General features: G+C 66.9%; 197 protein-coding genes, 1 tRNA gene and 2 pseudogenes (2 of these 200 running past the window's edge). 109 read left to right on the top strand and 91 right to left on the bottom strand.

Features of this window, described 5'->3' with window-relative positions:
• Window positions 1-1574, bottom strand: the 5' portion of a protein-coding gene (locus OHB26_RS12815) for a dynamin family protein (protein WP_330184387.1). Its footprint begins 259 nt before the window's first position; only the first 1574 of its 1833 coding nucleotides appear in the window; it begins with the start codon at window positions 1572-1574; its stop codon lies off the left edge, out of view.
• 138 nt (window positions 1575-1712) lie between these two features.
• On the bottom strand, window positions 1713-3656 hold the full coding sequence (locus tag OHB26_RS12810; RefSeq protein WP_330184386.1) for an IniB N-terminal domain-containing protein: 1944 nt from the start codon (window positions 3654-3656) through the stop codon (window positions 1713-1715).
• A gap of 321 nt (window positions 3657-3977) precedes the next feature.
• Here OHB26_RS12810 and OHB26_RS12805 point away from each other — a divergent pair, with 321 nt between their 5' ends.
• The 6 genes from OHB26_RS12805 (at window position 3978) to OHB26_RS12780 (ending at window position 13908) form a co-directional block, all read left to right on the top strand.
• Entirely contained in the window at window positions 3978-5693 is a 1716-nt protein-coding gene (locus tag OHB26_RS12805) for an Hsp70 family protein (protein ID WP_330184385.1), read from the top strand.
• Window positions 5694-5707: 14 nt separating this feature from the next.
• On the top strand, window positions 5708-8656 hold the full coding sequence (locus OHB26_RS12800; RefSeq protein ID WP_330184384.1) for a LuxR C-terminal-related transcriptional regulator: 2949 nt from the start codon (window positions 5708-5710) through the stop codon (window positions 8654-8656).
• Window positions 8657-8701: 45 nt separating this feature from the next.
• Window positions 8702-9832: a hypothetical protein gene (locus OHB26_RS12795; protein ID WP_330184383.1), complete on the top strand. Its 1131-nt coding sequence runs from the start codon at window positions 8702-8704 to the stop codon at window positions 9830-9832.
• A gap of 105 nt (window positions 9833-9937) precedes the next feature.
• Complete coding sequence (locus tag OHB26_RS12790) at window positions 9938-11296, top strand: S1 family peptidase (protein ID WP_330184382.1); 1359 nt, start codon at window positions 9938-9940, stop codon at window positions 11294-11296.
• Window positions 11297-11491: 195 nt separating this feature from the next.
• Window positions 11492-12817, top strand: a complete 1326-nt coding sequence (locus OHB26_RS12785; protein ID WP_330185620.1) for a S1 family peptidase — start codon at window positions 11492-11494, stop codon at window positions 12815-12817.
• Window positions 12818-13071: 254 nt separating this feature from the next.
• On the top strand, window positions 13072-13908 hold the full coding sequence (locus OHB26_RS12780; RefSeq protein ID WP_330184381.1) for an NRDE family protein: 837 nt from the start codon (window positions 13072-13074) through the stop codon (window positions 13906-13908).
• A 66-nt stretch (window positions 13909-13974) separates the two neighbouring features.
• Here OHB26_RS12780 and OHB26_RS12775 read toward each other — a convergent pair whose 3' ends face one another.
• On the bottom strand, window positions 13975-14610 hold the full coding sequence (locus OHB26_RS12775; RefSeq protein WP_330184380.1) for a hypothetical protein: 636 nt from the start codon (window positions 14608-14610) through the stop codon (window positions 13975-13977).
• Between the two features lie 437 nt (window positions 14611-15047).
• Here OHB26_RS12775 and OHB26_RS12770 point away from each other — a divergent pair, with 437 nt between their 5' ends.
• The 3 genes from OHB26_RS12770 to OHB26_RS12760 all read left to right on the top strand — a co-directional run bounded on the left by OHB26_RS12770 (window position 15048) and on the right by OHB26_RS12760 (window position 20150).
• Window positions 15048-18182 carry a (Fe-S)-binding protein gene (locus tag OHB26_RS12770; RefSeq protein WP_330184379.1) on the top strand — a complete coding sequence of 1045 codons (3135 nt, stop codon included), beginning with the start codon at window positions 15048-15050 and terminating at the stop codon, window positions 18180-18182.
• 135 nt (window positions 18183-18317) lie between these two features.
• A complete protein-coding gene (locus tag OHB26_RS12765) occupies window positions 18318-19082 on the top strand; it encodes a copper homeostasis protein CutC (RefSeq protein WP_330184378.1) in 765 nt (254 codons plus the stop codon).
• Window positions 19083-19325: 243 nt separating this feature from the next.
• The gene (locus OHB26_RS12760) at window positions 19326-20150 is read left to right on the top strand and encodes a lytic polysaccharide monooxygenase (RefSeq protein WP_330184377.1); all 825 of its coding nucleotides are present in this window, start codon (window positions 19326-19328) and stop codon (window positions 20148-20150) included.
• A gap of 422 nt (window positions 20151-20572) precedes the next feature.
• On the opposite strand, the pseudogene OHB26_RS12755 reads toward OHB26_RS12760, so the two are convergent.
• The 3 genes and pseudogenes from OHB26_RS12755 to OHB26_RS12745 all read right to left on the bottom strand — a co-directional run.
• Window positions 20573-21847, bottom strand: a pseudogene (locus tag OHB26_RS12755) (YibE/F family protein); the annotation flags it as partial.
• Window positions 21848-22160: 313 nt separating this feature from the next.
• Window positions 22161-23420 carry a pyridoxal phosphate-dependent aminotransferase gene (locus OHB26_RS12750; RefSeq protein WP_330185619.1) on the bottom strand — a complete coding sequence of 420 codons (1260 nt, stop codon included), beginning with the start codon at window positions 23418-23420 and terminating at the stop codon, window positions 22161-22163.
• 28 nt (window positions 23421-23448) lie between these two features.
• Window positions 23449-24840 carry a helix-turn-helix transcriptional regulator gene (locus OHB26_RS12745; RefSeq protein WP_330184376.1) on the bottom strand — a complete coding sequence of 464 codons (1392 nt, stop codon included), beginning with the start codon at window positions 24838-24840 and terminating at the stop codon, window positions 23449-23451.
• A gap of 199 nt (window positions 24841-25039) precedes the next feature.
• Between OHB26_RS12745 and OHB26_RS12740 the strand changes: the two genes are divergently transcribed.
• Window positions 25040-25489 carry a hypothetical protein gene (locus tag OHB26_RS12740; RefSeq protein WP_330184375.1) on the top strand — a complete coding sequence of 150 codons (450 nt, stop codon included), beginning with the start codon at window positions 25040-25042 and terminating at the stop codon, window positions 25487-25489.
• 128 nt (window positions 25490-25617) lie between these two features.
• Here the strand turns inward: OHB26_RS12740 and OHB26_RS12735 are convergent, their stop codons facing one another.
• The 3 genes from OHB26_RS12735 to ctaD form a co-directional block, all read right to left on the bottom strand.
• Window positions 25618-26970 carry an Hsp70 family protein gene (locus OHB26_RS12735; RefSeq protein WP_330184374.1) on the bottom strand — a complete coding sequence of 451 codons (1353 nt, stop codon included), beginning with the start codon at window positions 26968-26970 and terminating at the stop codon, window positions 25618-25620.
• Window positions 26971-27104: 134 nt separating this feature from the next.
• On the bottom strand, window positions 27105-27683 hold the full coding sequence (gene dcd / locus OHB26_RS12730; protein WP_067574750.1) for a dCTP deaminase: 579 nt from the start codon (window positions 27681-27683) through the stop codon (window positions 27105-27107).
• Between the two features lie 9 nt (window positions 27684-27692).
• Complete coding sequence (gene ctaD, locus OHB26_RS12725; RefSeq protein WP_330184373.1) at window positions 27693-29453, bottom strand: aa3-type cytochrome oxidase subunit I; 1761 nt, start codon at window positions 29451-29453, stop codon at window positions 27693-27695.
• Window positions 29454-29767: 314 nt separating this feature from the next.
• Here ctaD and OHB26_RS12720 point away from each other — a divergent pair.
• A tRNA-Gly gene (locus OHB26_RS12720) sits at window positions 29768-29838 on the top strand.
• Window positions 29839-29900: 62 nt separating this feature from the next.
• On the opposite strand, the gene OHB26_RS12715 is transcribed toward OHB26_RS12720, so the two are convergent.
• The 4 genes from OHB26_RS12715 to OHB26_RS12700 form a co-directional block, all read right to left on the bottom strand.
• Entirely contained in the window at window positions 29901-30332 is a 432-nt protein-coding gene (locus OHB26_RS12715) for a hypothetical protein (protein WP_330184372.1), read from the bottom strand.
• A 107-nt stretch (window positions 30333-30439) separates the two neighbouring features.
• Entirely contained in the window at window positions 30440-30766 is a 327-nt protein-coding gene (locus OHB26_RS12710; RefSeq protein WP_067574747.1) for a hypothetical protein, read from the bottom strand.
• Between the two features lie 49 nt (window positions 30767-30815).
• Window positions 30816-31112 (bottom strand): hypothetical protein, encoded by a 297-nt coding sequence (locus OHB26_RS12705; RefSeq protein ID WP_330184371.1) that lies wholly within the window; start codon window positions 31110-31112, stop codon window positions 30816-30818.
• Complete coding sequence (locus OHB26_RS12700) at window positions 31099-31323, bottom strand: hypothetical protein (RefSeq protein WP_330184370.1); 225 nt, start codon at window positions 31321-31323, stop codon at window positions 31099-31101. Before OHB26_RS12700 ends, OHB26_RS12705 begins: the two co-directional genes overlap by 14 nt.
• Before the next feature lie 123 nt (window positions 31324-31446).
• Here OHB26_RS12700 and OHB26_RS12695 point away from each other — a divergent pair, with 123 nt between their 5' ends.
• The 4 genes from OHB26_RS12695 (at window position 31447) to OHB26_RS12680 (ending at window position 35409) form a co-directional block, all read left to right on the top strand.
• Window positions 31447-32226, top strand: a complete 780-nt coding sequence (locus OHB26_RS12695; protein WP_330184369.1) for an alpha/beta fold hydrolase — start codon at window positions 31447-31449, stop codon at window positions 32224-32226.
• A gap of 26 nt (window positions 32227-32252) precedes the next feature.
• Window positions 32253-33011 (top strand): crotonase/enoyl-CoA hydratase family protein, encoded by a 759-nt coding sequence (locus OHB26_RS12690; protein ID WP_330184368.1) that lies wholly within the window; start codon window positions 32253-32255, stop codon window positions 33009-33011.
• A gap of 367 nt (window positions 33012-33378) precedes the next feature.
• Window positions 33379-34521 (top strand): DUF4185 domain-containing protein, encoded by a 1143-nt coding sequence (locus OHB26_RS12685; RefSeq protein WP_442942928.1) that lies wholly within the window; start codon window positions 33379-33381, stop codon window positions 34519-34521.
• Between the two features lie 165 nt (window positions 34522-34686).
• Window positions 34687-35409 carry a class I SAM-dependent methyltransferase gene (locus OHB26_RS12680; protein WP_330184366.1) on the top strand — a complete coding sequence of 241 codons (723 nt, stop codon included), beginning with the start codon at window positions 34687-34689 and terminating at the stop codon, window positions 35407-35409.
• A gap of 119 nt (window positions 35410-35528) precedes the next feature.
• Here the strand turns inward: OHB26_RS12680 and OHB26_RS12675 are convergent, their stop codons facing one another.
• A complete protein-coding gene (locus tag OHB26_RS12675; RefSeq protein ID WP_330184365.1) occupies window positions 35529-36134 on the bottom strand; it encodes an alpha/beta hydrolase family protein in 606 nt (201 codons plus the stop codon).
• Between the two features lie 442 nt (window positions 36135-36576).
• Between OHB26_RS12675 and OHB26_RS12670 the strand changes: the two genes are divergently transcribed.
• Window positions 36577-38403, top strand: a complete 1827-nt coding sequence (locus tag OHB26_RS12670) for an acyl-CoA dehydrogenase (RefSeq protein WP_330184364.1) — start codon at window positions 36577-36579, stop codon at window positions 38401-38403.
• A 264-nt stretch (window positions 38404-38667) separates the two neighbouring features.
• On the opposite strand, the gene OHB26_RS12665 is transcribed toward OHB26_RS12670, so the two are convergent.
• Window positions 38668-40416 (bottom strand): VanW family protein, encoded by a 1749-nt coding sequence (locus OHB26_RS12665; RefSeq protein WP_330184363.1) that lies wholly within the window; start codon window positions 40414-40416, stop codon window positions 38668-38670.
• A 344-nt stretch (window positions 40417-40760) separates the two neighbouring features.
• Here OHB26_RS12665 and gnd point away from each other — a divergent pair, with 344 nt between their 5' ends.
• From gnd to OHB26_RS12645, 4 genes are all read left to right on the top strand, one after another.
• Complete coding sequence (gnd, locus tag OHB26_RS12660) at window positions 40761-41786, top strand: phosphogluconate dehydrogenase (NAD(+)-dependent, decarboxylating) (RefSeq protein ID WP_330184362.1); 1026 nt, start codon at window positions 40761-40763, stop codon at window positions 41784-41786.
• 59 nt (window positions 41787-41845) lie between these two features.
• Window positions 41846-43006 (top strand): glycoside hydrolase family 3 N-terminal domain-containing protein, encoded by a 1161-nt coding sequence (locus OHB26_RS12655; RefSeq protein WP_330184361.1) that lies wholly within the window; start codon window positions 41846-41848, stop codon window positions 43004-43006.
• A gap of 87 nt (window positions 43007-43093) precedes the next feature.
• Window positions 43094-43702: a TetR/AcrR family transcriptional regulator gene (locus OHB26_RS12650; protein ID WP_330184360.1), complete on the top strand. Its 609-nt coding sequence runs from the start codon at window positions 43094-43096 to the stop codon at window positions 43700-43702.
• Window positions 43703-43821: 119 nt separating this feature from the next.
• Window positions 43822-45108 (top strand): DUF5685 family protein, encoded by a 1287-nt coding sequence (locus OHB26_RS12645; protein WP_330184359.1) that lies wholly within the window; start codon window positions 43822-43824, stop codon window positions 45106-45108.
• Between the two features lie 288 nt (window positions 45109-45396).
• On the opposite strand, the gene OHB26_RS12640 is transcribed toward OHB26_RS12645, so the two are convergent.
• Together OHB26_RS12640 and OHB26_RS12635 are read right to left on the bottom strand one after the other, a co-directional pair.
• Complete coding sequence (locus OHB26_RS12640; protein WP_330185618.1) at window positions 45397-46263, bottom strand: MaoC family dehydratase; 867 nt, start codon at window positions 46261-46263, stop codon at window positions 45397-45399.
• Window positions 46263-47621, bottom strand: a complete 1359-nt coding sequence (locus tag OHB26_RS12635) for a 3-oxoacyl-ACP reductase (RefSeq protein ID WP_330184358.1) — start codon at window positions 47619-47621, stop codon at window positions 46263-46265. Before OHB26_RS12635 ends, OHB26_RS12640 begins: the two co-directional genes overlap by 1 nt.
• Before the next feature lie 170 nt (window positions 47622-47791).
• Here OHB26_RS12635 and OHB26_RS12630 point away from each other — a divergent pair, with 170 nt between their 5' ends.
• Complete coding sequence (locus OHB26_RS12630) at window positions 47792-49114, top strand: acetyl-CoA C-acetyltransferase (protein ID WP_330184357.1); 1323 nt, start codon at window positions 47792-47794, stop codon at window positions 49112-49114.
• A gap of 114 nt (window positions 49115-49228) precedes the next feature.
• On the opposite strand, the gene OHB26_RS12625 is transcribed toward OHB26_RS12630, so the two are convergent.
• Together OHB26_RS12625 and OHB26_RS12620 are read right to left on the bottom strand one after the other, a co-directional pair.
• Window positions 49229-50440: an ADP-ribosylglycohydrolase family protein gene (locus OHB26_RS12625; protein WP_330184356.1), complete on the bottom strand. Its 1212-nt coding sequence runs from the start codon at window positions 50438-50440 to the stop codon at window positions 49229-49231.
• A 3-nt stretch (window positions 50441-50443) separates the two neighbouring features.
• On the bottom strand, window positions 50444-50884 hold the full coding sequence (locus OHB26_RS12620; protein WP_330184355.1) for a hypothetical protein: 441 nt from the start codon (window positions 50882-50884) through the stop codon (window positions 50444-50446).
• A 259-nt stretch (window positions 50885-51143) separates the two neighbouring features.
• On the opposite strand from OHB26_RS12620, the gene OHB26_RS12615 reads away from it, so the two are divergent.
• A complete protein-coding gene (locus tag OHB26_RS12615) occupies window positions 51144-51629 on the top strand; it encodes a universal stress protein (RefSeq protein WP_330184354.1) in 486 nt (161 codons plus the stop codon).
• Window positions 51630-51783: 154 nt separating this feature from the next.
• Window positions 51784-52875: an isochorismate synthase gene (locus OHB26_RS12610; RefSeq protein ID WP_330184353.1), complete on the top strand. Its 1092-nt coding sequence runs from the start codon at window positions 51784-51786 to the stop codon at window positions 52873-52875.
• Between the two features lie 36 nt (window positions 52876-52911).
• Here OHB26_RS12610 and OHB26_RS12605 read toward each other — a convergent pair whose 3' ends face one another.
• On the bottom strand, window positions 52912-54228 hold the full coding sequence (locus OHB26_RS12605) for an IS4 family transposase (RefSeq protein WP_330182832.1): 1317 nt from the start codon (window positions 54226-54228) through the stop codon (window positions 52912-52914).
• Window positions 54229-54724: 496 nt separating this feature from the next.
• Between OHB26_RS12605 and OHB26_RS12600 the strand changes: the two genes are divergently transcribed.
• Window positions 54725-54895, top strand: coding sequence for a DUF2613 domain-containing protein (locus OHB26_RS12600; protein WP_330184352.1), 171 nt, complete (start codon window positions 54725-54727; stop codon window positions 54893-54895).
• A 37-nt stretch (window positions 54896-54932) separates the two neighbouring features.
• The gene (locus OHB26_RS12595; RefSeq protein WP_330185617.1) at window positions 54933-59333 is read left to right on the top strand and encodes an alpha-(1->3)-arabinofuranosyltransferase; all 4401 of its coding nucleotides are present in this window, start codon (window positions 54933-54935) and stop codon (window positions 59331-59333) included.
• Window position 59334: 1 nt separating this feature from the next.
• Here OHB26_RS12595 and OHB26_RS12590 read toward each other — a convergent pair whose 3' ends face one another.
• Window positions 59335-60519 carry an acyltransferase family protein gene (locus tag OHB26_RS12590; RefSeq protein WP_442942927.1) on the bottom strand — a complete coding sequence of 395 codons (1185 nt, stop codon included), beginning with the start codon at window positions 60517-60519 and terminating at the stop codon, window positions 59335-59337.
• A 189-nt stretch (window positions 60520-60708) separates the two neighbouring features.
• Between OHB26_RS12590 and OHB26_RS12585 the strand changes: the two genes are divergently transcribed.
• The 3 genes from OHB26_RS12585 to OHB26_RS12575 all read left to right on the top strand — a co-directional run bounded on the left by OHB26_RS12585 (window position 60709) and on the right by OHB26_RS12575 (window position 65687).
• Window positions 60709-61887, top strand: a complete 1179-nt coding sequence (locus tag OHB26_RS12585) for a DUF3068 domain-containing protein (RefSeq protein ID WP_330184351.1) — start codon at window positions 60709-60711, stop codon at window positions 61885-61887.
• 176 nt (window positions 61888-62063) lie between these two features.
• Window positions 62064-63323: a polysaccharide biosynthesis protein gene (locus OHB26_RS12580; RefSeq protein ID WP_330185615.1), complete on the top strand. Its 1260-nt coding sequence runs from the start codon at window positions 62064-62066 to the stop codon at window positions 63321-63323.
• Between the two features lie 9 nt (window positions 63324-63332).
• Complete coding sequence (locus OHB26_RS12575; protein WP_330184350.1) at window positions 63333-65687, top strand: hypothetical protein; 2355 nt, start codon at window positions 63333-63335, stop codon at window positions 65685-65687.
• Here the strand turns inward: OHB26_RS12575 and OHB26_RS12570 are convergent.
• Window positions 65626-66846, bottom strand: coding sequence for a glycosyltransferase family 4 protein (locus tag OHB26_RS12570; protein WP_330184349.1), 1221 nt, complete (start codon window positions 66844-66846; stop codon window positions 65626-65628). The two genes, OHB26_RS12575 and OHB26_RS12570, sit on opposite strands and share 62 nt — an antisense overlap.
• A 266-nt stretch (window positions 66847-67112) precedes the next feature.
• Here OHB26_RS12570 and OHB26_RS12565 point away from each other — a divergent pair, with 266 nt between their 5' ends.
• The gene (locus OHB26_RS12565) at window positions 67113-67970 is read left to right on the top strand and encodes a class I SAM-dependent methyltransferase (RefSeq protein WP_330184348.1); all 858 of its coding nucleotides are present in this window, start codon (window positions 67113-67115) and stop codon (window positions 67968-67970) included.
• On the opposite strand, the gene OHB26_RS12560 is transcribed toward OHB26_RS12565, so the two are convergent.
• Entirely contained in the window at window positions 67932-68231 is a 300-nt protein-coding gene (locus OHB26_RS12560) for a hypothetical protein (RefSeq protein WP_330184347.1), read from the bottom strand. The two genes, OHB26_RS12565 and OHB26_RS12560, sit on opposite strands and share 39 nt — an antisense overlap.
• A 158-nt stretch (window positions 68232-68389) precedes the next feature.
• On the bottom strand, window positions 68390-68593 hold the full coding sequence (locus OHB26_RS12555; RefSeq protein ID WP_330184346.1) for a hypothetical protein: 204 nt from the start codon (window positions 68591-68593) through the stop codon (window positions 68390-68392).
• Window positions 68594-68903: 310 nt separating this feature from the next.
• Here OHB26_RS12555 and OHB26_RS12550 point away from each other — a divergent pair, with 310 nt between their 5' ends.
• The gene (locus OHB26_RS12550; protein ID WP_330184345.1) at window positions 68904-70343 is read left to right on the top strand and encodes an aldehyde dehydrogenase; all 1440 of its coding nucleotides are present in this window, start codon (window positions 68904-68906) and stop codon (window positions 70341-70343) included.
• A gap of 171 nt (window positions 70344-70514) precedes the next feature.
• Here the strand turns inward: OHB26_RS12550 and OHB26_RS12545 are convergent, their stop codons facing one another.
• The 3 genes from OHB26_RS12545 to OHB26_RS12535 form a co-directional block, all read right to left on the bottom strand.
• Window positions 70515-72341, bottom strand: a complete 1827-nt coding sequence (locus OHB26_RS12545) for a phosphoenolpyruvate carboxykinase (GTP) (protein WP_330184344.1) — start codon at window positions 72339-72341, stop codon at window positions 70515-70517.
• Between the two features lie 222 nt (window positions 72342-72563).
• Window positions 72564-74444: a hypothetical protein gene (locus OHB26_RS12540; RefSeq protein ID WP_330184343.1), complete on the bottom strand. Its 1881-nt coding sequence runs from the start codon at window positions 74442-74444 to the stop codon at window positions 72564-72566.
• Window positions 74445-74450: 6 nt separating this feature from the next.
• Window positions 74451-75164: a hypothetical protein gene (locus OHB26_RS12535; protein ID WP_330184342.1), complete on the bottom strand. Its 714-nt coding sequence runs from the start codon at window positions 75162-75164 to the stop codon at window positions 74451-74453.
• A 392-nt stretch (window positions 75165-75556) separates the two neighbouring features.
• Here OHB26_RS12535 and OHB26_RS12530 point away from each other — a divergent pair, with 392 nt between their 5' ends.
• From OHB26_RS12530 to OHB26_RS12515, 4 genes are read left to right on the top strand one after another with little or no spacing between them, the layout of a single operon-like run.
• Window positions 75557-76888 (top strand): lipase family protein, encoded by a 1332-nt coding sequence (locus OHB26_RS12530; protein ID WP_442943010.1) that lies wholly within the window; start codon window positions 75557-75559, stop codon window positions 76886-76888.
• A gap of 59 nt (window positions 76889-76947) precedes the next feature.
• Window positions 76948-77775: a tRNA (guanosine(46)-N7)-methyltransferase TrmB gene (trmB, locus tag OHB26_RS12525; protein ID WP_330184340.1), complete on the top strand. Its 828-nt coding sequence runs from the start codon at window positions 76948-76950 to the stop codon at window positions 77773-77775.
• Window positions 77772-78518 carry an NYN domain-containing protein gene (locus OHB26_RS12520; RefSeq protein WP_330184339.1) on the top strand — a complete coding sequence of 249 codons (747 nt, stop codon included), beginning with the start codon at window positions 77772-77774 and terminating at the stop codon, window positions 78516-78518. The genes trmB and OHB26_RS12520 overlap by 4 nt, the downstream gene beginning before the upstream one ends.
• The gene (locus OHB26_RS12515) at window positions 78518-81724 is read left to right on the top strand and encodes an MMPL family transporter (protein ID WP_330184338.1); all 3207 of its coding nucleotides are present in this window, start codon (window positions 78518-78520) and stop codon (window positions 81722-81724) included. The genes OHB26_RS12520 and OHB26_RS12515 overlap by 1 nt, the downstream gene beginning before the upstream one ends.
• 72 nt (window positions 81725-81796) lie before the next feature.
• Here OHB26_RS12515 and OHB26_RS12510 read toward each other — a convergent pair whose 3' ends face one another.
• The 6 genes from OHB26_RS12510 to OHB26_RS12485 all read right to left on the bottom strand — a co-directional run bounded on the left by OHB26_RS12510 (window position 81797) and on the right by OHB26_RS12485 (window position 88911).
• Window positions 81797-83998: a DUF2339 domain-containing protein gene (locus tag OHB26_RS12510; RefSeq protein ID WP_330184337.1), complete on the bottom strand. Its 2202-nt coding sequence runs from the start codon at window positions 83996-83998 to the stop codon at window positions 81797-81799.
• Between the two features lie 115 nt (window positions 83999-84113).
• On the bottom strand, window positions 84114-84935 hold the full coding sequence (locus OHB26_RS12505) for an alpha/beta fold hydrolase (protein WP_330184336.1): 822 nt from the start codon (window positions 84933-84935) through the stop codon (window positions 84114-84116).
• A gap of 89 nt (window positions 84936-85024) precedes the next feature.
• A complete protein-coding gene (locus OHB26_RS12500) occupies window positions 85025-85690 on the bottom strand; it encodes a DUF1707 SHOCT-like domain-containing protein (RefSeq protein WP_330185614.1) in 666 nt (221 codons plus the stop codon).
• Between the two features lie 103 nt (window positions 85691-85793).
• Window positions 85794-86432: a response regulator gene (locus OHB26_RS12495; protein ID WP_442943009.1), complete on the bottom strand. Its 639-nt coding sequence runs from the start codon at window positions 86430-86432 to the stop codon at window positions 85794-85796.
• Window positions 86433-86510: 78 nt separating this feature from the next.
• Entirely contained in the window at window positions 86511-87689 is a 1179-nt protein-coding gene (gene macS / locus OHB26_RS12490; protein ID WP_330184334.1) for a MacS family sensor histidine kinase, read from the bottom strand.
• Entirely contained in the window at window positions 87673-88911 is a 1239-nt protein-coding gene (locus OHB26_RS12485; RefSeq protein ID WP_442943008.1) for an AI-2E family transporter, read from the bottom strand. Before OHB26_RS12485 ends, macS begins: the two co-directional genes overlap by 17 nt.
• Window positions 88912-89224: 313 nt before the next feature.
• Between OHB26_RS12485 and OHB26_RS12480 the strand changes: the two genes are divergently transcribed.
• Genes OHB26_RS12480 through OHB26_RS12470 form a run of 3 tightly spaced genes read left to right on the top strand, consistent with a single transcriptional unit; the run spans window position 89225 to window position 92318 of the window.
• Complete coding sequence (locus OHB26_RS12480) at window positions 89225-90742, top strand: adenylate/guanylate cyclase domain-containing protein (RefSeq protein WP_330185612.1); 1518 nt, start codon at window positions 89225-89227, stop codon at window positions 90740-90742.
• A 4-nt stretch (window positions 90743-90746) separates the two neighbouring features.
• Window positions 90747-91883, top strand: coding sequence for a lysylphosphatidylglycerol synthase transmembrane domain-containing protein (locus OHB26_RS12475; protein ID WP_330184333.1), 1137 nt, complete (start codon window positions 90747-90749; stop codon window positions 91881-91883).
• Between the two features lie 54 nt (window positions 91884-91937).
• Window positions 91938-92318 carry a DUF3054 domain-containing protein gene (locus OHB26_RS12470; RefSeq protein WP_330184332.1) on the top strand — a complete coding sequence of 127 codons (381 nt, stop codon included), beginning with the start codon at window positions 91938-91940 and terminating at the stop codon, window positions 92316-92318.
• Between the two features lies 1 nt (window position 92319).
• Here the strand turns inward: OHB26_RS12470 and OHB26_RS12465 are convergent, their stop codons facing one another.
• On the bottom strand, window positions 92320-93996 hold the full coding sequence (locus tag OHB26_RS12465) for an NTF2-like N-terminal transpeptidase domain-containing protein (RefSeq protein WP_330184331.1): 1677 nt from the start codon (window positions 93994-93996) through the stop codon (window positions 92320-92322).
• A gap of 328 nt (window positions 93997-94324) precedes the next feature.
• On the opposite strand from OHB26_RS12465, the gene OHB26_RS12460 reads away from it, so the two are divergent.
• Together OHB26_RS12460 and aroQ are read left to right on the top strand one after the other, a co-directional pair.
• Complete coding sequence (locus OHB26_RS12460; protein ID WP_330184330.1) at window positions 94325-94921, top strand: hypothetical protein; 597 nt, start codon at window positions 94325-94327, stop codon at window positions 94919-94921.
• A gap of 147 nt (window positions 94922-95068) precedes the next feature.
• Window positions 95069-95509, top strand: a complete 441-nt coding sequence (gene aroQ, locus OHB26_RS12455) for a type II 3-dehydroquinate dehydratase (RefSeq protein WP_330184329.1) — start codon at window positions 95069-95071, stop codon at window positions 95507-95509.
• Between the two features lie 6 nt (window positions 95510-95515).
• On the opposite strand, the gene OHB26_RS12450 is transcribed toward aroQ, so the two are convergent.
• Both OHB26_RS12450 and OHB26_RS12445 read right to left on the bottom strand, forming a co-directional pair.
• Window positions 95516-95806, bottom strand: coding sequence for a hypothetical protein (locus OHB26_RS12450; protein ID WP_330184328.1), 291 nt, complete (start codon window positions 95804-95806; stop codon window positions 95516-95518).
• 78 nt (window positions 95807-95884) lie between these two features.
• Entirely contained in the window at window positions 95885-96757 is an 873-nt protein-coding gene (locus tag OHB26_RS12445; protein ID WP_330184327.1) for an NAD(P)-dependent oxidoreductase, read from the bottom strand.
• 138 nt (window positions 96758-96895) lie between these two features.
• Here OHB26_RS12445 and OHB26_RS12440 point away from each other — a divergent pair, with 138 nt between their 5' ends.
• Complete coding sequence (locus OHB26_RS12440; protein WP_330184326.1) at window positions 96896-97252, top strand: winged helix-turn-helix transcriptional regulator; 357 nt, start codon at window positions 96896-96898, stop codon at window positions 97250-97252.
• Between the two features lie 46 nt (window positions 97253-97298).
• Here the strand turns inward: OHB26_RS12440 and OHB26_RS12435 are convergent, their stop codons facing one another.
• Entirely contained in the window at window positions 97299-98414 is a 1116-nt protein-coding gene (locus OHB26_RS12435; protein ID WP_330184325.1) for a glycerate kinase, read from the bottom strand.
• A 110-nt stretch (window positions 98415-98524) separates the two neighbouring features.
• On the opposite strand from OHB26_RS12435, the gene OHB26_RS12430 reads away from it, so the two are divergent.
• Window positions 98525-98854 carry a GNAT family N-acetyltransferase gene (locus OHB26_RS12430; RefSeq protein WP_330184324.1) on the top strand — a complete coding sequence of 110 codons (330 nt, stop codon included), beginning with the start codon at window positions 98525-98527 and terminating at the stop codon, window positions 98852-98854.
• A 4-nt stretch (window positions 98855-98858) separates the two neighbouring features.
• Here the strand turns inward: OHB26_RS12430 and OHB26_RS12425 are convergent, their stop codons facing one another.
• Window positions 98859-99620, bottom strand: coding sequence for a lysophospholipid acyltransferase family protein (locus OHB26_RS12425; protein WP_330184323.1), 762 nt, complete (start codon window positions 99618-99620; stop codon window positions 98859-98861).
• A gap of 136 nt (window positions 99621-99756) precedes the next feature.
• Here OHB26_RS12425 and OHB26_RS12420 point away from each other — a divergent pair, with 136 nt between their 5' ends.
• Genes OHB26_RS12420 through OHB26_RS12410 form a run of 3 tightly spaced genes read left to right on the top strand, consistent with a single transcriptional unit; the run spans window position 99757 to window position 101636 of the window.
• Window positions 99757-100371 (top strand): YqgE/AlgH family protein, encoded by a 615-nt coding sequence (locus OHB26_RS12420; protein WP_330184322.1) that lies wholly within the window; start codon window positions 99757-99759, stop codon window positions 100369-100371.
• Between the two features lie 48 nt (window positions 100372-100419).
• A complete protein-coding gene (locus tag OHB26_RS12415) occupies window positions 100420-100926 on the top strand; it encodes a sigma-70 family RNA polymerase sigma factor (RefSeq protein ID WP_067571976.1) in 507 nt (168 codons plus the stop codon).
• Window positions 100923-101636 (top strand): anti-sigma factor family protein, encoded by a 714-nt coding sequence (locus tag OHB26_RS12410; protein WP_330184321.1) that lies wholly within the window; start codon window positions 100923-100925, stop codon window positions 101634-101636. Before OHB26_RS12415 ends, OHB26_RS12410 begins: the two co-directional genes overlap by 4 nt.
• Window positions 101637-101717: 81 nt before the next feature.
• Here OHB26_RS12410 and OHB26_RS12405 read toward each other — a convergent pair whose 3' ends face one another.
• The 3 genes from OHB26_RS12405 to OHB26_RS12395 form a co-directional block, all read right to left on the bottom strand.
• Entirely contained in the window at window positions 101718-102545 is an 828-nt protein-coding gene (locus tag OHB26_RS12405) for an ABC transporter permease (protein ID WP_442942925.1), read from the bottom strand.
• Window positions 102542-103501 carry an ATP-binding cassette domain-containing protein gene (locus OHB26_RS12400; protein ID WP_330184320.1) on the bottom strand — a complete coding sequence of 320 codons (960 nt, stop codon included), beginning with the start codon at window positions 103499-103501 and terminating at the stop codon, window positions 102542-102544. The genes OHB26_RS12405 and OHB26_RS12400 overlap by 4 nt, the downstream gene beginning before the upstream one ends.
• Window positions 103502-103622: 121 nt before the next feature.
• Window positions 103623-104138, bottom strand: coding sequence for an EXLDI protein (locus OHB26_RS12395; protein ID WP_330184319.1), 516 nt, complete (start codon window positions 104136-104138; stop codon window positions 103623-103625).
• A gap of 226 nt (window positions 104139-104364) precedes the next feature.
• Here OHB26_RS12395 and OHB26_RS12390 point away from each other — a divergent pair, with 226 nt between their 5' ends.
• From OHB26_RS12390 to OHB26_RS12375, 4 genes are read left to right on the top strand one after another with little or no spacing between them, the layout of a single operon-like run.
• Window positions 104365-106077, top strand: a complete 1713-nt coding sequence (locus tag OHB26_RS12390; RefSeq protein WP_330184318.1) for a thiamine pyrophosphate-binding protein — start codon at window positions 104365-104367, stop codon at window positions 106075-106077.
• Window positions 106078-106079: 2 nt separating this feature from the next.
• Window positions 106080-106739 carry an SRPBCC family protein gene (locus tag OHB26_RS12385; protein WP_330184317.1) on the top strand — a complete coding sequence of 220 codons (660 nt, stop codon included), beginning with the start codon at window positions 106080-106082 and terminating at the stop codon, window positions 106737-106739.
• 11 nt (window positions 106740-106750) lie between these two features.
• A complete protein-coding gene (locus tag OHB26_RS12380) occupies window positions 106751-107794 on the top strand; it encodes a 3-oxoacyl-ACP synthase III family protein (protein ID WP_330184316.1) in 1044 nt (347 codons plus the stop codon).
• Window positions 107791-108891, top strand: coding sequence for an aminotransferase class I/II-fold pyridoxal phosphate-dependent enzyme (locus OHB26_RS12375; RefSeq protein ID WP_330184315.1), 1101 nt, complete (start codon window positions 107791-107793; stop codon window positions 108889-108891). Before OHB26_RS12380 ends, OHB26_RS12375 begins: the two co-directional genes overlap by 4 nt.
• Here OHB26_RS12375 and OHB26_RS12370 read toward each other — a convergent pair.
• On the bottom strand, window positions 108845-109813 hold the full coding sequence (locus OHB26_RS12370; protein WP_330184314.1) for a bile acid:sodium symporter family protein: 969 nt from the start codon (window positions 109811-109813) through the stop codon (window positions 108845-108847). The genes OHB26_RS12375 and OHB26_RS12370 overlap by 47 nt on opposite strands.
• A 103-nt stretch (window positions 109814-109916) precedes the next feature.
• Between OHB26_RS12370 and OHB26_RS12365 the strand changes: the two genes are divergently transcribed.
• From OHB26_RS12365 to OHB26_RS12340, 6 genes are all read left to right on the top strand, one after another.
• The gene (locus OHB26_RS12365; protein ID WP_330184313.1) at window positions 109917-110870 is read left to right on the top strand and encodes a TIGR04222 domain-containing membrane protein; all 954 of its coding nucleotides are present in this window, start codon (window positions 109917-109919) and stop codon (window positions 110868-110870) included.
• The gene (locus OHB26_RS12360; RefSeq protein ID WP_442942924.1) at window positions 110867-111880 is read left to right on the top strand and encodes a DUF692 domain-containing protein; all 1014 of its coding nucleotides are present in this window, start codon (window positions 110867-110869) and stop codon (window positions 111878-111880) included. The genes OHB26_RS12365 and OHB26_RS12360 overlap by 4 nt, the downstream gene beginning before the upstream one ends.
• Window positions 111877-112266, top strand: a complete 390-nt coding sequence (locus OHB26_RS12355) for a hypothetical protein (protein WP_330184312.1) — start codon at window positions 111877-111879, stop codon at window positions 112264-112266. The genes OHB26_RS12360 and OHB26_RS12355 overlap by 4 nt, the downstream gene beginning before the upstream one ends.
• A 124-nt stretch (window positions 112267-112390) precedes the next feature.
• The gene (locus OHB26_RS12350) at window positions 112391-112687 is read left to right on the top strand and encodes a hypothetical protein (protein WP_330184311.1); all 297 of its coding nucleotides are present in this window, start codon (window positions 112391-112393) and stop codon (window positions 112685-112687) included.
• Window positions 112638-113162 (top strand): cupin domain-containing protein, encoded by a 525-nt coding sequence (locus OHB26_RS12345; RefSeq protein ID WP_330184310.1) that lies wholly within the window; start codon window positions 112638-112640, stop codon window positions 113160-113162. The genes OHB26_RS12350 and OHB26_RS12345 overlap by 50 nt, the downstream gene beginning before the upstream one ends.
• A gap of 14 nt (window positions 113163-113176) precedes the next feature.
• A complete protein-coding gene (locus tag OHB26_RS12340) occupies window positions 113177-113605 on the top strand; it encodes a GNAT family N-acetyltransferase (protein WP_330184309.1) in 429 nt (142 codons plus the stop codon).
• Between the two features lie 19 nt (window positions 113606-113624).
• Here the strand turns inward: OHB26_RS12340 and OHB26_RS12335 are convergent, their stop codons facing one another.
• Entirely contained in the window at window positions 113625-114020 is a 396-nt protein-coding gene (locus OHB26_RS12335) for an SdpI family protein (RefSeq protein WP_330184308.1), read from the bottom strand.
• Between the two features lie 242 nt (window positions 114021-114262).
• On the opposite strand from OHB26_RS12335, the gene leuS reads away from it, so the two are divergent.
• A complete protein-coding gene (leuS, locus tag OHB26_RS12330) occupies window positions 114263-117139 on the top strand; it encodes a leucine--tRNA ligase (RefSeq protein ID WP_330184307.1) in 2877 nt (958 codons plus the stop codon).
• On the opposite strand, the gene OHB26_RS12325 is transcribed toward leuS, so the two are convergent.
• Both OHB26_RS12325 and OHB26_RS12320 read right to left on the bottom strand, forming a co-directional pair.
• Complete coding sequence (locus OHB26_RS12325; RefSeq protein WP_330184306.1) at window positions 117099-117419, bottom strand: hypothetical protein; 321 nt, start codon at window positions 117417-117419, stop codon at window positions 117099-117101. The two genes, leuS and OHB26_RS12325, sit on opposite strands and share 41 nt — an antisense overlap.
• A 153-nt stretch (window positions 117420-117572) precedes the next feature.
• Window positions 117573-118277: an SDR family oxidoreductase gene (locus OHB26_RS12320; protein ID WP_330184305.1), complete on the bottom strand. Its 705-nt coding sequence runs from the start codon at window positions 118275-118277 to the stop codon at window positions 117573-117575.
• A 236-nt stretch (window positions 118278-118513) separates the two neighbouring features.
• Here OHB26_RS12320 and ggh point away from each other — a divergent pair, with 236 nt between their 5' ends.
• Window positions 118514-119854 (top strand): glucosylglycerate hydrolase, encoded by a 1341-nt coding sequence (gene ggh, locus OHB26_RS12315; RefSeq protein WP_330184304.1) that lies wholly within the window; start codon window positions 118514-118516, stop codon window positions 119852-119854.
• Window positions 119855-120022: 168 nt separating this feature from the next.
• A complete protein-coding gene (locus OHB26_RS12310) occupies window positions 120023-120757 on the top strand; it encodes a glycoside hydrolase family 25 protein (protein ID WP_442942922.1) in 735 nt (244 codons plus the stop codon).
• Between the two features lie 39 nt (window positions 120758-120796).
• On the opposite strand, the gene OHB26_RS12305 is transcribed toward OHB26_RS12310, so the two are convergent.
• The 3 genes from OHB26_RS12305 to OHB26_RS12295 form a co-directional block, all read right to left on the bottom strand.
• Window positions 120797-121522: an amino acid ABC transporter ATP-binding protein gene (locus tag OHB26_RS12305; protein WP_330184303.1), complete on the bottom strand. Its 726-nt coding sequence runs from the start codon at window positions 121520-121522 to the stop codon at window positions 120797-120799.
• Window positions 121519-123291 (bottom strand): ABC transporter substrate-binding protein/permease, encoded by a 1773-nt coding sequence (locus OHB26_RS12300; RefSeq protein WP_330184302.1) that lies wholly within the window; start codon window positions 123289-123291, stop codon window positions 121519-121521. The genes OHB26_RS12305 and OHB26_RS12300 overlap by 4 nt, the downstream gene beginning before the upstream one ends.
• A 449-nt stretch (window positions 123292-123740) precedes the next feature.
• Window positions 123741-124535 (bottom strand): LLM class F420-dependent oxidoreductase, encoded by a 795-nt coding sequence (locus OHB26_RS12295; RefSeq protein ID WP_330184301.1) that lies wholly within the window; start codon window positions 124533-124535, stop codon window positions 123741-123743.
• A gap of 211 nt (window positions 124536-124746) precedes the next feature.
• Between OHB26_RS12295 and OHB26_RS12290 the strand changes: the two genes are divergently transcribed.
• A complete protein-coding gene (locus tag OHB26_RS12290; RefSeq protein WP_330184300.1) occupies window positions 124747-125817 on the top strand; it encodes an ABC transporter ATP-binding protein in 1071 nt (356 codons plus the stop codon).
• Between the two features lie 88 nt (window positions 125818-125905).
• On the opposite strand, the gene OHB26_RS12285 is transcribed toward OHB26_RS12290, so the two are convergent.
• Window positions 125906-126394, bottom strand: a complete 489-nt coding sequence (locus OHB26_RS12285) for a winged helix-turn-helix transcriptional regulator (protein ID WP_330184299.1) — start codon at window positions 126392-126394, stop codon at window positions 125906-125908.
• 96 nt (window positions 126395-126490) lie between these two features.
• Here OHB26_RS12285 and OHB26_RS12280 point away from each other — a divergent pair, with 96 nt between their 5' ends.
• Window positions 126491-127663, top strand: coding sequence for a thiolase family protein (locus OHB26_RS12280; protein ID WP_330184298.1), 1173 nt, complete (start codon window positions 126491-126493; stop codon window positions 127661-127663).
• Between the two features lie 30 nt (window positions 127664-127693).
• On the opposite strand, the gene OHB26_RS12275 is transcribed toward OHB26_RS12280, so the two are convergent.
• The 4 genes from OHB26_RS12275 to OHB26_RS12260 are packed head-to-tail and all read right to left on the bottom strand — an operon-like array spanning window position 127694 to window position 131728.
• Window positions 127694-128767 (bottom strand): polyprenyl synthetase family protein, encoded by a 1074-nt coding sequence (locus OHB26_RS12275; protein ID WP_330184297.1) that lies wholly within the window; start codon window positions 128765-128767, stop codon window positions 127694-127696.
• On the bottom strand, window positions 128764-129735 hold the full coding sequence (locus OHB26_RS12270; RefSeq protein ID WP_330184296.1) for a terpene synthase family protein: 972 nt from the start codon (window positions 129733-129735) through the stop codon (window positions 128764-128766). Before OHB26_RS12270 ends, OHB26_RS12275 begins: the two co-directional genes overlap by 4 nt.
• The gene (locus tag OHB26_RS12265) at window positions 129732-131108 is read right to left on the bottom strand and encodes a cytochrome P450 (protein WP_330184295.1); all 1377 of its coding nucleotides are present in this window, start codon (window positions 131106-131108) and stop codon (window positions 129732-129734) included. Before OHB26_RS12265 ends, OHB26_RS12270 begins: the two co-directional genes overlap by 4 nt.
• Before the next feature lie 41 nt (window positions 131109-131149).
• On the bottom strand, window positions 131150-131728 hold the full coding sequence (locus tag OHB26_RS12260) for a TetR/AcrR family transcriptional regulator (protein WP_330184294.1): 579 nt from the start codon (window positions 131726-131728) through the stop codon (window positions 131150-131152).
• A 411-nt stretch (window positions 131729-132139) separates the two neighbouring features.
• Here OHB26_RS12260 and OHB26_RS12255 point away from each other — a divergent pair, with 411 nt between their 5' ends.
• Entirely contained in the window at window positions 132140-132943 is an 804-nt protein-coding gene (locus OHB26_RS12255; protein WP_330184293.1) for an AfsR/SARP family transcriptional regulator, read from the top strand.
• A gap of 1 nt (window position 132944) precedes the next feature.
• Here OHB26_RS12255 and OHB26_RS12250 read toward each other — a convergent pair whose 3' ends face one another.
• The 10 genes from OHB26_RS12250 to OHB26_RS12205 form a co-directional block, all read right to left on the bottom strand.
• A complete protein-coding gene (locus OHB26_RS12250) occupies window positions 132945-134105 on the bottom strand; it encodes an FAD-dependent monooxygenase (protein WP_330184292.1) in 1161 nt (386 codons plus the stop codon).
• 10 nt (window positions 134106-134115) lie between these two features.
• Window positions 134116-135765: a long-chain-fatty-acid--CoA ligase gene (locus OHB26_RS12245; protein ID WP_330184291.1), complete on the bottom strand. Its 1650-nt coding sequence runs from the start codon at window positions 135763-135765 to the stop codon at window positions 134116-134118.
• A 10-nt stretch (window positions 135766-135775) separates the two neighbouring features.
• A complete protein-coding gene (locus tag OHB26_RS12240; protein WP_330184290.1) occupies window positions 135776-136987 on the bottom strand; it encodes an acyl-CoA dehydrogenase family protein in 1212 nt (403 codons plus the stop codon).
• Window positions 136984-137229 carry a phosphopantetheine-binding protein gene (locus OHB26_RS12235; protein ID WP_330184289.1) on the bottom strand — a complete coding sequence of 82 codons (246 nt, stop codon included), beginning with the start codon at window positions 137227-137229 and terminating at the stop codon, window positions 136984-136986. Before OHB26_RS12235 ends, OHB26_RS12240 begins: the two co-directional genes overlap by 4 nt.
• The gene (locus OHB26_RS12230) at window positions 137226-144314 is read right to left on the bottom strand and encodes an amino acid adenylation domain-containing protein (protein ID WP_330184288.1); all 7089 of its coding nucleotides are present in this window, start codon (window positions 144312-144314) and stop codon (window positions 137226-137228) included. The genes OHB26_RS12235 and OHB26_RS12230 overlap by 4 nt, the downstream gene beginning before the upstream one ends.
• The gene (locus OHB26_RS12225) at window positions 144307-145557 is read right to left on the bottom strand and encodes a phthiocerol/phthiodiolone dimycocerosyl transferase family protein (protein WP_330184287.1); all 1251 of its coding nucleotides are present in this window, start codon (window positions 145555-145557) and stop codon (window positions 144307-144309) included. The genes OHB26_RS12230 and OHB26_RS12225 overlap by 8 nt, the downstream gene beginning before the upstream one ends.
• A 113-nt stretch (window positions 145558-145670) precedes the next feature.
• Window positions 145671-147098 carry a cytochrome P450 gene (locus OHB26_RS12220; RefSeq protein ID WP_330184286.1) on the bottom strand — a complete coding sequence of 476 codons (1428 nt, stop codon included), beginning with the start codon at window positions 147096-147098 and terminating at the stop codon, window positions 145671-145673.
• A gap of 2 nt (window positions 147099-147100) precedes the next feature.
• Window positions 147101-147997 carry an SDR family NAD(P)-dependent oxidoreductase gene (locus tag OHB26_RS12215; RefSeq protein WP_330184285.1) on the bottom strand — a complete coding sequence of 299 codons (897 nt, stop codon included), beginning with the start codon at window positions 147995-147997 and terminating at the stop codon, window positions 147101-147103.
• Between the two features lie 135 nt (window positions 147998-148132).
• Complete coding sequence (locus OHB26_RS12210; protein WP_330184284.1) at window positions 148133-148468, bottom strand: hypothetical protein; 336 nt, start codon at window positions 148466-148468, stop codon at window positions 148133-148135.
• A gap of 198 nt (window positions 148469-148666) precedes the next feature.
• Window positions 148667-149320, bottom strand: a complete 654-nt coding sequence (locus tag OHB26_RS12205; RefSeq protein WP_330184283.1) for a hypothetical protein — start codon at window positions 149318-149320, stop codon at window positions 148667-148669.
• A gap of 941 nt (window positions 149321-150261) precedes the next feature.
• On the opposite strand from OHB26_RS12205, the gene OHB26_RS12200 reads away from it, so the two are divergent.
• Complete coding sequence (locus tag OHB26_RS12200; RefSeq protein ID WP_330184282.1) at window positions 150262-151263, top strand: o-succinylbenzoate synthase; 1002 nt, start codon at window positions 150262-150264, stop codon at window positions 151261-151263.
• Here OHB26_RS12200 and OHB26_RS12195 read toward each other — a convergent pair.
• The 3 genes from OHB26_RS12195 to OHB26_RS12185 all read right to left on the bottom strand — a co-directional run bounded on the left by OHB26_RS12195 (window position 151249) and on the right by OHB26_RS12185 (window position 153622).
• Window positions 151249-152091, bottom strand: a complete 843-nt coding sequence (locus tag OHB26_RS12195; RefSeq protein ID WP_330184281.1) for a DUF6745 domain-containing protein — start codon at window positions 152089-152091, stop codon at window positions 151249-151251. The two genes, OHB26_RS12200 and OHB26_RS12195, sit on opposite strands and share 15 nt — an antisense overlap.
• Before the next feature lie 153 nt (window positions 152092-152244).
• Window positions 152245-152760, bottom strand: coding sequence for a TIGR04338 family metallohydrolase (locus OHB26_RS12190; protein ID WP_330184280.1), 516 nt, complete (start codon window positions 152758-152760; stop codon window positions 152245-152247).
• Window positions 152761-152794: 34 nt separating this feature from the next.
• The gene (locus OHB26_RS12185) at window positions 152795-153622 is read right to left on the bottom strand and encodes a DUF2786 domain-containing protein (RefSeq protein ID WP_330184279.1); all 828 of its coding nucleotides are present in this window, start codon (window positions 153620-153622) and stop codon (window positions 152795-152797) included.
• A gap of 311 nt (window positions 153623-153933) precedes the next feature.
• Between OHB26_RS12185 and OHB26_RS12180 the strand changes: the two genes are divergently transcribed.
• From OHB26_RS12180 to OHB26_RS12155, 6 genes are all read left to right on the top strand, one after another.
• Window positions 153934-155235, top strand: a complete 1302-nt coding sequence (locus OHB26_RS12180) for an ABC transporter substrate-binding protein (RefSeq protein WP_330184278.1) — start codon at window positions 153934-153936, stop codon at window positions 155233-155235.
• 124 nt (window positions 155236-155359) lie between these two features.
• On the top strand, window positions 155360-156316 hold the full coding sequence (locus tag OHB26_RS12175) for a carbohydrate ABC transporter permease (RefSeq protein WP_330185608.1): 957 nt from the start codon (window positions 155360-155362) through the stop codon (window positions 156314-156316).
• Window positions 156316-157215, top strand: coding sequence for a carbohydrate ABC transporter permease (locus OHB26_RS12170; protein ID WP_442942921.1), 900 nt, complete (start codon window positions 156316-156318; stop codon window positions 157213-157215). Before OHB26_RS12175 ends, OHB26_RS12170 begins: the two co-directional genes overlap by 1 nt.
• A gap of 86 nt (window positions 157216-157301) precedes the next feature.
• Complete coding sequence (locus OHB26_RS12165; RefSeq protein WP_330184277.1) at window positions 157302-159500, top strand: transglycosylase domain-containing protein; 2199 nt, start codon at window positions 157302-157304, stop codon at window positions 159498-159500.
• Window positions 159501-159676: 176 nt separating this feature from the next.
• The gene (locus OHB26_RS12160) at window positions 159677-160132 is read left to right on the top strand and encodes a GyrI-like domain-containing protein (RefSeq protein WP_330184276.1); all 456 of its coding nucleotides are present in this window, start codon (window positions 159677-159679) and stop codon (window positions 160130-160132) included.
• Between the two features lie 4 nt (window positions 160133-160136).
• Window positions 160137-160562, top strand: a complete 426-nt coding sequence (locus OHB26_RS12155) for a GyrI-like domain-containing protein (protein ID WP_330184275.1) — start codon at window positions 160137-160139, stop codon at window positions 160560-160562.
• Between the two features lie 129 nt (window positions 160563-160691).
• Here the strand turns inward: OHB26_RS12155 and OHB26_RS12150 are convergent, their stop codons facing one another.
• Together OHB26_RS12150 and OHB26_RS12145 are read right to left on the bottom strand one after the other, a co-directional pair.
• Window positions 160692-161777, bottom strand: coding sequence for an inositol-3-phosphate synthase (locus tag OHB26_RS12150; RefSeq protein ID WP_330184274.1), 1086 nt, complete (start codon window positions 161775-161777; stop codon window positions 160692-160694).
• Entirely contained in the window at window positions 161770-162327 is a 558-nt protein-coding gene (locus OHB26_RS12145) for a PadR family transcriptional regulator (protein ID WP_067574917.1), read from the bottom strand. Before OHB26_RS12145 ends, OHB26_RS12150 begins: the two co-directional genes overlap by 8 nt.
• A 163-nt stretch (window positions 162328-162490) precedes the next feature.
• Here OHB26_RS12145 and OHB26_RS12140 point away from each other — a divergent pair, with 163 nt between their 5' ends.
• From OHB26_RS12140 to OHB26_RS12130, 3 genes are all read left to right on the top strand, one after another.
• A complete protein-coding gene (locus tag OHB26_RS12140; RefSeq protein ID WP_330184273.1) occupies window positions 162491-162904 on the top strand; it encodes a DUF5318 domain-containing protein in 414 nt (137 codons plus the stop codon).
• Between the two features lie 307 nt (window positions 162905-163211).
• A complete protein-coding gene (locus OHB26_RS12135; RefSeq protein ID WP_442943007.1) occupies window positions 163212-165830 on the top strand; it encodes a transglycosylase domain-containing protein in 2619 nt (872 codons plus the stop codon).
• Between the two features lie 93 nt (window positions 165831-165923).
• On the top strand, window positions 165924-167501 hold the full coding sequence (locus OHB26_RS12130; RefSeq protein WP_330185605.1) for a glycosyltransferase family 87 protein: 1578 nt from the start codon (window positions 165924-165926) through the stop codon (window positions 167499-167501).
• Here OHB26_RS12130 and OHB26_RS12125 read toward each other — a convergent pair.
• A complete protein-coding gene (locus OHB26_RS12125; protein ID WP_330184272.1) occupies window positions 167498-168721 on the bottom strand; it encodes a TerD family protein in 1224 nt (407 codons plus the stop codon). The genes OHB26_RS12130 and OHB26_RS12125 overlap by 4 nt on opposite strands.
• A gap of 111 nt (window positions 168722-168832) precedes the next feature.
• Here OHB26_RS12125 and OHB26_RS12120 point away from each other — a divergent pair, with 111 nt between their 5' ends.
• The 8 genes from OHB26_RS12120 (at window position 168833) to OHB26_RS12085 (ending at window position 174945) form a co-directional block, all read left to right on the top strand.
• Window positions 168833-169456 carry an AIM24 family protein gene (locus tag OHB26_RS12120; protein ID WP_330184271.1) on the top strand — a complete coding sequence of 208 codons (624 nt, stop codon included), beginning with the start codon at window positions 168833-168835 and terminating at the stop codon, window positions 169454-169456.
• Between the two features lie 9 nt (window positions 169457-169465).
• Window positions 169466-170170, top strand: a complete 705-nt coding sequence (locus tag OHB26_RS12115) for an AIM24 family protein (RefSeq protein WP_330184270.1) — start codon at window positions 169466-169468, stop codon at window positions 170168-170170.
• 7 nt (window positions 170171-170177) lie between these two features.
• Window positions 170178-170939, top strand: a complete 762-nt coding sequence (locus tag OHB26_RS12110) for an AIM24 family protein (RefSeq protein ID WP_330184269.1) — start codon at window positions 170178-170180, stop codon at window positions 170937-170939.
• An 80-nt stretch (window positions 170940-171019) separates the two neighbouring features.
• Window positions 171020-171754 carry a hypothetical protein gene (locus OHB26_RS12105; protein WP_330184268.1) on the top strand — a complete coding sequence of 245 codons (735 nt, stop codon included), beginning with the start codon at window positions 171020-171022 and terminating at the stop codon, window positions 171752-171754.
• Window positions 171755-171793: 39 nt separating this feature from the next.
• Complete coding sequence (dhaK, locus tag OHB26_RS12100; RefSeq protein ID WP_330184267.1) at window positions 171794-172795, top strand: dihydroxyacetone kinase subunit DhaK; 1002 nt, start codon at window positions 171794-171796, stop codon at window positions 172793-172795.
• Window positions 172795-173409, top strand: a complete 615-nt coding sequence (dhaL, locus tag OHB26_RS12095) for a dihydroxyacetone kinase subunit DhaL (protein WP_330184266.1) — start codon at window positions 172795-172797, stop codon at window positions 173407-173409. Before dhaK ends, dhaL begins: the two co-directional genes overlap by 1 nt.
• Window positions 173406-174116 carry a dihydroxyacetone kinase phosphoryl donor subunit DhaM gene (gene dhaM, locus OHB26_RS12090; RefSeq protein WP_330184265.1) on the top strand — a complete coding sequence of 237 codons (711 nt, stop codon included), beginning with the start codon at window positions 173406-173408 and terminating at the stop codon, window positions 174114-174116. The genes dhaL and dhaM overlap by 4 nt, the downstream gene beginning before the upstream one ends.
• A gap of 76 nt (window positions 174117-174192) precedes the next feature.
• The gene (locus OHB26_RS12085) at window positions 174193-174945 is read left to right on the top strand and encodes an isocitrate lyase/PEP mutase family protein (protein WP_330184264.1); all 753 of its coding nucleotides are present in this window, start codon (window positions 174193-174195) and stop codon (window positions 174943-174945) included.
• A gap of 10 nt (window positions 174946-174955) precedes the next feature.
• Here OHB26_RS12085 and OHB26_RS12080 read toward each other — a convergent pair whose 3' ends face one another.
• Complete coding sequence (locus OHB26_RS12080) at window positions 174956-175987, bottom strand: 3-oxoacyl-ACP synthase III family protein (protein ID WP_330184263.1); 1032 nt, start codon at window positions 175985-175987, stop codon at window positions 174956-174958.
• Entirely contained in the window at window positions 175984-177828 is a 1845-nt protein-coding gene (locus OHB26_RS12075; protein WP_330184262.1) for a ThiF family adenylyltransferase, read from the bottom strand. Before OHB26_RS12075 ends, OHB26_RS12080 begins: the two co-directional genes overlap by 4 nt.
• 489 nt (window positions 177829-178317) lie before the next feature.
• Here OHB26_RS12075 and OHB26_RS12070 point away from each other — a divergent pair, with 489 nt between their 5' ends.
• The 4 genes and pseudogenes from OHB26_RS12070 (at window position 178318) to OHB26_RS12055 (ending at window position 179552) form a co-directional block, all read left to right on the top strand.
• Window positions 178318-178599 (top strand): WXG100 family type VII secretion target, encoded by a 282-nt coding sequence (locus OHB26_RS12070; RefSeq protein ID WP_330184261.1) that lies wholly within the window; start codon window positions 178318-178320, stop codon window positions 178597-178599.
• Window positions 178600-178606: 7 nt separating this feature from the next.
• Window positions 178607-178792 (top strand): annotated as a pseudogene (locus OHB26_RS12065) (hypothetical protein); the annotation flags it as partial.
• Window positions 178793-178810: 18 nt separating this feature from the next.
• Window positions 178811-179167 (top strand): hypothetical protein, encoded by a 357-nt coding sequence (locus tag OHB26_RS12060; protein WP_330184260.1) that lies wholly within the window; start codon window positions 178811-178813, stop codon window positions 179165-179167.
• Window positions 179168-179201: 34 nt separating this feature from the next.
• Complete coding sequence (locus tag OHB26_RS12055) at window positions 179202-179552, top strand: YbaB/EbfC family nucleoid-associated protein (RefSeq protein WP_330184259.1); 351 nt, start codon at window positions 179202-179204, stop codon at window positions 179550-179552.
• A 104-nt stretch (window positions 179553-179656) separates the two neighbouring features.
• Here OHB26_RS12055 and OHB26_RS12050 read toward each other — a convergent pair whose 3' ends face one another.
• The gene (locus OHB26_RS12050) at window positions 179657-180823 is read right to left on the bottom strand and encodes a helix-turn-helix domain-containing protein (RefSeq protein WP_330184258.1); all 1167 of its coding nucleotides are present in this window, start codon (window positions 180821-180823) and stop codon (window positions 179657-179659) included.
• A 133-nt stretch (window positions 180824-180956) separates the two neighbouring features.
• Here OHB26_RS12050 and OHB26_RS12045 point away from each other — a divergent pair, with 133 nt between their 5' ends.
• Entirely contained in the window at window positions 180957-181124 is a 168-nt protein-coding gene (locus OHB26_RS12045; protein ID WP_330184257.1) for a hypothetical protein, read from the top strand.
• Between the two features lie 2 nt (window positions 181125-181126).
• A complete protein-coding gene (locus OHB26_RS12040; protein WP_330184256.1) occupies window positions 181127-181471 on the top strand; it encodes a hypothetical protein in 345 nt (114 codons plus the stop codon).
• On the opposite strand, the gene OHB26_RS12035 is transcribed toward OHB26_RS12040, so the two are convergent.
• The 4 genes from OHB26_RS12035 to OHB26_RS12020 all read right to left on the bottom strand — a co-directional run bounded on the left by OHB26_RS12035 (window position 181472) and on the right by OHB26_RS12020 (window position 187206).
• Window positions 181472-182248 (bottom strand): HAD family hydrolase, encoded by a 777-nt coding sequence (locus tag OHB26_RS12035; RefSeq protein ID WP_330185604.1) that lies wholly within the window; start codon window positions 182246-182248, stop codon window positions 181472-181474.
• A 41-nt stretch (window positions 182249-182289) separates the two neighbouring features.
• Window positions 182290-184812: a phosphoribosyltransferase domain-containing protein gene (locus OHB26_RS12030; protein ID WP_330184255.1), complete on the bottom strand. Its 2523-nt coding sequence runs from the start codon at window positions 184810-184812 to the stop codon at window positions 182290-182292.
• A complete protein-coding gene (locus OHB26_RS12025; RefSeq protein WP_330185603.1) occupies window positions 184809-185966 on the bottom strand; it encodes an HpcH/HpaI aldolase/citrate lyase family protein in 1158 nt (385 codons plus the stop codon). The genes OHB26_RS12030 and OHB26_RS12025 overlap by 4 nt, the downstream gene beginning before the upstream one ends.
• Before the next feature lie 94 nt (window positions 185967-186060).
• On the bottom strand, window positions 186061-187206 hold the full coding sequence (locus OHB26_RS12020; RefSeq protein WP_330184254.1) for a hypothetical protein: 1146 nt from the start codon (window positions 187204-187206) through the stop codon (window positions 186061-186063).
• Between the two features lie 262 nt (window positions 187207-187468).
• Between OHB26_RS12020 and OHB26_RS12015 the strand changes: the two genes are divergently transcribed.
• The gene (locus OHB26_RS12015; protein WP_330184253.1) at window positions 187469-188044 is read left to right on the top strand and encodes a TerD family protein; all 576 of its coding nucleotides are present in this window, start codon (window positions 187469-187471) and stop codon (window positions 188042-188044) included.
• A gap of 105 nt (window positions 188045-188149) precedes the next feature.
• Window positions 188150-189259, top strand: coding sequence for a DUF475 domain-containing protein (locus tag OHB26_RS12010; protein ID WP_330184252.1), 1110 nt, complete (start codon window positions 188150-188152; stop codon window positions 189257-189259).
• A gap of 70 nt (window positions 189260-189329) precedes the next feature.
• On the opposite strand, the gene OHB26_RS12005 is transcribed toward OHB26_RS12010, so the two are convergent.
• Both OHB26_RS12005 and OHB26_RS12000 read right to left on the bottom strand, forming a co-directional pair.
• Window positions 189330-190292, bottom strand: coding sequence for a DUF389 domain-containing protein (locus OHB26_RS12005; RefSeq protein ID WP_330184251.1), 963 nt, complete (start codon window positions 190290-190292; stop codon window positions 189330-189332).
• Between the two features lie 55 nt (window positions 190293-190347).
• The gene (locus OHB26_RS12000; RefSeq protein ID WP_330184250.1) at window positions 190348-191277 is read right to left on the bottom strand and encodes a DMT family transporter; all 930 of its coding nucleotides are present in this window, start codon (window positions 191275-191277) and stop codon (window positions 190348-190350) included.
• 80 nt (window positions 191278-191357) lie between these two features.
• Between OHB26_RS12000 and OHB26_RS11995 the strand changes: the two genes are divergently transcribed.
• The gene (locus OHB26_RS11995; RefSeq protein WP_330184249.1) at window positions 191358-191909 is read left to right on the top strand and encodes a CGNR zinc finger domain-containing protein; all 552 of its coding nucleotides are present in this window, start codon (window positions 191358-191360) and stop codon (window positions 191907-191909) included.
• On the opposite strand, the gene OHB26_RS11990 is transcribed toward OHB26_RS11995, so the two are convergent.
• The gene (locus tag OHB26_RS11990) at window positions 191906-193225 is read right to left on the bottom strand and encodes a glycosyltransferase family 87 protein (protein ID WP_330185602.1); all 1320 of its coding nucleotides are present in this window, start codon (window positions 193223-193225) and stop codon (window positions 191906-191908) included. The genes OHB26_RS11995 and OHB26_RS11990 overlap by 4 nt on opposite strands.
• A 254-nt stretch (window positions 193226-193479) precedes the next feature.
• Between OHB26_RS11990 and rpsF the strand changes: the two genes are divergently transcribed.
• From rpsF to OHB26_RS11960, 6 genes are all read left to right on the top strand, one after another.
• Window positions 193480-193770: a 30S ribosomal protein S6 gene (rpsF, locus tag OHB26_RS11985; protein ID WP_330185601.1), complete on the top strand. Its 291-nt coding sequence runs from the start codon at window positions 193480-193482 to the stop codon at window positions 193768-193770.
• A 106-nt stretch (window positions 193771-193876) separates the two neighbouring features.
• The gene (locus OHB26_RS11980; RefSeq protein ID WP_153803336.1) at window positions 193877-194452 is read left to right on the top strand and encodes a single-stranded DNA-binding protein; all 576 of its coding nucleotides are present in this window, start codon (window positions 193877-193879) and stop codon (window positions 194450-194452) included.
• An 80-nt stretch (window positions 194453-194532) separates the two neighbouring features.
• The gene (rpsR, locus tag OHB26_RS11975; RefSeq protein ID WP_067567655.1) at window positions 194533-194784 is read left to right on the top strand and encodes a 30S ribosomal protein S18; all 252 of its coding nucleotides are present in this window, start codon (window positions 194533-194535) and stop codon (window positions 194782-194784) included.
• A gap of 17 nt (window positions 194785-194801) precedes the next feature.
• Window positions 194802-195257, top strand: coding sequence for a 50S ribosomal protein L9 (gene rplI / locus OHB26_RS11970; RefSeq protein WP_067567657.1), 456 nt, complete (start codon window positions 194802-194804; stop codon window positions 195255-195257).
• Between the two features lie 465 nt (window positions 195258-195722).
• Window positions 195723-197117, top strand: coding sequence for a replicative DNA helicase (dnaB, locus tag OHB26_RS11965; RefSeq protein WP_330184248.1), 1395 nt, complete (start codon window positions 195723-195725; stop codon window positions 197115-197117).
• 84 nt (window positions 197118-197201) lie between these two features.
• Window positions 197202-197732, top strand: a complete 531-nt coding sequence (locus tag OHB26_RS11960) for a hypothetical protein (protein WP_330184247.1) — start codon at window positions 197202-197204, stop codon at window positions 197730-197732.
• Window positions 197733-197816: 84 nt separating this feature from the next.
• Here OHB26_RS11960 and OHB26_RS11955 read toward each other — a convergent pair whose 3' ends face one another.
• Window positions 197817-199535 (bottom strand): cutinase family protein, encoded by a 1719-nt coding sequence (locus OHB26_RS11955; protein WP_442942919.1) that lies wholly within the window; start codon window positions 199533-199535, stop codon window positions 197817-197819.
• A gap of 91 nt (window positions 199536-199626) precedes the next feature.
• Window positions 199627-201396 (bottom strand): penicillin-binding transpeptidase domain-containing protein, encoded by a 1770-nt coding sequence (locus OHB26_RS11950; protein ID WP_442942918.1) that lies wholly within the window; start codon window positions 201394-201396, stop codon window positions 199627-199629.
• Between the two features lie 62 nt (window positions 201397-201458).
• Between OHB26_RS11950 and OHB26_RS11945 the strand changes: the two genes are divergently transcribed.
• Window positions 201459-203357, top strand: a complete 1899-nt coding sequence (locus OHB26_RS11945; RefSeq protein WP_330184245.1) for a DUF6301 family protein — start codon at window positions 201459-201461, stop codon at window positions 203355-203357.
• 25 nt (window positions 203358-203382) lie between these two features.
• Window positions 203383-204021, top strand: a complete 639-nt coding sequence (locus OHB26_RS11940) for a class I SAM-dependent DNA methyltransferase (protein ID WP_330184244.1) — start codon at window positions 203383-203385, stop codon at window positions 204019-204021.
• Here the strand turns inward: OHB26_RS11940 and OHB26_RS11935 are convergent.
• On the bottom strand, window positions 204011-204217 hold the full coding sequence (locus tag OHB26_RS11935; protein WP_330184243.1) for a winged helix-turn-helix transcriptional regulator: 207 nt from the start codon (window positions 204215-204217) through the stop codon (window positions 204011-204013). The two genes, OHB26_RS11940 and OHB26_RS11935, sit on opposite strands and share 11 nt — an antisense overlap.
• Between OHB26_RS11935 and OHB26_RS11930 the strand changes: the two genes are divergently transcribed.
• The 3 genes from OHB26_RS11930 (at window position 204216) to OHB26_RS11920 (ending at window position 207766) form a co-directional block, all read left to right on the top strand.
• Window positions 204216-204431: a zinc-binding dehydrogenase gene (locus OHB26_RS11930; RefSeq protein WP_330185599.1), complete on the top strand. Its 216-nt coding sequence runs from the start codon at window positions 204216-204218 to the stop codon at window positions 204429-204431. The two genes, OHB26_RS11935 and OHB26_RS11930, sit on opposite strands and share 2 nt — an antisense overlap.
• Window positions 204432-204524: 93 nt before the next feature.
• Window positions 204525-206060 (top strand): FAD-binding protein, encoded by a 1536-nt coding sequence (locus tag OHB26_RS11925; RefSeq protein ID WP_330184242.1) that lies wholly within the window; start codon window positions 204525-204527, stop codon window positions 206058-206060.
• A gap of 131 nt (window positions 206061-206191) precedes the next feature.
• Window positions 206192-207766, top strand: coding sequence for a phytoene desaturase family protein (locus OHB26_RS11920; RefSeq protein ID WP_330184241.1), 1575 nt, complete (start codon window positions 206192-206194; stop codon window positions 207764-207766).
• Here OHB26_RS11920 and OHB26_RS11915 read toward each other — a convergent pair.
• Window positions 207747-208664, bottom strand: coding sequence for a LysR family transcriptional regulator (locus OHB26_RS11915; protein ID WP_330184240.1), 918 nt, complete (start codon window positions 208662-208664; stop codon window positions 207747-207749). The two genes, OHB26_RS11920 and OHB26_RS11915, sit on opposite strands and share 20 nt — an antisense overlap.
• A 73-nt stretch (window positions 208665-208737) precedes the next feature.
• Window positions 208738-209658, bottom strand: a complete 921-nt coding sequence (locus OHB26_RS11910; RefSeq protein WP_330184239.1) for a LysR family transcriptional regulator — start codon at window positions 209656-209658, stop codon at window positions 208738-208740.
• 201 nt (window positions 209659-209859) lie between these two features.
• Here OHB26_RS11910 and OHB26_RS11905 point away from each other — a divergent pair, with 201 nt between their 5' ends.
• Window positions 209860-211320, top strand: coding sequence for a threonine/serine ThrE exporter family protein (locus tag OHB26_RS11905; protein WP_330184238.1), 1461 nt, complete (start codon window positions 209860-209862; stop codon window positions 211318-211320).
• On the opposite strand, the gene OHB26_RS11900 is transcribed toward OHB26_RS11905, so the two are convergent.
• Complete coding sequence (locus OHB26_RS11900) at window positions 211297-211605, bottom strand: hypothetical protein (RefSeq protein WP_330185598.1); 309 nt, start codon at window positions 211603-211605, stop codon at window positions 211297-211299. The genes OHB26_RS11905 and OHB26_RS11900 overlap by 24 nt on opposite strands.
• Complete coding sequence (locus OHB26_RS11895) at window positions 211563-211916, bottom strand: GDSL-type esterase/lipase family protein (RefSeq protein ID WP_330184237.1); 354 nt, start codon at window positions 211914-211916, stop codon at window positions 211563-211565. The genes OHB26_RS11900 and OHB26_RS11895 overlap by 43 nt, the downstream gene beginning before the upstream one ends.
• Window positions 211917-212145: 229 nt before the next feature.
• Between OHB26_RS11895 and OHB26_RS11890 the strand changes: the two genes are divergently transcribed.
• The gene (locus OHB26_RS11890) at window positions 212146-214515 is read left to right on the top strand and encodes a lysylphosphatidylglycerol synthase transmembrane domain-containing protein (RefSeq protein ID WP_330184236.1); all 2370 of its coding nucleotides are present in this window, start codon (window positions 212146-212148) and stop codon (window positions 214513-214515) included.
• A gap of 37 nt (window positions 214516-214552) precedes the next feature.
• Here OHB26_RS11890 and fadD5 read toward each other — a convergent pair whose 3' ends face one another.
• A complete protein-coding gene (gene fadD5, locus OHB26_RS11885; protein WP_330184235.1) occupies window positions 214553-216112 on the bottom strand; it encodes a fatty-acid--CoA ligase FadD5 in 1560 nt (519 codons plus the stop codon).
• 283 nt (window positions 216113-216395) lie between these two features.
• On the opposite strand from fadD5, the gene OHB26_RS11880 reads away from it, so the two are divergent.
• The 4 genes from OHB26_RS11880 (at window position 216396) to OHB26_RS11865 (ending at window position 221818) form a co-directional block, all read left to right on the top strand.
• Window positions 216396-217367, top strand: a complete 972-nt coding sequence (locus OHB26_RS11880; protein ID WP_330184234.1) for an NAD(P)H-dependent flavin oxidoreductase — start codon at window positions 216396-216398, stop codon at window positions 217365-217367.
• Between the two features lie 236 nt (window positions 217368-217603).
• Window positions 217604-217777: a type II toxin-antitoxin system VapB family antitoxin gene (locus tag OHB26_RS11875; RefSeq protein ID WP_330184233.1), complete on the top strand. Its 174-nt coding sequence runs from the start codon at window positions 217604-217606 to the stop codon at window positions 217775-217777.
• 228 nt (window positions 217778-218005) lie between these two features.
• Window positions 218006-220666, top strand: coding sequence for an acyltransferase domain-containing protein (locus OHB26_RS11870; RefSeq protein ID WP_330184232.1), 2661 nt, complete (start codon window positions 218006-218008; stop codon window positions 220664-220666).
• Between the two features lie 30 nt (window positions 220667-220696).
• Window positions 220697-221818: a cation:proton antiporter gene (locus OHB26_RS11865; RefSeq protein WP_330184231.1), complete on the top strand. Its 1122-nt coding sequence runs from the start codon at window positions 220697-220699 to the stop codon at window positions 221816-221818.
• Here the strand turns inward: OHB26_RS11865 and OHB26_RS11860 are convergent.
• The 3 genes from OHB26_RS11860 to OHB26_RS11850 all read right to left on the bottom strand — a co-directional run bounded on the left by OHB26_RS11860 (window position 221815) and on the right by OHB26_RS11850 (window position 223413).
• A complete protein-coding gene (locus tag OHB26_RS11860; protein WP_330184230.1) occupies window positions 221815-222207 on the bottom strand; it encodes an RNA-binding S4 domain-containing protein in 393 nt (130 codons plus the stop codon). The two genes, OHB26_RS11865 and OHB26_RS11860, sit on opposite strands and share 4 nt — an antisense overlap.
• 21 nt (window positions 222208-222228) lie before the next feature.
• Window positions 222229-222816: a C40 family peptidase gene (locus OHB26_RS11855; protein WP_330185597.1), complete on the bottom strand. Its 588-nt coding sequence runs from the start codon at window positions 222814-222816 to the stop codon at window positions 222229-222231.
• 345 nt (window positions 222817-223161) lie between these two features.
• Window positions 223162-223413: a hypothetical protein gene (locus OHB26_RS11850; protein WP_330184229.1), complete on the bottom strand. Its 252-nt coding sequence runs from the start codon at window positions 223411-223413 to the stop codon at window positions 223162-223164.
• Window positions 223414-223623: 210 nt separating this feature from the next.
• On the opposite strand from OHB26_RS11850, the gene OHB26_RS11845 reads away from it, so the two are divergent.
• From OHB26_RS11845 to OHB26_RS11825, 5 genes are all read left to right on the top strand, one after another.
• Entirely contained in the window at window positions 223624-224808 is a 1185-nt protein-coding gene (locus tag OHB26_RS11845) for an AAA family ATPase (protein ID WP_330184228.1), read from the top strand.
• A 182-nt stretch (window positions 224809-224990) separates the two neighbouring features.
• On the top strand, window positions 224991-226946 hold the full coding sequence (locus OHB26_RS11840) for an acyl-CoA dehydrogenase family protein (protein ID WP_330184227.1): 1956 nt from the start codon (window positions 224991-224993) through the stop codon (window positions 226944-226946).
• A 271-nt stretch (window positions 226947-227217) separates the two neighbouring features.
• Window positions 227218-228210, top strand: coding sequence for an alpha/beta fold hydrolase (locus OHB26_RS11835; RefSeq protein WP_330184226.1), 993 nt, complete (start codon window positions 227218-227220; stop codon window positions 228208-228210).
• Window positions 228211-228346: 136 nt separating this feature from the next.
• Window positions 228347-228634 carry a hypothetical protein gene (locus OHB26_RS11830; protein WP_330184225.1) on the top strand — a complete coding sequence of 96 codons (288 nt, stop codon included), beginning with the start codon at window positions 228347-228349 and terminating at the stop codon, window positions 228632-228634.
• Window positions 228635-228706: 72 nt separating this feature from the next.
• On the top strand, window positions 228707-230137 hold the full coding sequence (locus tag OHB26_RS11825) for a wax ester/triacylglycerol synthase family O-acyltransferase (RefSeq protein ID WP_330184224.1): 1431 nt from the start codon (window positions 228707-228709) through the stop codon (window positions 230135-230137).
• On the opposite strand, the gene OHB26_RS11820 is transcribed toward OHB26_RS11825, so the two are convergent.
• Window positions 230126-230686, bottom strand: the 3' portion of a protein-coding gene (locus OHB26_RS11820) for an alpha/beta hydrolase (protein ID WP_330184223.1). The gene runs 453 nt beyond the window's last position; only the last 561 of its 1014 coding nucleotides appear in the window; the start codon falls outside the window, past its right edge; it ends in the stop codon at window positions 230126-230128. The genes OHB26_RS11825 and OHB26_RS11820 overlap by 12 nt on opposite strands.

The raw sequence follows: 230686 nt of genomic DNA, 5'->3' as shown, positions 1-230686 counted from the left end.
GTGTGGAACGCGACGTCGTCGAGATAGCGGCGAACCGCCATCTTGGCGTCGGCACGGCGTTTGGCCAGGCGAGCCTGCTTATCGTCACGGAACGCCTTACCGCCCAGGATGACTCCGGCGCCGAGCGAGATCGGGTTGATGAGCGAGAGTCCCGCGAGGGTACCGACCAGTCCCGCCATGACCACGCCGCCATAAGAACCGCGCACGCCCACCAAGAGTTTGTGGCCGAGACCCAGGTCCGGTTCGAGATCCGACAGCGTGCAGGATCCGGCGCGAGAACCACTGCCGTCCAGGCTTTCCCGCACATCCGGTAGGTCGACCGCACCCAATTCGGTGAAGTGTGTCGCCACCTTCTCGGCGAGTCTCACCGCGCGGGTGCGGGTCCACAGCAGGTTGTCACCGACGGCGGTTCCGACGGTTCCGGTGAGCCACTCCTCCATACGCTCCCAATGCCGGCCCGGATCATGCTCGTCTATCCACTCCTCGGCGGTGCGCGCGATATCCCGCAGGCGATTGCGCAGGTCGTGATCGACATCGCCGACCAGGTCGGTGATGCCGTCGCTCAAGGTCTGCTGCCATACCGAGGTGCGGCGATGCAGTTGTTCGGCGGCTGTTCTGGCGGACTGCAATTCGCGTACGGCGGCGGCCGCGCGCTCCGGATCCTTCAGTGCCACCAGTTCACTGCCCAGGGCGAGGGCCAAATGCTCCGCGGCCGAACCGATATCGACGGCGACCGCGCGCTGCGCCGCGATCTGATCCCGCACCACCACGTGTTCGCGCAGGAACTGGAATACCGCGCCGAAGCCGGACTCCTGCCCGAGCTGGGCATCCTGTAGCCGCAGCGCGTGTGTGCGCAGCACCGAGGAGACCGCCAGCATCGGCACCTCGATTCCGGCGCGCCGCAGGTGTTCGGAGTTCGCCTCGAACACCTGCCGCCAATGCGGATACAGGTCGATCTTGCCGATCAGCACCGCCACCGCCGGGCACAATTCCCGCACCTGGCGCAGGAACTCCACCTCGGGATCGGTCAATTCGGTGGAGGCGTCACTCAGTACCAGGACCGCATCGGCGGTCGGCACGACGCCGAGAACTCCTGCCACCGCACTGTTCCCGTGCGCCCCGAGCGCGGGCGTATCGACAACCACGATCCCGTCCGCCAACAGCTGATTGGGCACCCCGAGCTCCACCCGCAGCACGGCCCGGCCCCGCGCGTACGCCGATCGCGCCACACCGGGCCCGATCTCGTTCCAGGGCACCGTGACTCGCGCCTCCTCACCATCCCCGGCCAGCACCAGCATCGCCTGTGCCTGCGTGGCATGAGCGAGGGTGGTCGTCACCGCGGTGGTGGCATCATCCCCGACGGCGCAGATATCAGCATTGACCAGTGCGTTGACGAACTGGCTCTTGCCCTGATTCCCCAACCCGCACACCACGATCCGCCGTCGCGGATCCCGCACCCGCCCCGCGACGCCCGCCAACCGCTCGGCCAGATCCCCCCGCTCGGCGTCCCGGGCAACCGCGATGGTCTCGGTCAGCATCGCCAACAGCGGTTGCACCGCCACGATCTCAGCCATCGCGGGGCTCACCTTCCTTTGTCCACCGCACCGTGAAAGGTGCGTCCTACCATCGATATTCATCCCGAGCGAGCATCGCTCCGCACCACCGCGGATCCGGGCCGACTCGACATCGCGCGAGCCGACCCGGACCGACGGCTACGAGTGCAGCATGTCGCCGACGATGTCCCCACCCGGATGCGTTCCGAGCTCCATCCCGCCGTGCGCCCCGGCATCGCCGAACAGCCCGGAATCCACACCCCCGCTGTGCACTCCCTCACCGAAGGCCTGCGAAACATCCAGTCCGGCCCAGGGATTCGCCGCCGCACCGATATCGGTCCCCACCTGCGCACCGCCGCCGACCGAGGAATCGATCCCGCTACCCACCCCGGTGTCGAGCCCGGCACCGACCTGCGACGCACCGTGAACGACGGTGTCCAATCCGGAGGAGAGCCCCGCCCCCACCTGCGAACCCCCGTGCACCGCGGCATCCAGCCCGGAGGAGAGCCCCGTCTCGACCCCGCCGACACCGTGTGCGGCCGTATCGACACCGCCGGAAAGTCCGGTCTCCAAACCATTCCCAACCTGTGCACCGAGATTCCCGACGGTGCCGACCCCGGAGGAGAATCCGGCTCCGAGATCCCCGGCCCCATGCACCCCGGCCCCGACGCTCGAATCGATCCCACTGCTCAACCCGGCCCCCACCTGCCCGCTACCGGCGGTGACCCCATTCAGCGCCCCCGAAAGCCCGGTCTCCAACCCATTCCCCAGCTGCGCACCCAAACCTGCTGCGGCATCGGCGCTTCCGGACAACCCAGTCGAAAGCCCCGCTCCGAGATCGCCCGCCGCATGCGTTCCCGCATGCACCGCGCCATCCAGCCCCACACCCAAACCTGCACCCGCCTGGGTACCCGCCCCGACAGCGGTATCGAGTCCACCGGAAAGCCCCGCACCGACACTATTTCCGAGCTCGGCTCCCAGGTTGGCCGCGCCGTTCAGACCGGTCTCCAGGCCCGCACCCAGCCCCGCGCCGACCTGGCCGCCCGCGCCGACAGCCGTGTCGACACCGCCGGAAAGTCCTGCGCCGAGCCCACTTGCGAGCTGCGCGCCGAGGTTCGCCGCGCCGTTCAGGCCGGTCTCCAATCCCGCGCCCGCACCCACCGCGGTGTGCACAGCACCCGAAAGATCTGTGCCGAGATTCGCCGCGCCGTTGAGCGCGCCGTTCAGCCCGGTCTGCAAACCCGCGCCCGCACCCAGGGCACCGTTCACCGCGCCGGAGAGACCCGTCTCCAGGCCCGCGCCCGCGCCGAGTGCGCCGTTCACCGCACCGGAGAGGTCGGTACCGAGGGTCGCGCCCGCGCCGAGGGCGGTGTTCACCGTGGTGCCGAGATCGGTCTCGAGGTTGGCGGCGGAATCGAGGGCACCGGTGAGGGCGGTGCTGAGGGTCGCACCGGATTGGGCCGCGCCGTTCACGGCCGCGTCTATCCCCGCCTGCAGGCCCGCGCCCACGGTCAGGCCGCCGGTGAGGGCCGAGGTGAGATCGGCGGCGGCCTGGGTGCCGAGGACTCCGGAGAGGTTGGCCTGCAGGCCGGTTGCCGCGTCGGCGGCGGTGGAGACCGCTCCGCCGATGCCCGCGGACAGATCCGCCCCGAGGTCGGCGGCCGCCCCGACCACGCCACCGATTCCGCTGGTGAGGCCCAATTCCAGTCCGGATCCGGCATCACCGGTGAAGCAGACCTCGGTCGCGGTCGCGGTGCCGAGGTGCACCGAACCATTCACGCCCGCAGCACCATTCACACCGGTCCCGAGATTCACATCGGTCCCACCATTCAGGGTGGTCGAACCATTCAGTCCCCCAGCCCCGTTCACTCCGGCGGCCGCGCCCGCACCGCCGCCCGCCGCGATGATCGCGCCGAGTTGCGAACCTCCGGTTACCAGCGCGGATTCGGCGACCATGGGCGCGACGGCGGCGATGTCCTCGGGGGTCACGTTCTCCAATCCGGCATTGATCAGGGCCTGGCCCGGATTGGCGCAGTAGCCGACGGCTGCTTCGTGATCCCGCAGCAGATTGAGGATGAACTCGAGAATTGCGTTGGGGCTCATGGCGAATCGTCTCCTGGGTGCGGCGGAGCCCGGATGGCCCGCCCTGCTCGACTGTCCTTTCACGTTAGGAACGCGACGCGTTACGCCGAAACGGGGACAATCCCCCGGGTTTCGCGTGTCGCCCCGTTAGGGGCCGGGTATCCATTAGGGGAATTTCCCCGAACCTGGGCTGGAATCGGTAACGACGATCCCCCAGCAACCGACAGCACCCATGGGCCACGCGCCCTGCACCACCATTTTCGTACATTTCGGACCGAACAGCTTTCGAGCAGCACGCGCTCACACCCGCGCCGCGTGTTTCGAATCGACAGGGGATCTCGAATGAGTCAGGGGATGGCGCTCGGCATTACCGTCGGGTCGTCGAATACGGTCGCCGTGACGTCTTCGGGGGGACAGCGCAGAGTGCACGTCCGGCCGAGCCTGCTCGGCGCGGAGCGAGAGGTTCCGGAGAGTGTGCTGGCCCGGGTCGGGGATCCGGTGGACATCCGGATGCGAGACGGATCCGCTGTGCGCGCAGCGGATCTCGTGGCCGCGGCGGTCGGCCGAGCCGTGGACGACTCCGGCCCCGCCGCGGCCATGGTCGCCTGCTATCCGGCCTGGTGGAGCCAGCACACGGTGGAGGTGCAGCGCACCGCGCTGAGCACCGCCGGCCTCGATGGCGTGGCCCTGGTGCCCGAGTCGGCGGCCGCCCTGCGCTGGCTGCGGGAGGTTCACGAATCCACCCACGACGGATCGATGATCGTGTACGACCTCGGTGCGACCGGATTGACCGTTTCCCTGGCCCGCACCGGCGCGCTCTCCGGGCCGCTGGGTGAACCGGTGCGCTCGACCACGGTGGCGGGCGCGGAATTCGATCTGTTGATAACCCGCTACGTGCTCGCATTCGCCACGGGCGAAAAGGATTTCGATCCATTCGATCCGGTGGTGGAGCAGGAATTGTCCACCCTGCGCGGTTTGTGCAGAATCGCCAAGGAAACTCTCTCCAAGAATACGGCGACCATGGTTCCGGTTCGGCTGCCCGGAATCGGCGGTATCGATGTCCGGTTGGTGCGCGACGAGGTCGAGGAACTGTTCCGCGGTCCGCTGCTCGCCTCCGCCGATCTGGTCCGCGAGGCCGTACGCCGCGCCGGACTCACCATCGAAGAGGTGGACGGCATTCTGCTCACCGGCGGTGGCGCGTCGATTCCCCTGGTGACAGAGCTGCTTTCGACCGAATTCGGTATTCCGGTGGCCGCCGCCACCGATCCCGCACACCTGAGCGCACACGGTGCGGCGCTGCTCGCCGCCGACCTGCTCGCCGATACGACCGCGACCGAACCTCATCCGGCCGTGGTCGAGCCGCAACAGCATCGCGAAGTCGGAAACGCCACCGTGCGAAGTGATTCCGACCGCGTTCGCCCGCCCGCCGATATCGGCGTGGTGGGCGAGGACGCGAAGAGCGTTGCGGCCGAACGGGTTCCACTACTACCCCCGCTTCCGGAGGCCGAGCAGCGCGCGGGTTTCGCGCATTGGCGACGAGTGGCGGTGATCGGTGCGGTGGCGATCGCGGTGGCGGCGCTGGCGACCGGAACACTCGCCATGGGCGTGGGCGCGCAATCCGCGCCATCGGATTCGCCCGCACCGCAGGCGCCTTCGACCTCGGTCGCGGCGCTGGACAACTCCGAGGCCGGACCGGCCACGAGTGGGCAGGCCGTGCCCGCACTGCATCCGGGCGCCACCCAGGCGCGGGCGAGCGCCCCGGCACCGGGGACGCCGGGCGCGGCGGTACCGGGCGCGGCGGCTCCGGGAAGCGCGGCTCCGGTCGCGACGACCGATGCCGGCGTACCCGCCGCGGCCGCACCGCCCGCACCGCCCGCCGCCCAGGATTCCCCGGCACCGCAGACCGTTCCCAGCGCTCCGGCACCGGCGCCCACCCTGCCGCAGCCGGTGATCGCCGCGCCGACCGTCCCGCAGCTCCCGGATCTGGGCAAGACCGTGGATCAGCTGGGCAATGGAATTCCGACGGTGCCCAAGATCGTTCCGAACAACGGCGGCTGAGAGTTGGTTACTCCGTGATAGGCAATCCACCGGTCGCGCTCGACACGCTGCCGTGCGCGCGCGAGATCTTCCGGGAACTGGACTCCGATGATCCGGCTCCCCTGCTGTATCTGCTCCGCGGCCGCTCCGGCACCGGAAAATCCACGCTACTGACCGCGATCCGCAATCGCCTGCGCGCACACGGTGTCACGCTCACCGAGAATCCGGCCGAGGTGCTCGCACAGCGCGGCGGGCCGCATCCACGCGGCCGGGGCGCGCTGGCACTGGTACTGGACGATGCCCAGGCCATGACCGATGCCGATTTCGAGACACTCTGTGCCGCAGTCGAATCCGGAACACATTCGGTGGTGGTCGCGACGCTGCCTCGACCGCACGACGCGCGGCTGCGCGCACTCGCCGAAGCCGTGGCCAGGCGCGGGCGGGTGGTGGACCTCCGCGCCCTGGGTGTCACCGAGATCGCGCCCTTCGCAAGAGAATTGGGCATGATGGTGCCGCGTGGGCTGGCGCAGCACATTCACCGCCAGACCGCCGGAATCCACGGCGGTGTGGTGGCGGCGCTGACGGCCGCCTGCGCGACCCGCCTCGACTCCGGAATACCCGCCGTCGACGCCGCGGTCACCGCCTGGGCCCGCGCCCGGCTCGACGACGCCGACCCCGAAATGCTGGACACCTTCGTGGTCGCCGCCATCGGCGCGGGCCTGGACACCAGCGAACTCGCCGAGGTCCTGGACATAAACCACACGGCCGCACAGGATCTGGTGGATCGCGCCCGCGCCAGCGCCCTCATCACCGACGCGGACCTGCTGCTGGCCCCCGCCATCGCCCCGCTACGCACCCTGGTCGGTGACCGCCGCCTGCTGTCGGTTCAGCGCCGCCTGCTGCACGCCCGCCTGGACGCCGGCCTGCTGCGCGACCACACCGCCCTGCTGCTGGCCGAATCCGGCGTCCGCGACCCCCGCCTCGCCGAATTCCTCTGCACCACAGCCGAGAAGGCGGGCGACGAGGCCGCCCGCCACTACGCGGCGGCGGCCGCCGCCGGCGCCGACCGCGACACCATCGCCCTGCGCTGGGCCGACGCCGCCGCCCGCACCGGCGACTGCGATACCGCCCTGCGCCTGGCCGAACCGTTACTGGCCCGCCCCACCCCCCGCGTCGATCCGAGGTCCATCGGCCGCACCTCCCCCGCCGACGCGGGATCCGCCGCCTACTCCTGCCCCACCGATCTGGCCGCGGCGGTGCGCATCTGCGCGGGTGTCTGGACCCGCCGCGGCCTGGCCGCCCGCGCCGCCCAGCTCTACACCTGGCTCGGCCCCGACCGCGTAGGCGCCGACTGGGCCGTGGCCGCCACCGTCCAGTACCTCGCCGGTGACGCCCACACCGGCCATACCCTCTCGGCCTCCGCCGCCCACTGGCCCCCCACCGAGGCCACCGCTCGCGCCGCCCTGATCGCCGGCGCGCTGGCCGACTCGGTCGAGTCCCCCAAGCCTCCAATCCTTTTCGCCCGGGCCGATCAGTACACCGACCGCTCGGGGCCGATCGCGCTCGCGCATGACGACACTTCCGGCGCAGCCGCCTTCGCGTTGCCCGCGCAACGCCCCAACGGCTCGGTGACAGCGGAGTTCGCCGCGCGCCGCGGGGTGGCCGCCGAGCCCGCGCCGGACGGTACGCGGCGCACCGACGACGCCCCGGCATCTGGGTATCAGCGCGGCTTCGTTCCACATGGCTCACCGCCCGTCGCCTCCGGTATGGCTATGGATACAGCGGGTTTCACGGCCGTGAGCGCCGGTGCCACCGCCCGGCGGTCCCCCGCGCCCAGGCCCGAACCCACGCGCGCAGCGGCGATGGCCGCCGCGTCCGCGTTGATTCACGCCGCCCATTCGGGCGTAGGCCCGGGCGAGAACGGCGGGGATCGGTTCCTGCCCTGTTCGGCCGTGTCGATCGCGGTGCTGCTGTGTCTGAGCATGGGTGAACCACGCAGGGCCGCGGATGCTTTGCGCGGGACCGGACAGGATCCACAGCACCTGGCGCTGGCGGCGTGGGTCGCCATGCTGGGTGGTGACGAGCAATCGGCGGCAGCGGTGATCGAGGGCCTCGATCTCGCGAAACTGGATGCGCGAGACCGGCTGCTGGCGCACGGCATCATTGTCGGATTGGCCAGGCGCAGCGGGGATCACACGGCGCTGACCTTGGCTTGGCGGGCCGCCTACCCACTCTTCGACGAGGTGGGGGCGGATCTATTGGCGCTCTTGCCGATCGGTGAATTGTGGCTTGCCGGAATCCGATTGCGGGATGAGGGGCGCATCGAGGCCCTGGTGGCCGCGGCCGGTGAGCTGCTGCGCGGACTGGGCGATCCGCCCGCGTGGGCGAATGCGTTCCACTGGTACGCGATTCAGGCCGCCATTGCCCGCGAGTGCCCGAATGAGCTGCTGCCGCACGCACATCGGCTCAAGGCCGCCGCGGCGGCCGGTGATCCGCAGGCCGCCGCGCTCGCGGACGCGGGCCGCACCTGGGTGCTGGTGCTGCGGGGTCAGGTGCAGCACGATCAGGTGCAGGCGGCGGTCGCCAGACTGGCCGGCCTGGGCCTGCGCTGGGATGCCGCGCGACTGGCGAGTGAGGCCGCGCTGGCCGCCGATGATTCGGCCGTCGCGACCGCCCTGCTGAAGCTGGCGCGTACGGTCCGCGCGCAGTCCCATCCGCCCGAGCCGATGCGCGCACCCGCTCCGGCCGCCCCGGCGCCGCGCTCGGAACCGCGCACCGATACGGTCCTGAGTGAACGGGAGCGGGAGGTCGCCGAGCTTGTACTACTGGGCTTGACCTACCGGGAAATCGGGGCTCGCCTCTATATCTCCGCGAAAACGGTGGAGCACCATGTCGCCCGGATACGGCGTCGGATCGGTGCGAGCTCACGTTCGGAGTTATTGTCAATGCTCCGCGCCATGGGTCACGGTTCCCTCCTCGTATGATCCGGGCGCGGAGAGTTCCCGGACACACCGAGTGAGGTAACGACGATGGCCACTGGGGTGGGGCTGCGCATAGCCGACGACGAATCGGTCGTGGCTGTCGTGACCGGCGACGACGCCACACTCCCGGTGCACTACATCGTCCGCGAGTCGATCCTGCACATGTCCGATGACGGTGACGCGGTGCTCGGCGGCGACGCACCGGGCGAGGACGCGCATTCGATCAGCGGTTTCGTGGCCGCCGTCGGCGATCCGGCGGGTATGCCGGTGGACGAGGGCGAGGCGTACCGCGCCGAGGACCTGATGGCGACCGCCGCCTTCTGCCTGATCAATCTGGCCGCCGATCATCTGAACGGCCCGGCCGAGTTCTATGCCACGCATCCGACCGGCTGGCCGGAGGCGAATGTGCGGGCGCTGCGCGAGGCCCTGGACTATCTGGGCCTGAAGTCGGTGGTGCTGGTCAGTGAGCGTGATCTGCCGCAGTCCGACGGTGATACCGGAAAGTCGTTCGCGTACAACGCCGCTCGGGCCGCGCTGGCCGCGGTGCTGGCCACGCCCGCGGGCCTGACCCCGCCCGATCCGGACGCGGGCACCGCCAATGCCGCCGACGTCACCGATATCCTCCCGGCGCTGGCGACCGCCGAACCGCCGTTGCAGGCGTACTCGGCCGCCATTCCCACCGCCACCACGGTCGATCGCACCGTCGGTCCGGTTACCGCCGAGCAACCGATAGTGCGGCTGCCACGACAGCGGGCCAATCGCGGCACCTACCTGATCGCCGCGGCCACCGCCCTGATCGGTTTGCTACTCGGTGCCCTAGGGGTGGCGGCGGTGTTGCGTCAGGACGACTCCACCCCGGGCCCGCCGCGCGGCGAGGTCGCGAATCAACCGGTCGCCACCGCGGGCGCGGCGCCACCATTGCCACCCCCGCCGCCGGACTCCTCCTCCGAAGCGCCGCCGCCGTCCGCCGATTCGGTCGACTCCCAGACCACCACCGTGGCCCCGCCGACCACCACCCCGCCGCCGACCACCGAGGCACCGCCGACCACCACGGCCCGGCCCACCCCACCGCCGACCACGGTCACCACACCGCCGTACTACCGGTACCCACCGGTACCCACCTGGAGCCTGCCGACACCGCCGGTCTTCCAGGATCCGTGGCCGCTGTATCCGAACTGATTTCATAGCGCCCATATGTGATTGATGCCCTAAAGTGGTGCGCTGACCGATGTTCCGTCATGTAACTCGGAGCGTCGGTCTGCTGGTGCACTACGAAGGGACTCCATGCGCAAGTTCATGGCGCGCCGCGCCACGGTCCGAGCAGCAACCATCGCCTTTGCCTCGACCGTCCTGGTCGGCCCCTTGTTCGCAGCGATTCCCGCCGGTGCGGAACCAGCCGATCAGCTTGCCGCGGACAAGCTTCCGGCCGAGCTCGTCCAGGCCATCCAGCGCGATCTCAAGATGACGCCCGTCGAGTACCTGGACCGCGCCGCCAAGGCACAGCAATTGCGGGACTACGCAAAGGAATTCCGCTCGGAGCGCCCCGAGGACTTCGCCGGCGCCTGGATGGGCACCGATGGCAAGCCGGTACTCGCGGTCACCTCCCTCGATGCCGCCAAGATCGCCGCGGCCGACGGCTACCAGACCCGGCTGGCCCCGATCAACGCCGACGGCCTGGAGGGCTCGGTCGATCAGCTGAACAGCTGGATCAGCAGTCTGCCGCGCGAAATCTCCGGCGCCATCAATTCGGTCGCCATCGATTTCCTCAATAGCCAACTGGTACTGAGCGTCGCGAACACGCCCGCCGGGCATCTGCTGAATCTGCCCACCCTGATCGCGAATATCAAGGTGGTGCTCTCCCCCGACAGCGGTGGTCCGGTGGAGCGTCGCCCGATGGGTGGCGACACCTATATCAGCGCGCCGACCTCGCTGACCGATTCGTCGCTGCAGAGCGTCGATGTCTGCTCGTTCGGATTCAACAGTGTCGATACCGCGGGCAACGCACTCAACATCAGCGCCGGGCACTGCAATCCGAATATCGGCAAGGCCAATGAGCAGGCCGATGTGTACCTGCCCAATATTCGCAATCTGACCGCGAGCCCGCCGCTGGGCAGCTTCGTGCGCTCGCAGCTGGGTGGCGGCAACGCACTGGACTACTCGGTCATCAAGTTGAACGAGGCCGCGGTGCACGCCGGAATGGATCAGCCGTCGGTGCGCGGCGCCAACGGCACCACGCTCACCATCACCGGTGTGGCCGATCCGATCACCGGTGCGCCGATCTGCAAGTCGGGCCAATCCTCCACATTCACTTGTGGTTTCGTGGTGGCCGATCGTGTGGAGACGCAGCTGTTCACCTCCGAGGGCCAGTCCAAGACGGTGCGCGGCTTCGCCTCCAGCGCCTGCACCCTGGGTGGTGACAGTGGCGGCGCGATCGTCTCCGGCACGCTCGCCCTCGGAATCACCAGCGGTTCGAATGCGGCCGACGCGCCGAATTGCAGTGAGGCCAACACCCAACTCGCCCAGTACGGCGGAACCGCGACGCTGGGCATTCCGGTGCGCGCCATCCTCGCCGATATCAGCGCGAATTCCGGTGGTGGACTCGGCAACGGAATTCAGGTGCGCACACGTCCGAACACGAACTGACCGTGAACTCCAAATAAATATTCACCCGACCAACTTCGGCCGCGAACCCGTCAAAGGTTCGCGGCCGTCTCGTTTCTGGACCGAGCGGGGGGAGGGAAGAAGCGAGACTTCGAGGCCGCGAGCCCCGCCGAAGCGAAGCGGAGGCAGACAATAGCGCCTGGAGCCCATATAGTCGGCGTCATGCTCCTGCCACGTATGCGCTATTCCTCGCTGCCCGTGGGCCGCCGCAGGCCGCGGTCCCTTGTCCGTTCAGCGGCGATCGCGGCCAGCGCGCTGCTGATCGCCGGACCGGTGGCGGTAAGCGCACACGCGGAGCCCGCGACGCCCGATCTGCCCGCGGAGCTGATCGCCGCCATCACCCGCGATCTCAAGATCTCCCCCCAGGACTATCTGAACCGCGCCGCCCTCGCCCAGCAGGTGGCCGCCTTCTCCGCCACCGCGCAGCGCCAGTTCCCGCAGGTCTTCGCGGGCTCCTGGCTCGACGAGGCCGGTAAGGCCGTGGTCGCGCTGGCCGACGGACCGGGTATCGACGCCGCCCGCAAGGCCGCCACCGACGCCGGATTCACCGTCAAGGATGTCGCCAAGAGCGAATCCACCCTGCGCGGTGAGAAGAACGCCTTCCAGAAGTGGCTCGAGGGTCAGCCCGACACTGTGGCCAAGGCCGTGCGCGGCGTGGCCATCGACACCATGAACAACAGCATCGCGGTGCGGGTCGAGCAGGCCGGACTGGCGCTGCCCAACTTCGTCGATCCGGCCCGGGTCATCGTGATGGCGGTGCCGCCGACCGGCAGCGAGGACGCGAATGTGCCGCAGGCGAGCGCCATCGCCGGTAACGGCGCCGGCCCGCTGGCCGCCGGTGACGCGTACGCGTCGGTGGCCGGCCGCATGTCGCTGCGCTGCTCGCTCGGCTTCAACGGCCTGGATCGCAACGACAATGTCGTGAATATCACCGCGGGACACTGCAATCCGAATATTCCGGCCACGGGCGGGGCGAACTCCCCCGGCGTGTTCGAACTGCTCGGCGGTGACCACACCGGCGCGCAGATCGGCAGCTTCCAGAAGTCGATCCTGGGCGCCCAGGACTACTCCATCGTCTCGGTCGCCGACGGCGCGCGGGATCGCCTCTCCAACAACCTGGTTCGCGTGCCCAACGCCGCGCCGGTCGCCATCACCGGTGTCGCGGTGCCGGTCGTCGGCGCGCCGGTCTGCAAGTCGGGTTCGCGCACCGGCTTCAGCTGCGGTGTGGTGAACGCGGTCGATCAGACCGTGCAGGTCGGCGATCACCAGCTCACCCAGAGCTTCTCCGCCAATATCTGCGCCCTGCCCGGCGACAGTGGCGGCCCGATCGTGACCGGCACCCTGGCCCTGGGCATCTCCAGCGCCTCCTCGGTCGCCGACTACCCGATCTGCGAGATCCCCAACCTGATCGGCCTGATCACCGGTAACGCCCCCCAGCTGTTCGCCCAGCCGATCAGCACGGTGCTCTCCGACAACCCGGGTCTGCGCGTCCGCACCAACTGAGCGACACCCGAACCGAGCAAGAGCCTGTGAAAGGGCCGGTAGCGATTGCGCTACCGGCCCTTTCACATTCGCCCCCAAATCAGCGGTACGCCGGGATCGACATGAGCCCCAAGTTCGCGGCCCGTCCCGGTTCTGGACTGAGTGGAAGCGGGGGAGCGCAGCGGAGGAGCCGGAGCGAGGGAAGAACCGGGACTTCGGGGGCCGCGAACAGCCGTAGCGCAGCGGAGGCAAATCAAACACCGCATGCTGGAGATATGTGTTTGGTGTTGCTCGGGTGGCGGGCGCATCCGGAGTATCGGTTGATCGTCGCCGCGAACCGGGACGAGTTCTTCACGCGCCCAACCGAATCGCTGCGCTGGTGGGAAGAGATGCCCGGACTGCTGGCCGGACGCGATATGGGGGCTGCCGGTCCGGTGCCGGGCACCTGGCTCGGATTGGACCGCGACGCGCACCGATTCGCCGCGGTCACCAATGTGCGCGGGCCGAACGAGAAGCGCGCCGACGCGCGCTCACGCGGGGCGCTGCTACTGGATTTCCTGCGCGGCGAGCAGGATTCGGAGAAGTTCGTGCGCTCGGTCGCCGCCGCCGCGGACGACTACAACGGCTTCAACCTGGCCGTCTCGGATCTGGAATCGCTGTGGTGGCACGGTAATCGCGGCGAACAGGGCCCGCGCGAACTCAGCGCGGGCTTCCACGGACTCTCCAATGGCGCACTCGCGACATCCCTGTGGCCCGATGGCGAGCTGTACACCGGAACCGATACTCCGGTGTGGCCGAAGGTGCGCGAGGGCCTGCTGGGGCTACACAGGGCGGTGCAATCGAATCCCGCGGATGTCTCCGGCTATCTCGCGGTACTCGCGGACCGGCAACGTGCCGCCGATGCCGAACTACCCGACACCGGTGTCGGCAGATTCCATGAGCGCACCGCCTCGTCCCGCTTCGTCAATCATCCGCTGCACGGAACCCGGTGCAGCACAGTGCTGCTGGTGCGTGAGGACGGCCGCTTCGAGATGACCGAACGCACCTTCGGCCGCTTCGCGCGTCGCAAGGGCACCGTCTCGTTCCACGGCCGGCTGGACCTGCCCGCCTGACCAGACCCGAAAAACACGACCGGCCCGCCCCGACGAAGCGGGCGGGCCGGTACGAGCGGTGCTAGATCAGTTGGCCCACTTGGTGGTGCCATCCGCCGCCTGCAACGTCTGAATGAGCTCCAGACCGGCCGCGACCAGCGTCGGACCACCCACGGCGATGGTGCCGAGGATGCCGCCGATACCCGCGCCCGCGAGCAGACCGGGCACACAACCCGCGATCGCGGTGACCAGGCAGCCGATACCCGCGCCGAGCGCGGTGCCGACGAAGGTGCCGATACCGGTGGCCAGCGCGAACTGGGTGGAGAAGTTGCTCATCGCGCTTTGGTTCTCCCGCGCCGAGGCGATGGGCTTGACGGCCAGCTGCGCCGCGCCGGGCTGGAAGTCGGCGGGCTTCTCGGGAACGATCTCGAGAACCTTGCCGTCATCCTTGACCGTCGGCTTCACCTGCACATCGGTGCCCGCGACATCGAACTGCAGCGGGAAGGAGATTGCGGTGGCGCCCTTGACGTCCTTGACGTTGACGATCGTCACCTTGGGGTCTTCCGGAGTCGCCCCGTCCTGCTCGCTGAGCTCGAAGGTGCCGTTCTTGAGCGTCGAAACGACGGTCTTGACGTCCTTGTTGTCGACCTTCTGGTCAACGAGCTTGCTGGAGTAGGAGATCCCCGCGGGCTCCGTGGTGGCATCGGCGTGGGCAGAAGTCATCCCAATGGTCATTGCGCCGATGACCAAGGCAGCCGCCGCAGTGGTGCTGCGAAACTTCATTCGGTTTTTTCCAATCCGTCATCAGGTAAATCCGCTGTCCGCATCTTCGCCACGCGAGGCCCTGGCTTCCCTCGGGCCCTGCCTACGCGCTGGTGGCGACACTCCCCGAGCATGTGAAGATGCGCACAGACTTCGGACGACGTGATCTTAATCGAACGGTGGCCGATAAGCGACATTCGCGATGCCCTGAAAGACAGGGTCTTTCGAAGTAAGCCTGCCCTTTGTTAAACGCGTGATTTGCCGGGATTTACGGTGTGGGAACACGCTGGACAGTTAAGTTACCGACGGGTAACTTACTGTTCGTTAGGATACGAGCCAACCAAGGCGGACCAGGCCGTCCTCGGAGAGCTTGTTGAACCGGTCAGAAAGGTCGCGACATGAATGCCCTGACAGTGACACTGGGCACGATTGGGGCGGTGTTCACAGTCTTCTGTTGGGCATCGTTCATCGGTGGCGTACGAAACATCACGCGCACCATCATGGTCGGTCAGTCCGCACCCGATCGGTGGCGGCCGTTCATTCCCCGCTTCAAGACCATGCTCGTGGAGTTCCTCGCGCATACGCGCATGAACAAATTCCGCACGGTCGGCTGGGCGCACTGGCTGGTCATGATCGGCTTCCTCGCCGGGTTCATCCTGTGGTTCGAGGCCTACGGTCAGACTTTCGACCCCGAATTCCACTGGCCCATCATCGGGTCCTGGGGCATCTACCACCTGGTGGACGAAATCCTGGGCATCGGAACGATTGTCGGCATTCTGGTGCTGATCGCCATCCGCCAGCTGAACCACCCCCGTGTGCCGGAACGCCTTTCGCGCTTCAGCGGCTCGAAGTTCGCCCCCGCCTACGTGATCGAGGCCATCGTGCTGGTCGAGGGCCTGGGCATGGTCTTCGTCAAGGCGGGCAAGATCGCCACCTACGGCGAATCGCACACCTGGAGCGACTTCTTCACCGAGCAGGTCGCCAAGCTGCTGCCCGAATCGATCGCCATGGTGTCGATCTTCGCGTTCATCAAGCTCTGCTCCGGCGCGCTCTTCCTGCTGCTGGTCGGCCGCAATGTCACCTGGGGTGTGGCCTGGCACCGGTTCGCGGCCTTCCCGAACATCTACTTCAAGCGTGAGAACGACGGCACCGTCGCCCTCGGCGCCCTCAAGCCGATGATGTCGAACGGCAAGCCGATCGATATGGAGACCGCCGACCCGGACAACGACACCTTCGGTGTCGGAAAGTTCGAGGACTTCTCCTGGAAGGACATCCTCGACGTCACCACCTGCACCGAATGCGGTCGCTGCCAATCCCAGTGCCCCGCATGGAATACCGGTAAGCCGCTCTCGCCCAAGTTGCTGATCATGTCGCTGCGCGACCACGGTTACGCCAAGGCCCCGTACCTGCTGGCCGGTGGCCGTAAAGATATGGGCGGCGACGAGATCGGCCTCGTCGATGCCGAGGGCAAGCCGAATGAGCGTGCGCTGGCGAACATTTCGGAGGCCGCGCGGGCCGAGGCGGAGCGTCCGCTGGTGGGTGGCGAGGATGTCGGTGGCATTATCGATCCCGAGGTGTTGTGGTCGTGCACCACGTGTGGTGCGTGTGTGGAGCAGTGCCCGGTCGATATCGAGCATGTGGATCACATCATCGATATGCGCCGCTATCAGGTGTTGATCGAGTCGGAGTTCCCGTCCGAGTTGGCGGGGTTGTTCAAGAATTTGGAGAACAAGGGCAATCCGTGGGGGCAGAACGCCAAGGATCGCCTGAACTGGATCTCCGAGGTGGACTTCGAGATTCCGGTGTTCGGTCGGGACGCGGATTCCTTCGACGGGTACGAGTACCTGTTCTGGGTGGGTTGTGCGGGCGCGTATGAGGATCGGGCGAAGAAGACCACCAAGGCCGTGGCCGAGTTGCTGGCGACCGCGGGGGTGAAGTTCATGGTGCTGGGTCAGGAGGAGACCTGCACCGGTGACTCGGCGCGGCGTGCGGGTAACGAGTTCCTGTTCCAGCAGTTGGCGATGCAGAACATCGAACTGTTGAATTCGGTGTTCGAGGGTGTCGAGCAGGCCAAGAAGAAGATCGTGGTGACCTGTGCGCATTGCTTCAACGCGTTGAACAATGAGTATCCGCAGGTCGGTGGCTCCTATGAGGTGGTGCACCACACTCAGTTGTTGAACCGCCTGGTGCGTGGCAAGAACCTGATCCCGGTCTCGCCGGTGGCGAAGAATGTCACCTATCACGATCCGTGTTATCTGGGTCGGCACAACAAGATCTACGACGCTCCGCGTGAGTTGATGGCGGCGTCGGGGTCGAATCTGGTCGAGATGCCGCGTCATGGTGAGCGGTCGATGTGTTGTGGTGCCGGTGGCGCGCGGATGTGGATGGAGGAGCAGCTCGGCAAGCGCATCAACGTCGACCGTGTCGATGAGGCCCTCGATACCCTCGCGGGGGGTAATGAGCCGTCGTTGATCGCGACGGGGTGCCCGTTCTGCCGGGTGATGCTGACCGATGGTGTGACCGCGCGTAAGGATGGTGGCGAGGTCGGTCAGGGCACCGAGGTCGTCGATGTGGCGCAGTTGATGTTGGACTCGATCACTCGGGTCGAGTCGAGTGTGTTGAGCGAGAACCTGAAGGTTGTTCAGGTCCCGAAGGTCGAAGAGCCCGAACCGGTTTCCGAGCCCGCGCCGGTCGAGGCCGAGGCTCCTGTGGTCGAGACCGCCGCCGCGGCCGAGCCCAAGGCCGCACCCGCGGGTAAGGGCCTGGGTATGAAGGGGCCGGCCAAGGCACCCGGCGGCAAGGGTCTGGGTATGAAGGGCGCCGCCAAGGCTCCCGGCGCCAAGGCCGCCGCGCCTGCCGAGGCAGCGGCTCCGGCCGAGACCACCGAGGCGTCGTCGGCTCCGGCCGCCCCCGCCAAGGGCCTGGCTATGAAGGGTCCGGCCAAGGCTCCCGGTGGCAAGGGTCTCGCCATGAAGGGCGGCCTGAAGGCTCCCGGCGCGAAGGCCGCTCCGGCCGCTGAAACGCCCGCTCCCGCCGAGGCTTCCGCTCCGGAGGCCACCGCCGAGGCGTCGTCGGCTCCGGCCAAGCCCGTCAAGGGTCTGGCCATGAAGGGTCCGGCGAAGGCTCCCGGTAAGGGTCTGGCCATGAAGGGTGCCGCCAAGGCTCCCGGCGCCAAGGCCGCCACCCCGGCCGAACCCGCCGAAGCCAGCGCGGCTCCGGCGACCGAGGCTCCGGCGGAAGCGACGGCGGCTCCGGCCGATTCGGCTCCGGCGACGCCGGTCGAGGCCACCGAGGCCAAGCCGTCCATCGCACCCAAGGGTCTGGCCATGAAGTCCGGCCTCAAGCGCCCCGGCCCGAAGGCTCCCGGTGCTCCGGCCCCGGCTGCCGCCGAACCGGTCGCCACCGAGTCCAACGGCACCGCCGCCGAGAGCAATGGCAGCGCCGAAGGAAACGGTGCGGCCAAGCCGCCGGCGGCCAAGCCCGGTGGGCTCGGCTTCAAGTCCGGTATGAAGGCCCCAGGCAAGAAGAACTGACGCCGGAACAGCATCGGCGAGGGCGCGCTACCCACCCGGGTAGCGCGCCCTCGCTGTCTCATCCGAGGGTCACCATGATCGATTCTGCTAATGCTGGGCAAACACGATTGCCGATCTTCGCCCATACTCTGAGGTATGACGGATGCGGGAGCGGTTCGGGTCGAGATCGGGGTGGAGTCGCTCGCGGGGGTGCGGATCGCGGATGCGGCGGGCGCCACGCGGGTCGAATTGTGTACCGGACTGTCGGTGGGTGGACTGACGCCGAGTACGGCACTGGTGCGGGCCGCGGTCGAGACCGCCGACGATGTCCAGATCCATGTGCTGATCCGGCCGCGCCCGGGGGATTTCCGCTACTCCGCCGATGAGGTGGCGCTCATGCGCGCCGATATCGAGCAGGCGCGCGCGGCCGGGGCGCACGGCGTGGTGATCGGGGTCCTCGATGAGCAGGGCAATATCGCCGTCGCGGCCAATCGGGAACTGCTCGCCGCCGCCGAGGGGATGGAGGTCACCTGCCATCGGGCCTTCGATGTGTGCGCTGACCCCTACGGCGGATTCGATCAACTGTTGGAGTTGGGGTTCACCCGGCTGCTCACCTCGGGCCGACAGGTATCGGTACTGGACGGGGCAGCGCTCATCACGCGCCTGGTCACCCTGGCGGACGGGCGAATTCAGGTGATGCCCTGCGGTGGTCTGCGCGCCGACAACGCGCGCCGGGTGATCGAACTGACGGGTGCGCGGGATCTGCATGCGGCCGTGCGCATTCCGGTGCCCGCACTGTCCGCGGCGGACGCCACGGGGGTCGATTTCGCCGAGATCGGGGCGCCGCGCGGGTTCGATCATTTCGTCACCGATGCCGACGGGGTGGGTGCGCTCTGTGAGGCGGCGCGGCTTTCGGTATGAGGAAATATCCGATCTGGATGACGCGGTAATCCGCTGTGGGGGAAATGTTTGCTGTAGTACACGTCAAGTTTGCTGTGTCACAATAATTTCGAATTTCTCGAGCTAGGGCGCTTGACCAAAACGTTGCTGCCACATATCTTTCAGAGCACGATCTTGCTTCAAAGTGATTCGGATCACGTCACGGATCCATCACGGGACAGCACACCGGTCACCGCTGCCCCCTTGTCTCGCAAGGAGTTTCAAGTGTTTAGCAGCAGAAGACCGTACATCGCCATGGCCTCGATCGGCCTGACGCCATTTCTGATCGCGATCCTGCCCGGCGGGGTCGCGAACGCACACGGTTATGTCTCATCGCCGCTCAGCAGACAGGCGCAATGCGTCGAAAAGATTGTGTCCTGCGGGGAAATTCAGTACGAGCCGCAGAGTGTGGAAGGGCCCAAGGGCCTACGCAATTGCAGTGCGAATATCGCCAGATTCGCCGATCTCGACGATGACAGCAAAGGCTGGCGGGTCCAATCCGTGGACAGCACAGCGACTTTCAGCTGGACCTTCACCGCCCTGCACCGAACCCTCAACTGGGAGTACTACATCGGCAACACCCGCGTCGGGGTGGTCGACGGCAACAACCAGCCCCCACCCGACGGCGGCGTCACCCACACCATCGACCTGAGCGGCTTCAGCGGCAGACAGAAACTCATCGCCGTCTGGAATATCGGCGATACCGCCAATGCCTTCTACTCCTGCCTGGATCTGCAGATCGGCGGCGGATCACCCGGCACCACAACACCTCCCACCACGAAACCGCCGGTCACCACCACGGCCCCACCGACCACAACCAAGCCCCCGGTCACCACGACCGCGCCGCCCACATCGGCACCGCACACCACCCACCAGCACCCGACCACCACTGATCAGCCATCCGGCACCGAGTGGCGGGTGGGCGCGCACTACGCCGTCGGCGATGTGGTCACCTATCAAGGCGGTCGCTACCGCTGCCTGCAGGCGCATACCGTCTACGACCCGAACTGGATGCCTACCGCGACACCCGCGCTCTGGCAACGCATCTGACGGGTTTCCGAGCCCCTGATCCGGTCGCCGCACCGCGCCGCGGTGCCTGATCAGGGAAAAGGAGGGTGGCGCGTTCCGCCGAGCGCGCCACCCTCACCTGCGAACAGTGCCCGTCAGGGCTTGGAGTGCCGACCACCGCCGCCGCGGGGCGGCTGTTGCGGCTTCGCGGGCGGACGCCGAAGCGACGGGTCGGTGTCTTCGTAGACCGGATTCTGTTGCTCAGCAGCGGCTCTCAGCGACCAGGGTGGTGGTGACTCCTGCACCGCGCGCTGCGGTCCGGTACCCGGCCAGGACTGCGTCGGCGCCTCCTGCCACGCGTCCGACCTGGGCGGCGGGGTCTGATGCGGAACACGCGGAGTCGGAGCCGATTGCGCGGCATCGCTTTTCGCGGTGGGGCGGGCACCGACGGGACGCGCGGCCCGCTTGGCCGGACGGGGGCGATTCGCGGCGACCGCGCGGGCGGGCTGCTTACTTCCGAAGGGGCGGGCCAGGATTACCGCGATGGCGGTGGTGAGCGGGACCGAAAGGGCGAGGGCGATACCGCCGACTGCCGACCGCGCTATCTCGATACCGACCGCGTCACCGGTGAGCACATCGCGGATGGAGCGCCCCGCCACACTGAACAGCAGCAGCAGCGGCAGCGCGCCACCGGCGTAGGCGAGCACCAGGGTGTAGACGGTACTGGCGATATGGTCGCGCCCGACCCGCATGGCGGCGGCGAAAATGCCGCGGCGCGAAGCCTTTTCGTCCAGTGCGGCGAGTTCGAACGCCGCCGACGCCTGGGTGATGGTCACGTCATTGAGCACACCGAGCGAGCCGATGATGAAGCCCGCCAACAGCAATCCGGTGATGCTCACATGCTGCAGATAGGTCGCCACATTGGTGTTCTGCTCCTCGGACAACCCGGTCAGATGGGTCATCTTCAGTGCGACCCAAGACAATACGGCCGCCAGCACCATCGAGGTGAGCGTCCCCAGCAGCGCCGAACTGGTCCGCAGATTCACCCCGTGCGCCAAATACAGCACCGAGTAGAGAATGAGCGATCCCGCCACCAGCGCCACCGGAATGGCCGGTTTCCCATCCAGCAGCGCGGGCAGCATGAAGATCACCAGCACACCGAAGGCGAAGCCGAGCCCGATCAGCGCGCGCAATCCACGCCAGCGCGCCACCACGATAATGACCAGCGCGAAGATGCCGACGATAATGCCGAGCGGCAGTCCGCGCGCATAGTCGTCGAACGAGTACACGGTGGCCCCGTTGGTATCGCTCTGCCGCACGATGCGCAGACTGTCGCCGACCCGCAGGTCGGGCTGCCCCGGACCGGGCGCGATCTCGAAGAGCGTCTTCTTACCCTGGTCCGCCCCCGAATCGATGGTGACGATGCTGCGCTGGCAGTTGTACGCGTTACTGCGCGGCGCCTGCGGCTTGTCCTCGAACGGCTTACCCAGCGAGGGACTCCCGCACGGCCCGATGTCCTGACTGATCACCGTCCCCGCCTCGGTCACCAGCGCCCCACCACCGCCGTTCTGCATGGGCAGCGGAATATCCACATGCTGACTGCTCGGCCAAAGCCATACGGTCCCACCGAGTACCAGCACGCCGATGAACGTGAGCAGCCCGATGACAACCCACTTGGCGGTGGCCCCGATGGCAATGGGCCCGGAGTGGTCATGATGGTGATGATGGTGATCGCTCACCGGGCAACCCTAAACGAAAACGGTTCCCGCAGCGCGGACGGTATCGCCTCGAACTGGGCATAAAGAAAGGCTCGACGCGGAGGTCGAGCCTTGCAATTCCTGGAGGGGGCGGCGGAGAGCAGGGGGATGTCTCCGCCGCCCGGGACGGCGGCCCAGGGGGGGTAGGCCGACCAATCCAGGGCCAGACGTCCCAGGGGGGGTAGGAGGTCTGGCCGGGCACCTGAGTGCCGAGTCCCACTGTACACAAAAGACGGTTCTTTGCGCTAGCTAAGTCTCTAAAAACCCAACTTTTTCGTACTAGCGGTTTGTTTTGCTACTGACGGTAACCCGCGAGGAAATTGCCGAATCGCTCGATCGCCACGGACAGGTCGCGCGCCCACGGCAGCGTCACGATGCGCAGGTGGTCATGGTGCGGCCAGTTGAACCCGGTCCCCTGCACCATCAGGATCTTCTCCTGCAACAGCAGATCCAGCACCAACTTCGAATCATCGTGGATCTCATGCACTTCCGGATCCAGCCGCGGGAACGCGTACAGCGCGCCCTCCGGCTTCACACACGAGACGCCCGGAATCGTATTGAGCTTCTCCCACGCCACATCACGCTGCTCGAGTAGTCGCCCACCCGGCAGAATCAGATCCTCGATGCTCTGATGCCCGCCGAGCGCCACCTGAATGGCATGCTGCGCGGGCACATTCGGGCACAGCCGCGACGAGGCCAGCAGTGAGATGCCCTCCAGGAACCCCTCTGCATGATCGGTCGGCCCGGTGATCACCAGCCAGCCGGAGCGGTAACCCGCCACCCGATACGCCTTGGAGAGCCCGTTGAAGGTCAGGCACAGCAGGTCCGGGGCGAGCGAGGCCAGCGAAATATGCTTGGCGTCGTCGTACAGGATCTTGTCGTAGATCTCATCCGCGAGCAGCAGCAGTTGATGCTTGCGCGCCAGGTCGACAATCTGCTGCAGCACCTCCGCCGAGTACACCGCACCCGTCGGATTGTTCGGGTTGATCACGACAATCGCCTTGGTCTTGTCGGTGATCTTGGATTCCATATCGGCGATATCCGGCTGCCAGCCATTGGATTCATCGCAGAGGTAGTGCACCGGCGTACCACCGGCGAGGCTGGTCATGGCCGTCCACAGCGGATAGTCCGGCGCGGGCAGCAGCACCTCGTCGCCATTGTTCAACAACGCCTGCATGGTGATGGTGATCAGCTCGGAGACGCCATTGCCCAGGTAGACATCGTCCACATCGAACTTCGGGAAGCCCGGCACCACCTCGTAGCGGGTCACGATGGCCCGGCGCGCGGAGAGAATGCCCTTGGACTCGGAGTAACCCTGCGCGTACGGCAGGGCGGCGATGATGTCACGCATGATCACATCGGGCGCGTCGAAGCCGAACGGCGCGGGATTGCCGATATTGAGCTTGAGGATGCGGTGGCCCTCGGATTCCAGTCGCGCCGCGTGTGCGTGTACCGGCCCCCGGATCTCGTAGACCACGTTCTGGAGTTTGGTCGACTGCTCCAGGACGCGCGGGGACTTATGCGGTAGGTGACTGGAAGGACTCACCCGTCCAATGGTGCCATCCGTCCGCAACCAGCTTTTTTCAACGCGGCGAATCGGGCGGCAGCATGCCCTTGGCGGCGGTGGTACCGCAGAACTCCTCGATTCGCTCGTCCAGGTGCCGGGCCTCGATGGCCTCCCGGAACTCCGGGCAGGTGAGACGCTGACGCAGGCCGGTGAGGCGCTCCTCCAATTGCGCGATGCGCTTGTCCTCATCGAGCTGCAGGACCGGTTGCAGCGCCTCGGCGGCGCCGTCCAAACTGCCGTTGATCAGGTGCGCGGCGGCACTGTCCACCCTGGCCAGGGATTCCGCACCGTACGAGCGCTGTTCGGTGGGCCCGTTCGAATACAGGTCGATGGCGCGGCGGGTCGCCTCCAGCGCGGGCTCGGCCTGACCCAGATGGATATAGGTCGCGCCCGCGTAGTACTGCGCCTTGGGCTGGTTGAAACCGAAGACGCCGCCGACCTCGTCGTGCAGCGTGTCACTGGAGTTGCCGTCCCGCGCATCGTCCGCGGCGCGAATACACCGCTCGGTATCGGCGGGCGAACCGAGCCGGGACCAGATGCGCGCCTCGATATTGTGCAACCGCACCTGCGAGGTGGCGGACTCCGCGTACTGCTGTCCGCTCTGTGCCAGCAGTACCGCACGCCGCGGCCGCTCCGACCAGTACTCGATGAGCGCCTGCATCCCGCGGGTCCAGGCCCGTAAACCGTTGTGCTCACACAACTCCGCGTAAGCCCAAGCGGCTCTTGCCTGTTCACCGGCGGCGTCGACATAGCCGAGATCGGTGCTGGCATTGGCCAGCAGACCGGAGAGCGTGCCCGCGAGCAGATACAGATGCCCGGTATCGGCCGGACGCTGATGCCCCTCGAGCAGGCGGTAGACCCGGCGGCGCACCCGCAGCATCTCCACCATCATGGGCACGGGGGGTACGTGCACATAGTCATTGGCGATACGCGTGACATCGGCATCGAGCTGTTCCAGCGTGGTGGCACCCACATTGGAACCCTCCGCCCGGCCCGCATGCTCACTTGCTTCATGGGCAGCCGCCATGATCAGATCCCTCTCCGAAATAGCCGCTAACGCATCGCCCCTCATCGCACCCGTATCGACGAGTGCCAGCAGTTCCGCGTCGCTGGAATAACTGGCCTGCGCCGGAACGCCCTGGCGCACATCGAAACCGGGTACGGGGCGGTCGATCAAGGGCTGGTCGATCAAAGCCGCGAACCGTGCCCGCACAACATCGTCGGACCTGGCAAGGGAGGTATCGAGAGCGGCCTGATTGACGGGGCGGGGATGGACCCGATCGCCACCGGCCTCCCACTTCGAAACCAGGCGTTCGTGCACACCCAAATGTGCCGCGAACTCCCGGATACTCATCCGTTTGGCATCGCGGAGGGCACGGGCCTCTTTACCTGACCACTGCCGGACCACGATGTCATCCTTCCGAACGAACTCCGATGTCCAGGGTACGAGTGCATCGTGACAGCTGCCACAGCCGAGATGTAGCTGGTATCAGTCGCTTACGTGCCGGTAGCAGTGGCAGTGATTGGGCAGCGCAAGGAGGGCGTACCGGCATTCCCGCATCGTCCGCCCGGCCCCACCCTGGAATCGGGAGGCAAGGAGTCGGGTGGTGAACACGGACAAGCTGAGAACGGTGCAGGACTGGGTGTCCTTCTACCGGCACGAATTCGGGCTTCCGGTGACCGAACGCGGCGGCTTCGTCATGCTTCCCGTGACGGGCGAGGTCGGGGTGCTGCACCTGCCCGTCCCGCGCGCCGAAAAGGTCCGCAGCACACTGCATCAGCAGCGGCGCAGCGGTCCCATGCTGGCCAGACAGATTCGCTGGAGTTTTCTCACCGAGCCCGACGCCCATCCCGACGCGCAGATCATGGAGGTGCTCAACCGCCTCGATATCGGTATACCCGCGGTCGGCAGCGCGGTCATGCTGCCCACCGGACTCGGTCGCTGGACCCGCGAAGGCTGTCACTGGGTGGTGCCGCCCGCCCGCGATCGTCCACTCCCACCCCTGTCGATGCTCATTACGACAGCTCTGGCGGTGGGAACCGAAGGCGAGGACTGAACGCAGCCGGTTCTCGCACCGGCGCGGCAGGCGCCGGACCCGCCGAGTCCGCCCCATTTCCTGGCAGTCGACGGGGCGGACTCGGCGGGTGAACTCATGCCGAGTGGCAGCGCAGTGGCCGTGCTACGTCAGCCCGCGGGCGCGGCGGGAGCCGGGAACAGCGGCGGCAAGGTGGGCACGATCACCGGCGGCAGGCCCGGAATGATGGTGATGGTGTTCGGTCCCGGCGGGGGCGGGGCCTCGGTGGTGGTGGTCGTCTCGCGGCGCGGCGGTGGCGCGGCCAGGGACTCATTGGTGGCATCGGTGGTGGTGGGCGCGACCGTGGTGGTCTCGGTGGACGGACGCGTGGTGGTGGCCACCGCGGAGCTGGTCGCCGCGTCCGAGCTCTGCGAATCATGCTCCAGCACTTGCGGACCCCAGCCCAGCGAGACGCCGATGGCGGCGACCACGACCAGCGCGCCCACCGCCACCCCGGCAATGCTGATCTCCCGGCGACGACTGAACTTCTCCACCGCGCCGGCGCTGGATAGCAGCGGCGGGTCCGAGTCGTGCTGTGCCGGAATCGAATTCTCGAAGGCCGAGGTGAAGGGTGCGGCCGCGGGGCGCTGCCGCATCGGACGCGCCAGCATCGTGGCACCGCGGGTGGCGACCGTGCCCGGATTCGCGGGCACCAGCACCGGTACCCCCAGCCAGCGCCGCAAAACCCGTGCCACCAGCGGAATCTGGGCGCAGCCGCCGATCAGCGCGACCGCCTGCACCGGCTGCTCGGACCGCAGGATCACATCGCGCGCCATGCGCGCCGAAGACTCCACGGCCAGCATGATCAGCGCTTCGAAGTTCTCCTGGGACAGCAGCACCAGACCCTCGGTGGAGGGCAGCGCCACCGCACTGCTCTCGGAGAGTTGCTCTTTCGCGGTGCGGCACAGCGCGTCCAGTGCGGCCAGTCCGGCCGCGTCCGGCGGATGTGCGATCCGGCCGGAGGCTATCTGCTGCTCCCGAATCAGCGAATCCAGGTAATCGCCACTGATATCGCTGGTGCGCTCGGTGTAACTCACCTGGCGCGTAGCGGTATCGACCACGGTCACCGAGAGTCCGGACGCACCCAGATCGTAGAGCGCGACCGTACCGAATCCCTGCAGCTCACCGGAGAATTCGAGGAACTCCAGGGCCGCGATCACATCCGGCACGAGTTCGTAGTTGGTGAACTGGCGACGGGCCAGCTCGGCCCGAATCGCCCGCGCGTGCTGTTCATCGCGATAGGCGATGGCGGTGGCGGTGATCTGCGGATCAGCCGCCAGCACCGCACCGATGGCATCGGCGGCCAACTCCTCGACCCGGCGCTCACCGACCGGAACGGCCTGCACATCGAAGGATTCGGCCGCATGCGATTGCACCGTGCCGCGCTCGGCGGAGTTCCCGGCATGCGGGCGTGCCACGCGAACCGCGCCCGCCCCCACGGAAACTCCCAGTACCGAACTCATTCGCTGCCCATTCATTGCCACACTGACCGCGCTTCCACACCGAACGACGTGCGAGCGGAGCATATTACGGTGAGGTCACCGTACCTGTCGCCGCCACCTTACGACGCGCGGAGCGTTCCGTACACCCGCAGAGCTCAGTTGCCTTCGGGCGTTTGGAAGTTGAGGTACGCCCGCGACGGTGTGGGGCCGCGCTGACCCTGATACTTCGAGCCCGCCGCGGCACTGCCGTACGGGTTCTCGGCCGGGCTGCTCAACCGGAACAGGCACAGCTGTCCGATCTTCATACCGGGCCACAGGGTGATGGGCAGGTTCGCCACATTCGAGAGCTCCAGGGTGATGTGCCCGCTGAATCCCGGATCGATGAAGCCCGCGGTCGAGTGCGTGAGCAGGCCGAGGCGGCCCAGGCTCGACTTACCCTCGAGGCGGCCCGCGAGATCGTCCGGCAGGGTGCACACCTCGAGGGTGGAGCCCAGCACGAACTCGCCCGGGTGCAGCACGAACGGCTCGTTCACGCCGGGTTCGACCAGCGTGGTCAGCTCGTCCTGCCGTTGCGCGGGATCGATATGGGTGTAGCGGGTGTTGTTGAACACCCGGAACATACTGTCCAGCCGCACATCGATACTCGACGGCTGCACCAGCTTGTCGTCGAACGGGTCCAGCCCGAGACGCCCTTCGGCGATCTCCTTACGGATGTCGCGATCGGAAAGCAGCACGCCAAGAGACTAGTTGCCGCCGTCGGTCACCTCGTCCTTCGGGGTCTTGGTGAGTTCCACGACCTGGCGGGCGGGCAGCGGCCAACTCGAATGCGCCTCGGCCCGCATGCGGTCGACCATATGCGGATAGTGCAGTTCGAAGGCCGGGCGTTCGCTGCGCACGCGCGGTAGTTCGTAGAAGTTGTGCCGCGGCGGCGGGCAAGTCGTGGCCCACTCCAGGGAGTTGCCGTAACCCCACGGATCGTCGACCGTGACCACTTCGCCGAAGCGGTAGCTCTTGAAGACATTCCAGACGAACGTGATCATCGACAGCCCGAGTACGAAGGAGCCGACGGTCGAGATGGTGTTCAGCGTGGTGAAGCCGTCGCTGGGCAGATAGTCCGCGTACCGCCGCGGCATACCTTCGTTCCCCAGCCAGTGCTGCACCAGGAAGGTGAGGTGGAAGCCGAAGAACGTGGTCCAGAAATGGAGTTTGCCCAGCCGTTCGTCCATGAGCCGGCCGGTCATCTTCGGAAACCAGAAGTAGATGCCCGCGAAGGTCGCGAACACGATGGTGCCGAAGAGCACATAGTGGAAGTGCGCGACCACGAAGTAGGTATCGGAGACGTGGAAGTCGAGCGGCGGACTCGCGAGGATGACGCCCGACAGACCGCCGAACAGGAATGTCACCAGGAAGCCCAGCGCCCACAGCATGGGCGTTTCGAAGGTCAACTGCCCGCGCCACATGGTGCCGATCCAGTTGAAGAACTTCACGCCCGTCGGCACCGCGATCAGGAAGGTCATGAGCGAAAAGAACGGTAGTAGTACCGATCCCGTCGCGTACATGTGGTGCGCCCAGACCGCCACAGACAGCGCCCCGATGGAGAGTGTCGCGTAAACCAGTGTGCTGTAACCGAATAGCGGTTTGCGGCTGAACACCGGGAAGATCTCGGTGACGATGCCGAAGAACGGCAGCGCCACGATGTATACCTCCGGGTGACCGAAGAACCAGAACAGGTGCTGCCACAGAATCGCCCCGCCATTGGCGGGATCGTAGATGTGCGCACCCAGATGCCGATCCACCGCCAGTGCCATCAGCGCCGCGGTCAGAATTGGAAAGGCAAGCAGCACAAGCACACTCGTCACCAGGATATTCCAGGTGAAGATGGGCATGCGGAACATGGTCATACCCGGGCAGCGCAGACAGATGATCGTGGTGATCATATTGACGCCACCCAGAATGGTGCCGACACCCGAGACCGCCAGGCCCATGATCCACAGATCCGCGCCGACGCCCGGCGCGTGCACGATATCCGAGAGCGGTGTGTACGCGGTCCAGCCGAAGTCGGCCGCACCGCCCGGGGTGACGAATCCGGCCGTCGCGATGGTCGCGCCGAACAGGTACAGCCAGTAGCTGAAGGCGTTCAAACGCGGGAACGCCACATCGGGCGCGCCGATCTGCAGCGGCAGCACCGCGTTCGCGAAGCCGAACAGGATCGGGGTCGCATAGAACAGCAGCATGATGGTGCCGTGCATGGTGAACAGCTGGTTGAACTGCTCCGGCGACAGGAATTGCAGGCCGGGCCGGGCCAGCTCCGCCCGCATCAGCAGGGCCAGCAGACCGCCGACGAGGAAGAAGGTCATGGCCGTGAACAGGTACATGATCCCGAGCACCTTGGGATCGGTGGTCGTGATCGCCTTCCAGAGGAAGGACCCCTTGGGTTCTCGCCGACGAGTGGAAGGCCGCACGGCCTCGAGTTGCGGGATATCCCGCGATGGCACCGCGGTCATACGTCACCCCCGAGCAGGGCAGCACCAGCCGCACGCGCACCCGCAAACGTCCAGCGCATCCCAAAGTTACTGTGGTGGACGGGCTTTCGACCCTGGGAGACAGTCTACGACCGCTGCCGTACAAAACCCGGCGGTTCGCGGAATTGCGCTCCGATCTCCGGCGCGCCGCCCGGGACACGGCGAAACACTCACAGGAATCACCTCGGAGCAGCGGCGCACAGACCCCCGAACACGCGCGGAGCTGGGCGAATGGGGAAAGGGTTGCGTCCCGCCGGACCCGGTCTGATAGAGTCGCGAACGCGTCAAGAGGCACTGCCGATGTAGTTCAATGGTAGAACTCCTGCTTCCCAAGCAGGTAGCGCGGGTTCGATTCCCGTCATCGGCTCAGAATGGAAAACCCGCTCCTGCGAGCGGGTTTTTTTCATGCCCGGTTCGAACCGCTGTTCATCACCGAACGCATTCGGTGACTATGCGTTTGGTGGCGGTTCCGGCCTTGCGGAGGTCGTCGCCGGTGAGACCGATGCCGACCGGATTGTTGTAGCCGTGGTCGATGAGCTTCTGGATACCGCTCTGGGACAGCCCCTCGTCGACGTAGATTCCGGCCACGCAGTCGGCGGTCTTCGAGTCGAGTCCGGCCTTGTCCTGCAAGGACTTCGAGATCTGCGGAGCGGTGAGCGTACCGCTCGTCGGCGCACCGCTGGTGGTGGCGACGCCCGAGGAGGTGGTGGTCGTGGTGACCGCGGGTGCGGTGGTGGTGACGGCGACCGCCGGGGTGGTCGCCGAGACCGGATTGACGGGCGCACCGGACTTGTCCTCGCTGCTACAGGCGGCGAGCAGGGGCAACGCCAGCAGCGCCACGGCGATAGCGGTTTTCCTCATGGCATTCCTCGATCTCTCGGGCGACGGGGGGTTCGTTCGCCGTCACCCGAGAGTGCGCGCCGACGCTTACGATCGGCTAGGGAAACGCCAAAAGCGCCGGTGTGAAACTACTTCAGGCACTCACTGACGATCTTATTGGTGGCCGAGCGCGCCTTGTCGGCATCCGCACCGCTCAAACCCATCGACTCCGGATCGGTGGCGGTGGCGTTCTTGGTGTCGTTCTTGATCATGAGGCGCAGCCCATCCTGCGAAATCCCCTCGTCCACAAAGAGTTTCGCCGCACAGTTGGCGAGCTTCTCATCCTTGAGGCCACCGTCCTGCAGCGACTTGGAGATCTCGGCCTGCGAGACGGCGGGCTTGTCGTCACCGCCGCCACCACAACCGGCCAACAGCGGCAGCGCAACGAGCGCGGCGGCGATCAGGGAAATCCGCACGGGTTCCTCACTTCTGGAGAATGTATGGGTTGGACCGGGAGGAACGATCTCACAGATCCATGGCGGCGCGCAGCGCTGTGTCGATTCGCTCGGCGGTCTCGGTGTCGACCTCGTCGATGCGCTCGGCCAGCCAATCCCGGTAGATACGACCGAGATTGCCCGCGTGCACCCAACCGTGCCCGGGAATCGGCACCGCGAGAATGTCGCGCGGATCCTCGTCCATCACCTCGGCGGCGATCAACCAGGGTCGCGGCGACTCATTGATACCGTCGCTGCTGATCAGCAGGATATTGCGAATGCGGGCGGAGCCGTGCGGGTGATAAACCCAGACTTCACCCCTGCGCACGCAACTCCTGCTCCGCGGCGGCCAGCTCCGCCTCGTCGTCCAGCGCCAGCCGCACCGGGTCGAAGCCGGGTCCGCAGCCGGTGCGCACCGCCTCGCGCCGCGCGGCCCGCGATATCCAGGCCGAGGGCGACATACCCGCGCGGGCCGCGGCCTGCTCGGCATACGCCCAGGACGCCTCATCGAGTGAGAGAGTCACCTTACGGGTTGCCATACCTTTTATCGTACCGTCGACGGCACCGACGGGAAGGCTGGTCGAGGGCCGAAAAGCTCAATTGGCCGTCGGCCAACAACTGTTAGGGTCGGTGCACAGCCAGCACTCGGCCGGGAGCCTCCTATGACGAAGTTGAACCATCACCGCGCGGGCAGCGGCGCACCGCTCGTACTCGTCCACGGTGTCGGCAGCCGCTGGCAGGTCTGGGAACCGGTCATCGCCACCCTCGCCGAATCCTTCGAGGTGATCGCGGTGGACCTGCCCGGTTTCGGCGACAGCGAACCGCTGCCGAACACCACCGTGTCCACCCTCGCCGACGCCCTGGTCGACTTCCTCACCGCCGAAGGTATCGAAAACCCGCACCTGGCAGGCAATTCCATGGGCGGCGGCATCATCCTGGACCTCGCCACGCGCGGCTTGGCCCGCTCGGTCACCGCCTACTCCCCCATCGGATTCTGGGATACGCCCGGCCGGATCTGGTGCCAGCAGGCGCTGGGCCGCGCCAAACAACTCACCCGGGTGCTGCATCCGGCGGTCCCGGCGCTGCTCGGCAATGCCGTGGGCCGCACCACCTGCCTGAGCCTGGTGCTCGGCAAGCCCTGGGCGCTGGACCCGCGCATTGCCGTCGACACCGTCGAGGGCCTGCTCGGCGCGGGCGGCTTCGATGCCGCACTGGCCTCGTTCACCGATTTCCGGCTGCCCGACCGCACTCGGTTGGAGACCATCCCGATCACCATCGCCTGGGGCAACCGTGACATTCTGCTCACGTACGCCACCCAGGCCCGGCGCGCCCGCGAGGTCCTGCCGGGCGCGCGGCATGTCACGCTGCACGGCAGCGGGCATACGCCGTTCTACGACGACCCGACCGGCTGCGCCCGGCTCCTGCTGGACCAGCTGGACTGATACCGAGCAGCCGAAGAGGAAAGACCGTGAGCAACAACGTCTCCCTGCGTTTCGCAGGCGACCGCGCCTACGTCGCCCTGGACCGCCCCGACAAGCACAACGGCCTCACCATCGAGATGCTCCGCGAACTGGTGCGCGTCGCACGGAAGATCGAGCAGCGCAAGGAAATTCGCGCGGTCATCCTCTCCGGTAACGGTCCCAGCTTCTGCTCGGGCCTCGATGTCGCCAAGGCCATGGGCAATCCCCTCGCGGTGGCGCGGTCCTTCATCCCACTGCCGTGGACCGGCACCAATGCCTTCCAGGAAGCGTGCTGGGCATGGCGGCGACTACCGCAACCGGTCATCGCGGTCGTACACGGACGCTGCTACGGCGGCGGCCTGCAGATCGCCCTCGCCGCCGACTTCCGTCTCGTCACACCGGATTCCGAATTCTCGGTAATGGAGGCCAAGCACGGCCTCATCCCGGATATGACCGGCGCCGCCACCCTGTCCCGGCTGATCGGCATCGATAAAGCGCTGCTGCTCACCATGACCGCCGACCCGGTGGACGCCACCTACGCCGAGCGCATCGGCCTGGTCACCGAGGTGAGCGCCGACCCGCTCGCCGCGGCCGAGAAGCTCGCCGACCGCATCGCCACCCGCTCCCCGCATGCGGTCGCGAGCGCCAAGCGCCTCTTCGACCGCACCTGGCACTCCTCGGTTCGGCGCGCCCTCGCCATCGAGCGCGCCACCCAACTGCCACTGATCGTCCGGCAGGCCCTCGGCAAGGGTTCCGAGCCCGAGTAGCGGGCGCACACCATCGACCTTGCCGGAGAGTTGCTGGAGCCGACCGCACTCTCCATCGGGGACCGGGCGCGGAGCTCCGCGCCCGGTATCGCCGAGTCATGGCGTCGGCATCTGTTGTGCCACAACGGGCTCGGCCCGGGCACATACGGCGTTTCGCACGACCGCCGATAAGTTGCCACGACTCGCCATACGGACGCGTCTACCCAGCTCAGTGGCCAGTCAGTGCTAGGAATAAGGAACGTAAGCCAATTCACGGCAAACAATTTCACCTGCTATCCCGCAAGCCCCAGTTCCGCTGTTAGCATTTTCACACTTTGCCAGCGAGTCGAACACCTTGTGCGGCTGGTCACATACCGTGCGGTCGCGCATGATTTTCGGCGAGAACCGGAGGACCCACGCATTGAACAAGTCCGCCCCCCTGCTGCTGTCCGCCATAGCAGGTGCCACGGCCTTGCTCCTTACCGTGACCGGCCCCGCAGCAGCCAATCCCAATGCCATCAATCCGATTCCGGTGCTCAACGGCACCAATGGGCTGCCCCAGCTTCCCGGCCGCACCAAAGCGGTCTTTCAGGTCACCGGTATGCAGAGCCCCAACAACACCCAGGCCTACAACGTGCTCGGCACCGACCTCGGCATCATGTGGGACAACGGCAATGGCGAAATGCTCACCACCTTCGGTGACACCGCCGGACTCGGTTTCCCCAATCTGCTGGTCGGCAGCACCTGGGCCTGGCGCTCCAACATCCTGGTCCGCTCACACACCCAGAACCCCGTCAACGGCATCTACTTCGACAGCGTCGTGCGCGATATCTTCGGCCAGGCGCGCGACCTCATCCCCAGCCCGAAGATCCCGTTCCTGGAGATCAGCCGCATCCCCACCGCCGCCATCTCGGTCGGCGGCACCCAGTTCATGAGCCTCATGTCGGTCAAGAGCTGGGACGACGTCGGTCAGTGGACCACCAACTTCTCCGGGCTCGCCGCCTCCGGCGACAATGGCGAGAACTGGGTCGAACTGCCCGCCACCCGCCGCGCCGACGAGAACGGCAATGGCAATTTCCAGATGAACGCCTTCGTCAAGAACGGCGGCTTCGTCTACGAGTACGGCACCGCGTCGGGCCGGGACAATCCCGCCTTCGTCGCCCGCGTCCCCGAGGCCGCGATCGGCGATCTCGGCGCCTACGAATACTGGTGCGGCGACCAGTGGAAGCGCGGCGATGTGGACGGCGCCACCCCGGTCATCGGCGGCGGTATCGCCGAAATGTCGGTGCAGTGGAACGACTATCTCGGGCAATACATCATGCTCACCACGGACCCGTGGAATTCGGTGGTCATGTACCGCTCGCCGAATCCGGAGGGGCCGTGGAGCGGGCCCGAGGTGCTGATCGATACGCGTGAACTGCCCACCGCGTACGCGCCGTCGATCTTCCCGTATCAGACCGGTCGTGACCTGTACTTCCTCACGACTGTGCACAGCCAGTACAACGTGATCCTCATGCACACGACGCTCTAGTACTCCGTCATTCCGGCATGCTTTTGGCCGGGATCCACACTCCGCAGCGGCTGTGCGGCTCGGTGTGAATCCCGGCCAAAAACGCGCCGGGATGACGGCGCAGTGGCGCCGCGGGGGCGTTTTCCTGGTACAACGCCGCCGAGCGCGGCTTCTAGACTCGGTGGCATGGACGCCGACGGCTGGGACAAGCACTACTCGAATACCGAGTTGGTGTGGGGCGCACCGCCGAATGACACCGTGGTCGAGCAGGTGTTCGGGCTGGAACGGCGACTGCCGCTCGCCGGGGGCGACGAACCGCGACCGGAACTGCCGCGGGCACTCGACCTCGGCTGCGGCGAGGGGCGCAACGCGCTCTGGCTGGCCACGCACGGCTGGCAGGTCGATGCCGTGGATTACTCACAGGTGGGGATAGACAAGGGGCGCACGGTGGCCTCGCGGCTGTCCCGTTCGGTGCGCGGGCGCATCCACTGGCACTGGGCCGATGTGAACGCCCTCGAAGCCGCCGGACTCACCGGGCCGTACGAATTGGTGCTGCTGGCCTTCGTGCACCTGCCCGCGGACCGGCGTCGCGTCCTGCTGCTGCGGGCGGCCGAGATGCTCTCGCCCGGCGGCACCCTGCTGGTACTGGGCAATGACAGCCTCAACCTGACCGAGGGCTATGGCGGCGAACAGAATCCGGAGTTGTTGTTCACCCCGAACGATGTGGTCGCCGACCTCGGACCGGCCGGCGACGACCTGCGTATTCGGGTGGCCGACCGCATTGCGCGCCCCACCGAGGAGCGGGACGCCATCGATGCGCTGGTGGTAGCCACCAAACCCGTTCCGCTGGAGGAAGGTCCGGAGCTTGCGGGTCTTGAAGGCGCTGAACCCTCGGAAGGCCCGACATAGCGGGGTGTGGATCCCGGCCAAAGCATGCCGGGATGACGGGACTGTGACGGGATGACGAGGACCGGGACGCGTGGCGGGGATGACAATTGCGGGGACCAATGCCGGGCAGACTTCGAAGGTCAGTCCGTTGACCAGCGTGGCAGCCAGGCCGTCACGGTGGCGGCGATTTCCTCGAAGCCCGATCGGTATGAATGCGCCTGGCCGGGAATCACTTTCACCTCGGTGGCATCGGCGGAGTCCGGAATCCCGAACGGGTCGCGGGCGCCATTGACCACCACGACCGGGATATCGCCGACCGCGAGCAGTTCGTCGCGGCGGGACTTCTCCGGCTTGCCGGGTGGGTGCAGTGGGAATGACAGTGCGACAACACCTCTCGCCTTGGCCGTGCGCGCGGTGCGGCAGGCGACGCGGGCGCCATTGCTGCGGCCACCCTGGATCAGCGGTACAGTGCGGAACTTCTTGCGCAGGGCCGCAATGATTTCCAGCCAGGCGCTGTCCTGCGGCTCGGCCTTGCCGGGGGCGCGACGGCCCGCCACCCGGTAGGGCTGGGTCACCAGCACCACCGCCCCGCCCAGCTCCAGGGCCGAATCGCGTACGGCCAGCAAATCTTTCGCGTCGACGCCGCCACCCGAGCCATGCGTCAGCACCAGCAGGAAGGCGGGGGGCTTGCGCTTCGGCCGCGCGATATCCACCTCGGCGGGCCCGGCACTCGTCTCGATGCGCACACCACACGCTAACCACCGGATCGCCGCGGACTCGCGCGGCACACCGATCCGGATCGAGGTGCAGGGAAGCTTCCTGATGATCGCGCGCGACGGCCGGAACCGAGATCACCACCGTCCCAGACCATGCCTGCCGAGCTTTCGATTTTCCGCGCTTATCGCACTCTCCAGCACGCTGTCGAGCTCACCGTCCGGGACAGCGAAACCGTGAGGGAGCTGCGGTTACGGGATCGCCCCCGGCACCGGGGGTATCCGCCCACTGAGCGGCGCGGGTGCCGTTCATCACATTGGCCGCGATCGTCTTGGCGAGCCCCTTACCGGTGGGTAACATGGCGCTTAAGTTACCCGTCAGTAGCGCAGTTTTACAGTGTCTACTCGGTGGACCAACGGGCGGGAACGGCAACCAACCGAACCGCACCCATCTCAATGGAGAGTGAGTACGACCATGGGTCACTACAAGAGCAACGTCCGCGACCTCGAGTTCAACCTCTTCGAGGTGCTCGGCCTCGGTTCGCTCCTGGACGGCGGCGCCTACGGCGACCTCGACACCGAGACCGCCAAGGAGATGCTGAACGAGGTCCGGCGCCTGGCCGAGGGCCCGCTCGCCGACTCCTTCGAGGACGGCGACCGCAACCCGCCGACCTTCGATCCCGCGACCCACACGGTCACTCTCCCTGAATCCTTCAAGAAGTCCTACCGCGCCCTCGAGGACGGCGGCTGGGCCAAGGTCGGCGTCCGCGAGGAGCTGGGTGGCCTCGGCGCCCCCTCCGCCCTCACCTGGGCGCTCGGCGAAATGATCCTCGGCGCCAACCCCCCAGCCCAGATGTACGCCGCCGGTGCGGGATTCGCGCAGGTCTTCTACAACAACGGCACCGATGAGCAGAAGAAGTGGGCTCAGATCATCGCCGACCGCAACTGGGGCGCCACCATGGTGCTCACCGAGCCGGATGCCGGTTCGGATGTCGGCGCGGGCCGCACCAAGGCCGTCAAGCAGGAAGACGGCACCTGGCACATCGAGGGCGTCAAGCGCTTCATCACCTCGGGCGACTCCGACGACCTGTTCGAGAACATCATGCACCTGGTGCTGGCTCGCCCCGAGGGCGCCGGACCGGGCACCAAGGGCCTGTCGCTGTTCTACGTACCGAAGTTCCACTTCGACTTCGAGACCGAGACCCTCGGCGAGCGCAACGGCGTCTTCGTGACCAATGTCGAGCACAAGATGGGCATCAAGGTTTCGGCCACCTGTGAGGTCACCTTCGGCGGCCACGGCGTGCCCGCCAAGGGCTGGCTGGTCGGCGAGGTGCACAACGGCATCGCGCAGATGTTCGACGTCATCGAGAACGCTCGAATGATGGTGGGCACCAAGGCCATCGCCACCCTGTCGACCGGTTACCTGAACGCGCTGGACTACGCCAAGATCCGCGTCCAGGGCGCCGACCTGACCCAGATGACCGATAAGGCCGCGCCCCGCGTGACCATCACCCACCACCCGGACGTGCGCCGCTCGCTCGCCATGCAGAAGGCGTACGCCGAGGGCCTGCGCGCCATCTACCTCTACACCGCCGCGCACCAGAACGCCGATGTGGCGCAGCTGGTTTCGGGCGCCGACGAGGATGTCGCCTTCCGCGTGAACGATCTGCTGCTGCCGATCGTCAAGGGTGTCGGCTCGGAGCGCGCCTACCAGTACCTGACCGATTCGCTGCAGACCTTCGGCGGCTCCGGCTTCCTGCAGGACTACCCGATCGAGCAGTACATCCGCGACGCCAAGATCGACTCGCTGTACGAGGGCACCACCGCCATCCAGGCGCAGGACTTCTTCTTCCGCAAGATCGCCCGCGACCGCGGCGTGGCCCTGGCCCACGTGGCCGGGCAGGTGCAGAAGTTCATCGAGCGTGAGGGCGGCAACGGTCGCCTCAAGGCCGAGCGCAAGCTGCTCGCCACCGCCCTCGAGGATGTGCAGGGTATGGCCGCCACCCTGACCGGGCACCTGATGGCCGCCCAGCAGGACCCCAAGGAGCTGTACAAGGTCGGCCTGGGCTCGGTCCGCTTCCTGATGGCCGTCGGCGATCTGCTCATCGGCTGGCAGCTGCTGCAGCACGCCGAGGTCGCCATCAAGGCCCTGGACAACGGCTCCACCGAGGCGTTCTACACCGGCAAGATCGCCACCGCGCAGTTCTTCGCACGCAACGTGCTGCCGGAGCTGACCGCCACCCGCGCCATCCTGTCGAACCTGGACAACGACATCATGGAGCTGGACGAGGCCGCGTTCTGAGCTGAGCCCGCGGCTCGATAGCGAAACAAGGTGCGCCCCTGGGAGAAATCCCAGGGGCGCACTGCTGTGTCAGGAGCATCCCTCGTCATCCCGGCATGTTTTGGCCGGGATCCACATTGCCGCGGTGTATCCCGGCCAAGAAGCGCGCCGGGATGACGAGGGAATGTAGCGCGGCAGTGGAGAGTTATCCACAACCATCCCAAGGGTTATCCACCGAATGTGGATAACCCTGTCCGCGTGTGGATCTCACCGTTCACGCCGGATTCACTCGCACTTCACGACCGGGACCGGGTCGTATTTCACCGTGCGGGTATGCCGGTAGATCTCCTTGCCGGTCTTGGCATCTCGGATGATTCGGGTGTCCGAGGTGGTGAAACCCGGTGCGCCGTCGGAGGCGATGCAGTTCTTACCCTTGGGCAGGGTGACGGTATTGGGTTCCGTCGGCTTGGTGCGCTCACCGGCGATGGATTCGACCTCGACGGTCTTGGTACTCCACAGGCGCACCGTCACCTCGGAATCGCCTGCGACGGTTTCGATATAGACGCCGTACGGGGTGTTGTTGCGGAACTTCAGATCGATCGCGCCGTCGAAGACGGTGGCCTCGCGGGCCGCCGGATAGCGGGAGATGTAGTAGCTGTGCTCGGTATGGTCCACATCCTCCATACCGGCGAAGTAGGCGGCGTTGTAGAGCGTGGTGGCGAACTGGCTGATACCGCCGCCGACCGCGGTGCCGGGGCGGCCGTGGTCGATGATGCCGGACTCCACATAGCCCTGTTCGACACCGCGGGTACCGGTGAAGTCGTTGAGCGAGAAGGTATCTCCGGGACGGATCACCGCACCGTCCACCTTGCGCGCCACCGTCCGGATATTCACCCCGGAGGGACCGCTGAAACCGCCGGTGGTGAAGGAGCCGATGGACTGCACGACGCCGAACCGCTCGGCGTCGGCGGTGGTCAGCTTGGGCTGTACCTGTTCGTAGACAACGGCTTTGGATTTATCCTCGGCCGAAACCAGCAGTGCGGGAAGACCTTCCAAGGTCTTGTCCCAGTTGACGGTGTCGCCCACCACGGCGGGCACCACCGTCGCGCGCCCGCTCGCGAGCGCGAAGGTGGCGTCCTTGGGCTCCACCACGGTGGCCTTCAGCTGCGGTTCCAGCGCCGCGATCAGCGCCCCGCGGTTGTACGAGAGCTCCAGTCCGCCTTGACCATTCGGCTGGAAGGAGAGCGCGCCGGCGAGCTGCCCGGGATCCAGGACGGCATTACCGCCCTTACCGGTGAAGGTGACCGGCACCCGCACCGCGGGCTGTGCGATCTCGCGCAGGGCTTTGTCCACCGCCTCGGCGCGCACCCGGGCCTGGGTCTCGACGGCGGGCAGCTCCAGCACCGAACCGTCGGCCCAGTGTTCGGTGAGGGCGGTGCGGGCGGCGGGCACATCGAGTACCCGGCCGGGCACCGGTCGCACCGGCACCGGTCTACCCTGCTCGAAGACGACCCCGCCCTCGACGGGCTGGCGGTCGTGCGTGCGCAGGGCGTCGAGCTGTTCGGTCATGGCGGCGTCGTCGACGAAGACGGCGGGCTCCACGTCGCGGGTACCGAAGAGTGACCACACCCGGGTGAACGGATTCAACGGCTGATCGCCGATACGGTTCCAGGTGCCGTCCCAATCCACCGAAAGCCCGGCATCGCTCGGCACCAGATCGGTGCGGACATCGCCGATACCGACCGTGAGTGGTTGGGCTACCCGCTGATTCAGCTCGAGCTCCAGCCGGGTCTGCGCCTGGGCGTGGGACAGCCCGCCGATATCGATGCCCGCTACCTGCACACCACGTGGGGCTTGTCCGGAGGACAGCGACCAGTCGATCGCGAGAGCCAGGCCGCCGGCGGCCATCAGCACACCCGCCGCGATCCCGGCCCGCCGGGCCGTGGTCGAGTTCAGGAACTGCCGTCCGGGGGCCGGTGGTTCGGCCGGGGTCTGCTGCGCACGCGCATGTCGCCCGGGACTTCCGCTGGTCACGAACCATCCTCCCAAATGGTTGAATGCCGACCCGCACCCGCGAGTCCATCGCCCACCATAGTGGGCGGCTCCGGCAGCAGAGGTTCTCCGAGCTCGCAGCAACTCGTACGCAACCTGCGGGCCGGACAGAAAGAGAGCTCCGTGCGGTTGCCGGGTCGGGGGTCTGGCAACAGCACGGAGCCACCCCGTCTATCGACACCCGTTCGGTGGCGTTACACGCCACGCCCGGGAGACCGGAAAAATCTTCGGGCGCGTACAACTGGGACAATTGAGGCGATCGCGCGGGAACAGTCACGCAGCACCCCGGGGCCGCCCGTGGGTTCGGGACGACTCGAGGAGATGCCATGCAGCTCGGAATGATCGGATTGGGCCGGATGGGCGCCAATATCGTGCGCCGCATCGTCAGGGACGGGCATACCGCCGTCGGCTTCGAACTGCACAGCCCGCATATCGACGAACTCGACGCCGAACTCGGCGACAGCTTCGCCGGCACCACCGATCTGCCCAAGTTCATCGGCATGCTCGATACCCCGCGCGTGGTGTGGGTGATGATTCCGGCGGGCGCGACCGGCGCGATCATCGATCAACTCGCGGACCTGCTCGAACCCGGCGATATCATCATCGACGGCGGCAACAGCCGGTACCACGAGGACATCCAGCGATCGAAAGCCTTGCAGCCCAAAGGCATCCACTACCTCGACATCGGAACATCCGGTGGCGTATTCGGTTTGGAGCGCGGCTTCTGCCTGATGATCGGCGGTGAGGACGCGCAGGTCAGCCATATCGAGCCGCTGCTGAAATCCATCGCACCCGGTGTCGATGCCGCCCCGCGCACACCAGGCCGCACCGGCACCCCCTCCACCGCCGAACAGGGCTATCTGCACTGCGGCCCGGCCGGTGCCGGGCACTTCGTGAAGATGGTGCACAACGGCATCGAATACGGCGCCATGGCAGCGTATTCCGAGGGGATGAACATCCTGCACAAGGCCAATGTCGGCAACGCTCAGGACACCGAGCACTCGGCCGAGGTCACCCCACTCGAGAACCCCGAGTTCTACCGCTACGACATCGATATCCCCGAGGTCACCGAGGTATGGCGGCGCGGTTCGGTGGTCGCCTCCTGGCTGCTGGACCTCACCGCGGCCGCCCTCTACGCCGATCCGAATCTGGACTCCTTCGGCGGCAATGTCTCGGACTCCGGTGAGGGCCGCTGGACCCTGGACGCCGCCATCGACGAGGGTGTGCCCGCACCCGTACTCGCCGCATCGTTGTTCCAGCGCTTCGCCTCTCGCGGCGAATCGCTCTACGCGGACAAGGTGCTCTCGGCCATGCGCCAGGCCTTCGGCGGCCACCATGAGCTACCGAAGTAGCGGCGCGGCGGCGGGTGTGTAAGTGGGCTGGGCGAGCGGGGACCGCTACCGTCGGACCCATGCGCCTAGTTCCGGGGATCGTGCTGGCAATGTCCGCCGTTGTGCTGACCGCGTGTTCGGGTAGCGGCGGCACCAACGAATCGGCACCGAGCAGCACCGAGACCACTCCGAGCAGTACCGTTCCGCCGACAACGACTCCGGGGCAACAGGATTGCGCGGCCGGATATCTGTCGCAGTTCACCCTGCGGCAGAAGCTGGCGCAGTTGCTCACCGTCGGCGTGACCGGGGAGGCCGATGCCGAGAATGTGGTGAAGACCGAGCAGATCGGCGGCATCTTCGTCGGCAGCTGGACCGATAAGGCGATGCTCGCCCAGCATCAGATCGACAAGGTGCAGTCCGCCTCGCGCACCCCGCTCATGGTCACCATCGACGAAGAGGGCGGCCGGGTTTCGCGAGCGAAGGACCTGATCGGGGTCGCGCCCTCGGCGCGCGCGACCGTCGGCCAGATGAGCGCGGACGAGTTCTACACCTTCAGCCTGGATCGTTCGAAGAAGTTGAAGGCGTTGGGCGTCACCGTGGATTTCGCGCCGGATGTGGATGTGAGCAGCCAGCCCGATGATTCGGTGATCGGCGACCGCTCCTTCTCCGATGATCCGGAGGTGGTGACGCAGTACGCCGATGCCTATATCCGCGCCGCGCACGATGCCGGTCTCGGCACCGTCATGAAGCATTTTCCGGGCCACGGTTCGGGTTCGGGCGATTCGCACACCGGTGCGGTGAAGACCCCGCCGCTGGATCAGTTGCAGACCTCGGATCTGGTGCCGTATCGCAAGCTGATCGACTCCGGTTCGGCGGTTATGGTCGGACATCTGGATGTGCCCGGGCTGACCGAGCCGGGCAAACCCGCCAGCATCAGCAAGGAGGCCATGGCCCTGTTGCGCAATGGCACGGGCTATGACGCGGCGCCGTTCGACGGTGTGATCTTCACCGATGATCTGGGGGGTATGGCCGCCATCACCGCGCGTATGAGCATCGAGGACGCGGTGGAAGCCGCCCTGGTCGCGGGGGCCGACAATGCCCTGTGGATCACCACCGACGCGGTGCCGCAGGTGCTGGATCGCCTGGTGCAGGCGGTGCGAGCCGGCCGCCTACCGGGAAGCCAGGTGGATGCCTCGGTACTTCGGATGGCAAAGTACAAGGGCACCGCTCCACACTGCTGACGCCTGATGGCGAATCACCGGCAATTCGCACTCGCGGAACTTACCTTGGAGTAAGATAGGGGCTTCGATATGTCCTAGGAGATGTGGATGGCAGGCGGAACGAAACGACTTCCCCGCGCGGTGCGCGAGCAGCAGATGCTCGACGCCGCGGTGGAGGTCTTCTCGCGCAAGGGTTATCACGACACCTCCATGGATGCCATCGCCGCCGAGGCGAAGATCTCCAAACCCATGCTCTACCTGTACTACGGCTCCAAGGACGAACTGTTCCGCGCCTGCATCCACCGCGAGAGCATGCGCTTCATCGAAGCCGTCGCGGTGGCGGGCAATCCCAAGCTCACCCCGCACGAACAGCTGCGGGCGGGCCTGGAAGCGTTCCTGTCCTACGTGGACCAGAACCGGCTGTCCTGGCAGGTGCTGTATCGGCAGGCACTCGGCCAGCAACCCTTCGCCTCGGAGATCTCCAACAGCCGGGACCGGGTCATCGAGCTCACCGCGAAACTGCTCGAATCCAGCGCCAAATACGCCGAACCCGGCACCAATTTCGAGGTGGTGTCGGTGGCGGTGATCGGCGCGGGCGAGGCCATCGCCGATCGGGTCGCCAGCGGCACCGTCGATATGGCCGAGGCGGTGGACCTGCTCGACAACCTCGCCTGGCGTGGTTTGTCCGGTAAGAAGAAGGAAGCCGAACCCGCCTGACGGGACGAATTTCCCGCAGCGCTTGCCAGTCCCGTTAACGCCTGCCACAGTCGCTCGGATTGTGTTGTTGGACGGCCGGTGCGCTCCGGCCGGGGAAACGGGGACTCGCATTGTTCGGAATGCTCAAGCCGTGTGCGCATAACGCCGCCAAGTACGGCATGGAGGCGACCTCCTGGCAAACCCAGCTGTGCGGGCTCTGCCTCGGTCTGCGGGACGGGCACGGGCAGCTCGCGCGGGCCGCCACCAATACCGATGCCATCGTGCTCGGCGTACTCACCGAGGCGCAGCAGACGCTCACCCTCGAGCGCACCGACGCCGGACCCTGCCCGCTGCGCGGTATGCGCAAGGCGAGTGTCGCTCCCGCGGACTCCCCCGGCGTACAGCTGGCCGCCACCGCCGCACTGCTGTTGGGCGCGGCCAAGATTCGCGATCACATCGACGACGGCGACACCCGCCGCCTGAGCAAGCGGCCCATGGCGCACGTCGCCGACCGCTGGCACAAGCGGGCGCGCGTGGCCGCCGAGCCCATCGGCCTGGATATCGAACCCCTCATCACCGCGATCGAATCGCAAGTGGCGCTGGAGGAATCCGGTGCGACACTGGCCGAGCTGACCGCTCCGACCCAGCTGTGCGCCGCGGAATTGTTCGCGCACACCGCGATCCTGGCCGGACGCCCCGAAAACACCGATGCGCTACGGGAAGCGGGCTGGCATTTCGGCCGCATCGCCCATCTCGCGGACGCCATCGAAGACATCGACGAAGATCGCGAGGCGGGCCGCTTCAATCCCCTGACCGCCACCGGTACCAGCACCGCCGACGCGCACGCCCTACTGCGCGAATCGAATTCGCTGCTCAAAGCCGCACTGGTGCGGGTGGGCCTGGATCGCACGGCATCCGTCCGCTGGATGCTGCTGGACCCGCTGCACGGCGTCGTCCGCAAACTCGGCCGCGCCGCCGGAACCGTGCACGCCTGCGCCACGCACGCCTGCGGCGCCACTCGGCACAGCGCCGAAACCGTCATCCCCGCAGCAGAACTCCGTCAGCCCGGCATGTTCTCGGCCGGGATCCATACGACGGCTGTGGATCCCGGCCGAAAGCACGCCGGGATGACGGGGGATTACTCCGCAGCGATAAGTGGCTTGCCGCACGCGGTGTTCGGCACCGAGCCGCCGCGGACCCCCGTCCGCCGTCCCGGGTTCTGGGAGGGCATCGGAATCGGGCTTACGCAGTACTGCACCGGATACGCGTGCTGCTCCGAACACACCCGGCCGTGCACGGGTGAACGCAGGGAGTCCTGGCTGAAGCGGGATTGCTGCGACTGTGGCGACTGCTGCGACTGCGGCGACTGCTGTAGCGGCTGCGACTGCTGCGATTGCGACTGCTGCGGCTGCGATTGCAGCTGCTGAGCGCCGAAAACGTAAAAGCCGCACACCGATTCCCCTACCGGATGTCGAAACCCCTGCGTGGCGACATACGGTGGTGAAGCGGTGCGCGGCTCTCGCCCCGCCCCGATGGGGCCGATCGCTATCGGCGGCCCGACCCTACCTGTGGTAGGCGGCCGCCGCGATGGTTCGAGAACCATCGCCGCTGCGCGACCCCAAGTCTGCTGTGAAACTGTCTCCAACTTGCCATACCGGGTGCGCCGGAATGGCTTCGGTGTGCCACCGCCACCGGGGGGACGATGGCGGTCCGAATCAGCGGAGGGTGGCGGTGAGGTGCGGGTAGCCCTTCTTGGGGTTCTTCAGGGCGAGATCCCAACCGCCCGCGACCTTGTCGGCGTAGACGTTGACCGTCGACGGCAACAGGATCGGCTTCCCGAATTTGACCGCGTACGTGGTCTTCTCGGGAATGCGGCCCTCGAGGTTGGCGAGAATGTTCGCGGCCGACCACATTCCGTGCGCGATCGGCTTCGGGAACCCGAAAGCCTTGGCGCCCAATGCGGAGGTGTGGATCGGATTGTGATCACCGGAGGCCGCGGCGTACCGGTTGATCATCTTCTGATCCACCCGCAGCGTGCGCAGCGGCGGCGGCGGAACCTCGTCCGGCTTCGGCTCGGGCTTGGGTCCACCCGAGAGCGAGGTGCGCTGCTGATGCAGGAAGGTGGTGACCTGCCGCCACACCAGTTCCCGGCCCACGCTCACCTCGGTGATGGCGTCCACGAGCAGGCCCTTGGGGTGCTCGCGCAGGTTCTCGATATGAGTCTCGAAATCGAGGGGTTCGGCGACCGAGATCTCCCGGGTCCGCTCGATCACGTTCTCCGCGTGCACCGCGCCGACCGCCACGAACGGGAAGTCGCGGGCGACGACCAGCTGCATGGCGAGCGGGAAGCTGAGCACGAACGGGTAGGTCAGCGGCAGCGCGTCACCGAAGCGCTGTCCGGTGGCGTGGCAGTAGGCGGCCAGGTGATCCGGGTCGACCTTGAAGCCCTCCAGCCGCACGACGCGGTCCGGCAGCTTCGACGGACGGTTCGAGAGGCCGGGCACCGGCACCGCACCGAGCGCGGCCTTGACGAACAGGCTGGAGTTCTTCGGCACCTCGCCGAGCGTGATGGTCTGGCTCATCATGCTCCGATCAGGCTCTGGCCACAGACGCGAACGATATTGCCGGACACCGCGTTCGACGCCGGCGAGGCGAAGTAGGCGATGGTCTCGGCGACGTCGACGGTCTGACCGCCCTGCAGCAGCGAGCTCATCAGGCGACCGGCCTCACGGGTGGTCAGCGGGATGGCGGCGGTCATGGCGGTCTCGATGAAGCCCGGCGCGACGGCATTGATGGTGATGCCCTTTTCGGCCAGCTTCGGCGCCTCGGCGTTCACCATGCCGATGACACCGGCCTTGGAGGCGCCGTAGTTGGTCTGGCCGCGGTTGCCCGCGATACCGGCGATGGAGGAGACGTCGATGACGCGGCCACCGGACTTGAGCGCACCCGCGGCGACCAGGCCCTCGGTAATGCGGTGCGGCGCGGCGAGATTCACGTTGATGACCGAGTTCCAGCGGCCCTCGTCCATATTCGCGAGCAGCTTGTCGCGGGTGATACCGGCGTTGTGCACGACGATGTCGATACCGCCGAAGCGCTTGGTGGCGAACTCGGCCAGCTTCTCGGCGGCGTCGGGAGCGGTGACGTCCAGCGCGAGGGCGGTCGCGCCGACCTTGTTGGCGGTCTCGGAGAGCGCCTCGCCGGCGGCCGGGATATCGGCGACGATCACGGTGGCACCGTCGCGAGCGAACACCTCCGCGATGGTCGCGCCGATGCCGCGCGCGGCGCCGGTGACCACGGCGACCTTGCCCGCGAGGGGCTTGTCCCAGCTGGCCGGGGCGGTGGAGTCGTCCTTGCCGACGCGGAACACCTGGCCGTCGACGAAGGCCGACTTGCCCGAAAGGATGAAGCGCAGCGTGGATTCCAGGCCGGTGGCGGTGGCGGCGGCCTCGGGGTGCAGGTACACCAGGTTGCCGGTGGCGCCGCGCAGCAGCTCCTTGGCGACCGAGCGGCTGAAGCCCTCGAGCGCGCGCTGGGCGATCTGCTCGTCGACGCTCGCGGTCAGCTCGGGGGTGGTGCCGATGACCAGCACGCGACCGGACGCGGCGAGGCTGCGCATGGCGGGCTGGAAGAAGTCGAACAGCTGCTGCAGCTCTTCGATGGTGCGAATGCCCGTGGCGTCGAAGACCAGCGCGCCGAGCTTGGTGCCCGGGGTGACCGAATCGGCGAAGGTGTAGTCCGACAGCAGGTTTCGGGCAGCGTCGGCGACCCGGCCCTTACCGCCGATCAGTACCGGACCCGGGAGGGCCGGCTGGCCGGCGACATAGCGGCGCAGGTTCTCCGGCTGCGGCAGACCCAGTTTGCTCGCCAGGAACGCGCCGGGAGCAGAGTGGATGAAAGATCCGTACAGGTTGGGAGCGCCCTTGCTCTTGCTGGCTGCCACTGTTCCTACCTTCTCTTGTCTAGGCCCCGGGGGCGATGTCGCGCACAAACGCGGGGTACGGTGTCGACAAATGAACTTACTCCAGAGTAAGTTTAATGTAAACCGACCAGCGCCGGTCCCCCGGATCGTGCGAGTACGGAAATCCACCCGACGAGACACTGGAGACTCGAGTGACCACCAAAGCCCGTTCGGCGAAGCCCGCGGCCAAGACCGCAAAGCAGGCCAAGCCTGTCGCAATCCTCGGCGGCAACCGGATTCCGTTCGCCCGCTCCGACGGCAAGTACGCGCACGCCTCCAACCAGGACATGTTCACCGCCGCGCTGAACGGTCTGGTCAGCCGCTTCGGGCTGCAGGGCGAGCGCCTGGGCATGGTCGTCGGCGGCGCGGTCCTCAAGCGCGTCGGCGAGCACGGCATGATCCGCGAGAGCGTGCTCGGCTCCACCCTGTCCCCCTACACCCCGGCGCATGATCTGCAGCTCGCCTGCGGCACCGGCCTGCAGGCCATTCAGACCGTGGCCGACGGCATCGCGCTGGGCCGCTTCGAAGCAGGTATCGGCGGCGGCACCGACACCACCTCGGACGCGCCGATCGGCGTCAGCGAGAGCATGCGCGAGTGGATGCTCGACGCCAACCGCGCCAAGAACAACAAGGACTACGCCAAGCTGGTCGGCCGCCTGCGCCCGTCCATGGTCGGCATCGAGATCCCGCGCAATGCCGAACCGCGCACCGGACTCTCGATGGGTGAGCACGCCGCCATCACCGCCAAGGAATTCGGCATCGCCCGCGAGGCGCAGGACGAGCTGGCCTACCTGTCGCACCGGAATATGGCCGCCGCGTACGACCGCGGCTTCTTCGACGATCTGGTGACCCCGTTCCTCGGGCTGACCCGCGATGACAACCTGCGTCCGGGCTCGACCATCGAGAAGCTGTCGACGCTCAAGCCGGTCTTCGGCGTCAAGGCGGGCGACGCCACCATGACCGCGGGCAACTCGACCCCGCTCACCGACGGCGCCTCCACCGTGCTGCTGTCGAGCGATGAGTGGGCCGCCGCGCACAACCTGTCGCCGCTGGCCTACCTGGTCGACTCCGAGGTCGCCGCCGTCGACTACATCCACGGACCGGATGGGCTGCTCATGGCCCCGACCTACGCGGTGCCGCGCATGCTGGCCCGAAATGGCCTGACACTGCAGGACTTCGACTTCTACGAGATCCACGAGGCCTTCGCCTCGGTGGTGCTCGCCACCCTGCAGGGCTGGGAATCGGACCAGTACTGCAAGGAGCGCCTGGGCCTGGACGGCGCGCTGGGCTCCATCGACCGCGGCAAGCTGAATGTGAACGGCTCCTCGCTGGCGGCGGGCCACCCGTTCGCCGCGACCGGCGGCCGCATCATCGCCTCCACCGCGAAGATGCTGGCGGAGAACGGCGGCGGGCGCGCGCTCGTCTCCATCTGCGCCGCGGGCGGCCAGGGCGTCGTCGCGATCGTCGAGCGCTAAACACCGGTAGTTCGAAGCGGTGCCCGGCTCATCCGAGCCGGGCACCGCCTTTCGTCTGATCGGGCGCGCCCCACCCCGGCATCCCGGCTTGCTTTCGGCCGGAATCCACCTTCGTCAAGGGAGCAGATGGTGGGTTCTGATGGCCAGGTCGGAGATTCGGGTCGACGGGTAACCGGTCACCGCGCTGTGCAGGGTGTTCTCCAGGGGGTCCGTCCAGTGGGCGGGGATATGCGCGGCTCCGGTGAGGATGCCCGCGATGGATCCGGCGGTGGCGGCATTGGTGTTCACATCCCAGCCGGAGCGCACGACCAGCTGTACCGTCTCGGTGAAATCGCCTTCGCCCCACAGTAAGCCGGCGGCGACCAAGCAGGCATTGCCGACGGCGTGCAGGCGGTTGTACCGCGCATGCCGGGTGTGGATACCGGTGACGGCATGCTGCCAGGCCAGATTGTGCGCGTGATCGTCGACCACCTCCGAGAGCGCCACCGCCAGCCGGGAATTCGCGGGGATCACGGTGTGCGCGCGGGCCAGCGCCTCCGGTGGACGTTCGGCGGTGAAGGCCGCCGCCACCAATGCGGCGGCCCATCTCGCCGCCCATAAACCATTGCCGGTGTGTGAGATAGCGGCGTCCCGGGCCGCCAGTTCGGCGGCGCGGGCCGGGTTACCCGGATTGGTGTAGCCGTAGATATCCGCGCGGACCAGCGCACCGCGCCACTCCCGGTAGGGATTTCGGTAACTGGCGGTATCCGGTGGCAGGAATCCGTCGATGAGATTGCGATAGGCGACCCGCTCGGCGGTGGAGGTGCGCAGGAAGGGCAGGCGCTCCAACCAGAGGGCGGCGACATCATCGGCGATGAAATGGGTACCGTACTGCTCCAGCAGATGCAGACCCAGAATGGTGTAGTCCAGGTTTTCGTCACGGGGACAACCGATTACACCGGTATCGTGCGGTCCGGCGAGTGCACAGCCCGCACATCGGCCCAGCCAGCCGCCGTGAATCCGGTCGTACAGTTCAGCACGGGAATAGTCGGCGGGGGTCGGATATGCGGGCGAATCACGGGCTACGCCAATGATATTCGGATCCCCGCCGGTATCGATCCATTCGAAGTACGGCCACTCCGGTACGCGGGCGGCCGATTCGACGCGATCCAATAGTCGCCAGCAGGCCGCGTCCATGGGCCGGTCCGCCAGCGATAATTCGTTCACGTCCTCGGCGAAATCCGCCACCGCATAACCGGATTCACCTCGTTGACACCATTCGTAGTAGAGCAGGGCCCGAGGATCGGCTTCGTGATGGCCGAAGACGGCCGCTTCGATCGAGGACACGGCTCACAGCACCGCGATGGTGGCGTCGAGCACTTCGGACAGCAGGGGTAGCGATTCGTCGCGATGCGGTGCGCGCGCCCACCACCTGCCCTCATGGGTGTGCCGCCCGAATCCGGTGGGCAGGATGACATTACTTCGATGCGGGCCGATGTCCACGCTGTTGCGCTCCAAGCGTTCGAGGCATTCGTCGGAGGGATACCCGTCGAACATCGCCAGGAATGTACGCCGCGGCGGGCGTTCGCGCACCAGCACGGGGCCGGGCACACCGCGTACCGTCAGTTCGCCGAGTATCAACGCGCCCAACGGTTCCGGGGTATTCAAGGCGGCAATGGTGTCGACCAGGGGTAGCACCACGAAGCCGGGGGTGGTGACATGCACATGCGGCAGGCCGAACAGGGAGCGGTACACACTCGCCCATTCCTGCGGGGTAGTCAGCTCGTCCAACCGCACAATCCACCCCTCGTCCGGGCTCTGCTGCAATGACGACGATGTCGGGAGCCGGCATATGAATCGATGCCGACACGTCGGTGGAAACCGACACATGTCAGTGAAAACCGGAGCCGCGTATCCCACCACTGATTTGGGTGAATCGTTCGCAAACTGTGGACAACCCGCGACGGACAGGCGTCGGCAAGTCCGCTTACACCACACTTCCCGGGGTAATCTCACGGTAGAGACATGCGTTCCCATCAGGAGGTTCGTCATGCCGTGCGATTTGATGCTCATCGCGTACGACGGGTCCGAGAATGCGCGCCGCGCCGTCGAATACGCCGGACGGTTCCTGGCCGCGAACAGAGCCGTGGTCCTCACCGCCTGGGAACCCATGGCGCGCCAGGCCGCTCGACTCTCCGGACTCTCGGGAGTCATGCAGCCGGAGTGGACGCCCGACGACGAGATCGAGGACATCGCGTACGTCGACGCGAAAACCATCAACTCCGAGGGCGTACGACTGGCCAAGCTCGCCGGGCTCAATGCCGAGGCGCGCACCGTCGAATGCACCACCACCATCTGGAACGCCATTGTCGAGGTGGCCGACGAGCTGGATGTGGACATCATTGTGGCGGGCACCCGCGGCGCCACCGGAATTCGCGCGCTGATGCACTCCAGCGTCGCGGACGCGGTACTCAAACACTGCCATCGCCCGGTGCTGATGGTGCCGCCCGGACGTGAGCCCGCCCCGAAGCACTGACCGCCAGCACCCCGCCGAGCTGCGCTGATGCGATGGAAATCGCAGCGCCACACCGGCTCCGGAGCGCCCTCGGCGCGGATGTGATCGGTGCGACAGAGATATCGGTCGCTCTACCGATTTCGACACCCGGATCGCGGACTATGGTCGGGAGACCATGGACGGATTTCTGCTCGCGACACCCAATGGCGTGGTGCGCACCACCGGCACCCGTATCGCCTTCGATGCGGCCGCCGCCGCATTGTCGGCGCTGCGCGCCGGGGACACCGACCTGATCGTCGGGGCACTGCCGTTCGATCCGCGCCGACCGGCCGCCCTCTGCGCACCCGAACGGGCCCTGCGCACCGCCGGACCGTGGCGACCCGCCGCCCTGCCCGAACTGCCGCGAGTGCGAGTCGTCTCCGAAATGCCCAGTGCCGCAGAGCATGTGGCGCGGGTGACGAAACTGGTCGAACAACTCTCCGATCCCGAGCAGCCGCTGCGCAAAGTGGTGGCGGCGCGCTCACTCCTCGCCGAAGCCGAAACGCCCTTGGAACCGGAGGTGGTGGCCGCGCACCTGGTCACCCGGCATCCGCGCGCCAATGTGTACGCCGTCGACCTCACCCCCGCCGGGCGGCCCGGGGAGACCCTGCTGGGCGCGACACCCGAAGTCCTGGTCGCCCGGCACGGGCGCAAGGTCACCCTGCGCCCGCTCGCCGGAACCCTCCCCCGGCTCGCGGATCCGGACGCCGATGCGGCGCAGGCGCGGGAACTGCTGTCCAGCAGTAAGAATCGCGAAGAACACGCCTATGTCGTGGAGTGGATTCGCGAGCAGCTCACACCCGTCTGCAGTGAGCTCACTATTCCGGACGGCCCCGAACTGCTGCACACCCCCGAGGTCTGGCATCTGGCCACACCCATCACCGCCGAACTGCGTGACCCCGCCATGACCGCCCTCGATCTGGCCGTACTACTGCACCCGACACCCGCCATCTGCGGCACCCCGACCACCCTGGCACTGGACGCCATCTGCGATCTGGAAGGCGACCGCGGTTTCTACAGCGGCGCGGTCGGCTGGTGCGATGCCCACGGTGACGGCGAATGGGTGGTCGCCATCCGATGCGCCGAACTCTCCGCCGACGGCCGCTCACTGCGCGCCTTCGGCGGCGGCGGCATCGTCGCGGCCTCCGATCCACAGACCGAACTGGTCGAAACCACCGCCAAACTGCGCACTTTCCTCGGCAGCCTGCAATGCACCGTGCCCGAATAACCCCAATGCCGCGCAGTTAGGCCGACCTGTCTGCGGTCAACTCGGGTGTTTTCGCAGGTTGATGGTGATGGTGACGGTGGGATAATTGGTGCGGTCGATGGCGCCTTTGGCGCGGTGTTTGGAGATCGCTCGCTTGACGACGCGGGGGCTTTGGCGTGGTCGGCGTGCGGGCAGGAGGTCGGCCAAGACCGTGCGGCCGATCCGTCCGACCAGGTCGACGGCGGTGTCGGCGATGACCGCGGCGGCAGCCACGACCTGGTCGCGGGCGGTATTGAGTGCAATGGAGAAGCTGGCTTGCAGGGGTATGGCCTGCGGGTGTGTGGCGTCGGCGATGGCGATGCGCAGCGCTTGGTAAGTGCTCAGCAGGGCATAGACCTCCTGGTCGATCCCGGCGGGTGTGCGGGCGCGCAGTACCCGGCCGCCGAGCATGGTCGATTTCAGTTCCGCGTAGGTGGTTTCGATCTCCCAGCGCTGGTGATAGAGCCGCACCAGCTCCATCGCCGGGTAGCGGTGATGGTCGGTCAAGGTGGTGAGCAACCGGTAGCGTTCGCGGCGGGGTGGTCCGCCTTTCGGGGTGAGCGCGATGTCGGCGTCGATTACCCGCAGAACTACCGGACCCTTCACCGCGAGCCACGACCCGTCGGGCAGCCGCTCGATCAACGGCATCACACGGTTGGTCTTGTCACGGATCAGCAGGTCGGCTTTGGTTTGCGCGATCTGTCCGATCAGCGCGGCGCTGGCGAAGTTGCGGTCCGCCAGCAACAACATCCCCTCGTGCAGGCATCGGAAAAGCTTTGGGGCATAGGCGATCTCGGAGACACCCGAGGTGCCGAACACGACGTCGATGACGGTGCGGGTGCCACACGCCACCACCGCGAGCAGTCGCAGCATCGGATACCCCGAGTCGCCGTTGCCGCCGCCCTGACGGGCGAAGGTACCCGCGTTGGCGGCGGAGTCGGACACGAACATGGTGGTGCCGTCGACCGCACAGACCAACAGGCCGCGCCATCGGGCCGCGCCGGCAGCGGGACCGGCGAGCAGCCCGAACAACTCCCGCAACGGTGCGGCACCGACTCGGCGGCGGGCCTGGGCCAAGGCCGAGGAACCGGGGCGGGCCACGAGGATTTCGTCCAGGCCCGCGACCATCCGGGCCCATACCTGGGTGTAGCCGAGCTCGGTGAACAACGCCCCGGCCAACAGCAGATACACCACCACCCGCGAGGGTAGATCCCGCACCCGCCTCTGTCTCGCTCGCCCCGATTCCACTGCGGCGTCGACCATTTCGAATGGCACGATCTGGGTCAACTCCCCCAGATGACCCGGCGCGAACACCCCCGCCGCTACCACCGACACATGTTTGATGACAGACTGAACAGACAGCGGAACTCCCGGTGGACGGTTTGTCTTGGAGGACAAAACCTCTCTACCAGTAGTTCCGCTGTCTCGTTTCACAACATGTCAAGTCCCGCAACGACACTCGCTTGACAGGCATCCCCAACCGCTAACTGCGCGGCATTGCGAATAACCCCGAAAAACAAACACGCCAAAAACCGCCGCCATCTCACTTCCGAACTGAGCGAAACCACCGCCAAACTGCGCACCCTCCCCACCAGCCCACAACCCCCCGCGCCCGAACAACCCCGAAAACAAACACGCCAAGGGCTGCGGCCGTCTCGGTTCTGGACTGAGTGGAGCGGAGGAGCGAAGCGGGGGAGCGGAGCGGGGGAGCGGAGCGAGGGAAGAACCGAGACTCCAGGGCCGCAGCCCCCGCCCGGAGCGAAGCGGAGGGCAAATAGATACGGTAGGTTTGCTCGAGTTGTACGCATGCGTCGATGTATGGGAGTCCGCGATGAAGTTTGCCGTTCCTGGTGTAGCGAGCGCTGCCGGCGGAGCCTTGGTCGGGCTGGCCGCAGTCCTGGTGATCACGATGGCGGCCTCGCAGGACAAGCGCCCCGACATCGACCGGAGCGGCGACGCCGGCTCGTCGCTGCTCAATAACGTTGAGTACGGCGCGCGCTGACCGGCTGACCTCCGATACCACCGCCGCGACCGGCTCGATCGGAGACCGGTCGCCGAATACCGCACCGCTGGGCCGCCGCTGGCTGCTCGGCAGTGTGCTCGCCGCCTTCCTGCTGACCTTTTTGCAGGCACCGGGCCGCACCGTCGCGGACACCAAATACGATCTGGCGCAGAATCCGCTCGGCTTCCTCGAGCGCGCCAGCCACCTGTGGAGCAGTCAGGCCCCGATGGGGCAGGTGCAGAACCAGGCGTACGGATACTTCTTCCCGCACGGGGCCTTCTTCTCGCTCGGTCACATTCTCGGCCTGCCCGCCTGGGTCACCCAGCGCATCTGGTGGGCGCTACTGCTGCTCGCCGGATTCTGGGGGATCATCCGGCTCTGTGAAACGCTCGGCATAGGCAGTCGCGGATCCCGGATCATCGCGGCGGTCGCCTTCGCACTCTCCCCGCGCGTACTCACCACCCTCGGCTCGATCTCGTCCGAGACGCTGCCCATGATGCTCGCGCCGTGGGTACTGCTCGCGCCCGCCGCGCTCGGGGTGGCGCTGCGCGGGACGGACGCGGCCGACTCGCACGCCGCCGAATCGGTCGCGACCGAGCGCAGCCGCGTGGCGAACTGGTTCGCTCCCAATGGCAAGGGGGCTCGGCGTGGGGCGGCCACCCCCGCCGGAAGCGCAATGGCGTTGGCGCTCATGGGTTCTGTGAACGCGGTCGCCACCGCGGCCGCATTCCTGCCCGCCGCGCTGTGGTGGCTGTCGTATCGGCCGAACAAGGCGTGGTGGCGATTCACCCGGGCCTGGATTCCGATGCTGGTGCTGGCCACCTTCTGGTGGGTGGTGCCCCTGCTGTTGCTGGGCAAGGTGAGTCCGCCGTTCCTGGACTTCATCGAATCGTCCGGGGTGACCACACAGTGGGCTTCGCTGGGCGAGGTATTGCGCGGCACGGACAGTTGGACGCCATTCGTCTCACCCGAGCGGATCGCGGGCGCGGTCCTGGTCACCCAGCCCGCCGCCGTCCTGGCGACCGGCATGCTCGCGGCCGCGGGTATCGCGGGTCTGGCGATGCGGTCCATGCCGGGACGGGGGCGGTTCGTCCTGATCCTCTGCGTCGGCCTGGTCGGAATCTGCGCCGGTTACGCGGGTGAACTCGGCGGGCCATTCGCGGAGCAGGTGCGGACCTTCCTGGACTCCGGGGGCGCACCGCTGCGCAATGTGCACAAGCTCGAACCGCTCATCCGGTTGCCGCTCGTGCTCGGGCTCGCACATCTGCTGAGCCGGGTGCCGCTGCCCGCGTCCGTTCCGATGCCGTTGTGGCGCAGGGCCTTCGCATATCCCGAGCGCGACAAGATGGTGGCCGTCGGCGCGCTGATCCTGACCGCGCTGGCACTGTCCACCGCACTGGCGTGGACCGGCAAACTCGCACCGCGCGGGTCCTATGACCAGGTGCCCGGATACTGGCAACAGACTGCGGATTGGCTGGCGCACAACGCATCCGACACCCGCGCGCTGGTGGTGCCCGGTGCACCCTTCGGCAGTCAGACCTGGGGTCTGACCCGCGACGAACCACTCCAGGCGCTGGCGAGTACGCCCTGGGCGGTACGGGATTCGGTACCGCTGAATCCGCCCGGAGCCATTCGCGCCATGGATTCGGTGCAGCGGCTCATCGCCGACGGGCGACCGTCGGCCGGACTGGCGGCCGCCCTCATCGACCAGGGCATCGGAATCCTGGTGCTGCGCAACGATCTCGACCCGGAGACCTCCCGCTCGACCCGGCCCATGCTCGCGCACCAGGCGATCGAAGGGTCGCCGGGGCTGACGAAGGTCGCGCAATTCGGCGACCCGATCGCGACCGGACACGTGGAAGGGCTGGTCGCGGACGAGGATCTGCGACCCGATTACCCCGCGATCGAGATCTACCGGGTCGACACCCGGCCGCCCGGAACTCCCACCGGCAGCGGGACTATCGCACCGGGCGCCGATGCTGCCGCTCGCGATTCATCCGGCACACCGGTGGAACTGCGCAGCGGAGTCGGCGCGCCAGGATCGTTCCCCGGTTCGTACACGCTGCCGCTGGACAGCCTGCCCGTCGTACAGGGCGGACCGGAGGCGATCGAGCGACTCCGGCGCAATCCCGCGACACCCGGCGGCCCGGCCCTGCTGGCCGCCGATGCGGTCCAGGCCGGATTGCCGCCACAGGCGGTCACCATCACCGATACGCCCATGGACCGGGAAACCGATTTCGGGCGCGTCGACAACCACAATTCGGCCCTGCGCGGGCCCGCCGATGCGCGCCGCACCCACAATCTGGTGCCGGACTATCCGGTCCCCGGAACGCCGCTGGTGCGGGGCGAATGGTCGGGAGCCACCATCACGGCCTCCAGCTCCGCCGCCGATGCCACCCAACTCGGCGGAGCCGCGCCGGCCAGCTCCACGGCTGCCGTGGTCGACGGCGACCCCTCCACCGCGTGGATCAGCAATGGCATCGAACACGCACGGGGACAATGGCTTCGGCTCGATCTCGATAAGCCGGTGACCTCGGCGGTGCTGCGGTTGACCACCAGCGCCGCCGCGATCGGCAGCCCGGTGAAATGGGTGGAGGTGAAGACCTCCAAGGGAACCGTCTCGGCGCGCATCACCGAACCCGGTGCGCCGGTGTCGATCGCACTGCTGCCGGGCAAGACCGATTGGATTCAGATCACCGCTGCCAGCACCGAAAATGGCAGTGCGGGTGGGCAATTCGGCATCAGCGAACTGAGTATCGAGGACTACTCCGACCGCGACAATCCGGTGCCCGTGGATATCCGGCATCGCACGGTGCTGCCGCCCACTCCGGTCGGGGCGCAGGTGCGGGGATGGCAGCTGGGCCAGGAGTTCCCCGGCCGCAGCGCGTGTTTCGACTCCCCCGATCGCGTGCGCTGCAGCAAGGCCCTCGCGCTCTCCGCCGAGGAGCCCGGCCTGTTCGAGCGGACCCTGCAGGTGCCCGAACCAGTCACGGTGACACCGGATCTCATGGTCCGCACCCGGCCCGGTCCCGCCCTGGAAGCCCTGCTCACCGAGCGCGATCGGCCCGCGGCGCGCGGCCAGGCCGACGTGGCCGACCCGCGCGGCTCGGCGCTCGCCGCCACCGACGGCGACCCGCGCACCTCGTGGACCGCCCCGGAGACCACGGTGCGCGAACAGACCGGCGGGAAACCCACACTCACCCTGGAACTTCCGGAGCCGACCCTGGTCACCGGGCTGGAGATCACGCCCGCCCTGGGCGATCTGCCCGCGCACCCGACCTCGGTCTCGGTGAATCTCGGTGACGGACCGCAGGTTCGCGAGGTGGACCCGGCCTCCGGCGTCCCCAGCCGGATCGAACTGCATCCGTACCTCACCGACCGTATCGAGCTCAGCATTCAGACCTGGGATGCCGTACTCGACCGCACCGCACTGGGTTTCGCGCAGGAGCAGCCCGCCGGGCTGGCCGAGGTCTCGGTACTCGGCCCCGACTATCCGACATCCGCCGCACCGGACCGCCCGATCGCCATCGATTGCGCGCACGGCCCCACCCTTGCCGCCGCGGGTCGCACCCTGCACACCACCGTCATCGGTACCGCCGCCGAATTGCGTTCCGGCGCACCGATTCCGGCGCGCGTTTGCACTGCGGACGAATACGCCGAAGCCGCGCGGAACAACTCCGAGAACAGCACCGTGCCCGCCGACGACGCGGTGGATTTCGACCTGCCCACCGGCAGTATCGATGTGACGGTCGCGCCGACCGACCTGTTCACCGTCGACGAGCTGCGCCTGAATCGCACTCTCCCGGTGCCGGATTCTGGCGCAGCGCCGATCGCGAATCCGCCGGGGGTGCGGGCGCCCACCGGCACACGACTGCTGATCCTGCCGCTGAGCACCAATGTGGGCTGGCAGGCGACCACCGCCGACGGACATGAGCTGAAGCCCGTCGTGATCGACGGCTGGCAGCAGGCCTGGCTACTTCCTCCCGGGACGAAGGGTCCGATCTCGGTCGAGTTCCCGGCGGACCGCTGGTACCGGTACGCGATCTTCGGTGGACTGCTGCTGTTGATTCCGCTCGCGGTGCTCGCTTTCCGGGGCGCACGCACGCCCATGCGCGATGCGGGTCCCGCCCCGCGTACCTGGCGCAGCCGTGCCGTCGGCGCGATCGGATTGGCGGCGGCCGCCGGGCTTATCGCCGGTCCGACCGGAATCGTGCTCACCGCACTGGGTCTGATCGCGATGCGATTCCTCCCGCGCGATCGGCAGCTGCCCCTGGTCGCGATTGCCACCGTGGGCACCGCGATCTCGGCGGCGGCACTCTCCACCGGTCCCTGGCGATCACCCGAGGGATATATGGGAGCGTCCCTGTGGGTGCAGTTCCCCGCACTGATGGCGATTGTGGCCCTGGGTCTTTCGGCGCTGCCGAACCGGCGCCGCTGAATCAGCCGAAGTGGCGGCGGGTCCACACCCGCACCGGCTCCTCGATGAGCGCGAAACTGGCGGCGGCCAGCGGTAGCGTGAACGCCACGGTCAACAGGTACACCAGGATGAAATGCCCGCGGAAAGGGATGATTCCGAAGACCGGGAAGACGATCGACAGTACGGCCAAGTGCCAGATGAAGATTCCGTACGACCAGCGGCCCAGGGTGCCCGCGGTGCCGCTCTCCAACCAACGATGCCGGACCTCGGGACGCAGTACCAGGGGCGCGAGCAGGCTGAATCCGATGATCGCGCCCACCGCCATCTTGCTCGCGTACTGCCAGGGCTGCCCGTGCGTGAGACCCTCCGGTCCGGCCACACGGGTCGTGGCCAGCAGCAGTGCCGCCAGCGCGAGCGGCCACATCAGGCGGCGGTCGCCCGCTATCCGCCGCCAGCGCGGTGCGTCCTGATCGGAGAGTTCGGCCAGCAGCATCCCCGCGGCGAACCACGGGAGGTAACCGGGCAGCCAGTTATCGGAATGGATGGCATCGGGGGTGGGGACCGGTAGGAAATTCCAGCCCAGGCAGAGCAGGCCGAAACCGAGCACGACCGGCACCCGCCACCGCGCGCGCGGGCCGCGCAACCGGACGAGCGCGAACGCCAGCAGCGGAAGCACAAGATAGAAGGCCACTTCCACCGACAGGCTCCACATCTGGGTGAGTCCATCGGTGAGGGTCAGCGGCACATAGACCTGCACCAGACCGAGATTCGCCACCCACACTCGCAGTCCCGCGGTGTGCGCGGCGCTGGGCAGCAGGATCAATACCGTGCACACCACCACCCAGTACGCGGGCAGGATGCGGGCGGCGCGATGCAGTAGATAACGCCCGGGCCCGGGTGCGGGCCCGAGTCCGCGCGCGGCGGCGGCGTGCGGTCGCCACAGCAGGAAGCCCGAGAGTGCGAAGAAGATGGCGACCGCCATATCGAAGCGCTCCAGCACCCGGCCGATGATCGGGGTTCCGGTGGCGCCGGTCTGGAAGGCCACGTGCGTGACCATGACGCCGAGCGCCGCCATGGCCCGCATACCTTCCAGAGCTGGGACGAAGACGCCCGGTCGGCGAATCGCCCGCCGATCCGGTGCCGCCGGTGGCGCGTCCGAACGGACCGGTTCGGTCGGTTCGGAGGGCGGATGCAGGGTGGCGGTCATCGAGGATCAGTTTGCCTTGTTACTCCCGAGTGTGAGCACCCCGTGTTTGACTTACGGGCGTTTCGTGATGTTTTCCTGCCTCGGCAGGACGCTTCGGGGCTCTCGGCTGTTAGTGTCGGGGCTCACGAGTGCTGTGCGGCGACCGCAGTGCTCATCGGAACGACCTGTTCGACGACGAGGAGAACCTGCATGGCACTGAGTGCCGGTACCCGAAGGACCGTGGCCTGCCTGCTCGTGGGGCTGGGTGCATTGCTGCTCGTCGCCGCGATCATGATCCCCACCTATACGGTGAGCCGTCTGGCGAAGACCCCGCTGGACCTGGAGATCACGACCGTCGCGACGAACGTCCAAGGGGCCCCCAGTGAAGTCCTCGACTCCAAGTCGCTGACCGCGCCCACGGGTGCGGCCAAGGTGGACACCAACGTCCCGCTGTTCTCACAGCGCTTCCTCACCATCGAAGATCCGGCGAACGCCTCGGAGATGACCATCCAGGCCGGTCAGACCCTGCGGCGCACCGATAAGCAGGGCGATACCGGCCTGCTCACCGCCACCCTGGACCGCGTCACCATCGACCGCAAGGACGGTATGCCCGTCGACTCGGTCGACGGCGGCCCGAACGGCGCCATCGGCGCGACGGTCGACAAGAAGGGCGATGCGGTCATGGATCCGGTGCAGCACACCGGTCTGCAGTACCGCTTCCCGATCGGCACCGAGAAGCAGTCGTACCCGTACTTCGATATCACCGCGCGCAAGACCTTCGACATCAACTTCGTCGAAGAGACCGAGATCAACGATATGAAGGTCTACCACTTCCAGCAGACCGTCCCCGTCACCGATCTCTCCACCGTCGTCAACTCCCCCACCAACAAGCTGGCCCTGCCCGCCGACAAGTGGGGCGTCGAAGGCGGCGAAACCCCGGTCACCATGACGCGCTTCTACACCAACGTCCGTGACGTGTGGGTGGAGCCCAAGACCGGCACCGTCATCAAGGGCGGCGAGAAGATCCACCAGTTCTACGCGCGCAATGCCGACAAGCCCGAGGTGACCGTCCTCAACGCGACCCTGCTGTTCGACGAGCCGACCATCGAATCGCAGATCTCGGTCGCCAAGGAGAACATCGACAAGCTGTCGCTCTACGGCCGCACCCTGCCGATCGCCTTCGGCATCATCGGCGCCATCGCCCTCATCGCGGGCATCGTCTTCGGTGTGCTCGGCGGCGGCAACGGTAATGGCGGCACCCCCGTCCGCCGCGTCACCCCGGCCCCCGCCCCCACCGGCGGACCCCGGCCCGACCCGTTCTCGGAAGCGCCGACCCAGCAGATCGACATCAGCAAGACTCAGCAGATCGATATGGATAAACGCCCCTGACCCGGCATAGTCCACGGCGGCCCCGCACCTTCCGAAGGTGCGGGGCCGCTCCCGTTTCCGGGGGTCGTGGGGGTGCGGCGGGGCCGGGCGTCGGGGTGGGTGGGAGCATTGCGGGCGTGTCCGTTGTACGTCGTCTACCCGTGGTGGCGGATCTGACGTTGGTGACGGCGGGGGCCATGACCGCGAATGTGGCGGGATATCTGCTGCAACTGCTGGCCAGTCGATGGCTCGGGGTGGCCGGATACAGTCCGTTCGCGAGTCTGCTCGCGGTGCAGTTGCTCTGCGCGGTGCCCGCGCTCGCGCTGCAGAATGTGGTGGCACGAGAAGTCGTGCGGGGAGCGGGGGTCGCGGCCGCCCGGGGACTCGCGCTGCGCTGCGCCGCACTGGTCGCGGTGGTGGCCCTGCCGCTGGTACCCGTGGTGAGCGCGGTGCTCTCGGTGGGCTTGCCGGCCTCGGCCGCCGCCCTGTGCGCCGCGCCGGTGCTGGTACTGCTCTCCGGCGAGCAGGGGATTCTGCAGGGGCGCAGCCGGTTTCGGGAGTTGGCGATCGTGCTCGGCGGGGCGGGGATACTGCGCGTGACACCCGCGGTCGTGGTGCTGGCCGCCGGTGGCGGAACCGCCGCGGCGCTGTGCGCGGCGGCCATCGGTATCGCGGTCGCGGCACTCGGTGCCCGACTCCTGGTCGACGGCACCGGCCGACCCCTGGTCAGCGGCACCCCCGATGATTCGGCGGAGCCGCCGACGAGCGCGGATCCATCGACAGCACGCGCGGCGGTCACCGCCGGACGGCCGCGGAGATTCACGTCCGGGGCCGACGTGCTGCCGGTCTTCCGGGCGGCACAGGTGCAGGCGGCGCTGATGGCGCTGTCCTCGGCGGATCTGATCGTGTCGCGGATTGTGCTGGACGAGAACGATGCCGGGCGATACGCGCTGGGAGCTATCGCGGCGAAGATCGCGTTCTGGCTACCGCAGGCGGTCGGAGTGGTGCTGTATCCGCGAATGGCACAGCCGCAGCATTCGGCTCGCGCGGTGCGGTCCGCGCTCGCGGTGCTGACCGGGGTCGGAGCGGTGGCGGTGGCCGGAGCGGCCGCCGCGGCACCGCTCGCTCCACTGCTCGCGGGGCGCGATTACGCACCGGTGCAGGGTCTGCTGTGGTTGTTCGCCCTCAATGGCGCACTGCTGGCGGTGTTGCAGGGTGCGCTGTTGTCCGCGATCGCGACGGATCGCACCGCGCCCGCGGCCATCACCTGGTTGGGGCTGGCCATCGGAGTCGGCATCATGCTCGGCTGCGCGCATTCGGTATCGAGTCTGATCACCATCGCCACCGCGACCTCCGCGCTCACGACACTGGTCATCACCGTGCTGGCACTGCGCACCGCCCGCGAGACCGTCGAAAGCGACTCCGGCATCCCCGATTTCGGACCGAGCGGCGTTTAGGGTGCCGGTGTGAACGCGGACCCACACGCGCGCTGGTTCCGGCTGCTACCCGCCGGATACAGCTTGGCGCTGGCACTGCTGGTCCTCGGCCCCCTGTCGGGTCCGGGATATCTGCTGCTGCGCGACGCGGTGAGCACACCCCGCTCCTACCTGACGGATTCGGCCCTCGGACTCGGGGATGCCGCACCCCGCGCGGTGCCGCAGGACGCCCTCATCGCCACGCTGTCACCGCTGATCGACGGCAGCCTCATTGTGAAAGCCATTCTGCTGGTGGCGCTCTGGCTCGCCGGTTGGGGCGCGGCCCGGCTCGCTCGCGAACTGCTGGGCGTATCCACCGGCCCGCAACTCGTGGCGGCCACCATCGCCATCTGGAACCCGTACGTCGCCGAACGGCTCCTCCAGGGCCACTGGAGTCTGCTCACCGGCTACGCCGCCCTCCCCTGGATCGCCCTGCTGGCCAACCGCTTACGCATCGCCCACACACCCGGCGTGGAGCCGAGAACGGACTCGCCGGTCCCCGCTGCGGCGCGCGACCCGGCAGCGACTCCCCACTCGGCACCCACTGTCGAGCGGACAGTCACCGCACGGCCATGCGCCGGGGCCGAGGTCGCACCCAGCGTCGCGGCCCGCACCGGCATGACTTCTCGCGCTGTGCGATCCACCGTTACGACAGCGCCCGGACCTGCCCGGCGCGTCCGCGCTTGGCGGGACTGGGCCGCGTTGGGCGGGTGGTTGGCGTTGGCGGGGCTGACGCCGACGGGCTCGCTGTTCGCGGGATGTGTCGCGTGCCTGCTGGTGGGCAGGCGGAATGCGGTTGGCGCGCTTGGCCTCTGGCTTGCCGCCTCCGCACCCTGGCTGACCGCGACCGTGCTCGCGGGCTCGGGGGCCGAACCCTCCGACCCGGCCGGGGTCGCGGCCTTCGCGGCGCGCGCCGAGCCCTGGCTCGGAACCCTCGGCAGCCTGGCCGGATTGGGTGGCATCTGGAACAGCACGGCCGTCCCCGATTCGCGCACAACGTTTTTCGCGCTGATCGGCACCGCCATCCTCCTTGCGCTGGTAACCGCCGGTGTTCGTGCGGTCCTCGCGCGCGACGATTTCGCGATGGCCGAAGCAAACCCTTCCAACACCGGCCGTTCCGCAATGCCCGATCGGCGTGCCGCGGCGATGGGCGAAGAAGCCGAATCCGCGGCGGCCGAAAACGCTACGCCCGAAAGCGATCTCACGCCTTCACTCGCGACGACGGCAACCGGCGGAACGAAAGCCGGGGCGGCCGAGAGCCGCACACCGTCTTCGAGCCCGAGGGGTTCTGCCAGCGCCCGCGAGCTCGATACCGGGGCCCCGCGCACCCGTCGAATGCTCATCGGGCTGGCGGTCCTCGCCGTCGTACTGCCCACGCTCGGCGCGACTGGATGGGGGCTGTCAGCGGGGCAATTCCTGGTGACGAAGGCACCGGGGGCCGGACTGCTGCGCGATACGCAGAAGTTCGTGGCCCTGGCCATGCCCGCGTTCGCACTGTGCGCGGCCGCCGGATGCCGCACGATCGCCGGGTGGATCGCGGCGAAACGAGCCGATCCGGATCAGGTGGCGGCGGGCGACGCTCGCACCGATCACAGCGAAGCGGGCAGCCGCGATGCTGCGGCAGGTCGATCGGCCGACCACGGTGAGACCTCGACCGAACGCGACGCCTCCCGGGGCGGGAGCGCGCGCCGCGGGCGGCGTCCGGTTGCCGCGGTGGCGGCGGTTTTCATTGTGCTGGTGCTGATTTCGCTGCCGGACATGGCCTGGGGCGTGGGCGGGGCGTTGCGGCCGGTGCGGTACCCGGGCGGATGGGAACAGGTCGCCACGATGGTGAAGGAGCCGGGCGATGTGGCGGTGCTGCCCGGTGGGATGTTCCGGAAGTTCCGATGGGCCGGGAACGCACCGGTGCTGGATCCGGCGCCGCGGATGTTGCCGCGTGATGTGTTGCAGACGGGCGAGCTTCCGGTGCCGGGGGCAACGGTCTCGGGTGAGGGCAGGCGTGCCCGCGAGGTGGAACAGCTACTGCTGCATGGCGGTTCAGCGGAGGGATTGGCTCGGCTCGGGGTGGGCTGGGTCCTGGTCGAAGGCGGTACGCCCGGGCCGATGGGTGAATCGAAAACCACTCTGAGCCAGTTGAATCCGGTGTATTCCGATCGGGATCTACAGCTGTATCGAGTCCCGGGGAGTATCGCCTCGCATGACGCCTCCGCCGCGGCTCGCCGGACGGCCGGTGCCGCGCATCTGCTGTGGGCCGTATTGCTGTGCGGCGGAGTGGTTTCCGTACTCAGCCGGTCAGTGAACCCGGCGTCGACCCGACGACGATCGGCGAGTGCCGCTCGACCGTAGCGCCCGCCACGAGGCCCGATACGCGTTCACCGCGCGCCACCGTCGACAGCACCTCGAAGACACCGTTTCCGGTTTGCTCCCAGGAGAATTCGCGTGCGCGGGCGCGCGCCTTCTCACCGAGCACCGTCCGGGATTCGGCATCGTCGAGCAGCTCGCCGACCGCCTCGGTCAGCTGTGCGACATCGTCGACCAGCATGCCGGTCACCCCATCCACAATGGAGTCGGTGAGTCCGCGCGAACTCCGGTAACCGACGGTCGGCACCCCGTGCTGCGCCGCCTCGATGACCGCCAGTCCCCAGCCCTCCTTGCGGGAGGGCAGCACCTGTACCCAGGCACGGGCCAGCAGTTCGTGTTTGCGGTCCTCGTCGACATGCCCGTGGAAGGTGACCGCGTCCGCGATTCCGAGATCGTCGGCGTGTGCGCGCAGGTTGGCGTCCCACCAGCCGCCGCCGATCACATCGAGGTGCAGGCCGGGGACGCTGTCGCGCAGTCCGGCCACGACCGCCATGGCGTCCTCGATCTGCTTGTGCGGAACCAGCCGGGACAGCACCACAATGCTCGGATGCGCGGTTCGGGTGTAGTGATCGCCGGTCGGCACCCGTGCGGGCACGGGTTCGGCGCCATTGCGCACGACCGCGATTCGGCTCGCCTCGACCCCGAGCGCGGTCAACTCCTCCGCTGAGGGCAGTGACACCGTCAGATACTGGTTGCCGCGGTGCACGCGCGGGGACAGCCGGGACTCGATCCACCAGCCGATCCGTCCGATCAGCCGTCCGGCGACCGGCCACTGCTCCCGATGCCCGTGATGCACCAGCAGTACGGTCGGCGCGGCCGCGGCGGCGCGGGCGAAGAAGGGAATGCCGTTCTGGGTGTCGATCACCGCATCCGGTCGGGTACCGCGCAGCGGACCCACGCCGAGCCGTCCGAGCGCTATGGCGGCGAGTGCGCGCGGATACACGGTGTACCGCCCACCCCCGCGACTGATATCGATCCCGTCGACGCGCTCCCGCCGGGGCGCACCCGGGTACCGGGCGGTCCGCAGCGTGACCTTCACCCCGCGGGCCGCCAATTGCGCGCCCACCTGTTCCAGGTACCGCTCACTGCCACCGCCCTGCGGATGCCCGGTGTCGCGCCAGCACAGCAGCAGCACTTCACGCACGGGACGATCTCCAGGGTCATTGATGGCGGACGGCGAACAATGGGCTCCACCATATAGCGCGTCTCGGCCCTTCGGCGTAACAGTGGTCATCTGACCACCACTAACGCCGGCACCACGCCGGGCGGACACGCCGCCCGCACGGGGCGGGCGTGGCCGAATCCGGAATCGTGGAATCGGGTTCCGAGGGCAAGTCGGACGACTGATCCCGGCCATTTCATCGCGGGTGGGCAGGGGCTGGGAGGCGGCATTGTGCGAGACTGCTCGCCGTGCTTCGAGCCCAGCAGAAACGTGTCGGGAGCCGTCCGCGATTCGCGCGGCGGGCCACTCTGCGGCGGTCTCTGCGCCTACTGGGGAGTTTCCGGTTCGAGCAGACCGATCCGGGATTGTTCTACGGCGGGATCGCCGCGGACACCGCGGAGCTGGTGGCGGATTTCTATCGCGATCTGACCGGGCGCTCGCTGCGCGGAACCGTGGTGCTCGATGTCGGGGGCGGTCCCGGTTATTTCGCGGACGAGTTCGGGCGGGCGGGCGCACGGTATCTGCCGGTCGAGCCGGATCCCTCGGAGATGCACGCGGCGGGGCTGCGGGTGGCCGGGGCGGTCCGCGGATCGGGGATGGCGCTGCCGTTCCGCGATGACGCGGTCGAGGTGTGCATCTCCTCGAATGTGGCCGAGCATGTGCCGCGGCCGTGGGTCATGGCCGAAGAGATGTTGCGGGTGGTCAAACCCGGTGGGCTGATGGTGTTTTCGTACACGGTGTGGTTCGGCCCGTTCGGCGGGCATGAGACCGGACCGTGGCACTACCTGGGTGGGGAGTACGCGGCGCGCCGGTATCGCCGAAAGTTGGGGCGGGAGCCCAAGAATCGGTTCGGCCGCTCACTCTTCGCGGTGGGCGCGGGCGCGGGCATGCGCTGGGCGCGCGCGACACCGGACGAGGTCGAGGTGCTCGCGGTGTTCCCGCGGTACCACCCGCGCTGGGCGTGGTGGGTGGTTCATGTTCCACTCGTGCGCGAGGTGCTGACGAGCAACCTGGTGGTGGTCGCGACCAAGCGTGCGGCCGCGACAACCGATGCCGCCGAGCGGGATTCAGTGTTCGAGTCGGCCACGCCGCCAGAATCTTCGTAGCCCGCCGCATTCGGGTTCGCCCCAGGGTGACTCCTGGGTTGCGAGCCCGACGGTCTCCATTGCCGTGAGCCCGACCTGACCGGCGAGGGCATTCACGGCGGCAACCGCTTCCGCGGCCTGTAATGCGGCGGTGGCCTGTTCGGTGGTGAGGGTGCGGCCGGGCAGGAATGACACCACCCATCCGCCCACGCCAACGCTTTTCGCCTGATGGGGCGTGAGATCGCTTGTCATGAGCGACCGATCGACCACTTGCACCGCCATGACTCGGACTCCCCTGTGCGGTAACGGTTCACGTATCGAGCGAGCTATCCAAGATAGCTATAAAGCATGCTCGCTACCGCTGGGGAATGCAATAGTGCGTTTCACGAAAAGCGAACCGACAGGTCGGAATTCGATCTATCCGAGTGCTGTGCGATAGCTCAGAAATCGCCCATCACCAGACGCAACACCGGCTGCCCCAGTCGCGCCGTCCCCTGCGAACTCTCCACCACCTCGACCTGCCATCCGGGCGGCAAAACCTTCTGCAATTGATTGGCAGCCCGCTGCATCGGCGTGCTGGCCGAGACTGACGCGACTCCGGTCAACTCCGGGAGAACGAAATCGTCGATATCCGCCTGGGTCATACGTTCGCCTACCTTTCGCGCATCGAACGAGAGCCGTGCCGTGGGGCAGCAGGAAAATGTCGAAATGGGCGCGGCAACCGAAATACCAACAGCTAATTTATAGCAACAGGCCGATTGGGCCGTGGAGTGGAGCCACCGAGAGCATAGGACACCGATGGGCAAACCGAATTGCGAACCGCGAGCGAAAGAGTGGTTTCACCTTCGCAAAAGTTAAACCGATAGGTCCGATTTCAGATTTGTCCCGCTGAGCGGGACAGCAGTCCGGTCGACACTACAGACAGCTCTCGGAGCAAAACTGTAACGTGTTCTCATGGATTACCCGAGTCTGTTCATCGGCGGTCGCTGGACCGCTCCCGCCGGTTCCGAAACCATCAAGGTCATCTCTCCCGCCACCCTCGAAACCGTCGGCAGCGTGCCCAACCCCACCCGCGCCGATGTCGACGCCGCCGTCGCCGCGGCCCGGCAATCCTTCGATCACGGACCCTGGCGCAACACCCCTCCCGAGGAGCGCGCCGAATTGCTGGCCCGGGTCGTGCAGCTGCTCGATCAGAAGGCGGGCGACCTGGCCGCCTCGCTCTCGGCCGAGATGGGCGCGCCCACCATGGCCGCCTCCACCCTCAACTACATTCCGGCCCGGGCCACCCTCGACTTCTACGCCGGACTCGGAAAGTCGTTCCCCTGGACCGAATCCCGCACCGGCCTGTTCGGCACCACCCGCGTCTCCCGCGAACCGGTCGGCGTGGTCGCCGCGGTCATCGCCTGGAACGTGCCCATCTTCCTGGCCGTGAACAAACTCGCCCCCGCCCTGCTGGCCGGTTGTTCGGTGGTGCTCAAGCCCGCACCGCTGACACCGCTCTCGGCGAACCTGCTCGCCGAACTCTTCGCCGAGGCCGGGTTGCCCGAGGGTGTCCTGTCGGTGCTGCCCGCCGATGCCGAGGTCTCCGAATACCTGATTTCCCATCCCGATGTGGACAAGGTGACCTTCACCGGCAGCACCGCCGTCGGCCGCAAGATTGCGTCCATCGCGGGCAGTCAGCTCAAGCGCTGCTCCCTCGAGCTGGGTGGCAAATCCGCCGCAATCCTGTTGCCGGATATGGATATCGCCGATATGCCCAAGCTCGCCTTCTCCGGATTGATGAACAGCGGACAGGCGTGCGTGGCGCAGACCCGCATCCTGGCCCCGCGCTCGCGCTATGACGAAATCGTCGACGCCCTCACCGAATCCGTGCGCCTGTTCCCGCTCGGCCTGCCCGATGACCCGAATGCCCAACTCGGCCCGCTGATCTCGCAAACGCAGCGGGAACGGGTCGAGGGCTACATCGCCAAGGGCAAGGAGGAGGGCGCGCGCCTGATCCACGGTGGCGGCCGCCCGTCCGATCTCCCCGGCTGGTATGTGGAGCCGACGGTCTTCGCAGACGTCGCAAACTCCATGACCATCGCCCGCGAGGAGATCTTCGGCCCCGTCCTGTCGGTGCTGCCGTACGACACCGAGCAGGAGGCGATCGCCATCGCCAACGACTCCGACTACGGCCTCGCCGGTTCGGTCTACACCACCGATGTCGAGCACGGCGCGGAGGTCGCGAGCCGCATCCGCACCGGCACCTACGCCATCAACTGGTACGCCTTCGACCCCAGCGCCCCCTTCGGCGGCTACAAGACCTCCGGCATCGGCCGCGAGAACGGCCCCGAGGGCCTGGACGCCTACTGCGAACTCAAGTCCGTTCTGATGCCCGCCGGGTACACCGCATAACGAAAACGGCCCCCACAATCATGTGGGGGCCGTTTCGCGACAACTGATCAGGTGCGGGTCCGGGTAACTCGTCGGGTTCGGGCTAACTCACTCGATGCCCGACCGCCAGCCCGCAACGCAACTTGTGTGGCACCTGAGTGGTCGGCAAAAGGCGCGGAGAGGCGGAGGAGCTCAGCCCAGGCGCTCTTTCAGTGCCTCGAACTCGTCGCGCACGCCCGAGGGCAGCTTGTCGCCGATGAACTGGAACCACTCCTCGATGAGCGGGATCTCGCGCTTCCACTCTTCGGGGTTGACGGCCAGCGCCTCGTCGACGTCGGCCAGGACCACGTCCAGGCCCTCGAGGTCGAGGTTCGCCGCGACCGGCACATTGCCGATCGGGGTGGTGGTGGCCTCGGCGGTGCCTTCGATGCGGCCGACGATCCACTCCAGCACGCGGGAGTTCTCACCGAATCCGGGCCACAGGAAGCGGCCGTCCTCGCCGCGACGGAACCAGTTGGTATAGAAGATCTTCGGCAGCTTGTTCGCGTCGGCGTTCTTGCCGAGGTTCACCCAGTGGCCCAGGTAGTCGCCGACGTGGTAGCCCAGGAACGGGATCATGGCCATCGGGTCGCGGCGGACGGTGCCGACCTTGCCCTCGGCGGCGGCGGTCTGCTCCGAGGAGAGGGTCGCGCCCATGAACACGCCGTGCTGCCAGTCGAAGGATTCGGTCACCAGCGGGACGGTGGTCTTGCGGCGACCGCCGAACAGGATGGCCGAGATCGGCACGCCCTGCGGGTCGTCCCATTCGGGTGCCAGGGTGGGGCACTGCGACATCGGGGTGCAGTACCGCGAGTTCGGGTGCGCGGCGAGGGTTTCGGACTCGCGCTCGTACCAGTCGTTGCCCTTCCAGTCGATCAGGTGATCGGGCTGGCCCTCCAGGCCCTCCCACCACACGTCGCCGTCATCGGTGAGCGCCACGTTGGTGTAGACCGTGTTGCCCGCGTCGATGGTGGCCATCGCGTTGGGGTTGGAGGAGTGGTTGGTGCCGGGCGCGACACCGAAGAAACCGAACTCCGGGTTGACGGCGTAGAGCTGCCCGTCCTTGCCGAAGCGCATCCACGCGATGTCGTCGCCGAGGGTTTCGGCGCGCCAGCCCGGGACGGTCGGCTGGATCATGGCGAGGTTGGTCTTACCGCAGGCCGACGGGAACGCGGCGGCCACGTAGTAGTTCTTGTTCTCCGGCGAGATCAGCTTGAGGATCAGCATGTGCTCGGCCAGCCAGCCCTCGTCGTGCGCCATCGCGGAGGCGATACGCAGCGAGTAGCACTTCTTGCCCAGCAGCGCGTTGCCGCCGTAACCCGAACCGAAGGACCAGATTTCGCGGTCCTCGGGGAAGTGGGTGATGTACTTGGTGTCGTTGCACGGCCACGGCACATCGGCCTGGCCCGCTGCCAGCGGAGCTCCGACGGAGTGCAGCGCCTTGACGAACGGGCGGTCGGTGCCGAGCTTCTCCAGCGCGGCGGTGCCGGCGCGGGTCATCACGCGCATCGACACCACGACGTACTCGGAGTCGGTGAGTTCGACGCCCAGCTTGGGGTCCTCGGCGCCGAGCGGGCCCATGCAGAACGGCACCACGTACATGGTGCGGCCCTTCATCGAGCCGCGGTACAGCTCGGTCATGGTGGCGCGCATCTCGGCCGGGTCGACCCAGTTGTTGGTGGGTCCGGCGTCGGCCTCGTTGCGCGAACAGATGTAGGTGCGAGATTCGACGCGCGCGACGTCGGAGGGATCGGAGAGGGCGAGGTAGGAGTTCGGCTTCTTGGCCTCGTTCAACTTCTTGAACGTGCCCGCCGCGACGAGCTGCTCGGAGAGGCGCACGGCCTCCTCCTCGGAGCCGTCGACCCAGACCACCCGCTCGGGCTGGGTGAGTTCTGCGACCTCCTGTACCCAGGCAAGCAGTTCCTTGTGCTCGGTGGGCGCGGTGCCATCGTGAAGACCAGGAATGGTCGCTGAGGTCATGAAACAACTCTCCTGAGATGGGTGGCCCGGGGTGCTCGCGACACCGAGTGCCACCATTGCGGCAAGGCCCCCGCATCGCCTTGCAGGTAGCTCGTCCCGGCTGGACGGCGTACAAGGACCAAGCGGACGCCCAGGTTCCTGCCATAGAGGTTAACGCCATATATCCCGACGTATGGAATCGGGTTGTCCAGTCGGTATCGGGTCGAAACCTCCGACCAGCGATTATGCGAAATCGAGCGCGCTCAGGTCACGATCGCACGCGGTGGTCAACGCGGGTCTCCGTTGCGCCGCCTGCCGCAATTGCGCCTCCAATTCCCCTACCCGACGGTCTGTTTCGACCATGCGGGCGGTGCTGGCCCGGAGCACCCGCTCGGTGAGCCGCTCCTCCGCCTCGACGATCGCGGTCGCCACCCGCTGCTCCCACTGCGCCTTCACGTTGACCAGGGCGTCCGTCATCCACTGCCGTAAATGAGCACGCTCAGCGAGTTGCCGGCGCGCCCGCACCACCCAGCCCGCGGCGGCGGCCCCCAGCACCAAACCCACCGGAACAATCGCGTATTCGGCCGCCGCCCACCACGACAATGGGATCACCAGCAGACGCCCCAGACCGAAGCCCGCGGACGCTCCGAGCGCGATCATCAGATGATCTTCGACACCCCGGCAGCGCGGCTCGGGATCCGGACCGACCCGGGGTGGGCGATCACGCCAGGTGAGCGCGGGTAAAGCCGCCACATCGGGCGCATCGACCGCCAATTCCGATGTGTGGACCGCCTTCTCGATCAATTCGTCCAACTCGGCGAGGCGAGCGTGAATGGAGCGGTCGATTTCACGTGTGATCTTTTCCACCGAAATCTGTAAGCCGCGTGGATATCCGGCATGTGCGGTATGCGGCAAACGGTCGATCTCGGTCCGCGCCGCGGCATTCAACCCCCGAATCCGCACCCCCGCCTCGTGCAGCAGATCGACCCGCGCCAAATGCAGCCGATTCCGCAGCATTGCCATCGCGGTTCCGCGGCCGCCGTCATTCACCGCCAGCAGCGTCGCCCGCTCCGCCCGCAATACCGCCACATCCCCACCGGTCCGCAACTTCGCCAACTCGCCCTCGATCCGAGTCCGTGTCTCGCGCACCACCCGCTCCCGCACCAGCACCCGCTGATCCGCCACCGCACCTGCCCCCACCGCGGCCACCAATCGCGCATACAACAGGCCCATCCCCGCCCGATCCGACAGCGCCGCGTCCCCGATCTCCCGCGCCACCACCGCCATTCGCACCGACACCGGCACAATCTCCACCGGCGAGGCGTGCGCTGAGCCCGACACCTCCTTCGGTGCGACCGGAGCCGAGGTCGCCATCTCCGCCGGTACGACCGGGCCCGAAGCCGTCACGCCCCTTGGCTGCACTGGGACCGAAGCCGTCATCGCCGTCGGCGCGGCCTCGACGCGCATCGCCTCCGACAATATGACGGCATCCCTTTCCAGCACCTCGCGCCAATCGCGATGCGCGTGAAACCCCGCCAGCGCGAACACGATCCGAGTCCCCTCGCCGCGTAGCCGGTGCACCACCCCCAGCATCTCCCGTCCGATCGGCGCACCCGCGTCCAGCACCACGCATGCCACCGTCGCTGGCCGACGCGGTCCCGGACTCGCGTCATCCGCTACCAGAAATTCGACTCGCGGTGCCCACCTGGCTAATTCGGCACGCAACAGCGCGATGCCCACGTCGTCCTCGCCGATCAGCTCCACCCGCGTATCCCGCGCCCACGCCGTGCTCCGCATCGCCAGCAGCAATGCCATTCCGTGTGGATTCCACCGGGTCACAATCGCTTCCGCGGTAGCCGGGAGACCCGACGGCGACGCCTCGACATCCGCTGCCGCCACGCGCCCGGGTGCGGCGTCGACTGGTTCTTCGTGCGGTGTCGACAGCTCCGTGGAATCGACCACGTGCGCGGCGGACGAACTCGCGTGCGGCCGTTCGACGGGCGGCAGGTCCAATCCGAAATCGGTCCGGCCGGAATCGGATTCAGTGGGCAGCGCCCCGCGGCCGGACAGCCCGGCGGAGCCGACGCCATTCGGTAGGTAGAGCGGAGCGTGTTCACGGTCCAACGCTGGTTATTCGTTGCCGAACCCGGCTTGGGTTGGGGCGATGGTGAGATCACCGGCCACGATGGCCGCGGCGGCCCGTCGGTACCGCTCGTGGAGGGCCTGAAAGATCGGATCTATTCCGCTGGCGAAGTGCAGGATTTGCAGCAGCGACCGGGGCTGGAGGGCCGGAGCGTGGCGGAGAGCGGCGAGGGCGCAGGCGACGCCGTAAAGGCCCCAACGGTCGAGCAGGGCCGCGCGGGCCGAGGCATCCTGCGCCACTGCCGGATCGGTGAAGAGGTCCTCGGTGAGGGTGAATGCCGGATCGTTTCGAGCGCAGTGGCGGTGCAGGGTGCGCAGATCCGCATCTCCGAAAGTCCCGGTGCGGGTGTGGGCGGCCAGCGAGGCCACCGCGGGAAGTGTGTGGATACCGAGGTTTTCGGTGTGGCGTTCGGCGGCCTGGGCGGCGTCGGACCAGCGCGGGCTGATGGCGTCGGCCTTGTTGAGGACCACCAGGGTCCGGTCCGGATTCAGGGGTGCCAGTGCACGACGGTCGGCGGAGGTGAGGGTGCCGGGCAGGACATAGAGAATGAGATCCGCGTCCAGGACTGGATCGGTTCGCCCGGGCGCGTCGATCGGTGCGGTCTCCTCGGCGGTCAAGAGCGACAATGCGTTTCGTACGGTGGATTTACCGGCGCGAGCGCGGCCGGTGATCTGGATGCGCGGTGGTCGCCCGGACGGCACCTGGGCAGCCTAGTCGGCGGCGGGACCACGCGGGACGTGTTCGGCCCATACGCGGGCGCGGTCGCCGCGGCCGAACCGAATTGGTCCGACCGGCAGCGTCACAAAACGCGCTGAGGTGCGGGTTCATCTGTGCGACAGCGTAATTCGGTGGCACTGCTCTTCACAGACACCGCAATCTGACCTAGGGTTTCGATCCGGTCGGCTGTACAGCCGATAGTGGCGGTGACGGTTCCTCTCGGGTCCGACAGCCGGACTCACCTACGGAGGTTGCGTTGACCGTTACGGCTGATACCCCGACCGTGACCGATTCACCTGCGGGACAGCCCGATCCGGTCGCGCCGAAATCCGCCGAGCTCGACTCCGCCGCGCCCGCCACTCGCAATGGCGGCGCACTGGTGGTGCGGGATCGGGGCGCGCAGTGGCGGACTCCGGCCTCCACCCGTCCGCTGCCGCCCGGCTCGGACCCCTTCTTCCGCGCGCCCAATGGCTTCGCCCTGCATGCCCCCGGCACTGTACTGCGTAGTCGCCCAGTGGAATTGGCGCTGCTCGGAGTGGTCCCGCAGCAGGTGACGGCGTGGCAGTTGCTGTATCGCAGTAGCGATTTGGGCGGGACGGCGGAGGTCGCGGTCACCACGGTGCTGCTGCCCAGGGGCGCGACACCCGATCCGGAGCGGCCGCTGCTGGTGTTCGGATCGGCCATCGACGCGGTCACCGATCGCTGCGCGCCGTCGTACGCGCTGCGGCTGGGCGCGCTGTCGCCGGGTTCCATCACCCAGCTGGAGTGGCTGCTGGTGGCGAACGCGCTGCGCCGCGGCTGGGCGGTGACCATTGCCGATCATGTAGGGCCGCAGGGGAATTTCGGCGCCGCGCGGGAGCCGGGGTATCGATCACTCGATGGTGTGCGCGCGGCGCTCGGCTTCGCGCCGCTGGGCCTGCGACCGGATACCAAGATCGCGGTGTGGGGTTACTCCGGTGGCGGTATGGCCGGTGCCTGGACCGTGGAGATGGCTCCGGAGTACGCGCCGGAGTTGAATATCGTCGGGGCCGCGCTGGGCGCGCCGGTGGGTGATCCGCGCGAGGTGTTCCTGCGGCTGGACGGTGGCCTCTTCGCCGGTTTTCCACCGCTGGTGGTCGCCGCGCTGCGGCGGGTGTATCCCGCTCTCGCCGATGTGATCCGCAAGGACTTCACCGAGGAGGGCAAACGCCTGCTGGATCGGGTGCAGAATCTGGGCCCGATCGCGGCGCTGCCCATGCTGATCGGCCGCCGCATGGAGAACTACCTGCATCGTCCGCTGCACGAGGTACTCCCCGAGCTGGAGGGCATGTTCGACGACATCCGGCTCGGCAATAACGCGCCCGCTTGCCCGGTACTGGTGGTGCATCCGGTCAATGACCAGGTCATCGACGTGACCGGGATCGACGGTCAGGTCGAGCGGTACCGCGAGGCGGGTGCGGCGGTCTGGTACGTGCGCGATCGGCTGAGCGAGCACTTCTCGCTGCTACCCCTGGCGACCCCGTTGAGCCTGGATTGGCTGGCCGATCGGATCGCCGGGAAAACTCTCACAGAACCCACAACCAAGACCGTCTGGTCGGTAGCGCTGTGGCCCGCGCAGTGGCGCGGCATGGTGGAATTGGCAACTACCGCAATGCGAGTCACGTTCGGACTGGCCCTGACACCCGGTTCGGAGCAGGTCGCCGCCGAGGAGTCGGGCCTGGCAGCCTGAGTGATGGCATACGCCCGAACACGTAGTCGATTGCTGCGCTAACCATTCGATACTGGAGAATGGACGCCGTGAACGACGCCGCGAACCACACTGCCGAGCCAGTCCCCGGACCGCGGTCCGCCGACCACAGCGGTGACGGTGATCACCCCGTCGAGGGCGTGCCTCGCGCCGTGGGTGGTAACCGCCTGTACCCCCGCGTCACCAGCTTCCGCTCGCGGCGCGGCGCACTGACGCCCCCGCAGCAGGAATCCTGGACGCGGATGTGGCCGCGGATCGGCGCGGACGTCTCGGACAAATTGCTGGATGCCGACGCCTGGTTCGGCCGGAGCGCACCGCTGATCATCGAGATCGGTTGCGGCACCGGCACGGCCACCGCGGCCATGGCGCAGGCCGAGCCGGAGTTCAATCTGATCGGCGTCGAGGTTTACAAGCCGGGGCTGGCCCAGCTGGTGCAGCGGGTGGAGCGGGAAAACATCGAGAACATTCGGCTACTGCGCGGAGATGCGGTCGATGTACTCGAAAACATGATTGCTCCGGAATCGCTGACGGGTGTTCGCGTCTTCTTTCCGGACCCGTGGCCGAAGGCGCGCCACCATAAGCGGCGGCTGTTGCAGCCGACGACCCTGACACTTATCGCGAGTCGCCTCAAGCCGGGCGGCGTGTTGCATGTCGCGACCGATCACGCGGATTACGCGGAGCATATTGCCGAGGTGGGCAAGGGAGAATCCCAGCTCATCGGTATGAATGAGGCCACGGGTGGGGACTCTTCGCGGTACCTTGAAACCGCACCGATCGGTTTTGAACGTCCGATTACCAAGTTCGAAGGAAAAGGACTCCGCGCGGGTAGCGCCATCACGGAGTTCATCTGGGGGAAGATCGAGTCATGAGCGTCAGTGAGATGGCCCCGGAGGTCGCGGATGTTGCCGAAATAATGCACGGCACTGCATCGTCCGAACTAGCGGGCACCACCGGCCTTTCCGGAAGTAGTACCGATTTCCGTCGCGTACTACTGGTCTGGGACGCACCGAACCTCGATATGGGGCTCGGCGCGATTCTCGGTGGCCGCCCCACCGCCGCCTACCGCCCGCGCTTCGACGCGCTCGGCCGCTGGCTGCTCGCGCGCACCGCGGAGCTGTCGGTCGGCAGCCGTCAGCGTGTGGAGCCCGAGGCCACCGTCTTCACCAATATCGCCCCCGGCACCGCCGATGTGGTGCGGCCATGGGTGGAGGCGCTGCGAAATGTCGGTTATGCCGTTTTCGCAAAACCCAAAATCGACGAAGACTCCGACGTCGACAGCGATATGCTCGCCCACATCGAGCTACGCCGCCGAGGCGCGGGGCTGGCCGGCATCATGGTCGCCTCCGCCGATGGTCAGGCGTTCCGCGCACCGCTCGAGGAGATCGCCGCCAGTGGCGTTCCAGTTCAGGTGCTCGGATTCCGTGAGCACGCGAGTTGGGCAGTCACGTCGGATATTCTCGAGTTCGTCGACCTCGAGGACATCCCGGGCGTGTTCCGTGAACCGCTGCCCAGGGTGAGCCTCGACTCGCTGCCCGACGAGGGAGCATGGCTGCAGCCGTTCCGGCCGCTGACAGCGCTGCTCACCTCCCGCCCCGCTCAAGGAGTCGCTTAGTGTTCACCCGCTGGGGCGACCTGGTCTACAAGCTGCGCTACACCGTTCTGGGTGTAGTGGTCGCTGCCCTGCTCTCGCTCGGTGCGTTCGGGCTCGGAGTTGAGGATCACCTGAGCTCCAGCGGATGGTTCGACCCCAATTCCGAGTCGACACATGCGGCGGTGCTGAAGGATTCGGTGTACAGCCGCGATCACAACAGTGATGTGGTGCTGCTCTACACCGCGCCCGACGGTAAGACGATCGACGATCCGGCGTGGAGCCGGAAGGTCATCGACAGCCTCAACTCGCTGCCGAAGAAGTACCCGCAGATCGCCAAGGTCAACGCCTCGCCATGGAAGACCGAGACGGGTCAGCAGCTCGCGCAGGCGGCCAGTACCGATCGAAAGCGCGCCTTCGCCTCCGTCGCTCTCAACGGCAACAACGACACCGAGATGCTGCAGGCCTACGGCGCGGTTCAGAACGCCTTCGCGATTCCGGATGTGACGGTCGAGGTCGGCGGTCTGCAACCGATCGCCTACACGCTGAACAATACGATCGCCAGCGATGTGAAGCGCATGGAGATGCTCGCGCTCCCCGCGGTCGCGATCCTGCTGTTCTTCATCTTCGGCGGCATCGTCGCCGCCGCACTGCCATTGATCATCGGCGGTCTGACCATCATCGCCGCCAACGGCATGATCATGGCGCTGACCAAATACACCGAGGTGAACTCGTTCGTCTCAGCCGTGGTCTCGATGATCGGCCTGGGCCTGGCCATCGACTACGGCCTCTTCATAGTCAGCCGCTTCCGTGAGGAATTGGCCGAGGGGTACGACACGCGTGCGGCGGTGCGCCGTTCGGTCATGACCGCCGGTCGCACCGTGACCTCCTCGGCGACCATGATCATCGCGGCGAGCGCGGGCATGCTGCTGTTCCCGCAGGGCTTCCTGAAGTCGGTCGCCTACGGCACCATCGCCGCGGTCCTGCTGGCCATGGTGACCTCCTTGACCGTATTGCCCGCGCTGCTGAGCATTCTCGGCCGGCGCGTGGACAGCTTGAGCCTCAAGTGGATTCGCAAGACCAAGACCGCCGAGGAGATCGAGGCCGGTTTCTGGGGCAAGCTCACCGCCTGGGTGATGAAGCATCCGCTCAAGGTCGCGATCCCGCTGACCATCGGATTGCTGCTGCTCATCATTCCGGTGAAGAATCTGCAATTCGGTGGAATCTCGGAAACCTATCTGCCACCGGATAATCCGGTTCGACTGGCACAGCAGCACTTCGACGAGACCTTCCCGCTGCGTAAATCCGATCCGGTGCAGTTGGTCATCACCACCGACAACTCCAGGAATATCGGCGCGATTCTCCAGCAGGCGAACAAGGCTCCGGGGCTGGTGAAGAACGGCCAATTCGGCACCCCGGCCAAACCGCCGAACGGCTCGAACGTCTGGGTCTCCGAGGCGACCGTCGAGGACAGCTCGCACCCCGAGGCGACCGTCGATTACCTGCGGTCGATGGAGCTGCCGGACGGTGTCGAGCTCGCGGTCACCGGTCAGCCGGTCCTGATGATGGACAGTCTCGACTCGCTGCTGGATCGCATGCCGTGGATGATCGGCATCGTCCTGCTGGTCACCACGATCCTGATGTTCCTCACCTTCGGCTCACTGGTACTGCCGTTGAAGGCCGCGCTGATGAGTGCGCTGGGCCTGGGATCGACGCTGGGCATCCTGACCTGGATCTTCATCGACGGTCATGGTGCGTCGCTGTTGAACTTCACACCGCAGCCGATTACGGCGCCGGTGCTGGTGCTGATCATCGCGATCATCTACGGCCTCTCGGTGGACTACGAGGTATTCCTGTTGTCCCGCATGGTCGAGGCGCGCGCCCAGGGCGCGAGCACCACCGAGGCGGTGCGGGCGGGTACCGCGCAGACCGGGCGCATCATCACCGCGGCGGCATTGATCCTGCTCGTGGTGACCGGCGCGTTCGCCTTCTCCGATCTGGTGATGATGCAGTACATCGCCTACGGCATGGTGGCGGCGCTCTTCATCGACGCGACCGTACTGCGCATGCTGCTGGTGCCCGCCACCATGAAGCTGCTCGGCGACGACTGCTGGTGGGCTCCGGCCTGGATGAAGCGGATCCAGCAGAAGATCGGGCTCGGCGAGCCGATGCTCGCCGATGAGCGGCCCGGTGGCGGTGAGGTGGTCGACCTGGTCAAGACCACACCGATCACCGATCCGGTCACCATGCAGATTCCGGCGCTGACGGATTCGGCGGCGCTGCGACTGCGCAAACCGCGTGCGCCGCGCAAGATCGATATCGATAGTGAGGCGCCGACCCAGCGCATCACCAAGTCCGGTGGGCCGATTCTGGGGACCCCCGGTTCGGCCCCGAGCGGTTCGACTCCGACCGGATCGGCAACGACGGCGGGCGGCGAAAGTCCGTTCGGACCGCCACAGTCCGCCCCCTGGTCGCCCCCCGCGGGCAGCCCGCCCGCCGCGGCGGCCGGGTTCCCGCCGCCGCCGGCCAAACCGGCTTCGCTCACCAATCTCGGCGCGCCCACGGGCGAAGCCTCCGGGCCCGCTCCGGAGCCCGAGGTGTCGAATGAGGCTCCGGCGCAGGCCGGTTCCGGTGTGACGCCGCGGACCATCGGTTCGGGGATGCCCGGTAGCGCGCCGAGCACTCCGGAGAGCGATTCCGAGGCGCCGACCCGCGAGGTCGCCGCCCAGGAGGCGACCGCACCGGCCAAACCCGCCCCGCAGAACGGGATTCCGACGATATCGGCTCCGCCCACGCCGCCCACGGCTCCGGCGCCGCCGCTGGTCGAGGCGCCTTCGGCCCCGACTCCGGCTGCGGCGCAGCAGGACTCACCGGCGGAGCCGCCGCATGTGATCGGCGCCGAACGGGTACTGCCACCGCCGTCGCAGAAGATGCCACCGCATCCGGCCACTCGGGCCCAGCTGTATCAGCCGCACGAGGCGGAGCAGCTGCTGGAATCCGAATCCGCCGAATCCGATGGGGCGCAACCGCATCCGACGCATCACTCGGCCGAGGAGCAGCCGCAGGGTGGTGGGCGCAGCAGTATCGAACAGTGGATGTCGGATCTGCGTTCGGCGCGCCGCCGCACCGGCAAGACCGAGGATGATGACGACGACGAGGGTAAGCACCGCGGTGGCGACGGCCGCACCGTGAGTGTGAACGAATTGCTCCGTCGCCAGAACCGCGACTGAATCAGTACAGCGCAACGCCCGGCCGAGTTATCCACTCGGCCGGGCGTTCTCGTATCTCGGCGGGGTCTCGGCTCAGCCGCGCCGCGCGGACTCACCGGCCTCGGCGAAGGCGCGAGCGTAGCGGGTGCCCACCAGCAGCAGGAGTACACCGACCACCAGGAACGCGGCGGCCCGGAGCAGGCCGTCGAGGGTGGCCAGGTCGAACAGGAACAGCTTGGCGAGTGCCGCGGCGGTGACCAGCAGGCCGCCCGCCAGCGCCACCTTCGCCGACTGCGGGGCGCGGGAGAGCCTGCGCAGACCGAAGAACAGCGCCGCGGTGGCGGCGGCCATCCACACCACGGTGGCGATACCGTGGCCGGCGAGGAACCCGTCCTGGCGACCGGTGGCCACGCCGAGCGAAACCGTCAGTGCGGTAACGGCATACAGGCCCGCCATACCGCCGACCACGGCGACGGCCGTCGCATCGCTCTCCCGGGCGACCAGACCCAGTCGGCGGGCGCACCGGAACGCGGCGGCCAGCGCGGCGAGCGCCGCCGCGGCGGAGAGTGCGGTCGAAATACCCAGGCGCTCTTGGGCATACCACTGATCGGAGAGGGTGGCCGGACCCGCGATATCAAGGAAGGCCACCATGCCAAGCGCCCCGAAGGCGGCGCCGATACCCGCGGCCACCCGCGACCGCTGCTGCCCGCCCGCGCCCAGGAAGGCGACGGCGACCAGGAACAACGCGACCGGCAGGGTGTGCGTATCGGTCACTCCGAAGCAGGTCTCCAGTACCGCGAAGGCCCCCGCAACGGCGGCGACCACTGCCAGATGTCCCGGAATCCGTACCCGCTCAGCGAGTTTCGGCACCCAACGAAGCGCGGCGAGCGTCAGCAGCACCACGGCGAATGCGGCAGAGATCAGTACGGCGGTCGGCCGTTCGAACATGGCGGGCGCGGCCAGCAACGGCATGGTCGCCGCCGCGCAGGTCAGGCTCGCGGTGATATCCGTGGACCGCCGCCGCACCACGAGCACCGTGCCCGCCAATCCGACCACCGCGATCGCGACGGCCGCCGCCAGCACCTCGTACCGATGCCAACGCGAGGCATCGCCCAGACCCGCCGCGGCCACCGCGACCAGCGTCGCGAGCACCGCCGGAATCGTCCGCACGATATGCAGATACGGCCAATCCCGTCCCAATTGCACCGGTACAGCGGCGATCTGCAACACGATCAGGAATACCAGCAATGCCACTTCGAGGGTGATCACCGGCGCGAGCAGCGCCGCTCCGACCACCACCAGGACGGCCAGCGCCTGCGACCGCCACTGCATGGCGAGCCCCACCCCGCCCGCCGCGACCCCCAGTGCGATCGCATATCCCACAACGGGATTCAGCCAACCGTAGTTGGTCGTCACGGCAACGACATCCAGGTATCCCCCTGCGATACCCGTGGCCGCCAGCGCGACCGCCCCGACCTGTCCCCCGGCCTTCCCGTGCACCCGCACCCCGAAGGCCACCAGCACACCCGAGAAGACAGCCCCCGCAACGACTCTCGGCACCGGACCGAAGAATCCGGCCTGCGCCGCCAGCACCAGCAGCATCACCACCCCGATCAGCGTCACCGTCACCCCGGCCACCGCCAGCACCCGGCTGACCACCCCTTCCCGCTGCCACCAGGGCGCCCGCCGCTCCCGCACCGGCACTCCCCTGCGCTGCTGCCGCGGAAGCGGCGGCATCGTCCGATACCCACCCTGCGAACTCCCCATCCACCCCGCGCGCCCGACCCCCGCCTGCGCATATCCCGTCGGACCGCCCTGTGCGTAACCCGGCACCGTCTGTCCACAACCCGGCACCGTCTGTCCATAACCCGGTGCCAACTGCGCATAACCCGGGCCAGCCTGGGCGTACCCGGACACCGCCTGGAAACCTCCGGGCACCGCCTGGGAACTTCCGGGCACGACTCCGGGCTGGGGCAGGGCCTCGCCACCCCCACTCGCTCCCGGCGCCGAGGGCGAAGGGATCGGCTCGGCAGCCGAATCGGCCTCCCCTTCGGCGGAACCGGATAGGTCCGGTCCCGGGCGCGGGGCTTGCCCGGGGCCGAACATGGGAACGCCCGCTGCCGGTGCGGCGGCGGGCGGGGCGAAGGGGGCGGCGGGTCGCGCCACGAGCGGATCGACGATCAGTTGGGTACGCAGGACCTCGAGGTCGCGGCCGAGGATTCCCATGTGCTCGCTGAGGGAGGTGAACTCGGTCGACAACCGTGCGATCAAACGGGGATCGATGGCTGTATTCATGCCGGTAATGCTCGCGACCAGCGGGTTCGGCCGGATGAGTAGAAACACTCGCTCGCGGTCGGGGTCCTACTCGACTTCCCTGGGTGTGGTCGCCCAGTACCGAAATCACCGCAGGTCAGGCGGATCGAACCGCGGATTCCCGAGCGATGGTGGCCCTGATTTCGGCCGTGATGCGGGCTGGAGCCTCGAGCATGGGAACGTGACCCAGCCCCGGGAGCGGATGGATTTCGAGCGCGGGGGTTGGTGCCAGTAGGGGGTAGAGCCGGGGCGGCAGCACCCGATCGAATTCGGGGAGCAGCACCGCGGTGGGGATGGTCAGGTCCGATAGGCCGGTGAAACCTGTCGGCAGGGCCGGATCCTCGGCCAGGTCGTCGAGGATGGTGCAGTGCGCGGGGGCGGCTGCCATGGCCCGGGCCAGCTGGGGTGCGACGGTGCCGGGGTGGTGGGCCAGCAGGGGAAGCAGCAGACTGCGGATCATGCCGGGCAGCACCGGTGGGGTGTCCGAGCCGAAGCCGATGAGCGGACTCATCCCGCGGAATTTGCGGACCAGGGCGTCGGCCGAGGACGGATCCTTCCACACGCCCGCCGGGGAGATGGCGGTGACGGTGCGCGCGCGACCGCGAGCGGCGAGCTCCAGGGCTATCCAGCCGCCGAGCGAGTTGCCGACGATATGCGCTGTGCGCCAACCGGTTTCATCCATGAGCGCCTCGGCCCAGTCGGCGAGTCCGGCGACGGTGGCCGGATGGGCGGCGGCGGGACCACCGTGGTGTCCGGGGAGGGTGGGGGCCAGAATGTCGTGGTCCGCACGCAGGTCGTCGATGACCGGAATCCAGGACTGCCAGGTGAGCAGTACACCGTGCAGGAGCAGCAGCGGAGCACCGCGACCGGTCCGGAGTAGTGGTTCGGGGGTCGAAGCCGCTCCGGTACCTGGCGCCATGGGCGTGACGATACCGGCCGGAAAGCTTGCCGCCGAACCCTATTCGCGATCGGTGACCATCCCCACTCGAACCGATCGCCGGTCGATGGCTAGGCCCCGTTGAGGAACTTCTTCCACTGGGTGCCGAAGGGGTGCTTGGCGCTGACCGACCCGAAGCGCACCTTGCCGTAGACGACCACGTGCAGCGGTCCGATCGGCGGGCCGGTGCGCACCTTGGTCTCGGCGCTGCCGCCGATCAGCTCCAAACCGTTCAGGTCGACCGTCGCGTCCGGCGGCAGGATCAGTTCGAGCGAGCTGAGGTAGTCGTCGACGCGGATCTCCACCACCTGGGTGGACATGATGGCCTGGGTGAAGTCCAGGCGCACACTGCCCAGCAACGAGTCGACCAGAATGGTCTGCGGCACATGCCAATTGCCGTGTCGCTTGACGTTGGAGAGGCGGCTGCGGATCACATTGCCGGGCGGCACCTGATGGACCGTGCGCGGCGCGTACTGCGGGCGCGCGGTGTACCCGTACTGCGGGCGGGGCGCGTAATTGAATTGCGGCGCTTTCGGCGCGGGCTGCCCGGCGAGCCGGATACCCGGCAGGTCGACCAGCACCGCATTGAGTTCACCGCGGGTTTTGGCGGCGAGCGCGGTATCCATGCGCTCGGTGAATTCCCCCAGTGACAGCATGCCGAGTCCGACCGCGCGCTGCAGCAGCCGTCCGACGTGTTCGCGTTCTACATCCGATACCCGCAGGTCGCGGTCGCCCACCACGGCGGCCTCGACACTGGAAACCGATTCTGGACCTCCCATGTATTCGAGGCTACGAGTCGGTGGGCGGCCGCGCATCAGGGCAATCCCTGATCCGCGGCCCCTATTCGCCGTCCAGGCCCTGTTCGATGGCGTAGCGGGTGAGCTCCACGCGATTGCCGAGTTGCAGTTTGCGCAGCGTGGATTGCACATGGTTCTCGATGGTGCGGTGACTCAGGCTCAGGCGGGTGGCGATCTGTTTGGCGGAGAGCCCTTTCGCCACCATGCGCAGCACCTCGGTCTCGCGGTCGGTGAGGGCGGGGCGGTGTGGTTCATCGCGTTCGGGCGGGGTGTTGGCGATGCGCCGGTATTCGCCGAGCACCAATCCGGCCAGGCCCGGGGTGAATACGGCCTGACCGGCGGCGGTGGCGCGGACGGCGGCCACCAGTTCGGTGGCGGAGGCACTCTTCACCAGATAGCCGATGGCCCCGGCCTTGATGGCGTCGAGGACGTCATCGCGTTCGGCGGAGGCGGAGAGCACCAGCACGTGGCTGCGCGGGGAGACGCGCAGCACCTCGGCGGTGGCGTCCGCGCCATTGCCGTCGGGGAGCTGCATATCCATGAGGACGACATCGGGTTGGACGGCGCTGGCACGGCGAGCGGCGGTGGCGACGCCGTCGGCGGTGGCGAGCACCTCGAACCCCGCCTCGGCGAGATCGCGGGCCACGCCCTCGCGCCAGATCGGGTGGTCGTCGACCACCATGATCGAAATTCGTTCGCCCCCGGCGTCTTCAGACACGCTCGCCTCCCGATTCGGTCATCCTGCTGCGATCGGCTCCCATTATCGGTCCCGCCTCGGCACCCGGAATTCCCATTCGGCTCCGGAGCCCTCCTCGCCATCGGCTTCGAAGAGCAGTTGGGCGGTGCCGTTCAGTGCGGCGATGCGGCCGATGATGGAGCGGGAAACACCCATGCGGCCTTGACCTTCGGCCTCGAGGAGACGTCCGGCGCGAATACCCGGACCGTCGTCGCGCACGCTCACAATGAGCTCTTCACCGGTATCCTCCAGCAGCACATAGGCTTTCGCGGTAGGCCCGGCGTGCTGGGCGACATTGGCCAGGGCGGCGGCGACCGCCGCGGAGATCTCCCGGGCCTCGAATCGGCCGATGGGTACGGGCTCGCCGGGGGTGGAGATGAGCACCGACGGGGTGGCCTGCGCGGTGAGCAGGGGTCGCAGATCCTGTTCCGCGCCACCGGTATCGGCGCGTCCGCCCTGTTCGGACAGCAGCACCCGCAGGGCGACCTCCTGCTCCCCCGCCCGCTGCGCCAACTCCGCTGTCGGCCCGCCGATCTCGGTGCCGCGCCGTTTGATGTAGCTGAGCACCTGGAGTACGCCGTCGTGCACTTCACGCGCGAGTCGTTCGCGTTCCTGCGCGGCGGCGGTGAGCCGTACCGCACGCTGGAGTTGCGCCTGTGCGCGGCGGGCGGTGTTGGAGGCCAGGCCGATCGCGAGTCCGACCGATACCAGGACCGGCGCGGTGGCATCGCGCCACAGGTCCATTTCCCATTGGGCGCGGGCGGTCACCATGGCAGCCGCGATGAGGAATCCGGAGCAGATACCACCGAACGGACCCCACATGATGGCCGCGGACATGACGGCGTTGGCGGCCCACAGCGTGGTCGGCAGGGTCTGATGCCCGTGATACCAGTCGTAGTCGGCGACCAACCGGGTCGCGAAGATGAGCGCGATGACGACCAGATGATCGCCGATCACCACCGCCGTACGTACCTCACGCACATTGTGAATTCGCCACTGTGACAAAAGGATCGCGGATACGCCGGACCACACCGCCATGAGGGCGATGAGCACCCAGCTCAATCGCTGATTGGTGTAGTGCGGCACCGAGGCGAACTGCTGGCCGATGGCGTACAGCAGGGTGACGAGCCGAAAAGCCTGCGCGGCCCGCCACAGTGGCGCGGTCGCGGCGTCGCGTGCGTCCGGTTCAGTCCGCGGAGTCACCGGCGGCGCTCGCGGGAGGCTCACCTGTGGAAGCGGTCAATTGGAATCGACCCTCGTCCGGCACATCCGGTTCGGCGCTGAACATGGGTCTATGCGGATCGCCGGTGTGTAGCTCCTGGTAGAGCTCATCCGGTGAGTCCGCGAGCAGTGACCGAACGGCGGTGTTCAGCACCGCCACGAATGGTACGGCGAGCAGACCGCCCGCGATTCCGGCGAGCACCACACCCGCGGCGATGGCGAGTACGACGGCCAGCGGATGGATGCGCACCGCGCGCCCCATCAGAAGTGGTTGCAGCACATGCCCTTCCAGCTGCATGACCGCGATGGTGATGCCGAGCACGATGAGCGCGGTGACGGCGCCCTTGGTCATGAGCGCGATGAACACCGCCACCGAGCCCGCGATGAAGGAACCGATAATCGGGATGAACGCGCCGATGAAGACCAGCGAGGCCAGCGGAAGTGCCAGCGGCACACTGAGAATCGCCAATCCGGAGCCGATGCCGATGGCGTCCACGGCCGCGACCAGCACGGTGGCGCGCACGAATCCGGTGAGGCTGCCGAAGCCGAGTCGCCCTGCGGTGCGCACGCGTTCGCGCTGGCGGGTGGGGACGATGCGGGTGACGAAGGTCCAGATCTGATCGCCGCCGTAGACGAAGAAGATGAGGATGAACAGCGTCAGGAAGGTCCCGGTGAAGAATTCGCCGATGACGGTCGCGGTGGTCAGCGCCCCGTTGGTGAGGGTGTCCTGATTGGATTCGATGGTCTTGACGATGGTGTCGCCGGCATTGCGAATCTGCTCATTGGACATGTGCAGCGGCCCGTTGATCAGCCAGTCCTGTACCTCGTGCACGGAGGTCTTGAACTCGTCGGACAGCTGCGGCACACCGGTGACGAACTGTTCGACGACGAAGGTCATGATTCCGGCGAGCAGTCCGAGTGATCCGACCAGTGCGACGAATACACCGAGTGAGCGCGGCACCCCGAGCCGCTGCATCCAATCCACCAGCGGCGACAGCAGAGCCGCCCCCAACAGCGCGATGGAGAGCGGAATCGTCACGGTCGAGAGTCGATGCGCCATCCACGCGACGGCGTAGATCGCGGCGAGGATGATCAGCAGCCGCCAGCACCATTCGGCGCTCTCCCGGACCAGCGGGTGCACCGCGTCGGCAGCGGGCCGCCGAACCTTGCCCGGTCTACCGGAGTGGCCTGACTCCGCCTGCACGTCACTCACAATTCCGCCTCTCCGCACCTTTGGCGCACGGCTTGGGAGCCGTTCACTGACGCGCACGCGTAGTAACGGTGGGAGCCGAAGCGACTTTGGACGTACCCCACGAGTTACCCCGACCTCACGAAATCAGTTCTCCCGTTCGGCGAACGACTACTCACGCCCGCGAGCCTACTGGGTAAACATCGTATTTCGCCGCGCCGCGGACCTGCGCAGCTGAACCATTCGCGGGAGCGCGACAAGATCGGGAAGAGACGCAACGGCTAGATTGGTGATCGTGTCAGCGCCCCTCGAAGCGGTCAAACAGACCATGCGAACTCGCTGGCCGCTGTACCTCGCATCGATGCTCGCGGCCAACGCGTTCGGTGCTGTCCTGGTGTGGGCGTTCATTCAGTACGGCCTGCCCGTTCCGGAAGGCGGCTCGAGTGCGACACGCCAGACCGGCCTACTGCTGCCCGCACTCGTATTCATTGTCGGTGGACTGCTGAGTTTGACCGCGTCGGCGCTGATGCTGCGGCCGGTGATGCGCTGGCAGGTGCGGGGTGGACCGCCGAGCCGGCAGGAGCAGATGGCGGCGCTGCACGCACCGCTGCGTCAGTCGATCGTGCATCTGGTGCTGTGGCTGGTGGGTGGTGCGGTGCTGGCTTCGGTGATCATCGTGCGCACCCCGCAGTTGGCGGCGGCGGTTATCGTCACCGAATGTATGGCCGCCACCATTGTTTTCGGCTTCACCTACATGCTCGGTGAGCGCATTCTGCGCCCGGTCGCGGCGGAGGCGCTGACGGTCGGCGCGTTCGACCACACGCTGACCGCCGGTGTCGGCACCCGGATGGCCATGACCTGGGGGATGGGCACCTTCGCCCCGGTGATCGCAATCGTGCTGTTGTGCGTCACGCAGATTTCCTCGCGCGTTCAGTTTTCCGCGCAGTCGCTGGCGGTATCGATTCTGCTGTTGTGCGGTGTGGTGATCATGCAGGCGCTGGCGCTTTCGATGCTCACCGCGGCGAGTATTTCCGATCCGATTCGCCAGCTCAGCCAGGCCATTGATCGCGTACAGGAAGGTGCGCGCGATGTTCAGGTCGAGGTTTTCGACGGTTCGGAAATCGGGCTGCTACAGGTTGGCTTCAACCGAATGATGGGCGAAGCGGCGAAACGTCGCGAACTTCAGGAATTGTTCGGCCGCCATGTCGGTGAGGATGTGGCGCGGCGAGCCCTGGAGTACGGCACCGAACTCGGTGGTGAAACACGATTTGTCGCGGTGTTGTTCGTGGATATGGTCGGTTCCACCGCGACCGCCGCGGAACGCCCGCCGACCGAAGTGGTCAGCCTGCTCAATGAGTTCTTCCGCATCGTGGTGGATGTGATCGACCGGCACCACGGATTGATCAATAAATTCATGGGCGATGCCGCGCTCGCCATCTTCGGTGCGCCGCTGGATCGCCCGGATGCGCCGACAGCGGCCCTGGCCGCCGCCCGTGAGCTGCGCGAAGCCCTGCGCGAGGTGCCCGGCCTGGATATCGGTATGGGTGTTTCGGCGGGTCTGGCGGTGGCCGGGAATATCGGCGGTGCGAATCGTTTCGAGTACACCGTGATCGGTGACCCCGTCAATGAGGCTTCCCGCCTCACCGAACTCGCGAAGGATCGCCCGGAACGAGTGCTGACCTCCAGTAGCGCACTGTATTTCGCGGATGCGAACGAACAGCGACTTTGGGAAACAGGGGAAGAAGTTCAGCTCCGGGGCCGCCGCCGGAAAACACGTCTGGCCTGGCCTAAACAAACAATCGACGCTACGGATGCAGACGAGGCCACCGCTGGTTCGTTAGGGTGAGGTTGTGACGGCCCATGGTGAGCTGGCCGGCGAACCTGCGCCGCCCGCGGAGAACTCGCGCCGCGGCAGGTTCTGGTGGGCCAAATGGGTTCTCGGTGCCGCGCTGCTCGGTTTGTTGATTTCCGAAGGTTTTTATCTATATCCGCGCCTGCACGAATCCTGGCAGAACCTCACCGAAATCCATTGGGGTTGGGTGGTGGCCTGCGTGGTTATGCAGGCGTTTTCCATGAGCGGATTCGGCCGCATCCAGAAGCAGCTGTTGCACGCGGGCGGCGTGGAGGTGAGTCAGCGCAAATCGGTGACGGTGGTCTACGGGGCCACCGGTATGGCGCTGACACTGCCCGCGGGGCAGGTGTTCTCCACCGCCTTCACCTATCGGCAGATGCGCCGCTGGGGTGCGAGTCCGATTGTGGCCTCCTGGCAGCTGGTCATGTCCGGGGTGGTGGCGACCGCCGGATTGACGCTGCTGGGTCTGTTCGGCGCGGTGCTCGGCGGGGATCGGATCGGCCCGGTCAAGGTGATCCTGTCGCTGGGCGCGGTGGCCGCACTGGTGTGGGCGTTCAACTATGTGTCCCGGCATCCGGGCACGGTGGAGTCGGTGCTGCATCGAATCCTGCATCTGATCAACAGGATTCGGCACAGACCGGTGGACGCGGGCACCGAGAAGGTCGGCGAGATCCTGAATCAGCTGGAGTCGGTGGACCTGGGCAAGAAGGACGGCGCGCTGGTCACCGGCTGGGCGCTGGTGCATCGGCTGGCGGATGTGGCCTGTCTGGGCGCGGCCTGTTACGCGGTGGGCGCCGATCCCCGGCTGGCCGGGCTCATGCTGGCCTTCGCGGCCGGAAAAGCGGTGGGCACCATTCCCTTCGCGCCCGGCGGCATCGTGTACGTCGATGCCACGCTCATTTATTCACTGACGGCGGCGGCGGGGCTGCCCGCCGCGCAGGCGGTGGCGGCGGCGTTCCTGTACCGCCTGGTCAGCTTTATTCTGGTGGCGATCATCGGCTGGATCGTCTTCCTTTTCCTGTTCCGCAAGCCGCAAGCCGACGATGCCGAATACGAGAAGGAATTCACCCAGCGCGGTGGTACCCCTTTGATCGCCGATCGCCGTCGCCCGAATCCGCCGCCCGCCGAGTCCTGACGGCCGGGCGTGTCCCCACGCCGGCGCGCCACGACCGCCCGATAGCCTTGGCCCGTGAAGAGATCGGTGCCTTTCCTCGTCGATGCCGTACTGGTGATCGTGTTCTGCGCGATCGGCCGACGCAGTCATGACGAGGCGGTGCTGGCCGGCATGCTGCGTACGGTGTGGCCGTTCGGCGTCGGCCTGCTACTGGGCTGGCTGATCGCTCTCGCGGTCGCCGCGCGGCGTGAGGGTGCCGATGCCGCACGGCGTTTCGACGCGCGCGCGGTGTGGCCGACCGGTGTGATCGTCTGGCTGAGCACGCTGATCGGCGGCATGCTGCTGCGTGTGGTGAGCGGGCAGGGCACCGCACTGAGCTTCATCATCGTGGCCGCGACCGCGCTGGGCCTGTTCCTGCTGGGCTGGCGCGCCGCCGTGCGGGCGGTGCGCCGGTAAGTCAGTCCGGGGTCGCGAGCGACTGGAGCAGCCGCGCCGCCATGCGGGCGGTGGCGTCCGAGCTGTCCACATCGTCGATGTGGATGGCGAAGGCGAGATCACCCATGGTGGCGATGAGCCAGCCGTTGTTCCCCGCGGTGGCCGCGTACGCCTGCACACCCTGATACCTGTTGAGGCTGGCCGACTCCGGGGCCGCGGCGCCGTCGCGGAGCATGGTGCGCAGTCGATCGATGACATCGCCGGGCAGCGCGGGCAGATCGGCCTCGGTGCGCGCGGGCACCCCGATGGTGATCATCGGTTTGGGCACCTGGCCATTGGCGATGGCCGCGGCGGCGATGGCCATCCCCCACGGGCTGGCCAGCAACGAGTCGGCGGCATTACCGCGCCCGACCTGTTCGGCGGCGTTCGCGCCCGACGGCAGTCGGCCGGTGGTCTCGTCCAGGCCGGGCACCTTGAAGTCCAGGCCGACGCCGAGCTGACTGGCCGCATCGGCCGCATCGCCGACCGAAACATCCTGCGGCGCTTTCTTCTTGGTGAGCGCGGCCATGTTCTTGAACAGTTCGATCATGCCGCCGACCGGGTACAGCCCGGTGAAGGCGACCGATCCGTGTTCGCTGGCCTGACTGTTCTGCGCGACCGCGACCACCGCACCGCTGGAGGGCTGGATCGCCACGATGGAGGCGGGCGTGCCGACACTCACCACGGCATCCTCGGCGGCGCGCTGCAGGCGCTGATCCATGGTGCCGGGAATATCCGGTCCGGGCGGACCCTGTTCACCGGCGAGCTGGGTGACGAAGGCGCCGTCCGGTTCGAAGAGCTGTACGCCCCAGCCGGCGCGCTGATCATTGTTGTCCTGCCAGACCTTCCGCATGGCATCGAGCAGCGGCGACCAGACGCGGCGGTCGGCGGAGATGAGCCGGGGCTGCTTCTCCAGCACCACGCCGGGGATGGCGGCCATGCGGGGTTCGAGGATTTCGAAGTCACCCTCGCGCAGGTTGACCGCGACGATGGGTTTGCCCTGTGAGGCCGACAGTTGTTGCAGCAGTACGGGTCCGGTGATGAGGGGAGCGACCGGTTCGATGGCGGCGGCCAGGGCATTGCTGGAGCCGACCGGATCGCCGGTCTTGCTCGGATCGAGTTTGACCACATTGATGGTCTGTTCGGTCATGAGCGGCGCGCCGACGATATCGTTCACCCGCGGGGACGGGGCGGCGTAGGTGCGGACGAGTTTGACATTGCGTTTGCTGTCCAGCTGCGGGATGACCAGGGCCGGATCCCATGAGATGCGCCAGCCCACACTGAGTTTGCGGACGGTGCCCTGCAGATCGTATTTCCAGTCGCGTTTGTCGCCGAAGTTCCAGGCCGCGGTCATGCTGAAGAGTCCGGTATTGCCGTCGAGGCCGATGAATTGGGTCATCTGGTAGTCGGCTTTGCCCGGATTGAGGCCGCTGAAAACTTGCTTCAGCGTTGCCGAAGCACCGTTCGGGTAGGACGTCAGCCGGGCCGCGCCGTCATAGTCCTGTTTGTCGAGCAGGCTGGTGAACCGCTCGACCACTGCCTCCGCACCCGTCGATCGCTCCCGGAAAGCACACGACCCCATCGCAATCGCGACGGCGAGCACCACCGCGAGCACGATCGCGCCACGAATCCGAAAGCGGCGGGATCCCCACACATCCATATCGCCCACTCTTCACTCTTGCCACATCAGCAACAGGACCACGGTACCGCGTTCACAACACCCGCGGTGCCACCTTTCCACCAGGCGTACACGTATTGAGCACCACCATAGTGCCGATTTCGGTCAGCAGGGACCACTTACATGATCACCGGTCGGTTACGGCCCCTGGCGTATTCACGCCGCCATGGACTACCCCGTGACGCCCTTGCGCAACCGCGCTGGGCAGGATCCCGAACCCCGTTCTCCGAGAGCGGAATCCAATCCGCCGAAATGAACGTAACGTTGTAATCAGTATTACAACTCCAGACAGCAAGTGAGAGTGACCGCTATGAAGTACGGACACCGCGGCCGTGAATTCGGCCGCCCCGGCGGCTGGCAACAGGCCGATCTGCCCGATGCCGCAGACGCTTCCGACTGGTTCGCCGGAAGGTTGCCAGCCGACTGGTTCACCGGACCCGCAACCCTCGAGATCGATCGCGACGAAATCGTCGTCATCGGCGAACTACCCCTGCCCACCGCCGAATCCGCCGACGCCGAGACACCGGCCGACGCGCCCGCGGAGGTACCCAAGGCCACCCGCGAGGGCCTGGTCTCACGCTTCCGGGAATCCACCCGCGGCGCCCGCATGCAGATCGCCCAGGAGGCGCAGGCCCGCTACGGCCGCAGTGTCGCCTGGGGTGTGCGGGTCGGCGACGAACGAATCCTCTTCACCCACCTGGCGGTTCCGGTCATGACCCGGCTCCGCCAGCCCGAACGCAAGGTCCTCGACACCCTCATCGACGCGGGCGTGGCGCGCTCGCGCTCGGACGCGCTGGCCTGGACCGTCAAGCTCGCGGGCAAACACGCCGAGGAATGGCTCGAGGAGCTCCGCGGCGCCATGCGCAAGGTCGACGACCTGCGCGCGGAAGGCCCCAGAGGGCTTTAACCCGCAAAGGTTCGCGGCCCGTCTCGCTTCTGGACTGCGGCTCCATAGACCTGCGCCTTGGAGCGGAGGAGCGGAGGGAGGGAAGAAGTGAGACTCCCAGGGCCGCGAACCAGCCGGAGCGGAGCGGAGGCAAATAAGATGGCGCCCATGGCTGACACCGTGGGTCCGATCCTCGTTTTGAACGGTCCTAACCTGAACATGCTCGGTATTCGGCAGCCCGAGGTGTACGGCTCGGACACGCTCGACGACATAGTCGAGCTCTGCAACAAGACGGCCGCGCGATTCGGCCGTGAGGTCAACACCTTCCAGTCGAATTCCGAAGGCGCACTGATCGACCGGATCCACGCCGCCCGGCGGGTGGAGTCCGGCATCGTCATCAACCCCGGCGGCCTCACCCACACCTCGGTAGCCCTGCGCGACGCCTTGGTCATCCCCGAGGTCCCGATCATGGAGGTGCACATCAGCAATGTGCACGCCCGCGAGGAGTTCCGGCACCACTCATTCGTCTCCCCCATCGCCACCGCCGTCATCGCGGGCATGGGCATCCAGGGCTACGCCGCGGCGATCGAATTCCTCGCCACCCGCTGAGCGCGCTCAGCTCCGGTTGACCGCCTGCACCATGCGGATGCCGACGAAGCCCGATCCCAGAATCGCGATCACCCCGAACCCGAGTTTGAACCACCCGTCACCATGGTTCGAGGATTGCTGCGAGGCGTAATCCCTTGTGGTCGAATGACTGCCGTTGCGCATTTCCTCGCACCGGTCCCCGTCATGCATGACCTGACCGCCGCACTTCACCTGGTGATCATTGAGCGAATTGATGCCGCTCACCACCCCCGCGATCCCCATGACCATCCAGAACACAACTGCCAGAACAGTTTTCATACCGTGAATCCCCCACGTACAGCTTGAAAAGAGCAGGCCGAACCTTAGCAGGGCTCCGACGATCTCGCGCGTCGGCGCTCAGCGTCCCGCGCGCAGCAGCCGGTACACCGGGACCGCCTGCCCTGTCGCAGCGGTGGCGTCGATTGCCTTGCGCCACAACGCCTGTGCGGTGTGCGAGAGCGCAGCGTCGACGCCGGCCTCCTCGCTGGCGTCGATAATGTGTTGTGCGCCCGCGTCCATCATGACCAGCTGAGCGCGGTCGCCCCAGCCGCCCGCCTTCGCCGCGGCGGCGAAATCGTTCATGAAGTACGGGAACGCCTCGTTGGAGCGCAGGGCGAACGGCAGGAAGCGGTCGATATCGTTGCCAGAGTTGTCGATCAAGGCCAGCGCCTGGTCGAAGGCCAGCATCCACGGATGGAAGATGATCAGTAGCGCCTGGTAGAAGACCTGTGCCAGACCGTCATCCACACCCAGGTACTCCTGTGGACTGAGCGGGCGCAGCAGTTCGGCGTGCGCGTCGAAGACCGCGCGCGGGCCGCTGTAGAAGATGTACGAGGCCGGATGCTCGATATTGTCGCCCGCCGACATGACACCGCCGGAGAGGAATTCCGCACCGTGCGAACGTACCCAGGCCGCACCCTTGCGCGCCTGTTCGGGTGAGTCCGAGGACAGATTGACGATCACCTTGCCCGCCAGATGTTCGGTGGCCGAACCGAGTACGTCGTACATGGCGGCATAGTGGGTGAGGCTGAGCACCGCCACCGCGTTGGCGTCGAGCGCCTCGGCGACGGTGGCCGCCGGCTTCGCGCCGAGCTCGACCACGGCATCGACCTTGCCCCGGCTGCGATTCCAGACCGTCACCTCGACCCCGGCCTTCAGGAAGGCCCGGACCATGGCCTGACCCATCGGCCCCAGGCCGATGACGGAGACGGATTCGCGCTGATCAGACATGGTGTGTCCCTTCGAATTCCGGCCGAATCGGTATCGGCGACGGATTCGATGGTGGCCGCCGTCGGTAGCCTCGGGAAGACCGCACGTTCGGGTGTGGTTGCTTACCCACAGGTTGGAAATAGGGTCAGGAGGGGTGCGATGAGCGAATCCGGTGACGCGGATCACCCGGCGTGTGGCATGTCCATCGCCATCGATGTGGTCGGCGGGAAGTGGAGACTGCACCTGATGTGGGTGCTGGGCGGCGGTCCGGTGCGCTTCGGCGATATCCGGCGCCTGCTGACCGGCGTGAGCGAGAAGGTGCTCGCCGAGAACCTGCGCCATCTCCAGGCCAGCGGTGTGGTGCACCGCGAGATCTATCCGGAAATCCCACCGCGCGTGGAGTATTCGCTCACACCCCTGGGCGTGGAGTTGAATCGCGCGCTGCGGCCGCTCGAACGGTGGGGCGATGCGCACCGCGACGAGATTCCAGCTCGCCCCCGCACCACGACGGCGTGACCGGGGCGCACCGCACCCCTCCCCATAACCGGGGCGCGCCGCACTCCTATCGCGTGACCAGGCTTGCGCCGACGCGCTCCAGCAGCGTGGCGGCATCGGACATACAACGCGCGGGATCGGGTTCGAGGTCTGTGAGCGCATAGGCAGCCGCGAATCCGTTGTCGCGCAGCTGCTCCGGAGTGAGTCGCAGCCGACCCGAGACCGCCACCACCGGAATCCCCGCGCGGCGAGCGGCATCGGCGACACCCATCGGGGCCTTACCGTTCAAACTCTGCGAGTCGAGGGAGCCTTCACCGGTTACCACCAGATCGGCTCCGGCGATCTCGGCCGGGAAATCCACCAGGTCGAGCACCACATCGATACCGGGGCGCAGCACCGCGCCGAGCACCGCCATGGCTCCGAATCCGGTACCGCCCGCCGCGCCAGCACCTGGCCGGTCCGCCCATTCGCGGCCGATGAGAATCGACCAATTCGACAGTGCGGCTTCGAGAATCGCGACCTGCTCGGGAGTCGCCCCCTTCTGCGGACCGTATACCGCGGCGGCACCGTTCGGACCCAGCAGCGGATTGTCCACATCGCTGGCGAGGGTGATGCGGGTATCGGCCAGCGCCGGGTGCAGGCCGGTGCGATCCACTCGATCACCGTGCCCGAGAAGTCTTCCATTGCAGGGCAATTCGGTTCCGAACGCATCCCTGATGCGCAGCCCGAGCGCCTCCAGCATGCCCGCACCGCCGTCGGTGGAGGCGCTGCCGCCCAGGCCGAGCACGATATCGCGAACGCCATGGTCGAGCGCGTGGGCGATAGCCACACCGAGGCCGTAGGTGTTCGCGCCCAGCGGATCCTGTTCTCCGCCAGGTAGTTTCGCGAATCCGACCACTGCCGCCAACTCGATCACCGCGGTACCGCCGTGCCTGGCATACGCGGTGGCGACCGGTGCACCGGTCGGCCCGGGAGCCTCCAGCGCTACCCGTTCCCATCCCGCCGCCAGGAAGGCCTCGACCGTTCCGTCCCCGCCGTCGGCGATCGGCAACTGCCGCACCCGCGTCCCGGGTGCGGCGCGTTCGATACCCGCGGCGAGCGCGGCGGCCACCTGCGCGGCCGTGAGCGAGCCTTTGAATTTGTCCGGGGCGAGGATCACCCGGCGCGGTCCGGCGTGTGTCACCCACACAGTGTGATCACTCCGCGCCGGTGCGGCATGTCCAGGCGCGACACGCCCGGAGCGCGAATTCGAGATACGGACAAATTGCCTGGTAATCGGGTTAGCTTGGCATTATGCCGAGTGAGTCGATTGCGTCTGTCGAGGTCCGCAAGAATGCCGCACTTGATCGCTTCGAGCTGTATGTGGACGGCATGCTCGCGGGCGTCGCGGCATATCAGGACACCGCGAATGAGCGCGCCTTCGTGCACACCGAGATCTATCCACAGCATGAGGGCCTGGGCTACGGTCGCAAACTCGTCCAGGGTGCGCTCGATCAGACCCGCGAAGCCGGATTCGGCATTCTGCCGATGTGCCCGATGGTGCACCATTTCGTGGAGTCCCGGCCGGAGTACCTGGCATTGGTGCCGATGTGGTCGCGGCAGCGACTGAATCTGCCGCAGTAATCGCCTAGTAGGCCGCGACCGCACCGTCGAGTGCGGTCTGCAATTCGTCGCGCACCACCCGGGTGATCTCGGCGGGCTTACTCGGCAGCGCGGGCACCGGCACACCGAAGTAGAAGCTGGCCGACTTCGCCTCTTCCTTGTTCGGCTCCACCGTCGGGTCGGTGCGCGAACCGTAGCTGAGTCCGAGGCTCACCAGCACCGGATCGGCGCCGAGCCTCTTGGCACGGAAGGCGATGTGCCCGATACCGGTTCCCACCGTCTGCACCTGGGTGGGATCGACGTCATTGCAGGTGCCCTCGGGGAAGACCGCGACCCCGTCGCCGCGGGCCATGCGCTCCGCGCAGATATCGATCATGCGCTGTCCGGCGGCGTTGACCGCGCGCAGTCCATGGTCCTTACCCCGGAAAACCGGTATGCCGCCCATCATGTCGATGCGCGCTCGCAACTCCGATTCCAGGAAGAGTTCGTCCTTGGCCAGCACCCGGGTCCGCCCGATCACCGGTCGCAGCGCACTGCGCCAGGCGGCCGCGGCGACCGTGTACGGATCCAATTGGGACAGGTGATTGACCGCGATGAGCAGCGGCCGCTTCTGGGAGATCAACTCGCGCAGCCGCTCCCGAGCCCCCGGCGCGTACGAGATGCGCGGCCGATACCGCCGCCCCAGCAACCAGTACGCGGCCTTGGCCTTGACCAGGTTCTGCTGATGATCGCGATAGAAGTCGTACACCGCGTCGCTGTTCTCGAGGACGACCTCAGGAGCTCCCATGCCGTCACCCTAGCCGGGTTCGATCCCGGCCCGCAGAGCGGAGTTTCCACCCGTATAGGCCGCAATTCGGCGGCGCAATTGCGCGCGTCCGAAATTTGGCCACGCAATTGTGCTGTGCCGGTGCGATGATGGCTTGGTGGCACGCGCAGAGGAACACGGTGACCGTTCTCGACGCGAATTCCGGCATGAGGACCAGGTGGTTCGACCTGGCACCCTGCTGGTGTCGGCGACGGATCTGATGGAGGAATCCTTCCGGCGCACCATTGTGTACATCATCGAACACAATGACGCGGGCAGCCTCGGCGTGGTCCTGAACCGCCCCAGCGATACCGCGGTTCACGACGTACTACCGAATTGGGCTGATCTGGCCGCCGCACCGCGCGCGCTCTTCCTCGGCGGCCCGGTGAAACGCGATGCCGCCCTGTGCCTGGCCACGGTGAAGGTGGGCATGGCCTTCGACGGAGTTCCCGGCCTGCGCCGGGTGGACGGCCGGGTGGTCCTGGTCGACCTGGACTCGGATCCGGACAGTATCGCCCCGCTGGTGGAGGGCGTGCGGGTCTTCGCCGGTTATGCCGGTTGGACCTTCGGCCAGCTCGAGGGTGAATTGGATCGTGGTGACTGGATAGTGCTCTCGGCGCTTCCGAGCGACCCGCTGGCGGGCCGCGTCGATCTCTGGGCGCAGGTGCTGCGCCGCCAACCGCTGCCGTTATCGCTGCTGGCGACGCACCCTATCGAGTTGGAACGAAACTGATCTGAACCGTCGGCACGGTCTGTGTCGTGAAGGGTGCGGAGGTGACCGATGCCCGACGACCAGGCCGCATTGCTCCGCGTTCTCTACGAGGAGCACGCGGCAGCGCTGTGGCGGTACACGTTCGGCCTGGTGGGTGATCCGGGCCGAGCCGAGGACATCGTTCAGGAGACGCTGCTGCGGGCCTGGCAGCGACCGAATGTGCTGGATCAGTCCACCACCTCGGCGCGGGCCTGGCTGTTCACGGTGGCCCGTAACCTGGCGGTGGACGAGCATCGCAGCGCGCGCAGTCGGCGGGAGTTCCGTACGGACCATCCGCCGGAGGTGCCGACGCCGGATCAGTCGGACCGCGCCCTGGACGGGTGGCTGGTCGCGGATGCCCTGGCGCGGTTGAGCATCGATCACCGTGATGTCATCGTCCGCGCCTACTACCGGGGCCTGTCCACCGCGCAGATAGCGGGGGAGCTGGAGATTCCGGAGGGGACGGTGAAATCCCGTATGCACTACGGCATGCGGGCGTTGCGTTTGGTGCTGCAGGAGATGGGGGTGACGAGATGACGGAGGGCCACGACCTCTGCGACGGCTACACCACGTGGGACGGCGCGTATGTGCTCGGCGCTCTGGCCCGGGACGAGCGCCGCGAATACGAAGAGCACCTGGCGGGCTGCGAACACTGTCGCGCCGCCACCTCGAAGCTGGCCGGACTGCCCGGACTGCTCGCGCTGGTCGATACCGAAACCGCGCTTTCCATTGCGGCACAGCAGGATCCGTCGACCGAGATTCCGCCGCCGCCGGACCGTATGCTGCCGACCCTGGCCGAACACGCCGCGAAAAGGAAAAGGCGGCAACGGTTTCTGTCCGTCGGGGGTGCGGTGGCGGCGGCCGCCGCGGCGGCATTGATCGCCGTTCCGGTGACGGCCACCGTCGTCGATCGCGGCAACCCGTCGATGCAGCAGGTGGTGGCCGAGGGGCCACTGCAGGCACAGGTGGACACACCAATCGTCGCGACCTTCAAACTGCTCACGGTGAATGGCCAAACCCGGGTGGACATGTGGTGCGACTACCCCCAGTCGAATGAGATCTACGCCTGGCAGCTGTCGCTGTGGGTGGTGCGCGAGGACGGGACGCAGTCCAAACTCGCGGAGTGGACGGCGAAACCGGGCCAGGTCTTCACTCCGGACGGCACCACCTCGGCCGCACCCGGTCAGGTGAAGAACGTCCAGATCCGCAATTCGTCGGGCAAGGTGCTGCTGGCCGCCGGACTCTGAACGCACCCGGCACGACTCTGAACGCACGAGGACGGCGCACCCCGGTGGGGTACGCCGTCTTCGCTTCGCGCAGTGTCGATTTCAGCTGGTCTTCCGCTTGAAGGCCGAGGTGGACCAGACATATCCGATAACACCCAGCAGCAGGCACCAGCCGACTGCGAGGATGCCGTTGTGCCCGATCTCGGTGCCCTGCAACAGGCCGCGCAGGGTTTCGGTGATGGGGGTGAAGGGCTGGTATTCGGCGAACTGCTTCACACCGGCGGGCATGGTGTCGGTCGGCACCAGGCCGCTGCCGAAGAAGGGCAGCAGCAGAATCGGGGTGGGCAGGTTGCTGGCGCTCTCCGGATTCTGCGCGATGACGCCGAAGCCCGCGCCGAGCCAGTTCAGTGCGAAGAGGGTCAGGCCGATGAGCCCGAAGGCGGCCACCCACTCCAGTGCGTTCGCATCCGAGCGGAAGCCGATCGCGACGGCAACCAGGGTCATGACGACGGTGCCAAGCAGGCCCTGGATCACACTGCCCAGCACCGATCCGGTCAGGATCGAGGGCTGCGAAATATGCATGGTGCGAAAGCGATTCACAATTCCCTTGGTCATATCGGTGGAGATGCCCACCGCGATGCCCGCGACCATGTAGGCCGGAATGATCAGCATCATGCCGGGGGTCAGGTATTGGATGTACTTCTCGCCGCCGGTGGAGTTCTTCAGCGCACCGCCGAAGATGTAGTTGAACATCAGCAGCATGACGATGGGCATCACCAGCATGCTGATGGTCATGGCCGGATACCGCTTGGCGTGCAACAGATTCCGGCGCAACATGGTCTTGGAATCGGTGAAAGTCATTGCCAGGGAACGCCCACCCGTCACCCGACCGCCGCCCCTCATCGAATCGCTACGCTCTGCTGTGCTCATTTCGCGTTCTCCTTATCGGTCGAGTGGCCGCCGGTCAGGGCGAGGAAGACGTCATCCAGGTCGGGGGTGTGCACGGACAGGCCGGCGGGTTCGATGCGGGCGGCATCGAGGCGGTCGAGTACCTCGCGCATGGAGCGCACGCCGCCGTCACTCGGAATGGCGAGGGTGAGATCACCATTGACCTGTGCGGCATCGCCGAAAGCCTTTGCGGCCAAGTCGAGTTCGGCGCGATCGCTGAAATCGAGTTTCACATATCCGCCCGGGACCAGCCGCTTGAGCTGATCGGCGGTGCCCTCGGCGACCAGGCGACCCCGGTACAGCACCGCGATGCGGTCGGCCAGTTGATCGGCCTCGTCCAGGTACTGGGTGGTGAGGAAGATGGTGACCCCGCCCGCGACCAGTTCGCGGATGATGTCCCACATGGCGCGGCGACTGCGCGGATCCAGGCCGACGGTGGGCTCGTCCAGGAAGATGATGCGCGGATCCCCGACCAGTGTCATGGCCAGATCCAGGCGGCGGGTCATACCGCCGGAGTAGCTGGAGGCGACCTTGTCCGCGGCATCGACCAGATCGAACTTCTCCAGCAGATCCGCTGCGAGGCGACGGCTTTCACCGCGCGGCAGCCGATGCAGGTCACCCATGAGCATGAGGTTCTCGCGGCCGGTGAGCAGTTCGTCCACGGCGGAGAACTGTCCGGTCACCCCGATGCTCGAGCGCACCTTCTCGGGCTGGGTGGCGAGATCGTAACCGCCGACGGTGATTTCGCCGCCGTCCGACTTGATCAGCGTGGAGAGGATCTGCACGGTGGTGGTCTTGCCCGCGCCGTTCGGCCCGAGCAGCGAGAAGATGCTGCCCTGCGGAACGGTGAAGTCGATGCGGTCGAGCACGATGTGCTCTCCGAAGGATTTGCACAGGCCCGCGACCTGTATCGCGGCTGGGCCGTAGTTGGGATTCATGGGCGTCCCTCTCATCAATAGATATGCATGAATGCATGCGTAAGCTGGGCCGTGTCCGCCGAGGCTTGCGGACAAAGCGGGTTATTCAGTTGTGCCACAGTGCTTGTGGATCAGTTATCGGTCAGATGTCGAGCTCTTCGATACTCGAGTGATCGGCGGCGTCGAGCACACGGGCGTACAGCCGATCCGGGATCTTGCCCTGCATATCCTCGATCTTCTCGAAGACCTCGAAGTCGTAATCGCCCCAATCCTGTTCGCCCAAGCCGAGGAAGCGTCGCCACTGCTTCCAGTCCTTGAGCGGATTGGTATCGGCCGGGAATTCACTCCAGTTGGAGAAGTGGCTGTGCACCGCGAACGCGCCCTTGCGAGTGCGGTACACCCGAATGTCTTCGACACGATGGTCGCCGACCTGGTGCCAGTGGCTCAGCAGGGCGCCGGAGAAACGAATCTGCCGAGTGCCTTCCTTACCCACTTTGAGGACCACCTCTTCGTAGCCCTCGATGCGCCCCTCCTCGAGCTCGATGAAGCGGCGCAGCGCCGTCACGATCGCGCCCGACAGATTTCCCCCCACCAGCTCTTGCGCTCGCTGAAACAGCTTGAGGTCCTCATCGGATACGTAGATCGTCTTGTTCGGCATGAGCCAACTATACGTAGACGTATACATACATGGCAAGAGGGCGGGTGAAACTCTCTGAACTCTCAGGGGCTTCGCCCCCGAACCCCCTCGAAGAGGGTCCCGAATCTCGCGAGCGAGGTTCAGGAGCGGCGAAACGGGCAACCGGATTGAACCGGCTACAACCCACATACGTATCTCGGGTAACAGACTCGGGACTCCGGTGTCAGGCACCGAAGGGAGCCGCCTCATGCACAACGGAACACGGGTCGTGGATCACCTGGTCAGAGCGGTCTCCGAGGTGGGCGTGCGGCACATCTTCGGAGTGGACGGCGCGAATATCGAGGATCTCTACGACGCGGCCTTCGACCATCGGCATGCGATCACGGCGGTGGTCGCCAAACACGAGTTCTCCGCGGCCACCATGGCGGATGGGTACGCGCGATCCACCTCTGGCTTCGGGGTGGTGTGCGCGACCTCCGGCGGCGGGGCCGTGAATCTGGTGGCGGGGCTCGCCGAATCCTTCGCTTCGCGCGTCCCGGTGCTCGCGCTGGTCGGACAGCCACCGACCGTCCTGGAGGGCAAGGGCGCTTTTCAGGACACGAGCGGGCAGGCCGGATCCTTCGACGCCGTTCGGCTGTTCCGGCCGATCTCGCACTACTGTGCGCGTGTCGATGCCCCCGCCGACCTGCCCGTTCACCTCACCCGAGCCTTCCAGGCCCTGCGGCACGGCGGACCGGCGGTGTTGTTGCTGCCCAAGGATATTCAGCAGGCCGAGCTGATCGCGCCGAACTTCACCCCGCCCGCGCCGCTGTACCGCCGCGATACCGAGAGCCTGCGCCGGGTCCTGCACACCCTGCGTGCCGCGCGCGCCCTGGGCAAGGTGGTGATCATCGCCGGAGACCAGGTCGCTCGCGACGCCGCCCGTGGCGAACTGGCACAGTTGGCCACGGTGCTGGATGCCTCCGTGGGGGTCGCACCCGATGCCAAGGACGTCTACCACCACGACGATCCCGGCTACCGCGGTATCGCGGGCAGTATGGGTCATCCCGAACTCACCGATGCCCTGCACCGGGCCACGCTGTGCCTGCTGGTCGGCACCCGCATGCCGGTCACCGCGCGGGCCGGGTTGGAGGGTCCGCTGGCCGAAGTGCCCCTGGCCAGCATCGGGGCACAGGTTCCGTTCCTGACCGCCATCCACGCGCACAGCACCGATCTCGCGCTGACCTTGGCCGAGCTGATCGGCGAATTCACCGCTGCCACACCGATTCACCTGCACAACTCACGCGGCGAACCGGTGCTCAGTGAACCGGTGGGATCCGAAACCTCGCTCACCCCATTGCGAGTCCCGGCCTCGAATGGTCCGGGACTGCGCTACCGGGAAGTGGTCGAGACCATCAACGAGGCGCTGCCCGAGGGGTCGGACGTCTTCGCCGATGCCGGAAACACCGGTGCGGCAGTCGTGCATCATCTGCGACTGCCGCGCGCGGGCCGATTCACGGTCGCCCTGGGGATGGGCGGCATGGGTTATGCGTTCGGAGCCGGAATCGGCTCGTCGTTCGCGCGACACGAGCGCGCGGACGGGACCATGCGCCGCACCTTCGTCATCGCCGGTGACGGCGCGTTCTTCATGCACGGCATGGAGATTCACACCGCCATCGAACACAGCCTGCCGATCACCTTCATCGTCTTCAACAACAACGCACATGCCATGTGCATAACTCGCGAACAGCTGTACTACGGGGATAGGTACAGCTTCAACAGATTTCGACCGGCGTATCCGGGCGCCGGTCTGGCAGCCATGTTCCCGGATCTGTGCACACACGCACCCATCACCCGAGCCGAGCTCGCCGAATCACTTCGGCACTGCGTCGGCAGTCCCGGGCCGTCGTTCATCGCCATCGACTGCGATCCCGACGAAATCCCGCCCTTCACGCCGTTTTTGACGGCACCGAGGAGGTAATCGTGACCACCAGCGCCCTGCCAGCACTCAGCGACATCCCGGAGGGGGTGGTGCCCGGACTCCTGCGGATCGAGAACTCGGACCGCGAGGCCACCACCCCCGTCATTCTGGAGATGCTCCGCTCGGTGTATCCCCACGACCAGATCTTCGGTGACTACTGCCCGGTGCAGGGGTATATCGACTGCCCACCCCGGGACCTGTACGAATACCTCGCGGACACCAGGTCTTTGGAGGAGTGGACGTACAGTCTGCGCGGTTTCACCGAGACCGAGGAGCCGGGGCTGTGGGAATCGTATGACCGGCTGGGCCCCAATACGAAGATCTATACCCGCACCGTCGCCAATCCCGATGCCATGACCGTGGACTACCACTGCGCCTGGGATCAGGGCGAGCACCTGTGGATGGTCTATCTGATGCGGGTGGTCGACGCCCAGGTGGTGTTCGACAAGCCCGGATCGGTGGTGCTGTGGACGAACTGCCATCACCCGTTCTACGACCGTAATCCCTACCAGGACACCGCACCCGAGGGCCGCAAGGTCTGGGTGGGCGACTTCTGGGAGATGTTCTCCGCGGGGCATCAGCTGGAGCTGGACAATCTCAAGGCGATTGCCGAGTACCGCGCCTCGAACGGTTTGCCCATCACCCCCGACTGGATGAAATAGGTAGGCGCGCCATGGATTTCACGGACCCTCGTCTCACCTCCCCGCCCCCGGTCAGCCTGGTCGATGTGGCCAGTTATCTGCCGGGCGAGCCGGTCGGGACCGAATACTTCACGCAGTTCTCGCGCTCGGAGCGCATGGCCAAGAACGTCATGTTCCGCGCGCCCAAGGCCCGACATCATCGGGGCCGGGACGAGACCGTGGTCGATATGGCCGAGCGGGCCGTCGCCCCCCTCGTGGATCGCCATGGGACACAGCTACTTCCGAATATCGACATCCTGCTAACGCACACCCAGCTGCCGGACAATCCGGTGCTCGGCGCGGGCGGTGAACTGGCGCGGCGACTGAATATGAACCCGCACTACGTCTTCGATGTGCACAACGGCGGCTGCGCCGCCTTCGTACACATGATGTGGTTGGCGCGCACCATCATGCAGACCACCGACGCGCGCACCGCGCTGATCGTCGCCACCCAGAACTGCGCCGGTCCGGTCTTCACCCAGACCGAGATCCGCAAACTCGCCCAGGCGCCCGTGCCCGGGGACGGCTGCGGCGTCGGCTTGCTCGTCAAGGACGGCAGCGCGCCGATTCTCGATATCGAATGCCGCACCTACCCCGAATTCGCCGGGGATATGGAGTTCAGCACCGGGTCGGAGCGCAAATACTGGGAACCGGGCGAAGGCCAGGGCTGTGTGAGCTTCACCGAATCGAAGGTGGCCAAGGTGTTCGCGCGCGGGAACCGGCTGGTGCCGGAGGTGGCGCATGAGGTGTGCAAGCGCATCGGGGTGAAGAGCCAGGACATCGACACCCTGGTCACCAATCAGCCGAACCGGCTGTTCCTGCGAAATTGGCATGACGCGCTGGAGCTGCCCGCCGAACGGCATCCGGACACCTTCGACCAGTGCGGAAACCTGTTCGCCGCGGGCATTCCCGTCACCCTCGACACCGAGAACCAGGCGGGCCGACTCCGCAATGGTTCGGTGGTGCTCATGTCGGCCTTCGCACACGCGGGAGATTTCGCCGGCGCGGCCGCGGTGCGCTGGGGAGCGGCGAGATGAGTGCGCCGTTGGAGGCGTACCGCTTCGAAACGGTGCGCTTCGATCTGAGCCTCAGCGAGAATCCGTTCACACCACTGCCTTCGGTGCTGCGGGCCATCGATGACGCGCTGCTGCAGGCGAATCGGTATCCGGAGTTCCTGCCGCGGCAGCTGCCACTACTCATCGCCGAGCATCTCGGCGTGGATGCCGAACAGGTGGTGGTCGGCTCGGGTGCGACCGGGGTGGCCATGCAGATCATGCAGACCGTGCCCGCCCCCGGTACCCGATTCGTCTTCGCCACAACGACTTTCGACGGGTATCCGATCATGAGCGGTATGGTCGGGCTGCGCTCGCAGGCGGTGCCCCTGGACGGCCAGGGCCGCCAGGACCTGTGGGCCATGGCGCGGGCGGTGGATGAGCGCACCGGACTGGTGGCGGTATGCCGACCGCACAATCCGACCGGGACGGTGGTCGCGGCCAGTGAACTGAAGGCGTTCCTGTGCACGATCCCGGCGAGGGTGCCGGTCATTCTGGATGAGGCGTATATCGAATTCCTCGGTGCGGCGGACGGTCTCGATGCCGTGGAGCTGGTGCGACGGCATCCGAATGTGCTGGTGCTGCGCACCTTCTCGAAGGCGTACGGGCTCGCCGGACTGCGCATCGGCTACGCGTTCGGGGCTCCGGAGTTGATGCGGCGGGTGCGCCGACTGCAACTGCCGTTCGGTGTGCAGACCACCGCCGTGGCCGCGGTGCGCGCGTCATACGCGGCCGCGGCCGAGCTCGGCGAACGCATCCTGCGCATCACCACCGAACGGGAGATGTTGCGTACCGCCCTGCGCCGCAATGGTATTCGGGTGCCGCGCAGTAGCGCGAACTTCCTCTATCTACCCGGGCGCGAGGTGGCCCCGGCGCTGGCGCGCGCCGGAATCGTGGCCAAACGCTATCCGGACGGCAGCGCCCGCATAGCCGTCGGCGATCCGGCCGCCGGACGGGCGGTCCTGCACGCCCTGGCCGCCCGGCCCGCCAATGGCGCGCGCCCACTGCGCCGCGACGACAGCCGGGTGCTCTCCCTCACGGTGCGGTCCGAGCCCAGCGCTGTGCGAGCGCCGCACAGGTGATCAGCTGCACCTGGTGGAAGATCATGAGCGGCAGCACGATCAGGCCGATGGGGTGACCGGCGAACAGCACCGTCGCCATCGGCAGTCCCGTGGCCAGTGACTTCTTCGAACCACAGAACACCACCACGATCCGATCGCCGCGATCGAAGTGCCGGGCCCGGCCCAGCGCCGAGGTCACGGCGATCACGATCGCCAGCAGCACACAGCAGACCAGGCCCAGCAGCAGAATCCGCCACGGCGACATGGCATGCCAGATGCCCTCCACCATGCCCGCGCTGAAGGCGCTGTACACCACCAGCAGGATGGAGCCGCGGTCCACCAGCTTCGTCGGCTCGGCATAGCGGGCCAGGAAACCCTTCACCTTCGGCCGGATCAACTGGCCCAGGAAGAACGGGACCAGCAGCTGCAGCACGATATCGACGATCGAGGAGAGATCCACCCGGGTCTGACCGGTGGTGTTCATCAACAGGATCACCAGGGCCGGAGTCAGGAAGACGCCCAGCAGATTCGAGAGCGTCGCGCTCACGATCGCGCCCGCCACATTGCCCTTGGCGATCGAGGTGAAGGCGATCGAGGACTGCACCGTGGACGGCACCAGGCACAGGAACAGCAGACCGGTATACAGGTCCTCGGTCAGGATGTGCGGCACCAGCACCCGGGCCGCGACACCGAGAATCGGGAAGAGTACGAAGGTGCAGGCCAGCACGGTGGCATGCAGTCGCCAATGCTTGAGGCCGGTGATCGCCTCATGGGTGGACAGGCGTGCGCCGTAGAGCAGGAACAGCAATGCGATGGCAATTTTCGTCAGCCAGCCCACCACCTCGGCGGCCTCGCCTCGGGCCGGGAAGAGGCTGGCCAGAACGACCACGGCGAGAATCGACAGAATGAACCCGTCGATGTAGAACTTGCTGAGAAATCGCACCGAACCAGGCTAATCGCCCGATATTTCCGTTATTAACATCCCACCCGTGGGACGGCGATACTGGTGGTGATCGACTGTTCGAACGCACGGGGGTGGAGACGCCATGGTCCCTGGGACCGCACTGGCCGCGAGCCGGATCGCCGCCGATACCTGGGGTATCTCCGGCCCACAGTTCCTCGCCGGGTACGTACTGCTGGGACTGGCGGCGGCGGTATACGGGTTCACCCAGCGGGCCAGGATCATTCGCACCGACCACTCCCGGGCGCATCTGGCCACCGCCCTGTCGCCGGTCGAGACCGCCATGCTCTTCGACGATCGGCGGCCGGTGCTCGCCGGACTCGCCCAATTGCGCGGGCATCAACTCATCGACTCCACCGGTGCGCCCACACGCTCACCCAGCGGTACCGAACAGCAGAGCCTGGACCAGGTGTCGCGCAGCATGCACCGGTACATGGTCGGCGCCGATGCGCGCCACCGGCATGTCGGCCACCTCGCCCGCGCCAGCCGCGAATCGATCGCGGCGCTGCGCAATTCGCTCACCGATCGCGGCTACCTGATCGGTGGTGAACAGCGAAAGGCGCTGCTGCTGTCGGCGCTTCCGCTCTGGGCACTGCTGGTCTTCGGCATCGTCCGCATGTTCGCGGGTATCGCCAACCGGCACCCCATCGGATACCTGGCACTCGCCCTCGTAGTGGTGCTCAGCTGCGCGTTCCTGGTCCAGCGCGCACCCCGGCTGACCCGTCGCGGCCGCATCGCCAAACAGGAATCCATGCAGCGCAACGGCCACCTGCGCCCCAATAACGCCCCCGCCTACGCCGCCTACGGTCCGGATAGCGCCGCCATGGCCACCGCCCTGTTCGGCGCCATGGTGCTGTGGAGCCTCGACCCCGGATTGGCCGGCGCCACCGGCACTCTCGCCGCGGGCGGCGCCAGCGGCTCGGGCGGCAGCTGCTCCAGCTCCAGCTCCAACTGCTCGAGCGGCGACAGCGGCGGCGGCAGCAGTTGCAGTAGCGGCAGTTGTGGAAGCAGCTGCGGCGGCGGAGGTTGCGGCGGATGACGCCCACCGTCCGCACCGCCGATGAAACCGCGGATCGAGTGCGGCGACCCGAATCCAAGAATCCGCTGCCGGCCGGGGCGATCGGAGTCGGCTGGCGGCCCGAGATCTGCGGCATGATCGCGGCGCTGGACGGGATCGGATTCTGTGAGGTCATCGCGGAATCGCTGGCACCGCATGCTGGTTCGCGGCGCGGCGGCTGGTTCGGCGCGTTGCGCGTGCGGCGGCGCGCACCAGTCACGCCGGACCGGGGGCACGCGGCCGCGCGAAAGCGTCGGCGGCACAGCGCTATCGCGGTCCCGGAGGAGCTCGCGCTGCTCATAGCCGGTGGTATGGCGGCAGTGCCACACGGCATTTCACTGTCACTGGGCGGGGCGGAGGCGGTGGATCCCGATCGGGTCGCACTTCTGGCCGAGTGCGCGCGGGCGCTGGGATCGCCTTTGGTGAGCGAGCACATCGCCTTCGTACGCGCGGATGGGGTGGAGGCCGGGCATCTGCTGCCGGTGCCGCGCACGCGCGAGGCGTTGGATGTGCTGGCGCGCAATATCTCCCGCACCCAGGGTGAGCTGGACGTGCCCCTGGCCGTGGAGAATATCGCCGCACTGTTCGAATGGCCGGACGCGGAGTTCACCGAAGCGGAGTTCCTCCAGGAGTTGGTGGAGCGTACCGGCGTTCACCTTCTCATCGATATCGCGAACCTGTATGCCAACGCGCGGAACAGATCTCGTGATCCGCTCACCGAGTTACTGCGACTGCCGACCGAACGCCTCGCCTACTGCCATATCGCGGGCGGGCACGAGATGGGCGGCCGGTACCACGACACACATTCGCACCCGGTACCCGCCGAGGTGCTGGCACTGGTCGCCGAATTCACCGCGGATCGTCCGGTCCCGCTCATGCTCGAACGAGACGGAAACTATCCCCCCGCAGCGGAACTCGCGGCCGAATTGAATTCCATCGCCACCGCCTCCGGCCGCCCACCCATCCACCTGCGCCCCGCGCTCTCCGCATGAGCGACCGGGCCGTGAGCGGACGCGTCGCGGGTGAGGGGGCTCCGGGAGAATCCGCACCCAACCCATCCGGAAGACTCGCGGAACAGCAGGCGGCCCTGGTGCGCGCCCTGGTCGCGGGCGCTTCGGTGCCCGCGGGATTCGACGCGGCCGATATCTCCGCCACCGCGCACGCGTTGCTGCACAAGCGCGCGGACGAGGTGGCGCGGCGGTTTCCGCTACTGGCACATGCCTGCGGAGGTGACTTCACCGCGAAATTCATGGAGTGGGCGAGCAGTCGCCCCAAGAACTCGACGGCCGCCGACGCCGCGGCCTTCGCATCGGCGCTCGGACTGCCCGCACCGGCGCGCGGCTCACGAGATCCGCTGCGGCGCTGGCGAAATCGCTGAATCGGCACGGACATCGGTTCGGCGAGAACGCATGCGCCGGGTACCCCGGTCTCGACAGATGCATGGGTGCTAATGTCCGTACCTGTTTGCTGGATTGTCCTGTCCATCTCGGAAAGGGAGTTCCATGTCGCAGGTTCATGCCGCTCATAGCGGTCATGATCATGTTCACGGTCCAAGTTGCGGGCATGTAGCCGTTCCGCACGGCGACCATATCGACTATGTGCACGACGGCCATCTGCATCGCGAACACGACGGCCATTTCGACGAGTGCGAGCCCGCCGGGCATATCACCCATGACAGCCACGACCATGAGCACGGCCCGGCTTGCGGGCATGTCGCGGTGCCGCACGGCGATCACGTCGACTACATCCATGACGGCCACCGGCACGCGGCGCACGCCGGGCACTACGACGACCACTGACTCGCCGGAGGACGCGTGGGCGGTCGCGCTGTCGAGTCGGCCGCCACTGCGCGATCATTCGTCCATGGCATTCCTGGCACGAGATCCCGAGCGCGGCTTCCGGGCGAATCCGGCCCCGGCATTCGGTACCCGCAGCCGTGAACTGATCCGATTCACCTGCGCCGGTAGGGAATTCGTACTGCGTCAGACGATCATCGGTCCCGGCGGGCAGAGCGGCTGGCACTATCACGACGGGACACTGTTCGTCCTGGTCACCGGCGGTCCGCTATACCATCCGGGCACCGATTGCGTACCGGTCACCAAACGCCCGTGGCGGATCTTCCGCGAACCGAGCGGAAGCGCGCACGCGCACCTGGCCCGCAATCCCGGTGCGCGTCCGGTGCGGCTCACCGTGCTCTACCTGAATCCGGCCGGGAGTCCGCTCTCCCGGACCGTCCCCACCCCACCCTGTGCACAGGGTGACACCGCACGCTGAGGCATGCTGGCCGCATGATCGAGGTAGTCACCGTCAGCACCGAGCGGGACCTGGCCGACGCGTACGACATCCGGATGAAGGTGTTCGTCGCCGAACAGGGTGTACCGCAGGAGTTGGAGCTCGACGAACTGGACGCCATCGCCGATCACTTCCTCGCCCGGCTCGACGGACAACCCATGGGCGCGGGCCGACTGCTCGTGCGCGAGAACGTGGGCGTGCTCGGCCGCCTCGCGGTATTGCCGGAGTCGCGGGGCACCGGTGTGGGCGTGGCCTTGGTCCGGGCCATCGAGGAGCGTGCGCGTGAGCGTGGTCTCAGTGCGATCGAACTGCATTCGCAGACCCACGCCCGGGGCTTCTATGAGCGGCTCGGCTACGAGGCGTACGGCGAGATCGGCGATGACGCGGGCATCCCGCACATCTGGATGCGCAAAAGCCTCCGCTAGGAACGGATCGGTCGCGGAATCAGTTCGTGGCGGGCGCGCAGGTATCGCGCAGCGAGCAGGAACCGCAGGCGCTACCGCAGCCGCCGACCTCTTCGGCGGGGGCCGCGGCCTCGAGGGCCTTCTCGGCGGCGAGCGCACCCGCGCCGAGGGTGAAGAACGCGATGACCACGGCCGCCAGCGGGATCAGAATCCCGGCGATACCGCCGCCGACCAGCGCGACCGCCGCACCGGCGGCGAGCAGCAGTCCGGCCACGATGGTGGTCGGCGCGGCCACGCGATTGGCCAGCTTGAAGTTCTCTTCCGACTTCACCGCGGCCTCGGAGTGCACCCCGAAATAGCGGTTGCCGGGCAGCGTGCCGGTCAGTCCGAGCACTCCGGTGACCACGGCGACAGCCGACAGAACAAACAGAATCATCGCGACAACCAACACGGCGTTCAATTTACCTCCGCTCCGCTCCGGTAGGGCTCGCGGCCCTGGGTGTCCCGCCGCTTCCCTCCCTCCGCTCGGTCCGGAAGCGGGACGGCCGCGAACCTCGAATATTTCTCCCCGGTGCGTTGGTGCGCGAGGTCGTTACCCCTTTTGGGCGCAGCGGTGTGCACGCTTTACCCTGGTGAGCGACCTTATCGGGGATCGGCTAGGAATAAGAAGGCAGGACCGTGCAGGACACTCGTGCAACCGACACACCCACCGCGGCGGCGGGTGGGGCCAGCGATGTGCCCGCACACCGTTACAACGCCGAACTGGCGGGCCGGGTCGAACAGAAGTGGCAGCGGGCGTGGCAGGAGCGTGGCACCTTCCACGCGCCCAATCCGGTAGGCCCGCTGCGGGGCGAGACCCCCGCCGACAAACTGTTCGTGCAGGACATGTTCCCGTACCCGTCGGGTGCGGGCCTGCATGTGGGACATCCGCTGGGCTATATCGCCACCGATGTGTTCGCGCGCTTCCATCGCATGCGCGGCCGGAATGTGCTGCACGCCCTGGGTTATGACGCCTTCGGCCTGCCCGCCGAGCAGTACGCGGTGCAGACGGGTGCGCATCCGCGGGTGACCACCGAATCCAATATCGCGAATATGCAGCGTCAGCTGGATCGACTGGGCCTGGGCCACGATCGCCGCCGCTCCTTCGCGACCACCGATCCCGAGTACTACAAATGGACGCAGTGGATCTTCCTGCGCATTTACAACGCCTGGTACGACGCGGGTCAGGGTAAGGCCCGCCCGATCGCCGAGCTGATCACCGAATTCGAGAGCGGTAAGCGCGCCATCAATGGCGACGACCGCGCCTGGAGCGAGCTGACCCCGGCCGAGCGCAATGCCCTGGTCGACTCGTATCGCCTGGTGTACCAGACCGATTCGATGGTCAACTGGTGCCCGGGTCTGGGCACGGTGCTGTCCAATGAGGAGGTCACCGCCGACGGCCGCAGTGAGCGCGGCAATTTCCCGGTGTTCCGTAAGCGCCTGTGGCAGTGGATGATGCGGATCACCGCGTACTCCGATCGCCTGGTCGACGACCTGGACGAGCTGGACTGGCCGGACAATGTGAAGTCCATGCAGCGCAACTGGATCGGGCGTTCGCGCGGCGCGCAGGTCAAGTTCGAGGCGGGCTCGGACATCATCGAGGTCTTCACCACCCGCCCGGACACCCTGTTCGGCGCCACCTATGTGGTGCTGGCCCCCGAGCACGAGCTGGTCGACCGGCTGACCGAGTCGTCCTGGCCGTCCGGCACCGATGCCCGCTGGACCTTCGGCGGGGCAGACACTCCAGCGGAAGCCGTTGCCGCATACCGTAAGTCGATCGCGGCGAAGTCCGATCTGGAGCGGCAGGAGAGCAAGGAGAAGACCGGCGTCTTCCTGGGCTCGTACGCCACCAATCCGGTGAACGGCGCACGCGTGCCGATCTTCATCGCCGACTACGTGCTGAGTGGCTACGGCACCGGCGCGATCATGGCCGTCCCCGGTCACGATGCGCGCGACTGGGAGTTCGCCTCCGCCTTCGGCCTGCCGATCGTGGAAGTGGTCGCGGGCGGCGATGTCTCGGAGGCCGTGTACTCCGGCGAGGGCACCCTGGTGAACTCCGGCTATCTGGACGGTCTGGAGATCGACGCCGCCAAGGCGAAGGTCATCTCCGAGCTGGAGGCCAATGGCCACGGTAAGGGCACCATCCAGTACAAGCTGCGCGACTGGCTGTTCGCCCGCCAGCGTTACTGGGGCGAGCCCTTCCCCATCGTCTACGACGAGGACGGCGCGGCGCACGCGCTGCCGGAATCCATGCTGCCGGTACGACTGCCGGAGATCGAGGACTTCGCCCCGGTCACCTTCGATCCGGACGACGCCGACTCCGAGCCGTCCCCGCCGCTGGCCAAGGCCACCGACTGGGTGCATGTCACGCTGGATCTGGGTGACGGCCCCAAGCGGTACCGCCGCGATACCAATGTCATGCCCAACTGGGCGGGCAGCTCCTGGTACCAGCTGCGCTACGCGGACCCCACCAACTCGGAGGCGTTCTGCGCCAAGGAGAACGAGCAGTACTGGCTGGGTCCGCGCACCGCCGAGCACGGTCCGCGGGATCCGGGCGGTGTCGATCTGTACATCGGCGGTGTGGAGCACGCCGTACTGCACCTGCTGTACGCGCGCTTCTGGCAGAAGGTGCTGTTCGATCTGGGCGATGTGTCCTCGAGCGAGCCGTACCGCCGCCTGTTCAACCAGGGCTATATCCAGGGCTTCGCCTACACCGATGAGCGTGGCGCGTACGTGCCCGCCGCCGAGATCGTGGAGCGGGGCGGAAAGTTCTTCTGGACCAACACGTCCGGTGTGGAGATCGAGGTCTTCCAGGAGTACGGCAAGATCGGCAAATCGCTGAAGAACGCCGTCTCCCCGGACGAGATGTACGAGGCGTACGGCGCGGACACCTTCCGCTTCTACGAGATGTCCATGGGCCCGCTGGATGCCTCACGCCCCTGGTCCACCAAGGATGTGGTGGGCGCGCAGCGCTTCCTGCAGCGGGTATGGCGACTGGTGGTGGATGAGGAGACCGGCGCCATCCGGGTCACCGACGCCGAACCCTCGGGCGAGGCACTGCGCCTGGTGCACAAGACGATCGCCGGTGTGGACGACGACTACGCCAACCTGCGGGACAATACCGCCGGGGCGAAGCTGATCGAGCTGACCAACTATCTGACCAAGAACTTCGGCGACGGCGCACCGCGCGCCCTGGTCGAGCCCCTGGTCCTGATGCTGGCCCCGATGTCCCCGCATATCGCCGAGGAGCTGTGGGAACGCCTGGGCCACACCGCATCCCTGGCGCACGGCCCGTTCCCGGCCGCGGATCCCGCACTGCTGGTGGAGGATTCGGTCGAGTACCCGATCCAGGTGAACGGTAAGGTCCGCAGCCGCGTCAGCGTCCCGGCCGCCGCCGATCAGGCCGCGGTACAGGCCGCCGCCCTGGCGGACGAGAAGATCGCGGAGCTGTTGGGCGGCAAGGAACCTCGCAAGATCATCGTGGTTCCCGGCCGCCTGGTGAATATCGTCGCCTGACACCCCACTCCGTCATCCCGGCATGCTCGTGGCCGGGATGACGGAGCGGGTTGGGTGACGCCATACTGTTTCCGTCACCGGGCAGCGCGCTGATGGTGCCCGGGCCGATGGCGGCGCGCGGTGCGATCGGCGGAAGTGTCGCTCCGGGAAGTAGATTCGGCGGCAGCAGACCGCCGGATGATCCGGCGCCGAAGGGGAAGTCGGCGCGCGCCTCGCCCGATCCGAGCAGGGTGCCAGCGGTGGCCGCCGCGAGCCGAGTCAGCAGCCGTCGTCTGTCCATCGGGTTCGATCGCTCCGAATTTCGGTTCCGCATGCGGAATCACTTCACCCCGCGCCAGTTTCGGGCGGCTCATCCGGTTATATCGACCGCGATGAACTGGACACCAATTCCGCGCGAAACGATCGAAATTCGAAAGAAACGTTAAGGCTGCTCTCAGCGTGGGATCGGCCGCAATACGATCTCGGTGGGATGCGCGTCGCGCGGGGTCTCGATCGCATTGCGCACCGTCCACGCCACCGTCTCGGGCGTGAGGAATTCGCTCGGCTGGTATTCGCGGCGCTCCCCCGCGACCAGCTCACGCTGCATATCGGTATCGATGCGGCCCGGATGCACCGAAGTCACCCGCAGATCCGGCTCCTCCAGGCGCAGGGCGTCACCGAAGGCGCGCAGTGCGAATTTACTGGCCGCGTAGACACCCCAGCCGGGATTGGCGCGCAGTCCGGCGCCGGAGTTGATCAGCACCACGTGCCCGTGCGCTTCGCGCAGCGCGGGCAGCAGCACCCGGGTCAGCTCCGATACCGCTATCAGGTTGGCTTCCAACGTATTCCGCCACTGCGCAACGGACGAATCGGCTATTGTTCCCAGGTCGGCGACCCCGGCATTGTGCACCAGAACATCCAGCCGCTCGATCGACTCGGCCGCGGCGGCCACGGCGTCGTAGTCGGTCAGCTGCACCGGCCACCCTGTGGCATCCGGCAATTCCCGCAGTATCGGTTCCAGGGCCTCCGGCGTGCGCGCACCCAGCAGCAGCCGGTGCGTGGGCGCGAGCGCGCGGGCGATGGCGGCGCCGAGCCCCCGGCTCGCTCCGGTGATCAACGCGGTAGGACGGTCACTGCCGGACTTCGCGGAATTCGCCATGCCATCACCGTAACCGGGCGCGCGGCGCCGACGATGCGTTGGCTAGGCACAGAGGGCTCAAACACACGCGCGTTCGAAAATGTGAAAAGGCGTACACAGTGCAATTCGACGAACCGGCGTCCTCGGCAGGCACAGCGTCGTACGGGGAGGTGGACATAACGCCCATAGCGCCGCCCGACGATCCGACAGCGGACGGACATCGCGCATACCTGCGGGTTCCGTCGCAGAATAGGGCGATGACGCACTCGGGTTTCACGCCTACCCAGCTCGCGGCCCGCGCCGCCTACCTGCTGCGCGGCAATGACCTGGGGTCCATGACCACGGCCGCGCCCAGGCTGTATCCACATATGTGGAGTTGGGACGCCGCCTTCGTCGCGGTCGGACTGGCCCCGCTGAGTGTCGAGCGCGCCGTGCTGGAGATGGACACCCTGCTGTCGGCGCAGTGGCGCAACGGGATGATCCCGCACATCGTCTTCGCCAATGGCGTGGACGGATACTTCCCGGGGCCGAGCCGCTGGGAATGCCGACGCCTGGCCGCGGACGCACCGGACGGTCCCGATACCTCCGGCATCACCCAGCCGCCCGTACACGCCATTGCGGTGCAACGGATTCTGGATCATTCCCGGCGGCACGGGCGCAGCACCCGCGCCACCGCCGAGGAGTTCCTGCAACGGCGCTGGCCGGATCTGATGCGGTGGCATCGCTGGCTCGCCTATGCGCGAGATCCCAAGCAGCACGGGCGAATTACGCTGTATCACGGATGGGAATCCGGAATGGACAATTCGCCACGATGGGATCGCGCCTACGCCAATGTGATTCCGGGACCGGATCTTCCGCCCTATCAGCGCGAGGATCTCCAGGTGGTCGGCGACCCGACCCAGCGGCCCAGCGATCGCGAATACGACCGGTACATGTGGCTGGTCGAGCAGATGCGACGCTCCGGCTACGACGATTATCAACTGGCCTCGACAATGAGCTTCGCCGTCGAGGATGTGTTCGTCACCGCCATTTTCGCGCTCGCCTGCGATGTGCTGGCCAATATCGGCGAGGACTATAAACAGCCCAACGCCGATGTGCGCGAATTGTACGAATGGGCCGACTACTTCCGGTCGGGCGTGGTCGGCACCACCGATCCGCGCACCGGGGTGGCCCGCGATTTCGATGTGCGCGCGGACAAGTGGATCGAGACCGAGACCCTCGCCTCGTTCGCGCCGCTGCTCTGCGGTGGGCTGCCGCGCGATGCGGAACGCCGACTGCTGCGCCTGTTCGAGGGACCGCGCTGGTGCGGGCATCCGGATCTGCGGTACGCGCTGCCGCCCTCGACCTCGCCGGTGGCCAAGGACTTCCGGCCGCGCGAATACTGGCGCGGACCGGTGTGGCCGGTGATGAGTTGGTTGTTCTCCTGGGTGTTCGCGCGGCGCGGATGGGCCGAGCGGTCGTTCATGCTGCGCGCGGAGGGGTTGCGGCAGGCCAGCGACGGGAGCTTCGCGGAGTACTACGAACCGTTCACGGGGGAACCGCTGGGGAGTATGCAGCAGAGTTGGACCGCCGCTTCGGTGCTGGACTGGCTGGGCTGATCCGCCCCGCATGGTGGACTGTTCAGCGCCGTCATCCCGGCGTGCTTTTGGCCGGGATCCACGGTGCTCGGTAGATCCCGCCGAAATAGCGGTGATTCAGCTAACACTTGGACAACATACGGGCGCGTCCTTGGCCAAGGCGAATAAGCCCACATAGCGTCCCCTTGCATGGTTCGACGAAAGAAGCTGGGACTGGCCGCTTTCGCGGTGGCCAGCATTCTCACGGCAATGTCGACCGCCCCCGCGGCGGCCGATGCGGGCGGGCCGGATGTCTCGTCCTGGCAGCACCTCGACGGCCGCATGATCAACTGGTTCGAGGTGCGCGCCTCCGGCAATCACTTCGCCATGGTCAAGGCCACCGAGGGTGTCAACTATGTGAACCCGTACTTCGTCCCGGACAGTCTGCTCATGCGGGCGGCGGGCGTGGCGCGCGGCACCTACCACTACGCGCGGCCGAATCTGCTGCCCGAGGCACAGGCCGCGCTGTACGCCGCCACCGTGCTGGGCCAGAACGGACCCCTGGACCTGCCGCCCGTCCTGGATCTGGAGGATTCGGGCGGGCTACCCGCACCGGCGCTCATCGACTGGACGCACCGGTATCTGAATACGGTGCAGGCGTTGACCGGTCGCGTGCCGATCATCTACACCTATCCGCGTTTCTGGCAGACGGCCATGGCCGACAGCGATGAATTCACCAGGTACCCACTGTGGATCGCGGACTATCGCGGCAATGACGGTCCCGAGGTTCCCGGTGGCTGGCCCGCGTGGACGTTCTGGCAGTACACCGACTCCGGGAGTGTGCCGGGTATCGCCGGGGGCACCGATCTGAACGTATACAGCGGTGCCCAAGGCGATTTCGGCCGCTTCGCGAATATGCCCAGCTTGGGCAGCAGCGGTAGCTGAACCTGTGGATCCCGGCCAAAAGCATGCCGGGATGACGGGCTACAGGACCTGCGACAGGAACTGCTGAAGTCGCGGGGTCTCCGGCTTGTCGAAAAGCGCCTCCGGCGTGCCGGTTTCGACGACCCTACCGTGATCCATGAACACCACCCGATCCGATACCGAACGGGCGAAACCCATTTCGTGCGTCACCACGATCATGGACATACCGCCCTTCGCCAACTCGGCCATGAGCGCCAGCACGCCCTTGACCAGCTCCGGGTCCAGCGCCGAGGTGGCCTCGTCGAAGAACATGAGCTGCGGCTTCATGGCCAGCGCGCGGGCGATGGCGACACGCTGCTGCTGACCGCCGGAGAGGTTCGCGGGCCGGGCATCGGCCTTGTCCGCCAGCCCTACCGCCTCCAACTGCTCCAGCGCGAGGGTGCGCGACTGCTCTTTGGAGAGCCCGTGCAGCTTCCGCGGCCCGAGCGCCACATTCTCGGCAACGGTCTTGTGCGGGAACAGATTGAAGTGCTGGAAAACCATGCCGATACGCCGGCGCAGCTGATCCGGATCATCGGTCAGCACGGATTTGCCGTCGACCAGGATGTCGCCCCGGCTCGGCTCGTGCAGGCGGTTCAGCACGCGTAGCAGGGTCGACTTACCCGAACCCGAGGGTCCGATGACCGTGGTGGTCTTACCCGCGTCCACATGGATGTCCACACCGCGCAGCACCTCGTTACCGCCGAGGGTCACATGCAGTCCGGTACCGGTGAGAGAGGCACTCATGCTCCACGCCCTTCCGTGATCACGGCCTGCTCGACCGGTTCGATCGCCTTCTCGGCGCGGCCGGTACGCAGGCGGCCGTCGATGTAGTTCACCAGGTGCGTGAGCGGGACGGTCAGCACCAGGTACATCAGGCCCGCGGCGACCAGCGGTGAGAGATTTCCGGTCTGCGCGTTCAGATCCCGGCCCACCGCGAACAACTCGCGTTGCGTGGCGAGCAAGCCCAGGAAGTAAATGAGCGACGAGTCCTTGATGAGCGCGATGAACTGGTTCATGAGCGCGGGCAGCACCCGGCGCACACCCTGTGGAATCACCACCAGCGTCATGGCCTGCCGGTAGCCGAAACCGATGGCGCGCGCCGCCTCCAGCTGCCCCGGCTCCACCGATTGGATTCCCGAGCGGAAGATCTCACCGATATAGGCCGAGGACAGCAGCGCCAGCGCGACCACACCCAGCCAGTACGGATTGTTGCCGGTCACGTTCTTAACCACCGGACCGATGCCGAGGCCGATGATCAGAATGATCACCACCGCGGGCAGGCCGCGGAAGATATCGGTGTAGATCCGGGCGGGCCAGCGCAGCCAACGGGTGCGGGAGATGCCCGCCACCGCGAGCAGCATGCCGATCACCGTGCCGAGGGCACCCGAAACCAGTGCCAGGACAAGGGTATTGGGCAGACCGGTCTTGATCAGATCAGGAAAAGCCTTGCGGTACAGCGACCAGTCGAAGAACGTATCCTTCAGCTGCGCGAGCGTGGATTTCGGCTGGGCCACGGGCTGACCGGCCTTGTCGTTCGCATGCTCGGCCGCGATCCTGTCGAAATCGGGGAGCTGCGGCGGCGCAACGGCTTTGGAGCCCGGCTTCCAACCCGGCGGCAGCTCGCGCGGCACCCAGTCCGCATAGAGCTTCGCATAGGTGCCGTCGGTGATCACCGCGTCCAGACCGGCATTGAGCGCATCGGTGAGCGGCTGATTGTCCTTGCGCACCGCCCAGCCGGTGAAGTTGTTGAGGCTGAAGGTGTTCTGCACGATCGAGGTCGGATCACCCGATTTGATCGCACCGATGGCCTGCTGCGACGGGGCCACCCAGGCATCGATCTGCCCGGTCTTCAAATTCGCGTACGCGGTGTTGTAATCCGGGAACTTCACCGGATCCAGATGCAGTTCGTTCACCACGTACTCGTCCTGCACGGTGCCCTGCACCACGCCGATCCGGGTGCCGCGGTTCAGATCCGAGAAACCCTTGATGGCACTGCCATTCGGGGCGACCAGGGAGAAGTAGCCGAAATCGTAGCCATTGGTGAAGCCGACCAGTTTGCGCCGCGCATCGGTGGTGGTGATGCTCGACGACGCGGCATCGAAGCGGCCATTGGCCACCTGCGCCAGCAGACCCGCGAAATCGGTGCCGGTGAACTCCACCTGCAGGCCGATCTTGGCGGCGGCCGCGCGCAGCAGTTCATTGTCGAAACCGGTGAAGGTGCCCCGCGAATTCAGGCAGATGCTCGGCGGGGCGTCCGAGAGCGTGCCGACGCTGAGCTTGCCCGGGGTGAGCAGGCCCAGCTTGGTCACATCGATGCGATCGAGCGGTTCGGTGGTCGCCGTCGTGTACTTGTCCGCGGTCGGCGTCGCCGGACCCGTCGCCAGATTCTTCGGCGCGGCGCTGGCCGCGGCCAAGCCCGGTGGCGAGCAGAGATCACCGCTGTTCGGTGCGGCCGAGCCGAACCCGGCACCCAGGGTGACCGCACCCAGGGTGACCAGCAACACCCCCGCCATCGACAGCATGCGAGGTCGACGGCCGTACCGTCGGGACCTGGCCGTGCGCAAGCAAACCATGACAAAACACCCTAGTGGGATGGCTGTGTCTAACTGCCTCCGCTCCGCTACGGCGGTTCGCGGCCCTGTGACCCCGCTTCTTCCCTCGCTGCGCTCCTCCGCTTCGCTCCCCCGCTCCACTCAGTCCAGAAGCGGGGGCGGGCCGCGAACTTGGCACGTTTGGTGAGGGCGCGCGGGGTGGCGAGGTTCGAAATCAGGCGATGGCGGGGACGGGCTCCGGTGTGTCTAACTGCCTCCGCTCCGCTCCGGCGGTTCGCGGCCCTGTGACCCCGCTTCTTCCCTCGCTGCGCTCCTCCGCTTCGCTCCCCCGCTCCACTCAGTCCAGAAGCGGGGGCGGGCCGCGAACTTGGCACGTTTGGTGAGGGCGCGCGGGGTGGCGGGGTTCGAAATCAGGCGATGGCGGGGACGGGCTCCGGATTGAAGGAGTTCCGCCAGGCGATCGCCGTCTTCACATCCTCGAGGTTGTAGTCCGGACCGCCGACGCCGACGGTGAACAGCGTCGCCCCGGCCGCCACGAAATCGGCGGCCTTGTCCGCGCCCGGCCAATCCACCGACTTCTCGATGGCCGCCGGATCGGTGCCGACGGCCGCGCAGTGCTCGGCCAGGATCCCCGACTTACGCTGCAACACTTCGAGATCGGCGAAACTGTGCCAGATATCGGCGTATTGCGCGGCCAGTCGCAGCGTCTTCTTCTCCCCGCCACCGCCGATGAGAATCGGAATATCGCGCACCGGCTGCGGATTCAGTTTGGCCAGGCGGTCGGTGATACGCGCCAGATAGTCCTTGAGCAGGTCCAAACGGCTTCCGGCGGTACCGAATTGGTAGCCGTACTGGTCATAGTCCTTCTGGAACCAGCCCGCGCCGATCCCCAGAATCAGTCGCCCACCGCTGATGTGGTCGACCGTGCGCGCCATATCGGCCAGCAGATCCGGATTGCGGTAGCCGCCGCCGGTGACCAGCGCGCCCAGCTCCACCCGCTCGGTCTGCTCGGCGACCGCGGCCAGCATGGTCCAGCATTCGAAATGCGCGCCCTCGGGATCGCCGTACAGCGGATAGAAGTGATCCCAGTTGAAGACGATATCCACCCCGGCATCCTCGGAGCGCCGCACCGCATCCCGGATCAGCCCGTAATCGGGCGCGTGCTGCGGCTGCAATTGAACTCCGATGCGAACCGGTCGACTCATAGGGCACTCCTCGTCCGAAGGAAAATTCCGATTACCCGCGCAGGGCAGGCGAAGTCCACACATGAGGCTATGCCTCGCTCTTCGACAACCCGGGCACCCTGCGGGGCATTCCCGCGCTTGGTATCGTCCCCGGGACTCGGGCCGATGCCCGGGAACAACCCCCTCTACTCGGATCGTCCGGCACGTTCCTGCCGGTGAAGGGATGTGCACCGTGGCAACGGTGACTTTCGACAAGGCCACCCGGCTGTACCCGGGCTCGGCCAAACCCGCTGTGGATGAATTGAATCTGGAGATCGCCGACGGCGAATTCCTGGTGCTCGTCGGTCCGTCCGGCTGCGGCAAATCCACCTCATTGCGCATGCTCGCGGGCCTCGAGGAGGTGAGCGAAGGGCGCATTCTCATCGGCGACCGGGATGTCACCCACGCCGAGCCCAAGGAACGCGATATCGCCATGGTGTTCCAGAACTACGCGCTCTACCCGCATATGAGCGTCGCCGAGAATATGGGCTTCGCCCTCAAGATGGCCAAGGTCGCCAAGGAGGAGCGGCAGCAGCGTGTGCTCGAGGCCGCCAAACTGCTCGACCTGGAGCCGTACCTGGACCGCAAGCCCAAGGCGCTCTCCGGTGGTCAGCGCCAGCGTGTGGCCATGGGTCGCGCCATCGTGCGCCAGCCGCACGTCTTCCTCATGGACGAGCCGCTGTCGAACCTGGACGCCAAGCTGCGCGTGCAGACCCGCACCCAGATCGCGCAATTGCAGCGACGGCTCGGCACCACCACCGTGTATGTCACGCACGATCAGGTCGAGGCCATGACCATGGGCGACCGGGTCGCGGTGCTCAAGGACGGACTGCTGCAGCAGTGCGCCGCACCGCGCGATCTGTACCGCAATCCGGCGAATCTGTTCGTGGCCGGATTCATGGGCTCGCCCGCCATGAACCTGTTCACCCTGCCGGTGCAGAACGGCGGGGTATCCCTCGGCGGTCACCGCATCGAACTGCCGCGCACGGTGGCCGACGCCGCGGGGCCGAATATCGTTGTGGGCGTGCGGCCCGAGCATCTGGAGCCGACCGGCGACGGCCAGGCCATCGATATGGAGGTCGATGTGGTCGAGGAGCTCGGCTCCGACGCCTACATCTACGGTCGCACCCTCGGCGATGGGGAAACCATTGTGGCACGGGCGGATTGGCGTAACCCGCCGGTCAAGGGCGCGCGCCTGAGCCTGGTCACCACCGCCGACCACATCTACTTCTTCGGGCCCGAGGATGGACGGCGACTGAACTGACATCGTGGATCCCGGCCGAAAGCACGCCGGGATGACGGGGTCGGCAATCGCCGGATTGACGGCGATCGAGCACCGGCGTCGTCCCGCATTACGCGGGGCGGCGCCATTTCTTGTTGACGCGGACGCGCAGATTCTCCACTGGCACTTCATTTCCCGAGGCGGAGCGAATCTCCACCCGCACCGGTTCACCGGTGGTGTCCTCGACGCGCTCCAGTGGTGGTGTGCCGTCCTGTAGGTACTCGTCACCCCATTGCCACAGCGCGAGTACCGCGGGCAACAGGTCCGATCCCATTGGGGTGAGCGCGTATTCGTGCCGGGTGCGCTTGCCCTCTTCTCGATATGGGCGCTTCTCCAACAGCCCGGCCTCGGTGAGTTTGCGCAGTGCGCTGGAGGCCGCGGCATCGGTGATGCCGACGCGGGTGGCGAAACCGTCGAACCGGGTGGTGCCGTAGAAGCACTCGCGCAGGATGAGCATCGCCGAGCGGGTGCCGACGATATCCAGGGCCTTGGCTATTGAGCAGCCCTGCGGCTTCCACGCGCTCAGGTCCGCGAGCTTTCCTTCCAATACGACGGGCATGGCGTACATCATACACATGCTGACTTGCCTCAACTATGGCCAGACCCTACCCTGACGTTAGGGCAATGAAGCCAGCTACTCCGAAAAGGAAAAGCCATGAGAGACGCGGTCATCGTCGAAGCGGTACGCACCCCGGTCGGCAAGGGCAAGGCCGACGGCGCACTGCACGGCACCCACCCCGCCGACCTGTTCGCACACAGCCTGCGCGAGATAGTCCGGCGCACCGGCATCGATCCCGAGCTCATCGACGACGTCATCGGCGGCGTCGTCACCGCGGTCGGCGAACAGGGCAGCAACCTCACCCGGCGCGCCGCACTCGCCGCCGGATACCCCGAATCCGTCCCCGCCACCACCGTCGACCGCCAGTGCGGCAGCAGCCAGCAGGCCATCCACTTCGCCGCACAGGGCGTCATCGCCGGGGCATACGACATCGTCGTGGCCGGTGGTGTGGAATCCATGAGCCGCGTACCCATGGGCGCGAATATGCTCGGCGCGGAGGACATCAGCGGTATCGGATTCGCCGAACGGTATCCGGAAGGGCTGGTGCCGCAGGGCATCAGCGCGGAGCTGATCGCCGCGAAATGGGGCCTGTCCCGTACCCAACTGGACGAGTTCGCGCTCTCCAGCCACGAAAAGGCCGCCCGCGCAACCAAAGACGGCGCCTTCGAAGCCCAGCTCGCACCCCTGGCCGGACTCACCACCGATGAGGGCATTCGCCTCGGCAGCACCCTGGAAACCCTCGGCGGCCTGCGCCCCGCCTACTACAGCGAGGAGATGGCGGCCCGCTTCCCGCAGATCGGCTGGAATATCACCGCCGCCAATGCCAGCCAGATCAATGACGGCAGCTCCGCGGTGCTCATCATGACCAGCGAGCGCGCCGCCCAACTCGGCCTCACCCCGCTGGCCCGCCTGCACAGCTTCGCCGTCGCCGGCGACGACCCGCTGCTCATGCTCACCGCAGTCATCCCCGCGACCCGGAAGGTATTGCGGCGCAGCGGACTCCAACTCTCCGATATCGACCTCTTCGAGGTGAACGAAGCCTTCTCCTCGGTGGTGCTGGCCTGGGCCCACGACACCGGAGCCGACCTGTCCAAGGTGAACGTCAACGGCGGCGCCATCGCCATCGGCCACCCCCTCGGCGCGTCGGGCTCCCGCCTGACCACCACACTCGTGCACGCCATGCACGACCGCGGCGCCCGCTACGGCCTGCAAACCATGTGCGAGGCAGGAGGATTGGCCAACGCCATGATTCTGGAGGCGCTGCACTGAATTCACCCGGGCGGCACGGGCGGGCCGGACTCAGCCGCCGACCGGGTGCCCGCGCTCCAGCCGCGGCAGCCGGTCCCACCGCACCGCCAGATCGGCCATCGTCTCGAGCCCGCCACGGGCCCGCGAATCAATGGATACCGCGTCCAGTTCCGCGAGCGCGGCGGCTCGATAGCGATCGGCCTCGGCCAGCGCCCAGTCCACCGCACCCGAGCGCACGATCGAATCCACCAGTTCGGCGGCCTCGTCCGGTGACGGGGCCGCCGCCCGCGTGTAGACCGATGACAGCACTGCCGCGAGCTCCGGGTCGCTGTGCAGTACGCGCACCACCGGGGCGGACTTCTTGCGTCGAACGATGTCACCGCCGACCGGTTTACCGAGCCGGTCGGCGTCGCCGACGAGGCCGGCGACATCATCGACCAGTTGGAAGGCCAGCCCGAGATGGCGGCCGAAGGTGCGCAGCGCGCGGACCCGGGCCGGGTCCGCGGTCACCGCCCCGCCGCCGAGCGAGCAGGCCAGACCGAACAGCGCCGCAGTCTTCCCGGTCGCCATGGTCCGCCACTGCTCGGGTCCGATATCCATCCGACCCTCGTACGCCAGGTCGGCGGACTGGCCATTGACCACATCCACAAGGGCAGTGGTCAATTCGGTCGTGATCGACCTTCGGGCGGAGGTATCCCGACCCTCACCCGCTGCCGCGAAAGCCAGTGTCAGCAATGCGTCACCGGCGAGAATCGCCTGTGCTCTGCCGAATACCGCCCAGGCGCTGGGGCGTCCGCGCCGCTGGGTGTCCTCGTCCATGATGTCGTCGTGCAGCAGTGAGAAGTTGTGAATCAGTTCGGTCGCCACCGCCGCCGGCAGCGCGTCGGTCTCCACCCCGCCGACCGCGAGCGCGCTCGCGATGGCCAGCGCGCCGCGTACCCCCTTGCCGGGATTCGCCGCGGCCGGTCGGCCGGTCGCGTCACACCAGCCGAAGTGATAGCCCGCGACGACCCGCAGGGGTTCGGCCAGCTGATCCACCAGGCTTCGGAGCCGAGGGCAGGTGAGTTGCCACGCCTGCTCCAGCACCGCACGCGCGGTATCGATTTCGGGGTCGATCGCGTTCACCGGCCACGCTCCAGGGGACCGGCGATATCGCTGTATCTCGCGGTCCGGCTGGACCAGTCGAAATTGCCCCGCATCCAGCTCCGCATACCGTCCAGACAGGCGAGCACCGGTTCCGGCGCGGATCGGTCGCGTAGTGCGCGCTCGAGCTCGAGGAATCGCCGTACCCGCGTGTCGATCTCCGCGCAGACGCGGGCGAGCGCCTCGGCTTCATCGAGCCGCTCATGGTGACCGATGATGTAGGCCAGGTTGTGCACCTCGCCGAAGGATTGCTCCTTGGCCAGCGAATAGACGTCGTTGGTCCAGCACACCACATCGCAGGCGGCGTCCAGCGCGCCGGAGAAGTCCGCACCTCGATACTGCTCCGCCGTGACCTCGAATCCGCCGAGCGCCTCGACCAGATCCATACAGACATAGATCGCACCGGTATGGCGGCGACGTTCGACGTAGGTGTCCCGGTCCGGGACGATGCCCCGCACCCGGTTACCGGCCTCCCAGATCGCCGCCGTGCGCAGGCATTCGGTCAGATGGTCGGTGAATCGCGCACGCCAGAGCGCCGAACCCCGTGGAGCGGTGCGCCGCCACAGATCGGCGAGTGCGGCGAGTAGTGGCGTATCACCGCGGTCACCGTCGTACGCCTCGGCCCGCAAGACCGCGCACACCTGTTCGGCGAGCTCTCCGGCCTCGGCCAGATCCCGGCCGACGGTCCCGTCGTCGAGTTCGTCATCCACCAGGAACAGCCAGGCGAACCAGTCGACGGCCAGCTCCAGAGCGATCCGGTCGATGTCCGGATGTACCAGCGCCACAAAGTATCCGAAGTCCGCGGCGTCGAATATCGCTCGCCAGGCGGTGGAACGTGTCAGCCGGGAACCGTCGACCCAGGACAGCACATGATCACGTGCGGATTCGAGCTCGGCGTTCACCTGGAACGAAAACGGCCGGTAGATCTCCGCCAGCGTCCGCTCGATCATCGGACCAGTCCTTCGCGTCGTTGCGGGCACAGGTGCACCCCGCCCGCGGGGTGCAGGGTGATGAGTGCCTCCGGTTGGATCGACGCGGCGTCGTTCGGCAGTCGCAATCGATATCTCGCCGCCACCGTGGCCAGCACCAGCACCAGTTCGGTCAGCGCGAAATGCTTTCCGACACATACCCGGTGCCCGCTACCGAAGGGGATATAGGCGTGCTTGGGCCGACGGGCGATGTTCTCGGCGCTGAAGCGCTCGGGATCGAATCGTTCGGGATCCTCCCAGAACTCCGGATGCCGGTGCAGGAGGTAACTGTTGATCAATATGTTGGAGCCCTTGCGAATTCGATATCCGCCGATCTCGTCGTCCGCGAGTGCACGGCGCATGAACTGATACGCGGGTGAGTAGATCCGCAACGTCTCGTCGATCACCATGCGCAGGTAGGGCAATCGCGGAATATCGGCGAATTCCGGTATCCGGTCGCCGATCACCCGATCGACCTCCTCGTGCACGCGGCGCTCCACCTCGGGATGCCGGGCCAGCAGATAGAAGGCCCACGACAGGGTGTTCGTGGTGGTCTCGTAGGCGCCGATGCAGATATTGAGCACCTCGTGGTGCAACTGCTCGATATCCATTCCGCGCCCGTCGATCTCGTCGACCGCGTGCATCAGCATGGTGAGCAGATCGGCCGCCTCGCCGGTCGCGGGCGGACGCGCCGCGCGCTCGGTGATGAATCCCGAGACGAACGCGTCCATATCGGCGATCGCCCGGCGCAGGCGCCGATGCTTGCGGGTCGGCACGGACAAAGGCGGGAAGGGGAAGCGGAAGTACTCTCCGAGAATCGCGTTGGCCGCGCCGAACGCGCGCTCGAACGCCAGGGCGGTGGTATCGACGTCGGCGCTGAAGAGCGATCGGTTGACGATCCGCAGGGCGAGCTGGCCGATCTGATCGGTGATATCGAGGACGGGCGCGTCGGACGCGTCCCAGCGGTCGAGCATCCGTTCGGTCTCGGCGGTCATATTCCGCGCCAGCCCGCTGATCGCACGGGGGGTGAGATGCGGTGCGATCATGCGCCGCTGCCGTTGCCACAGTTCATGATCGGCGTTGGCGATCAGGCCCTTGCGCAGCACCGGGCGAACGATCTTGAACAACACCGCGTTCTTGTCGTAGCCGTCGCTGTTGTCCAGCAGGATGTGCCGAATGTGGTCCGGATGATTGACCAACACCATCGGTAGCCCGAGCAGACTGAACTCGAAGACATCACCGCGCCGCGCAAGACCCTCGGAGAGAAAACCCAATTGGTCTCGGCGGAGCGCGAGCGCGTTGTCCAGGCCGTCGGGACGGCCCAGTCGCGGTATCGGGCGGGCGGGACTGGACATGGCGCGAAGCTAGCGCCCGCCGGTTAGAACCCGGTTAGCAGTCAGTTCGGACCCGCACCGTCGCAGTGGCTTTCGAGATACAGCTGCAGCACCAGCCGGCCCTGGCCGACCACCCACTCATTGCGCGGGGCGTCCCGGTACGCGTGTTCGATGGTGCCTTCGGCGATCGCGATCGCCACCCCGAACACCCGCGGATCGGTGTGCGCGGGCATCACTCCCGAATTCAGCAGCAGCCGGCCGAAGGCTTGTGCGCAACGCCGTTGATGAATGCGGACCAATTCGCGATCGGCGACGGCGAAGTACAGCGCGACCAGACCCAGATGCCGCAGGAAATGGGTGCGATGCGTGGCCGCGAATACCGCGATGGCATCGGCGATGCTGGTCGCTCGCAGTGTTTCGACATCCACCGCGACCTGGCGGTCTATTCGTTCCATGTCACGTTCGAGCAGCTGCTCGAACACCGCTTCGCGATTGGCGAAGAACTGATACAGCGTGGCGACCGGCACGGCGGCGCGCTCCGCGATGGCGCGGGTCGTCACCGCGTCCATCCCCAGCTCGCACACCAGTTCCCGTGCCGCGTCCAGGATGCGCTCGACGCGCTCTCGGCTGCGCGACTGCACGGGGGCGCGCCGAAGACGCCCTAGCTCAGCCACGGCCGGGCGCCGGAACATGAGCGGAACATGACTTTTCATCCAATCGAGCAGGTAGCAGCGTGACACGAACATTAGTCGGTCAGCCCTCGAAATGGCCACTTGCGCAGGGATGTTGGGCGTGCGAACATAACCGCCATCGGAAAGTGAAGCGCACATATGTTGCACCGCAACGAAATACAAAATGCCACCTGAATCAAATCCGCGAAATTTACCTTATGGCAAGGTATTACGTATGTGAGCCCACAAATCAATTGAGCGGATTTGCGCAGGCTTCACAATTGGTTTCCGAAGTGCACGGCAGCGTCGCCGACTGTATGCAGAACAACCGTAGCGGTCAGCTGGCTCGGCGATCACGCATGATGCGAGGAGTTTCAATCAATGGCATCCATGGAACAAGTGCATGTCAAGCTGCTCGGCGAATTCGCCTTCTCGACCCCCGGCGGCGAGTGGATCCGATGGCGCGCGAACAAGGCGCGCTCACTCTTCGGAGTCCTGCTGGTGAACAAGAACATCGTGGTCGGTAAGGACCGCCTGCGCGAATTGTTGTGGCCGGACGTCGATCGACCCAGCACCTCGCTGAAGGTGGCGGTGCACGCACTGCGCAAGGTACTCGATACCCACCTGGGCCCGGATCGGGACTACCTGCGGGTCGAGTACCGGGACTTCGGCTACACGATCGAGGTCGGCGGCGATGTGATCGTCGACTGCCACGAGTTCGAGCGCCACCTGACGGCGGCGCGCGAAGCCGCCGCGCACGATCGACCGGATGCGGCGCTACGGAGCTACCGGCAGGCCGTCGCGCTCTACGCCGGTGAGTTCCTCAGCGGAGAACCGGACGGCTGGGTAACCGAGCAGCGGCACTGGCTGCGCCTGTCGGTCCTGAACGCCTTGGACGCCCTGGCCGAATACGCGCTCGAGGCAGGCGAACTCATCGATGCGGCCGATGCCTGCCGACGCATCCTGGCCATCGACACCGCCAATGAGTCCGCCTTCCGCCGACTCATGATGATCCATGCCCATCGGGGCGAACTGCAGCAGGTCGAACAGTGGTACGAACTGTGCGCACAACGCCTGCGGGAGCAGTTCGAACTCGATCCGGACCACCGCACCCGGTCGCTGCGGCACCGGGTGCTGAGCCGGCAGTTCACCCCGGGACCGCATCCGGTACAGCGGGCCGGATAGGTCATGCCGGCAGGGCGAACCGCATCGGTTCGACCGTTCGGCCCCGGATGAACCGATCGGGCGCGTGCCGAAAAGCCAACTCGCGCAGCCGGACCGCGAGCGGATGCGCGAGTTGTTCCACCCGGCTCAGGTCGCGGGACCCGGTGACCAGCGCCCGCGTGCGCGCGCGGCGCGCATGCTCGTAGTCGCGCAGCGCGGTGGCGATGTCCGCGCCTGTGTTCAGATGATGCGCGAGGACGCAGGCATCCTCGATCGCCGAACTGCCGCCCTGACTGAGGCTGGTGAGCATGGGATGCGCCGCATCGCCGATCAGCGTCACCGGCCCGCTGCCCCACGACTCGAGGAACGGCCGGTCCTGTGCGGGCACCGTGATGATGGCCGCGGCGGGCGTGCGGTCGATGATCGCGCCGATCTCGGGCGCCCAGCCCGCGAAGCAGGCCCGGATCTCATCCTTACCGCCCGACCAATCGGCCGCGCGGCCCGGCACATTGCTGGTGCCCCACCAGTAGACCTGGCCGCCACCGAGATCCGCGAAGCCGAAGCGCCGCCCGGCACCCCAGTAGTGGGTCGCGGTGCCGGACGCGAGTCGCTCGTGTTCGAAGGCGGCGGTTGCCAACCAGCAGACGTAGCCGTGATCGGTGACCGGTTCCGGCCCTGTCAGTTGGGCGCGCACCGCCGACCGAATGCCGTCCGCTCCGATGAGCGCATCGCCCTCGGTGCTGTACCCGTCGGCACAGGTGACCCGGACTCCGCCGGCGACGAGATCGAAGCCCTTCAGCTCGGCGCCGAATCGGATCGGCACGTCGGGGGCGGCGGCGCGCAGACCCGCCAGCAGGTCGCGGCGGTGCATATTCACCACGGGGTGCCCGAGTTCGGCCGCGATATCGCGATAGTCCACCGTGCGGATCTCCACACCGGCGGCGGTACGCAGCACGAACCGCTCCATCGGCCGGCCCATCGCGGCCGCGACCGGATCGACCCCGAACGACCGCAGCGCCGCGGTGGCGTTGCACGCCACCCCGATTCCGGAGCCCGAGGCGCGCAACTCCGGCGCGGACTCGAGGAGTTCGACCTGAATCCCCTTGCGGCGCAACGCGGCCGCGGTGCTCAGACCCGCGATACCGGCGCCGGCGACAATGACGCGGAGTGCTCTGCTGGACATATCGCGGACGCTATCGCGCCGCAGTTAGGATCGGGTTAGCGTCCAGCAGGCGGCGGGCCGCGTCCCGGCGCAGCTTGCCCGAGGAGGTCTTGGGCAGGGTCCCGGGCCGCACAATCCCGATATGCCGCGGCGCGATACCCAATCGGCGCTGCACCGCGGTGGCGATATCGTCGCGCAGCCGCTCGACCGCCGCGGCATCGACCGATTCGGCTGTCACCCAGGCGGATTCGGCGAGCACGGCGAATCCTTCCTGCCCGGTCGCGGTGCCGGTGCGGATCGCGACGACGTTGCCCGCGCGCACACCCGGAACCGTTTCGCAGATCCACTCGATATCGGTGGGAAGGATATTGCGCCCGGCGATGATGATGATGTCCTTCGCGCGGCCGCAGATGACCAGTTCGCCATCCTCGGTGCGGTAGCCCAGATCCCCGGTGGCCAACCAGCCCTCGTTGTCGCGGGCCGGGATTCGGCCCTCCGGCGTGAGGTAATACGCGGTGACCGAGGCCCCGCGAATGAGAATCTCGCCGACCCCGCGCGCGGGCAGGTCGCGCCGCTCGGCGTCCACCACCCGCAATTCCATTGCGGCGGGCGGATATCCGAGCCGCACCATATGTCGGCCGGCGCCCGCGGACGCGGCGAAGGCACGGTGCTCGACCGCCTCCTGGTCGACCTGATCGATCAGCATCCCGGCCCCGGACGAAGCCGACACCAGCAGCGTGGCCTCCGCCATCCCGTACGCCGGGGCCATCGCCGCCGCGGACATACCGAAGCGCGCGGCCTGAATCGTGAACTCGCGCACCACCTCCGGATCGATGGGTTCGGCGCCGCTGATCACGGCCCGCAGACTCGACAGGTCATAGGCGCCGTCGGCGGCGGTACGCAACCGGCGCGCCAGGATTGCGTAGGAGAAGTTCGGACCGCAGGTGATGGTGCCCCGGTAGGCACTGATCAACTCCGGTAACAGCAGCGGTTTGCGCAGGAAGTCCATCGGCGTGACGAAGAGCGCGGGCAGACCCAGTCGCATGCTCGTCACCAGGCAGATCATTCCCATGTCGTGATAGAGCGGCAGCCACATCACCACCGAGTCCCGATCGGGGCGGGCATCGAAGATCTCGCGCAGCGCGGCCGTGCCCGCGTACAGATTGCGATGGGTGATGGCCACCGCTTTGGGCGTTCCGGTGGATCCGGCGGTGAGTTGCAACAGCGCCACCTCGTCCTCGACCGGATCCAGCGGTTCGATCGCCGCCGCGGCCAGCAGTGTCGCGTAGGTCGCGATCCGCACCCCTGTGACACCCGCCGCCAGGTCCTCCGGGAAGGGCTCACCGAGAATGAGCAGCTGCGCCTCGATCATCTCCAGCACCGTGCCGGTGGCCGTCGCCCATTCGGCGAGGTCGGTGCGCGGCAGAGGCGGGTGCAGCATGGTCACCGACGCTCCGCGCATCCAACAGGCCTGCGCGATTCGCGCGATATCGCCGGGCCCGCCGGCCAGCACGGCCACCGCCGTACCGGGGCCCACGCCCGCTCGCGCCAGCCCGCCCGCGATGCGCCTGGCATCGTCGTGCACCTCGCGCCAGCTGGAATGCCGGAGTCGTTCCGGGTCTCCGTGTACCAAACCGGTTGTGCCGGAAGGATGGAAGAGGTCTTCGGTGAATCTGCTCATATCTCGTCGCTCACTCGTGCACCAGGCGGTCATAGCTGTCGTAATCGGGCACCAGACCCGCCGCCACCAGCTCCCACAGCACCTCATCGGTGCCGCCGCCGACGCGCGCCAATTTCATATCGCACCACCACTGCCCCAGCGGTGACTGCTCGGTGAGGTAGCCGGTGCCGCCGAAGATGTGCATACATTCGGACAGCACCTCGGACCCCAACCGGGCGGCGGTGACCTTCATGGCCGCCGCCGTGCGCGCGTCCAGGCGCGCGCCACTCAGCGCCAGACCGCGTAATGCCCACCGCAGCACGCCGACTCGTGCGTCCAGATCGGCGATGCGCAAGCGCAGCGCCTGATGCGCGAAGAGCGGGGTGCCGAACTGTTCGCGGCGCTTCATCCGGGCCACCGTCAGTCCGAGCGCACTGTCGCAGGCACCCAGTACCTGGCCCGCGATCGACAGCCGTTCATGGCTGATTCCCCAGGTGAGAGCTGCCATGCCGGTGCCGGGCCGGGCAATCAGATGTTCGGCGGGCAACCAGGTGTCGACGGTGATCGGCGCGGTGACGAAACCGTGCGCACCGACCTTCGCGTAGACCGGGCCGAGCTCGAGCCGGTCGATCGGAACGGCGAACAGGGCCAGATCGCTCAACCCGGAGCCGCCGACCGTGGCGCCGGGCACTCGGACCACCAGGATCGCGACATCGGCGACCGGCGAGAGCGACAGAAACTTCTTATGCCCCACCAGGCGATAGCCGCCGCGCTCGGCGACGGCGGTGGAGACCGCGCCCTGCAGATCGGAACCGCCACCGTTCTCGGTGGCGCCGATGCACAGCAGGGTGCGGCCCGCGATCGCGTCCTGTGCGACTCGGCGCAGATACTCCGAGCGGCCGAAGCGGCGCAGAATCGCGATCGAGGAGTCGTGCAGGCTCATTCCGGCCGCGACACCGGCCGAGCCGAGCCGTCCGAGCCGCTCCGCGAAGGCGAGCAGGTAGTACAGATCCGTATGCGACTGCGGCGAGTCCTGCTGTGCCGTATCCCATTTCATGCCCAGCACGCCACGGTCACCGAGAATCTCCACCACCTCGCGGGGAAACACCCGGGCCGATTCGGCCTCATCGGCGAGCAGCTGCATCTTCTCGTCGAAGGCCGCGTCCAAGGCGGCGGCGAAATCGAGCTGCCGCGGCGTGGCGGCCAGCGCCGACAGCGGCTCGGCCGGCCCCGGGCCGGTCATGCGGGTATCCGAGCGGCCTCGACGAGCGCGACGACATCACCGAAGGTCCGGCAGTCGAGCAGTCGTTCGGTCGAGACGACCACCCCCAGCCGCTCTTCGATCGCCACGATTCCCATGGTGAAGGCGATCGAGTCGAATCCGAGTTCGCCGATCAGACCGGCGTCGTCGCGTATCCGTTCCGGTGCGATCGCCATCTCCTCGTTCAGCATCCGTACCAGCTCCGCGCGAATGTCCAGGCTCATATGTGTTGTCCTTTCACCGGCACTCGATCGAGTGCCCGGTCGAGCAGGGCGGCCACCGCACCGACGTTCGGCGGCCGCATCATCGACAGGTGGTCGCCGGGTATCTCGACCACCTCGAATGTGTCCCGGGTCAGCGGTCGCCAGCCATTGCCCGGATCGTGAAAACTGCTGCCGGTCTGTCGATGTACCGCCGCCAGCTCCGCGGGCATCTCTCCGCGCGCCCGCAGCAGCAGCAGATCCCGGTCCAGCGGGACCGGCCGATAACCCACCATGGCATCGAAATTGGCGCAGAACACCGCGTACAGACGCCGAATCAACTGGGCCGCACCATCTTCGGCGATGATGCCGGCGGCGATGGTCTGCGCCAGCAGGGTGTCGAAGAGTTCGGCGTCGGTGGCCGCGGTCGGGTCGAGACCGGTGACCTCCCCATCGGCATGCCAGAGCAGTTCACCGAAGAACCAGGCGATCCGGTCCCGCTCGGCCACCGGAGCGGCGCGGTTGTCGTCCAGAATCATGGTGTCCAGCAACGCCACCCGGACCTCGCAGGCCGCGGGCAACTGCCGGGCCATCTCGAAGGCCACATAACCGCCGAACGACCAGCCCGCCAGCAGATACGGCCCCTCCGGCTGGATCCGGCGGACCGCGGCCAGATACGAGGCGGCCAGCGCTTCGACACCCGCCAGCGGCTCGGTTCCCGGATCGACGCCCGCCGCGCGTAATCCGTACACCGGCCGTCCCGTCGGCAATCGGCGAACCAGGTCCAGGTAGCACAGCACCGACCCACCGATCGGATGCACCAGGAACAGTGGTGCGCCGGAGCCTTCGATGCGCAGCGGCACCACCGGATCGAAGACCGCGGGCGTATCCCCGGCCCGGACGATCGCGGCCAGCGCCGCGGCGGTGGGCGCGGCGATGAAGGTCTCCAGCGGGACGGTCAGCCCCCAGCGCCGGGTAATGGTCAGCATGACCCGCATGGCCCCGATCGAGGTCCCGCCGGCGTCGAAAAAGTCGGTGTCGGCAGCGAATTCGGCCGACCCGGCGCATTCGGCCAGCACCGCGGCGAGCGCCCGCTCCTCGGCATCGGCCGGTGCGCGACCGGACGTGACCGGTGTGCCGGTGCGCACCGCATCCCCGGCCAGTGCGCGCAGGGCGGCGTCGTCACGTTTGCCGCTGGGGGTCCGGGGCAGCGTATCGAGACGGTACAGCCGGGTGGGTACGAGATGCGCGGGGAGTATCGACCGCACTTGGCCCAGCACCTGTCCCGATGCCGAGCCGTCGAGATCGCCGGTCACAAACGCCGCCAGCACGGAGTCGGCTCCGCCCCGGGGTAGCGCCACCACGGCGACCTCACGCAGCCCGGCGCCCGCCGGCACCGACCGCAGCGCATGCTCCACCTCGGCGCACTCGACGCGGAAGCCGCGCACCTTCACCTGGGTGTCGCCGCGGCCCAGCCAGCGCAATCGGCCGTCGGGCAGGGCGACGCCGAGATCGCCGGTGCGATAGCGCAGCGCGCCACCCGCGTCCGCGACGAAGCGCTGTGCGGTCAGCCCCGGACGGCGCTCATAGCCCTGCGCCAGACAGGCGCCCGCCACATAGATCTCACCGACCATGCCGGGCCGGACCGGGCGCAGTCGATCGTCGAGCAACTGCACCCGGGTCCCCGCGATAGGGGCTCCGATCGCGGGCAGTCGCGGAAACTCCTGTGCCGCAACGATCAACGGCTCCGCCAGGGCGACGTGGGTCTCGGTCGGACCGTACTGGTTCTCCAGCACCATGCCCGGATCGGCCGCGCACAGCGCGCGGATCTCGCCGGTGACACGCAACTGCTCGCCGGAGGAGATCACCGTCGTCAATCCGGTCGCGGACGCACCGCTCGCCACGAACGCCTCGGCCAGCGCCTGCAGTGCCACGAAGGGCAGGAACAGCCGCCGCACCCCGGATTCCCGAATGACCGACAGCAGTGCGACCGGGTCCCGGCGCTGCTGTTCGGACAACAGCCGCAGTGTTCCACCGCCGATCAGCGTCGCGAAGATCTCCTGGAACGCGACATCGAAACCGAGCGGCGCGAACTGCGCGGTGACCTGGCCTACCGCCCCGCTCGTCCGCCGGTTCTGCCAGTCGACGAGATTCGCGAGACCACGATGCGGCATCGCCACACCCTTGGGCTCGCCGGTCGAACCGGAGGTGAAGAGCACATACGCGATATCGCCGGGCCGGATCGCGGGCAGCGGGAGCGGTGGCCCGCTCGGCACGACCGCCAAAAGTTCCGCCGGATCGCGTATTTCGAAGGCCGCGGCGAAGTCCGCGCGCTCGGCGAGCACCAGTCGGGGCTGTGCGACCGCGAGCATGGCGACCCGCCTGGCCTGCGGATAGGCCGGGTCCAGCGGCACCACCGCCGCACCGGCGCGCAGTACGCCGAGCACGACGGCGATCAGTTCGGCACTGCGCTCCAGCTGCACGGCGACCCGATCACCGGGCCGCACGCCCGCCTCGATCAGACTGTGCGCCAATCGATCGGCGGTCCGGGTGAGCATGCGGTAGGTCCAGGACGACACGCCGTCAGGGGCGATGACAGCAGGACGCGCCGGATGCGCGCACGCGGTCGACTCCACCGCCGAGGCGACGTCGGCCGCGATCGGCGCGGGCAGATCCGCCGGTGCGTCCGGCGCGTGCACCATCGCCGTCAGAATCGCGACGAAACGGCGCGCGTAGTGCTCACGCTGCGCACGGGTCAGCGCATCGCGGGCACTGCCGATATGCAGGCCCAGACTGCCGTCCCGCGGGTCCACGATCGCCGACACCAGCAGCGCGAAATTCGTCTCCTCATGCGCGGCGAAGTCACGCAACTCGATCGTTGCCGCCTCGAACTGCCCGGTAATCCGCTGGTAGTCGACGTAATTGAAGACGGTGTCGAAGATCGGCCCGCCGTGGTCGGCCACCATCGACCGCATCGGATAGCGCCGGTGCCGATGCTGTCGCCGCTCCTGCCCGGCGACCTCGCCGACCAGGTCGAACCAGGAACCCTCGGTGCGGCGCAGCCGCAGCGGGACCGTATTGAGGAACAGACCCGCACAGCGGTCACCACCATCCACGCCGGGCCGGGCATGGGTGACGATGCCGGTCGTCACGTCGTCCACACCCGCGAGCTCACGCAGGGTGAGGCAGTGCGCTGTCAACAGCACCGACTTCACCGGCACCCGGCGCCGCCGGGCCAGGGCGGTGGCGCATTCGTACAGCCGGTCCGGCACAGCGGCGACGGTGGTCGCGGCATCGATCGGTTCCGGTGCCTGGAACGCCCGCCCCGACTCGATGATGGCAGGCGGCGCATCGGCCAGCAGCTCCATCCAGAAGCGCTTGGCCGCCGGATCCTGCCGAGCCTGGTTCTCCGCCCGAATATGTTCCGCGAGTATCGAACTCGGATAGCGCTCCGGTCGATGACGGTCCAGGTAGTCGGCGATGAGTTCGCCGATCAAACCGGCGACGCTCCAGCCGTCCAGGATCGCGTGGTGGAAGCTGAAGACCAGCTCCACCTCGTCGGAGCATACGTACGCCCGCAGCCGATGCAGCGGAGCGGAACCGAAATCGTAACGGGCGCACCGCATCCGATCCACGTAGTCGCCGATGCCGGTATCACCCTCCGCCACTTCGAGTTCGACCGGCACCTCCCGATGCACCAGCTGTAGCGGGATGGACCGGCCGGTGAGATCGAAGCAGGACCGCAGCGCGGGATGTCGGCGCACCAACCGGGCATAGGCGGCCCGAAACTCCCGCTCCCGCCACGGCATGGCCACGCGATAGCGGAATACGTCGTGATACTGCGCGGAATCCGCCCGCTCCAGGCTGTGGAAGAGCATGCCCAGCGCCAGCGTGCCCGCGGGGAAGGCGTCCTCCGCATCGGTCAGCGAGGCGCGATCGAGCAGCGGCACCAGCGCGAAGGGCGCGGGCGCGCGGAGCTCCCCCGGCGCGCCGATCGTGGTGGCCAACTCGGCGATGGTCGGCTTGGCGAAGAACGCGTCGATATCGAGGTGCAGACCCCGGCGCTCCGCGGCCGTGCGCACACCGAGCGCCAGGATGGAGTCGCCACCCACGATGAAGAAGTCGTCATGCCTGCCCGGAGACTCGCCACCCAGCACCTCCTGCCAGGCCGCGGCGAGCGCCAACTCGATCGCACCGCGCGGCGGAGCGCTACCGGCGCCGGCGGTCAGCGTCCGCTCCCGGCGTAGCCGGCGCAGTGCTCGGCGATCGGCTTTACCACTGGGGGTCAGCGGAATCTCGGCCAGCGGCACGAACTCCGAGGGCACCATGTACGCGGGCAACCGGCTCGCGAGGAAATCGGCGACCACACCCGGTACCGCAGTCCCGGTGTAGCAGGCGATCAGCGTGCTCGAACCATTGCGCGCCTCGTCCACCACGACACCGGTCTCCACACCCGGGCATTCGATCAGGTGATCGGTGACCTCACCGAGCGTCACCCGGTTGCCGCGCACCTTGACCTGATCGTCCAGCCGGCCCAGGTACTCCACCGTTCCGTCCGCCAGCCAACGCGCCAGATCTCCTGTGCGATAACGTCTTCCACCCGGCGATGAGTCGTCGGTGACGAAAGCCGCCGCGGTCAGCTCCGGCCGGCTGTGATACCCGCGACCGACGCCGACCCCGGCGATATTCAACTCTCCCGGTACGCCGACCGGGCAACGCCCGCCATCGGCCGACAACACCGAGAGCGCGATATTGTCGATCGGCCTGCCGATCGGAACGCGTCGCAACGTCCGGGCCGTCGCCACCGTGATGTCGAACCACGACACATCGACCGTGGCCTCGGTCGGACCGTACAGGTTGACCAGCAGCACATCCGGACGTCCGGCCGCCGCGCACAACTCGCCGAATCGCCGCACCAGCGCCGGGGCCAGCGCCTCTCCGCTGCAGAACAGCAGGCGCAGGGTCGCGGGCACCGATCCGCTGGATTCCAGCTCCGCCAGGAACGGTCCCAGCATGGAGGGTACGAAGTGCAGGACCGTGACCGCGTGCCGTTCGATGGCGGTCACGATCGCGCGCGGATCGCGTTCGGCCCCATCGGGCAGCAGCGCCACACTCGCACCGGTCTGCGACCACCACAGCAGCTCCCACACCGAGACGTCGAAGCTCGCCGGGGTCTTGTGCAGGATGACATCGTCGGCAGTCAGCGGATAGCGCCGCTGCATCCAGGCCAGCCGGTTCACCACCGAGCGATGCTCGATCATCACACCCTTGGGAGTTCCGGACGAGCCCGAGGTGTAGATGAGATACGCCAAATCCTCAGGCGCGGAGGTCGATTCATGCGGTCCGAATTCCCCCCGCACCGCGCAGTCGATCAGCTCGACGCCGGGGAACACCGTCCCGTCGGGATCACCCACCGCGAATCGCGCACCGCAATCGGACAGCATCGTCGCGATGCGGGCCCGCGGCAGCCGCGGATCGATCGGCACGTAGGCGCAGCCTGCGGCGAGAATGCCGTGCACCGCGACGAGCAGTTCGGGTGAGCGGGGCAGCAGCACCGGCACGAACTCCTGGGCCCGCACCCCGCCCGCCCGCAGTCGTGCGGCGACCGCCGCCACCCGAGCCGCGAACTCCGCGTAACTCCAATCCACACCACGGCCTTCGGCATCGGTCCAGGCCAGGGCGCGCGCCCCGGGCGTCGACACCACCTGCCGGGCGGTGAGCCGGTCCAGGGTGATCCGCCGGTCGAACTCGACCGGATACGGCCGCTCGAAGGAGTCCAACAGCGCACGCTCGCGGGCGGACAGGACGTCCACCGCGCGCAGCGGGGCCTCCGGTTCGGTGAGCGAGGCATCGATCAGACGCAGTACGTGCGCCGCGGCGGCCTCGATCCGGAAGTCCTGATCGAAAACGTCCTCGGCGTAGAACAGATCGACCTCGACATGCCCCAGCGCCGCGTAGTCGCGAATGGCGACATTGACCGCGTCGAGCGAATAGCCGGTGGAGAGCAGGGTTTCCGCGAGCACCCGCGAATCCGATGCACCGTCGGATTGAATCCTGTTGTAGGACAAGGTTACATCGAACAGCGTCGGCATGGCACCCGCCTGCGCGCGCAGCGCCGTCAACAGTGCTCCGAACGGATACCGTTGCCGGCGTTGCAATTCCCGTACCTCCGCGGCGACCTGATCGGCCACCCGTAGCAACGGGAGGGTGTCATCGACCGGCACATGCAACGGCAGGATGTTGCCCAGATCGCCGATCATCCGCAACTCCTCGCGCGATGCGCGATTGAGCAATGCGACGCCGAGCACCATGTCACCGCCGCGGTGCACCCGGTGCAGATACGCGGCGATGGCGGCGCTAACGACGGTGAAAACCGTGCGCCCGGTGGCGCGAACCCGATCCATCGCCGCCCGCTCGATGCGCAGCGTGTGCCGATGACGACGGCGATCGCGCAGACTGCCGGACCGGGGGAACAACGCCGGTTCCAACCCGGACATCCGATTCCACAGGGCCGTGCGGTCCTCCACCCACCGGGTCGACCCGCGATACTCCGACCAACGGTCGACGAAGGTCAGATAACTCGGCGCCTCGGCGGCGCCGCCGATCCCGTCGAAGTAGTCCGCGCACACCTGCGCGAGCAGCAGATTCGCCGCCCACCCGTCGGCGGCCGCATGGTGGTACTGGTAGAACAGGCCCCACTCCGGGCCGTCGAGCACCGCGGCGAAACGCACCAGCGGCCCGTCCACAGGCAGCACCGTGGCGGTGGCACGCGTCGTCCACTCCGTGAATTCCCCTGATCCATCGGCACATTCGACGACCTCGAGTCCGGCCACCGCATCCGCCACCCACTGCACGAACTCGTCACCGCGCTGCGCGAACCGCAGCCGCAGCGCATCGTGCCGCCACTGCACGCGCTCGACGCACTCCCGCAATCGCGAGATATCCGGTGCACCGGCGAAGCGCAGGCATATCGCGCCCTGCACGACCGCCAGCGCCGGATACCTGGCACCGATTGCCACGACATCCTGTTGATAGCCGGTCAGCTCCCGGTATTCGCCGCCGGGAGGTGTCCCGGCGTATTCGTTCAGCCCCCGGCGGATCTCAGACATGTACTTCTTCCTGATCGTGGGCATGGACTCGGGCCAGCAGTGTGGCGATGGCGGTGTCTGCGATGCGGTCGGCGCGCTCGGCGGACATCAGCCCCTCGGCGTAGGTCGAATTCCACCGCAGCACACCGTGACCGGTGGTGATCGCACTCACCAGATGACCGATACAGGAGATGCCGGCCGCGAATTGCGCGCCCGAAACCTGCCAGGCGCCGATCCGGCCCGGGAAATCGGTCCGGCCGATATTGGTGACGCAGACATTCCACGGTCCTCTGGACTGGATCAGTCCGACGACCCGGGCGCTCGCGGCGACCGATGGCGGGCAGAGCAACCGCAGTCCGGCTATGGCCGTCAAGTGTTGTCTAAATCGCTTGCGGCGGTGGAGATTACGATTCACCGTGCGCGCGGCCCGCCAGAAGTCCACACCGGGCCCGACTCGCGGGTGTGCGGGAATGGTGGCAACGAAACTCCCGAGCTCGGTCTCATCGACCCCCAGCTCGGCGCGGAAATCGACCGGCGACCCGACCGGCACCCGCACCCTCCGCCCAGGTGTGACCTCCCCGGCCACAGCGGTGGCCAGGGCCGCGTTGATCGCACCGTGCACGGTGACGCCGCGACGGCGGCATACGGCCACCAGCGCGGTCAGATCCGCACCCGAGATCTCCCGCGTGATCAATCTGGTGCGTCGATTCACCGGCGCGACTTCGATTTCCGGCGTCATTCGGATCGGCCGCGCCGCGCCCGCGATCACCTGATCGGCGAGCATGCCGGCGACGATTCGTGCCGTCCCCCCGATACCCGTCGGGAGCCGGTCATCGACCGCGGGCATCGCCGGACGGGTGACCGGTACCCGTGCCCCGGCAGCGGCCAGCTCGACGAGTCGCCGCAACAGGGCGAGAATGCCGGTGCCGTCAGCGATCACATGTGCCATGGTCAGGATCAGCTCATGTGATTCCCGCTCCGTGCCAACGGCTTTGGCCACATCCACCAGGCGGGCCAGCGTCCCGGAGACAGGTATGGGGGTGCGCAGTTCTACGGTATCCACTTCCCGGGTCACCGCGTCCGTATCCGACGGATCGGCGTGCACGGTCCGAATCGTCAACTCCGGCAGCGCCAATGGTGCGAACCGTGGATCGGTGCCGTCCGCCGTCGCGGTGATTCCCACCCGCAGCAACGGGTGTTCGGCGACTACCGCCGCCGCGGCGCCGGCCAGTTGTTCCGGTGTCAGCCGACCCGTAACAGTCACCCAGGCAACCACATTCAGCGGTGATATCTGATCGAGAATCCAATACCAGCGTTCGGAGTGACTCAGTGCGCGACCGGAGCCGGTGAACGGTCGCGTACCAGCACCGGGCGTGGTCATAGGCGTCGCAATCGCACCGGCAGGCCGTCCATCGGCCCGAGTTCGGCGTAAGACCAGGACATCTCGTACTCGGCGGGCAACTCCCACTCGAAGTTCCGCAGCATGGCGTCCAGCGAGGCCACCACCTTCAGCATTCCGAAATCCATCCCGATGCACTTGTGATGCCCACCGCCGAACGGGAGCCACGCCCCGCGATGTGCGCGGTCCTCCCGGCGCTGGGGAGCGAACCGGTCGGGATCGAACCGCTCCGGGTTCGGCCAGTACTCCGGCATCATGTGGTTGACCAGCGGCGCCACCGCGACAAGGGTGCCCGCCGGAATGAAGTGACCGAGCAATTCGGTGTCCTTGACCGTCATACGCAGTTGCTCCGGCGCGGGCACCACCAGACGAATGCTCTCGCGAATAACCCTGTCCAGCAGGATCGAACGCCGCAGTTCGGCGATGCTCAGCTCGGCCGAACCGCGCCCGCGCGCCTCCGCACGACAGCGGTCCTGCCATTCGGGATGCTTGCCCAGAAAATAGACCGCGGCGGTCAGGGCCGACCCGGTCGTATCGTGCGAGGCGAACACCGTGTGCAGCAAATGCATGGCCAGTTCGTCATCGGTGAATCCGGTACCGCTGTCATCGGTGGCGCGGCTCAGCACCGCGAGGAAGTCATCCCCCGCGCGAGCCCGCGCGGCGGGCACCGCCTTCCGGAAGCGATCGAGTAGGTACCGGCGAGCCCGCAGCCCGGACCACCAGGTCGTACCCGGAATCGGCAGACGCAGTACGGCGGTCTGGGCATTGACGAACCGCTGGATCGCGGCCATCGTCGCCCGCCCGCCCGCGCCGGCGGGCTGAGCCAGGAACGCCTCCGAGGAGACCGCCGCGGAGAGCGCCCGCGTGGCATCGCGCATCAGCAGTGGCCGATCCGTGGGCCAGGCCGCGATTTCGGCGGCGATCGCCCGCGTCATCGGCCGCAGATAGCCCGCGACCGCCTCGGCGCCGAACGCCGGTTGACTCATCCGGCGGTGCCTGCGGTGCTCCTCACCATTCATCCGGGTCAGCCCGCCGATGAACAGCGGATCGAGCATGTCCCAGCCGGTCTCGAATGCCTTGTCCCGGTTGGTCAGTACCGCTTGCGCGGCATCACCGCCGCCGGCCGTCACCAACTTGACGCCCAGGCCGCCGAACCACGACACCGGACCGAACCGCCGGAACATGGCAAGTTGCAGGGCGGGACCGTACCGCACGAACGCGGGCAGCAGGCCGATGAGCGGTACACCGCGGGCACCCGGCACGGGCAGCAGCGCGCTCCCCGCCGGCGGAGTCGCCAACGGGGCCGGGCGCAAGGGCAGCCGATCGAGCAGCCGATCGACCGGACGGTGCCGGGGAATCTCGCTGAGCCGCCGATGGGAGAAGCCGGCAGCGGATCGAACCGGCACGGTCATTCCCGTCCGGCGGCGAGTTTGCCCGGCGTCAGCCCGAGATCATTCATCACCGCTCGATCGAGCAGCCACTCCGGCAGCAATCGCACCACCGGACCCATCAATTTGGAGTCCGGGCCGACGCGATAGCGCGGTTTGGGTTTGGCCGCGGTCAGCGCGTCCGCCACCGCGCGCGCCACATCCGCCGGCCGAGTCCGGCTCGCCACCGCTCGGGAATTGTTCTGCGCCAGGAATTTTCGAAAAGGAGCCCGATACATCTCGGCGGTGCCGACCGCATCAGCGTGCATGGCGATCTTGTCCCAAATCGGAGTGGCCACCGCGCCCGGCTCCACCTGGGAGACCGTCACCCCGGTCGAAGCCAGCTCCCGCCGCAGTGCATCCGACATGCCACGCTTGCCGAACTGCGAGGCGGCGTACATCCCCAGGAACGGTGGCGCCACCCAGGCGACACCGGAGCCGATCATGATGACGCGGCCCCGGATCCGCGCCCTCCGGGCCGGATCCTCCGCTCGCAATAGGGGCAGGAAGGCCTGCGTCACCGCCGCGACACCGATGAGGTTGACCTCCAGTTCAGCACGGAAGTCGTCGATGTCCACGCACTCCATCGGTGCGGCAACGCAGGTACCCGCATTGTTGACCAGGCCGGTCAATCCGCCCGGCCCGGTCCGCTCACCGATCTCCTTGCAGGCCAGCGTGATCGAGTCCGCGGAGGTGACATCCAACAGCACCGGCCGCAGCCGATCGCCGGGCGCCGCGGCCCGCAATCGCGCCGCGGCGGCCTCGGTTCGAACTCCCGCGTAGACCTCGAACCCGCTCGCGGCCAGGTGCAGCGCCGTCGCCTCGCCCAGACCGGAGGATGAGCCGGTGACCAGCACCGCGCCCCTGTGGTCGGTCATACATCGCCTTCTTCCTCGTCACCGCGAGCGCAACCACCGCGTGGGCGAGGACCATAACCAGCCCCGGTTAAAGGTCGAGTACAACGACGGGCACATCGAAACAGCCATCGGCACAGTTTGTTTCGACGCGCCAGCTCACAGTGAGACGGCGACGACAGCGGTGAGCAGACCCAGCACCCAGGACTCGACAAGCAAGGGAAACGCCACCAGGGCGGTGGGCCAGGCCCGTTGCCCCAGCCGAACGGCCCGCAGCACCCACAGCGGAATCACCATGAGCGTCACGGTGATTCCGAACCAGCCCACGAAATAGGCGAACGGCAGATACCGGGTCTGCCCCGTATCCCGTGACAGCACCGCGTAATCCGGCACGAACCCCGCCAGCACCCAGGCGAATACCACCGCCGCGAGGTAAATCACCCCCGCGACAGCAAGATCCACCGAACGTATCGACGGCCGCCACGAATCCGCCATCCCTCCAGCATGCTCTATAGGCCGCCGCCGAACAGCCATGCGCTCCCACCCGGGCAGCCGAGTCCATGGAGCCGATCCGCTCAGCCCAACGTCGAGGAGAAGGGCCCAAATTCCTTGTGGCCCAACGCCACTCGATGGTCTGCGCGGTGGCCGCAGGTTGCCCGAGGGCCGGGGACGGCCGCGAGATCGCCGATCAGCTCACGGGTTGCCCACCAGCACGTATCCGAGTGCGCCACAGATCGCGATGATGGGCAGCGCGGCGGCCGTCCACCACCAGACGCGGCGACCGGTCATGGCGGCCACAGCCGCCAGCACCAGGGCCGCGACCAGGGCGAGGGACATGCCACCGCCGCCGATCAGCAAGCCCCACAGGGCGGAAGCGCTCGGCCGAACCACCGTGCACTGCACCGAGAAATCCTTCTTGGCCGTGCACCGGTTGTGGATGAGCCCGAACGCCTTCCCGAACAGGTCGTAGGACCACAGCGCCATGATCGCGATATCCACCGCGAACAACGCCGCGGCCAGTAATACATCTTTGCGGCCGACCCGGGGACGTGCCGTCGCCGGTTTCTCCTTGGCGGCAGCCGGTTTCGGACCGGAGTCCGCGTCCGCGTCACCCTTCGAGAGCGAGCGCCGAACCGTCTCCTCGTCCGTGTACGGTTGCCCGGGCTCTCCGAACTCGAGACCTCCCGGCCCCTGCGGATGCCCCACACCACCGGGCCCCTGCGGATGTCCGGGGCCGCCGGGGGTCGGTGGTGGACCCGGAACGGGTTGCGACGCGGGGCCTTCCGGACCCCAGGGCGCGAACTGTCCCGGCCCCTGCGGCGCACCCGGGCCTCCGGGTGGCTGCACACGGCCCGGACCGCGCTGCGATGTGGGTTCGCCCGGACGCGCCGGAGCCGGTGGACGCCCCGAACCACCGGTATTCCGCTGCGCCCCGGGTTCGCCCGGCCCTCTCACCGGCCCCGGTCCACCCGGACCGCCCTGCCCACCGGGTTCGACCGGACCACCGGGTCCGCCGGGTCGCCCGCCCGGATTCCGCTGTGGCACGGGACCACCGGGACCGCGTGGCGGAATAGGACCGCCCGGTCCTTGCTGGGGTCCTGGACCGCCCTGACCCGGTGGATATCCGTGGCCGCCCGGTCCCCGGGACTGCCCGTGGTCACCCGGATTCGGTGGCTGCCCGCCCTGCTGCCGCGCCTGCGCCGGATCACCGGGTGGGCGGCCGGGGCCGGAATGCGGTGGCGCACCGTCCGGACCGGGCCGACGCGGTTCATTGGGTGGGTACATATCTCTTGGGCTCCCCCGGTCGATCTTCTACTTCCGGCATTGTCGCCGTGTCGCGACCCTGCCGCCACTCCGTTAACGACGCGACACCCGAGACCGGCTGCGCCACACCGCGCGAAGCACGCACCGCTCCGTCGCGGGTATTACTCAGTGTGCGCGTGTATCCGCTGCCGGGGTTCGCATTGGAGACAGATAACGACACCACTCGGGGCCTTCGTAGCGGGCTCAGGCGGTTACCTTGGGCCCCAGCCGGGTTCGGCAGCTGGCCACGATTTTTCGGAGTGGGAACCTCGCCTGCCGTACCCCGCCTTCGCTCCCCCCTTTGGGAGCCGCACCCTCACGCCCCAGCCTGGCTGGACGGCCGTGGTCCCGATCTCGAACAAAGACACAACCCCCAAAGACCAAACCCTGAAGCTGTCACACCCCGTGTCCAACCCGCACACCCCTTATATGGGGTGTGATACCACTAGCCGGGGTGTGATAGCCCCTCAGTAGGCTCGGCGGGGATGAGCGATCATGCCTCTCGGGCCTTCAGCGCGGCAGCGGACTTCGATGCCGCGATTGTTTATGCCATTCCCATGCGCAACCGGTTTCGGGGCATCACCGTGCGCGAGGGCATGTTGATTCCCGGTCCGCGCGGGTGGGGAGAGTTCTGCGCGTTCGCCGAGTACGACGATCGGGAGGCGGCGAGCTGGCTGGCCACCGCCGTCGAGCAGGCGACGGTGGGGTGGCCGGAACCGGTGCGGAACCGGATACCGGTGAATTGCATTGTCCCGGCGGTCGGTCCCGACCGGGCGCGGGAAATCGTGGCGGCGTCCGGATGCCGGACCGCCAAGGTGAAGGTGGCCGACCATCCGGACTCGCTCGCCGAGGATCTGGCTCGCGTGGCAGCGACCCGCGAGGCACTCGGCCCCACGGGCGCGGTGCGCATCGATGCCAATGCCGTCTGGGATGTGGAGACGGCGGTCGAACGGATCAAGCTGATCGACCGGGCCGCAGGGGGATTGGAGTACGTCGAGCAGCCGTGCCGGACCATCGAGGAGCTCGCCGCGGTGCGGCGGCGGGTCGATGTGCGGATCGCCGCCGACGAATCCATTCGGCGGGCCGAGGATCCGATGCGGGTCGCCGTCGCCGGCGCGGCGGATGTGGCGGTGCTGAAATGCACTCCGCTGGGCGGGGTTCGGCGGGCGCTACAGGTGGCCGAGGCGGCGGGACTGCCGTGCATCGTGTCCTCCGCACTGGAGACCAGCGTCGGCCTGTCGGCGCAGATCGCCTTGGCCGCAACACTTCCCGAGCTGGACTTCGCGTGCGGATTGGACACCCTGTCGCTGTTCACCGGCGATCTGGTCACCGAATCACTGCGACCGGTGGACGGATATCTCACCGTCCCGGCCACGCCGCCGATCCCGGACCCGGAACTGCTGGAGCGCTACCGCCACCCCGATCCGGAGCGGGTCACGTGGTGGCGGCAGCGCTTGGAGCGGGTCGCGGCGCTACTTCCGCACTGATTTGCGGGCGGCGGCCCTATCGGTGCTCTGCGCGAATACCTGTGCCCCATCGGAGAACTCGGCTGCCGGTCCGTCAGGGCAATGCAATCGCACCTCCCCGTGGCCGGCGGGCGGCACCGGCACCGTGCGCAGCACGGTCGGCCGTTCGGACATGACACAGCGGCGCTGTCCGGGCCACCACCAGCCCGAACCGCGCGCCAGCCGCACCCATTGCTCCAATTGGTATGCGTCATCCGGCCGGTACTCGGCGAATCCCGCTGTCCGGCACAGTTCGTGGAAGGCGACGGTCCAGGTGTCGTACTGCTCGTATCCGAGGGCCTCCGGACGGCGGTCGTCCGAGCCCAGGAATTCGGCCCGCATCGGGTGATACAGACTGTCGCGCAATGATTTCTGCAATGGCCGGTGCACCATGAAATCGACTATCCGCCGCACGGTCGCACCTGCCGCGAGCAATTCGAGCGGCGTCTTGGCCGCCCAGTCGTCATCGGTTATTTTCGATCGCGAATTCCAGGATTCGGACTCGTACCCGGTCAATGCGGTCAATCGCGTCCGCATACTGTATTTCGCACCGGAAATACGCTGCGAGAAAGGCCAATTCCGGAAGGGGACATTGGTCGGCGGGTAGACGAAACCCGGTGGACCGTGCGGGTCGTCTCGGAGCATCGCCACCGCGGCCGCGGGTGACGGCACCCAGACGAATTCCGGCGCTGATGCTCCTGCCAGGCCATACAGCGCGGTGACGGCGTGCTCGGCGGCGTCTCGATCCGCGGGTTCGGTGGACAGGCCCACCCGTAACCAGTCATCGCGTAATCGGCATGCGTATTCCACGCGCTCGAGTTGTTCTTGCAGAGAATTCCCGCTGGCTCGCTGCCGACGCGGGGAGGCGACCGGGGTCACCGCTTCGAGGCGGTGGCCGCCTTTCCGTTGAAGGAGATCATGGAATCGATAATGGCATCGAAATCCGATCCTCGCAAGCTCATTTCAGGAGATGCGTACGCCACAGGAGTACATGGTGGTGCGCAGCAATAGCGCGGCCTCCGGGCCGATGACGCCGTCGACGAGTTCGATATAGCGGCCGCAGAATTCGGGGCCGTGCGGCGCGGTGCCGGAGCGATCGGGATCGAGATGGTGCGCCAGCTCGTGCAGGATCACCAATTCGCGCAGCGCCCAGGCTTTTCCATGCACGTGCAGGGGTACCGCGAGGACCGCGTCATCGGCCTCGTAGTGCGCCGCCTTCGCCCCGGATCGGGCCCGCACGATCACGGGCACGAGAGCCTGTTTCCACTGGGCGGCAACCCAATTCAGCGCCAGCACACGATCCGCATAGCTCTGCACCGATTCGACCGAAGCGAATTTCCGTTCCACCGGCAGGGTCACCTGCGAGCCGAGCACCTCCACCGTGCGCGACCCGAACTCGTCGGCGCGCTCGAAAACGCCGCGCACCAGCATTTCCGCGTCGTACACCTGACTGCGCTGCGAATCACGGGGCCCGGACATCAGCCCGCGCGCCCGACCGCGTCGAACCCGGGCATCAGCCCTCACCTCGGGGCAATTGCCCACGGGCGCCGCCCAATTCCGGTGCGGTGCCCAGTCGCGCGGCCCGCCCGGCCCGATCCCCGGCGCGACGGGCGGCGGCGGAGTAGCCCGCCGACGCCTGCGGCCCGCGCCAGGTCCCGCGCGCCTCGGAGGTGCTGGAGTAGAAGTTCGTCAACTCCAGCTCCTTGTTGCGCAGCGCGAGAGCCGTTCCGGTGGAGACGGTTTCGGTGCGCACCGCCTCGGCCTCGACCTCGGTCTTGACCTCGGCGAGGCGACGGCCGATGCGCGCGGCGAAGGCCATCTGGAAATTCAGCCGGGCGGTGACGGCCGCGACAGGGGCCTGGACACGTCGTTGCACGGTTCGACCCCAACGGGTTTCGGCGACCAGCTTCTCGGTGGTGGCGCTCTTGTACGCCCCGGATTTGATGTACTGATCCGACGCCCGCACCATCTGCACCAGCAGACTGCCGTACAGCGCCGCACAGGTGTCGATATCGGAGTCGAAACCGTAGGCGTAGACCGTGGTCGAGGAGCGCGCCACATCGCAGCGCACATCATTGGCGGCCGCGATCGCCACGAAGAGCTGCACGTAGGTGCGCAATCCCTTCTTACCCGGCTCACCGATCGGAATCACCCGCTGAATCGGCGTGGGCCGCCGTTCGCGACTGGCGATATGCGCCCGCGCCACCGTCAGATCCACCGAGGAACGAGTGGCGAGCTTCTGCGCCGCCGCGAGGAACGCCTCGGCCTCATGCTCGTTGTCGGTCGACTCGGCCTGTCGCAGCAGCCCGCCGATACGCGTCAGTAATTTGTCAGTGCTCAATTTGCCCTCCGCTTCGCTCCGGGCGAGTTCGCGGCCCTGGGAGTCTCACTTCTTCCCTCCCTCCGCTCCTCCGCTGCGCTCCCCCACTCCACTCAGTCCAGAAGCGAGACGGCCGCGAACGAACCGTGCTCCATCTGCCGACCGATTCGCTCCGGGCGGGTTCCACTTCTTCCCTCCCGTCGCACGGTTCGGAAGCGAGACGGGCCACGAACGATGAGGTAGCTCCGACCAAAGTTAACGCAACCATGTATCTTCCCTTGTGCAACCGGCTGAGTGTGCCGCCGCTCACGTCTCGATCTGGAGTACTCGCGATGGTTTTGAAGAAGGTGTCGTCCCTACGATCGTCGCTCGTCCCGCGCGCCGCGGTGGCTGTCACCTCGGCGGCGTTGCTGACCGCGACATTCGCCGCGGGTTGCTCCAGCGATTCGGGGAGCAACGCCACCTCGCAGAATCTCACCGGACGCGGGCCGATCACCTACGTCGAGGGCAAGGACACCACCGAGACCGGTGCGGTCAAGCAGCTCGTCGAGCGTTGGAACGCCGCGCACCCGGATGAGAAGGTGACGTTCAAGGAGCAGTCCAACGACGCCTCCCAGCAGTACGACGACCTGAAGCAGCATCTGCAGGCCAAGTCCGCCGACTACGACGTGGTCGCGCTCGACGTGCCGTGGACCGCGGAGTTCGCCGCGAAGGGCTGGATCCAGCCGCTCAAGGACTCGTACGCCATCGACACCTCCACGCTGTTGTCGCCGCCGGTCGAATCGGCCCGCTACAACGGCACGCTGTACGCGGTGCCGCGAAACACCAACGGCGGCCTGCTGTTCTACCGCAAGGACCTGGCCCCCGAGCCGCCCAAGACCTGGTCGGAAATGCTGGGTATGTGCCCGAAGGCCAAGGAGGCCGGAATCGGCTGCTACGCCGGCCAGTTCGCGCCCTACGAGGGTCTGACCGTGAACGCCGCCGAGGTCATCAACGCCTTCGGTGGCAGCTTCGTCGGCGCGGACGGCAAGTCCCCCACCGTGAACAGCGCCCAGGCCCGTCAGGGTCTGCAGACCCTGGTCGACGCGTACAAGAACGGCGATATCCCGAAGGAAGCCATCTCCTTCAAGGAGCCGGAGTCGCAGAACGCCTTCGTCACCGGCAAGCTCATGTTCATGCGCGGCTGGCCGTCGTCCTTCGGTGACGCGGGCTCGGACGCCTCCGCGGTCAAGGACAAGTTCGGTGTCGCCCCGCTGCCCGGTAAGGACGGCGTCGGCGCCTCCACGCTCGGCGGCTACAACGCGGCCATCAGCTCGTACTCCAAGAACAAGGCCACCGCACTGGACTTCCTGCGCTTCCTGATCAGCGAGGACGCCCAGCACATCGTCGCCCAGGGCGCGCTGCCGTCCGTACGCGCCTCGGTGTACGACGATCCGGCCCTGATCGCCAAGATGCCGTACCTGCCCGCGCTGAAGGAGTCCATCGCCTCCGCCGTGCCGCGTCCGGTCACCCCGTTCTACCCGGCGGTGTCGAAGGCCATCCAGGACAACGCATATGCTGCGCTGACCGGTACCAAGTCCGTCGACGACGCCATTGTCGGAATGCAGAAGGGCATCGAGACCGCCGGTTCGTAGTCCGACGAGTCCGTCCCGTAGGAGAAGAGAAACGGTGTCACGTCCTTCGGGAGCGACCGATGTCGCGACGCCCGACCTGACCAAGTCGCCCCTGAACTCCGAACAGCCGCAACCGGTCTCCCGTATGGGCCGGTTGCGCACGGAGTTCGCCGAATCCAGGCGTGCCTGGTTGTTCGTCACCCCGGTGCTGCTCGCACTGGCCGTGGTGGTCGGCTATCCGGTGGTCCGCGCGTTGTGGATGTCCTTCCAGAAGGACGCCGGAATCGACAAGGCCACCGGCATGTTCGTCGAGGGCGGCGGCGCCGGCATCGACAATTACAAGCACTGGCTGCTGCAGCAGTGCACCGATTCACTCGGCGCGACGGTCGACTGCCCCACCGGCAATCTCGGCTCGCAGTTCTGGATGGCCATCGGCGTCACCCTGCTGTTCACGGTGGTGACCGTGACGCTGGAGGCCACCATCGGACTCGGTATGGCCGTCATCATGGGCAAGACCTTCAAGGGTCGCGCGCTGCTGCGCGCCGCGGTACTGATTCCGTGGGCCATCCCCACCGCGGTCACCGCGCGCCTGTGGGAGTTCATGTTCCAGTACGACGGTGTGGTGAACCGGGTCTTCGGCACCCACATCCTGTGGACCGCCGACGCCTGGCCCGCCCGCTTCGCGGTCATCATCGCCGACGTGTGGAAGACCACCCCGTTCATGGCGCTGCTGATTCTGGCTGGGCTGCAGGTCATTCCGGAGGATGTGTACGAGGCCGCCCGCGTCGACGGCGCCTCCGCCTGGCAGCGCTTCACCCAGATCACGCTGCCGCTGCTCAAGCCCGCACTGCTGGTGGCGGTGCTGTTCCGCACCATGGACGCGCTGCGCATGTACGACCTGCCCGCCATCCTGACCCAGTCCAATCCGAGCACCCGCACCATCTCCATGCTGGTGGTCGATCAGGTGCGCCAAGGCGCCAACAGCGCCTCGGCACTGTCGATCATCACCTTCTTCCTCATCTTCACGGTGGCGTTCCTGCTGGTGAAGGTGTTGGGCGCGAACGCGGTTCGCACCCAGGAAGAGCAGCGGGAGGCGCACTGATGAGCATCGAAATGAGCAAGGCATCCGCCACCGTCACGAAAGAGCGGGTGGCACAGCCGGTTCCGTGGACCAAACGGCTGGCCTCGGGCCGCGTCTACCTGGGCGCGCTGATCGTGCTGGTGTGGGGCCTGGGCCCCTTCTACTGGATGGTCGTGACCGCCCTGCGCGATCCGGCCTACACCTTCGACAACACGCCGTGGCCGACGCACGTCACCCTCGACAACTTCCGCGACGCCTTCGACACCAGCCGCGGCAATGATTTCGGGCGCGCGCTGCTCAACAGCGTGATCATCGGCACGGCCACCACCGCGGTAGCGCTGGTCCTCGGAGTCATGGCCGCATATGCCCTGGCGCGCTTGACCTTCCGCGGCAAGTACGTGGTCTCCGGACTCATTCTGAGCGCGTCCATGTTCCCGGTCGTGGTGCTGGTGACCCCGCTGTTCCAGCTCTTCACCGATCTGGGCTGGATCGGGCACTACCAGGCCATGATCATTCCGAACATCTCGTTCGTGCTGCCCATGACCGTGTACATCCTGGCGTCGTTCTTCACCGAATTGCCCTGGGAGCTCGAAGAAGCCGCGCGCATCGACGGCGCGTCCCGGTTCCAGGCGTTCCGGCTGATCATGCTGCCGCTGGCCGCGCCCGCCGTATTCACCACGGCCATCCTGGCTTTCATCGCCGCGGTGAACGAGTACCTGCTGGCACGACTGCTGTCGAGCGACAAGACCGAACCGGTCACCGTCGCGGTGGCGCGATTCTCCGGGAACAATCCGCTCGTGCAGCCGTACGCCGCCATCATGGCGGCGGGCACCATTGTCACGATTCCGCTGGTGATCATGGTGCTGCTGTTCCAGCGCCGCATCATCTCGGGTCTGACGGCGGGCGGCGTGAAGTCCTGATCCTGACGGTTGCGTCGATTAGCATGGGTCGCGCCGCGCCTGCGGCGCTTTGACGTACACAAGCTTTTTCGACGCTCCGGAAGGAGATGATCGTGAGCTCGTCCCGCAAACGGCGTCGAACCGACCCGGCGCCGTACGCCACCATGGCAGGGTGGAACGAGCTCCCGACCACTCCACTGCGTAAGCAGTCCGCGCCCGGCACACCCCGCCGCCGTGCGAAACCCGCGGCGCGACCCGGTTCCTCGACCCGCCCGCCACGCTCGCGCGGGCAGCGCATCCGCAGGGTGATCACCGCACTGGTCGTCATCTTCCTGGTGCTCCCGGCCATGCTGCTCGGACTCGCCTATTGGAGCGCGGAGATTCCCGATCCCTCCGCGGTGCAGACCAATCAGATCGCCACCATCCTCAGCTCCGACGGCAGTACCGTCATCGCGAAGGTCGTTCCGCCGGAGGGCAATCGAATTCCGGTGCCGCTCAGCGATGTTCCCGAACCGGTGCGCCTGGCCGTGCTCTCGGCCGAGGACCGCAACTTCTACACCAATCCCGGCTACTCGACCTCGGCGTTCCTGCGCGCCGCGCGCGACAATCTGATGGGCAAGGAGGATGCGGGCGGTGGCTCCACCATTACCCAGCAGTATGTGAAGAACGCCTTCCTCACCTCCGAACGGACCCTGAGCCGCAAGATGCGCGAGCTCATCATCGCCGCCAAGATGTCCCGGCAGTGGAGTAAGGACGACATTCTCGCGGCCTACCTCAACACCATCTATTACGGTCGCGGCGCGTACGGCATCTCCGCCGCCGCCAAGGCGTACTTCGCCAAACCCGCGCCGGAGCTGACCCTGGCCGAGGGCGCGGTACTGGCCTCGGTCATCCGCACCCCGTCGATCCTGGATCCGGAGACGCATCTGCCGCAGCTGAAGGCACGCTGGGCGTATGTGCTGGACGGCATGGTCGAGATGGGCAAGTTGAATCGTACCGATCGCGCCGCCATCCAATTTCCCGATATCGTCCCCGCCACCGCGGTCGACGACAGCATTCCGCGCGGACCCGAGGGCCTGATCCGCGCCCAGGTGCTGCGCGAACTCCGCTCCTCCGGTATCAGCGAACAGGAGCTGAATACCGGTGCGCTGCAGATCTTCACGACCATCGACGCGCGCGCCCAGCAGGCCGCGCTCGGTGCGGTCGGCAATGTGATGGGCGGGCAACCCGGTGAACTGCGCACCGCGGTGGTCTCCATCGATCCGCGCTCGGGTGCGGTGCGCGCCTACTACGGCGGGCCGGACGGTATCGGCTTCGACTTCGCCCAGGCGCCCCTGCAAACCGGCTCGGCCTTCAAGACCTTCGCGGTGCTGGCCGCGCTGCAACAGGGAATTCCGCTCTCCTACAAGCTGGAGAGTGCTCCGCTCACCGTCAACGGCGAGAAGATCCATAACGTCGGCGGTGAGTCCTGCGGCACCTGTTCACTCGGCGAGGCGTTCAAACGCTCGCTCAACACCAGCTTCTACCGGCTCACCCAGGCGCTGTTCGAAGGCCCGAAAGCCATTGCGAACGCGGCCCATCAGGCCGGCATCCCGGAGCAGATCCCGGGCGTCGCGGGTAAATCGCTGACCGAGGAGGACGGGCCGCCGCTGCCGTCCATCGTGCTCGGCGCGTATTCGGTTCGGCCGATGGATATGGCGTCGGCGTACGCGACACTCGCGGCCTCGGGGGCATATCACGCGCCCTACTTCGTGCAGAAGGTGGTGACCGGCGACGGGCGGGTGCTGCTGGATCGCGGAGCCGATCCGCAGCAGAGCGAACAGCGCATCCAGAGCACCATCGCCGATACCGTGTCGCAGGCCATGCTGCCGATCGCCGGGTACTCGAACAATCACAATCTCGCCGGGCGGCCGTCCGCGGCCAAGACCGGCACCACCCAACTCGGTGACACCGGGCAGAACAAGGACGCCTGGATGGTCGGCTTCACCCCGTCGCTCTCCACCGCCGTATGGGTGGGAACCGAACAGTCGCAACCGATTCGGACCGCACGCGGATCCGCCATCTACGGCTCCGGAATGCCCGCCGATATCTGGAAGCAGACCATGGACGGCGCGCTGGAGGGCTCGCCGGTGGAGCAGTTCCCGAATCCGGGCGATCTGCCCGGTGCGGCTCCCGGCAATGGGAACTACGACATTCTCAACCCGGGTCCGGGCGCACAGCAGGAGCCGGTGGTGATCATCCCGCCCGCCCCGGAGCCACGCCAGGTGGAGATCTTCCCCGGCCTGAGCATCCCGGTACCGGGCTGATGCGCACTCGGCGGCGGCATTGTTGATCATGAATCCCGACTACCGGACCCATCCGCCCCCGGCCGCGGATATTGTGGAAACGGCCACCGGTGCCATCGACTCCGGACGTCGGTGGCAGGATGCGGGTTGGGAGCAGGGTGGGGTCGGAGACAGCACGAGACTTAGGGGCGACGCCGGTGGATTTCAATGTAGTTGAACGCCCGGAGACGCTGGTGGCCGGAACGGTGCTACGCAGCCCGGCACTCGCGGTCGAAGGACCGCGCCGTGCGAAGGTCGAGGAGGCCTGGAAACAGAACCTCGCCCGCAGCCTGCCCGGACCACCCGCGACCGCGTATGTCGATCACGCACCCGAGATCGGCTCCTATCTGACCCATATCGTCGGCTACCGCTGCGAAACCCTGGACGACCTGCTGCCCGGCGATGTGCTGGCGCGGATCCCGGCGGGCACCTTCGCGCAATTCACCCGCAGCGGCGACAATCTGGGCGACACCATCGCCTCCATCTGGCGCACGGTGTGGGATCTGGAGGCCTCGGGCACGCTGACCCGCGCGTATACCGGGGATTTCGAACGGTATCCGGACTCCCGGACCGTGGAGGTTTTCGTCGCGCTGCATCCCGGCGCGGAGGGGTAGGGCTGTGGATTTCGAAATCATCACCCTCGATGCGTTCCTCGTCGGCGGGCTGACCATCCCGCTGGCGGGGCGCGAGGTCACCGCACGCGACCTGGATCTGGTCAATTTCACCTGGGACCGGTATCTCGCCCGGGAGAAGAAGGTGGAGCGCGTCGCCGCCTATATCGGCCAGAACGATCACGCGGTGGCCGTGCTCGGCTACGAACTCCCCGATCTGGGCCAGCTCGACACCGGCGATGTGGTCACTCGCGTCCCCACCGGCCGCTACGCCAAATTCGTGGTCTCCGACAAGCCCTACGATCTGCTGCGCACCGCATGGGCCAAGGTCGCCAAGGCCGAGAACGCCGGCACCATCACCCGCTCGCACACCGCCGAGATCGAGCGCTACACCGGACCGACCTCGGTCGAGGTGTACGTCTCGCTCGACTAACCACCGAAAAGCCAAGGGCTGCCCCGCGATTGGATCGCGGGGCGGCCCTCGTTCGTGAATGGCGAAGCCCCGACCGGAATTCCGGTCGGGGCCTTCCTCAGCTCTTACCGAGTTGCCTCGGCGACAGGCTTATTCAGCGCCGATGATGAACGCTTCCAGCTGCTCGCGGGCGACATCGTCGGCCAGCTGCTTCGGCGGGGACTTCATCAGGTAGGCCGAGGCCGGAATGACCGGTCCGCCGATCTTGCGATCGAGGGCGATCTTGGCGGCGCGCACGGCGTCGATGATGATGCCCGCGGAGTTCGGGGAGTCCCACACCTCGAGCTTGTACTCCAGGTTCAGCGGGACGTCACCGAAGGCGCGGCCCTCGAGACGCACGTACGCCCACTTGCGGTCGTCCAGCCAGCCGACGTGGTCGGACGGGCCGATGTGCACATTGCCCTCGCCCAGATCCTTCTTCAGGTTGCTGGTGACGGCCTGGGTCTTGGAGATCTTCTTGGACTCGAGGCGCTCCCGCTCGAGCATGTTCTTGAAGTCCATATTGCCGCCGACGTTCAGCTGCATGGTGCGATCCAGCTGCACACCGCGGTCCTCGAACAGCTTGGCCATCACGCGGTGCGTAATGGTCGCGCCGACCTGGGACTTGATGTCGTCGCCGACGATGGGCAGGCCCGCGTCGACGAACTTCTGCGCCCACACCGGATCCGAGGCGATGAAGACCGGCAGCGCGTTGACGAAGGCCACACCCGCGTCGATGGCGCACTGCGCGTAGAACTTGTCGGCCTCTTCGGAACCGACCGGAAGGTAGGAGACGAGAACGTCGACCTTGGCATCCTTCAGCGCCTTGACGACGTCGACCGGCTCGGCGTCCGAGAGCTCGATGGTCTCGGCGTAGTACTTGCCGATGCCGTCGAGGGTCGGTCCGCGCAGCACGGTGACATCACTCGGCGGCACGTCGGAGATCTTGATGGTGTTGTTCTCGCTGGCGAAGATGGCGTCGGAGAGATCGAAGCCGACCTTCTTGGCGTCGACGTCGAACGCGGCGACGAACTTCACATCGCGCACGTGGTAGGGGCCGAACTTGACGTGCATAAGACCCGGCACGGTCGAGTTCTCGTCGGCGTCCTTGTAGTACTGCACACCCTGGACCAGGGAAGACGCACAGTTACCCACACCTACGATGGCCACCCGTACTTCGGTGTTGATGTCACTCATGGCCGCTATTTCCCTCTTTCTGTGGTGCCGCCTTCGTCGATTGCTCCGCAGCAATCAACTCGTTGAGCCAGCGCACTTCGCGCTCGCTTGATTCGAGACCGAGTTGATGGAGCTGGCGGGTGTAGCGATCCAGTTGCCCGCTGGCTCGTTTGATCGCCTCCCGCAGTCCTTCTCGGCGCTCCTCGACCTGCCTCCGCCGCCCCTCCAGAATTCGCATCCGCGCCTCCGCGGGGGTGCGACTGAAGAAGGCCAGATGAACGCCGAAGCCGTCGTCGGTGTAGTTCTGCGGTCCCGTATCGGCCAGGAGTTCGGCGAAGCGCTCCCGGCCGGTGTCAGTCAGCTGGTACACGCGCCGCGCACGGCGTGTGGTCAACCCCGGTGGAATCTCTTCCGCGATAAGGCCATCGGACTGCATGCGCCGCAGGGTCGGATACAACGACCCGTAGGAGAAGGCCCGGAACGGGCCGAGCAGTCCGGTCAACCGCTTGCGCAGTTCATAGCCGTGCATCGGAGATTCGAGGAGCAGCCCGAGGATTGCCAGTTCGAGCATCGGGCCTCACCCCCTCCTGACTGTTATTTGCAGATCTAACCGATGGATGCAGTTCCAAACTATATCGCGCCGATATATTTCGCGCGCATGTACCGCCTGACGGAACCCTGAGAGTCCATCTGGGGCGTGCGGCCGGTGTGCCACCGCAAGTACTCTGGGTCGCGTGCGAATACAGCGGCAGGTAGTGGACTATGCGCTTCGGCGCCGGTCGCTGCTGGCCGACGTCTACGCGGGCCGCGTGGATGTCTCGTCGGTGTGCGATGCGAATCCGTACCTGTTGCGTGCGGCGAAATTCCATGGGCGCGGGAGCGAGGTCACATGCCCCATCTGCCGGAAAGAGCAGCTGACTCTCGTATCGTGGGTCTACGGTGACGGGCTGGGACCGGTGGCGGGATCCGCCCGCACCCCGGAGGAACTGATCCGGCTGGCCGAGACGCGCGAGGAGTTCTCGGTCCACGTGGTCGAGGTGTGCCGGACCTGCAGTTGGAATCACCTGGTGCAGTCCTATGTGGCAGGCCAGGCTCCGGCCCCGACCGGGCGCCGCCGAACCGGCACCCGCCGCCGCGCGGCCGAGTGAGAGGCCGCGCCGACTGCTGATTCGCGAGTACACCCGTGCCCGCGGCGGCTGATTGCCGCATGAGCTCCGCCACGCAGGCCAGGACCGTAAGCATCGAGAGTTATTGGAGAGCCAGGCTGTGACATCGCCCTATGACGACGGACCGCACGGCGGCCGCCCCCAGCGTGGCGGTTCGCAACCCGGCCCCGGCGGCTACCCGCCGCCGCGACCGCAGGGTCCGCCGCCGGGAGCGCGCCAGCCCGGTCCGAATCAGCCGGGCCGTCCGGCACAGGGCGGGCTGCCGCCGCGCGGACCCCAGGGTCAGCCCATGCGCGCGCCCGTACCGCCGCCGGGTCAGCCGCCGCGCCGTCCGGGTCCGCCGCCGCAGGGTGGCCGCCCCGCGCCGGATGCGACGCGCAAGCTGCCCGCGCCCGATGCCACCCAGAAGATGAATACCGGTGGCCGGCAGGCCGTTCCAGCGCATCTGCAGCGGGCCGCGACCTCCGATCGCGCCGAACGGGTCTCCGATCGCAATCCGCGGGTGCAGGCTCGCGCCGGTGCGGGAACCGCCGACCGGACCCGCAACGATGAGCGCTCCCGTCCGCCGACGGGTGCGAACGCCGCGGTGAATCGCCGTCCCCAAGGTGGGGCGCCGGGCGGTCCGCCGCCGCGGCGTCCCGGTGGCGAGGGTCCCGGTGGCGGAGGCGGTGGTTCGCGCAGGCCGAAGAAGAAATCGCCATGGAAGATCGTTCGCCGGGTCTGCTACGTGATCATGGCGTTGTTCATCGTCGCGCCCAGCACCATGTTCCTGGTCGCGTACTCGACCGTGGATGTACCCAAAGCCGGTGACATCAAAACCAATCAGGTCGCCACCCTGTTCATGGCGGACGGCACCTCGGTGCTGTCCAAAGTGGTTCCGCCGGAGGGCAACCGGTCCGATGTCACCATCGATCAGATCCCGCCGCACGTGCGCAACGCCGTGATCGCGGCCGAGGATCGCGACTTCTACACCAATCCCGGCTTCTCCATCTCCGGCTTCGCACGCGCCGCGCGTGACAATGTGATGGGAAAGGCCAGTGCCGGTGGTGGTTCCACCATTACCCAGCAGTATGTGAAGAACGCCATGGTCGGTGACGAACGGTCACTCAGCCGTAAGCTGCACGAGCTGGTGATCTCGGCCAAGATGGCGCGGCAGTGGTCCAAGGACGACATTCTCACCGCGTACCTGAACACCATCTACTTCGGTCGTGGCGCGTACGGCATCGACGCGGCATCCAAGGCGTACTTCGGCAAGAAGGTCTCCGAACTGGATGTGGCCGAAGGCGCGGTACTGGCGGCGACGATTCAGCAGCCGTCGAACCTGGACCCGGAGAAGAACCCGAAGGGTGCGCAGACCCGCTGGAATTACGTGCTGGACGGCATGGTCTCGGGTGGCAATCTCTCCCAGTCCGAGCGCGCGAGCATGCAATATCCGGCAGTGATTTCGGGGGCACAGGCGGCAGGTGACAAGGCCATGGATGACGGCCCCGAGGGCCTCATCAAGAACCAGGTACTCCAGGAGCTGGAGGCCGCGGGTATCAGCGAGCACGAGCTGAACACCGAGGGTCTGCAGATCACCACCACCATCGACGCGAAGGCGCAGCAGGCTGTCGTCGATTCGGTGAACAAGACCATGGACGGTGAGCCGGACGTACTTCGCACCGCCGCCGTTTCGGTGGACCCGAAGACCGGTGCGGTGCGCGCCTACTACGGCGGTTCGAACGGCCGGGGCTACGATTTCGCGAATGCCGGTCTGCCGCCGGGCTCGTCGTTCAAGGTCTTCGGTCTGGCGGAGAACCTCGAGATGGGTAAACCGCTCTCGACGTTGTACGACAGCGGCCCGGTCACGGTCAACGGCATCAAGATCACCAACGTCGCCAATGAGACCTGTGGCATGTGCACCATCGCCGAAGCGTTGAAGCGCTCGCTGAACACCAGCTTCTACCGCATGATGCTCGACATGCCGGGCAACGGCCCGCAGAAGATCGCCGACATGGCGCACAAGCTCGGCATTCCGAAGACGATTCCGGGCGTGGGCGAGACGCTCACCGAGCCGGGTGGCGGCGGCCCGAACAACGGAATCGTGCTGGGCCAGTACCAGGTTCGGGCGCTGGATATGGCCTCCGCGTACGCGACACTCGCCGCGTCCGGCATGTATCACGCACCGCATTTCGTACAGAAGGTGGTGACCTCCGACGGCACGGTGCTCATGGAGCGCGGAGACGTCGCGGGCGAGCAGCGGGTGTCCGCGGCCGTCGCGGACAACGTCACCGACGCCATGAAGCCCATTGCCGCGTACTCGCGTCATCACAATCTGGCGGGCGGGCGCGAATCCGCCTCCAAGACCGGCACCAACCAGCTCGGCGACACCGACGAGAACCGCGACGCGTGGATGGTCGGCTTCACTCCGGAGTTGTCTACCGCCGTATGGGTCGGAACCGAGCAGGGCGTCAAACTGCGTAGCGCCAGCGGCGGCATGATCTACGGTTCCGGTCTGCCCGCCGACATCTGGAAGGGCACGATGGACGGTGCGCTCGAGGGTGTGCCCAAGAGCAAATTCCCCAAGCCGAGCAGTATCGGCGGTCAGGCGGGCGTGCCGTCCTGGTCCGCTCCGTACACCGCGCCCTCGACCACGGATTCACCGATTCTGCCGCCCGTGATCACCCAGAGTCAGGTCGAGATCCTGCCCGGTATCACGATCCCGGTGCCAGGTATCGCGCCGAATCCGCAGAACCAGCAGCGGGCGCAACCGCAGCCCTCGACGGATCCGGGCGCGGGTCCGATGTCCGGGCAGCCGGTGGCGCCATCGGATGGTTCACCGCTCACGACCACGCCCAATAGTGGCGGGGGCGGTAATGGAAATGGGACGGACAGTGGCAACGGGAACGGGACTCCACGCAATCGGTAGCCTCGAGGCGTGATCGAGCAGGAAGTGGCACACCGGTCGACCGCCCTCGGCGAGTCGGCCGGTGGCGCACCGGAACCCGGCCCGTCCGCCCCGGTGCGGTACGTCTCCCCCGCACCGCTGGCCGCCGATCTGCGGTCGGTCGACGACCGCGACAAGCCCAGTCGCACCGATACGCTCACCGCGCAGCTGTGTGATCTGATCGGCGGGCCGGTCGGTGATCACGCGCTCATCGGGCGGGTTCGATTCTGGACGCCCATGCGGGTGCTGATGGCGTTCGCGGTGCTCTTCCTGGCGCTCAGCTGGTTCGGTAAGGCGGGCTGTATTCAGCAGGCCCCCGACGGCGGGGGCGGGATCGGGCTGGATTGGAACAACGGCCGCCAGTACGTGGCCATGTGCTATTCGGATACGGTGCCGCTGTACGGCGCGGAGCATCTGAACGAGGGCGCGTTCCCGTACAAGAAGCAGTGGACCGATTTCGGCTCCGACGGTAAGCCCGAGACCCGGTATATGGAGTATCCCGTACTGTCCGGGCTCTATCAGTACGGCGCCATGGGAATCGCCAAGGCGTGGAAGCAGTCTCCGCTGCCCGGCGCGCTGGAGGTGGTCATCTATTTCAATGTGGTGGCCGTCGGATTGGCGCTGGCCTGGCTGGTAACCATCTGGGCCGCAGCGCAATTGGCGGGGCGGCGGGTGTGGGACGCCGCGCTGATGGCACTGTCACCGCTGGTGCTGGTGCACGCTTTCACCAATTTCGACACGCTCGCAACGGCTTTCGCGGCCTGTGGCCTTCTCGCGTGGGCGCGTAAACGGCCGGTGCTGGCGGGGGTGCTGCTGGGCCTGGGCGGGGCGGCGAAACTGTATCCGCTGCTGCTGCTCGGCCCGATCGTGGTGCTGTGCCTGCGCGCCGAACGTCTCGACGAGGACGAATCCCGCTGGGGCGGAGTGCGTCCGCTGCGCGCCGCCGGTGCGACCGTCGCTGGCGCGGCCATCACGTGGCTGGCGGTGAACGCCCCGATCGCGGTGCTCTACGGCCGGGGCTGGCGAGAGTTCTTCCGGCTCAATACCGAACGCCATGCCGACCCGGATTCGGTGTACAACGTCTTCACCTCGTTCACCGGCTGGCGGGGGTTCGACGGCGTCCTGAAATCCACGGACACCCCGGCCCTGTTGAACCTGGTATCGCTGCTGCTGTTCGTCGCCGCCTGTGCGGGTATCGGCTGGATCGGGCTCACCGCGGCGCGGCGACCGCGCCTGGCGCAGTTGGCGTTCCTGGTGGTGGCGGCGTTCCTGCTCACCAATAAGGTGTGGAGTCCGCAGTATTCGCTGTGGCTGGTGCCGCTGGCGGTGCTCGCGCTGCCGCAGCGGCGAATCCTGTTGGCATGGATGACGATCGACGCCCTGGTGTGGGTGCCGCGAATGTACTACTACCTCGGCACCGACAAGAAGGGCATTCCGGAACAGTGGTTCACCGGGACCGTCGCGCTCCGCGATATCACGGTGATCATCCTGTGCGCCTTGGTGATCCGGCAGATCTACTGCCCCGGCGACGATCCGGTGCGCCGCGACGGCGTGGACGATCCGGGCGGCGGCATTCTCGATCGCGCCCCCGACCCGGCGCACCCGTGGCTGCCGCCGCTGCTGCGGCCCCGACCCGCCTTGACGGGGCGTTAGTGCAGGAAGCGCCCCAGCTGGGGTACGGCCTCACCCGGATGTTTGGCCTGGAAGCCCTCACCCAGTGCCTCCAACTTCCAATCCTGGGTATTGCCGGTGCGATACACCTTGGCCATGGCCATACCGGTGAACGGCATTCCGCCCGCCATGGTGTACCGCGCCAGTTCGGCATTGTTGGTGCCGTCGACCAGGCGGCAGAACGCGTTCGCCACCTGTTCGAAGGTGTGCCCCTTGTATGAGGTCACGATGAACAGCAGCGTGGTGACCCGGTTCGAGATGCGGGTCAGGTCGACCACGATCACCTCGTCATCACCCTCGCCCTCACCGGTGAGGTTGTCGCCCTGGTGGCGGATGGAGCCGTCCTTGGCGGCCAGGCTGCCGTAGTAGACGACATCGACCGGGCTGGTGTCGGCGAACATCACCACCGAGGCGTCCAGATCGATATCGGGGGCGCGGTTTCCGAACATGCCGCCGCGCTTGACCGGATCCCAGCCCAGCCCCATCTTCACGTAGGCCAGGGCCGCGCCGCCCTCCTTGCGGAGGTTGATGCGCTGGCCTTTGGCCAGGCTCACCGAATGGTTCTTGGGCAGATCGCGATCCGAGCTCGGATCCGAGACCGGCGCGGGTGCGGCGGCCGGGGCCTGCGGCGGATAGCCCGGTGCGGCAGGCGGATACGCACCGGCGGGCGCGGCCGGTTCGACGGGCTGGGACTGCGCCTGACTCACCTGTACGCCGTGATCGGTCACGAGGGCGGCGAATCCGCCCGCATACCCCTGCCCGACCGCGCGCACCTTCCAACCGCCCTGTCGCCGATACACCTCCAGGGCGATGACGATGGATTCGGTGTCGAGCCCCTCGATCCGGTACTCGTACAACGGATTTCCGCCGAGATCGGAGACTGTGGCGACCGGTGCGGGAATCCGCCCGAAGTTGTTGCCCGCCTCGTCCAGGGTGATGACCGCGCGGATCTGCTGAATCCCTGCGGGCACCGCGCCCAGCGAGATCACCAGGGACGCCGGCTGCCCGGACGAACCGGGCTGCAGATTCACCCCGGGCCCACTGGGCTGGTTGAAGAAGACGAAGTCGGCGTCCGATCGGACCTTGCCGGTCTCGGTAACCAGGAGTGCGGACAGATCCGCGGGCGCGGCGATCTGCACGCCGATCACCACATCGTTCACGGTCAGAGAGCCGTTCTGGCCCTTCACCAATGCTGCGGACAAGGTCGACCCTTCGCTTGTCGGTGCTTTCGCTGCCACTCTACGAGAAATGAACGGCGGCAGCCGCAGACCCGATCGGTTAGGGTGGCGCCACAGTTCTAGTACGGGGAATCGATGGCACAGCTTTTCGAGAAGTCCAAGCGGGTGATCGAGGCGCACCTGTCCGGGACCAGCATCCGGGCGATCGCGGGATCGATGGTCGCCTACGAGGGCAATGTGCAGTTCAAGAGCGCCGGTTTCGGCGGGGGCGACGGTGTGGTCGCGGGTTTGAAGCGCCGCGCCACCGGAGAAGCGCTCTCCCTCATGGAGTGCTCGGGTCAGGGCCGGGTGTTCTTCGCGATCAACGGTCAGAACGTGACCGTGGTGGATCTGAACAACGACACCCTGCAGGTCGAGTCGCAGCAGCTGCTGGCCTTCGCCGGAAATCTGCGCACCAATGTGACTTTCGCGGGTCTGCGCGGTGCGACCACCGGTGCGGGCCTGTTCACCACCACGGTGTCCGGCCAGGGTCAGGTGGCCTTGCTCTCCGCGGGTGGGCCGCTGATTCATCTGGAGGTGTCACCGCAGTATCCACTGGTGGTGGATCCGGATGCCTTCGTAGCGGCGCGCGGCAATCTGCAGCAGTCCTTCGTGACCGATGTGTCGTGGCGCGATGTGATGGGTCAGGGTGGCGGGGAGGCGTTCTCGCTGCGCTGGGACGGGCAGGGCGTGGTGTTGATCCAGCCCGCCGAACGGTAGGGGCGAAAAATGTTCGAGCAGGTCAACGCAAAAGTCGTGAGGGTGAATGTGTCGCGGGCCAGTGGCGTAGTGGCGCGCACCGGGGCGATGCTCTTCTACACCGGCGATGTGTCCTTCGCCCCGCATCAGGTGCCCGGCGCGGGTCAGATGGGCGGTATGGGCGGGCTCGCCGGTATGGCCGGGCGCATGATGGCCGGTGAGCACGAGCGCACCATGCTGGCCCAGGGCAATGGTGAAGTGCATTACGGTTTCGCGGGTTTGGAGACGCACGTGGTGCAGATGCAGCCGGGCGCGGTCCTGCGGGTGGAGGCCTCGCGACTGCTCGCCAATACCGCCGGACTACAGAGTTCGATTGTCTCGGTGCTGAGTTCGGGCGGCGGCCAGGGCGGGCGCGGCGGCGGCCTGATGGGCGCATTGCGGGGCGCGGCGAGCGGAATGCTCACCGGCGCGGGCATGTTCACGACGCAGTTGTCCGGACAGGGCAGTGCCGTACTGCTCGGGCACGGCGGCTTCTTCGAGCTACCGGTCGGCGGGCAGTACCCCGTCGTGGTCGACCCGCAAGCTTTCGTAGCGGCCTACGGGAATGTGCAGACGGAATTGAAATCCGCGCTGAGCTGGCGGGACGCGGTCGGTCGCGGGTCGGGTGAGGCCATGCAACTGCACTGCGCCGGCCAGGGCGTCGTGTACGTGCAAGCCTCCGAACAGAAGCTGTGAGACTGCCATGAGCACCCTCCTCAATCCGATGAATCTTGTTGAAAGCGATAATCTTCCGGGCAACGATTATGCCTACAGCATTGATCTGCGCCAACCGTGGTTCATGCGCCGGGGAGCGATGATCGCGTACTACGGGCAAATGGAGTTCCGGGCACTGACACACGGTCTGCAGGGCGGACTGCTACACATGGTGTCGCAACAGTTTTCAGCTCCATTATTCACCGGCGACTATGTGGTTGCCGAGGGCCACGGGAAATTGATCATCGGTGATCGTGGCTACAACATCAACTCCTATGACCTCGACGAGGGCAATCTCACCATCCGTGCCGCGAATTTGCTGGCATTCGAACCGGGTCTGTCGCTGAATCAGTCGATCGTGCCCGGATTTCTGACGCTCATCGGCACCGGCCGGTTCCTGGCATCGTCCAACGGACCCGTCATCTTCGCCGAACCGCCGCTGCGGGTGGACCCGGAGGCGCTGGTCGGCTGGGCCGACTGCCCGTCCCCCAGCCATCATTACGATCAGCGCTGGGTGTCGAGTTTCCTCGCCGCCGGGGCGGCGCGATTCGGCGTGAACTCCGGTGAGGAACGGCAATTCGACTTCACCGGCAGCGGGACGGTGCTCATCCAGTCCAGTGAGAAGATCCTGGACGATTCACACCTGGTGCGCACCATCGAGGGACAGCTGCAGAGCGGGATGACCCCGAGCGGACTGCAGCGCATCCAGGCCGTTGTCATGCAGCAGCTGGGCGGGCAGCAGACACACTGAGTGCCCACCCTGAACAGGGCACGCCAGAGGTTTGCTGCCATTACTACGCGCCACCGCGCACCCGTGGCAGGATCGGTCGGGTGAGCGACGGTGAGGTAGAACCCGCGGAAGCGCACGAACAGTATTTGCGTGCCTTCCGGCATCCCGCCGTGTCCCGGGCGCAATTGGAGGATCTCCTCGACGCCGTGAACGGCTTTCTGGACACCATTACTCCCGGCGAGGGCGAATATGTCCCGCAGGGCGGCTGGGCCCCGGAGTCCACCGCCATGGCCTTCCAGATCGGGCGTGCGGTGGAGCAGGTGCTCACCGAACGCGAACAAGCCGAACAGGAGTTGGTGCACCGCCGCGATATTCGCGATCGCCTGGTGGTGGCATTGGACGCGGTGCTGGATTGTCTGCGCACGCTGCCCGATCTCGCCGAGACCGAGATCGCGCTCGGCACAACGGCTGTGAACGAGGGCTTCCAGGTCTTCGACGACGGCTCGGTGCGCACCACCGTCTCCCAGGAGATCGGCGCCGATCTGGGTGCGCTGGAGGCGCGCCGGGTCGAGCTCGACGAACAGATGACCGCCGCCGTCTCCGCCCGCACCGGATTGGTCGAGGACACCACCGATCTCGTCCGTGACCGGCTCGGTGTCGCCGATGTCGGTATCCCCTGGGTGATTCTGGAGGCCACCAAGGGCGGCCTCGATGTCTCCGAACCGTTCGAATTCGCCGCCCATCACCTCCCCGACTGTGAATTACGGGACCTGATGGTGCAGTTGGTCACCGATATCGAATTGGCGCGCACACTGGAGGACGACGTAGCGACCTAGTGTCGCGGACCCGAACCGGCCCGGCGAGGAGGCAATTCGGTGAAGAAGCTGATCAATGATCCCGCCGATGTGGTCGATGCCGCACTCGCGGGTATGGCCGCCGCCCACCCGGAATTGCGCGTGGACGCCGAACAGCGGGTGGTACTGCGCGCCGACGCCCCCGTGCCCGGCAAGGTCGGCCTGGTCTCGGGCGGCGGCTCCGGACATGAACCGCTGCACGCCGGATTCGTGGGCCACGGCATGCTCGATGCCGCCTGCGCCGGGGAGATATTCACCTCCCCGGTCCCGGATCAGATACTGGCCGCCACCACCGCCGTCGATGCCGGGGCGGGCGTGCTGCATATCGTGAAGAACTACACCGGCGATGTGATGAACTTCGAGATGGCGGCCGAGCTCGCCGCCGCGGAGACCGGGACCGAGGTCATCTCCGTGGTGGTGAACGACGATGTCGCGGTCAAGGACAGCCTCTATACCGCCGGGCGGCGCGGGGTCGGCGCCACCGTCATTCTGGAGAAGCTGGCCGGAGCCGCCGCAGCAGCCGGGCGTCCGCTCGCCGATGTCGCGGGCATCGCCACCCGGGTGAATGCCGAATCACGCAGTATGGGAATGGCTTTGACCTCCGGAACGGTCCCCGCGGTCGGACATCCGACCTTCGAACTGGGCGCGGACGAGATGGAGATCGGCATCGGCATCCACGGCGAACCGGGCCGCCGCCGGGTACCGCTGGCCCCCGCCCGCGATATCGCCGCCATGCTCGTCGAACCCATTCTCGAGGATCTGCCGTTCACCCGCGGTGATCGCGTGCTGTGCTTGCTCAACGGGATGGGCGGCACACCGCTGATCGAGCTGTACCTCATGTTCGACGAGGTGGCGCGGCTGCTGCGCGGGCACGGCGTGGAGATCGAACGCTCCCTGGTGGGTTCGTACATCACCTCACTCGATATGGCCGGATGTTCGGTGACGCTCACGCGACTGGACGAGGAGCTCATAGCGCTCTGGGACGCTCCGGTCCGCACGCCCGCACTGCGGTGGGGTATCTGATGCGGGTGGATGCGGCGAGCTGGATACGCGAATTCGCGGCGCTGGTCGATGCGCACGCCGAGGAGTTGACCGCACTCGACGCCGCCATCGGCGATGCCGATCACGGCACCAATATGCGGCGGGGGCTGACCGCGGCCGTTGCGGCACTGGATGATTCAACTCCTGCCACCCCGGCCGAGCTGTACAAACAGATGGCCATGGTGCTCATTCGAACCATCGGCGGCGCGAGCGGTCCGCTGTACGGCACCTTCTTCCTGCGTTTCGGCACCGCGATCGACAATGGTTCGGACACAACTGATTTCGCGCGCGCCCTCCGATCCGGTCTGGAGGGTGTCATCGCGCGCGGCAAGGCCGAACCCGGGGACAAGACCATGGTCGACGCGCTCGCCCCCGCCGCCGACGCACTGGACAAACAGGTAGCGGCTGGTGCGTCCGCCACCGAGGCTCTCGATGCCGCCGTGGCCGCCGCCGAATCCGGCCGCGATGCGACGATACCGCTCATCGCACGCAAGGGGCGCGCCTCCTATCTCGGCGAACGCAGTGCGGGACACCAGGATCCGGGTGCCACCAGCGCCGCCCTCCTGCTCCGCGCGGCACGAGCGGCCCTGCGGTGATCGGCCTGGTGGTCGTCTCGCACAGCCGCCCCCTCGCCCGCGCGGCCGTAGCCCTGGCGACCGAACTGCTCCCCACCCAGCCGGTCCGCATCGAAATGGCCGCGGGCGCATACGAAAACGCCCTGGGAACGGATGCCGTGGCCGTGGCCGAGGCCATCACCGCCGCCGACAGCGGTGACGGCGTCCTGGTCCTGATGGACCTGGGCAGCGCCGTACTCTCCGCTGAAACGGCGGTCGAACTCCTGGAATCGCCTGTGCGCGTACACCTCTGCACCGCGCCTTTCGTGGAGGGTTTGATCGCCGCCCTGGCATCGGCGGGCGGCGGCGCCGACCTCGAAACAGTCGCGCGCGAAGCCGAGAACGCCTTGGACGCCAAACGCGCTCAGCTCGGCCAACCCGCCGCCCCGGACGCGCCTGCCCCACCGTCCCCGGCGACCGCGCCCCGCACCGTCGCCGTTCTCGAGGTGACCGACCAGCACGGCCTGCACGCCCGCCCGGCAGCCGAACTCGTTGCCGCACTGCGTGATCTGGATGCCGATATCGAACTCCGCAATGCCACCACCGGCGCGGGACCGGTCTCCGCCGACAGCCTCACCCGAGTACTGACCCTCGGGGTGTCACTCGGCCACCAACTGGAGGTATCCGCGCTCGGCCCCGACGCCCCCGCGGCGATCGATCGCGTACGAGCAGCGATCTCCGGCCCCTGAAGCCCGATCCGGCGGCTCGACACGCAGTGACGTATCCCGCCTTTCGTCATCCGGAGGCGAGGAGCAGGATCGGGGTATGACGCTCACGGAGCAAGCCACTACATTTCTCGCGCTGCATCAGCCGGGTAATCCGGTGATTCTGCCTACTGTTTGGGATGCCTGGTCGGCGAAGCTGGTGCAGGACGCGGGGTTCGCGGCGATTACCGTCGGGAGCCATCCGCTGGCCAATTCGCTCGGTAAGCGGGACCAGGAGGGGATGACCTTCCCCGAGGTCACGGCTCGGATTCGGGAGATCACCGCGGCCGTGGATATTCCGGTGTCGGTGGATATCGAATCCGGGTACGCACAGAAGCCCGCCACCCTCATCGAGGGGCTGCTCGAGGCCGGGGCCGTCGGGCTCAATATCGAGGACACCGTGCACAGTGCGGGCGGGCGACTGCGGGAGCCGCAGGAGCATGCCGATCTGGTGGGTGAACTGCGCCGGGCCGCGGATGCCACCGGTGTGCACTTGGTGATCAACGCGCGCACCGATGTATTCCTGCGGCCCGATACCGGCACTCCGGCCGAGCGGCTCGACAGTGCGCTCGCACGGTTGAATCTCGCCGCGGCGGCCGGGGCCGATGTGCTGTACCCGGTGGGGCGGCATGAGCCCGACGTGCTGCGCCGCCTCACCGGTGAACTGCCCTTGCCGATCAACTCGATCGGGATTCCCGATCAGGGTGGACGCGCCTACTTCGCCGAATTGGGGGTTGCCCGAGTGAGTTTCGGCCCTTTCCTGCAGAACGCGCTCACCGCGTACGCCAACGGACTGTTCGACCCCTGGCGCTGAATCGATTCCGTCACGAGTGCCGGAAACACAGTGTGCCCCACTGGAATCCGGCACCGATCGCGGAGAGCAGATAGGTGTCGCCCGCGCCGACGCGATGCTCGGTGCGGGCCTGATGTAGTGCGGTGAAGACCCCGGCGGAGCCGGTATTGCCGAGCCGGTCGAGAGTGACCGGCGCGCGCTCCATCGGCACCCCGAGTTCGGCCATGGCCGCCTGAAGAATATTCAGGTTCGCCTGGTGCAGGAAGAAGTGGTCGATATCGGCCACGGTCAACCCGGCGCGGTCGACGGCGGTCCGAATACTGTGCGGGAGCGCCCTTGTCGCGGTCTCCCAGACCGCGCGGCCATCCATCCTCAGATAGTGCGTTCGATCCGCCACGGTGTTCACACTGGTCGGAAGGCGTGAACCACCCGCCGGAATCTCCACGTCATAGGAGAGTTTCGAGCCGAAATCCCAGGACAGCAGCCCCGCCCCGGCCGCGGCGCCGCGGGTCAGGACCACCGCTCCGGCGGCATCGCCGAAGAACACGCCGGTGGTCCGCTCCAGTGGATCGGTGACCCGGGACGCGCAGTCCGCGGCGATCACCAGCACCGCGCGCGCCGACACCTCCAGCAGATGAGCCGCGAGCAGAATCGCCTGCAGCCCATTGGCGCACGCCGCCTGGGTGACATCCAGCGGTAGTGCGCGCTCCGCGCCGAGCTGCTCCTTGACGATCAGCGCGGTGGACGGCAACGGCTGATCACCGGTATAGGACGCCACGATGACGGCATCGAGATCGGCGGCGGTGAGCCCGGCATCGAGCAGCGCCGGACGCCCCGCGGCCACGCACATATCCGACACCGCCTGATCCGGGGCCAGCCTGCGCCGTTCCCGAATTCCGGTGCGGCGCACTATCCATTCGTCGGTGGTATCGAGCGTCTCGGTCAGCTGACGGTTGGTGACCACCGTCTCCGGCAGATGAATTCCACTGCCCGCCACAGTGATCGGAAGGGTCAACCGGACATCGAGGGCGCAGTTACCGGCCGCCTCCTCCGGCCCGTTCACAGCGTCGCCGCGAAGGCCGCGGTATTGCGCTCGGGGGTGATCAGCTCGGCCAGGTCCACATAGAATCTGCCCGATTCGCAGGCTTCACCCAGCAGGATGCGCCGCGCGGCCTCGGTGACCAGGGCGCCGCCGAGCGCCACATCGGAGGCGAGCTGCGGCCAACTGCTCAGTGTGCGGCCGATTTCCGGGAACGCGGCGGCCAGCTGCGGACTGATCCGCTCCGCGTCGACCATGGCCAGAATGAGTTCGGCGCGCGCCGCGGCCGTCAGCCCCGCAAGCTCATCGGCGCGGGTATCGCCGAGCCGGCCGTGCAGCAGCGGTCGATCCGGCTCCAGATCGAATCGCTCGATATCGAGCATGCCGCGGTCATTGCAGTCCATCACCACCGGAATACCCACGGCGCGTGCGTATTCGCGGGCGGCGAGCTTGATATACGGGGTGTCGCACTCCTCCACGAGCAGATCGATCGGAGCTCCGTCGCCACCGAAGAACTGGTCCATGGTGGCGTCGGTGAGGCCCGCGGGCAGGATCTCGACCTCCAGATATGGGTCGATCTCATAGAGTTGGCGGGCGCAGAGCACCGCCTTGCCGACCCCGAGGTCATGTACGCCCGCTCGCAGCCGATTCATATTCGACAGGCTCAGCTCGTCGAAATCGGCGAGCCGGAAGGCACCACCTATCCCCTCCAGGGCGAGGGTGACCGCGGCGCTGCTGCCCACCGACAGCCCGATCACCCCGATGCGGCGGCCGAGCAGTCGGCGCTGCTCCGGGCGCTGGATCTTCTCTCGATTGCGATCGGTGCGCACCAGGCGGAACTCCTCGCGAGGCAGTACGTGCACCAGTCGCCCCGACCACGGATACCAGGCCCACGCGCCGTAGGACCAGGGCGCGGCACCGGCGAGCTGTTCGGTTACCTTGTCCGCCAACTCGATATCGGTGAATCGGCGGTGTGGTTCGCGGCTGCGGATCAGTTCGATCAGCTGGGTGTCGATGGTGTCGTGCAGCGAGGTGACCTGGCCGGATTCGAGCAGCGCGGTGAATGCCGCGCGGTCGTCGGCGTACCTGGGTTCGAACAGCACCGGACGCCAGCTGTCGATCGCACCGGCGCCGAGCGTGCGCAGCGCCCGTGGCTCGGGGTGGGATTCGGCCTGTTGGGAGATCCACGCGCCCCCGTCGGTGGCGACCAGCGCGGGGAAGTTCGCCGACCAGATGTCTACGAGATCGGCGTATTCCCCTGCGCCCCTGGCAGTCCGGTGCACCAGAATCACGACGTCCTCGGTGTATCGCTCGACGTACCGGCGGGTGCCCGGCACCGGCTCGAAGCCGAAGCGCCCGTGGAATCGATCCTGGCCGTCCTTCGTCCCGGAGGTCCCGATCATGATCTCGGCACCCAAATGGTGTGCCGCGCCGATGGCGACAGCGTTCAAATGCACACCCAAACCAAGTTTGCGGGATCGTTGCTCGACCACCAAACGACTATGCTCGAAGACCGCGTTCGGCTCGACCCCTTCGGCGCGGAGCACCCTGCGATATTCGTCGTCGCCGAGGAAGGCGCGCGACTGGAACAGCTCACCGGTCACCGGCGTGGAGAGCCTGATGTATCCCAGTGGCTCCCCGTCGGGATCTCGCCGAGCGACGAAATGCCATGCGCCGTAATCCAAGTCCTGATCGTCCCGATGCGACCCGTCGTCGGCGCGGAAGTCCGGCCGCCGACCGTGGTCATACAGGATTCGGGCGCGTAACTCACGCACCCGACCCACGAGCCCCTCATGGCCGGCGCCGTCGCGCGGCACATGGAAGGCCGAAATATGCCACTGTGCGGGAGCATTGGTGTCGTCCACGGAACCGTCCCGGGTCGTCCGAGGTCCACCGGAGAATGCCACGCAGAATTCCCTTCCGAGTGAATGATTTTGAGACCGTGTGGTACACGATCGGCTGCCGCAAAAGTTGAAGCTGAAAGCTGAATCGGCAAGTACCGAAGCGTGTTTGCTGGAGATTAGCAGCAGTCGATTTGGGTACCCCGGATTGGACGCGGCGCATCGGCGCGCGCCGAACTACGCGGTCTGATTAACCCCAACCCGACCCGCGACAGCCATGTGAATCCCGGCCAAAAATCCGCCGAAATGACCGAAAATAACCACCCCATGACCCGCGCCGAGACCTGGAACAGCCAATTGACGAGGGATAGGCGTTACGGGCAGGCTTTAGTCGGCCAATCCTGCTTGATTGGCTACCGCGCGAAGGCCGTAGGTGGCGCGACGCTGTTGAGCCGCCGTGGACGGGCACACGGGTTGGTGGTGCTGGGCAATGACTGGTGAGGGGGCTTGTTCGTGGTTCCCGAGGATGTGCAAGCGCTGGGCAAGTTCGCCCTCGATGTAGCGGAAACCTTACGTTCGGCACTGGAATCGACAGGGCGAGAAGTTGATTCGCTCAGTTGGACCGGTACCGCGGCTACCTCCTTCGGCACCGGCTGGAACGAATGCGCCGAAGGCGGCCACACGATCATCGATGCCCTGACCACCATGGCGGGCAAGCTCGGTGTCGCCGCCGAAACCTATACCGGCCACGACCTGCGGTCGGCGGACCGGTTCACGAGCTTGGATCTGCCATGAGTGACGAATACTCGGTGAACCTGACCGAGCTGGACGCGATCGTGACGCGGATGTCGAACCTCGCGAAATTCCTCGGCGGTTCACCGCCCTCGGTGGTGCGGTTGCCAAGCTGCGCGCCGACGGCTGGGACAGCGCGGGAGCCGCCGCATACGAGGAAGCGCATCGCCAATGGGCGACCGGGGCACAGGAATTCGCGCAGGGAGTCACCGATATGAGCGACGCCGCCCGCAACGCACACGGCCAGTACACCGCGGCGATCGGGGCGAATACCCAGATGTTCGGCGGCAGGCGACGCCGTGGTCAGCGTGAATCCGCAGACGTAGGACGATCATTAAAATGCTCGAAAGGTAGCGTAGAGATGAGTGAGAAGTTTGCAGGAAAGACCTTCTCGACACCGGAAGAGGCCGGCGTACAGCCGCCGAACGATGAAGAGATAGCTGCGGCGCTTCATCTTTTGGGCGAAGCCAGGAAGAAGCGGGACGCAGTGCGACCCGAAGAGCGCGTCGAGCTTGGTCACAAATTCTACGACGACACCAGTGGGACAGAATTCGATCCTGACCATCGTTGATGGCACATGTTCTCTGTACGACCAAAGGCTACCGATGATCACTGATCCAGACCACGCGGCCGCACGCCGCGAATATATTCAGAATGCGATCTCGCGGGTTCGAGGTCAGGCTCAGACGTCCGGTGGGGCGGTGGTCATTGAAGTCGATATGAATGGGACTATCACCGATCTCCACATCTCACAGTCCGCGATGTCCGTCGAGCCCGGTCGGCTCGCGAATGCCATATCGCAGTGCCACGAGACTGCCAGGTTGCGGGCTGAGGCCGAGGTTACGAGAGTGTTCGCGGAGCTGGTGGATTCGCCTGAGCGGGCGATTCCAAAAGTTGAGCCCAAATCGGAAGCGTGGGAAGAGCCCACTCCGGTCCGCATCACACATTCGATGTGATGTCGGGGAGTTGGGGCGGGTAGTCGATGGCTGCCTGAATCAGTCCTTGAGGCCCGCGAAGTTGGAGGGGGCGCGCAGGCAGTTGGAGGCTCGGCGCTGTTGCCTCAGTCGACCAAGCCCGCCTGATTGGCCAGTGCGCGAAGGCCGTAGGTGGCGCGGCGTTGTTGGGCCGCTGCGGTTTGGAGAGCGGTTTTGACGGTGGTGCTGGCGCGGAAGTGTTCCGGCGCAAGGGCATGCGCTTGGTGGAGTTCTTCGATAGCTTCGTCGGGATTTCGGTTCAGCAGGTAGGCGCGAGCCGCGTCGAGGTGGAAGTGTGTCTTTCGTTCGGCGGCCATATCGCCGGGAAGGACAGTGGATTTCGCGAGCTGCACAGCGCGGCCACCATGGCCTAGGTCGACGGCGGCGGCAATCGCATACAGACGCACATTGGCCGGGCCGACTGTCGTCTCGTAGACAACACGATTCCCGACGTTCTCGGCGACCCGGGCCGCTTCTTCGAGATGGTCCTGCGATCGGGAAGCATCGGCGAGTGTCGCCGAGACAGTTCCAGCCCGCATATGCAGGGCAGTCCATACTGCTGCGGCATCGCGATCGATTTCTACGAACGGCTCGATCTCGGCCATCGTGCGATCGAGTAACAACAGCGCTTGCTTACCGGCACCGATACGCGCAAGAGCGGCGGCACGCAGGTAGTTGGTGGTTGCGAGCAGCAGTTGATCGCCACTGCGAACCGCAGCCCACTCCATGCGATCCAGGGCTGTCATCGACAGATCCGAATAGCCGAGCTTGTGCGCCAAAGTGTTCGAGGCCCGATAGGTGTCGGCCAGGAGCGCATATGCGGGCTCGCCGTGCTCCCGTCCGGCAAGGAGCAGTTGTTCGACGAGATCCGGCAGCACCTGCCCGATCTTGCGGTACTTGGTATCGCGCCGCCACGTATTGAGCTGGACTACCTGGGCACGCAACGCCGATATCGGCTGCGGTTCGCCGTCCCACTCGAACAGGTCGACCGACGCCAGCGCGCGGCGAATGGTCGGCACCATTTCGTGCAGTTGCTCCGGACGGTCCTGTGGACCGGTCAGCACCGTGGTGTCCACTCCGAGAGCACCGGCGATCGCACCCAGCAACTGCGACGAAGCCGAGGCGTAGCCACCCTCGACCTTCGACACCATGCTCACGCTGCTGCCGGCGCGTTTCGCCAGCGCGACCTGAGTCATTCCGCGCTGCTTACGAATTCGCGCGACGCGAGCACCGACCCGTTCCTGCTCCTGCATGGACTCGACGCTACCGCCATCACGCCCTCGGCGGGAACAAGAATTGAAAGTTCATTGAAAGTTCGGACGACCCGCTGTGCGTAGCGTCACAGGTGGATCGATGTTGGGGACTTCGAGGTTCGGGAGGCATCTGATGGAAATCGTGCTCACCATGCTGTTCATCGCGGCGACGCTGCTCGTTACGGGGCATCCGTTGCGGGGTGGGGCGCATGCCGCGCGGCGCGTGCGGGGGCTACCGGTGGCGGAGATTCAGGCTCGGCTCATGCGAGAGCGTGGCGCTGTGCCGGTTCGGGGGTGGTGAGGATGTTGGAGATTCCCACTTCCATCGGGTATTTGCGGAGTGATGTCTCGGGAGTGCGACAGTCCTGGGATGAGATCCGGTTGCGGAGTACGGCCGCGCGACTGGGTTACACGCTGGCGAAAACCATTGTGTTCGGGCCGTATACCGATGATCCGGTGCAGCGGCTGATCGATGTGGTGTGGTCGGTGGATGCCGAGGCGGTGATCGTTCCGAGCCTCGACCATCTGGGCGGGGAGGTTCCGGCGACGCTACTGGCAGTGGCCGATACCATCACCGTCGATCCTCAGGAAACCTTCTCCCGCTGGATCATTCCGCCCGGACCGGCTACCGATACCAGGGTTCGATAGTCATTCGAGCGCGTCGGCGAACCAGTCCAGGATCTCCTCGCCGGCGCGGATGCCGGAGGTCGCGGTGACCGTGAGATTCGGGTGGGCCCAGGCGAGTTCTTCCAATTCGCCGTGGCGGGGGCGGATGGCGAGATCGGCCGCGCGCAGCATCTCGGCGTCGAGTGCGCCGTCACCGGCCGCGAGCAGTCGGGCGGAACCGTCCAGGTCGCCCGAATACTCCAGGCGGTGACGGACTTCCGCCACCGTGCGACTCTTACAGACCGCGTTCGGCATGGTGTAGATCTTGCGACCCTGCTGGGACGCGGACCAGCCGCGCGGGCGGCACCAGGCATCCCATTCGGCGAGAAAATCCGCGGGTAAGGCTGCCAGGTCGACCACCAGGTAGCAGAACAGCTCATCGGCGACCCGGTACTTCAGCACGAAGGAATCGTCTGTGCGCGAATGCAATTCCGCGCTGATCTCGGCTAGCGAGGCACTGGAGGCACGGACGTCGCGGTCGAGTGCCTCGCGCCAGCGGGTATCGGGGTGACCATTGTCGAGAATATTGCCGCCATTGGTGGTCACGGCGTATCGCCACGGCGCGCCCGGTAGCTGAATCCGGTTGAACTGCTCGATGGTTCGGGTGGTGGTGGGGATGACCGCCGCCACCTCGGCGAGCGCCTTCAAACGGTCCGCCGCTCTCGCGGTCATATACGACAGCGGTTCGCCGTCCAGGTGTTCCACGCACACCGTCGACAGGTCGGGCACCGTGCCGAAGGCATTGCGGGAGTAGATCATCGTGCGATCGAGATCGGTGGCGATCAAGGTTCGGAAGCCGGTCACCCCTCGCTCACATCCTTGATCAGGCCCATGCACGCGTACGCGAGGTCGGGGACGACCTCGACCGGCACGTCCCGCGCCGCCGCGAGCATCCGAATGTGCGCATGCTCGGGTGCGTCGGCGTCGCGCACCAGTACCCGCCAGGGCAGCCGTCGCAATAACACCCGGGTCGTCTCTCCCACACCGGGTTTCACGAAATTGACGCTGGAGATCCCGTACTCGGCGCGCACCTTCTCGACCGAGGCCCAGCCCGCCCAGTCGGGCGTCCGGTCAGAGCGCCGGATCGCATCCACCTGCGCGGCAATCCAGGGCCGCACGGTATCGAACTGGGCGCTGACCGCATCCACCAGGCGCGCCGAGACATCCTCGCCCGCCAGTTCCCGATAGAACTTCGCACCGTGGAAATCATGCGGACCGATCAGGTCGTCATTGAGCACCGTCCGCGAAACCAGCCCGGAGACAGTTGAATTCAGGCAGGCGGAGGCAATGAGGAAGTCGTCACGAGTGCCGAAGGTGCGAACACAACTGCCCGGATCTGCGAGCACCACCAATTCGTCGTTGAACCGCGCGCCTCCGGCAGCATGGTAGGCGTCGAGGGCTTCGCTGAGTTCGCGGGTGATCGCACCCTTCCCGGTCCAACCGTCGACGAATACGATGCTCGCCGGATCATGATGCCGCGCAAGGTAATCCAGTGCGACCGAATCGATGCCCCGGTCCCTGACAATCGACACCGCGTAGTGCGGAACCTCGAGACCCCGGGTCCGCATCCACCGGCGCATAAGAACCCCGACAGGCGTGCCGGCCCGAGCCAGCGACACCAGCACGATGTTCTCGCCACGCTCGGCGACCACCAATTCCGAGACGGTCGCCACCGCCGAGGCCAGTCGCTCCGCGCTCTCGGCGAGCACCTTGTCGAAGAGCTCCCGGTACGCGGCATCGGGCTGATACTCCACCGGCAGCGACTCGGCGTAGTGTGCTACTCCGGATTGAATGCGCCGTTCCCGTTCGGCCACATCGGCTTCCAGATCCACTGCGGATAGATCTTTCAACAGCCACGCCACCTCGTCCGGGGCATACGAGCCGAACTCCGGGCCGCGCAGCGGCGACGGATGCGCGGACGCGACGGCACCGGATTCGATCGTCGGCACTGTGTTCGAACCGCCGACACCGGCGGCTGTGCGCACGGCCGCCAGCCGTCGCGGGTCAGCACCCCGCAGTACCGCGGCCACCACGTCGGCTCCCGAGGCGGTCAGCACATCGAGCAATCCGCCCGCGTCGGCGAGCCGATCGGTGTCGGCGGGTTCATCGGCGATCACCAGGAGAATCGGCTCGGCCGCACCCGGCTCCGGCCAGTGCGCGTTGTACAGATAGCGCGATGATTCCTCACCGGATTCCGGTGCGAGGAAACGGAATCCGCGTCGCAACGGATACCCGGGCTCATCCAGCACATACGCGGGTGACCGGGTGGTCGTCTGATACCGGGTCGGTATACCGCCGTCGGCGAGGGCCGCCGCCAACCGCAGGGGCAGATACATGAACTCCTCGTGCGCGAGCACCACGACCGGACGGCCGAGCGGGCCGTCGGCCGACCCCGCGTCGGTTTCCCATGCCAGGGCGCGCAGTTCATCGCGGAGGGTTGTCGCGGCGGCGGCGACGGCGGCTTCGAACTCGGCGACATCGGAGTTCAGAATGCCGTGCCGCCCGCCTTCGGGGACGGTCTCCGGCCAGGGCAGCGCCATCCGAGCCACGCGTCCGCGCCGCGACGCGACCGGATTGAGCTGCGGATCAGGCAGTGCGGCAACGGAATCGACCAGGTCGACCGGAAGTAAAGTTTCGCCGGAAGCGAGGCAGACGGTATCGATGCGGACGCCCAGGTCACGCGCGGCGGCATCGAATGCGCTGCGATCGGCGGTGGTTCGCATGTCCACCAGCGACGCCAGCACATAGTGGGGGCGCGGATTGAAGGCGTGCAGCGCCCGAATGGCGTCCAGAGCGGTTGCGCCGGTGGATATTTCGTCGTCCACGAGAACCATCGGCAGCTTGTTGCGGAAGATTCCGGCGGGCGCGGGTTGCAGCATGTGCGAGGTGGCGTGCGAATGGCCCTCCTCGAATCCGGTGAGCACCTCGGCGGTGGGCACGGTGCGGCGCGTCGAGTGCAGGTAGCACTGTGCCTGGATGCGGGCGGCCACACAGTGGCCGAGTCCCGTTGCGGTTTCCGCGAATCCGAGCACGATGACGGGGCCATCGATCCGCTCGCGCACCAGATCCCCCAGATGATTTCCGGCCTCGATCACGCGATGCGGATCGGTCGGCAGGTGCTTACCCAGCACGGTGGAGACCAGCAGATGCCCGCGCCGCGGATTGCGCCGCAGCCCCGGCTCGATGAGTTCGGCGATCCGCCACTCGCCGGGCAGGGCGTACGAGTTCCCGTGCCGGAGGCCGAGACCGAGTTCGCGGGTGGCCCAAGGCGCGACGGTCAAGACGCCCTCGGCGGCCACGGTGCCGTCAGAACCCGAGCTCACGATGCCACCAGCACTTTCAATAGATCCACGAAGGAGACGCCCTTATTGGTGACTCCGAAAACTCTTGCGCGCAGGATGGTTTGGCGCGCCCAGCTGCGATGCGGCTTCATCTCGTTCATCTTGTTGCGGTACTCCGAGGCCGCGACGCCGCCGGAGTCCTCGCGCAGGATGTCCAGGGCGTCGGAGTACTCCTCGTGGGTGACCACCGACAGTGCGTGCACCACCGCGACGTGCGAGGGGTGGATGACCGTCTTGCCCTGAATTCCGTTGGCGCGATCCAGGGTTATCTCGCGCAGCAGTCCGTCCAGGTCCCGGCTGACCAGGTACTGCCGGAACGGCACCGCGTCCGCCTCGGAGAAGGGTGAGGTGCGCAGCTGCGGGCGGAACATGCGCTCGTGGTCGGCGAAGTACTCCCAGACCGGTCCGGTGATGGTGAATCCCGTTCCGTCCGTGCGCCCCAGGTAGTTCACGATATCGGCGATCACATCGGCGACCACGCGCACGTCGTAGATGGTCAGATCGCGATCGCGCCGAATTCCGAAGGTGGAGCACATATCCGTGGCCCCGATGCGTACCGCGAGCACGCTGTCACGGCGGGCGGTGAGCAGCTCCTGGATGCGGTGCAACTCCAGATCGCGGGTCTGCCGGTGTACCAGCGCGGGTGATTCCAGCACCGGCATGCCGAAGACCTTGCGCCCCAGCGCCTTCGATGCCGCGTCGAGAGCGTCGAGGTACTTCGCGCCGGTGGTGCTGTCGAATTTGGGGAAGACGAATCCGGTGAGCGCCCGCGCCCCCGGTCCGATCGCGGACACGATCTCGCCGACGGTCTCGGGGTCGCGCACCCGTACGAACAGCAGTGGATACGCGGCGACCCCGCTGCCGAGTTCGTCCAAGGTCCGGGCGGCCTGCTTCTTTCCGAACTCCAGGTCGTGGTCGGCGACGGCGTCCTCGAGGTCGATGACCATGGAGCAGGCCCCGCGCGCGGCGCGCCGCTGAATGGTGGCGGTGAGGTCGGCGCGGGTGGCGGGCACGTACAGCGTCGCGCCCAGGGCCATCGAGAGCAGATCGCGGTCGTTGGAGTCGCCGAAGGGTTCGGGCAGACGGTGGCAGAGCAGTCGCAGTTCCGGCCCGGGTACCTGCGGGAAGTGGCGCATGGGGAAGCGCTTGTGCAGGGATACGGGGGCGACTTCCGGATAGGTGCTGATAATCGCGGTCATCGTCCCCCGTGCCTCCTACTGTTCGGTCGGTTTATCTATCGGTACTTCGCATGCGTTCGACAACACCCGCTATGAACGCCGAGACGGCATCCAGTTCGGAGATATACGCCCAATAGTCCGGATGCGGGCCGGTGAGCCCGGCGACCACCCGATCCAGGCGTTCGGACTGGGCATCCAGTACCGAACCCCACTGCGGGACGAGACCGTTGTTCACCGCCAGCATCTGCGCATCCCGCAGTTTGAACCGGACGGTCTTGGCCTTCTCCTGTGGCTTCTCACGGACCTCGCGCAACAGTGCCAGACGGTCGGTGACGGCGTCGGCCTGCTCCTCCGCGGAGGCGAGGTGCCCGCGGGCGGATGTGGTCAATTCAAGCGTTTGCTCCGGGTCGTTGTTCTGCAATGCGGCCCGGGCCCGGGACAGATCCGCGGCTGCGGCGTCGATGGCTCGGTGGGCTTGCCGCTCATTGTTCGCCAAATCCGCCGAACTCGCAGCGTTGAACTCTCGGAGCAGGGAAGACAGCGCGGGCGCGAGTCGCTCGGTGCGATGCTGGGCCGCCGCCAGCCGGGTACCCGCGGAGGCCAGTGCGGTGGTCGCCGAATGCTGTTTGCCCGGTGCGTCTTCCAGTGCCCTTGACAGTGTGCGGGAGCGATTCTCCAACTCCGTCGCGGCCTCGCGGGTGGCACCGACACCGGCGCCGATGGCGGCCTCCAGTGTGACGAGACCCTCATCGACCGCGGCCTTGGACAGCAGCACCGACGGATACCCGGAGAAGGGTGAGTCGTCCGCGGCCTGCCGCACCCGCTGCGCCGCCGACCGCACCTGCGCCACCAGTTGTGGCACCGACCCGTACACCGCGACCGCATGCTCGAGGTGGCCCTGATTGCCGCGATAGAACTCGTCCACCCCGCGTGCGGCATCGGCGAGTTTGCGTATCTGCCCGTCGATCTCGGCCTGCGGAATCGATCCGCCGTCCCGTTCGGCCTGGTCGAGGCGCTCGTTCAAGGCCAGGTAGGAGCCCGCCGCGTCATAGCAGCGGGCGCGCACCCGATCCCACTGCGCGGCCATACCGCGCTCGGGAAATACCTGCGCGGAGGCCGCGACGGCATTCTCGGCAATGCTCTGCCGGGTGTCCATGTCCAGGAAGGCGGCGGTCAGCGCCGTCCGGGCCTGCTGCACCCATGCTGTGTCCCGGGGGGACCGGAACCATCCGCGTCTACGGCCTGCCACGCCCCGATGTTAGGTGCCCGTTCACACCCGCGGCGACTGCGACGATGAACCGGGTGACATGTCGCGTGACAGGCTGGTGCCCGGGGATGTCCTCGGTTTGTTCATGCACAAGCCTCGGGAAAGCTACTAGGGTCGTACCTGCGGACCCGGCAATTCGGACATGCCGCGCTACAAGAACGTTTGAACGCTTTCCAACGGAAGGGATTCCCGCATGGGTGTCAGTTTGTCCAAGGGCGGCAATGTTTCGCTGACGAAGCAGGCCCCGAACCTCACCGCCGTGTCGGTCGGCCTCGGCTGGGACGTGCGGACGACCACCGGGACCGACTTCGACCTGGACGCGAGCGCGATCGCCACCGGCGGCGACAAGAAGGTTGTTTCGGACAAGCACTTCGTCTTCTTCAACAACCTGACCTCGCCCGAAGGCTCCATCGTGCACACCGGCGACAACCTCACCGGTGAAGGCGAAGGCGACGACGAGATAATCAATGTCGATCTCGCGGCCACCCCGCCCAGCATCGAGTCCATCTTCTTCCCGGTCTCGATCTACGAGGCGGATCAGCGCGGCCAGAGCTTCGGCCAGGTCCGCAATGCCTACATTCGCGTGGTCGACCGCGCCAACGGCGCCGAGCTGGCCCGCTACGACCTCACCGAGGACGCCTCCACCGAGACCGCCATGGTCTTCGGCGAGCTGTACCGCAATGGCGCCGAGTGGAAGTTCCGGGCCATCGGCCAGGGCTACGCGTCCGGTCTGTCCGGTATCGCCCGCGACTACGGCGTCAACGTCTAATCGAAAAGTTCGACGCGCCAGGGGGGCTCGGGAGCACGGGTCCCTCCTCGTGCGAGCCTTACCCGATCCGGAACTGATACCGGCACTACGAAAGGCCCCCTAGCGGTGCGTATTTTCGGCCTCTCCATCATCGTCTCGGTGCTCGCTCTCATAGCGGCATTCGTGTACGGCGGTCCGACAGCGCTGGCACTGTGCGCCATCCTGGGCATCCTCGAGGTGTCGCTGTCGTTCGACAACGCCGTCATCAATGCCAGTGTCCTGCAACGGATGAGCGAGTTCTGGCAGAAGATCTTCCTTACCGTCGGCGTGGTCATCGCCGTCTTCGGTATGCGCCTGGTCTTCCCGCTCGCCATCGTCTGGATCACCGCGGGCCTGGACCCCAAGCGCGCCTTCGACCTGGCGATGAACCCGCCCGCGGACGGCGCCCTCACCTTCCCCGACGGCAGCGCCTCCTACGAGAAGCTGCTCACCGACGCGCATCCGCAGATCGCCGCCTTCGGTGGCGCGTTCCTGCTGCTGCTGTTCCTGAACTTCATCCTCGAAGAGCATGAGATCACCTGGCTCGGCTGGCTCGAGCGGCCGCTGGCCAAGCTCGGCAAGCTGGACATGCTCTCGGTCGTGCTCACCCTGGTCGCCATCGTCATCGCCGCCGAGGTCATCGCGGACTCCGATGATCGTGGCACCGTACTGGTTTCGGGCGTACTGGGCGTGATCACGTACATCCTGGTCGACGGCCTCGGCTCGATGTTCCACACCGAAGAACTCGAAGAGGGCGGTGAATCCGGGCCCAGCGGGGTGGTCAAGGCCACCGGCAAGGCGGCCTTCTTCCTGTTCCTGTACCTGGAAGTGCTCGACGCCTCGTTCTCCTTCGACGGTGTCATCGGCGCGTTCGCCATCACCTCGGACCCGATTCTGATCGCCCTGGGCCTGGGCCTGATCGGCGCCATGTTCGTCCGCTCCATCACCGTGTTCCTGGTCCGCAAGGGCACGCTCTCGGAGTACGTGTACCTGGAGCACGGCGCGCACTGGGCCATCGGCGCACTGGCGATCATCCTGCTGATCTCGATCGGCGTGCACGTCAACGAGGTCGTCACCGGCCTGGTGGGTGTGGCCTTCATCGGTGCCGCGTTCATCACCAGCATCATTCGCAATCGGAGGCTCGACGATGACGAGTCCAAAAGCGTGAGCAGTGAGGAACCGACCCCGGTCCGCTGAACCGCGTAACCCGATTACCGCGCCCGTCATGCGAATTCGCGTGGCGGGCGCGGTTCGTTGTCCGACGCGCTCAGAGCATGCGGCGAGTGCGCACCATGAACTTGGCGCGCCGCACCGACATACGCGACCACAGCACCTGCTGCACCGCCAGGGTCACCCAGCCCGCGAGCGCCATTCCGGCGACGTTCCCCAGCAGCTGCGCCACGCTGCCCCAAATGGTGGAACCGTTACCGAAGGCCACACCCAAGGCGATATTGCCGGCGGCGGGCACGGTGGTCACCGAGATGAAAACCCCGGCCATACCAACCGATTTCGCCGACGTGATGGACAGCACCCCGGCGGCCGCCGCCACCACCGCGACAATGAACGACCACTTGTCCGGGGTGTAGATGAAATGCGTACTCGGGCGGGGGCCGATCACATTGTCGAGGGTGATCCAGCCCAGCCCGCGCGCCGCCAGCGCCAGCACGATGGTGACGCCGATGGCCACCGCGAACCCGGCGAACAAGGTGCGAATCGCCAACTGCAACAGCACGAATCGCCGACGCACCAGCGCCACCCCGAGTGCCGCGATCGCACCGAACTCGGGACCGAGCACCATCGCGCCGATCACCAGGATCTGCGAATCCAGCACAATGGCGATACTCGCGATAATGGTCGCGAGCGTCATGAAACTCAGGTAGGTCCAATTGAGTTCGGTCTCCTCATAGGACCGCTGCGTCACCTCCGCCCACACCACGGCGTCGGCGCTGCTGCCCGGCGTGCGTACCTCCGCGTCGAAACCGCTGCGCGAGAGCCAGGTCTGCACCTCTTCGATCTCGATACTGCCCTCGCGATGCACCTTGAGCGCGCGCAGCCGGTTGACCACGTCATTGGCGGCCTCACGGGCCACCTGGGCGGTGACCACATCCCCGGCCGGACGCACGGCCGCGCCCCGGAACACGGCCAGACCGGTGACGGCCTCATCGCATTCCAGGGCGCCGAGTACGTCCTCGGTCATGGTGGCGGGAGCCATAATCCGCAGGTGCAGCATGCGGGACAGTCTGCCGTGCGGTTGCCCGAACCGCCCCTTCCCGACACGAAATCGGTCAGGCGCGAGCGAGTTCGGGCCGATCGACCGCGAGGTCCGGGACCTGGGGCTCCGCTGCCGGGGCGGCCGGGGTTTTGCGGGAGGCCAGCACCATGCCGAGAATTCCGACGGCGAGTCCGGCGATTGTCATGGGATGCAGGGGTTGTGCGATGAACAGCCATGCCAGCAGTGCGGTCGTGACGGGGGTGGCGAAGAAGAGTTTGCCGACGCGGGTGGCGTCCCAGCGGCGCAGCATGGCGTTCAGCAGCAGGAACGCGCCCATGGAGTTGACCAGCACCATCCAGGTGAGCGCGGTCGCGAAGCGGCCGGGATCGCTGATGTGGAAGTTGCCGCTGAGCAGCACGAGCAATCCGGCGAAGGGGGCGCTGACCAGTTGATGCACCGCGGTCGCCGCGCGAGAGTCCACGGTGGGGGTGAACTTCTTCTGGTAGACGGTGCCCAGGCTCAGGCCGAGCAGGCCGATGACGCACAGCAGCAGGCCCAGCCAGGAGAAGTTGGATTGATCGCTGACCGCGAAAGCCACACCCAGGCCGCCGATTCCGAAGCCGACCCATTGGCGCTTGGTGATGTGTTCACCGAGCACACCCGAGAACAGCGCTATGACAACGGGATTCAAGCCCTGCATCAGGGAGATCACGGCGGCGGAGACATGTTCGCCCATGGCCGTGTAGAACGCGCCGAACTGCACGATCTGCATGAGCAGACCGGCGATCATGACATGCCGCAGCTGCCCGCCGCGCGGCCACACCGCGTGCACCGCGAGGCCGTACAGCACCAGCAGGGGCCCGGCGATGGCGTAGCGGCCGAGCAGCACCACCATGGGCGGGGCCGCGCCGACACCGATGATTCCGACGATGAACGCACTGCTCCACATCAGTACGAATACGGGTTGCGCGACCCCGTTCATGAGCCGGTTCTGCATCGTCATCTCCCGTCGAGTAACCCCTTAAGACGGTTATTACCCTGCGCCTCGTCGACGTAACCTGTCAAGGGGGTTACGGTGAAGGCATGTTCACCTTCGTCAGCGGCAATCTGGCATTGGACTTCATCGGCACCGTGAAGTCCCGGCGAGACCGATTCGAGGACACCCTCGAAACCCCCGCCGACCTCGACGCCTGGGCGATAGAGGCGAACCTGCTCGATACCGCGCCGCATACCGATGCCACCGAACTGGAACGCTCCACCCGATTGCGCGAGGCCACCTGGCGCATGGCCCTGGCCGTCATCGCCGGCGAGACCATCGCCGCCGCCGATCGACGGCTCGTCAACGAAATCGCCCTCGGCGCACTGCCCGGTGTCGAACTCACCGCCGACGGGGACGTACAGCGCAGCGGCACAGGCGAATCCGTACTCGCCGCCATCGCGCGCTCGGCCATCGAACTGATCGGCGGAGCGGATCGGAATCGGGTCCGGGAATGCGGACGCGAGGATTGCACCCGGCTCTACGTGGACACTTCGCGCGCGGGCTCACGCCGCTGGTGCGATATGACGATCTGTGGAAACCGGGCCAAGAGCGCGGCATTTCGCGCCCGCAATACCGAAAGCGACGCAGCGCATTAGAGCGCCGAATACGCCAATACCGGTGCGCGATCCGGCCCGAACTCGTCCGCCGCGCTCACCCGGACGCGCGGCTTGGCCCGAATGAACAGGAAGAAGAACACCAACAGCAGCGCCGCCCGGCCCCACACACCGAACTGCACCACATTCTCGGCCAGCTCCACCGAGTGCCCGGAGCCCAACGCGTAGAAGTATCGGAACACCCCGATCCCGATGGCGGCATCGGCCAGCAGATACACCCCGATCAGCGACCAGCGCACTCGCAGCAGCACCAGGAACGGGATCAGCCACAGCGTGTACTGCGGTGAATGCACCTTGTGGAACAACAGGAATCCGCAGAGCATGGCGCCGCTCACGCCGATCCACGGATACAAACCGGTGACCGCGAAGCGCCGCCAGCCCAGCCAGGCCGCCAGCGCGAAGGCCGTCAGGATCAGCAGCGGCGAGGCCACCGACACCACATCCTGGAAGGCGGCCTCATCGGCGGCGGTCTTGCCGAAGATCGGGCGCAGACCCCAGTACCAGATCGAATTGGTGGTGATATCGGCCTGCCGCAACTGCTGGAAGGTGATCGATGCCCGCCAGCCCTCATACCCTGCCAGCGCGAACGGCAGATTGACCAGCACCACCGTGCCGATCGCCGTCGCGGCGACCGCGATCGCGCCCCGCACATCGAAGGGGCGCGGTGAACGCGCGTCCACACCGGGCTCGGATTCGCCGACCAGCACGTGTAAGAGCAAGGGCAGCACGAAGATTCCGGGATACAGCTTCAGGCAGAAACCGATACCCAGCAGCACCGCGGCGGCAATAGCGCGGGCGCGCAACGAGTATCGGGTCATGGTGGTCACGATGTACGCCGCGCCGACCGCCGCGCACACCACCGGCAACTCCCAGTTGTGGAAGGCGTAGAGGATCAGCGGCGGTCCGGCCGCCCACAACAGGGCGGCGCGACCGCCCATGCGGCCCAACATGTATGCGGTCAGCAGCGCGAACGGGGCCAGCAGCAGCGCCGAGTGCAGCAGGAACGCCGCGTCATCGTGCGCGCCGATCGCGCCCAGCCACATGAAAAGCCCACTCAGCACCGGATATTCGACCGCGCCCCCGGTGAGCGCGCCGTCGGGGGTGATACCGCCGCTCAGGTACGGGAAGACATGCTCATTGATATCGCGGCCCAACCACAGGAATTGGATATCCGAATAGCAGACCGTCGAATCCTTCACGGAATCGAAGATGGTGCTGCGCCCGTTGTCGTCGAAGGGCGCGCCCGCGCAGCGCGCCTTGTTGAAGTAGGCCATCAATAGTGTGACCGCGCACACCATTACGGAGACGAACCCGAACGACGACCACACCGAGCCCGCACGACGGTCGGCGACCGGCTCACTGGCGACGGGTCGGTTCAGCATGGCCCCAACCATAGGGCCCGCACCCGGGTCGCGGCCCGTCAAACCCGGGGACCGAGCCGATTTCGCAGCTCACAACCGGTTCATGTAGCCTTGGCGGGTTGCTGACGCAACGAACCCTCCTGCCACGGATCGTCCGTGGCCGTTTAAGCCCATAGGAGGTGATGAGGTCCGTGCGTCATTATGAAGTGATGGTTATCCTCGATCCGAGTCTGGACGAGCGCACCGTTGGCCCGAACCTGAACACCATGCTCGGCGTGGTTGGTTCAGAAGGCGGCAAGGTCGACAACGTCGACATCTGGGGCAAGCGTCGTCTCGCCTACGAGATCGCCAAGCAGGCCGAAGGCATCTACGCGGTCGTCAAGCTGACCGCCGAGTCGGCGACTGTCAGCGAACTCGATCGCCAGCTGGGACTGAACGAGTCGGTGCTGCGCACCAAGGTGCTGCGCCTCGGCAAGAAGTAGGTCCTGCCCTCCCGCATGTGCGCTCACAATGCGTCGGTCTGTGTCTCTAGGCTGAGCGCAACAGGCGAGTGCACTGCGGACTGCACCGGATAGCAGGAGGAATCTCATGGCAGCAGGCGACACGGTCATCACCGTCATCGGTAACTTGACGGCTGACCCCGAGCTTCGATTCACGCCCGCGGGAGCGGCCGTCGCGAACTTCACGGTCGCGTCGACTCCCCGTGTGTTCGACCGTAATACCAATGAATGGAAAGACGGCGAAGCGCTTTTCCTGCGCTGCAACATCTGGCGAGAAGCTGCGGAGAATGTTGCCGAGAGCCTGACCCGTGGATCTCGGGTGATCGTGAGCGGACGACTGAAGCAGCGCTCCTATGAAACCCGCGAGGGTGAGAAGCGCACGGTCGTCGAGCTCGAGGTCGAAGAGGTCGGTCCGTCCCTGAAGTACGCGACCGCGAAGATCAACAAAACCACCCGTGGCGGTGGTGGCGGCGGCTTCGCAGGTGGCGGCGGCGCTCCCCAGGGGGGCGGCGGTCAGGGCGGCGGCGGAGGTTTCTCCGGCGGTGGCAGTGGCAGTGGCGGAGGTCGTGGCGGCCAGAGTGCCGGCGACGACCCGTGGGGCAGTGCGCCCGCGGCCGGCTCCTTCGGGGGCGGGCAGCAGATGGACGATGAACCGCCGTTCTAGGCGGTACGCCTAATCCGGCTCGGCCGGAACGGCTTTCGCAGGGAGCCTGAGAGCTCCCCCAGGATTACGGAGTAAAACCCATGGCCAAAGCACCGGCACGCGAGAAGGTGCTGAAGAAGAAGGCTTGTGCTTTCTGCAAGGAAGCCAAGACCGGCACCGTCAATATCGACTACAAGGACACCGCGCTGCTGCGCAAGTACGTGTCCGATCGCGGCAAGATCCGCGCGCGCCGGGTGACCGGCAACTGCGTGCAGCATCAGCGCGATGTGGCCGTTGCCGTCAAGAACTCCCGTGAGGTCGCACTGCTGCCTTACGTGTCCACGGCTCGCTGAGAAGGGAAGACACAGCAATGAAGTTGATTCTGACTGCTGATGTGGATCACCTCGGTGCGCCCGGCGACACCGTGGAGGTCAAGGACGGTTACGGCCGTAACTTCCTGCTGCCCCGCGGCTTGGCGATTGTCGCCACCCGCGGTGCCGAGAAGCAGGTTGCCGGCATCCGTCGTGCCCAGGACGCGCGCAAGGTGCGCGATCTGGATCACGCCAACGAGCTGAAGCAGGCCCTCGAGGGTCTGACCGGCGTGGCGCTGTCCGTCAAGACCGCGGGCACCGGCAAGCTCTTCGGTTCGGTCACCGCCGCCGATATCGCCTCGGCCATCAAGGCCGCCGGTGGTCCGGTCGTCGACAAGCGCAGCATCGAGCTGCCGAAGGCTCACATCAAGAGCACCGGCAAGCACAGCGTCGTGGTGCACCTGCACCCCGATGTGGCTGCCAAGTTCGACCTGCAGGTCAACGCCGCCGAATAATTCGGCGCGAAAGCGGAGGCCGCCTTCGCACTCACGGGTGCGAGGGCGGTCTCCGATTTCATTTTGCTATGAGCGATTTGCCAGGTTGTGGATGGTTGAGCAAACCAACCGCTCTCTTTGTGTAGCAGGTCACAGGTTGGTGAAATACTGTTCACCGAACACGCCCGAAGGTGGACGGACGGCGACACGCCGGAGCAATTCGATCCACAGTCGCCAACATTGAGAAGTAGGCCACTACCTGGGCGTTGAGCATCTAATCCGACTGTTGTCCCCAACCTATCCACAGGGGGTGCACAACGGTTGGTGAACAACACCCACTTTATCCACAGGTGTATTCACAGCTCGGTTTGTCGGTGCCTGTCCGGTCGCCTAGGTTCACAGCGTGGCAGACCGAATCTGTCGGTGTGCAGGCGTAGAACGGTGAGGGATTCCGCTTCCGGGCCGCAGGAGAGAGGACGGGTCGAGATGGCAGTCATCGACGATCGCGGCCACGACGACAACGGATCCTCCGAGTACCGCGAAGCCCCCGGTGAGGATTTCGGCCGCCAGCCTCCGCACGATATGGCCGCCGAACAATCGGTGCTGGGCGGCATGCTCCTGTCCAAGGACGCCATCGCCGACGTCATCGAGGTCATTCGCCCCGGCGACTTCTACCGCCCCGCCCACCAGGCCGTCTACGACGCCATCCTGGACCTCTACGGCCGCGGTGAACCCGCCGACCCCGTAACCGTCTCCGCCGCGCTGGATCGCAAAGGCGAACTCAAGCGCATCGGCGGCCCCCCGTACCTGGTCACCCTGACCCAAACGGTCCCCACCGCCGCCAATGCCGGCTACTACGCCGAGATCGTCGCGGAGAAGTCCGTCCTGCGCCGCCTGGTCGAAGCCGGCACCCGCATCGTCCAATACGGCTATGCCGGCGCCGACGGCCAAGACGTAGCCGAGGTAGTCGACCGCGCCCAAGCCGAACTCTACGACGTCACCGAACGCCGCTCGAGCGAAGACTTCCTCCCCCTGGAGGATTTGCTCCAGCCCACAATGGACGAAATCGACTCCATCGCGAGCCGCGGCGGCATTTCCCTGGGCGTCCCCACCGGTTTCACCGAATTGGACGAACTGACCAACGGCCTGCACGCCGGACAGATGATTATCGTCGCGGCGAGGCCCGGTGTCGGGAAATCGACCCTGGGAATGGATTTCATGCGCAGCTGCTCGATCAAGCACGGCATGGCGAGCGTCATCTTCTCCCTGGAAATGAGCCGCACCGAAATCGTCATGCGCCTCCTATCTGCCGAAGCGAAAATCAAACTCGGTGATATGCGCTCCGGCCGTATGAGCGATGATGATTGGACCCGCCTGGCTCGCCGAATGAGCGAGATCAGCGAGGCCCCACTATTCGTTGACGACTCCCCGAACCTCACCATGATGGAGATCCGCGCCAAGGCCCGCCGCCTCAAACAGCGCCACGACCTGCGCCTCATCGTCGTCGACTACCTCCAGCTGATGAGCTCCGGCAAAAAGGTGGAATCCCGCCAGCAGGAAGTCTCGGATTTCTCCCGAAGCCTGAAACTGATGGCCAAGGAATTGGAAGTCCCGGTTATTGCTATTAGTCAGTTGAACCGTGGTCCAGAACAGCGAACTGATAAGCGACCGATGGTTTCCGATCTTCGCGAATCGGGCAGCCTCGAACAAGATGCGGACATGGTTATCTTGCTCCATCGACCCGATGCGTTCGAAAGAGATGACCCTCGCGGAGGCGAAGCCGACCTCATTGTCGGTAAACATCGAAATGGCCCCACAGCCACCATCACAGTGGCGCACCAATTGCATCTCAGCCGCTTTGTCGATATGGCCCGAGGCTGATCGCTAACACGTTCGATTCTAGACATAACCCCCTCTGCGATGCGCGTTACTGGCATCAATTTTTATTACACAAAGGGGGTTTAGATGGAATTGGCACGTTTCTTCCAAACGGTAAAATTGTCCACTTCGGCGCGAATACTGCGCGCCGACATCGGCAGTGAATCTACACTCACGGGACTTGCGAGAAACGGTACGAAGCCACTCATCTGGTCACTCGACGGACGGATGCGTATGGCTGTGCGACGAATGGCGACGGTGACTCCAGCGGGTCGCGCAGAGGGATACCGTATTCGGCTCGCCTCCGGCCGTGAGCTGGAAGCGACCGGCGACCAGCCCTTCCTCACCGTCGACGGTTGGATTCCTCTGGCTCGCTTGGCCGTTGATGATCGTTTGGGGATTCCACGAAAAGACCCGACGCCCGTTCACGCGGATCACATGCCGGACGCCGAAGTCATTCTGCTCGCGCACATGATCGGTGACGGGTCCTGTGTGAGGAAACAACCGATCCGCTACGCGAGTATCGACGAGGAGAATCTCGTCGCGGTGACAGCGGCGGCGGCTCACTTCGGTATCACCCCTATTCGCGACAACTATCCGGCAGCCCGGGTCATCTGATGCGGTGACGGACCGAGTCTGAACAGGGAGCGGGGCAGGTGATGAGTTCACCTGCCCCGCATCGTGTTTGGTCGAGCTGGTCGGTCAGTGGCCGCCGGTGGTGGTTGTTGTCACCGGTGGGGTGGTGGTTGTCGTGGTGGTGGGTGCCACGGTGGTCGGCACCGTTGTGGTGGGCGCCGTTGTGGTCGGGGCTACGGCGGCTGCCGGGTCGGTGGTTACCGGTGCGACGGTGGTCGGGACCGTGGTGGTCGGGGCCGTCGTTGTCGGAGCCGTCGTTGTCGGAGCCGTGGTGGTGGTGCCCGAGGTGGTGGGGGCGGTGGTTGTGGTACCCGAGGTCTTCGACGTGGTGGTGGTCGAGGAGGGGGTGGCGGTGGTGCTGCCGGTGGCGACGCCGGTTTCGGGCTTGGCGGCCTTGTAGGCGGCGGCGAGGTCTGCCGGTTCGGGCTTGGCGTTGGTGGTTACCGGTTCACCCTTTTGGGCTTGCTGGGCCAAGTGGGTGAGCCAGGCTGCGGCGTATTCAGCTGAGGTCAGAGGCTTTCCGTTGGACTGGTCGGCGTCTTTCCAGTAGTCGAAGTGGTGGCCGGTGTGGTCGGGGCCCAGGGTCTGCTGGTACGGGTCGCTGAGGATGACGGGGATCGTGTTGGTGTTGGTCACGATCAGGCCGACGATCTCGTTGAAGACCTTCTGCGGCAGGTAGGCCAGGGGGGACATGTCGTTGGTGGCGACGTTGTCGGCGGCGGCCACGGGTGCGGCGGAGGCCTGGCCGGGCTTGTAGCCGGGGGCGGAGACCTTCAGCAGGACCTGGAGGAAGGTTTCGTTGCTCTTCATCCAGTTGGGATTGGAGCCGATGTACTGGAAGGCGTTGAGGGCGATGTCACCGAGTTTTACGGCCACGTCCTGACCCGTTGCGGGAGTGAGCCCTTCGTTCTGCAGAGCATCGACATTGATCTGCCGACCGACGTTGATGGCCAACTGCAGCAGCGAAATGTTCTGCGGCGCAGAGCAGGTGAGGTCGCCGTCGGAGCAGAAGGAGGCGATCTTGCCGTTCAGCTTGCCGAAATCGCCGCCGGTATCGGGGAGTGCGCCCTGCCCGCCCGCGGTCTTGCCACCGAAGTTGGTGTCGAAGTTGTCCGGATGGTTGGGGTCCTGGGCGCCGATGAAGGTGCCGTCGCCCGCCTTGCGGCCCGGGTCGGCGAGGATGACGACGCCGAGAACCTTGTCCGGGTCGATATCGGTCTGCGAGTTGCCGATCTGCATGGCGACGCGGCGGACCACGTCCGAGCCCTCGCTGTAACCGACGATGGAGTACTTGGTGTTCGGGCACACCGAGGAGATCTCGCGCATCACCCGCTCGGTATTGGCGACACCGGCGGTGACGGCGGCCTCCTCCGAGTTCAGGTTGGCCGGGTACGCGATGTAGATGGCCGCGTTCGAGTCGGAGCCGACGGCGTTGCTGCCCGCGTTCACCACCGGATCGAGCCATTCGCTCTTGTGGTCACCGGACAACGCGGCGGGTAGTTCGTTGCCGTTGGCGTCGACCAGCATGGCCGTGGTTCCCGAGACCGGCGTGTCATTGCGACCGGCGACCGAGATGGTCACCATGTCGTGGCAGTCGGTGACCGATGAGGTGAGCTGTGTTTCCGTGGTGCGCGGCGATGAGGTGATGCCCCAGGAGGCCGCGACGGCTACGACAAGTCCCAGCGTGGCGAGTGCCGCCACGGGTATCGCGGTGCGGCGATTCTTATTGAGGTAAGACCAAATGCGCGCAAAGAAGGTACGAAGAGCCAATGTCCCGGTTCCCATTCCCATTCCGATGGATGGACAGGCCCCCCGACGGGCCGTGATTCTCCAGGGACGTCGGAATCGGGCGGGGAATCGTTACTGCGGCTACTGGTTAGTTCGCCCGGAGCATGCGCCCGGCGGCATCCACCGCGGGTGTCGAGGAGCCCGCGTCATTGATGAAAACGGCGAGGGCCAGGTCATCCTTGATACCGACGAACCAGCCGTGCGCGTGCTTGTCATCGATGAATTCGGCGGTGCCGGTCTTGCCGAGCATGCCCGGGATATCGGCCAGCTGGGTGGCGGTTCCGGAGGTGACGGTCTCGCGCATCATGGCTTTGATCTGATCGGCTATCCCGGCGGGCAGCGGCGCGGCGGCATGGTCGGGGGTGCCGGGCCGCCCCTGCACCAGCACCGGATTCGGCGGTGCGCCGTGTGCGATGGCGGCGGCGACCAGGGCCATACCGAATGGTGTGGCGGTGACCTTGCCCTGGCCGATGCCCTCCTCGACGCGCAGCGCGGGCGTATCGGCGACGGGCACCTTGCCGGTGACGGTGGTCAGCGCGGGCGTCACATAGTCAAGTCCCAATCCGAGCTGGCTCGCCGCATTGGTGAGCCCGTCCGGCGGCAGATTCACCGCGAGCCGTCCCATGGTCGTATTGCAGGACTTGGCGAAGGCGGTATGCAACGGCACACTGCCGAGGTCGAAGTTGTTGTCGTTGGGGATCTGCCGGCCCTCGATATTCTCGGTGCCCGGGCAGGGCAGCACGGTATCGGGCGTGACGGCGCCCGATTGCAGTGCCGCCGAGACGGTCACCGTTTTGAAGGTGGAGCCGGGCGGGTACAGCCCGGTGAGCGCGATCGGCCCCTGTGCGTCGGCGGGCGCGTTCTGCGCGATGGCGAGCACGTTTCCGGTGGAGGGTTGCAGCGCGATGATGGTGGCCGCCTGTGGAATCGGTGCGAGCGCGGCCTCGGCGGCGCGTTCCAGCGCGGGATCCACGGTGGTGCGAATGTCGTTGACGGGCTTGGCATCCTGGCCTCCGACGCGCTGTGTCCCGTCGGTGCCCTGTGCCCGTACGGCCCAGCCCGCGGCCGCGTCGGTCTCCTGCTGCCAGAGATCGGAGAGGCCGGACCAGATCGGTGAGGTGAGGGCGCGGTCGGTGGTGAGCAGCCGGGTCTGCGGTGCGAGCGTGACATTCGGCAGCGCCGCCAGCGCGTCCTGGATGGGTGCGATATCGGATGCTCGCAGAGTTACCGCGGTGATCGATTTACCTTGTGCGCCAGCGAGTTCCGAGTTCAGCGAAGCCGCGGTGATATCGGCGGCGACCGGCTGCAACAGCGCGGCGACGGCCGCGGTGTCCGCGCCGGGTGCGAGATTCACCAGCGTGACGATCTGCTGGGTCATGAATTCGCCGCCGGTGCTGTCCAGAATGCGAGCGGCGGGGGTCGGGCCGACCGGACTGTAGGACAGTGGCCCGATATCGAGTCCGGGTGCGACGGTGGCCGGATTCCAGTGCACCTTCCAGCCGTCGCCGGTGTCGTCGAGCTGTCCGGTGGTGGTGTACGTCCACTGATTGTGGCCGTCCTTACCGAGTTTCCAGTCCGCGGCGAGGGTGAAGGTGCCGCCGCCATCGGCCTTTTCGACCTTGTCGATCTGGAACTTCACGTCTTTGCCGAGCCCGTCGTACAGCCCGGTGAGTGCATCGGTGGCCTGTTTGCCATTGGTGGTGGCGGCGGCCGCGGCGGAGATGTCGTCGCGGGTGAGTGCGTCGGCGAAGGCGTTCGCGGCCTCCCGCATATGGTCGGCGGTTTTATCGCCGGAGCAGGCCGTGAGCGCCAGGCCCGAAGCGACGACCATTCCGAACAGTCTGGTACCCGTGCGCATTGGCCCGACGCTACCCGCCGATCGCTCGGTGGGCACGGACCCGCACAGCTACTGTCGCGGGCGTGGGTTTCGAGGTTCGGGTGGACAGTGCCGGTGCGGTGGAGATCGTGCGGGCCGCGGTGCGATTCGGCTGGAGCTGGGATGCGACCGATGTGCGCAGCTTCGCACGCCGGGTGGGCTGGGCGACCCCGGAGCCGGTGGGCACCATGCGCCGCGGCGCGGTCTTCTCTCGTACCGGCTTGGGCATCTGGTGGGATTCGGCCATGTTCTGGGGCAGTGGACGGCGGCTGCAGTATGTGCGGGTCGCGGTCTCGGATTGCCCCGCGGCCGGGAATCCCGCACTGCTCGCCGATGCCCTGGACCGGGTGCGCGCGGCGTTCATACAGGTGTGGGGTGAGCCCGAATCCGGTGCGGGACCTGATGACGGCCCGGCCTGGATCTTCCCGAATCTGCTGGCGGGCTTGGCGATCGGGCCCAATACCGTCGACCTCATGCTGGTGAATCCGCTGGACCAGCGCTTCTGGATGGATAAGCGACATGAGGGCGCGCGCAGGCGTGCCGGACTCGGCGGCTGGGGTCGCTTCACCGAGGATCTCGCCGACTATCTGGAGACTCTGCCCACCGATGCCCACCTGATGATCACCGCGCCCGGCGGCCGATACGTCCAATTCGCGGTGGAGCCGGGCGAATTCACCGGTGAGTTGAGCCGCAGTGAATTCATCGATCCCACTTGGCGTTACGGTGACGAGGTCGGCGATCTCCTGATCGCACAGGGCTGGACGCCCACCGAGGATGCGAATTGGCGGCGCCGACTGCCGCGCACCGCGGGCCGCACCGCCGTCAGTCATTTCGCGGCCCGCGCCGTCGAGGCGCTGCGCACCCTGGATGTCAAAGCGGTCACCGATCTGGTGGCCGATGCCTGGGTGGAGGGCGGCGAGGATCTGGATGTGGCGGCGCTGGGCATTCCCCCGCATACGACCGCCCGCACCCAGCGCGCCGAATTCCTGCGCAGCAACGCGCCCTACGGTTTCGATATCGGCCCACTGCGGGTGGATGTGCCGAGCGGTATCGATATCGCCCGCGCCGCCAGGGATTTCGACTGGACCTGGACCCGCGCCGATATCACCGCCTTCGCCGAGCGGATCGGCTGGCAGCTGGAGGGTGAGCCCGGCCCGTCCGATCGCGTGGTGCGGGTGAAAACCGCACTGCGCGTGGATCATTCGCAGGCCCGGTACTGCTACGACGGCGACCGGCTGGAGTCGGTCTGCATCACCCTGTCCGACAGTATCGAATCCCACCTGTACGAGCAGGGCCCGCCCGCCGAGGTGCGCGAACAGTTGACGGCCGCGGTGACCCGCGCGGTGGACGGTCTGCGCACCGAGTTCGGCGCACCCGTGCACGGTACGCTCCGGCAGGCGTTCGGCCCGGTCTGGTCGTCCCGGAATCTGTCCATAGGTGTTGTGCCGGATGACAATACGGTCGAACTGCACCTGGTGAATCCGGCCGAACGCGGCCGGCAGCTGATCATCGAACAGCAGCAGACCGCACGCCGCGCGGCCGAACGCGAATGGCGGCAGTTCTTCGACGATTTCGCGGCGGTGGCGGCGGAGCTGCCCGAGAACACCGCGGCCACGGTCGATGCCGGTGATCGCGGCACCGCGCACTTCCATCGCGATGCCGACGGCCTGCGGGTGCGATTGGACGCGGAGGCCGGTCTCGGCTTGCATCCGCGCATTACCGGGCTCATGCGCGCCAATGGCTGGCAGCGTCCGGACGCCGCCCGCCCGGTATGGCGGCACGGCCTGTATCAGCCCGCCCTGTACCGCGATTTCCGGCATTTCGTGGAGTTCGCGCTGTGGCCGCTGCGCACTCGGATGGGCCCGTACACGGTGCTGCGGGTGCGCGCGGGCGAGGAAGATCACGATCTGCGCACCCCGTCGACGGGGGCTACCGGCTTCTGACGGGCTCGGACCTAGAGTCACTGTCATGACCGAGATCGACGATGTCCGGGTGACCCGAGAAAGCTATGACGAGTTAGCGGAGCTGTACGACACCACATTTCGGCAGCCGATTCAGGAGAATCCCTTCGACCGGGCCATGCTCGATATGTTCGCGGCCGCGGTGGGCGATGCCGAGAGCGGACTGGTCGCCGATCTCGGCTGCGGTCCGGGCCGGGCGACGCGCTACCTGGATGAGCTGGGGCTGAACGTTTTCGGTCTCGACCTATCCGCGGAGATGATCGATCGGGCGCGGGCGGCCCTGCCGCATCTGCGGTTCGAGATCGGTTCCATGGAGAAGCTGGAGCTGGCGGACGAGTCGCTGGCCGGAATCGTGGCCTGGTACTCCATTATTCACACTCCCCCGCACCGAGTTCCCGCGCTGCTGAGCGAATTCGCGCGCGTGATTCGCCCGCGCGGCCACGCCCTCATCGCCTTCCAAGCCTCCGATGAGGCCCGGGGTATCCAGGAGTACGACCACAAGGTGGCCCCGTCCTATCGCTGGGCCCCCGATACGCTGGCCGCCACCCTGGAGGAGCTCGGCTTCACCGTCACCGCGCGCCTGTCCCGCATCGCGCTGCCCGATGAGCGCACCCCGCAGGGTTGTCTGCTGGCCGTCAGGAACTGAGCGGCTCCGGCTCCCGGGCCGCGCGCTCGTCGAATGCCGCTCGGGCCGCGTTGATTTCGTCCACATTCCGCAGCGCCCACTGCCCCATGGCGTGGGTCAGCCGCCCGAGATCGGCCCCGAGCGGGGTGAGCGAATACTCGACCCGGGGTGGCACGGTCGGGTAGACGGCGCGCCGCACCACGGACGGCCGTCTCATCGATGCCCAGCGCGAAGACACCCTCGATGATCCACGCTTCCACCGCCACTATGTGACCCCGTCCGGCGCCGATCTGCGCGAGATCACCGCGCTGATCGATCGTGGTGTGCTGCGCGCCGAGGTGGCCCGCGTGCTACCGCTCGCCGAGGCCGCGCAGGCGCATCGGCTGAGTGAATCCGGTCGGGTGCGCGGGAAGATCGTGCTGATTCCCTAGCCGGTTCGCCGGATTCCTGGCTATCGGGACATTCCGATGCGCCGCATACACTCCCGACCTACCGTCGAGCAGAGGCGATAGCAGGGAGTTGTGGTGACGTACTGGGACAATGAGGTCGATGTGCTGGTCGCCGGTTCGGGCGGCGGCCTGGCCGGGGCGTATACGGCGGCGCGCGAAGGGCTGACGGTACTGCTGGTGGAGGCCACCGAGAAGTTCGGTGGCACCACCTCGTACTCGGGTGGCGGCGGAATGTGGTTCCCGTGCAATCCGGTCCTGCGGCGCGAGGGTGTGGACGACACCATCGAGGACGCGCTCACCTACTACCGGGCGGTGGTCGGCGATCGCACGCCCGCCGAACTCCAGGAAGCGTATGTGCGCGGCGGCGCGAAGGTGATCGAGTATCTGGAGAGCGATCCGAGCATCTCGTTCCAGATGTTCCCGTGGCCGGACTACTACGGCAAGGCACCCAAAGCACGGCTGGACGGTAAGCGGCACATCATTCCGAAGCCCTTGGCCGCCAAGAAGCTCGGCAAGCTGAGCGAATCGGTGCGCGGGCCGCTCGGCACCGACCGCAATGGCGAACCCCAGCCGGATTATCTGATCGGCGGGCGTGCGCTCGTCGGTCGATTCCTGCTGGCCATGGCCGAGTACCCCGATGCCGCATTGCGCTTGAATACCGCGCTGGTCGAACTGGTCGTCGAGGATGGCGCGGTGGTCGGCGCGATTGTCGAGCACGAGGGTGAGCGCACCGCCATCCGTACCCGCCGGGGAGTCCTGTTGGCGGCGGGCGGTTTCGAAGGCAATGACGAACTGCGCCAGCGCTTCGGCGTGCCCGGCGTCGCGCGAGACACCATGGGGCCGTGGGGAAATCTCGGCAAGGCGCATGAGGCGGGTATGGCCGTCGGCGCGGATACCGATCTCATGGATCAGGCGTGGTGGTCGCCGGGTCTGATCCATCCGGACGGCCGCGCCGCGTTCGCGCTGTGGTTCACCGGCGGCATCTTCGTGAATCAGGCCGGTGAGCGGTTCGTGAACGAGTCCGCGCCGTACGACCGGCTGGGCCGGGAGATCATCGAACGGATGGACGACGGTTCGGTGAGCCTGCCGTTCTGGATGATCTACGACGACTCCGAGGGTGCGGTACCTCCGATCAAGGCCAGCAATGTGCCGATGGTGGAGACCGAGAAGTACGTGGAGGCGGGGCTCTGGCACACCGCCGACACGCTGGAGGAGCTGGCCGCGAAGATCGGCGTGCCGGGTGCGACGCTCGCCGCTACGGTGGCGCGGTTCAACAAGCAGGCCGAGGCGGGCGTGGACGAGGACTTCGGCCGCGGCGATGAGGCGTACGACCGCGCCTTCTCCAACGGTGCATCGCCTCTGGCCCCGATTGTGCGGGGACCGTTCCATGCCGCCGCCTTCGGCATTTCGGACCTCGGCACCAAGGGCGGGCTGCGCACCGACACGGTGGGTCGAGTGCTGACCGCGGCGGGCACAGCCATCCCGGGTCTGTACGCGGCGGGCAACACCATGGCCGCGCCGAGCGGCACCACCTATCCCGGTGGCGGCAACCCGATCGGTGCGTCGGTACTGTTCAGCCACCTGGCCGCGCTGGACATGGCGAGCCGCTGATACCCCCGTCATCCCGGCGCGTATTTGGCGGGGATCCACACTGTGGAGGCCAGCAGCTGCTGGGTGTGGATCCCGGCCAAAAGCATGCCGGGATGACGAGGGGGCGTGTCCCGCTGGCCTACAGTCGTTTCATGGGCGACGAGACGACTCCCGGTGTGCCCGCGCGGGCGCGATACGACGTGGTGGTGGTCGGTGGCGGCCACAATGGGCTGGTAGCGGCGGCGTATCTGGCCCGGGCCGGACGCTCGGTGCTGGTGTTGGAGCGCCAGGATCACACCGGCGGCGCGGCCGTCTCGTCCCGGGTGTTCCCGGGGGTGGACGCGCGGCTCTCCAGGTATTCGTATCTGGTGAGCCTGCTGCCGGAGCAGATCGTGCGGGAGTTGGGGCTGCGCTTCGAGACTCGGAAACGCCGGATCTCCTCGTATACGCCGGTCGGCGCGGGCGGGCTGCTGGTGGACAACGGCTCCGAAGCGCATACCCGGGCGAGTTTTCAACGAGTCACCGGCTCGGACAAGGACTTCCGGGCCTGGCAGGACTTCTACGGCCGCACCGCCGAACTCGCGAAGCGGGTGTTCCCGACGCTCACCCAACCGCTGCCCACCCGCGATGAAATCCGCCGCACGGTAGCCGATTCCGATATCTGGGAGTCGATATTCGAACGCCCCCTGGGCGAATGGGTGGAGCGGGAGTTCGAGGATGACACCGTGCGCGGTGTGGTCCTCACCGACGCCCTGATCGGCACCTTCACCCATGCCCACGACCCGGCACTGCTGCAGAACCGCTGCTTTCTCTACCACGTGATCGGTGGCGGCACCGGTGACTGGGATGTCCCGGTCGGCGGTATGGGCGCGCTGACCGACGCGCTGGCGACAGCGGCGCGCTCGGCCGGAGCGGAGATCATCACCGGGTGCGCCGTGACCCATCTCGAAACCGATGGCGGCACAGCCGAAATCGACTTCACAATCGAGGACCGCACGGGCACCGTCGCGGCCGCGAACGTACTGGTCAATGCCGCGCCCTTCGAGCTCGCGCGGCTGCTGGGCGAGACCGCCGAACGTCCGGAGGGCGCCCAGCTCAAGATCAATATGCTGCTGCGCCGCCTACCGAGATTGCGCGATACCTCGGTCGATCCGGCCGACGCCTTCGCGGGCACCTTCCATATCGCCGAGTCGAGTTCTCAACTCGCCCAGGCTTATCGGGAGGCCGCCGCCGGACAACTCCCCTCCGCCCCGCCCGCCGAGATCTACTGTCACACCCTGACCGACCCCTCGATCCTGTCGCCGGAGTTGCACGCCCAGGGTGCGCACACCCTGACGCTCTTCGGATTGCACACCCCCGCCCGGCTTTTCGAGGCCGACCCGGAGGGTGCGAAGGCTCGACTGGTCGAAGCCACGCTCGCCCAATTGGATTCGGTCCTGGCCGAACCGCTGCGCGACTGCCTGGCCCCGGATGCCGATGGCAGGCCCTGCCTGGAGGCCAAGTCCCCGGTGGATCTGGAGCGCGATATCGGCCTACCCGGCGGCCACATCTTCCACCGTGACCTCGAATTCCCGTATCTGCCAGCGGATTCCGACGACTCACCCGCCGCCCGCTGGGGCGTCGCCACCGCATATCGAAATATTCTGCTGTGTGGCGCGGGCGCGATTCGTGGCGGCGGCGTGAGCGGTATCGGTGGCCATAATGCCGCTATGGCGTTGTTGAGGTGAGCGGACTCTCCGCGCACGCCTGCACACAGCAGCGGATGAAATCCCGCACCACCGGCGGTGTCTCGGCGGAGGCGGGCCAGGCCACGGCGACCCGGCTGGGCCCGATACCGTGCACCGGCCGATAGGCGATACCGGGACGCGGGTAGTAGCGCGCCGATGAGGCCGGGGTGAAGCTGAGCCCGAACCCATTCGCGATGGCCGTCAGCCACTCATCGGTATTGCGGGCTATCGCCCCGATAACGGCCGTGTCGGCGGGCCGGGCATCCGTGCCGATCCAGAAGTCCCGCCACCAGCCATTTTCCGGCGGTGAGGCGACGAATGGCTCCTCCCAGACCGCCCGGAATTCGATCTCCCGCAAGGCCGCGAGCGGATGATCGGCGGGCAGTGCGAGCCAGCGTGGTTCGGTGAAGAGCTCCTGGACGCGATAGCCGTCATGTCCGGGGAAGGGCAGTCGCACCAGTGCCGCGTCCACATCCCCGTCGGCGAGTCCGGCGCTCGGATCGGTCCATCCGGTCTGCCGCATATCGATCCGCCACCCCGGATGCGCGCGCCGGAAGGCAGACACGATCTCGGGCGTGAATTCGTTTGCGGCGCTTGCGATGAACCCGATTCGCAGCACCTTGCCCGCCCGGCTCGCCCCGCTCTTGGTGTCGCGCAGCATGCGGTCCCAGCCGGCGAGCAGTACGGGTGCGTGCTCGGCGAAGACGCGACCGGGTTCGGTGAGCGTCATGCCGGTGCGGGAGCGCGTGAAAAGCTGCACGCCGAGCTGATTTTCGAGCTGTTTGATCTGTTTGGTCAGCGCGGGCTGGGATAGATAGAGCCGTTGTGCGGCCCGGGTGACATGCCCCTCCTCGGCGACAGCGACGAAGTAACGCAGCAGCCGGGTGTCGATGTCCATTCGACCAGGTTAGGAATGCGGGTTCCGGAGCCGAAATCCGGTGCCGCCGAATGCCGTGTCCGCGCCCGTACCGCTATGAGGTGCGGCGGCCGTCTCCGGCCTGCTGTCCCATGATGTCGGTGCAGCACCGAATGAAGTACCGCACAATGGGATCGGCCTCGGAGGCGTCCGGCCAGACCAGCGCCACCCGGGTCTGTCCGATGCCGTGTACGGGCCGGAACACCACGCCGGGGTAGGCATTGGTGGCGGCGGTGGAGGCCGGGGTGAAGCTCACGCCGTAACCGTTGGCGATGGCGCGCAGCCACTCCTCGGTATTGCGGGCGATGGCGCCGATGATGGCGGTATCGGCGGGCCGGGAGTCCAGGCCCATCCAGTAATCGCGCCACCAGCCGGTTTCCGCGGGTGAGGCGACATAGGGCTCATCCCAGAGTTCCCGGAAGGCGATGTCCTCACGTTCGGCGAGCGGATGATCGTCCGGCAGCGCGATCCAGCGCGGTTCGGTGAAGAGTTCGCGCACGTAGTACCCGTCCTGGCCGGGGAACGGTAGTCGTAGCAGTGCCACGTCCACATCGCCCTCGTCGAGTCCGGCGGTGGGGTCGGTCCAGCCGCCCTGGTGGATATCGACCTGCCAGTCGGGGTGCAGTCGATGGAAGACGCGGATGATCTCGGGGATATGCCCGTCGGCGGCGCTGTTGACGCAGCCCAGGCGCAGTAGGCGGGCGGCGCGGCTGGCATCGCTCTTGGTGTCGCGCAGAATGTGGTCCCAGGTACCGAGCAGTCCCGGAACCCGTTCGGCCAGCACCTTTCCCGCCGCGGTGAGGGTCCAGCCCGCGCGGGAGCGGATGAAGAGTTCGACGCCGAGCTGCTGTTCCAGCTGTTTTATCTGGGTGGCCAGGGCCGGTTGGGCGACATGCAGCCGCTGCGCCGCCAGCGGCAGGGACTCGGTCTCCGCGACCGCCAGGAAGTAACGCAGCAGTCGCGTGTCGATATCCATGCAATCAGGTTATGGACGGCGCAACCCGTAGGCACATCCCGGCGTCATCGGCCGGGACGGCCGGGGATGCTATTCGCGGTTCCGGCACAGTGCCCATGCTCGCAGATGACGGCCGTGAGGCGAACCGGATTAGTCGAAGCGGGAGAGCTAGGGTGAGTTAGCCAAAAGCTTGCTGTCTCGGTTCCGGGCGGAAGGAGGCAGGTGAATCCCACCGAACCCGAACAACATCAGCCCCAGCACCGCATGGTCCCGGCCCCGCGCCCCATGAGCGGGCGGCTCTACGGCGCCACCCGCCGCGCCGCCGGTTCCATGGATCGCTGGCTGCGCCGGGTCAGCGCCGTTCCACTCGATCCGCCCGAGGACGCGCCAGAACCCGAGGAGCCGCCCGTCTCGGCCGATCTGCTCGATCTGCTGCGGCATATGGGTGTCGCGCTCATCGCCTCCGGTGAGACCACCAATCAGGTGCAGCGCATTCTGGATGATCTGGCCCGCCGCTACGACGCCGACGAGGTGCACTTCTTCGTCCTGCCCACCGGCATCTTCGTGCGCGTGCACGATTCCCGCGGGACAGCCGTCGACCTGCTCGATGCGACCGTGGACACCCTGCGGCTGGATCAGATCGCCGCGCTCTACAAACTCATCGACGAGATCAAACACAAGGTGCCCGCGCCGACCAAGGCCACGCTCGCCCTGGCGAGGATTCTCGATTCGCCGCCGCCGACCGCGGTGTGGCTCATGCTGCTCGGCAATGTCGTGCTGACCACGGGCCTGGGTCTCATGCTCAATCCGACCGCCGACGCGCTGCCGGGCTACATCGTGATCGGCCTGGTGGTGCAGTCGCTGATCCTGCTCGCCGACCGTATGCCGCTGATCTCACTGGGCCTGCCGGTGCTCGCCGGTGGCACGGTCACGCTGCTGGCCTTCGGTTTTCCGCACGCGCTGGGCGGCGGCAATCCGCAGCAACTGCTGGTGCCGGGCGTCTCGACCCTGCTGCCGGGCGCGACGCTCACCAACGGCTCCATCGAATTGGCGACCGGTTCGATGGTGGCGGGCGCGAGCCGCACCATCTACGGCTTGAACAAACTGCTGCTGCTGGCCTTCGGCGTGCTCATCGGAGTGCAGCTGCTCGGCTCGCAGCGCATCGATCCGCCCGAGCACCTGCACCAATTGGGTTGGTGGGCACCGGTTCTCGGGGTGCTGCTGATCGGGCTGGGGCATTCCTGGCGGGCCAGCGCGCCACCGAAATCGCTGCCCTGGCTGCTGGTGGTGCTGTACGCGGCGTTCGCGGCGCAGCGGCTCGGTGTGCAGATCGGCGGTGGCCTGCTGGGCTCGTTCCTGGGCGGCATGGTGGCGGTGCCCGCGGCATATCTGGTGCAGCGCAATCGAAATGCCCCGCCCACTCAGGTGACGTTCCTACCCGCCTTCTGGATGCTGGTGCCCGGCGGTATCGGCTTCGCCGGGGTGTCACAGCTGGTGGCCGAGTCGAATGCGAACGGTCTGCACGTACTGGTGACGACCACGCTGACCGTAATGGCCATCGCGCTGGGCGTACTGGTCGGCTCGGGCCTGGCGACCCGGCGGCCGCCGCAGATCACCCCGATGGTGGAGCAGTTCCTCGGCCCGGACACCGGGCGGCACTCAGCGGACCGTAGGAAGCTCTGAACCGGGAGCGGCCAGCCACAGCAGCCAGTGCGGTGCCAGCAGCGCGGCGAATTCGTCATAACCGGGTGCGTCGGGGTGGTAACCATCGGTGGCGGCGACCTCGCGCATCCAGATCGGATTCTCCCGCAGTGGTTGGTGCGCACGCAGATACGGCGTCTCGAGGCCGTCACAGACTTCGGCGAAGCGGGCATCCAGAGCCAGCAGCCGCCCATTGTGATCCTCGTCCACATTCGGCGGGGGCGCTACCACCAGGGCCCGCCAGCCCTTTCCGCGGACCCCGCGCAGTATCGCGGTGAGGTTCTCGACCGAGTCGGCGGGATCGACGCGGGGCGGCCGTTTTCGAGCTGGGTGTCATTGACACCGGTGGAGATGACCACCCGGCAATCGGCTCCGGCGGGCAGTCGAGGCGTGCATTCGGCCTCCCAGCGGCCGCGTAGCTCGGTGCTGTTCTCCCGGCGAACACCGAGGTTGTAGTAGCTCAACGGCTGTCCGGCGGCGGCCCGGACCGCGAGGCGGCCCGCCCAGCCCAGACATTCGCGATCACCGATCCCCGCGACGAACGACTCACCCAGAAAGCACACACGGAGATCAGGCACCACGGGCAGATACTTTCACGGCCATCCGAAGATCACGCGACGAACCCGTTAAGCAGGAAAAACAGATACGACATATCGGCGTGGCGGGCGGGGTCGTCCCGATCGGGGTACGCGACGGGTTACGGTAACCGGCGGGTTGGAAAGTCGGCTTGCCCCCCGACCGCACGGCCCACCCCGAGCCGACCATGGGACCGCAGTCGTTCCCACGATCCGAAAGCGCCCATAGGACATGCGAGTCGACGGACGGGAAGTTCCTGTCTCCGGCAGCCTGCTGCAGCCCAGGATCCGCCGGACCAGCGACATACTGCGGGTCGTGCTGTCGGCGGTCTTCACGGCCGTCGTCATCACCGGCTCACTCATCACCCGGCCGCAGTGGGAAAACCTGGAGAGTTCGGTCTCCGGCATCGTCGGCTTCCTGACGCCGGAGCAGTCCAATCTGGTGTACATCCTGTACGGCATCGCGATTCTGGCGCTACCGTTCGCGATTCTGGTCCGCCTGATCTGGGGACGGCAGTGGAAACTGCTGGGCGGCTTCCTGTCCGCCGGTCTGATCGCGCTGTTGCTCTTCTCCATCACCGGTACCGGGTTCAGCGCACCGCGCTGGCATCTGTCCGAGCCGGAGCAGGTCAATACCTTCCTGTCGCAGTTCTTGGACGATCCGAGATGGATCGCCATGCTGGCGGCGACCCTCACGGTGGCGAGCCCGTGGCTGCCGCCGCGCTGGCGGCGCTGGTGGTGGACGCTGCTGCTGGCCTTCGTCCCCATCCACCTGGTGGTCTCGCTGGTGGTGCCCGCGCGCGCCCTGCTCGGGCTCGCGGTGGGCTGGCTGGTGGGCGCGGTCATCGTGCTGGTGGTCGGCACACCCGCGCTGGAGGTACCGCTGGACGCGGCCGTCCGGGTGCTGGCGCGCCGCGGTTTTCAGGTGACGGCCTTCCAGGTGGTGCGCCCGGCCGGGCGTGGACCGCTGGTGCTCTCGGCCAAGACCGAGGCCGATCCGCTGACCGTGGAGATGTACGGGCAGAACCAGCGCAGCCGCAGCGCGCTGCGACAGTTGCGGCGCTGGTTGACGATTCGGCCCGGCGAGTATCCGACCCTGTTCGCCTCCATGCGGCGTGCGGTCGAGCATCGCGCGCTCATGGGTATCGCCATCGGGGATCTCGGGCTGGGTAGTAACCGGCCGCTGACCGTCGCCGCGCTGGACCGCGGCTGGATGATGTACGCGCACACCGAACCTCGCGGGGTGCCGTTCGCGGCCGAGCACGGCGAGAAGATGCTGGTCAAGGTGTGGCAGGCGCTGCACACCCTGCACGAGGGGCAGATCTCGCACGGTGATCTGCGCGCCGAGGATATTCGGATCCTGGATGGCGAGGTGCGCTTCGGCGGCTTCATGATGTCCGAGTTCGGCACCTACGATGTGCGCTTCCAATCCGATGTGGCGCAGCTGCTGTTCACCTCGGCGGCGCTGTTCGGACCGGAGACCGCGGTGCGCACCGCACTGGAGTTGATGGGTCCGCAGCATGTACTGAGCGCCTCGCGGCGGCTCACCAAAACCGCTATCCCGGAACAGGTCCGCAAGTCGGTGCCCGATGCCGGGAATCTCATGAAGGCCACCCGCGACGAGGTGGCGGCGCAGACCGATCAGGACAAGATCGAGGCCGCGCGGATCACCCGGTTCTCCCGGAATCAGATCATCCAACTGGTGCTGTTGATCGGCCTGGTGTACGTGGCATACCCGTATATCAGTGCCGCGCCGGGCTTCTTCTCCGAACTGCAGCAGGCGAATTGGTGGTGGGCGGCGCTGGGCCTGGCCGTCTCGGCGCTGACCTACCTCGGGGCGGCAATGGCGTTGTGGGCCTGCGCCTCCGAGGAGGTCAACTTCCGCAATCTGCTGTTCATGCAGGTCGCCAATACCTTCGCCGCGACCACCACCCCGGCGGGTGTGGGCGGTCTGGCGCTGAGCGTGCGCTTCCTCCAGAAGAGCGGACTGGGAGCGGTGCGAGCCACCGCGGCGGTCGCACTACAGCAGACCATCCAGGTGGTCACCCACCTGGTGCTGCTGGTGTTCTTCAGTGTGGCAGCGGGCGTTTCGACGAACCTGTCTCATTTCGTCCCGAGCGCGACCGTGCTCTACTTCGTCGCGGGCGCACTGCTCGGCCTCCTCGGCGTAACCATGTTCGTCCCCAAGATTCGGGGCTGGCTGGTGCACGAAGTCCGCCCGCAATTGGCGGATGTGCTTGCGCAACTGAAGGATCTGGCGCGACGACCGGGCCGCCTGGCCATGATCGTCGGTGGCTGTGCCACCACCACCCTCGGCATGGCCCTGGCCCTCTGGGCGAGTATCGAAGCCTTCGGCGGCAGTACGACTTTCGTCACGGTCACCATCGTCACCATGATCGGCGGCACCCTGGCCTCCGCGGCCCCCACCCCCGGCGGCGTGGGCGCGGTCGAAGCCGCGCTGATCGGTGGTCTCGCGGCCTTCGGAGTGGCGGCGACCATAGCGGTCCCCGCCGTCCTCCTCTACCGAGTCCTGACCTGCTGGCTCCCGGTCTTCTGCGGCTGGCCCATCATGCGCTGGCTCACCTCGAACGACATGATCTAGAACGACCCTCGTAGCTCTCCGGGGCTTCGGCCCCCGACTACTTGCGGAGTTCGACCTTGAGGACCTTGCCGCTGGCGTTGCGGGGGAGTTCGGGGACGATGACGAGGTCCTTGGGGTGTTTGTAGCGGGCCAGGGATTCGTTGAGGAAGGGTTCGAGTTCCTCGAGGGTGAGGGCGTCGACGCCTTCGACGAGTGCGACCACCGCTACGGGGACTTCGCCCCACTTCTCGTGGGCGCGGCCGATTACCGCGGCCTCGTGGATCTTCGGGTGGGCGAACAGGACGTTCTCGACTTCGGCGCAGTAGATGTTCTCGCCGCCGGAGATGATCATGTCCTTTTTGCGGTCGACCACGTAGATGAAGCCCTCGTCGTCGACGCGCACCAGATCGCCGGAGTGGAACCAGCCGCCGTGGAAGGCTTCGGCGGTGGCCTCGGGCCGGTTCCAGTAGCCCTGCATCATGGTGGGGCCGCGGTAGACGATTTCGCCGATTTCGCCGGGGGCGACGTCGTTCATTTCGTCGTCGACGATGCGGGCCTGGATGGTGGGGATGGGTTTGCCGACCGATCCGATCTTGCGCAGCGCGTCCTTACCGTCGAGAACGCAGGTGATGGGCGACATTTCGGTCTGGCCGAAGACGGCCACGTTGAAGGCTTCCGGGAAGCAGTCGGCCATGGCTCGCAGCACGGTGTCGGAGGCGGGGGCCGCGCCCCAGCACAGTGAGCGCAGCGCGAGCTTGCGCTCCTTGACGGTCGGTTCCTCACAGATGAGCTGCCACTGCACCGGGACGCAGAAGGCGGTGGTGGCCTGTTCCGCTTCGATGGCATCGAGGTATTCGGTGGCGTTGAACGCGCCGAGCGGATGCAGTACCGTCTTGCCGCCGAGCATGAAATACGGTGTGAGACTGCCCAATCCGGCGATGTGGAACAGCGGTGAGGTACAGAACCCGATGGATACGGGGGTGATCTCCATGGCACGGATACAGGTGAGCGCCTGCGCGTTCAGATTCGCGTACGAGAGCACCGCGCCCTTGGGGCTACCGGTGGTGCCCGAGGTGTACATGATCAGCGCGGGCGTCTCCTCCGGGATATCCAGCGGCGCATGGGGTTCGCCCGCCTCGGCGAGCACCTCCGCATAGCCGAGCACGCCGTCGCCGGATTTGCCGTTGATCACCACGACGGTGTCGAGCCCGGCCGCCTGCCCGGCGACACCGACCGCCAGGGGTTGCAGCAGCGAGTCGGTGACGATGGCCTTCGCGCCGGAGTCGCTGACGATATAGGCGACCTCCGGCGGGGTGAGTCGGAAGTTCACCGGCACCGCGATGGCCCCGAGCGCATTGATGCCCATGACGGCCTCGATGTACGCGGTGTAGTTCAGGGCGAGGATGAGCACGCGATCGCCGAACCCGACCCCGCGACGGGCGAGCGCGTCGGCGAACTTCTCCGAACGCTCGTGCAGCTGACTCCACGTGGTGTCCACGCCCTTGAACCGGAAGGCGACGCTGTCGGGTCGCATGGCCGCATGCGTGGCGACCTGGTTGACCCAGTGATTGCGCCTGGACCGGATCGGCTCGTCGAGCGGCCGGAGACCTGTGGTCATGCTGTGTCCTTCCGTCTGGTCGCTCGTGAGAATAGCAACTAACTTATTGGCGTGACAAGGGTTACAGAGAAGGTTCCAGCCCATGCTTATCATTGATTCAATCAGCAGTTCAGAGCATATAAACTGCTCTTGATGGTACTCAATCCGGTGCGAGGTTATCCCCAGGCACGCGCCCCGACCGCCGCCAAACGTGCAAACTCCGACTCACATCAGGGTTGAAGGCCCATATGCAACTATGCGAGTATCAAAGCCAGTTGTGAGAGGCTACGAGAGGACTGCGCCGATGCTGCGTACCAGGTTCACCGAGACCTTCGGGGTAGAGCACCCGATCGTGCAGGGCGGCATGATGTGGGTCGGCCGCGCCGAACTCGCCGCCGCCGTGTCCGAGGCGGGCGGCCTCGGCATCATCACCGCGCTCACCCAGCCCACCCCGGAGGATCTCCTGAAGGAGATCGAGAAGGCGCGCACCCTCACCGATAAGCCGTTCGGCGTGAATGTGACGATCCTGCCGTCGATCAACCCGCCGCCGTATCAGGAGTACATGCAGGCGATCATCGACTCGGGCGTGAAGATCGTCGAGACCGCGGGCTCCAATCCCGAACCCTTCCTGCCGTACTACAAGGCCGCCGGAATCAAGGTGCTGCACAAGTGCACCAGCGTTCGGCACGCGCTCAAGGCCCAGAAGATCGGCGTCGACGGCGTCTCCATCGACGGGTTCGAGTGCGCGGGCCACCCGGGTGAGGACGATGTCCCCGGCCTGATCCTGATCCCCGCCGCCACCAAGGCGCTGGATATTCCGGTCATCGCCTCGGGCGGTATCGCCGATGCGCGCGGTCTGGTCGCGGCGCTGGCGCTGGGCGCGGACGGCGTCAATATGGGTACCCGCTTCATGTGCACGCAGGAGTCGGCCATCCACCAGAGCGTGAAGGAGCAGATCGTCGCCAATACCGAGCGCGCGACGCAGCTCATCTTCCGCACCATGCACAACACCGCGCGCGTGGCGGATAACGAGATCAGCCGCAAGGTCGTCGAAATCGAGAAGGCCGGCGGCAAATTCGAGGATGTGCGCGATCTGGTCGCCGGTGCGCGCGGTCGCCGTGTCTTCGAAGAGGGCGATCTGGATGCGGGTATTTGGTCCGCCGGACAGGTCCAGGGCCTGATCGACGACATCCCGACCTGCGCAGACCTGGTCTCCCGCATGGTTTCCGAGGCCGAGGAACTCATCCGGGGCCGCCTGGGCGGCATGCTGAACTGACGCGACTACTGATTTCGTGCGGGCCGGGTAACTCCTGGGGTACCCCCAAAACTCGGCCCACACCTGACCGCGCTACGCGAATGGGACTTTCTCGGCTCTTAATTGGGCGCTGAAGTCGCGGAGAGGCGGTATGGCGCCCTTGGCAATTCTTGCCAAGGGCTCTGGTCATTTCGGGTATCAAGCGCCCCGCGATAGGTCATGCTTTAACGACAGTCCGACGTGGCGGAGGTGCCGAAATGGCAATCACTCGTATCTATCTCGACGATGACGCGCTGCGGCGGACGATGACAATTTCGGGCGTTCACACCGAACAGGACGCGGTGAACCTAGCGCTCCGATTCTTCAGCATGCATGCCACGGCGGCCGATCTGGAGCACCCGATCCACACCCGCACGGCGAACGCCTCATAGTCGGACGCGGCGAGTACCCCGATGCCCTCCCGGCATCGGGGCGCACTCATGTTCCGATGCCGCGCGCCCCGACCCACCTGCGCGAAAGCTATTCTGGGCGAGGCGAAATCTTGACACAATCGCCCGGAGGTACCTCGGCGCACATGTCGCCGGACGCGGGAGGGATTTCCTGTGCGGCAGAGTACGAAGGCATCGAACGATCCAACCCCGTTTCCGGGGGTGTCGATCGTGGGTGTCGGCTGTCGAGTCACGGGTACCGCCTTCGACAACGACTGGTTCGCTCTGCCCGAGGCCGAGGCCACCGCACTCGACCCGCGTCAGCGTGTCACCCTCGAACTCGCCGTCGAGGCATTGGACGACTCCGGTCTGGGGTACCTGTGCCCCGGCTCGCGCGCGGCCGTAGTGCTCGGCACCGCAACGATATTCGGGCCGGGCGGTACGGTGAATATCGCGCATCAGCTCTCCCGCACACTGGATCTGCACGGGCCCAGCCTGCTGGTCGCCAGCGACCGCGGTGCGCCGCTGGTGGCGGTGGATACGGCCGTCCGCCTGCTCGCCGACGAGTCGGTGCCGTTCGTCATCGCGGGTGGTGCGGACCTGACGCTGCTTCCGGACAATGCACTCCCCCAGGACATTTCGGGCATAAGCATTCCCGGGACGGGTCATGCCACCGTCCTTATCCTGCAGCGCACCCGGGATGCGCACCGCGCCGGTAGTCGCCGCTACGCGGACTTCACCGCCGCCGGACTCGGCTACCCGCACTCCGGTGACCCGCACGCCCGAATCGTCCTGCAGAGCCCCGGCGAGGGCGCGAAAACCACCGCTGTACAACAGCACCCGGGACTCCGCGATGCCGAACCGCCACTGCTGATCCCGCTCTCGGCACGCGATCTCGATGCCCTGCACGCCCTGTCACGGCAGTACGCGGCCGCCGTCGGCTCCTACCCCACCCTGCGCGATTTCGCCGCCGCCACCGCCCGTCTCCTCCCCGACCGCACCCGCGCCGCCATACTGGCCGTCGATACCGCCACCGCCGCAACTCAATTCCGCGCCCTGGCCGAGCATCTCACCGCCATGGCCGGAGTCTCGCCCGCCCGCACCTCTGCCGAACGGCGGCGCGACGCCCGCGCCGAGGCGGCGAACGGCACTGCGGTGGACGGCAACTCCTGCGGTGCGAGGTGGCGATTCGTCGGATCGGCATCGTCCGCCTCGGCGCGGACACCCGAAATCGGGGAAACCATCGGTGTTTCCGAACCGGTGGACCGCGGCGGAGTGCTGTTCCTGTTCTCGGGCGGTGGTGGGCACCCGCGCATGGGACGCGCGCTGGCGGCGCGATATCCGGTATTCGCCGCGGCCGTGGCCGAGGCGGCCGATGCGGTGGTGGAGGCGGGCGGACCCCGAGTGTGGACGCCGCGCAACGGATTCGCCGCCGGTGCGGCCGGTGCGGAATTCGCCCAGCCCGCGCTCTTCGCCTTCCAGCTGGGGCTGGCCGAACTGCTGGCGTGGTGGGGCGTGCGCGCGAATGCCGTTGCCGGACACGGGGTCGGGGAGATCGCCGCGGCGGTGACAGGCGGGGCGATCACCCTGGCCGAGGGGGCGCGCATCGTGGTGGCGCGCGGACGCCTGCTCGCCAAGCCGGGCGATGACGGGGCCGCCGCGGTCCTGGAGGCCACCCCCGCCGAGGTCCGGCGCCTGATCGAACCCATGCGCGCCTCGGTCGGGGTGGCGGCGATCGACGGCCCGAATTCGATCACGGTCTCCGGCGATGCGCGCTATATCGACGCCCTGGTGCGCCGCGCCCACCGCCGGGCGATCTTCGCCCAGCGCATCACCCCCGACGCCGCGGCGGCGGGCATGATCGCCGTACCGCATGCCCCACGCGCACAAGCCATCGCGCCACAACTGGTGACGGAGCTGGGCGAGGTTCGCACCCTCCGCGCGGAGCTGCCGATCTTCTCGACCACCCGCGCGGGTCTGGTCATCGGCGCGCTTCCCGTCGACCTCCCCACAGCCGGTACTCGACTCGGGGCCGGGAAACCGACTACCGAAGATGTTGCGGCACAGGCAGATTCGACCGCTCCCGCGCGGACGCCCGGTCGTCACGGGAACGGCTCCGGTTCGCGAGCGACACCGCCGAGCATGGACGCCGAGTATTGGGGCGCGAACGCCGCCGGACCGGTCGAACTCGGTGCGGCGCTGGAACACGCGGCGGCGGCGGGAATTTCGACGGTGGTCGAGGTGGGACCGCACGGTGTGCTGACGCCGGTGGTGCGCGAGCGGGTGGCGTTCCGGGAATCCGCCTATGCGGCCGGTTCGCGGGTGGATGAGGCGGCGGGCCTGCTGCGCGCGCTCGGGCGCTTGTATCTGGAAGGGCGGCAGGTGGATTGGGCGGCGCTGGGCGCGTCGACCCTCGCACCACCGGAGCGGCGCTGGGCGCGTCGGGTATCGGTGCGGGGGGTGGGGGTGGCCATGCCCGAGGTGCGCATCCGGGTGGAGGGCACCTATGTGGTGGCGGGCGGGCTCGGGGATTCGGGCGCGCTGGTGGTGCGCTGGCTGCTGGACTCCGGAGCCCGCGATGTGGTCGTGCTGACCCGGGTGCCGCGGGCGCTGCCGGAACCCCTGGCGGGCATGGAGGAGTGGATCGTGGTGGTGCGCTGCGATGCGTCGGATCGCAGCGATCTGGCTGCGGCGCTACAGGATATCCGCGAGTGCGGGGCGGCGATCCGCGGTGTGGTGCACGCCGGTCGCGAGCTGGACCGGACGGTGGCCGCGCATCTGGTCGAGTTGACCGCCGCCGATCCCACCGACTTCACCATCGGCTTCTCGGGCGTCGGCTGGCAGCCGCTGTCCCGCGTGTCGGGAGGGTGCGCGCCGGTCACCCGGGAATGATGACCGAATGTCTGAGATCGCGTCGCTGCGGTGAGTTTCGAACTGCTGTCGCTCATCGTCCTGCTCGGATTGACCGGGCCGATACTGGCGTGGCGGCCGCAATGGCGGATTCCGGTCATTGTCGGTGAGCTGCTGGCCGGAATCCTGTTCGGCAGCACCGGGTTCGGCGTGCTGGATCCCTCGGATCCGACCTTCACCTTTCTCGCCGATATCGGGTTCGCGGTGGTCATGTTCGTGGCGGGAACCCATGTGCCCATGCGGGATTCGACCATTCGGTCGGCGCTGGGCCGCGGGGCGATGCGGGCGGTGCCGGTGGGCGGGCTGGCCGTGCTCATCGGGGAGGGTGTGGCGGCGGTCTTCGATACCGGGCACGGCCTGCTGTACGCGGTGTTGATCGCCTCCTCGTCGGCGGCGCTGGTTTTGCCGATCATCGATTCGCAGGGCTTGACCGGAGCGGCGGTGCTGGAGTTGACCGCTCAGGTCGCCATCGCCGATGCGGCGTGTGTGGTGGCGCTGCCGCTGGTGATCGATCCCGGGAATGCCGGACGGGCGGCGCTGGGTGCGCTGGCGGTGTCGGCGGTCGCGGTGGTGCTGTACCTCGGGTTGAAGTATCTGGGTGACTCCGGACTACGGCATCGCTTCCACAAGGTGTCCGAGCAGCGCGGGTTCGCACTCGAGCTGCGCGTGAGCCTGGTGCTGTTGTTCGCGCTGTGCGCACTGGCCACCAAGACGCACGTCTCCATCATGCTGGCGGGGTTCGCGCTGGGGCTGGTGGTATCGGCGATCGGCGAACCGCGCCGGGTTGCCAAGCAGCTCTTCGCCATCGGTGACGGGTTTCTGGCGCCGCTGTTCTTCGTCTGGTTGGGCGCACGCCTGAACCTGCGCGAGTTCGGCGACCATCCGTGGCTCATCCTGCTCGGCCTGGCGCTGGGCGCGGCGGCGGTGCTGGCGCATGTGGCCATGCGGTTCACCGGTCAGCCGATGGCGTTCGGGGTGCTCGCGTCGGCGCAGATCGGGGTGCCGGTCGCCGCGGTCACGGTCGGCACCCAACTGCGTGTGCTGGAACCCGGGGAACCGGCCGCGCTCATGCTGGGGGCGTTGGTGACGGTGCTGGCGACGGCCTTGGCCGCGAATCGCGCGGCGGCCCGCTAGTTCTCACGGCCGAGCAGTCGATCCGTTTCGCGCCGTTCGCGTTTGGTGGGGCGACCGGTGCCGCGATCCCGCTGCGGCAGGGTGGCGACCACGAGCGGATCGGGCGGGGGCGGGCTCTTGTCGATCATGCACTGCACGGCCACTGCCGCGCCCACGCGTTTGGTGAGCAGCCGCTGCACGATGACGATGCGCTCGGCACCGGCGATCCGAACCCGGATCTCGTCACCGTGTTTGAGCGGATGCGCGGCCTTCACGGCGACACCGTTCACGCGCACATGTCCGGCGCGGCAGGCGGTGGCCGCCGCGGATCTGGTCTTGAACAGACGAACGGCCCAGATCCAAGAATCAACTCGGGCCTGGGCCGGTTCGCTCGGAAGAGCTGACGTCACGAGCTACACGATACGTATGGCTTATGCGTTGATGCGGCGCGCGGTGACAACCATGTCGGGGCGCAGGTTCGTGTAGGAGACGGGGGTGCCGGTCTGGACCGCGTTCAGCAGTTTGCCGTCACCGGCGTACATGCCGACATGTCCGCCGCCATTGGTGACGACGATATCGCCGGGCTGCAGGTCCTCGAAGGCGACGGGCGCGCCGACGTGCGACTGCTCGAAGCTGGTGCGCGGCAGTTCGACTCCGGCCTGCTTGTAGGCCCACTGCACCAGACCGGAGCAGTCGAAGCTGAACGGGCCGGTGGCGCCCCAGGAGTACTGCGCGCCGACCTTGGTCTTCGCGGCCTCCAGAGCGATCTGCGAGGGGCCGTTCTGCTTCTGCGGGAACAGCTCCGGAAGCTGGAAACCATTGGCGCCGGGGGACGGGTTCACGCCGACCTGCGGAATGCCGTTGGACTGGAAGTCCTTGACCGCCTGGTTGAACTGCTGCACCTGAGGTGCGAAATCGTCCGGCACATCGAACTTTCCGATACCCGGAATGTCGACGCTGGCGGCCTGGGCGGTAATCGCCGGGAACGCGCCGGTTGTCGTTGCTGCCATAGCGCCCATGACGATGGCGCCCTTCACGGAATTCGGTACCCGAGATTCCCGCTGCATGCTGTGCTTACCCACCGAGCCGCACTCTCCGATCTTGCTTACATCCCGATTCGCTGACGAACGTTTCTGTGGTTCGTCGCCGACTAGCCGGTAACGCCGCGGGCCGCCTCTCCGATGAAGCGACAGACTCCGCTAAGTCACGAAGAGATTACGACTGCCAGCCCGTGTTGTCCACCCCACACGCGGCGCGTTGCGTGTCGAGTCGCAAATCCCCCGGCAGATACACGAATTCGGCTTCGCCGCGTCGGATCACGGGAAGATATACGCGATCGAAATGCCCGTTACCTTTTCGCAAACTCAACTGCGCGCCCGCGCCGCTCGCTCGAGTTCGGCGATGCGACGCCGGGCGTCGGCGAGTTCGACCTCGAGCTGACCCAGGGCCATGACGAGTGGGCCCACCGCGAGATCGGCGACCAATTGCGGATCGTCATAACCGCGTTCGATGGCCACCAGGATGTTGTCGCGAATGCGAGCGGCCACCACCGCCTCGGCGGGTACGTTCCAGGACTCGACCACCTCGGCGACGGTGGACGGGGCTTCCTCCGACATGAACCCTCCTGCCTGGACAGCTGCGAATCAGCCATAAGGGTAGCGAGGGCGCAAGCGCGACAAGGGGTGCGAAGCGAACACCCGCTCCCGACGAAACGGACAGCCGGTCGTGTCGACCGCCGACAAGCCCGTGCGTACCCATCCATTGCTCTGTCTAGGGGCTTCTCTAGATGCCCGGATAATCCCGAACTTTGGCGCTACGGTCGTCGCGTGGACCCGGTCAGAAACCCGTACGCCCCCGGTGCCGGACAGCGCCCACCCGAACTCGCGGGCCGCGATCGGCAGTTGGACGCCTTCGATATCGTGCTCGAGCGCATTGCCCGCGCCCGCCCCGAACGCAGCGTCATGCTCACCGGGTTGCGCGGGGTCGGGAAAACGGTGCTGCTCAATCAGCTTCGCTCGGCCGCGCGCAGCCGCGGCTGGGGTACCGGCAAACTCGAGGCACGCCCGGATCAGGAGCTGCGGCGCCCGCTCTCCTCGGCCCTGCACATGGCGGTGCGGTCGATAGCGGTATCGCATCGCAATCCGGAGCAGGTCGACGATTTCCTGGGAATTCTCAAGGCCTTCGCCCTGCGCTCCACCGCCGACAAGGGTATGCGCGAGCGCTGGAACCCGGGTATCGATGTGCCCGCTGTGACCGGCCGGGCCGACTCCGGGGATATCGAGATCGATCTGGTCGAATTGCTTTTGGAGGCAGCGCAACTCGCCCGCGACATCGGTGTGGGCATCGCGCTGTTCATCGACGAGATGCAGGATCTGGGTCCGCAGGACATCTCCGCCATCTGCGGGGCCTGCCACGAATTGAGCCAGGACGCAGCACCTTTGATCGTCGTCGGTGCGGGCCTGCCGCATCTGCCCGCGGTGCTCTCGGCCTCGAAGTCATACTCCGAGCGGCTGTTCTCCTATCACCGCATCGACCGCCTCGATCGCGAATCCGCCGACCAGGCGCTGATGGCTCCGGCCGGGCGCGAGGATGTGAAGTACAGCGAGGCCGCACTGGACGCCCTCTACGAAAAGGCGGACGGCTACCCGTATTTCGTGCAGGCGTACGGCAAGGCGACCTGGGACGCGGCCGCGCAGAGCCCGATCAGCGAGGAGGATGTGGCGGTGGCCGCACCGCACGCCGAGGAGGAGCTGGCGGTCGGATTCTTCGGCTCGCGATACGAGCGGGCGACCCCCGCCGAGCGCGAATACATGCGCGCCATGGCCGATCTCGCCGGCGATGACGGACCCGTCTCCACCGCGGCCGTCGCCCGCGAACTCGATCGCAAACCGGCGTCCCTGTCCCCCGCGCGCGACGGTCTCATCAAGAAGGGGCTCATCTACTCGGCAGAGCGCGGAACAATCGGTTTCACGGTGCCGCATTTCGGCAGATATTTGCGCGGAGTTCAGTAGCACCCCGCCCCGAATTCTCCCGCTGCCCGCTGCCACGAGGGCAGCGGGCAGGAGAGCTGGAGAGTAGCTGGTTTCCAAGATCATTGTCTGACAAGGCTTTTTGATCTCAGCTGACGACTACCGGTGGGTAACAAAGGCTCCTACACTCGAATGTGATTCCGATCACCTCCGAGGAGGACGCTATGGCGACCACAGCGAAAGTCGACGCCACCGAAGAGCAGGCCCGGGCACTCGTCGAAGAATCCCGCGAAACCGACTGGGCCAAACCCTCTTTCGCGAAGGAGATGTTCCTCGGCCGCTTCCGCCTCGACCTGATCCATCCGTTCCCCAAGCCGGGGCCACAGGATCAGGCCAAGATGGATCTCTACCTCACCCGCCTCGAAGCCTTCTGCGACACGATCGACGGTCAGCGCATCGAGGCCGAGGGCCGCATTCCGGACGAATACGTGCGCGGGCTCGCCGAACTCGGCTGCTTCGGCCTCAAGATTCCGGAGTCGTACGGCGGCGTCGGCCTCACCCAGGTCGGTTACAACCGCGCGCTCATGCTGGTCGGCTCCGCACACGCGAGTTTGGGCGTACTGCTCTCGGCGCATCAATCCATCGGCGTTCCGGAGCCGCTCAAACTGGCGGGCACCGAGGAGCAGAAGCGAGAGTTCCTGCCGCGCTGTGCCAGAGGCGCGGTGAGCGCCTTCCTGCTCACCGAACCCGATGTCGGCTCCGATCCGGCGCGCATGGCCTCCACCGCCACACCCACCGAGGACGGCGAGGCGTACGACATCAACGGTGTGAAGCTGTGGACCACCAATGGCGTGGTCGCCGAACTCCTGGTGGTGATGGCGCGGGTGCCCAAGAGCGAGGGGCATCGCGGTGGCATCTCCGCCTTCATCGTGGAGGCGGACAGCCCGGGAATCACCGTGGAGCGCCGTAATTCGTTCATGGGTCTGCGGGGTATCGAGAACGGCGTCACCCGTATGCACAATGTGCGCGTCCCCAAACGCAATCTGGTCGGCCGCGAGGGCGACGGTCTCAAGATCGCGCTGACCACGTTGAACGCGGGCCGCCTGGCGATTCCGGCCATGTGCACGGCGGCGGCGAAGTGGTCGCTCAAGATCGGCCGCGAGTGGAGCGCCACCCGCGTGCAGTGGGGTCGTCCGGTCGGTGAGCACGCGGCGGTGGGCGCGAAGTTGTCCTTCATCGCCGCAACGACTTTCGCGCTGGAGGCGGTGCTGGATCTCTCGGCGACCATGTGCGACGAGAACCGCAATGACATTCGGATCGAGGCCGCGCTGGCCAAACTGTGGGCCTCGGAGATGGCCTGCACCATCGCGGACGAGCTGGTGCAGATTCGCGGCGGTCGCGGTTATGAGACGGCGGCGTCGCTGGCCGCGCGTGGCGAACGTGCCGTCGGCGCCGAGCAATTGGTGCGAGATCTGCGTATCAATCGCATCTTCGAGGGTTCCAGCGAGATCATGCGCCTGTTGATCGCCCGTGAGATGGCCGATGCGCATATGGCGGCGGCGGGCGCACTGGTCGATCGCAATGCCGAGCTCAAGGACAAGGCCAAGGCCGCGGTCGGTGCGAGCGGTTTCTATGCCAAGTGGTTCCCGCAGTTGACGGTCGGCACCGGCACGGTTCCGGCCACCTTCGGCGAATTCGGCCCGCTGGCAAGGCATATGCGGTTCGTGGAGCGGATGTCGCGCAAGCAGGCACGGGCGCTCATGTACGGAATGGCGCGCTGGCAGGCGAAATTGGAGTACAAGCAGGGCTTCCTGGGTCGCATCGTGGATATCGGCGCGGAGCTGTTCGCCATGTCCGCCGCGTGCGTGAGGGCCCAATCCCTGCGTGTGGCAGGCGATCCCGACGGGGTGGCGGCCGAGGAGCTCGCCGAGGTGTTCTGCCGGCAGTCCCGTATCCGGGTGCAGAAGTTGTTCGAATCCCTGTGGGACAACACCGATGACGCCGATACCGAGCTGACGCGCGGCATTCTGGATGGGCGCTACCGGTTCCTGGAGGGTGGTGCGCTGGATCCCAGCGAGGGCACCGGGCCGTGGATCTCCGAATGGCAGTTCGGGGCGTCGACGGAGCAGAACCTGCTGCGACCGTTCCTGCCCTCGACCAAGGCGGCGGCTACCTCATAGCCGTGGCGAGGTGAATCTGCCCTTTTCTAGTGATTGCGCTAGAGAAGGGCAGATTTCCATGCAGAGCACTTCGCGGCCATTGCGAGGGCTATCTACAGCCATCTATCGAAATGGCTAGATAGCTGTAGATATAGCTGTGGACAGCCGACCGTCCCACATAGATCACCGGCGTCAGTTGGACAACTTGTCCATAACACCGGGTGTGAACTGCTAACAGAGCGGCAATATCCATCGACAACCGGGCAAAAGGCGAACTCTCCAGGAGCACGTCATGTCCACTCGCTCACGCGCAGCAGACCACGACGGACACCACCTCACCGTCACCGCGGAGGATGGCGTGCCCATCGCCGTCCGCGAATTCGGCCCCACCGACGCACCCCTGACCGTCGTCTTCATCCACGGCCACTGTCTGCGCACCGAATCCTGGGAGTTGTTGCGCGGGTACCTGCAACCTCATTGGCGCGAGCAGGCGCATCTGGTCTTCTACGACCATCGCGGACACGGCAATTCGGGGATGGCCGATCCGGCCACGTACACCATCGATCAGCTGGCGCTGGATCTGGACGCGGTGCTGCGGGCGGTCGCGCCAACGGGTCCGATTGTGCTGGTGGGTCATTCGATGGGGGCCATGACGATCCTGGCCTATGCCCGCCTGTTCCCCGAGACCATCGGCCCCCGCATCATCGGCGTCGGCCTGCTGGCGGGCGCGGCCAACAGCGTCACCCGGGTCGGCCTGGGCCGGCTGCTGAACGGTCCGGCGGTGCACTCGCTACGAGTGGCGGTGCGCCGGGCTCCGCGCGCCATGCAGGCCTCCAAGCACTTCACCCGGCACATCTTCGAGCCGATCATGCGCGAGGCCACCCTGGGCACCCGCAAGGTGAGTCCGCGGGTGCTGGCGGTGGCCACGGCCATGCTCAACGAGACCTCCCTGTTGACCATGGCCAGCTTCCTGGAGTCGCTCATGCGCTTCGACGAGACCGCCACCCTGCATCGACTGGGCACTATTCCGACGCTGGTGCTGGCCGGTTCGGCGGACATCGTGATCCCGTTCGCACATTCGGTGGTGCTGGCCTCGCAGCTGGACGATGTGGAGCTGGTGCGGTTGGACGGGGCCGGGCACAGCGTGATCATGGAGCGCGCCGAGGAGGTCGCGGGAGCCATTGCGGCCCTGGTGGATCGGGCGCTGACGGGGATGGCGAACCCGGGTGAGCGCCCCTGCGGACCGGAACCGGAGTGCGGTCCGGAGTTCGCCATCGCGGGCTGATCCGGGCACCGGAGCAGGTCGGGGACACGTCCCCGACCTGCGAATATTGCTCCGCGACGAGACGAACCGAGCATCTTCACGTACTGTGTTGTAGATCATATTGTGTGGTCTGTCACACGGCTCGAGGAGGCTTTCGATGACACGCAGCGAGATTGCGGAACTCCGCTACACGGTCGGCCAGCTCCGGCAGTGCGTCAGCGCATTGCGTTCCCACTACGGGGAGACCGGTTCGGTACGCCGGTTGGAGAACGATTTGGAGCGGCTCGTCATCGACGCCGACGAGTTCGAGCAGGCCCCGCCGCCGGAGACCCCGCGGCAGAAGCAGGAGCCCATCTACGTCCCCGACGCCAAACATGACGAGGCGGCCTGGATGGGTGCGCAGGACGAGGGCCTGGGATTCCACTCTCGCCCCCGCACCAAGTAGAACCGCCCCGCAACCGATTCGGGGCAGCTAAGCTCCCGCCCGGGACATCGAAGTCCCAGGGCAGGAGTGTGTGTGAGCCCCGCAGTGCAGTTGACGGCGCGTGACGCCGTATTCGTCTATGACGAGTTCGAGCGGCACCCGTCGAATATCGTCGCGGTCTACGCCTTCGACGCGACCGCGTCCGGAGCCGTCGCGCCCGACGCCGCGAATGTAATCCCCTGGGTCCGTGCGCGTCTCGGCCATTTCCGGCTCTTCCAACGGCGATTGGCCCGGGTGCCCTGGGATCTGGATCTGCCGTACTGGGTGCACGATTCGGATTTCGATATCGACCGGCACGTCCGGCTGGAACCGCATCGGGATTGGGCCGCGGCGCGACCGCGTATCGCCGAGATCGCCGCCACCCGAATGGATCTCAATCGGCCACCGTGGCGGATTCACATTTTCGATCGGGTGACGGGTTATCCGGGAGCGCCCGGCGCGGTGACGCTGGTACTGCTCGGATTCCATCACAGCGCGGGCGACGGTATGGCGACCCGCGAGCTCGAACTTCGGCTGTTCGACGGAGGTGAGCTTCCCGCGACGGACGCTCCGGCCGTTACCCGGGAGTGGTCGCCACGCCGGGCCTTCGCTAAGGCCGCGGCCGTATTCCCCTATCGCATGGCACGTTTCGCGATCGGACTGCGGCGCACCCGGGCGACCGCGGCGCAGGCGCTCCCCGAACCATTGGCTCTGCGACCCGCCACCCGCTTCAACCGGCGCGTCGATCCGGTCTTCGGCTTCGATCTGCTGCGTCTGCCGATGGCGGAGGTACTGAAGACGAAAGCCGCTTCGGTGGAGCGGATTACGGTCAATGATCTGGTGCTGACCGTCGTCTCCGACGCGCTGGCCAGCTATCTGGAGGAACACGGCGAAACACCGGAGGGCTCGCTCGCGGCCATGGTGCCGCGCTCCATGCGCGGCCTCGCACACTGGAATTCGGCGAATCAGCTCACCCAGATGTCCATCGATCTGCACACCGATATCGCCGATCCGGTGGAGCGACTGCTCGCCATTCGCGATTCGGCGCGGCGGGAGAAGCAGCGCGGCGCGGATCCGGCGGTGCTGCGGCAGGCCGAGCGGGTGCAGACCTCCCCGGCCTGGCTGCTGCGATTGGCCGGATGGGGCCGCGCGCGTAGACAATTCGACGAGGTGGCCATGGTGCCGCTGTCGAACACCACCGTCAGCAATGTGCCGCCGGTGGCCGAGCGGCTGGAGTTCCTGGGCGCGCCCATGCTCAGCGCGTTCGGGGCGCTGCCCATCATGGATGGGGACGGTCTGCGGCATCTGATCAGCTCGCAGGGTGACGAGCTGATCATCAGCTTCAGCGCCGACACCACCATGCTGCCCGATACCGGGCACTACGCGGAGCTGCTGCTGCGCTCCTTCGAGCGGCTGCGGCAGGCCCTGGAAGCGCAGCGCGCACGGCTGGAATCACAACGGGTGCAGGACCTTTCACAGACCTAGCGCACCACTGAGCACCGGCCAGGACCGGTGCAGTTCGTCCTGCCAGTAGCCCCAGGAGTGGGTGCCCGACTCATCGAGGTTGTAGGTGATGTCGGTGCGTCCCAGGGCGCGGGTGCGCTCCTCGAGCCGGGTGGTGCAGTAGTGCGTCGCGGCCTCGATACCGCCGCCGAGCAGCATCTGATTGGCCAGGGTCTTGGTGTTCTGCCGTACGGTCGCATCGGCGAGGGTGTCGTGCGGGCCGGGCAGTCCGGTGCCACTGGAGATGTACATCGGGATATTCGGCAGTCGATCGGCATTGAGCAGTACATCGTGTTCGCGCCACCCCGGGCCGTCGAGCGGACCCCACATATTCTGCGCGCGCCCGGTGCCGAGGCTGATGACGAACGAGATGAACGATTGTCCCAGTGGATCACTCGTCATGGCGCAGCCGCTGTAGGCGGCGACGCCGCGATACAGCTCGGGCGCCTGGATGGCCAGGTCGAGCACGGAGGTGCCCGCCATGGAGATGCCCGCCAGCGCGTTCACGCCATCGGTGCCGAAGGCGCGGTC

Origin of the sequence: Nocardia sp. NBC_01503, assembly GCF_036327755.1 — a bacterium.
Classification (GTDB): Bacteria; Actinomycetota; Actinomycetes; order Mycobacteriales; family Mycobacteriaceae; genus Nocardia.
This window is presented reverse-complemented; position numbering and strand designations above follow the sequence as displayed.

Excerpts from the sequence above, each read along its gene's own strand:
- OHB26_RS12765 (WP_330184378.1), top strand. The coding sequence starts at position 18,318 with ATGACGGATGCGGGAGCGGTTCGGGTCGAGATCGGGGTGGAGTCGCTC.
- OHB26_RS12480 (WP_330185612.1), top strand. The coding sequence starts at position 89,225 with ATGCGAACTCGCTGGCCGCTGTACCTCGCATCGATGCTCGCGGCCAAC.
- OHB26_RS12790 (WP_330184382.1), top strand. The coding sequence starts at position 9,938 with ATGCGCAAGTTCATGGCGCGCCGCGCCACGGTCCGAGCAGCAACCATC.
- OHB26_RS11830 (WP_330184225.1), top strand. The coding sequence starts at position 228,347 with ATGACACGCAGCGAGATTGCGGAACTCCGCTACACGGTCGGCCAGCTC.
- OHB26_RS12190 (WP_330184280.1), bottom strand. The coding sequence starts at position 152,760 with ATGTCCGGGCCCCGTGATTCGCAGCGCAGTCAGGTGTACGACGCGGAA.
- OHB26_RS12310 (WP_442942922.1), top strand. The coding sequence starts at position 120,023 with ATGGTTCGACGAAAGAAGCTGGGACTGGCCGCTTTCGCGGTGGCCAGC.
- OHB26_RS12240 (WP_330184290.1), bottom strand. The coding sequence starts at position 136,987 with ATGACCGGCCCGGGGCCGGCCGAGCCGCTGTCGGCGCTGGCCGCCACG.
- OHB26_RS11980 (WP_153803336.1), top strand. The coding sequence starts at position 193,877 with ATGGCAGCAGGCGACACGGTCATCACCGTCATCGGTAACTTGACGGCT.
- OHB26_RS12780 (WP_330184381.1), top strand. The coding sequence starts at position 13,072 with ATGTGTTTGGTGTTGCTCGGGTGGCGGGCGCATCCGGAGTATCGGTTG.
- OHB26_RS11880 (WP_330184234.1), top strand. The coding sequence starts at position 216,396 with ATGCTGCGTACCAGGTTCACCGAGACCTTCGGGGTAGAGCACCCGATC.
- OHB26_RS12425 (WP_330184323.1), bottom strand. The coding sequence starts at position 99,620 with ATGGGAGCTCCTGAGGTCGTCCTCGAGAACAGCGACGCGGTGTACGAC.
- OHB26_RS12380 (WP_330184316.1), top strand. The coding sequence starts at position 106,751 with ATGGATTTCACGGACCCTCGTCTCACCTCCCCGCCCCCGGTCAGCCTG.
- OHB26_RS11935 (WP_330184243.1), bottom strand. The coding sequence starts at position 204,217 with ATGAGACGGCCGTCCGTGGTGCGGCGCGCCGTCTACCCGACCGTGCCA.
- OHB26_RS12700 (WP_330184370.1), bottom strand. The coding sequence starts at position 31,323 with ATGGCAACCCGTAAGGTGACTCTCTCACTCGATGAGGCGTCCTGGGCG.
- ggh (WP_330184304.1), top strand. The coding sequence starts at position 118,514 with ATGACGCACTCGGGTTTCACGCCTACCCAGCTCGCGGCCCGCGCCGCC.
- OHB26_RS12505 (WP_330184336.1), bottom strand. The coding sequence starts at position 84,935 with ATGGCGCCAGGTACCGGAGCGGCTTCGACCCCCGAACCACTACTCCGG.
- OHB26_RS12145 (WP_067574917.1), bottom strand. The coding sequence starts at position 162,327 with ATGCTCGAACTGGCAATCCTCGGGCTGCTCCTCGAATCTCCGATGCAC.
- OHB26_RS11920 (WP_330184241.1), top strand. The coding sequence starts at position 206,192 with ATGGGCGACGAGACGACTCCCGGTGTGCCCGCGCGGGCGCGATACGAC.
- OHB26_RS12580 (WP_330185615.1), top strand. The coding sequence starts at position 62,064 with ATGACCGCGAATGTGGCGGGATATCTGCTGCAACTGCTGGCCAGTCGA.
- OHB26_RS12405 (WP_442942925.1), bottom strand. The coding sequence starts at position 102,545 with ATGAGCACAGCAGAGCGTAGCGATTCGATGAGGGGCGGCGGTCGGGTG.
- OHB26_RS12015 (WP_330184253.1), top strand. The coding sequence starts at position 187,469 with ATGGGTGTCAGTTTGTCCAAGGGCGGCAATGTTTCGCTGACGAAGCAG.
- OHB26_RS12025 (WP_330185603.1), bottom strand. The coding sequence starts at position 185,966 with ATGCGCCACTTCCCGCAGGTACCCGGGCCGGAACTGCGACTGCTCTGC.
- OHB26_RS11875 (WP_330184233.1), top strand. The coding sequence starts at position 217,604 with ATGGCAATCACTCGTATCTATCTCGACGATGACGCGCTGCGGCGGACG.
- OHB26_RS12340 (WP_330184309.1), top strand. The coding sequence starts at position 113,177 with ATGATCGAGGTAGTCACCGTCAGCACCGAGCGGGACCTGGCCGACGCG.
- OHB26_RS11835 (WP_330184226.1), top strand. The coding sequence starts at position 227,218 with ATGTCCACTCGCTCACGCGCAGCAGACCACGACGGACACCACCTCACC.
- OHB26_RS12295 (WP_330184301.1), bottom strand. The coding sequence starts at position 124,535 with ATGAGTCGACCGGTTCGCATCGGAGTTCAATTGCAGCCGCAGCACGCG.
- OHB26_RS11950 (WP_442942918.1), bottom strand. The coding sequence starts at position 201,396 with ATGCGCACGGGTACCAGACTGTTCGGAATGGTCGTCGCTTCGGGCCTG.
- OHB26_RS12300 (WP_330184302.1), bottom strand. The coding sequence starts at position 123,291 with ATGGCGGGGGTGTTGCTGGTCACCCTGGGTGCGGTCACCCTGGGTGCC.
- dnaB (WP_330184248.1), top strand. The coding sequence starts at position 195,723 with ATGGCAGTCATCGACGATCGCGGCCACGACGACAACGGATCCTCCGAG.
- OHB26_RS12215 (WP_330184285.1), bottom strand. The coding sequence starts at position 147,997 with ATGACCGACCACAGGGGCGCGGTGCTGGTCACCGGCTCATCCTCCGGT.
- OHB26_RS12645 (WP_330184359.1), top strand. The coding sequence starts at position 43,822 with ATGCTCAAGCCGTGTGCGCATAACGCCGCCAAGTACGGCATGGAGGCG.
- OHB26_RS12180 (WP_330184278.1), top strand. The coding sequence starts at position 153,934 with ATGGTTTTGAAGAAGGTGTCGTCCCTACGATCGTCGCTCGTCCCGCGC.
- OHB26_RS11995 (WP_330184249.1), top strand. The coding sequence starts at position 191,358 with ATGTTCACCTTCGTCAGCGGCAATCTGGCATTGGACTTCATCGGCACC.
- OHB26_RS12345 (WP_330184310.1), top strand. The coding sequence starts at position 112,638 with ATGACGGCCACCGGCACGCGGCGCACGCCGGGCACTACGACGACCACT.
- OHB26_RS11850 (WP_330184229.1), bottom strand. The coding sequence starts at position 223,413 with ATGTCGGAGGAAGCCCCGTCCACCGTCGCCGAGGTGGTCGAGTCCTGG.
- OHB26_RS12495 (WP_442943009.1), bottom strand. The coding sequence starts at position 86,432 with ATGGTGGTCGACGACCACCCGATCTGGCGCGAGGGCGTGGCCCGCGAT.
- OHB26_RS12355 (WP_330184312.1), top strand. The coding sequence starts at position 111,877 with ATGAGCGACCGGGCCGTGAGCGGACGCGTCGCGGGTGAGGGGGCTCCG.
- OHB26_RS11915 (WP_330184240.1), bottom strand. The coding sequence starts at position 208,664 with ATGGACATCGACACCCGGCTGCTGCGTTACTTCGTCGCTGTCGCCGAG.
- OHB26_RS12350 (WP_330184311.1), top strand. The coding sequence starts at position 112,391 with ATGTCGCAGGTTCATGCCGCTCATAGCGGTCATGATCATGTTCACGGT.
- OHB26_RS12265 (WP_330184295.1), bottom strand. The coding sequence starts at position 131,108 with ATGTCCAGTCCCGCCCGCCCGATACCGCGACTGGGCCGTCCCGACGGC.
- OHB26_RS12360 (WP_442942924.1), top strand. The coding sequence starts at position 110,867 with ATGACGCCCACCGTCCGCACCGCCGATGAAACCGCGGATCGAGTGCGG.
- OHB26_RS11990 (WP_330185602.1), bottom strand. The coding sequence starts at position 193,225 with ATGGTGTGCGCGGTCACACTATTGATGGCCTACTTCAACAAGGCGCGC.
- OHB26_RS11855 (WP_330185597.1), bottom strand. The coding sequence starts at position 222,816 with ATGGGCGCTATGGCAGCAACGACAACCGGCGCGTTCCCGGCGATTACC.
- OHB26_RS12445 (WP_330184327.1), bottom strand. The coding sequence starts at position 96,757 with ATGTCTGATCAGCGCGAATCCGTCTCCGTCATCGGCCTGGGGCCGATG.
- OHB26_RS12005 (WP_330184251.1), bottom strand. The coding sequence starts at position 190,292 with ATGCTGCACCTGCGGATTATGGCTCCCGCCACCATGACCGAGGACGTA.
- OHB26_RS12280 (WP_330184298.1), top strand. The coding sequence starts at position 126,491 with ATGAGAGACGCGGTCATCGTCGAAGCGGTACGCACCCCGGTCGGCAAG.
- OHB26_RS12085 (WP_330184264.1), top strand. The coding sequence starts at position 174,193 with ATGACGCTCACGGAGCAAGCCACTACATTTCTCGCGCTGCATCAGCCG.
- ctaD (WP_330184373.1), bottom strand. The coding sequence starts at position 29,453 with ATGACCGCGGTGCCATCGCGGGATATCCCGCAACTCGAGGCCGTGCGG.
- OHB26_RS12320 (WP_330184305.1), bottom strand. The coding sequence starts at position 118,277 with ATGGCGAATTCCGCGAAGTCCGGCAGTGACCGTCCTACCGCGTTGATC.
- OHB26_RS12545 (WP_330184344.1), bottom strand. The coding sequence starts at position 72,341 with ATGACCTCAGCGACCATTCCTGGTCTTCACGATGGCACCGCGCCCACC.
- OHB26_RS12520 (WP_330184339.1), top strand. The coding sequence starts at position 77,772 with ATGAGCGTCAGTGAGATGGCCCCGGAGGTCGCGGATGTTGCCGAAATA.
- OHB26_RS12230 (WP_330184288.1), bottom strand. The coding sequence starts at position 144,314 with ATGTCTGAGATCCGCCGGGGGCTGAACGAATACGCCGGGACACCTCCC.
- OHB26_RS12550 (WP_330184345.1), top strand. The coding sequence starts at position 68,904 with ATGGATTACCCGAGTCTGTTCATCGGCGGTCGCTGGACCGCTCCCGCC.
- OHB26_RS12715 (WP_330184372.1), bottom strand. The coding sequence starts at position 30,332 with ATGAGGAAAACCGCTATCGCCGTGGCGCTGCTGGCGTTGCCCCTGCTC.
- OHB26_RS12585 (WP_330184351.1), top strand. The coding sequence starts at position 60,709 with ATGGCACTGAGTGCCGGTACCCGAAGGACCGTGGCCTGCCTGCTCGTG.
- OHB26_RS12695 (WP_330184369.1), top strand. The coding sequence starts at position 31,447 with ATGACGAAGTTGAACCATCACCGCGCGGGCAGCGGCGCACCGCTCGTA.
- OHB26_RS11840 (WP_330184227.1), top strand. The coding sequence starts at position 224,991 with ATGGCGACCACAGCGAAAGTCGACGCCACCGAAGAGCAGGCCCGGGCA.
- OHB26_RS12170 (WP_442942921.1), top strand. The coding sequence starts at position 156,316 with ATGAGCATCGAAATGAGCAAGGCATCCGCCACCGTCACGAAAGAGCGG.
- OHB26_RS11910 (WP_330184239.1), bottom strand. The coding sequence starts at position 209,658 with ATGGATATCGACACGCGACTGCTGCGTTACTTCCTGGCGGTCGCGGAG.
- OHB26_RS12415 (WP_067571976.1), top strand. The coding sequence starts at position 100,420 with ATGCCCGACGACCAGGCCGCATTGCTCCGCGTTCTCTACGAGGAGCAC.
- OHB26_RS12610 (WP_330184353.1), top strand. The coding sequence starts at position 51,784 with ATGGACGGATTTCTGCTCGCGACACCCAATGGCGTGGTGCGCACCACC.
- OHB26_RS12685 (WP_442942928.1), top strand. The coding sequence starts at position 33,379 with ATGATTTTCGGCGAGAACCGGAGGACCCACGCATTGAACAAGTCCGCC.
- OHB26_RS12795 (WP_330184383.1), top strand. The coding sequence starts at position 8,702 with ATGGCCACTGGGGTGGGGCTGCGCATAGCCGACGACGAATCGGTCGTG.
- OHB26_RS12165 (WP_330184277.1), top strand. The coding sequence starts at position 157,302 with ATGATCGTGAGCTCGTCCCGCAAACGGCGTCGAACCGACCCGGCGCCG.
- OHB26_RS12135 (WP_442943007.1), top strand. The coding sequence starts at position 163,212 with ATGCGCGCGCCCGTACCGCCGCCGGGTCAGCCGCCGCGCCGTCCGGGT.
- OHB26_RS12040 (WP_330184256.1), top strand. The coding sequence starts at position 181,127 with ATGTTGGAGATTCCCACTTCCATCGGGTATTTGCGGAGTGATGTCTCG.
- OHB26_RS12055 (WP_330184259.1), top strand. The coding sequence starts at position 179,202 with ATGATCACTGATCCAGACCACGCGGCCGCACGCCGCGAATATATTCAG.
- aroQ (WP_330184329.1), top strand. The coding sequence starts at position 95,069 with ATGGCTGACACCGTGGGTCCGATCCTCGTTTTGAACGGTCCTAACCTG.
- gnd (WP_330184362.1), top strand. The coding sequence starts at position 40,761 with ATGCAGCTCGGAATGATCGGATTGGGCCGGATGGGCGCCAATATCGTG.
- OHB26_RS12390 (WP_330184318.1), top strand. The coding sequence starts at position 104,365 with ATGCACAACGGAACACGGGTCGTGGATCACCTGGTCAGAGCGGTCTCC.
- rplI (WP_067567657.1), top strand. The coding sequence starts at position 194,802 with ATGAAGTTGATTCTGACTGCTGATGTGGATCACCTCGGTGCGCCCGGC.
- OHB26_RS12615 (WP_330184354.1), top strand. The coding sequence starts at position 51,144 with ATGCCGTGCGATTTGATGCTCATCGCGTACGACGGGTCCGAGAATGCG.
- OHB26_RS12400 (WP_330184320.1), bottom strand. The coding sequence starts at position 103,501 with ATGAATCCCAACTACGGCCCAGCCGCGATACAGGTCGCGGGCCTGTGC.
- OHB26_RS12460 (WP_330184330.1), top strand. The coding sequence starts at position 94,325 with ATGAAGTACGGACACCGCGGCCGTGAATTCGGCCGCCCCGGCGGCTGG.
- trmB (WP_330184340.1), top strand. The coding sequence starts at position 76,948 with ATGGACGCCGTGAACGACGCCGCGAACCACACTGCCGAGCCAGTCCCC.
- OHB26_RS12395 (WP_330184319.1), bottom strand. The coding sequence starts at position 104,138 with ATGCCGAACAAGACGATCTACGTATCCGATGAGGACCTCAAGCTGTTT.
- OHB26_RS12785 (WP_330185620.1), top strand. The coding sequence starts at position 11,492 with ATGCGCTATTCCTCGCTGCCCGTGGGCCGCCGCAGGCCGCGGTCCCTT.
- OHB26_RS12555 (WP_330184346.1), bottom strand. The coding sequence starts at position 68,593 with ATGACCCAGGCGGATATCGACGATTTCGTTCTCCCGGAGTTGACCGGA.
- OHB26_RS11955 (WP_442942919.1), bottom strand. The coding sequence starts at position 199,535 with ATGGGAACCGGGACATTGGCTCTTCGTACCTTCTTTGCGCGCATTTGG.
- OHB26_RS12680 (WP_330184366.1), top strand. The coding sequence starts at position 34,687 with ATGGACGCCGACGGCTGGGACAAGCACTACTCGAATACCGAGTTGGTG.
- OHB26_RS12410 (WP_330184321.1), top strand. The coding sequence starts at position 100,923 with ATGACGGAGGGCCACGACCTCTGCGACGGCTACACCACGTGGGACGGC.
- OHB26_RS12600 (WP_330184352.1), top strand. The coding sequence starts at position 54,725 with ATGAAGTTTGCCGTTCCTGGTGTAGCGAGCGCTGCCGGCGGAGCCTTG.
- OHB26_RS12110 (WP_330184269.1), top strand. The coding sequence starts at position 170,178 with ATGAGCACCCTCCTCAATCCGATGAATCTTGTTGAAAGCGATAATCTT.
- OHB26_RS12175 (WP_330185608.1), top strand. The coding sequence starts at position 155,360 with ATGGGCCGGTTGCGCACGGAGTTCGCCGAATCCAGGCGTGCCTGGTTG.
- OHB26_RS12670 (WP_330184364.1), top strand. The coding sequence starts at position 36,577 with ATGGGTCACTACAAGAGCAACGTCCGCGACCTCGAGTTCAACCTCTTC.
- OHB26_RS12810 (WP_330184386.1), bottom strand. The coding sequence starts at position 3,656 with ATGAGCCCCAACGCAATTCTCGAGTTCATCCTCAATCTGCTGCGGGAT.
- OHB26_RS12250 (WP_330184292.1), bottom strand. The coding sequence starts at position 134,105 with ATGTCCAGCAGAGCACTCCGCGTCATTGTCGCCGGCGCCGGTATCGCG.
- OHB26_RS12270 (WP_330184296.1), bottom strand. The coding sequence starts at position 129,735 with ATGATCGAGCGGACGCTGGCGGAGATCTACCGGCCGTTTTCGTTCCAG.
- OHB26_RS12510 (WP_330184337.1), bottom strand. The coding sequence starts at position 83,998 with ATGAATACAGCCATCGATCCCCGTTTGATCGCACGGTTGTCGACCGAG.
- OHB26_RS12805 (WP_330184385.1), top strand. The coding sequence starts at position 3,978 with ATGAGTCAGGGGATGGCGCTCGGCATTACCGTCGGGTCGTCGAATACG.
- OHB26_RS11890 (WP_330184236.1), top strand. The coding sequence starts at position 212,146 with ATGCGAGTCGACGGACGGGAAGTTCCTGTCTCCGGCAGCCTGCTGCAG.
- OHB26_RS12285 (WP_330184299.1), bottom strand. The coding sequence starts at position 126,394 with ATGCCCGTCGTATTGGAAGGAAAGCTCGCGGACCTGAGCGCGTGGAAG.
- OHB26_RS12120 (WP_330184271.1), top strand. The coding sequence starts at position 168,833 with ATGGCACAGCTTTTCGAGAAGTCCAAGCGGGTGATCGAGGCGCACCTG.
- OHB26_RS12150 (WP_330184274.1), bottom strand. The coding sequence starts at position 161,777 with ATGAGTGACATCAACACCGAAGTACGGGTGGCCATCGTAGGTGTGGGT.
- OHB26_RS12450 (WP_330184328.1), bottom strand. The coding sequence starts at position 95,806 with ATGAAAACTGTTCTGGCAGTTGTGTTCTGGATGGTCATGGGGATCGCG.
- OHB26_RS11960 (WP_330184247.1), top strand. The coding sequence starts at position 197,202 with ATGGAATTGGCACGTTTCTTCCAAACGGTAAAATTGTCCACTTCGGCG.
- dhaL (WP_330184266.1), top strand. The coding sequence starts at position 172,795 with ATGCGGGTGGATGCGGCGAGCTGGATACGCGAATTCGCGGCGCTGGTC.
- OHB26_RS12115 (WP_330184270.1), top strand. The coding sequence starts at position 169,466 with ATGTTCGAGCAGGTCAACGCAAAAGTCGTGAGGGTGAATGTGTCGCGG.
- OHB26_RS12245 (WP_330184291.1), bottom strand. The coding sequence starts at position 135,765 with ATGAGCAGATTCACCGAAGACCTCTTCCATCCTTCCGGCACAACCGGT.
- OHB26_RS12375 (WP_330184315.1), top strand. The coding sequence starts at position 107,791 with ATGAGTGCGCCGTTGGAGGCGTACCGCTTCGAAACGGTGCGCTTCGAT.
- OHB26_RS12325 (WP_330184306.1), bottom strand. The coding sequence starts at position 117,419 with ATGGACAGACGACGGCTGCTGACTCGGCTCGCGGCGGCCACCGCTGGC.
- OHB26_RS12050 (WP_330184258.1), bottom strand. The coding sequence starts at position 180,823 with ATGCAGGAGCAGGAACGGGTCGGTGCTCGCGTCGCGCGAATTCGTAAG.
- OHB26_RS12335 (WP_330184308.1), bottom strand. The coding sequence starts at position 114,020 with ATGATTCTGTTTGTTCTGTCGGCTGTCGCCGTGGTCACCGGAGTGCTC.
- OHB26_RS11940 (WP_330184244.1), top strand. The coding sequence starts at position 203,383 with ATGACCGAGATCGACGATGTCCGGGTGACCCGAGAAAGCTATGACGAG.
- OHB26_RS12770 (WP_330184379.1), top strand. The coding sequence starts at position 15,048 with ATGAATGCCCTGACAGTGACACTGGGCACGATTGGGGCGGTGTTCACA.
- OHB26_RS12365 (WP_330184313.1), top strand. The coding sequence starts at position 109,917 with ATGGTCCCTGGGACCGCACTGGCCGCGAGCCGGATCGCCGCCGATACC.
- OHB26_RS12000 (WP_330184250.1), bottom strand. The coding sequence starts at position 191,277 with ATGACGATGCAGAACCGGCTCATGAACGGGGTCGCGCAACCCGTATTC.
- OHB26_RS12560 (WP_330184347.1), bottom strand. The coding sequence starts at position 68,231 with ATGGCGGTGCAAGTGGTCGATCGGTCGCTCATGACAAGCGATCTCACG.
- OHB26_RS12255 (WP_330184293.1), top strand. The coding sequence starts at position 132,140 with ATGGCATCCATGGAACAAGTGCATGTCAAGCTGCTCGGCGAATTCGCC.
- OHB26_RS12305 (WP_330184303.1), bottom strand. The coding sequence starts at position 121,522 with ATGAGTGCCTCTCTCACCGGTACCGGACTGCATGTGACCCTCGGCGGT.
- rpsR (WP_067567655.1), top strand. The coding sequence starts at position 194,533 with ATGGCCAAAGCACCGGCACGCGAGAAGGTGCTGAAGAAGAAGGCTTGT.
- OHB26_RS12465 (WP_330184331.1), bottom strand. The coding sequence starts at position 93,996 with ATGGATGTGTGGGGATCCCGCCGCTTTCGGATTCGTGGCGCGATCGTG.
- OHB26_RS12200 (WP_330184282.1), top strand. The coding sequence starts at position 150,262 with ATGAGCGATCATGCCTCTCGGGCCTTCAGCGCGGCAGCGGACTTCGAT.
- OHB26_RS12210 (WP_330184284.1), bottom strand. The coding sequence starts at position 148,468 with ATGGCGGATTCGTGGCGGCCGTCGATACGTTCGGTGGATCTTGCTGTC.
- fadD5 (WP_330184235.1), bottom strand. The coding sequence starts at position 216,112 with ATGACCACAGGTCTCCGGCCGCTCGACGAGCCGATCCGGTCCAGGCGC.
- OHB26_RS12655 (WP_330184361.1), top strand. The coding sequence starts at position 41,846 with ATGCGCCTAGTTCCGGGGATCGTGCTGGCAATGTCCGCCGTTGTGCTG.
- OHB26_RS12650 (WP_330184360.1), top strand. The coding sequence starts at position 43,094 with ATGGCAGGCGGAACGAAACGACTTCCCCGCGCGGTGCGCGAGCAGCAG.
- OHB26_RS12045 (WP_330184257.1), top strand. The coding sequence starts at position 180,957 with ATGGAAATCGTGCTCACCATGCTGTTCATCGCGGCGACGCTGCTCGTT.
- OHB26_RS12430 (WP_330184324.1), top strand. The coding sequence starts at position 98,525 with ATGCCGAGTGAGTCGATTGCGTCTGTCGAGGTCCGCAAGAATGCCGCA.
- OHB26_RS12775 (WP_330184380.1), bottom strand. The coding sequence starts at position 14,610 with ATGACTTCTGCCCACGCCGATGCCACCACGGAGCCCGCGGGGATCTCC.
- OHB26_RS12235 (WP_330184289.1), bottom strand. The coding sequence starts at position 137,229 with ATGAGCCTGGACATTCGCGCGGAGCTGGTACGGATGCTGAACGAGGAG.
- OHB26_RS12590 (WP_442942927.1), bottom strand. The coding sequence starts at position 60,519 with ATGACCGCCACCCTGCATCCGCCCTCCGAACCGACCGAACCGGTCCGT.
- OHB26_RS12735 (WP_330184374.1), bottom strand. The coding sequence starts at position 26,970 with ATGAGTTCGGTACTGGGAGTTTCCGTGGGGGCGGGCGCGGTTCGCGTG.
- OHB26_RS12060 (WP_330184260.1), top strand. The coding sequence starts at position 178,811 with ATGAGCGACGCCGCCCGCAACGCACACGGCCAGTACACCGCGGCGATC.
- OHB26_RS12640 (WP_330185618.1), bottom strand. The coding sequence starts at position 46,263 with ATGAGCCAGACCATCACGCTCGGCGAGGTGCCGAAGAACTCCAGCCTG.
- OHB26_RS12035 (WP_330185604.1), bottom strand. The coding sequence starts at position 182,248 with ATGATCTACTCCCGCAATGCCTTCGGCACGGTGCCCGACCTGTCGACG.
- OHB26_RS12440 (WP_330184326.1), top strand. The coding sequence starts at position 96,896 with ATGAGCGAATCCGGTGACGCGGATCACCCGGCGTGTGGCATGTCCATC.